Origin of the sequence: Bacillus sp. NP247 (assembly GCF_018966865.1) — a bacterium.
In the GTDB taxonomy this organism is placed as follows: Bacteria; Bacillota; Bacilli; order Bacillales; family Bacillaceae_G; genus Bacillus_A.
Genome location: NZ_CP076653.1, coordinates 1,959,152 through 2,189,837, shown reverse-complemented (window position 1 = coordinate 2,189,837; position 230,686 = coordinate 1,959,152). Strand labels below are relative to the sequence as shown.

The following is a 230,686-nucleotide window of genomic DNA, read 5'->3' as shown; positions in this document are numbered from 1 at the left end:
GGGTATGTTCTATGCAAAATTTAACAGAGCTTGAAGTAGAAAACTTACGTCATTTGATTGGTGGACACGCAACAATTATTAACAAATTAGAACAGTATGCACAGGCTTGTACAGATCCACAGCTAAAGCAAATGCTACAAAAGGATGCGCAAGATGCACGAAATACGAAACAGCAATTAATGACTTTTTTAGGATAGGAGGAAGAGAAAAATGAATGAAAAAGATATGGTAAACGATTATTTAGCAGGGTTAAATTCAAGTTTAACAAGTTATGCAAATTATATTTCTCAGTCTGATAATGAACAGTTACATCAAACGTTAATTCAAATTCGTAATCAAGATGAATCTCGTCAACGTAATATGTATGAATACGCAAAGCAAAAAAGTTATTATAAGCCGGCAGCGCCTGCTAATCCAATGATTGTACAACAATTAAAAAGTCAATTAAGTGCGGAATAGCGCGATGAATGAAACGAGCGAATGGATTCGCTCGTTTTTATTTGGTATATGTCAATAAATACATAATAAATATTTTTCCAGTTGTAACAAATATGACGAAAATTGAATATAACAATTCGCAAAAAGGACAAAAACTTTGATCAACATTTCACAAAGTATCCATGGTTTCTATCGTGAGAACCTCTATAATTAGGAGTGTAAAGAACAAAAGAAATAGACTACATAATCAATTGGGAGAGATTGCTATGAATAGAAACACAAGAAAAATTGCAATTATCGGTACTGGATTAGTTGGATCAAGCTGTGCGTATTCCATTGTAAACCAAGGGATTTGCGAAGAGCTATTGTTAATTGATATAAATCATGAACGTGCAGTTGGAGAAGCGATGGATTTATCGCACTGCATTAACTTTACAAATACAAGAACAAAAGTATATGCAGGAAGTTATGAAGACTGCAAAGATATGGACATTGTTATTATTACAGCAGGACCAGCGCCGAAGCCTGGGCAAAGTCGTTTAGACACTTTAGGAGCAAGCGCTAAGATTATGGAAAGCATTGTTGGCGGCGTAATGGAAAGTGGATTTGATGGCATTTTCTTACTCGCATCGAACCCAGTTGACATTATTACATATCAAGTGTGGAAATTATCTGGTTTGCCAAGACATCGTGTACTTGGTACTGGTACATCACTAGATTCTTCTCGCTTAAGAACAATTTTATCTGAAATGTTACATGTAGACCCTCGTAGTATTCATGGGTATTCATTAGGAGAACATGGTGATTCTCAAATGGTTGCTTGGTCTCATGTAACTGTTGGTGGAAAACCAATTCTGCAAATTTTAGAGGAACAAAAAGAACGCTTAGGTGAAATAGATTTAGATGAAATTGTTGAGAAGACTGCAAAAGCTGGATGGGAAATTTATAAGCGCAAAGGAACTACTTATTACGGAATTGGAAATTCTTTAGCTTATATTGCGCGCTCAATTTTCAATGATGATCACCGTGTTATCGCTGTTTCAGCTATTTTAGATGGTGAATATGGCGAATACGATATTTGTACAGGAGTACCAGCAATTATTACTAGAGACGGTATAAGAGAAGTGGTAGAACTAAACTTATCAGAAGATGAAGAAAGCCGCTTTGCAAAATCAAACGATGTTTTACGCGATTATATGAAAACAGTTGGTTACTAAATTATAGGAGAAGGTGAAACAAATGAAGGAATATATAATGTCTCGTGTGTTTAAAGCTTCTGCCGGAATCGCACAGGGTATTTTCGTATCCCTCGGAATTGGTTTACTGATCGAAAATATAGGAAGAATTGTTGATATCCCATTACTTATTACAATCGGAGTTGTTGCAAAATCACTTATGGCACCAGCAATTGGAGCCGGGATTGCTTTTATGCTCGGTGCAAACGGACTCGTAATTTTCTCAGCGATGGTAGCTGGAGCAATTGGAGCTGGTTCAATTTCAATTACTGAAGCCGGTCTCATCATTAAAACAGGTGAACCAATCGGTGCATTATTAACAGCGACTTTAGCAGTTTATATTGGTAAACGATTAAGTGGAAAAACTGCTTTAGATATGATGCTCGTTCCATTTGCAGCAATATTAGGTTCTGGTTTAGTCGGTATTTGGTTAGCTCAAAATATTAGCCCAGTTTTAAATACAGTTGGAGCATTCATTAAAGATAGTTCAGCTGGTAGCCCATTTATCGCTTCTATCGTGATTGCTGTAGTTTGGGGACTATTACTTATCTCACCGGCCTCATCAGCTGCTTTAGCGATAGCACTTAGCTTAGATGGCGTTGCAGGCGGTGCAGCACTTGCAGGATGTGTTGCTCAATTTATCGGATTCTCTGTTATTTCAGCGAAAGAAAATAATTTAGGCGGCATATTAGCTCAAGCACTCTGTACTCCAAAAGTACAGTTGCCTAATATTACTAAAAATCCAATGATTCTCGTCCCAACTGTCGTCGCCAGTGCTATAGTAGGCCCAGTATCAGCATTAATTTTCCAACTGGAAGCAGGGAAAGAAATTGCAGGTCTTGGATTAAGCTCTCTTATCGCACCAATTAACTTAATTTCCAGCCAAGGATGGGAAGTTGTCCCAGCGATGATAATCACTTATATCATCATCCCAGTAGCTGTTTCTTATATACTTTATATTGCTCTTAAAAAAGCAGGTCGTATTCATTCTGGTGATATGACTGTACCGCAATCTTAATTTGAAAATCCCCTTAATATAGAGAAAAGCAGACTGAAGAAGCCACAGTCTGCTTTTTTACATTTTGTGATTTTGTTTTACTGGAACTGTTACTGTTTCTTTTGCTAATAATAGTTGAACACCGAAGTATAGTACGCTTGCAAGCGTCATTCCAGAAATGGCGTCTACAAATGCATGCTGCTTCGTAAATAGCGTTGATAAAATGATAAGTGTACCGAAGAAAGTAAGGATGTAATATTCCAAAGCATGCTGTTCTCTACGCTTAAAGGCAGCTAACATAATTACAAATGTCGTAAGGACATGAATGCTTGGGAAACAGTTTACTGGATGATCAATACTATAAATATAGCGGACTAGTTCAGAAAATACATCTGTTCCAACGACGGTTGGGCGTGGTACAGTTGTCTGCCAAAAAAAATAAATTGAAAAACAAGCAAGTTTTCCAAGAATTACACTACTTAAAGTGACATAATATTGCTTTCGATCAGCAAAACAGTAATAAATAAGTGCACCGTATAAGTATGGAAACCAAAGTAAGTAAGGAATAATAAATGCTTTCACAAATGGAATCCAATCATCTACTACAGTTGTGACATCTACTGCGTGAACAGTAGATTTATTTAATACATCGTAAAGGGGACTTACGAGTACGAGTAGAAGTATATAACTTAACGGAAGAAGAGATGAAAGTTTAAATTTCTTCATGATAATCTCCTATGTTTTAGTAATGTAAATAAATTCAATTGATTATAATATAGAAAATCCAATTGGGCTATCGATTTTACTTACATTTTCTTGAATTCACCTTACATTTTTGTCACTTGACTTAAAAGAGGGGGAGGGTGCTATATGAAGCGTGTATCTTATTTCTTAGTTTTTATATTGTTATGCCTAGTGGGGGCTGGGTGTGCAAAGGATAAAGAGGGAGAGAAATTAGAATATAACGGGAGAGCACTCGTAATTGGAGTTGTTGGAGAAAAGCCGAAAGATACGTTTAGAAATATAAAGTTTGAAAAAGTGAAGTTAGAGGAACTGACAAAGAAATCTAAGGAAGTAGATGGTTTTTTAATAATGAAAGAGTACTTTCAAGAAGCCTCAACAGAGCAGTATAAAGAGTTATTTTCATCGTTAAAGAAACCGGTGTTTTTTATAGGTTTACAAGATAAATCATATTCAATTTTTATTACAAAAGATATAGAGTATAACAGCGCACGAAAAGATGTAAATGCTATGTATACGCAAGGTTTTGCGAATATCGGAAGTGGCGAAGGGCAACAATGGGGAATTGGTTTATCAAATGGTGGAAATACAGAAGGAAGTATTCATAATATGTATATCGTAGTATTTCAAACAATTGCGGATTATTTGAATAGATCGTGAGAAGCCTTTATATAGAAGGCTTCTTATTTTTATGTAAGGTATACGTTTGGTAAGGATGGAAGTATTAATTTGAAAGAATAAGGAATTAATCAAACGTTTGTTGAAGATATATGTTCGGTATGAAAGAATCTACGTATTCCAAAGGCTGAGGTAGAAAAATAGGAAATTAATCAAACGTTTGTTTAAGGTGTATGTTCGGTAAGAAAGAAGTGATGTAACTCAAAGGGAAAGAAGAAAAATATGAAATTAAACAAACGTTTGTTTAAGGTATATGTTCGGTATGAAAGAATCTACGTATTCCAAAGGCTGAGGTAGAAAAATAGGAAATTAATCAAACGTTTGTTTAAGAGATATGTTCGGTGTGGGATGAGAAAAAAGTTTTTAAAAAATTATATATTTAATTTTTCTTAATAAATGGCGGAAAAATAAGAAAAATTAGCAGGATTATTAAAAATTATAACGAAATAAGTAAAAGTTTAGCGAATAATCGTTTGAAATAATAAAATGTTTTCTATATGATAAAGGTAAAGGTTAGTAAAAAAGTAGGTGAATTTATGACAGTAACATTTTATTCATATCCAAAGTGTGGCACATGTCAAAAAGCAAAGAAATGGTTTGAGGCAAACGATGTAGCATATGAGATGATTCATATTGTTGAAAATCCACCGTCAAAAGAAGATTTACGTAATTTACATGAGAAAAGTGAATTACCATTAAAAAAATTCTTTAATACAAGTGGAATGCGTTACCGCGAACTTGGTTTAAAAGATAAGTTAAAGGATGCAAGCGAAGACGAAATGTACGAGCTTTTAGCATCTGATGGCATGTTAATTAAACGTCCAATTGTAACAGATGGAACGAGTGTAACACTTGGTTTTAACGAAGAGCAGTTTGAAAGTGTGTGGAAAAAGTACCAATAAGGTATTTTTACATAATTAATACATTCACTGGAGGTACAGTCATGAGCATTCCAAATAATTTACGTTACTCTGAAGAACACGAATGGGTAAAAACAGAAGGTAATGCGGTTGTTATCGGTATTACTCATTTTGCGCAAGGTGAGTTAGGCGATATCGTATTCGTTGAACTTCCTGAAGTAGGTGCAACAATCCAAGCTGACGAGCCATTCGGAAGCGTAGAATCTGTTAAAACAGTTTCTGAATTATACGCACCTGTAAGTGGTAAAGTTGTAGCAGTAAACGAAGAATTAAGTGACCAACCAGAACTAGTTAACGAATCTCCATACGAGGGTGCATGGATGGTTAAAGTTGAACTTTCTGATGCAAGCCAAGTTGAGAAGTTATTAACTGCAGAAAAATATGCAGAAATGACAAACCAAGACTAATTATAGTCGAAGAACAAGGACAGCCTTTGTGCTGTCCTTTTTTATTTTGTGTACATAACGAATTTAAAAACATATATATTAATTATCATGTAGGAGAACGTTTTTGAAAAAACTTTTTTCGTTGTCCAGCTCCAGCGGCTAGATTGTTCGGTGGCTTCGCGTCTTCCTACGAGGCAAAAAGCGCCTCTACGTCAGAAGCTCCATCCCCCTCACAATCTGAGCGAGCGCTTGTGCTTTTCGTTGTCCAGCTCCAGCGGCTAGAACAGTCGGTCATTTCACTCCTGAACTTGAGGCAAAAGGCGCCTCTAGTTCAGGAGTTCCAATGCCCTCCTGTTCTGAGCGAGCCGCTTGTGCTTTTCATTGTCTAGCTCCACCTCCTAGCCCTTCATGTCTAAGAACCTTCCGCACGAGAAGACAAAAAGCGTCTTCTGTGCGAAAGAACCTTAGCCAACAGGGCTAAACAGTCGGTTCCGCTTTTCTTAATTGTCCAGCTCCAGCGGCTAGATTGTTCGGTGGCTTCGCGTCTTCCTACGAGGCAAAAAGCGCCTCTATGTCAGAAGCTCCATCCCCCTCACAATCTGAGCGAGCCGCTTGTGCTTTTCTTTTGTAAAAATAAACAGGAAACAACATGAAAATAACGAATATACTATATACTAAGTTAAAGGTTGTATAGTATATGGTGATCGGGTGATGACGTATGATTTATGTGGAAAAAGTCATTATTGTAGAAGGTAAATCGGATAGAAGAAAGATTGAATCTATTATTCGTGAACCAGTGGAAATTGTTTGTACAAATGGTACAATTGGTTTGTCGAAAATGGATGAGCTCATTGATCAATTTTTTGATAAGGACGTATATGTGCTAGTGGATGCTGATGATGCAGGGGAAAAGTTAAGGAAACAATTCCGAAAAGAATTTCCGCAAGCAGAGCATATTTATATTGATCGCTCGTATCGCGAGGTGGCGACTGCACCTTCTTCACATTTAGCAAATGTATTATGGGGAGCTGACATTGACGTTTATACAGAATATTTACGGTAAGGAATGATAGAAGTGATTGATTGGACAGGTGCCGAAGCTACAGCCCTAATAGGAAATGAAGAAAAAACAGTGTTATATGTGTATACACCAATGTGTGGAACATGCCAATTAGCAAAGAAGATGTTAACGGTCGTTGAGATGACGATTGAAGATTTGAAAATTGGGATGTTAGATTTAAATTATGCCCCGCATTTAGCGAAAGAGTATGGGATAGAAAGTGTACCGTGTTTACTTATTTTTGAAAATGGGACACTGATGAAGAAAATATATGCATTTCATTCGGTTGAATATTTATATACGGAATTAAAGTAGGCGGCAAAGTTTTTGCCGCCTCGACATATTTCTTGGGAAATATGTCGACATGCGTGATAGATACAGTATTTGTCGAGCGAAAGTAACAGGATTGCGCTTTAATAAGAGGGAATGGTATGTAATAGAAAGTGATATGAGGGATGTGATTTAGGATGAAATTATATTCTTTGCTTCAATCATTTGTAAATTACGCTAATGGTCAATATCATTTAGAACCGCTTTTAAGGCAAGGAGAAAGAACTGTTAATTTTCGTTTTGGAGATGAATGCTGTTCGTTACAAATTTCAAGAGATTATATAGAACTTTTGAAAGAGGCGAGAGGAACGGAACAAATCGTTTGTTTAGAGGAAGAGGATGTACAAAAATTAGTGACTGGAAATATGAGGTTGCAAACGTTAATGAGTGATGGACGGGTACAATATTCTGGAACGTATCGCACGATGTTATTAGTTGAATCGATGTTTCATATATGTAAACCGATGTCAGTCGGAGCTTAAAATTCTGAAGTTTCTTTTTTTGCGAAAATTTCTGTTGACACAGCGTGTGGATATTGATACAATTCAATTCATAAAATATAGACAATTTCATAAATTTTAAATCAGACGAAAATTTAATCTGATTTCTCTTATTAAGAGAGGTGGAGGGACTGTGCCCTGTGAAGCCCGGCAACCGTCAACTTATGTTGAAATGGTGCCAATTCCTGCAAAGCAAATGCTTTGAGAGATGAGAGAGAGGGATAATGTTGTTATATACGCATATAAACCTTTCTGCTTCTCTAGAAGCGGAAAGGTTTTTTGTTGTTTGAATGCGGAGGACATTCAAATAATAAGAGGAGCTATACCGATGGACTACACGCATCAGAAATAAAAAAATTGTGGAGTCTATCCAAAACTTTTAAGAAATCCAGCTCCAGCGGCTAGAACAGTCGGTCGTTTCATCCCTTCCTATGAGGCAAAAAGCGCCTCTACGTCTGGGATTCCAACGCCCTTTTGTTCTAAACGAGCCGCTTGCGCTTTTTATTTAAAAAAGGGGTGAACATCATGATTCTATTAGAGAATGTAAAGAAGATATATAAGGCAAAAAGCGGTGATGTCACTGCTGTAGATAACGCCAACTTACAAATAGAGAAAGGCGAAATATTTGGTGTTATCGGATATAGTGGCGCTGGGAAAAGTTCTTTAATCAGATTGTTTAATCAGTTAGAGAAACCAACTTCTGGCCAAATTACAATTGCGAATCGTGTCATTTCAGCGATTACTGGAAATGAACTTCGTAAGGCAAGACAAGAAATCGGAATGATTTTTCAGCATTTCAACTTACTTTGGTCAAGAACTGTGCGTGAAAATATCGCATTCCCACTTGAAATTGCAGGTGTCGATAAGGCGGAGAGAAGAAAACGTGTCGATGAGTTAATTCATCTTGTTGGATTAGAGGGAAGAGGAGACGCGTACCCATCTCAGCTAAGTGGTGGGCAAAAGCAGCGCGTTGGGATTGCAAGAGCGCTAGCAAATAATCCACAAGTACTTTTATGTGATGAAGCAACGTCAGCTCTTGATCCAGAAACGACGGATCAAATTTTAGATTTATTATTAGACATTAATAAGCGTCTCAACTTAACAATTGTATTAATTACACATGAGATGCACGTGATTCGGAAGATTTGTAATCGAGTGGCGGTAATGGAGAAAGGGAAGATTGTAGAAACAGGTCCAGTACTTGACGTATTCCGTAATCCGCAGCAAGACATTACAAAACGATTTGTACAGCAGTTAACGGATTCTGAAGATACAAATGAAACGATTGAAAGTTTAATTGAAAAATACCCAGATGGAAAAGTAGTTCGCTTGCAGTTTGTCGGTGAGGCTGTAGAAAGACCAGTACTTCAAAGATTAATGCAACGCAGCGATATAGAAGTTAGCATTTTGCAAGGAAATATCGCACAAACGAATAACGGTTCTTACGGAAGTTTAGTCGTTCATTTAAATGGTGAGGAAACAGCGATCCAGCAAGCGATAGAAGGAATTCATCAAGATCAAGTAGAGCTGGAGGTGATTGCACATGGATAAGTTAATCGCAAATATTGATTGGAATCAAATGTTAGAAGCAACTGGTGAAACGTTATATATGACGGCAATCGCAGCGCTTGCCACATTTGTGTTAGGACTTATTTTAGGACTATTACTCTTTATGACAGCGAAAGATAATTTATGGGAAAATAAAGCGATTAATACGGTGATTGGAGCATTCGTAAACATTTTCCGTTCTATACCGTTCATCATTTTAATTATTTTATTAATCCCATTCACAAAAATCCTTCTTGGAACAATTCTTGGAGCGAGTGCAGCACTGCCAGCTTTAATTATTGGCGCAGCACCGTTTTACGCGAGAATGGTTGAAATCGCACTTCGTGAAATTGATAAAGGTGTAATTGAAGCTTCAAAAGCAATGGGAGCAAAAACAAGCACAATTATTTTGAAAGTGTTAATTCCAGAATCGTTACCAGCGTTAGTATCTGGTATTACGGTTACGACAATTGCTTTAGTAGGCTATACAGCAATGGCAGGTGTTGTTGGTGCTGGTGGTCTTGGAACACTTGCTTACTTAGAAGGATTCCAGCGTGGAAATAACGATGTAACAATCGTTGCGACAATTTGTGTATTACTCGTTGTATTTTTAATTCAGTGGATTGGTGATAGTGTAACGACTCGAATAGATAAAAGATAGTGAAAACAGGGGGATATTTCAAATGAAAAAATTATTACTTACAGCACTTATTTCAACTTCAATTTTTGGGTTAGCTGCTTGTGGCGGGAAAGATAAAGATGAAGAGAAACTAGTTGTTGGTGCTTCTAACGTACCGCACGCTGAAATTTTAGAAAAGGCAAAACCGTTACTTGAGAAAAAAGGAATTGAGTTAGAAATTAAAAAATTCCAAGACTACGTGTTACCGAATAAATCGTTAGCAGATAAAGAATTAGATGCTAACTACTTCCAGCACATTCCGTATTTAGAAAAAGAAATTAAAGATAAGAAATATGATTTTGAAATAGCAGGAAAAGTTCATTTAGAACCGATTGGTGTGTATTCTCAAAAATATAAAAGCTTAAAAGAACTTCCAGACGGGGCGACAATTATTATGAGTAATTCTGTTACTGATCATGGTCGTGGTTTAGCAATTTTACAAAAAGAAGGCATTTTAAAAATTAAAGACGGAGTAGAGCCAGTTAAAGCAACTCCAAAAGATATTGCAGATAATCCGAAAAACTTAAAATTCAAAACGGATATTGAGCCTGGTTTATTACCACAAGTGTATAACAATAAAGAAGGCGATGCTGTTTTAATTAACTCTAACTATGCGATTGATGCGAAATTAAACCCAGAAAAAGATGCAATTGCAATTGAAGGTAGTGATTCTCCATATGCTAACATCGTAGCAGTTCGTAAAGGCGATAAAGATAAAAAAGAGATTAAAGCTCTTGTAGAAGTGCTGCATTCTAAAGAAATTGAAGATTTTATTAATAAAGAATATAAAGGGGCAGTTGTTCCTGTAAAAGAATAATCGTTTGAAGAAGGGCTGGTGTATGCCGGTTCTTTTTTCTAACTACATAACTATAGGGGAGAAGGGGACATCATATGAAAAAGATTATACTGTCAGTTGTTACAGCGCTGTCTGTATTTACATTAGCCGCTTGCGGGGGGAAAGAGGAGAATAAGCTTGTCGTTGGAGCTTCTAACGTGCCGCACGCTGTTATTTTAGAGAAGGCACAGCCGATATTAGAGAAAAAAGGTATTAAATTAGAGATTAAAAAATTCCAGGACTATGTTCTGCCGAATAAAGCTTTAGCGGATAAAGAAATTGATGCGAACTACTTCCAACACATTCCTTATTTAGATAAAGAGATTCAAGAAAAAGGATATAAAATTGTAAATGCAGGAAAAATTCATTTAGAGCCAATGGGCATTTATTCTAAGAAATATAAAAGCTTAAAAGATCTTCCTGATGGAGGAACGGTTATTATGAGTAATAACGTAGCTGAGCGTGGCCGTATGTTAGCGTTGTTACAAAAAGGCGGCGTTATTAAACTAAAAGATGGTGTTGATATCGTTAAAGCAACAGTGAAAGATGTTGTGGAAAACCCAAAAAATTTAAAGTTTAAAACAGATGTGGAGCCTGGCCTTTCACCGAAGCTGTATGAAAACAATGAAGGCGATGCTTTGTTCATTAATTCAAACTATGCAATTGATGCAAAATTAAATCCGAAAAGGGATGCAATTGCAATTGAAGGATCAGACTCTCCATATGCAAATATTATTGCAGTTCGTAAAGGTGACGAGAAGAAAAAAGAAATTAAAGAGTTAGTAGAAGTGCTACATTCAAAAGAAATTCAAGATTTTATTAATAAAGAATATAAAGGCGCTGTACTTCCTGTGAATGAATAGGTGATGGAAAGGACTGGGGATTAACCAGTCCTTTTTTCTTTATATATATAAGAAGAAAGGTGTATCATAAGAGGATGTAAAGGAAATACTTATATACATTTGTGAAAAAATTGTTACATTTTCTTAGTGTTTGCGATATCATTTTATTTGATATAAGATTAGAATGAGAATAAAATGAGAATATGAACGTTTTAGTAATTTTTAAAATGTATATATAGGATTAATGGAGGTATTGAGATGGCTGGTTCTACATTAACGGTTAAAGACTTACACGTATCAATCGACGGCAAAGAAATTTTAAAGGGTGTAAACCTTGAAGTAAAAGGTGGAGAAATCCACGCAATTATGGGACCTAACGGAACAGGTAAATCAACTTTATCTTCTGCGATTATGGGTCACCCAAAGTATGAAGTAACAGAAGGTAGCATCATCATCGACGGTGAAGATGTATTAGAAATGGAAGTAGATGAGCGCGCACAAGCAGGTCTATTCCTAGCAATGCAATATCCAAGTGAAATTAGCGGAGTAACAAACGCTGACTTCTTACGTTCTGCAATTAATGCACGTCGTGAAGAAGGCGAAGAAATTTCTCTTATGAAATTTATCCGTACATTAGATAAAAACATGGAATTCCTAGAAATGGATCCAGAAATGGCACAACGTTACTTAAACGAAGGTTTCTCTGGCGGTGAGAAAAAACGTAATGAGATTCTTCAATTAATGATGATCGAGCCGAAAATTGCAATCTTAGATGAAATCGACTCAGGTCTTGATATCGATGCATTAAAAGTTGTATCTAAAGGTATTAACCAAATGCGCGGCGAAGATTTCGGTTGCCTAATGATTACGCATTACCAACGTTTATTAAACTACATCACTCCAGACTTCGTTCACGTTATGATGAACGGTCGTATCGTTAAATCTGGTGGCCCTGAGCTTGCACAACGTCTAGAAGCTGAAGGTTACGACTGGATTAAAAAAGAATTAGGTATTGAAGACGAAACAGCAGAGCAAGAAGCGTAAGAGAGGAGCATAAACATGACAATCGGTACATTACCTTTCGATCAAGAAACAATCCGTCAGCGCGCAAGCGAAGTAAACGAAGCTGCTTGGTTGACTGAGTTCCGCTTACAAGCTCTTGCACAAGCAACTGAACTTCCAATGCCAACGCCTGATAAAACGAAAATTGACAAATGGGACTTTATCGGAAAAGGCGACGCTGCTAAGCAAGAGCCTGTAAGTTCTTTAACAGAGCTTCCAGAAGCAGTGAAAAACTTAATCGATGAAAATAACAGCGTATTAGTACAACGTACTGGTACAACTGCGTTCGTTTCTTTAGCAGACGAAGCGAAAGAAAAAGGTGTTATTTTTACAGATATCGTAACAGCTGCAACAGAGCATGCTGAACTATTACAAAAGTATTTAATGAAAGACGGCGTGAAAGTAGACGAGCATCGTCTAACTGCACTTCATGCTGCATTAATCAACGGCGGTGCATTCGTATATGTTCCGAAAAACGTTGTTCTTGAAACTCCACTTCAAGCTGTATACTTAGTAGACGGCGAAGAAGCTAACGTATATAACCACGTATTATTCGTAGCTGATGCGAACAGTACTGCAACTTATGTAGAAAACTACGTTGCAAATGAAAATGCTAAAGGTATTGCAAATATCGTAGCAGAAGTAATCGTGGAACAAGGCGCACAAGTGAAATTCGGTGCGGTTGATCTATTAGCAAAAGACGTAACAACTTACGTTAACCGCCGCGGCACGGTTGGACGCGACGGCCGTATTGATTGGGCTCTAGGCCTTATGAATGACGGAAATACAATCTCAGAGAACGTTACGAACTTAATGGGCGACGGTTCATATGCTGATACGAAAACAGTAACAATTGGCCGTGGTAACCAAACACAAAACTTTACAACTAAAGTTGTTCACTTCGGTAAACACTCTGAAGGTTGGATTTTAAAACACGGTGTACAAAAAGATAGTGCAACATCTATCTTTAATGGAATTGGTAAGATTGAACACGGTGCATCTAAATCAAATGCACAACAATCTTCTCGCGTTCTTATGTTAGACGAGAAAGCTCGCGGGGATGCAAACCCAATTCTTTTAATCGATGAAGATGATGTAATGGCAGGTCACGCAGCTTCAGTAGGCCGCGTAGATCCGTACCAATTATACTACTTGATGAGCCGTGGTATTCCAAAACGCGAAGCAGAACGTTTAGTCATCCATGGATTCTTAGCACCTGTAGTAAATGAGCTTCAAATTGAAGGAGTAAAAGCACAGCTTGTTGATGTAATTGAAAGGAAAGTTCGCTAATGAATATTCATGAAATACGCAAACAGTTTCCAATTCTTGATCAAAAAGTGAACGGCAAACAACTTGTTTATTTCGATAGTGCAGCAACTTCTCAAAAACCAATTCAAGTCATTGAAACGTTAGAACGTTACTATAAAGAATATAATTCTAACGTGCATCGCGGTGTTCATACGCTCGGTACGAAAGCTACCGACGCGTATGAAGGTGCACGTGAGAAAGTTCGCAAGTTTATTAATGCGAAATCAATGGAAGAGATTATTTTCACGCGCGGAACGACAACTGCATTAAATACAGTAGCAGCTAGCTATGGTCTTGATAATGTAAAAGAAGGCGATGAAATCGTCATCTCTTACATGGAGCACCATAGTAACATCATTCCGTGGCAACAAGTTGCGAAGAAAACTGGTGCAACTTTAAAATACCTTCCGCTTCAACTAGACGGTACAATTTCTATTGAAGATGTTCGTCAAACAGTTACACCGAATACAAAAATCGTTTCTATTATGCACGTGTCAAACGTACTTGGAACGATTAACCCTGTAAAAGAAATCGGAGCAATCGCACACGAAAACGGTGCAATCATGATCGTTGATGGAGCACAAAGTGCACCTCATATGAAAGTGGATGTACAAGATTTAAACTGTGATTTCTACGCATTATCTGCTCATAAGATGTGCGGACCAACAGGTGTCGGCGTATTATATGGTAAGAAAGAATTGCTAAATAATATGGAACCAATTGAATTTGGTGGTGAAATGATTGATTTCGTAGACTTACAAGAGTCTACTTGGAAAGAGCTTCCGTGGAAGTTCGAAGCAGGTACACCGATTATCGGTAATGCAATCGGACTTGGTGCGGCAATTGATTTCCTAGAAGAAATCGGTCTTCATAATATTGAAAAGCATGAACATGAATTAGCGCAATACGCTTTAGAAAGACTATCAGAAGTAGATGGCGTTACAATTTATGGTCCAAAGCATCGCGCTGGTCTAGTTACATTTAATATTGAAGACGTACATCCTCACGATGTAGCAACAGTATTAGATGTAGAAGGCATTGCGGTTCGCGCAGGACACCACTGTGCACAACCGCTTATGAAGTGGCTAAAAGCTTCTTCAACAGCACGTGCGAGCTTCTATTTATATAATACAAAAGAAGAAATTGATACATTTGTTGAATCGCTAATCAAGACAAAGGAGTATTTCACAAATGTCATTTAATAATTTAGATACGTTATATCGTCAAGTTATTATGGATCATTATAAAAATCCTCGTAACCATGGCGTATTAGAAGATAGTGTTACCGTTAACTTGAACAATCCAACTTGCGGTGATCGTATTCAACTTACGATGAAAGTAGAAGAGGGTATTGTACAAGAAGCGAAGTTTGAAGGCGAAGGATGTTCAATTTCAATGTCTTCAGCTTCAATGATGACACAAGCAGTAAAAGGAAAGAAAATTGAAGAAGCACTTCAGCTTTCTAAAATTTTCTCTGACATGATGCTAGGAAAAGAGTATGATGACAGCATTGATTTAGGAGATATTGAAGCATTACAAGGCGTATGCAAGTTCCCGGCACGTATTAAATGTGCAACATTAGCGTGGAAAGCGTTAGAAAAGGGCTTAAACGAAGATAAGTAATGTTAAAGGTTCCTAAAAACGAGGTTATATAAGGAGGGACACACCAACATGGCGAAGCAACTGCCAGATATCGGCGATTATAAATATGGTTTCAAGGATAAAGACGTTTCGATTTTCCGTGCTGGACGCGGTTTAACAAAAGAAATCGTTGAAGAGATTTCACGTATGAAAGAAGAACCACAGTGGATGTTAGACTTCCGTTTAAAATCACTGGATAAGTTCTATGAAATGCCAATGCCACAATGGGGCGGCGACTTAAACGACTTAGATTTTGATGAAATTACGTACTACGTAAAACCATCTGAGAAATCTGAGAAGTCTTGGGATGAAGTACCTGAGGAAATCAAAGCGACATTTGATAAATTAGGTATTCCTGAAGCTGAGCAAAAATATTTAGCTGGTGTATCTGCACAGTACGAATCTGAAGTTGTATACCACAACATGAAAGAAGACCTAGAAGATTTAGGAATCGTCTTCAAAGATACAGATAGCGCATTAAAAGAGAACGAAGATATTTTCCGTGAGCATTTCGGAAAAGTAATCCCACCAACAGACAACAAATTCTCTGCATTAAACTCTGCAGTTTGGTCTGGTGGATCATTCATCTACGTTCCAAAAGGTATTAAAGTTGATACACCACTTCAAGCGTATTTCCGTATTAACTCTGAAAATATGGGACAATTCGAGCGTACGCTTATCATCGTGGACGAAGGCGCACATGTACACTACGTAGAAGGTTGTACAGCACCTGTTTACACAACTAACTCACTTCACAGTGCGGTAGTAGAAATCATCATTAAGAAAGATGCATATTGCCGTTATACAACAATCCAAAACTGGGCGAACAACGTATACAACCTAGTTACAAAACGTGCGGTTTGTGAAGAAAACGCAACGATGGAATGGATTGACGGTAACATCGGATCTAAATTAACGATGAAATACCCAGCAGTTATCTTAAAAGGCGAAGGCGCTCGTGGTTTAACATTATCTATCGCGATTGCTGGTAAAGGCCAACACCAAGATGCTGGTGCGAAAATGATTCACTTAGCACCAAACACATCTTCAACAATCGTTTCTAAATCGATTGCGAAGCATGGTGGTAAAGTAACTTACCGTGGTATCGTACAATTCGGACCAAAAGCGAAAAACTCTCGTTCTAACATCGAGTGTGACACGTTAATCATGGATAACCAATCTACATCGGATACAATTCCTTATAACGAAATCAAAAACGATTACGTTTCACTTGAGCACGAAGCGAAAGTATCTAAAGTATCAGAAGAACAATTATTCTACCTAATGAGCCGCGGTATTTCTGAGCAAGAAGCTACAGAAATGATCGTAATGGGCTTCATCGAGCCATTCACTCGCGAACTTCCAATGGAATACGCAGTTGAAATGAACCGTCTAATCAAGTTTGAGATGGAAGGTTCTATTGGGTAATATGTAGAATGAAGGAAGCGCCCTGCATAGCAGGGCGCTTTTTTATGTTGTGTGTAATTGCCGTTGGCGAATACACAGGTGGGTGCTTAATAAAATTTATCGGCGAGTATTCAAATATATCGACCACAACTCGGAATATATCGGCGATTATTTCAATATATCAACGATTCGACAAGGAATATCGATTTGTCGACAAAGTAAGACAAAAGAAATCCCTCATATACCCCTCAACATTCAAATACGAGAGGAGCACCTAGTAAGTAAGGCAAAGATACTGACAAATCCCCCCCACCAACTAGAATCATTTTCACAGAAGAAATCCCTCAAACTAATCAATAGACTAGAAAAAGTAATGTGAAGTTTTCCATAATAAAAGGGCAATCTTTGGCTTTTTCTTATAATGTGAGTACAATGTAGAATAGCAAGAAAAGACGAAAAGTATTTACAGGATTATTGCGTACGTATAGCGTAAATGGCAGTAAGGAACTGAGAGGAGGTTTTTTCTCTGAATATAAATAAAGAAACAATCATCCACCTTTATCATACAAACGATATACATAGTCATTTTGAAAATTGGCCGCAAATTTCTCGGTTTGTACGAGGGGAGAAAAAGCGAAGACAGGAAGCGGGAGAGACTGTTTTAACTGTGGATATTGGCGATCATGTGGATCGTTTTCATAGTATTTCGGAAGCGACAAATGGACTTGGGAATACAAAATTATTAAATGAGGCGTTATATGATTATGTAACGATCGGAAATAATGAAGGAATTACGTTAGCGAAAGAGCATTTGAATCGTCTATATGATGATGCTGGTTTTGAGGTGCTCGTAGCGAATTTATTTGAAAAAGAAGGTGTACGTCCGGCATGGGCGCAGCCTTATAAGTTACATACGACAACAGATGGGGTTACGATTGCCTTTATTGGATTAACGGTAGCTTATCCAGAGTTTTATCATATGTTAGATTGGCATATTGAAGATCCAATCATCCATTTAGAGTCTATTTTAGAAGAAGTTAAGGATACAGCTCATATTACGGTTGTGCTTTCTCATCTTGGAAAAAGTATGGATGAGTATATGGCGGAGCATTATGATATAGATGTTATTTTAGGGGCACATACGCATCATTTATTTGAGCGCGGTGTTCTTGTAAACGATACGTTGCTTTGTTGTTGTGAAAAATGGGGACATTACGTCGGTCACGTTCAGCTTACTGTGGATAAAGAGACGAAGAAGCTGTTGAAAAAGGACGGTAGAGCGATTAAGACAGAACGTTTAGGTGCTTATAGCGAACCGTTATCCACAATTGAAGTGTTGCAGGAAGAAAGTAAACATATTATGGCAGAGCCTGTCGTTCATTTAAAAGAAGCATTACCGGTCGATTGGTTTCATGAGACATCATTTTCGTACATGTTAGCAAATGCGCTGAAAACGTGGTGCGGTGCAGAGATTGGAATGGTAAACGCTGGTGTACTTCTTGAAGGGTTAGAAGAAGGTGTTGTGACGCGCGGAGATATTCACAGAATTTGTCCACATCCAATTAATCCGTGTCTATTAAAAGTACCGGGGAAAACGTTAAGAGAAGTTATTTTGAAAGCGCGCCGTCCGAATATGGAGAATCTTGAGGTGAAAGGATTCGGGTTCCGAGGAAAAGTAATGGGGAAAATGATTTACGCTGGTGTAGAAGTCATTCCAGATATGATTCCAGGGAATAAAATTTTGCTAGAAGATGTATTGATTAACGGGGAATCGCTGGAATTAGACCGTATATATACGGTAGGAACAATTGATATGTTTACATTCGGATACTTATACCCAGAGCTATCCACACTTTCTGACAAACAATATTATATGCCAGAACTACTTAGAGATGTGTTAACAGACGTGTTGATAACTCATACATCTTCCGTCAAACTATAGGCTAGTTAACTTGTAACACTCATTTTTCTCTTTTCATACAGATAAGAAAGAGAGGAGTGTGAACTATGGTTAATGTGGAGCCGATTATAATTGATAACTATACGTTTATTGCGGTTAGCGTCAAACTTCCAAAAACAAATTTGCTAGCTGTAATGAGCGATAAAGGATATATTATGTGCGGTGCTTTAGATGTAGGTCTTCTAAATGAGAAGTTAGGTGATCGAGGAATTATTGCTGGCCGTGCGGTTGGTGTAAGAACGATTGAACAACTTCTTGAAGCACCGCTGGAATCAGTAACGATTGAAGCCGAAGCTTTAGGGATTCCAGTAGGCACAATCGGAAAAGATGCACTATTAAAAATGAGATAAGCATATATCGTCCCTCTTTCTTGCATAGAAATAGTATAAGAAGGAGGGTTTTCTTATGAGCATATTTCGTTCGAAAAATTCGCGGTTTCGAAGGGGACCGATTTCTTTTCGGTATATACTGCTTATTTCGTTTATCATTTTTATCGTAATGGTAGTTCAAGGATTATGGATTGTAAATAAAAGTATTCAGCCAACGTTAATTAAGTATGGGGAAACAGAGACGCATAAAATGGCAACAGCAGTTATGACGAAAGCGGTAAAAGACCGAATTAATGAAGGGTTTGATGTAGATTCATTAATGAAAGTACAAACGGATAGGAACGGGAAGGTATCCACAATTGATTTAAATACAAAACAAGTAAATGAAATATTAACATCGACTACTGCATACATAGAGAAATATTTACAACAAGTAGAAAAAGGGGATACGAAAGCACTTGGTATTTTTGAAGAGAATGGGGTATCTATGTCAGTTCCTTTTGGGCGCATAACCGATAATGCGCTTCTTGGTAATATAGGACCGGATATTCCGATTAATTTTACGCCAATTGGTCATGTGAATACGGATATTAAACAGTTAGTTGAGCCACAAGGAATTAATAATACAGCGATCAAAATTATTATGGAAGTGGAAGTGACGTTACAAGTTATGATTCCGTTACGCACGAAAGAAATTAAGGTGAGGCAAAACATTCCGATTGCGACGCGCATCGTTCAAGGTGAAGTACCTACTTATTACGGAAGTGGCGGAGTTGTTGTACCAGATAAAAAATAACCGTAGCAATTTGCTACGGTTATCGTTTTGTATTTGCTCGTTCTTTTCGTTCCCAAAGGCTTAAATGCATGTATGGATCGAAAGCCCATTCCGTATAGCCATTGTCTTTATACATGCCGAAATGTAAGTGGGGCGGGAATTTTCCAGCTGTACCAGGAGGACCGTAGCCGGTACTACCGACAAATCCGATTACTTTTCCCGGCTCGACAATTTGGCCGAGCTGTATTTCTTTAGAGAACCCGCCTAAATGAGCGTAATAGTGGTAATTATTATGAAGATCACGAATACCAATGCGCCATCCACCAAGACGATTCCATCCTTTTGTTTCAATAACGCCATAGCAAGTTGATCGTACTGGTACGCCATATCCAGCAAAAATATCGGTTCCTTCATGAACCCTCCTGCCGCCAAAACTTCTACCAGCACCAAAAGTACTACGATAGCTATTGTCACTGCGAATCGGGAGAGGGAAAGCATTTCCTTCTAAATTAATGCGGCCATAATGTTTATAAATTTGGGCGTATTCTGTAATTAATTCAACTGTTTTTGCACGTCTATAATATTCCCAAAGCATAATGTTAATACGCTCTTCTGACGTTCCTTGTTTCTTTAAAATAGTTGCTGCTGTATGCAGAAGATCACGATCGGTATTTGCATTTGCAAATCCATCTTTGTCACCATCTAAACCCATTCCGCCAAATAGAGAAATCGTATGGGGGAGAGTATCATTACTATTAACAGGTCCAGCCCATATTTCAGGTTTGAAATAAAGGGAAATGATGGCATCTGGTTTTTTCGGAATATCCTTTCTTACGCTCCGTATGTTTCTTTCGTATTGATCCATTGCAGCTAAGTAATACCACGGAATACTTGAAGATTGCTCAGTTTCTTTATATAGTGCCATACGCTTTTCATATATGCTTTGCTGATTATCTTCACCGTAAGCGATGTTTTGGTGGAGAAGAAAGCAAATCGAAAGCAAAAGAGAAATTTTTCGAAGCATGAAATAGACTCCTTTCACAACATCACTCTTTTTAGTGTGGGATATACGGAGTATTTCATTATAGGGAACGATTGGAAAAAATCTTAGAATCTTCATTTGAGCAAATCGCTTTCATACGTTAGAATAGATATGTTACATTGAAAGAAGCGAACACGGTAACCTATTTCATATTGTGCGGAGTTGATAACCATGACAAAACAAACAGAATATAAGCGCAAGCCCGAATGGTTGAAAATTAAGTTAAACACGAATGAAAACTATACAGGCTTAAAGAAAATGATGCGTTCTAAGAATCTTCATACGGTTTGTGAAGAAGCGAAATGTCCGAATATTCATGAATGCTGGGCTGTAAGGAAAACAGCAACATTTATGATCTTAGGTGCGGTTTGTACACGTGCTTGTCGTTTTTGTGCGGTTAAAACAGGCTTGCCAACTGAGCTTGATTTACAAGAACCAGAACGCGTAGCAGATTCTGTAGTACAAATGGGCTTAAAACACGTTGTTATAACAGCGGTTGCACGTGATGATTTAAAGGACGGCGGAGCAGCTGTTTTCGCTGAAACAGTACGCGCTGTACGTCGTAAAAATCCATTCACGTCTATCGAAGTATTACCATCTGATATGGGTGGGGTAGAAGAAAACTTAAAAATGTTAATGGATGCAAAACCAGATATTTTGAACCATAACATTGAAACAGTACGTCGATTATCTAACCGAGTTCGCGCTAGAGCAAAATATGACCGTTCATTAGAGTTTTTACGCCGAGCAAAAGAAATGCAGCCTGATATTCCAACTAAATCGAGCATTATGGTGGGCTTAGGTGAAACGAGAGAAGATTTAATTGAAGCAATGGATGACTTACGTGCAAACAATGTGGATATTTTAACTCTTGGACAATACCTACAACCATCTAAGAAGCATTTACCAGTTCTTAAATATTACCCACCAGCAGAATTTGCAGAGCTTAAAGAAATTGCACTTAGCAAAGGATTTAGCCACTGTGAAGCTGGTCCACTTGTACGTTCTTCTTATCATGCGGACGAGCAAGTTCGTTCTGCGAAAGAAAAAGTAGCAGAAGCGAAATAATGAAAAAAGAGAGCTAATGATTAGCTCTCCTTTTTTTTATACTCTAAAACTGTATTTTGACACGTTGATAAAATTCTTTTTAATTCTTCTGTGGATAATTCAATTGTAAATTCGGGTACACCAGGTGTGATTAAAACTTTCTTGTAAGTATAAATCGAACTGTCCACAATAATCGTTACATCTTGTGAATAACCGAAAGGAGCTACACATCCTGGCATGCAACCAGTCTCTTCTCTTAGCTCGTCAGGAGAACAGAGAGATAAGCTTTCTCCTGTTATTTCTTTCATCTCTCCTCGGTTGAGGCGAGTTCCCTCTAACGTAAAGAATACGTAATACGCCCCGGCTTTTGATTTTAAAAATAGGCTTTTACTTGGAGTGCCTTGTAAGCCGAGCCTTTCACGAACGATGCGATCAGTCTCATAGTCAAGTACTGGTTCGTGTTCAAACTTTTCATAAGAAGCATTTGTTTTATGTAGTAAAGAAAGTACGTCTTCGTACATATTGAATGATACCCCTCTCTATGCTTTACTGCAGCCCTACCATACCTTCTCGCAGTGTCAACTGAATGTATTGGAAAGGGATATTACTTGGATGGCGCTTCCCATAATCGTTTTATGATAGATTGTTCATCAAGTGTAATTTCATAAATATCAGGATTCGTTAAAGTTTTCCATTCGTCAAAGCCAATAGTATGATCAAAGTGCTTTAAAATTAATGTGAGTAAGTTACCGTGTGTAACGAGTAATGTTGTGTCATGCTCTAGTTTTAAAACTTCCTGAATAAGTGAGATGGCACGGTCTGTTGCTTGTTTTGTTGACTCTCCGCCCAAAAAGGCAATATCTATATTGGTAAAAGTGTATTCTAGTTTTTGAAGCCAATCATCCATTGAAACAGTGCTTAATATGCGTTCTGCTAACCGTTCATCTTCTTGAATAGATAAATTAGCTTTGAGGGCATATGGCCGAATAGAATCGATAGCTCGGACAAATGGGCTTGAAATAATATGATCTATTTGTAGATGATTTTCCATGAGGAATGTAGCAACGGTGTTTGATTGGTCTCTTCCCATGTTTGTTAATTCCGCATTACGTTCTTGTCCAGTTGCTGAACAATGCCTGATTACAATAATTTTCTTCATATTTCATCCCCATCTTTCAAGTTGACGATATATACTTCGACAAATGTGGAAAAAATTCCTTTTTCTTGGAAAGAGCATAGTGATCTAAGGATGTGGAAAAGTAATGTAGATAAATGAAAATTTGAGGTGCAATTATGAAAAAAATGATATGCATTGTATTCAGTATTTGTTTTCTCATACAATTGTCCACAGCATATGCACAATCAAATCAAAACTTAGAATACCCGAGCAATCAAAATAAGTCGTTTGTGAATGAAGATCTATTTTATGAACAGTTAGATAAGAAGGTCTATAAGGAATACAAAAATGCGGCGTATAGTGTTCGTAAAAAAATCTTATTTAAAGAAGTACAAGATGCAGAATTTGTCTTCCGAAAAAAAACAGCTGTCGGCTGTCGAAGTAGAGTGGTGCTTCAAGATTCGTTTATTCATCCTGATCGCCAAGTATACTTTTTCGCTTCCTTTTCTCAAAATGAAGTAGAGGAGTTGCATAAATATATCGTTATAGATGCAGAAACAAAGAGGGAGCTGCGAGGAGGGAAAAGTTATCATCATTGCGATAATCCACATAAAAAATAAACCACCAAAATTGGTGGTTTATTTTTACTCTGAAGCACTCATTAATTTCTCTTTCATTTTACGAATAAGAATGAAACCACCAATCGCGAAGAGAAGAGTAATTCCTTCTGCTACAAAGATGTTAATCATTTTTGTTTGGTAAAGTGCTGCGAAAAAGTCTACAAGTGCGTGGAATAGTATAGCGTATACGAGGAAAATGTATTTCTTTTGTTTTACCGCGTATACGACAAGCATTGTGAAGGCAATTTGCAGCACTAATGCCATAATTCTTTCTAGGCTACCAAGTAAGTATAAATAGGCAGGTTGCTCTATTAACAAGTCCTTGATATGGCTCAACTGTGGGTATTGTTCAACCATTTGAGCGAAGCTACCATTGTTAATAGATGTTGCAAAGGTAAGAGTTTGAAGCCCAGCGAATCCGCCGACTAAAATCGATTCAATACCGCCGTGTCCAATTCCGTACGCAAGGCCGTCTTTATAATCTCGATATTTTTTCAGTAAGTAGTAAAAGGCAACGAAACGACCTAGTTCTTCAAAAATGCCAGCAGTTAGTCCGCCGAAAATCGAAAAGATAAATGGGTTCTTTAAAAACTCAGCTGTTGTGGGATTACCACGTATGAATAATTGGAATGGTGTTTCGAGGATTTGGGTAAACCCGATAAAGATAAGGACACCAACGCCAACTATTTTCAAATTAATATTATATTTCTTACGGAAATAAACGAGTACAATAATTGGGACCAGAATCGAAACAACAAGTTGAATGATGATGCTGGCAATTACAGTATTTGAAACCATACTTTCACCGCTTTCTAATGTATGTACATATATATTATGCATGAAATGTAGGAGAATGTGGAGAGATGAATCTTTCAAAAATAAAATGGGATTTTTATTGACTCTAACGTTGCGTCATACTTTATCGTATGTATTAAGGGGGAGATACGCATGACAATGAGGGTAAAAGAAGTAGCTAATTTAGTTGGAATTAGTGTGCGCACACTGCATCATTACGATGAAATTGGGTTGTTAACCCCAGATGAGACGACAGAGTCTGGATATCGTCTGTATTCCAATGAAAATTTAGAAACATTGCAGCAAATTTTATTTTTTAAAGAGCTTGGCTTCCCTTTAAAGAAAATTAAGGAAATTATCATGAGTCCTTCATTCGACCGTGAAGAGGCATTACAGCTTCATAAGAAAATGCTTCTTGAAAAGCGAGCTAGGTTGGATAAAGTGATAGCGACGATTGATAAAACCATTCAGCATACAAAAGGAGAGATTGAAATGACGAACAAAGAGAAATTTGAAGGGTTTGATTTTAGCCATAACCCGTACGAAGAAGAAGCGCGTGAAAGATGGGGAGACGCAGCTGTAGATAAAGCGAATAAAACAGCGAAGGGTATGTCTACAGAGAAACAGGAGGAGTTTAATACTATTTACAGAAATCTAGCGACACTTCGAAATGGAGCGCCTGATTCTAAAGAGGCACAAGAAGCAATCGGGGTATGGTACGATTACTTGCAAAACTTCGGTAAATATTCATTAGAGGCATTTAAGGGACTCGGCCAAATGTACGTTGCTGATGAACGCTTTAAGAAAAATATTGATAAGTTTGGTGAAGGTCTAGCGCAGTTTATGTGTGATGCGATGGAGGTTTATGCAAATCGTAAGAAATAGTAAAAAGGTGGAGGTTTTCTCCACCTTTTTATTTTTTTATCATATCATTTAAAGTTTGATCCCCCGTATTGTTCAAATGAGGATTATCGCTCATTTCACGTTTTAACATATCAAGACTTTGTTCATATTCTTTATCGTTTAAGCTACCAGATTGAAGACCTTGAATTTGAGAAATCAACTTTTGGTTTGTTGATACATATGCTTTATAATAGCGAGGAACGATGGACAAAGCTGTTTTATATACTTGATCTGTTACGAGTTTCGGATCTGTTGTGTTTGCACGGTATACAACGAACACTTCATCGTCGGTAACGAGTGTAGCGGCATTGGTGACATCAGGAAGTTTGACTGTCATGCTCGTAATCATTTCGGCGACTTTCTCACGGTTAATAGCGCCTACTTGTTTGTTAGATACTTCATGCTTCTGTTTAGAAGAATAACCGACTCTAGTTAACCTTGTATTTGTGTTTTCCGTATGATACATGTCGTTTTTGTTGGAAACAAGAACACGACTTCCTTCTTCACGCTCCATCTCGGCTTTATTAGTTGATTGGCAGCCTGCAAATAAGGAAAGAGTGAGAAGAGAGAGGATAATTTGCTTTTTCACGATGTATCACCTCCTTCTCCATAGCATGCACTAATTTTCAATTTTTTGTATTTGAAATTGTTGGTTGTTATGCTTTGTGATACGATAAAAAGAAGAATGCTTAGAGAGGAAGTTAATAATGGAACAAAAGCAAGAGATTCATACTACGGTGAGCGTTAATAATGTTCAGTACGAAGTAATTAAAAACTTTCGTGATGGTTTTAGTGAAGAAGCATTTAAAGAGCGCTATGCAGAAATTTTAAATAAATATGATTATATCGTTGGAGATTGGGGTTATGAGCAACTTAGATTGCGTGGATTCTTTGATGATAGTAATCAACGTTCGACATATGATACGAAAATTAGTACTTTATCAGAGTATTTATACGAGTACTGTAACTTCGGTTGTGCACACTTCGTATTACGAAAAGTGAAGAAATAAAAAAATCCTCTTACGATTGTAAGAGGATTTTTTCATAGCAGTTATACCAATTATGAGGAGGCTGTTTACTTTTGAAATAAATAGCACCTCGGCAAATATAATTGTTTTTTTCATATAGGCCTAATGAAACAGGATTACCTGTAAAGCAATCTAGGCGTATTCCTTTGTAACCTTCCCGTCTTGCTTCGCTTTCCCAAAAGGATAATAGTACTTTGCTATAGCCTTTTCCTTGTACGAGCGGATGGATGACAAAAGAGTGGACGATAAGAAAGCGTCCGTCTGTTTCTGACCAGTCAATTAGTTTGTACTCTGGAGACTGTGTTTCGTTTAAGACGACGGCGCCGACAAGTACTTGGTCTTGGAATAGACAATACAATTCGGCTTGCTCTAGATGATAAGAAATGTGTTCTCGCGTCGGATAAGAATCATCCCATTGGTAAATTTGATTCTGTAAGAGTGCTTCTTTGCATTCTGCATACATCACATCTAATTCGTCCAATAAATCAATTGTGCCTTTTCTTATTTTTAGCATAATCGTCTCCTTTATAAACAAATTGAGATGAAATCACCTTCAGTGAGTGTTGTGTTTGGTTTCAGGTGTCGTCCGTTTAACTGAATACGACCGTTTTTAATTTTATCCACAATGGCAGCGCGGCTCCAATCTGAAATATATGTGGATAATGCTTTATCAATTCGGTGAGATCCGAGAACAATTTCTAATGTTATTGTTATTTCTTCTATACCACTTTCTTTATACTCTGTAATAGAAATAATCGTGTTTGTTTCAGCTTGTTCTTTCTGAGCCATATCGACAGTTTCGACATGGTCAGTAAAGGATTTATAAATATGAAGTTTTTGATTCCACGTATGATCTTTCGGACATTTATAAATTGCAAATCGGTATATGTTCTTTCCGTTTGCGTTATGCCTGCGAATGTTCGTGTCGGTAAAAAGGGTAGTACGCCTGCAATTTTTACAATATTTTTCGATTGTTGCTAGTTCGTTTTCATATAAACTCCAAGAAAGTTGTACTTTCTGCATTTTCCTTCACCTCTTATATATTGGTAAAGGAACGTAATACAGCTATTTGGATGTCTTGTAGTATGAAGACATAAGAAGTAGACAAAAATAAAAAGAGGTTCCCCCAAGAGGAACCTCCGTAAACATCATACTACAGATGCAATACGTTCCTTTGTAATGGGAATGGGCAAACTACTCCCTTGAAAAAGCACGGTGCTTTTTTGAGAGTAATGCTATCCAATTGCTGGTCCATTACAAAGTAATTGTTGGCATACGCAGATAACGTCCTTTCTATCCAAATAGATTTGTTCATAAGTATAACATATAAGATTGAAAATTCGAAATATAAATTGTGAAAAAAAACCAGCTAAAATAGCTGGTGTTTGAGATAAATTATATAAGTTCAAATAAAAATGAGCGTAATTCTTCTGCATTTTCTTCAGACATAGAAAAAGCGTGCTCTAAGTAGCCTGGTTCGTTTAAATCGTCAGGACCGATGATAGCAAATTTATTGCTCTGCATATCAAGGACAATCGTTTTGCCGTAATGACGATCGGAGTATAAAAGCGCTAAATCATGACGCTCATTTTCCCCCATAAAGCTAACGAAACGAGTTTTTGTAGCGACTGTATCGTCGTACAGAAAGAAACGTTCTTCCATACACATGGCTCCTTTATTAAATATCTAAGTTTAAATGTGGTTTATGATCTAAATGGTGATGTGTTTTAATAAATCGTACCGTTCTTGTTTTGTAACGCATAACGATAGAATATGTTTCAGCTAAATCTCCGCCAAGGAATTTCACGCCGTCTAATAATTCACCAGCAGATACACCTGTTGCTGAGAAGATTGCGTCATCACCAGCTACTAAGTCATCTAACATAAGAAGTTGACGAGGATCTTCTAATCCCATTTCACGACAACGAGCTTCTTCTTCTTCGTTCATTGGAACTAAGCGAGCTTGCATTTCACCTTCAAGGCATTTTAATGCTGCTGCAGAAATAACGCCTTCTGGAGCTCCGCCTACACCTACGAATAAGTCGATACCTGTTCCAGGTAAAGCTGTAGCGATTGATGCACCAACATCGCCATCACCAAATAGTTTTACGCGTGCACCTTTTGCACGAACACGGTCAATAATATCTTGATGACGTTCACGTTCTTGCACGATAACCGTTAGGTCACGAATTTTTTTATTGTTTGCTTCTGCTACAATTTCAATTGTTTTTTCAATTGGATCATCTAAGCTAATTTTACCAGCTGCTTTTGGACCAACCGCGATCTTTTCCATGTACATATCCGGAGCATGAAGAAGGTTTCCTTTATCTGCGATTGCGATAACTGCCATTGCATTTGCAAGGCCTTTCGCAACGATGTTTGTACCTTCTAATGGATCAACGGCGATATCTACTTCTGGACCGTTACCTGTTCCTAGTTCTTCACCAATATACAACATCGGTGCTTCATCAAGTTCTCCTTCACCAATTACAACTGTACCTGCCATGTTTACTGAATCGAACATATCACGCATAGCTGTAGTTGCTGCATCATCTGCTTCGTTTTTCTTTCCGCGGCCCATCCACTGTGCGGATGCTAAGGCTGCTGCTTCTGTTACACGGACAATTTCTAGTGCGAGTTCACGTTCCAAGGTTGCATTCCTCCAATTTCAAAAATCATACAAATATAACTATAACAAATAACGAGGAAAAGGTGAATTCGAAAAATTGTCGATTTTTTCAGAAGAAAGCGTTACAATTAAAATGTAAATGCTTTAATTTCCAGGTAGGTGACATTCATGTACTTCGTAGACAGAAAGAAAATAGAACAAATGCTAGTATGTTTAGAACGAGCAACAAATACATTTCAAGAGAAAAAGACATATGAAACAGAGTTTGAATTTTATGCATTAGAGCGCATAGCCCATCTTATTATCGATTGTATATTAGATGTAGGGAATGCGATGATTGATGGATTTATTATGCGCGATCCAGGAAGTTACGAAGATATTATTGATATTTTAATGGACGAGAGAGTTATAAGTGGAGAAGAGGGAGCGCATATTAAAGAAATTATTCTTCTTCGAAAAATGCTTACGCAAGATTATATTCAAATGAATCATGATGAATTATATAAGACGATTCAAAAAAATATCGCAGTGGTAGAGAAATACCCAGCGAATATTCGTAGTTATTTAGAAAAGGAATTAGGACCTGTATCTGCATTTGTACCAGAATAATTATGCTTATAAGATCCCCGGAGATTCCTTTGGGGATCTTATATTGTATATGAGAGAGAAAAGGGAGAAGGGTGAAATATGGGGGAAGCACGTACTACGAAAGAAGAGATTGTACAATTACTGAAGGTAAAGGGTGAGCATACTGTAGCAGATTTAGCTGAAGCTTTAGAGATTACTGAGATGGCGATTCGAAGGCATTTAAGTAAACTGGAGAAAGATGAGCTAATCTATTCAAAGATGGTAAGACAGCATGTCGGACGACCAACATATTTGTATGGATTAAGTCAAAAGGGAGAAGATACATTCCCGAAAGAATATAAGCAATTTGCTATTGATATGCTAGAAGATTTAGCTCGAATGGGCGATGAAAAAATGCTGCGTCACGTCTTGCAAGCGAGAACGAAACGAATGGAAGAACAGTTGCAAAAGAGGATAAGTAATCAAAGCAATTTAGCGTATAAAGTTCAAGAAGTAGCTGCTATGCAAGAGAGAAACGGTTATATGGTTCAAATAAAGCGAGATGGGGAGCATTCTTTCATATTTGAAAAGCAAAACTGTCCGTTAAAGGAAATTGCAGAGAGATTCCCGCAAGTGTGTGAAGATGAAAAAGATATGTATAAGCGGTTATTTGCAGATGCAAATGTGAAGACGTTAGCAAACATGTGTGCGGGAGATTGTAATTGTTCGTACCAAATAAAAGAGAAAAAATGAACGTTATGGGACGCTTTAAGGTAAAGCGTTTTTTTCTTTTGAAAAAGGGGTTAATATAAGAGTGGTATGATAGGTGAGAACGTTAGCATAGAAGGAGAGAAAAATAGATGTATAAAGGTTATTTAATTGACTTAGACGGTACGATGTATCGCGGTGAAGAACAAATTGAAGAAGCAAGCGACTTCGTAAAAGCATTAGGAGAACGCGGCATTCCATATTTATTCGTTACAAATAACTCAACTCGTAAACCAGAACAAGTTGCAGAAAAACTTGTTCGTTTCGATATTCCAGCGAAAGCGGAGCAAGTATTCACAACGAGTATGGCTACAGCGAACTTTATTTATGAGCGCAAACAAGATGCAACTGTATATATGATTGGTGAAGAGGGCTTACATGCTGCTCTTGTGGAAAAAGGATTTGAAATTGTGGATGAAAATCCTGATTTCGTCGTTGTTGGATTAGATCGCGACATCACATATGAAAAATTAGCGAAAGCGTGCCTTGCTGTGCGTAACGGTGCAACGTTTATTTCAACAAATGGGGATATCGCAATTCCGACCGAGCGCGGATTATTACCGGGTAACGGTTCATTAACATCAGTTGTAGCAGTATCAACAGGTGTGGATCCAATCTTTATTGGAAAACCAGAATCAATCATTATGGAACAAGCGTTAAAAGTGCTTGGCATAGAAAAAGAAGAAGCATTAATGGTTGGGGATAACTACGATACAGATATTTTAGCGGGGATAAATGCTGGTATGCATACCCTTATTGTCCACACTGGAGTAACAACTGTGGAGAAGTTAATAGAATATGAAGTACAACCGACGCAAGTTGTGCATAACTTGACGGAGTGGATTGAGAAGATGTAATGAAAGGCAGGTAACCGGAAGAGGTTGCCTGTTTTTTTATGCATAATTGCATATGTACTATAGGTATATAAAAATGTAAAATTTACATGTAATGATATAAAAGGGAGGGAATAAGAGTGTACTGGATGTCATGTATTATGTTTGTTTTTACATTATGTGTTTTGTTCTTTGTTCTATGGAAGATATATAAAATAAATGAAATGAAAAAAAGCGCGGGAAAACTTATTGCAACATATCCTCGGGTGAAACGACGTTGGATTGCATTACTTGGACCGGCGTATTTCATCGGGCAATGTATGTATATATATGCTCAGTACGTAAGTGGCGATATTGATACAGTTGAACAGTTTCTCGTTCAGTCAGGTAGTTATGCTGTAGCAAGTTGTTTTATGACTTTAATAGCTATCCATCTTATTAAAAGTGTACAAATATATGAAAAAGGTGTAATAGACGGATTGAACTTTTATTCATACGAAGAATTAAAAGGCTATAAAACATCAACATGGGAAAATCCAAAAGAAAATATATTTTTATATCGCGGGCGAGAAAAAATGAATGACAATGTAAATTTACTTATTAGACAGGAAGATATGAATGAATTAGAAAGCATTCTTCAAAGATATATTCCGAAATTGATGATGAAATAAAAAACGCGATTCACAACTTCTTTTACTTCTTCAAGATAGTGTTTACGTACATCGTTGTCCACAGAAGGAAGGCTTGTATAGAATGTACGCTCAAGTATTTCGTTTTTCTTCCTCCTATTTGTGGATATGTTAGTAGTTATTCGTATACCTGTAACTGTTATGGTTACTTTTGGGGCGACGGTCAAATAATACATATGTATAAAAAGACGTCTCAAACCGTCTTTCTATATCCCACTCATACAAAGTACAAAGAAGACGAATAAAATGATGACAATACCAATTCCAAAGTTAAATACAAGAGTACTATCCATATATGTAACCTCCTTGTTTGAAAGTAAAAAGCACTCTGGCTGGAGTGCTTTTTATTATCCGAATCTGTCGCAACGAACGCCGCAACATATAGAAAGGGAATAATGTGTTTAAAGAGTTATATTAATTTATGCATTTATTTTGTAAATGAGCAGGTCCTGCTCAGGTATAGAAAAAAAGACACTCTTTCGAGTGTCTTTCATGATGACAAAATGTGTCAATTGCTTGAGTCTGAAAAGACGTTAATTTCCGTTTTAACGTCTTTTCTTTAATCAAGAAGTGTAGCAACAGCGATTCGAATAAATTGTAGCATTTTTTAAATGGGTGTGCGCATGCAATTATGCATATTTGTATTATAAAGTAGGTAATGAACGATGGATAATTTGAAGGGCTTTACTTACAATTTCTTCTGCTGCGTATATACCAATTTCATTTGTTTTTAAAATATGAGGTTGTAAGTTATCATGTGTTGCTCCCAGTTCACCGTGAAGTGGTGCGAAAGCATAGTTAGCTTTTTCAAGCATACATAAATCGAGTAAAGAATCCCCGGCTGTAATAACGGTATCTATTTGTAGTATTTCTTTTATATATTGGACAGCATCCCATTTGTTAACTGGTTTCGGTACAAAGTATAATTTTCTACCTTGAAGTGAGTGAGTCCAACCTTGTTCATCCAACCAAGCAGTGAAGGCCTTTAATTCATCATAGGGAATGTTTTCGCGCTTTACGATGCAGTAATGAAATAATCGATCGGCAGTTTTTTTTGATGTGACCCAATCTTTATGGGCAAGTTGTTCAAATTCTTTTAGTATATCATTACTTTCTAGGCATTCTGTTGAGATTCTCTTTTGTATTTTTTCTTTCCAAATAGTATCTTGCTTGCCGTTATGAAGAATATTGCCACCGTTACTTGTAACAACATACTCAGGAACAATTTCATTTTTGAACAATAAAAGGCGCTGAAACTGTTCAATAGTTCTTGTGGTGACTGGGATGAAATGTGAGTGCAATTGCAGTTTTTTTAATAGCGAAATGGTTTTATACGATATGAAAGAAATCTCTTTCCCATCCAAAGTTTCAATGAGTTGAATAGATGCATCTTCTATATGAGCGCGAAATGATTTGCGAGAATAAATAAGGGTTTGGTCAAGATCGCTGGCAAAAATCATGTTGTTTTCCTCATAAGGGGTTTAATTAGACCGCAACATGAATAGGTCATATTTTCGTATATTTCCACAGGGACATTCTTTTCTTTTGCAAGAAGTAAAATATGTTCTAACTCAGGATTATTTTCTGTTCGTATTAAAATTTTCCAAGGCATTCTCCGTAGTAACACGCGAGTTGTTTCACCAACTCCTGGTTTGATTAAGTTAATATCCTCTATTCTAAAATGTGTTTGAATAGATTGGATGTCTTTTAGCCCCTGCCAAGATGGCTTTGTGTATGTTGAAGCAATATGATGTAATTGTTCGTTTATATGAAAATGAGCAGAAGGGAATGATGTTGCTACTTCGTCGATAAAAAAGTTGGATAAGTCTTCTTGTTCTAGTTCTTTATAATATTTAACACCATGAAAATCATTTGAACCAATAAAGGCATCATTTAATACAGTACGACTAATTAATCCTGATACGGTTGCATTTAAGCAAGCGCTTGGAATGAGAAAATCTTCTCGGGTGCCATAAATTGAAGTGCAGTAACCAGGATCAGCAAGTACCGCCATGCAATGAGAAATCTGTGTATTGTTTTTCTCGTTAAAATCAAGTATTGCATGTTTTAGTTCTTTTTTTATTGCTCCCTTTCCTGTCCAACCGTCAATAAATTGCATCGTCTCATTTGGATGGTGCTTTAAAATATAGCGAAGAGCATTTTCATCAATACCTCTTCCACGAATAATCGAAATACAATAATGTGGTACATCAAGATTATAACGATAACGTATATAGCGCTTTATGAGAACACCGATAGGCGTACCTGCACGTGCTAATGAAACGAGGACAAGATTTGTTCCTTTATTCTGTATGATTTGCTCTGCAACGACGCCAACAGCAACTGCTATTTTGTGTTTGTATTTTTGCATTGAAGAGAAGAATAAATCCATATAGGGTTTAGACGGCTTATATTCGATTGGCAACATTTCAGAATAATGTGTGCCAGATTGAATCGCTCGTTCTCTCGCTTCTGTTGAACTTTCTTCCAGCATGTCACTAATATCTTTTAATAGAAAAATAGCATCTTCACGGCTATAACTACCAATATTTGAATCTACTTTTACTCTTTCCATAGTTATCGACCTTCCTTTTCTATTCTTTTTGAAAATGAGACGATATGAATAATTGGAATAACCGTTTGCAATTGCTTTAAAAGAGGAGATAATGATTCCTCATCTAAGTCACGTTCTATAAAAAGGAATACTTCATCGTAATCATGAAATGAAATATTATAAAAATAATTCGTAATAGTAGCATCCTCAGGACTTGGATACGAAAAACGATTATAAATAGCATACTGCACCCCATTTTGGTCAGGATGGATAGGGCTTCGTGTTGTAGATTGATATAAAATGTTTTCCCCCATTTGAGCAGCAATTTTCATAGGGATATACATAAACTCACCAGTTCCTAGACAAAGCGATCGTTTTCCTATTCGTTTTTTCTTTAAGTCATTGCCAACCTTTTGAGCGAAATTATGGATTTGTATTTGTTCATGCGCTGAAATACCGAAGCGACCTGTATGCTTTATATAATTTGCTTTACGTTCAATAGATGTATAAGGTAATGTCGGACAAGCAATTGTATGCTTTTGAAAATGAGGCTCTGTTCCTTTGTTGTGAATATCTTTTTTGGAAGTAGTTAATGGATGTCCAGTCGCACGAATGGTTCCGCTCAATAAAGAAATAACGTGAATTTTTATTTGAAGTTCATCTTCTAGTTGTTTAAATTTGTTTCGATGTGTATCGGAACGCCAATCTAGTAAAGAGGCGATGGTGTATTCTTCTCGTGGGAATGTCTCTTGAATGGACCTGATAATATTTAATACTGTTTTTCCTGTTGTCATCTCATCATCTACAAGAATAATTGGATTTTTGTTTTGGAAAAAATTTTTATCCACATAACAACGGTGCGATGTTGCATGTGAATGCTCTTCTTCAAATGTAATAACGGGTTCAAGCTCAGGTATCGATTCCCTAGTTGTATGCACATACTTTGCATTTTTGAAACATTGAAACATAGAGTGACCGAGTGCCGTTGCTGTTTCAGCAAAGCCGATAAATAAAACTTCTTCCTGTAACGGATATTGATAATGAAATGCCTCTTCTGGAATTTCATCCATTTCTGAAGAAATGAGATTTAAAATTTCTTTCTGAAATGGATGAACAGTGTTATGTAGTATTTCCATATATCTTGCAGCAAGAGCGTATCCGCTTGCTAAAGCAACTACTGGTTTAACAGGAAGATGCTTTCCAAGAATGGTACTCACAAATAAAAAGCTACGCTTCTTATTTACCCTCGCAGCCATTTGAAAAAAAGAGCCTAGCGCTAAGGTATATGGATCATCACGTATTTCTATATGAACTTGTATATCATTTAAAATGTTATACGTGTTGCTTTGTGTTTGTAATAAGGAGATCGGTGAATTTTTTATTTTCATGTAGCACCCCGTAAATATTAGATTTTAAAATGACTTTGCGAGCCCAATTGTAGTGTGGCTTTACTTCATTCATTTTGTTAGCAAAGCTACTTTTTAGCACTCCGTTATACGTATCAGCATTTTGTAAAATAGATTTTGCATCTAAATAATCTTCCAGTGTGACAATGTGCATCGCTTGTACAATATTAATATGAGAAGGATGAATGACTGTCTTTCCAATTAATCCATTCGCTTGATCAAGTGATACTTCATGTATGAGCCCATCTTCATAATCATTAGAAAAATACTCCCATACACATCCTGAAATTATATATTGGTTAGTTGCTCTAGAGAAAATATTAATAATGTCCGAAATACAATCACGAATAACAGTAATATCATAGATAGGAGTATATTTATTACGACGAATGCCAAATATACTTGAAAAATCTGTAGCACCAATGCGTATGTTTAAGATGAAATCGTAGTAGGAATCTAGCAAATCTTTTATTTGTAATAGTGATTCTAAGCGCGTTTCTTTATGCATGATTTCCGGTGATTCTAAAATCGGCATTCCGTAAAGTGAAAGTGAATATAGCTCGTTAATATATTTAAGCTGATTGATGTATAATCTTCCATTAATTGGTGTGAATTTTGGGAAGACGAAGCCACATAAACAATGAATGGCACTGCCTAGTTCAGTAACAATTACTTTCATTTGATTTAGATTTCGAACTCTAATGAAAAGAAGTGGTATGTCTGTTTGGTGCAGTATGTTAGCACTGACTAAGTTGGCGATTTGTTGTATTTGGACTACGATGTTTTGTTCTGCAAGTTTTACTTCCTCATCACTAATAGAATCCTCCAGGCAAAGAATAATCGATGTAGCACCTATATGTTTTTTTCTAATGATATCTTCAGCAATCGTCTCTTTCGTACCGGGTGTATAAAGGGTAGCACCTAGTGCGTAAGCCAATTGCCCTTTCTCTATATCTTTTGAAAAACTAAGAGGTTCTTTATAGAAAAATTTTCGTTTCTCTTCCAAAGATAGATAAGAAAAGTAATTCAAATTGTCACCACCTTAATTTGAATGATTCTGTTTAATCGTAACATAATAAGAAAAATCTTCCATGGAAATAAAGTAGAAAATATAAAAAATATATTGAGAAAGATGAATTATAAGATGAATATCGAATATTGTTAGTAGGCATATAATAGGGGGACAAGGGAAGATGGATATACATAAGTTAACAGAAGAAGAAGCAAACGAAATAAGTACGTGGACGTACGATGAACCATATACTTTATATAGCTTTTCAGGAGATACCGAAGTAATAGAAGAGTTGCTAGATGGGACGTATTACGGTTGTTGCGGAGAGAAGGGAGAATTCATCGGCTATTTTTGTTTTGGAGAAAATGCACAAGTTCCAGGCGGAAGAGATGCCAATTTATATGAAGGCGAAGACGTAGTAGATATAGGAATTGGAATGAAGCCCGAGTTAACAGGGAAAGGGATGGGAAAAGAATTTTTTCAAGCTGGGATAGCGTTTGCTGCTGAGGAATTCAATTCGAAAATGTTGCGACTGAGTGTAGCGACATTTAATAAGAGAGCGATTAGGCTATATAAAAACATTGGATTTCAAGTAGGACCTCTTTTTTTGAGCCGTGGAAGAGAGTTTATGCTTATGGAATATGAAAGGCCGTCAGTATGAAACTGACGGCCTAGATACGTTACTCTGAATGCTCAGCACGGTGCGCTAAACGGCTTGAAGCAGCGGCAGCGATTCCGCCAACGATATCATCAAGGAATGTGTGCACCTGTCCAGTTGATTTATCATTTAAGTATTCTAAAATACCTGGTTTTAATTTATCGATATATCCAAAGTTCGTGAAGCCAATTGACCCGTATACGTTAACGATTGAAAGTGCGATAACTTCATCAATTCCATATAGTCCTTCGTCACGCTTTACGATATCTTGTAACGGCGCGCTTAACATTCCTTTTTCAGCAAGGACATCAAGTTCAATCCCTGTAATAAGTGCGTTTTGTACTTCTCGTTTTGATAGTACACGCTCAACGTTATAGCGACATTCTGACATCTCTAAATTTGAATGGTATTTCTTTTGAAGAAAATGAACAAGTTCAGCAATATCGTCAATTGTTACACCGCGTTCTTGTAATAGTTGTAATGCTCTTTCTTGTAGTTGATTTGATTCTTTCATATTTATCACCTTTTTTTCTTTTTAGTATTTGTATACGTTTCGTTGCTTTATCATGTGCATAGGAATGAAAGGCGAGCACAAGCTCATATATATAAAGAAAAACCATAGGTGGCGACTGCGATGATTCAGCATATTTATGAGCATTATCACATGCATGTTAAAGAATTAATCCCCCTTGGCCCCTATAAAAGCTTTTGGATTCGCAACAAAATTTATGTACTTGTTCCAATTGGAGAAATGGAGGAAGAAGTACTTGTAGAGATGAAAAAGCTCAGTGATTATATGAACCAGCAAGGGGATATAACTGTTTCGACTTTCGTTCCGACTATACACGGCTACTATGTAAGTGAGATAGAAGAAAAAAATTATTGCTTATTAAAAGGTATGCGTATGTTAGAGCGACATGCTACATCATTAGGAAGTGAGCTTTCTATATTCCATAAACGTGGCGCATTCTTTCCAGAAGAAGTTGAGCAATTAAGCCGCATTGGTGAATGGAAAGCATTATGGGAAAAAAGGCTCGACCAATTAGAAAAGTTTTGGCAATCACAAGTGATGAACCATCCTTCAGACGTATTCGATCAATTGTTTATTGAATCCTTCCCGTATTACTTAGGAGTTGCAGAAAATGCAATTCAATATGTTGTCGATACAGAAATGGATGATACACCGCAAATAACTGACGCAGCAACAATTTGCCAAGAACGATTTACACCTCTATTATGGCATCAAACGAAGCGCTTAAAACTTCCTTTTGATTGGGTATATGATCACCCAAGTAGGGATATAGCAGAATGTATTCGCTATATGATGATAGAAAAGAAGAAAGATTGGGAGCAGACGGTAGTCCAATTCATTACAGATTATGAACGTAATTATTCGCTCTCTTCATTTGGTTGGCGCTTATTATTCGCAAGGCTTCTGTTCCCGCTTCACTACTTTGAAACGGTTGAACGATATTATCAAACAGGAAACGAAGAACAAAAAGGCATATATAGAGCTCGTTTAGAAATCATTTTACATGATGTGAAGCGCACTGAGCAATTTATGAATCATTTTTACGAGTCATTTCGTTTACCAGTTGATAAGTTAGGCATTAGGAAATTAGATTGGCTATCTTAAAAGTATAAAAAAAGAGACCGATGGAGGTCTCTTTTTTTATACTACAATTGTATGTAATACATTATGCCCCTACCTGTTGATCTGCACATATATTTAAAATGAATTGATGTCTTTCGATTTTTTCATTTACTTTACTCAATAATTCTTGCTGGATTTCTTTAAATAAAAATTGATAGCTTGTATTCCATGTTGGTATAACGGATGAAAGGTCTAATAAATACTCTTTTTTCTTTTCTAGTTCTTGAATTGTTAAAAAAGTGTTTCCCATTCTTGGCATGTGTCGTCCCCCTATGTTTTTTACTTTATCCCGCTTATATGTGTGAACGATTCACTATATAGTATTAATTATCGCATTTTTTGAGAAGGATTTCCAATTTTGTTTTATGATGTTAAAGGAGAAGTGTTATTTGAATAAAAAAAGAGACTCAAATGGGTCTCTTTTTAGAAAACGATTCTGAACGAGCCGCTTCTGCTTTTAGATGTTATCTAGCTCCAGCGGCTAAAATGTTCGGTGGCTTCGCTTCTTCCGCCTCACATTTTGAACGAGCCGCTTCTGCTTTTAGATGTTATCCAGCTCCAGCGGCTAGAACAGTCGGCCATTTCGCGCCTTACTGTGAGGCAAAAAGCGCCTCTTCGTCAGGAGCTCCAATGACCTTCTGTTCTGAACGAGCCGCTTCCGCTTTTAGATTAAAATACTTGTTCTACTTCAATAACGCCTGGTACTTCTTCAAGTAGTGCGCGTTCGATACCAGCTTTTAGTGTGATTGTAGAACTTGGGCAGCTTCCGCATGCACCCATAAGGCGTAATTTTACGATACCTTCTTCAATGTCTACTAATTCAACGTCTCCGCCATCGCGAAGTAAGAACGGACGTAATTTATCTAGTACTTCTAGTACTTGTTCTTGCATATGTGGGTTTTCCATTTTTATCGACTCCTTTCATCAGTTTTATTATAATCAAGATAGAGGGGAAAATCTATTTTTTCTGTTCTTGTTTTATTGTCGAAATATTTTATCATGTGTACAACGTGTTTTTTCAGTATAGGGGTATGGAATAAGTTTGTAAAATGATGTGCTTATGTACTAAGGTATCTGAATATACTGTTAGGGCAAGAAGTGGGGGAGAAGAAATGGTTAATGTGCAAGTGTATGGGACGAAAGTGATTTGTGCGAGTTGCGTCGGAATGCCATCTTCAACAGAAACGTTTGAGTGGTTACAAGCGGCGATTGGTCGTAAATATGAAGGACAAGAAAATAAATTTAATTTCGAGTATATTGATTTTCAAGAAGAACAAGAAGATGAAGATAAAAAAGCATTCGCAGAGCGCGTAGTGGAGGAAGATTTATTTTATCCGGTTGTTCTTGTAAATGGAGAAGTTGTTGGAGAAGGAAATCCTCGTTTGAAGGATGTTTACGAAGAAATCGAGAAATATTTATAAAGCAGGAAGTCTTTGCGAATTTGCAAAGGCTTTTTTTATTGGAGGGATAGATGTGGAGAATGGAATAAAGCAGGCTCTACCAGAAGAAGTAAAACAGTTAATGGAGCAGTACATAGTAGAGTTAAAAGGAATTTTTTCGGATGAAAAAATAGTCGGGGTATACATTTACGGATCGATCGCGCTAGGAGCATTTCATATAGAAACGAGTGATGTGGACTTTGTTACGGTAATAAGTGATTCCGTAAATGAATCTGAAAAACAACAAATTATAGAATTTCATAAAAAGCTTAGTAAAAGTACGTTAGGTAAAAGAATGGACGGTATGTATATTCCTCTTGCTGACTTAGGGAAATACAATGATGAAATGAATGAGTACGTGTATTGTGCAGATGGTAAGGCGAATATAGGTCATTGGGATATTAATGCGGTCACATGGTGGACATTGAAAAATCAAGGTATTACAGTTGCCGGGAAAGAAGCGGAAGATCTTCCGTTTCAAATAAGATGGGACGATGTAGTTAATACGATGAAATACAACGTAGAACAGTACTGGAGTGAAAAAGCGAAGCGTCCATATTTATTTTTCATAGAAGAATGGGTGGAATCAGCTGTCGTTACGATGGGGCGTATTTTATATACGTTAGAGAATAAAACAATCGTCTCAAAAGATAGAGGATTGCAATACTTGTTAGAACGTTCAGCGAGAGAATGGGAGCTTTTATTAAAAGAAGTAGTGAGAATACGGCAGAATCCAAAAGAAAAGCGAATGCTCTCAAGGTGGAGAAGGGCAGATATGACGAAGAGGTACTTGCTGTGTTTGATTGAAGAGTGCAGGGAGAAGTGGTAGGTGAATAGTAAATGCATCCTTTGTATGAAGGGTGCTTTTACTATTTTTAGATAATGAAAAAGTACTTTACAAGGAATGAGAAGTCGAAAGATAATATTAAAAAACATGTATGCGGAGGAAGAGAATGAGTAAATATAACTTTCATATAAGTAAAGAACAACTATGGAAAGGATGCATTTTAAAATCGATTGCAGACGCAATTTTTGTAGCACATGCTCCTGATTTTTCACATGAAAGTTCATGGGATGGATTTAACTATAGTATGCAAGATACCCAAGGCGGACAAGGGACAATTACGTTTCATCCGAATTACACGATCGTATGTCTTCAAGATGTGAATAGTGAGAGAATCGATGAGTGGATTGATGCGACAAATTATTTTGAAGGGGCACCTTCGGAAGTGATAGAAATTGCTAAAGAAGAAGCACTTCAATACGTATTAGAAGAAGTAGATGGCGAAACAGTTCCTTTCATTACAACAGCATTTTGGATTGATAATAACGGTGCATATTCAATCGATTCATTTGAAGAGATGGAAGAACACGGTGGATTTTTATTAGAAATTCCATTACTGGATACGGGATCTGCAATAGAAAGATTGGAAGAAGAGTATGAGCTAACAGAGGAACAAATAGAGATTTTACAACTCGTGTATGAGAGAAAAATCCAAAGTCCAAATGAGGAAATTATATTGTCTAAAGAAGAGGTAGCGATGATTGGAACGGATGAGAGTGAAGGACTAGAAGTAAGTAAGGAGTCATTTGAAGAAATGAATATTACTTGGGGGTTGTAGGGGAGGATAAAATGTTCCCAATTGGTGAGCAGCCGAGGATTATAAAGGATTTGGAAAATGTTACTGCTAGTTTAGAAGAATTAGCGATTGAGGGGAAAACAAAAAATATAGAACGATTAGCATCTTTACAGGTTAAGAAGTTATGGGTTTTCGCAGTAAATCAAAAGCAATTTGAGCATATTCTTACGTATGCTCGTCCAAATATATTGTACGTTTACGAAATGAGGATCGAGGATTTAAGTAGCCTTCAAAAATTATCTGATGTACAGCAGTTGTATATGTGCTGGAATACAAAAGCGAAGACGTTATGGGATATTGCGTATAATAAAAAACTCAAATCCTTACTAATTGATGATTTTTCTAAGTTAGAAGATTTAAGTGCTTTAAGTAAGTGCACACAACTCAATACCTTCTATATGGGCGGCGGGATAAATACAGCGATGAAAGTACAAACTTTAAAGCCGCTTGCTGAATTACAGCATTTGAAAAAGCTTACTCTTATGAACTTAAAGGTTAAAGATGATTCGTTAGAACCTTTAATACAATTAAAAAATTTGAGGGAGTTAAGCTTATCTAATCAATTTAAGGTGGAAGAGTATGCAAAACTTTCTGTAGCATTGCCATATACGGCATGTGAGTTTTTTAAACCTTACGTATATATGAACGATGCAATAGATGGGAAAAATATAATGGTGACTGGGAGAAGAAGGCCAGTCCTTAATTCCAAAACGGATACTGTGAAGATGCAAAAATATGAAGAACAATTTAAAAGGTTACAAGAAGAATATAAAGCACTAGTAGAAAGCACAATGTGAAATTACATTGCACTTTCTACTAGTTTTTTCATATGCATATCAACTTCATGAAAGAATACTAGCTCTTTCTCCTCGGTATTCAGATGCACAGCACAATGCAAGTATTGTTGTAAGTAAAGATTAGCTTGTTCGTACTGTTTTAAGTTGTAGAAAGAAAAACAAGTAAGAAGTAGAAACGCTTTTTCTTTTAATATTGGAACGACGGCTAGTAACGGAGTAATGGAATGTATATTTATTTTTGCTAAATCTTCATAAGATGCCCACGTTTGAAACCATTCGAAAATAGTAGAAAGGTAATTCGGAATGTCGATAGTTTCATGTGAAACATTATGCAATAGACTGTTCTTTTTGATGTTTATAGGCTCTATTCTCGTTTGTAGAATGCAATCGAATATTGAGATGTTTTCTTTTATTTGTAATTGGTCCGTGATAAGCTGCGGGAGGCCGATAGGGTGAACTCCTATATTTATATAGAAGTCATCCTCAAACTGGCTTTTTTGTATATTGATAAGCTTATAAAATCTATTATCAGCTTTGAAAAATGTATGTCTTTTTTTCTTAAAGCCGAGTGGTTTTAAAGTGGCGTATAAATTTGTAATAAAATTTTGATCCTTCTTAGAGCGAGGCTTACTCTTCGGCGTATTCATACGTAGTTAAGTTTTGTAAGAAACTTTCAAAGTTAGGTGCTAATTCAATAATTTCCTCAAACTCATTATCGATAAATATAACTGGAGGATTTTCAGCTACGTTTCGATAGTCTAATGCAATCCACGTATGTCCGTCCCCAGATAAAAGTACGAGATTCTTAGGCATTTCCCATTCCTGAATTAAATAACGGCTATCTAAAATGCTAGATTCATTTTCATCAAAAGAAATACCATATAAGCCAGAAACATTAACATGATCATCCGCCCAAGAATTTGGCTCTGAAGTAGGGTGAGCATCAAGGCGCAGCGTTCCTCCGTTTTGTTCTTTTAGAAGATTTATGTACGATTCCGGAAGCTTTACGTTTAGTACATCTTCAGCTTTTTTTATTAGTTCGTCGTTAATCGGTGCTAATTTTAACTAGTCATCTTCTGTCCAAAGTGTAGTCTTCATATTGGTCACCTCAAATAATAATTTTAAGAATCTTATTTCATATATTATAGTTAGTTTAAATGACGAGCAAGAGAAGGATGAGAATAATATGGATGTAGCTGAATACCTTGAGCACGTAAATTCTAAAGAAGACTTATTGAAGTTTCTTGTATACCTCCAAAAGGATTTTAAAGTGAACAAAGATGAATGGGAGAATGTAGAGGTAGAGACTTATTTAGAGGCATTACATGGTTGGTTAGGTGATTATGAAGGTGTTTATATAAATCAAGGGGAGAAGCTTCCAGAAAATATTCCATGGAAATTTATTGCCCAAATGTTACTTGCGGCAGCTCATTATGAATAAAATTAGATTTTTAAAAGATAGAATGGAGAAAATAGCATGATTAACCACAATAAAATTAAACAACTTTTAGCATATGTAGATCGTGCTGAGGATAATGAAATTGAGTTAGAGTATGAATTTGAACCAATGACAATAGAATTATTTGATAGTGAAGAGATAGAAGAAGGACAACTTGGTTATAGCATTGATGATGAAGGGAAAAGTTTAACTGGGAATGGAGACGGAGATTGGAAAGAAGGATGGATTGTAATCGGCATAGATTTGTATCTTGGAGATCCGATTTTTGTAGATAGTAATGATGAGAATTGTCCAGTTTATACGGCTATGCATGGTGAGGGAGATTGGGAGATAGAATGTATAGCGGAACGTATAGAAGATGTTATTGAGAAAGTGAAAGGAAATGTGGAATAGTTGTGTGGTGATGAAAAAGAGCTCTAATTAGAGCTCTTTTTTTCTTTATTATTTCAAGCTCTTATTTGCCTACTTTCGTTTTTGTTATGTAAAATGAAACTATAAATAAAATAAGCAGGTGAAAAGACACATGTCCAAGAAATTAGTTAATTTACGTATTGATTTTGCGTTTAAACAATTATTTGGTACAAGTGGTAGCGAAGATATTCTTATTACATTTTTGAATGCGATGTTACAGGAATCTTTGGAATCACCAATTGCTTCATTACAACTAGAGGATCCTCATTTACATCGTCAATATGAGGACGATAAATTATCGATTTTAGATGTTTTAGCTACATTAAATACGGGTACAAAGGTTAATGTGGAGATTCAGTTGAATAATAATCACCATATGATAAAACGAAGTTTATACTATTGGGGAAAACTATATACATCTCAACTGCAAAAAGGGATGGTGTATAGTGAACTTTGTAAAACAATTACTGTGAACTTATTGAATTTTAACATGTTTCCTGAGTATGGTGAGTTTCATACAACGGGGGTTCTTTGGAATAGGAAACAGAAAAGAATATTAAGCGATGACATAGAAATTCATGTTGTCGAGATTCCAAAATTAATGCGGCAGTGGAAAGCGGAAAAAATAAATCCTTGGGAAGATGCATTTGTACGTTGGTTGTTATTGTTACCGGCGAATGAAGATGAACAATTGACAGAACTATTGGAGGATATTGCGATGAGCCAAGACCCAATGTTACAAAAAGCGATGAATAAATGGGAAGATATGAGTCGAGATTCTTCTTTCAAGCAAGCATATGACGCCAGAGAAAAAGTACTAATGGATGAGGCTGCGAAATTTGCGCATGCAGAAAAGGAAGGACTTAAAAGAGGAATTGAACAAGGAATCGAACAAGGGAAAATACAGTTAATTCGTGGGATGTATGAGAAAGGGATGCCGATTGAAGATATCGCGAAGTTTACTGATTTAAATATAGAGGAAATTAGGGAGTTATTAAGATAAGATTTAGCCGTTCTTTAAGGAGAAAATATGTTATAAAAGAGGAATCCATTGAAGGATTCCTCTTTTGTATAAATTAAGAAATAATTAACATGGTGTATTAAATGGTTTATATATAAGTATTTTAATATATTTAATAGTAAAATGGAATATAGAATGGGTAATTGTCGGAATGTATTCGATTTTCGCTCATTTTTATAAAATATAACTATTTTTTGTTAGATTCCTTCGTTTTGTACATATACAATAAAATTATATAGAAATAAGAGAAGGATGATGTACGTGAAGGAAACTGTTTTACAAGAAACCATCTCCCAGCAAGAACTACATAAAGGTGTTCAAAAGAATACAGCATATTACGATTTTAAGTGGGGACAAGTGAACAATCCCGAGAAAGAAAATACGTGGAATTGGGTAGCATTTATCTTCCCGCACTTTTGGTTAGCTTATCGTAAAATGTATCAGTTATTTATTATACTTACGTTATTAGCGGTACCTACTTTAATTACAGCTACTTTTATTGATATACCAATGTGGATAGATTTTATAATATATGTGGGGACGATGCTGTTTACTGGATGGCAAGGGAATCGATTGTATTATAAGCATGTTATCCGTATTTTACATAAGGCAGAAGATGTGCCTGATTATAAGAAAGAGTATTATTTACAATCAAAAGGCGGCGCTCATATCGGGCTTATGATTGGTTTACAAGCAATAGTAATTGCGGTATTTGGCGTGATAAGTTTCGGTTTAGCTCATTTACCGACTGAACCTAATATTAAAAACGTTGTTCGCTTAAGTCTTGAAGGAGAGGCTTTAGAGTCTATCACAGACAAACCAAATTGGAAGTACGTTAAAAAAGAAAAAGAGTATGACATAGTGGAATTTACTGGTTATGATTATGAAGAAAAGAAAAATGTGAAAATTAAATTCGCTGTATATTTAAATGATGATTACTTTGAATGGCAAGAAATTTATTTAAATAATAAAAAGTTAAGTGAAGAAGAAGCAGAAGAGTATCAAATTTACGTTGAAGAAAATATGTGGTTTTTCTAGAGCGTAATTAGATTATTTTAAAAGAAGGGCCTTATGAAGGTTCTTCTTTTTGTTTGTAAGAATTTGTAACAGAATGTGAGGGAATCGGAATACTAATTGAAATTTTGTAAAATACAATAAAAAATGAGAATTTGAGGTAGGCTTGTCAATAACGTGAGACTATGGCAGTATAAAGAAATGCTATACAAATTTTATTTATCGACATGTAAACATCAGATTTGATTTTTACGTATAAATAATGAACGGAGGAAATGAATTTATGGCTACTTTACCAAATTGTCCAAAATGTAATTCAGAATATACGTATGAGGATGGTGCTCTTTTCGTATGTCCAGAATGTGCCCATGAGTGGGGTCAAGAAGCGGAAGCTGAAAATAATGATGGTGCAAAAGTTGTAAAAGATGCGAACGGAAACGTTCTTCAAGACGGCGATGCTGTTACTGTAATTAAAGATCTAAAGGTAAAAGGAACTTCTTCAGTTGTAAAGATTGGTACGAAAGTAAAGAGTATCCGTCTAGTTGAGGGAGATCACGATATCGATTGCAAAATCGACGGTTTCGGAGCTATGAAGTTAAAATCACAGTTCGTTAAGAAGGCGTAAGATTAGCAAAGAAAAAAGACGCTCTGTAAGTAACTTGCAGAGCGTCTTTTTTATGATTGTACTTCAACCTCTTTCAACTGGCATCGCTTATTAAAGAACGTTTTATATCCAAGCTGTAAGAAGATAATAACAGAGAAAGCTGTACTTCCAGAAATACCAAGTATAATCGCAATTTGATATTGAATAGCTGTAAATGGTGATACACCGGATAAAATTTGTCCTGTCATCATGCCTGGTAAGCTTATAATTCCCATTCCGACCATAGAATTAATTGTTGGTAAAATGGCAGAGTCAAAAGCGTCTCGGATGAGCGGAGCAGCTGCTTCTTTCGGTGTTGCCCCAAGCATAAGTGCACCTTCAATATGGTCTCTTTGTGATTTCATGCTGCTTAAAAAGGTATTTGCCCCGAGGCAAATGCCTGTCATAGCGTTACCGATTAGCATACCGGCAATAGGAACGATATACTGCGGAGCATACCAAGGATCGTGTCCGATAATGACAAAGATAAATAGTAGAAGAGGGCCAATTGATCCAGCAATCATGGAGAGGGCGGCTACTCGTTTTAATTCTTTTGACATTGGAATATTAATTCGTTTATAAATATTAAAAATTGCAAATGTAGTAATAGAAGTAATGAGAGCTATTGTATAAAACGGATTACTATTTTCAAATATGTATGTAAGGACATATGCGACTAGTACGAGCTGAATCGTCATACGTAATGTAGCAATTGTAATTTGTTTCTCACGCGGTATTCCTTTTAACTTCACCAGCCCGATTAAAATAAGGATGAAAATATATGCAGCTGCAAGTTGCCAAATTTGTAGTTCAATAACGCCCTTCAATTGATAGCACTTCCTTTCTAGTTGCACCGTTTGTTTTACTAATTTCAATAATATCGTCTGCGATTTCTTCTGGAAGTTGTTGTGAGTGTGTAATGAAGATAACTGTTTTTTTCTTTTCTCTTGCGAGTATAGTAAATTGTTTCATAACGCGGTGTTCTGTATCACCATCTAGTGCCGAAGTTGGTTCATCTAATAAATAGACGGGCGGATCCATTAGTATAATACGAGCGAAAGCAAGTCTTTGTTTTTCGCCACCTGATAAAGAAGAGGCGTTATCTTCTAATTTTTTATCTAGACTAACAGTCGTTAATGAGTCCCGCAGGGCATCGTCATTTGGAAATGGCTTTTCAGAAAATCGAAGTCCCATTAATAAATTATCTTTAATTGTTCCATCAAAAATAGGCGGAGTTTGTCCGAGCATGACAACTTCACGGCGTAATTGAATGGGGGGATAATCTAAAATAGACTTTCCGTTATATTCAATTGTGCCAGATGTTGGCGATTGTAAATCGTTTAACATACGAAGTAATGTGCTTTTTCCGCTACCACTTTCACCGATAATACAAGTTATTTTTTCTTGTTGAATTTGTAAGTAAGGAATGTGTAGAATATCTTTATATTTGATGTCTTTTAATATAAACATAAGTTGCTCCTTTCTGATTCTAGTTATATCGTATCAAAAAAGAGAGGGAAATAGAAAAATAAGGTTATAATGAGCAACGTTTTTTCTTAGTTTTGAGCTCTATTAACAAATTAAGTAAACGATCTAATTCTTGACTGAAAGAAATCACTTTATCATGAGTGAATCCATACTTTTCAACGAGATAGATCAATTCTTTCTTCTTTGCTTCTATTCGATCGTTTAGTTTCATTAAGTTCATAAGGGAAATGTAATGCCTCCTATAAAAGTATTTATTACATAAAAAATAAGACCGAACGCATTCGGTCCTAAGGGAAATAATAAAACAACTTACAAATAGCATACACTTTTCATCGATAGTTTTTAATATTAAAATGGAAAAATTTTGTGAATCTATATTGAGAAAGTTATTTTTAAAAAAATGAATAGAAAAAGGCTGTCTACTATGTAGGCAGCCTTTAAAGTATTAACCATTATGATATTTGTACATCCAAAGAAGACCGGATTTTAATAATCGCGGTACACGCCCCATTAATGGTTGGTTTGCTAGTAAACCAAATCCGTGTTTTTTGCCGAGAGAACCGAGAACACCTTTTAATTTAATAACAGGCAGTTCATCAGGAAGTGGTTCATTATTCCAACATTTTAATAATATTTGGACAATTTGCTCTCCTTGACCTTCAGCAAGTTGAGCAGATGGTGCATGTGGAAGTGCTGCACAATCTCCTACAACATAAACGTGCTCGTTATTTGGAATATTGTGATATTTTGTTAAAACAACCCGTCCGCTACCATCTTGTTCAACTGGAAGGTTTCGAACAACTGCATTTGCTTGAATACCAGCTGTCCAGACGATTGCATCACATTCAAGTGGTTCCTCATGGTTGTATACAATATTTGGTTCCACTTTTGTAATGTTAGAGTTTCGTATAATGGTAACGTTATGTTTTATAAACCATTCTTCTACATATCTACTTAATTTCTCTGGATATGGGAATAAAATTCTATCTTTTCTATCAAATAAATAGATTTTTAAATCAGAACGGCTTTCACGAAGTTCACTTGCCACTTCAACGCCACTTAAGCCAGCGCCAACGACAGCTACTGTTGCATTTGGTTCTAGACTATTTAATTGTTCATATGTCTTACGTGTTTGTTCAATCGATTGTAGGCTATGTGTATATTCCTTCGCCCCAGGAACGTTATGATATTTATCTTCACAGCCAAGTCCGATAATTAAATCATCATATTGGATTGTTTCACCTCCATCGAGATGAACGGCTTTCGTTTCAAGATCAATATTTGTGATTGTGCCATATTGAATATTAAGACGTGGGTGCTCAGGAAACGGTATGCGAATATGTGTTTCTGAAATTGTACCCGCCACTAATGCATAATATTCAGTTTTGAAGCAATGATATGGTACTTTGTCGATTAATGTCACTTGTACATCATCTGGAAGTTGGTTGCTTGGAAGTAGCCGCTGCAGAATTCTCATTCCACCGTAGCCACCACCCAGTATTACGAGGTGTTTCATGATGGATTACCCCTTTTCTGTTGAAATATCCCCTAATCATACAATTTTATATTAATAAAATATTTCGACTTTACTCAATCAAATTATATCGAATTTGTGAACAAATAACAATGCATGAATGAATACTCTGTTGTACAATAAGAAGAAAAGTAAAGTAAACTGTTTTCATTTTCTATTTACTATTTCATTATGAGTAGTATGTTATATAAAGAAGACTATCTATTGTGAAGTGAAATAGTGAAGTAACTAAACGGTTTAGAATATATAACGAAAACAACAAGAAACAGCTTAGTTTTCTTCTTATAAATAAAGTGGAATGGTAACAAGTAGAGAGGGTTACTTATCCGTTTCACAAATTAGGTATGTACTTCGTGCCTATTAAAGTAAATGGTAATTTGTTTAGAGATACAGGGGGGGGAGAGTTTTGATTAAACCATTAATCGAATTTTGTGTAGGTAACCTTGCGAGCGGTTCGCAAGCAGCTTTAGAGAAGTTAGAAAAAGATCCTAATTTAGATGTAATGGAATATGGTTGTTTAGGATATTGTGGTATCTGTTTTGAAGGTCCATTTGCACTTGTAAATGGTGAAGTTGTACAAGGTGCAACAGTAGAAGAACTTGTAAATAATGTATATGATTATATGGATGAAAATCCAATGTTTTAAAGCGTTGCAAACAGGCAACGTTTTTCTTTTTTCATTTATCCCGCTATTTGTGGGCAGTAAGACTCCCACCTCAAAATTCAGCTGAAGCAAAGAAGTTAGATTGAAGCCCTGCTGCCCGTAAAAGCTCGATTGGTGCGGGCTAATAATCAGTGGGGGATGAACAAAATCCCCACCGATTAAAGTTTCACTTTATTAGGAGTGTTTATTTCGAAAAAAAAAGGCCCTTTTAGAAGGGCTTTTTTCTTACACGATTTGTGTAAGAACGGCTTATTGCCAAAACGCTGTCAAATATGAGAAACGGGGGACATTCATATTGTGTTCTAAAAGCATGCATTTTATACTTGAAATAATAAATTATTTTTGGAGTGAATAAAAATGAGCCAATTTTCTTTTACAAAAATGCATGGTCTTGGAAATAGTTATATATATGTAAATATGTTTGAGGAACAAATTAGAGAAGAAGATTTAGCACTTGTAGCGGAAAAGGTTTCAAATATTAATACTGGTATTGGTGCAGATGGAATGATTTTAATTTGTCCTTCTGATGTGGCACCAGTAAAAATGCGCATGTTTAATAACGATGGTTCAGAAGGAAAGAGCTGTGGAAATGGTTTACGCTGCGTAGCCAAATATGCGTATGAGCATAAACTAGTAGAAGGTAAAGTTTTCACAATTGAAACGTTAGCTGGTATTGTTACGGCAGAAGTAACGGTAGAAGATGACAAAGTTACATTAGCGAAAATCGACATGGGAGCACCTCGTTTAACGCGTGAAGAAATACCGATGCTTGGTGAAGGAGAAACACCATTTATTCGTGAAAATTTCTTATACAATAATCACCGTTATGCATTTACAGCTGTTTCAATGGGGAATCCACATGCGGTTATTTTTGTTGATGATGTAGAAAAAGCGCCTCTTACAACGTTAGGACCAGTTCTTGAGACACATGAAATGTTCCCAGAGCGAGTGAATGTTGAATTCATCGAGATTTTGAATGATGAAGAGATGAATTTCCGCGTTTGGGAACGTGGATCTGGTGTAACACAAGCTTGCGGGACAGGAGCATGCGCAGCTGTTGTTGCGGCTATTTTAAATGGAAAAATGGAACGTGGTAAAGAAATTACAGTTCATTTAGCTGGTGGCGATTTAATGATTGCATGGACAGAAGAAGGTAATGTGTTAATGAAAGGACCAGCAGAAGTAATTTGCCGCGGAGTGTATGATTACAAGATAGAAGCGTAAAGATGTATAATAGAATGAGAACAGAAAGGAAGGTGTATTTCATGATTGAAGTAACAGAACAAGCAGCTTTTCAAATTAAAGATATGTTAAAAGATGCTGAAGATGGAGAGAAGTATGTGCGCCTTGCTGTACACGGCGGCGGATGTAGCGGTCTTTCTTACGGCTTAGGATTTGAAGTAGAACCAAAAGAAGACGACACAGTTCTTGAGTTTTTCGGTGTTGAATTTGTTATCGATAAAGAAAGTGCTCCGATTGTTAAAGGAGTGAAAGTTGACTATAAGCAATCTATGCTTGGCGGCGGATTCACAATCGACAATCCAAATGCGATCGCATCATGTGGATGTGGATCATCTTTCCGTACAGCGTCGAATGCTGGTAAGCCGGAAGAGTGCTAAGTTTTTTCATTCCATTATTCTAAGCGGAAATTGAATGGGTAGATTGCATATAAAGACCTTCTTAGCGATGAAATCAAATCGTTGGGAAGGTCTTTTCTTTTGCCGTTCAAAAAGAAAAAGAGCATGTCAAAGATAGCGAATATATGCAAGAAGAAGGAGACACAAGATTGATGATATTTTTGAATTCATAGGAAGATATGTGATTAAACCTATAATTAGATTCGTAAGTTATCTTGTAATAGATATCATAATAGAGTGCGTAATAGAGGGTGTAATAAGAGGTATAAGAAAATTACGTGATAAGATTCGTGACAAGTGGAAGACGTTATTGGCGTTAATAGATTGTCATGACTAGGCTAAATGAGTACCAATAACGTTTTCAATGAAAAAAACACTGATTAAAGTTTTAGTTTATTATCTTACAAAAGTGTAATGTTCATGTCATGTTTTTGAATTTCTTCTTTAAAGCCCAGGCTTTAAGATAAGAATATAAGAAAAAACATATGAGGTGAAGGAAATGAAAAGATACATTGCACTGTTTAGTATTTTAGTTGTATTTGCAAGTCTGTTAGTTGGCTGTGATTTAAACCGTATGGGTAAAGATGAGTACTACGTTCAAATTACAACTGATGGAATCGAAAAAAATGAGAAGTCTGATGACGGTAAGCCATACAAATATTTTGAGTACAAGTTAACTGGATTTGATAAAGAAGGTAAAGAGAAAGAATTAGAATTTAATGCTCAAAAGAATCTGCGCAAAGAAGCATTTCTACGTGCATACCACTCAGATAAAAAAGGTGTATCAGCTTGGGAAGAAGTGAAAAAGGACGAGCTTCCTGCGAAAGTGAAAGAAAAATTAGGTGTGAAATAAGTAGTGAAGAAAAGGAATTGACGATCATGGTCAATTCCTTTTTTCGTTCTCAAAATCCTCTTCTGAAATGACTTTAAATCCATGTCTTTTAAATAAAGCCGTTGTTACCCCGTAGCCAGTTTGTTTATTGCCGTTAAATTCCCCTGTGTAAATAGTGGAACTACCACAAGATGGACTACGTTCTTTTAAAATTATATATTCTGGGTTTAAACCTTTTATTTGTTCTAATGCTTTATAAGCACCACGCACGAAAGCCTCCGTGATATCTTGGCCTTCTTTCGTCATCACTTTTGCTTTTCCATCTAAAACGTCATCACCATTACCACCGATAATTTCAGCAGAAGGGCGTGGTGTAGGTAAACCGCCCAATACTTCGGGGCAAACGAGGATGGTGTCTTCCCTTTGTAATAACTCTTCTATTTTTGAAACGAGATTATCGTTGCCGTCATAACGACAAGCAATGCCACCTAAACAAGCGCTAATTACGATCATATTTTCATCTCCAGTAAAAAAATATTAAATATCACGCCAATTTCTCTTCCTGACTCTTACCTATAAATGAGGTGATAAAAATGGGAAGCTTATATAATTTAATGAAACCATATAGTGAATTTCGAAGTAAAGAAGAGTTTAATGTATATCAAAAACAAGTTTTGAAGTGCTATCGATTTCAATTGAATAAAACGGATTCTATCGTTATTCATTTTTTAGGGAAGTATGCGGTTAATGAGAAGAACGAAACAGTTGGTGTTGCTTGTCCGTTAATGGAGACAATTGCGACGAATATTGGAAAGAGTATTCGTACGGTACGCCGCTCGATTGCAAAATTAGAGGAACTAGGAATTATTAAACGTGTTATGACAAAAGAAAGACATAAGCGCGGTGGGTACAGTGCAAACTTATATGTATTTCTTACATCTGCGATTGACCGCATGGATGACCGTATGAAAATGTCCGCATGTGAAAATGAGGATCATGCAGCTGGCTGTAGCGGAAAGGAGCAAAAATGTGAGGGGGAAACAGTTCTTTTTAAAAACATTCCACAAATAAAAGAGAAAAAAAAAATAACGTACGAGCTTGATGAAACGTATTGTCGTCACGATATACCAAAGCCTTTTATATACGCGCTTGTGCCGATGACGAGTAACCCGAAGAAGATTAACATACTGTGGAGTAAAGTAGAACTTGCGTATAAAAAGAGTGGCCTACTAGAGCAAGGTGTTTTACTAGAGCAAATATTAGCTGATGAAGAAGTGAATGGAAGTTTCATTTGGCGGGCTAAAAGTGTTGTGAGAGCGTATAAGTACGGAGAAATTCGTAAAGATGTTGGAGCACTGTTGTATAGTACGATGCGAGATTTATTTTTAGAAATTGGATTAGAGTGGGGAGCGGCATTAAGGAGAAGTAAGGGAATACCGTTATTCGATCCATTTAAAAAAGAGTCATGCGTATAATACATGACTCTTAGTAGCTAATCGAATTTCCTTACAACTGGAACACGAATCGCTACAAATAGTACGAAGACGATAACAGCAATTGCGCCGCTTTTCATAACCGTTACAATTGGAATGCCGATCCCAAGTGCAAGCGATGTAAATGCGTAAGAGAGCGGAATGAATCCCATCGATGAAAGCATGAGTAAACTCATAACGCGTCCCATCATCTCTTCTTTTACTGTTGATTGGATCATTGCCATAAGTGGAACGATAGCCATCGCAATTGTAATACCGTAAAACATTCCAGCTAATAGAGCTTGCCAAAGTACAGTGCTAAAGTTGATGGATAAGAAGAATACACCAGACAGTAGCATCATGATAATACAAAATAGACCACGTCTGCGGTTAATGTTTTTTAACCCGACAATGACAGCTCCTATTGCCATTCCGCCGCCGACAGATGCTTCTAAGTAACTAAACTGAAGTGAATCACCGTGCAGAACGTTTTTAACAAAAAGCGGGAAACCGACTTGCATCGGACCGATTAAAAATAAGTTTAGAAAGGCGCTACAAATCAGGAAAGTTGAAAGGAATGGTGATTCCTTTACGTATAAGATTCCTTCTTTAATAGAAGTGAACATGCCTTTGTCTGTTTCATTTTTTTCGGGTACGGTAAATTGTATTTTTTGAACGAGTATTGCAGCGATAATGAGTAGCAGGATTGTAATTGAAAAAATCGTTTCATAGTTCGTAAATTTAATGAGAATACCGCCAAGTACAGGTCCTAAAATGACAGATGCTTGGTTTGTCATTTGAGTAAGTGAATTTGCTTGTGTTAAACGGCTTTTTTCTACGAGTTCAGGCAGAATAGATCCATCGGCTGACCAGAAGAAAGCGTCAGCAAGTCCGAAGAACAAAGCGAACAAGGCAAATGTATATAGTGTTACATCACCGACGATGAACCAGGTGAGAATGGTTGCGACAAGAATAGCGCGAATAATATTAGAATAAAACATAATGTTTTTTTTCGGGAATTTATCAGCTAATGCTCCGCCGATAATCATAAAGATGAGCCTTGGAACACTAAGAGCCACGAAAACAATACCGAGTGAAGCCTCAAGGTTTAATGTTTTTGCTATGTACCATGTTTGTGAAAAAGTAAAAAAGGCTAAAGCAAAACTTGAAAAGAGAGTAGCTGCCCAAAGAAAAAGGAAGTTTGTATTTTTTAATAACGGTTTTCCGCTTCCTTCTAAAGCAGATTTATTTTGTTGTAGTTCCTCCATATTGCTTCCTTTCTATGTACCGATTTTAGACTAAAAAACCTATTAACAATCGTTTTATACAGTTTCTAATAGTTCTATACTGCACTTTCTCATTGTAGACAATAATAATGAATTTGCACAGTGGCTATTTCACGACAAAAAAAGAAGATACCAAGGGCATCTTCTTTTTAATGTTTTAGGCTAATGCAATATAAATATTCAATTGTACGTTATTTGGATCTGTTGCTTTTTCATCATACAGTTCGAAATCTGTTGTAAAGGCACGTTTGTTTTCTTTCGACCATTGCCAAATATATTCCCAAGCCTCGCAAACGACTTCAGAAACTGGTCCCTTTCTCGTTGTAAATACCGCATACGTAGTAGCAGGTATTGTTAAAGTTGTCATATTTTCAGGAACGTCTTCTAATGAAGAAACAGGCATACCAATCGTAAATTGATACGTACCAGTTTCATCTGATTCGTAGTTTGAATAGAAGGCGAATGTTTCTTTTGTTTGTTGATTTGGAATTTGATGCATGATTTGTTCTTGAAAGTAGCGATTCCAAAGCATTGGAATCCTTCCCTCAGTCGATGCTTCTTTTTCGTTAGTCGTCGTAATAGAGACACCGATTGCTTGGAAAGCTTCTTTTTTTACGATAATAGGTTCTTTCATTAATAAAACCTCCCTTTATTAAACGAAACATACGTTCTTGTTTTATTGTAACATATTTTGGAAGGAAGTAGTGTTTTTTATAAAATTGGAATGTATTTTAGTTAGGAGAAGGAGAGAGTATGAAAAGAACTCCTTTCATGTAAAAAGAGTTCTTTTCATTTCTATATTAAAACATACTTGAGCTGTGCATTGGTTGAAGTTTTGCGTTTGGATCGAAGTAAGCTTTTGCATTGTTTACTGCTGTCGGTGCTTCACCAAAGCCGCAAGCAATGAGTTTTACTTTTCCTTCATATGTACAAATGTCACCAGCAGCGTAAATGCCAGGAATATTTGTTTCCATTTTTGAGTTCACGAGGATGCTGTTCTTTTGAATATCTAAGCCCCAATTTTTAATTGGACCAAGCGAAGAAACGAAGCCGTAGTTTACGATTACGTCATCAACATCGATGATAACTTTTTCTTCTGTTTTTACGTGCTGAAGAACAACTTGTTCAATAGTATCATCACCGATGAGTTCAACTGGAACGTAAGGTGTGCTTACTTCTGCACGGGAATTCATTAAGCTTTCTACGCTATGTTCATGTGCACGGAATTTATCACGGCGATGAACAATTGTAACTTTGTCCGCAATCGGTTCTAACATCATTGTCCAATCTACTGCTGAGTCACCGCCGCCGAATACAACGACGCGTTTTCCAGCAAATTTATTCATATCATCAACGAAATAATGTAAGTTTTTCTTTTCGTATTTTGCCCCACCTTCTAATTCTAAGCGGCGTGGTTGGAAAGCACCATTACCAGCAGTAATAATGACAGATTTAGAGTAGTGAGTTTGTTTATTTGTAACAAGTTTAAATATACCGTCAGCTTGTTTTTCAAGCGTATCAACAGCTTCCTCTAAGCAAACAGTTGGATCAAATTTCTTCATTTGCTCTTTTAAGTTATCAACTAACTCTTGTGCACGCACTTTTGGGAATCCAGCTACATCATAAATATATTTTTCGGGATATAGTGCGGATAATTGCCCTCCAAGTTGAGGTAAGCTTTCAATAATTTTTACACTTGCTTGTCTCATTCCGCCATAAAATGCAGTGAATAGTCCTGTTGGGCCACCACCAATAATCGTTATGTCGTAAACTTTTTGATTTTCTGTCACTTTCATTCCCCCTATAGATGGAATTTTAATATTGATTTCATATATTGTTCATATGTACACGAAAATCCTGCAAATGATGACACTTTCAAATAAATGATAGCATATTTCAGTTAATAATACTTCTGAAAACGACTGAATAATAAGTAAGTTTGCGCATAGATGTTTTAGAATCGTATAAAATATAGCGAAAGGAAAATACATGAAAAAAAGGCTAAAAAACCCTTGAAAACGCTATGTTATTTTAAAATATTGATAATTCTCTAGGTGCTTGAATTATGGAATGAAACCGACTAATATAGGGAAGTATTATGTTAAATTTCTATGACAAATTTCGTACGATTTTTTGACTACGTTTTGTTATGATATAGAATGTGATAAATTCCACATTCTTGACAAATAGAGTTTTTAGTACTTGGTATTATTTTTAATTACTATTATATAAAGAAAAGGGTTGTGATTTGGTGAAGACTCCAAAAATCGTAGTTTTAGGTGCAGGTTATGGCGGGATGATTACGACTGTTCGTCTGCAAAAAACATTATCTGTAAGTGAAGCTGAAATTACGTTAGTAAACAACAACAGCTATCACTACCAAGCAACTTGGTTACATGAGAGTGCAGCTGGTACATTACAAGATGATAAAATCTGTCTAGATATTCAAGACGTTATCGATACAAATAAAGTGAACTTTGTACAAGATACAGTAGTAGAGATTAAAGCTGCCGAAAAACGTATTATCTTAAAAGATGGTGAATTAGAGTATGATTACTTAGTAATCGGTCTTGGTTTCGAATCAGAAACGTTCGGAATTAAAGGATTAAAAGAGCATGCATTCTCAATCACTAACATTAATGCAACTCGTCAAATTCGTGAGCATATGGAAGAAAAATTCGCTCAATATGCGACTGAAAAACGCGATGAGTTAGTAACAATCGTTGTTGGTGGCGCTGGATTTACTGGTATCGAGTACGTAGGTGAGCTTGCAAACCGTATTCCTGCACTTTGCAAAGAGTACGACGTTCCACGTGAAAAAGCACGTATCATCTGTGTAGAAGCTGCTCCAACAGCACTTCCTGGTTTCGATCCAGCATTAGTAGAGTACGCTGTAAAACAACTTGAGAAAAAAGGTGTAGAATTCCGCATCGGTACAGCAATTAAGGAAGCAACTGAAGAAGGTATTATCGTTGCAAACGGTGATGATGCAGAACTTCTTAAATCTGAAACTGTAGTTTGGGCTGCAGGTGTTCGTGGTAACGGTATTGTGGAAGAGTCTGGATTTGAAGCAATGCGCGGACGTATTAAAGTGGATGAGTACATGCACGCTCCGGGTCATGAAGATGTATTCATGGTTGGTGACGCAGCGTTAATCATCAATGAGGAGATTAACCGTCCATACCCACCAACAGCACAGATTGCAATTCAAGAAGGTTATAACATTGCACACAATTTAACTGTGTTAGTTCGCGGTAAAGGCGAAATGAAAAAGTTTGCATTTGATAATAAAGGATCTGTATGTTCATTAGGTCATGACGATGCAATGGGCGTTGTTATGGGTAAAAAGTTAACAGGTTGGAAAGCTTCATTCATGAAGAAAGTAATCGACAACCGTTACTTATTCTTACTAGGCGGACCTTTATTAGTTCTTAAAAAAGGTAAATTGAAGTTCTTTTAATATATAGTAGAAAAAGCAGAAACGGCTATGAGCTGTTTCTGCTTTTTTTGTATAATACACGTTTTCGATATAGTAATAAAAAGAGGGTGAAAAGTGAAAGAAATTACATATAGAATAATTGCGTTTCCGAAGAAAGAAAATGCAGATTCGCCAGGCCACTGTTTCGTTTTTTTCATACTTACTTTCCCTTCCATATAGTTTTTTAGCAAATAGTTGTAATTCATCAGATACAGAAATAGACATACAAAAACGCCATCCTTTCTTATGATTCTACAGAAAGAATAGCGTATTTTTTCATTTTAGGGGGATTTTGTTCAACTAGAAAAGATACCCGAAATATTAAAGTATCTTTCGCTAGATAACCACCTTTACACTAATTTCGCCATCGCTCTACTGAATATCAAGTTCACTGCAATCACGATGACTGCACCGATAAGGGTTGCAAATACACGGTCGAACAGAATGATAAACTGGAACGGCTTGCCGGCTTCCATGATCAAAATAATGAGCGGGATCATGGTTGCAGAGTATACAAGATAATTTCGAACCTTTAGAAGAGGTCGAACACCCGCGAATAGCCCGATACTTATAACTAACCCCCAAATTGGTAGGCTAGTTGCAAGAAGCAAACTCGCAACAATCACGCCGATTACTGTACCAAGCACTCGTTGTGTTGTTTTGATTGGAAAGAGTTCTATTTTCCGCTGAGTAAGGATCGCTACGGTAATTGCAATCCAATAGAAGTGGTGCTCGGGCCAAAGTATTCGCAATCCCTCAGCTATACCTAAACATAATGCGAGCCTGATTGGGAATTGCCAACCGGATAGGTGTGCAAGAGAATTCCGCCATAGAATGATTTTTTTCGATGTTGGCCCTTTCACAGCTCCATCCAGCGATGATTTAAAACAACGGTGTACCCAGATGCCTAGCCCCAAGCTGATACTAACGGTCCAAATCGCCCCTGCTAAGATTGAAAAAATTAGTTCCATCCGGTACTCCGTCTGGTCGACCATATTGAGGATGATGATCAGGAATACGAAAAAGCGTGTTGTTTCCACCGCCAAGGCACGACTATATCCGCCAATTAACGCAGCAAGGCTTACCAGCAGGATCAAGACTCCAAATGTTAGATAGCCATGTCCGAAAGAGAGAACAGCAGCAATCGCAGCAAGCACTACTGATATCAGCGCTGATGCCAAATTTTTCCCATGATTTATAAAACTCGAACCGACTTTCACGCTACTGACTGCCAAACTGCCGACCGATGCAGCAAAACCAAGAGCGGGATAGCCTAGAACTGTGGCGAACAAAACAGGTCCGGCCATACCTATGCCGGCGGAAATGAGTTCTACTATTTCTACCTTGGCCTCCTTAGACCAAGAAAACACTTGAGCCCTATATGTCTTTACATTCATCTATAACACCTCTTCAGACCCAAAGAGTAGGGTACAGTTTAATAATAGGCTCTTTCTTTAATCCATGGACATGTGGTGATACCTATGTCCATCAGGCTAATATTTTGAAGTATCCCCAAAATGAAAACTTTATCTTTCCAGAGTTATTTATAATAATTCAGCTCATTTTTTTCGATATGGGGAAATGCCAATTTTTTAAGTTGATGGCAATGGGGCATTACCCTAAGAAAGGAAAAGTCACAGTGTACTTAAAAATATAGTATAATATACAAAAAGAAAGAATATTCTGTTCTCTCTGGTAGAGGAGGTTGCATCATGGGGAAGCGAGGGAAAGTGTGGTTAGCTGTCAGTGGCTTAGTAGCTACAAAAGATGGGAGATGGCTATTCGTTAAGAAGAAATACGGTGGATTAAAAGGGCAATGGTCTTTACCAGCTGGTTTTGTTAATGAAGGCGAGACTATTGATGAAGCTGTAAAACGTGAAATTTTGGAAGAGACAGGCATTGTTGCTCATGTAAAGGGGATTATTGGTATTCGCTCAGGTGTTATTCATAATGAAATTAGTGATAATATGATTATTTTTCTTTTAGAGCCAGAGGGAGAAGACGTTATCGTACAGGAGAAAGAATTGTCGGAAGTAGCTTTTTTACATCCAGAAAACATTGCAGATGATCAAAATACTTCTGTACTCATCAAATATTTATTAGAAGGAAGAGCAGAATCGCATTTTGAAATGGACACAACATTAAATCCAGGAGAGCAGTTTGGTTATACGGCTTATCATGTGTTTACGGCGTATGCGAAGGAGAGGGAGAAGAAGTGAGTATACCGGTACTACTTATTTCAATGATGTTGTTCTTTATTTTATTTTTTGGAATTGGATTTTTACTCAATATGATTTTGCGAGCTACGTGGGTAATGGTTATTGTGTATCCGATTATTTGTATGCTTATTATTAATAAAGCGAGTGTATGGGACTATTTTTCAAAGCCAAAAGAAACATTTTCTTCATTTGGGACAAGTGTATCGCATTTAGGACACGCAGATGTGTTTATTCTATCTACTGGATTAGTAGGTGCTGCTTTAGCAGGAATTATAATTAAAAAACTTCGGAAAAGTGGATATCAAATGTTTTAATCTCCAATCAATTTGGAGATTATTTTTTTGCATATTCCTTCATCGTATAGGGAATGATTAACGATGAAGGAGTGTGGAATATAAAAATGTTAAAACGATATTGTATTCGCATTATGATGACTTGTTTACTTGCATTCGCATTATGCGTAACATGGAAGGCTTTCACAGGAGTTTCTTTATTAGAGATTATAAAATCATACGAAGAAACAAGTGCAAAAGAAGTACATGCAGCAGAAATTGAGAAAAAAGTTGCTCCAAGTAAAGAAGTGATAAATGCTTTAGAACAGGCAAATGACTGGTCTAAATATCGTGTTATAGAAATGACTGCAACTGGTTATACATCAGGTATAGAGTCAACTGGAAAGAGACCGGGGCATCCAGAGTATGGCATTACATATTCAGGTGTTAAAGCAAAAAGGGATTTATATTCCACAATCGCTGCTGACTTGCGCGTATTCCCGCTCGGGACAATTCTATTCGTGCCAGGTTACGGATATGGTGTTGTAGCTGATAAGGGCGGTGCTATAAAAGGAAATCGTCTCGATTTATATTATGATACGGTGAAAGATGTTTATAGCCAATGGGGTAAGAAAAAAGTAAATGTGTATATAGTGAAAATAGGAAATGGTAAGTTTTCGGAAGAAGAGTTAACGATGTTAAATCAAGACGAAACGATGCAAGTGTTTCGTGGACAATATTTAAAACAAAGATAGTCTAGTGGTAATAACGCTAGACTTTTTTCTTGTCTTATTTCACCATAGAAGATATTGGAAATAGTATCTTCATATGAAACGATAGAATTTAGAATTGTCGCATTTTATCGAAAATAAAGTTATAATGGACGTAGAGAAATTTAGGGGGTCTGAACATGTTTCAAGTACAAAAAGAATTAGCAATTCATGAAGCGGTAATTGTTGCCTTATTTGAAGAAGATAAAACGAGTAGCTTTGTACAAGAACTGGATAAAGCGTTTGAAGGACAATTACAAGTTTTATTAGAAGAAAAAGAACTTTCAACTAAGAAGAAAGCCATTTCAAAAGTACATAGCTTAGGAAAAACAAATGTTAAACGTTATTATTTTGTTGGTTTAGGTAAGAAAGAGTCATATACAACAGAAACGTTACGTGCGGCTCTTAGTAAAGCTTTTAAATCGTTACAATCAGCAAAAGTAAAAGACGCAGCAATCTTACTTGACTCTTTCGTAACAGATAAATTAGACGCGATTGATGTAGCTCATATTGCATCGGAAGTATATTGCCTTGGTACATACGGATTACAAACATATAAAACGGATGAAAAAGAAAGAGTAGAGTTAGAAAAACTGATTGCTATTACAGCAGAAGATGCACAAGAAATTGAAGCAGCATTAACGGTAGGATACGTACATGGACGTGCAACGAATTCAGCTCGTACGCTTGTAAATATGCCGCCAAACGTATTAACAGCGACAAAGCTTGCTGAGTATGCAGTTGAATTAGCAGAAAAATACGATATGGATTATAAGGTTCTTGAGAAAGAAGAGATGGAAGAGCTTGGTATGGGTGCATTACTTGCAGTAAATCAAGGTAGTGTAGAGCCACCTAAAATGATCGCTCTTATTTATAAAGGAAAAGAAGAGTGGAAAGATGTAATTGGATTTGTTGGAAAAGGAATCACATACGATACAGGTGGTTATTCTTTAAAACCACGTGAAGGCATGGTCGGTATGAAAGGTGATATGGGCGGCGCTGCAGCTGTTCTTGGCGCGATGGAGATCATCGGTGAACTTCGCCCTGAGCAAAATGTAATTGCTGTTATTCCATCAACTGACAACGTTGTAAGTGGTACAGCATTTAAGCCAGATGATGTTATTACATCTATGAGCGGAAAAACAATTGAAGTATTAAATACAGATGCAGAAGGTCGCCTAGCGTTAGCAGACGGTATTACGTATGCAAAGAAACTTGGTGCAAATTACTTAGTTGATGTTGCAACATTAACAGGCGGTGTAATTGTTGCACTTGGAAATCATACAACAGGGGCAATGACAAATAATGAAGAATTGTTTGAACAAGTGTTAGAGGCTTCTATGGAAACGGATGAACCAATTTGGCAATTGCCGATTTTTGAACGTGATAAAGAACGTGTCAAAAACAGTAAATTTGCTGATTTAAATAACTCACCAGGCCGTGAAGGACATGCGGTTATGGCTGGGACATTCCTTGGTGAATTTGCAGAAGAAACACCATGGGTACACTTAGACATCGCTGGAACATCTGAAACAACAGGTGCACATGATTTAGGACCGGCCGGGGCAACAGGTGCAATGGTGCGTACACTTGCAACACTTGTTGAGCGTTTCGGAGAAGAATAATTTTTGAAGAAAAGGCTGTCTCAAAATTTTTTGGGACAGCCTTTTCTTATTGATATGGTATGACTATTGTCAGTTTTTGTCGGTAAGTCGATATTCCTTGGCGAAACGTCGATATATTTGGAGTTACGGTTAATATAATTTCATTTACGATTGTACTGTCATACAGTGAAAGATTCGTCTTATAAGGAAATCGTATATAACGTCCCACTTAAAGCAAAGGAAGTACGCCCTGTTTCTTCGGAGACAACTAATATAAGTGCATCACTTTTTTCTGATAAGCCAATTGCAGCCCTGTGACGTGTTCCTAGCTCAGGATTGATTTCTGTACTTTTTGTTAATGGAAGAATATTAGCCGCTGAGACAATATGATTATTTTTAATGAGAACGGCTCCGTCATGAAGAGGGTTCCCTGGATAAAAAATCGATTCAAGTAGTGGAGCGGTTAAGTGTGCGTTTAATGTCGTTCCAGTTTGAATGAAAGAATCAAGAGTGTCACTTCGTTCCACAATAATAAGAGCACCGTGTTTTCGAGCGCTTAAATGTTGGACAGCTGTAGTGATGAAATGTGAACTTTCCGTATAAGGTGATAAATATGCTTGAATATAATATGTAGCTGCTAACGTCTGTACATTTGTTAACATATGATGAATATCTTCCATTTTACATAAAATACATTCATCTTCTTTATCGATTGCATGCTTCATGTTTGATAATTCTTTTTCAGCAATTTCAATCATCTGCTTTGTTTTTATTTTGAGCTCTTCTGACAAGCCCCATTCTTGCATAATCCTCATTCCCTTTGGTGGAGTATTTAACCATAGTGTATACAAATATTTATAGTAAAATCCTGTTAGATTTTAAAAAATATTGAGATGCAGGTTGTTTTTTTCATATAATGAAGGTACGACAGGCGAGAGGAGATGGAAGTATGAATTGGAAACAAGAATTTAGTCGCTGGCTTTCATATGCAGAATTAGACGCAGAATTAAAAGAACAGCTAGAAAACATGAAGCAAGATGAGAAGAAAATCGAGGATAGCTTTTATAAAAATCTAGAGTTCGGCACAGGTGGTATGCGTGGTGAACTTGGTGCTGGTACGAACCGTTTAAATGTATATACAGTTCGTAAAGCAACAAAAGGATTAGCTAGGTTTATTGAAAAATTAGGTGAAGACGCGAAAAAACGTGGTGTTGTTGTCGCTTATGATTCTCGTCATAAATCACCTGAATTCGCAATGGAAGTAGCTGCTACTCTTGGTGCACAGGGTATTACAACATACGTATTTGAAAGCTTACGTCCAACGCCAGTGCTTTCTTTCGCAGTTCGTCATTTACATACAGTAAGTGGAATCGTTCTTACGGCAAGCCATAATCCGCCCGAATATAACGGTTATAAAGTATATGGTGAAGATGGTGGGCAGTTGCCTCCAAAAGAAGCTGATGAGTTAATTAGCTACGTAAATGCAGTAGAAAATGAATTAACAGTTGAAGTTGCTGATGTTGAGCAATTAAAAGCTGACGGTTTATTACATATAATTGGACAAGAAGTAGATGATGCATATGCGGCAGAATTGAACAATGTCATTATTAATAAAGAGATGGTGAAAGAAGTAGGAAAAGATTTAAAAATCGTCTTTACACCATTACATGGAACGTCAAATATTTCGGTACGTCGTGGTTTAGAAGAAGTTGGATTTACAGATGTAACAGTTGTAAAAGAGCAAGAGTTACCAGATCCAAACTTCTCTACAGTAAAATCACCAAATCCAGAAGAGCATGCAGCGTTTGAGTATGCAATTCGCGACGGTGAAAAAGTAGGCGCAGACGTGTTAATCGCAACAGATCCTGATGCAGACCGTCTAGGTGTAGCTGTTCGCAATCAAGATGGTGAGTTCCAAGTGTTAACTGGTAACCAAACAGGTGCGTTAATGCTTGATTACTTATTATCACAAAAGAAGGAAAACGGGACTCTTCCAGAAAACGGTGTTGTTTTAAAAACAATCGTAACGTCTGAAATTGGCCGTACAATCGCAAAAGCATACGGTTTAGATACAGTTGATACGTTAACTGGATTTAAATTTATCGGTGAAAAAATTAGACAGTATGAAGAAAGTGGACAATATGAATTCCAATTCGGTTATGAGGAAAGCTATGGTTATTTAATCCGTCCATTCTGCCGTGATAAAGATGCGGTTCAATCCGTCCTATTTGCATGTGAAGTAGCTGCATACTACAAATCACAAGGTAAAACGTTATATGATGGTCTGTTAGAAGTATTTAAGAAGTATGGGTTCTTCCGTGAGGACCTTGTATCGTTAACGTTAAAAGGAAAAGACGGTGCCGAACAGATTCAAAAGATGATGGCAACATTCCGCGGGAATCCTCCGAAAGAAGTAGCTGGTTTAACAGTCGTTGCAGTTGAGGATTATAAGGAAAGCATCATTACAATGTTACAAGATGGAGATAAGGAAGAGATTCACTTACCGAAATCAAATGTGTTAAAATATCAATTAGAAGATGGTTCTTGGTTCTGCTTACGTCCATCTGGAACAGAGCCGAAAATTAAATTCTACTTTGGTGTACAAGATGATTCCTTACAGAATAGTGAACAAAAGTTACTTACTATTAAAGAAGATATTATGAATCGTTTATAATAGAATAGAGTGCTACTGATAGGAAAAGAGGAGAACGGCTTCCTCTTTTCTGATAGTTTTGTTTGATGTAAAGGATTATTACGAGCGAGTGTTATAAATTTGCACTTTACTAAGAGAATTAGAATGAAAAGCGAGGGTATTTGTCATGAAAAAAGTGAGAAAAGCAATTATCCCGGCAGCGGGATTAGGAACACGCTTTTTACCAGCAACGAAAGCAATGCCAAAAGAAATGCTTCCAATTGTAGATAAACCAACAATTCAATACATCGTAGAAGAAGCAGTAAAATCAGGCATCGAAGATATTATTATCGTTACTGGTAAAGGAAAGCGCTCTATCGAAGATCATTTTGATAACGCATTTGAATTAGAGCAAAACTTATTAGAGAAGAAAAAGTATGAGTTACTTGAAAAAGTACAAGCTTCTTCTAAAATGGTAGATATCCATTACATTCGTCAAAAAGAACCAAAAGGATTAGGACATGCTGTTTGGTGCGCGCGTAAATTCATTGGTGATGAGCCGTTTGCAGTATTATTAGGCGATGATATCGTTCAAGCTGAAAAACCATGCTTACGTCAATTAATGGACGAATATGACAAAACACTTTCTTCTGTTATTGGTGTACAAACTGTTCCTGAAGCAGAAACACATCGCTATGGAATTATTGATCCGTTAGAGCAAGAGGGACGTCGTTATCAAGTTCGTAAGTTCGTTGAAAAACCAACGCAAGGTACTGCGCCTTCAAACTTAGCGATTATGGGACGTTACATTTTAACACCTGAAATCTTTATGTTCTTGGAACAGCAACAAGTTGGAGCGGGTGGCGAAATTCAGTTAACGGATGCAATTCAAAGCTTAAATGAAATTCAACGTGTATTTGCATATGATTTCGAAGGAAAGCGTTATGACGTTGGTGAAAAATTAGGATTTGTTCAAACAACAATTGAAATGGCATTGCAACACCCAGAATTACGTGATGATATGCTAGTAATGATGAAGAAAATTTTAGACGAGCAAATGAAGCAAGAGTCTTAATATAATGATGTAATCCCCTGTTGGATGAGCGGTAAAGAAACGCATTTACTGCTTAATCTAAAGGGGATTTTTTTGAGAAAAAGACACTCTGGAGAGAGTGTCTTTAATTAGAAATTAAGTTTTAATCGGTGGTTTTCAGTTCATTAGCTTTTGATTTAATATCATCAGTAATAGCGATATTAATATTTCCAGCTGCTTTTTTGTATTCCTGAATTAATGCATTAACATTTTGATTAAATGAAATCAAACTACCACTTGGAGATTGAGCTTGTTCATTAAGTGCAGTTACAATACCATACATTTTTTTATATTCTTCATAGATTTCTTTATACTTATTTGGCTGTTCTTTTGCAGCCTCAGAGACTAACCTTAAATCTTTTCCCATGCTGTTATAAAATACATCTACAGCTACAACCATTCCATCAATTTCTTTTTTCTTAGATCTAAGTGCAGTATTGAAATCATTTCGACTATCTATTGCGTTTGACCATGTAGTTGAATACTCGGATAACACATGCGATGCAGAATATTCGAAAATTTCTATTTCGTTATAAAAAGATGCTGCAGCTTTTAAGTAATCAGTTTCTTTTTTCTTTTGAGCTTGAATAGCCTGATATTCTTCCTCCATATTCGTTACTGAGGATATAGTAAAGAGAAGAACAATGATTGATATAACTGATGTAAGAAATAGTATTATTGATGTTATAAAGGTTCTTTTTGCTGGTACTTTTCGGATTTTTTTAATGCACCCGATGACAATAAAGATTAAAGTCGCGCATAAACTAATTATAGCAAGAATTAAAAAGAAAAATGCTAGACCATTTCCAAGCGCATATGTCATTCCTAATTCGCTATTTCTATATAATGTATAACCACTAATTATACTTATTATAAAAAGTAAAGAAAGTACTCCTACACCTATTTTAATAAGTGTGTTTTTTGATAGTTTCACTGGTTTTCCTCCAAAAATTGTTTTAATTAGATGTATACAATGTAAGATTTACCGAACTAGCATAGCAAAATTTATTTCTAATCTGTGTCGGATGTTGTCGAAAATAAAAAAGAGTTATTCCAGTATACTGAAATAACTCTTTTTTATTATGAAATCGTCGAATGAGAACGCTGATAAGCCGAACGACGTACAGCATAGTATATGCGAGGTGCGATAATAGCGCCGATAATTGTAAAGGCAATATCCTTTACTGCAAACCACATCATAATCATCCAGGCAGCTTTATAACTCATATTACCACCCATGAAAATATTGACTGCCCCGTACATATAAGTAGTACCGATAATATACGTTAAAATGATTCCGACGAAAGAAGCAATTGCAAAGGTGCTGAATGTTGGTCGTTCTTTTTGTTCTACTAGTTTTCCTGATACGTAAGCAACGATAATAAATGCGATAATAAAACCACCAGTAGGATCTAAAAGTGCTCCAAAACCAGCTTTGAAGTTAGCGAAGATTGGCGCACCTGCTACTCCAACAAGCATGTAAACAGTCATTGATAATGCCCCGAGTCTACTTCCCAGAAGAAGCCCTGCTAAAATTGCGAAAAATGGTTGCATAGATAATGGAACGCCCGCTATTTGCAGGAATGGTGCCCAAGATACAATATTTGCACCAATAGCCATAAGAGCGACGAACATGGCAGCTAATGCTAAATCTAAAACATGAAGTTTCTTCATAATGTTAACCTCCGGTTGTGTTTAGGTTAACATTATCGTAGCGAAAATATTTACTTGTTGTCAATCAAAATATTTTGATAAGAAGGCTTTAAATAGTCTCTAAGCAATGTGTATGGAATACGAAATTGCGGGATTCCGCTTGAATAAGGAGCAATTTCATATAAAGGGAAATAAATCACAAGATTATCCGGTTCTAAAAAGTAGTGAAACTTTTTAGTGCTCGTTACTTTTTCGACTGCATCAGGAAAATAAATGCTTTCATTTTGTTTAATTTGTCTTACAATCTCTGTGCGAATTATTTCTTTATATTTATCCTCTTGTTGAAATAAATCGTCTAAGTGCAATAATTTTTTTTCATTTAAATCAAATGTATTTGCCTTCCACGTATACAGTCCGTGCGCTCCGCCTGTATATTGATAGTAATTCACATATAGACTTAGAAAAGGTGGTTTGTTTAAAGCTACTTTATAGTCAACATTTGCAACGTATGGATGAAAAGGTGTGCTAGATCCCTCTGTTTCTTTATAATATTTCTTCGCTTCTTTTTCTAATTTACTTTTAAATTTAGTAGTAGAGTTTTTGTAATAGGAATTCAGCTTATTTTGAAATTTTGAATCAGAAAAGTTGTGAAAGGAAGGCCTATTAATTTGATATTCTATATAAGGTTTCTTACCTTTTTGCGTTACAGTCTTAACATTGATTGTCAGGTTGGATGCTTTGGCTGCATGCGTACAATTTGGTACAATAGTGAGCAAGGAGAACATAAGCAGTAGTATACAAAATTTCTGTTTCATTTAGGTGAAACCTCCTTATATAAGTGTTATAGGTAGTTTGAAAGTAAATAGGTAAAAATATACATTTAATTAAAAGTGAGGAAAAGGGGGAAACGATATGTCAAAAACTTTAATGGATTCACTTGGAATTGAGTTGTTAGAAATGACAGAAGATAAAGTAGTTGCTACGATGCCTGTTGACGAGCGTACGCATCAGCCGTTTGGATTTTTACATGGTGGTGCTTCTATCGCGTTAGCGGAAACGGTAGCAAGTGTTGGCTCATACAATTTAATTGATCAAGAGAAATGTATTTGTTTTGGATTAGAAATTAATGCAAATCATATTCGCTCAAAGCAAGATGGAATCGTAACAGCAATCGGGACACCGATACATAGAGGGCATTCAACGATGGTTTGGGATATTCGTATCATTGATGAAAATGATGATTTAATATGTATTTCAAGATGTACAGTAGCAATTAAAGAAAAACGTGAAAAATAGAAAAGAGGCGGCTCTTATGAGCTGCCTCTTTTTTTAATTAGAACTGGATTTTTTTCTCTAAGAAACCTTTTAGTTCGCTAATTGGCATACGAACTTGTTCCATAGTGTCACGGTCACGTACTGTAACAGCTTTGTCTTCAACAGAGTCGAAGTCGTATGTGATACAGAATGGTGTACCGATTTCGTCTTGACGACGGTAACGTTTACCGATAGAACCAGTTTCATCAAAGTCTACCACGAAGTCTTTAGCTAGTTCTGCGAATACTTCAGTAGCACCTTCAGATAGCTTTTTAGATAATGGTAAGATAGCTGCTTTATATGGTGCTAAAGCAGGGTGGAAACGAAGAACTGTACGAGAATCGTTTTCTAATTGCTCTTCTTCATATGCATCACATAAGAATGCTAATGTTACACGGTCTGCACCTAGAGATGGCTCGATGCAGTATGGCACGTAACGCTCATTCGTTTGTGGATCGATATAGTTAAAGTCTTCGTTAGAGTGTTCCATGTGACGTTTTAAATCGAAGTCTGTACGAGATGCAACGCCCCATAGTTCGCCCCAACCGAATGGGAATCTGAATTCAATATCAGTTGTTGCGTTACTGTAGTGAGATAATTCGTCTTCACCGTGGTCACGAAGACGCATACTTTCTTCAGTCATACCAAGTGAAAGTAACCAGTTTTTACAAGTTTCGCGCCAGAATGCGAACCACTCTAAATCTTCACCAGGTTTACAGAAGAATTCAAGTTCCATTTGTTCGAATTCACGTGTACGGAATGTGAAGTTACCAGGTGTGATTTCGTTACGGAAACTTTTACCGATTTGGCCGATACCAAATGGAAGTTTCTTACGCATAGAACGTTGTACGTTTTTAAAGTTTACGAAAATACCTTGTGCTGTTTCAGGGCGAAGGAAGATTTCGTTTGTGCTAGACTCTGTAACACCTTGGAATGTTTTGAACATTAAGTTGAACTGACGGATTTCAGTGAACTCTTCACTACCGCAATCAGGACATTTTACTTCATGTTCTTTCATTAAGTCAGCCATTTGGTCGAAAGTAAGACCGTCAACGACCATTTCGATGCCTTTTGCATCTAATGCATCTTCAATTAATTTGTCAGCACGGTGACGAGCTTTACATTTTTTACAGTCGATCATTGGATCATTAAAGTTACCAACGTGACCAGAAGCGATCCAAGTTTTTGGGTTCATTAAGATAGCAGCATCTAAACCAACGTTGTATGGAGATTCTTGAATGAATTTTTTCCACCAAGCTCTTTTAACGTTATTTTTTAATTCGATACCAAGTGGACCGTAATCCCAAGTGTTTGCAAGACCACCGTAAATTTCAGAACCAGGGAAAACGAAACCGCGATGTTTCGCTAAGTTTACAACTTGTTCCATTGAATACATAATAAAATCCTCCTTTTGAAAGTTAAGGTATTGGCGATGACGTGATGGGTACTTTGGAAACGGGGCATCTCCGCTAGCTCCAGCGGCTAGAATCTCCGGCCATTTCGCTCTCTCGCTCGAAGCAAAGAACGCTTCAAGATCGAGAGCTCCAATGTCCTGCGATTCTGAACGAGCCGCTTGCGCTTTTAGTTTTTAAATACAAAAAAGCTCGTCTCTAGGCAATCATGCCTAGGGACGAGCTTGTATATACCCGCGGTTCCACCCTAGTTGATGCGCATTTGACGCATCCACTTTCATCACGTATTGCTCGAGACTGCCGTTTCCTTGCGGTTTCAGGCTTTCACTATCCCTGAATCGCTTTTGTGCAAGTACTTATAAGTCCGTCATCGCTACTTATATTAATAATAATGAACATATTCTATCACGTTCTTTTTTAAATCACAATAGAGGAACGTGCCTATCTATGATAGAGTCTCGCCTAGTTTTTCATTATTTATTCCGTAATTTTGCTTAATGTGCTTAATTGCTTCGCGTTTACTTAATGGAGCGAGTTCGTTGTTTTGAACGTATTCCCAAACTACATCTGGCTTTGTTTTTGCGTATTCACGAAGGACCCAGCCAATCGCTTTTTGAATGAAAAATTCTTTTGAGGAATGTAGTTGTCCGATAATCCAGAAAAGGAGTTCTTCGTCCATCTTTTGTTTATATTTCAGTTGGAATAAAATAGCGGCACGTTGTAGCCATATGTTTTCTGATGCAATCCACTTTGGAATATATGCAGAAATTAATTCTGGATGTTTTAAAAAGATACCACCTAAAAATGTAGGAACGATGCTATCAACAGAATCCCACCAAGACTTTGTTACAATCAGTTCTTCTAAGAAGGGGATATGAGTTTCGTTAATATGCTTTTTATATTTTTGCATAATATCAAGTGCAGCTGCCTGAAATTCACGTTCTGGTAAATCCCAAAGCTCACGTATGATAATTTGGAAGTCCTTTTTATCTGGGAGAGTATGTATTTGAATGACGTCTTTTAATAATTGTCTTCTCTCGGGAGTTTGAATACCGAGAAACGGGAAGTGATTTTTCATATAACGTGCCATCGGTTCTGCTTTTTCAGGATTTTGATGAGCTGTGAAATGCTCTTGTAATGCTTTTACAAATGGATGCATAAGTCTTTCTCCTCTCTTATTATCTTTCTCATATTATTATACAAAGAGTTTGGTTGAATTTTAAAACATAACTTGCACTGTAATGAAATATGTTGAGAAGAGAGAGGAGAGGATAAGATGGAAGATCAAGGCGTACTAGCAGGTTTCTTTGCTCTTAGTTTTGCGTTTATTCTTGTTATAATAATTTGGGCAATTATTTCGTATTTGTTAACGGCTTTTGCACTTTATACGATGGCGAAAAATGATGGTGCAACTGATGGTGTTCTTGCTTTTATTCCGTTTATCAATAGTAAGATATGGGGCGATTTAGCGAAAGATAAATTACCAGATTTCTTGAAAGAAGAAGCAGGGTGGAAAGTATTCGGTATATATGTCGCATGCCTTATTTTTAATTATGTACCAATTATAAGTCTGCTAGCAGCGGCTGTGTCGATTGTGCTGTCTATTTATCTCATTTACGCTATTTTGGACAGATATGGAACGAATGCGATATTATTTACGATTATTCATGTAATCACATTTTCGGTTTTCTTGCCGATTCATTTATTCATTATTCGAAATGAGCCGATGAGGTATAATGAGTAACTTTTCCAAAAACCGGTACTGAATGAGACATAAAAAGGCGCCCTGCTTAACAGGGCGCCTTTTCTACTACATAAGGTAGCGTAAGTAAATATAAATGTGAGAAATGATTAATGAAACGATCATAATTGGGAATCCGACTTTTAGGAATTCCATGTAGCTAAATTTATGTCCTTCACGGCTAGCGATACCAGCTACGATTACGTTAGCAGAAGCCCCGATTAATGTCCCGTTTCCACCTAGACAAGCACCTAATGCTAATGCCCACCATAGTACGTCAATTTGTGCGTCAGAAGGTGATAAACCTAGCCCAACTGCCATATCGTTAATAAGTGGGATCATTGTTGCAACGAATGGAATGTTATCGATTGTTGCAGAGGCGATACCAGATACCCATAGAATAAGGATAGATGCATGAGAAATATCTCCGCCTGTTATTCCGACTACCTTTTGAGCTAACATTTTGATAAGACCGATATCGATAAGTCCTCCAACGAGTACGAATAGTCCCGCGAAGAAGAAAATTGTCACCCACTCTACACTTGCGAATACTTCTTCAATTTCATGTTCTTTCACACCGATTAGCATAAGTACAGTAGCACCAGTCAAGGCGATAATAGCTGCATCAACATGGAAAATGGAATGAGTCATGAAACCTACAATAGTAAGGCCAAGTACTGTTAAAGATTTCTTCATTAATACTGGGTCTTTAATGTATTGTTTTTCATCTAAGCTCATTAACTTTTTAATTTGTACAGGATCAGCAATTAATTGCTTACGGTACATGAAGTAAAGCATTGTTGCTGTAACAGCAATAATGATGATTACGATAGGTGCTAAGTTGAATAAGAAAGCATTGAAATCTAAATGCTTATTTGCAGAACCAATCATAATGTTTGGTGGATCACCAATTAATGTTGCTGTTCCTCCGATGTTTGAAAAAATAATTTCAGAAAGTAAATATGGAACAGGATTTACTTGCAAGATGCGCGTAATAGATAAAGTAACTGGAACAACAAGAAGTACGGTTGTAACGTTATCTAAAAATGCGGAGCCAAGCGCGGTAAGTAAGGAAAGTGAAATTAAAATTTTAATTGGATTTCCTTGTGCTCCTTTTGCGGCTTTAATGGCAACGTATTGGAAGACACCTGACTTACTTGTAATGTTTACCAGTATCATCATACCGATGAGTAATGTAATTGTTCCCCATTCAATATGTTTCGTAAAGGCGTTGTGTAAGTCAACGACACCCACAATTACCATGAGTGCTGCACCAAGAAGTGCGATGACAGCGCGGTTAATTTTCTCAGAAATAATAATGGCATATGTAATTAAAAAGACTGCGATAGCGAAATAATACTGCCAGTTTGCGAGCTCTTGCGTTGTTTCGTGCAAAACTCTCATCTCCTTTCGTTCACTTTTCTTAGTGTGTCAAAAAATTAACTAGATGAAACACACATAAAGTCATTATAAAGTAGAAAAATGGCGGATGTAAATGAAAGGGTTTATTTTGTCATATTTTCTGCATAGGTCATTTTTTCTTATTTTTAAAAATATTTGTGGGCATCTGACATATATATAAGATACATCCAATCTGAATATTTAAAATCGAATCAGCATTCGAGCTTGTTCGTGTAGGAGTGTCAAATAGAAAGGAATGACAAAGATGATAAGGAAGGGATCGTATGGATGAACAACGATTTTTGTTTTTAGACTTTGAGTTTACGATGCCCCAGCATAGAAAAAAGCCAAAAGGTTTTTTCCCAGAAATTATTGAGGTCGGACTCGTTTCAGTTGTTGGTTGTAAGGTGGAAGATACGTATTCATCGCATGTTAGACCGAAAACATTTCCGTCTTTAACGGATCGATGTAAAAAATTTTTAGGAATTAAACAGGAAGTAGTGGACAAAGGAATTTCTTTTCATGAACTTGTTGAGAAACTTGCAGAATATGAAAAGAGGTGTAAACCGACAATTGTAACGTGGGGAAATATGGATATGAAAGTCTTAAAGCAAAATTGCGAAATGGCGGGAGTAGAATTTCCATTCTTTGGACAGTGTCGTGATTTATCGCTTGAGTATAAGAAGTTTTTTGGAGAGAGAAATCAAACAGGGCTGTGGAAAGCAATTGAGGCTTATGGAAAAGCAGGAACAGGAAAGCATCATTGTGCGCTTGATGATGCGATGACGACATATAATATTTTTAAGTTAGTAGAAAAAGATAAAGAGTATTTAGTCAAACCAGCACCTCCGACATTAGGAGAACTTGTTGATTTTTCGAAAGTGTTAAAGAATGTGAGTACACAGTAACGACCAAATTGCAAAACATGTAATTTGGTCGTTTTGTTTTTTTAAAGTTTGTAATCTTTCTTCAATTGCTGAAGTGTTTCTAGACTACGCCCCGCAAAAGGTGAATCGTCTTCAGAAAATGAATTCATTTGAGTTTCTAATGCTAATTTTAGTGACTCTGTATAATCCGGAACTTCTCCTTCATATTTCTTCACCATTTGCTCTGGAATGTTCGTCTGTTCACGAAAAGCTAAAGCGCGTCTTTCATGGAAGAATGGTACGTCAGCCTGTTTTACATTATGTAAATCACCTTGCACCGGATGTTTTAAAACAGCTAATACTTTTACGATGTAACTGCCAGGACGGCTATTTGTAATTTCGCCGATGTATTTTCCAGTTTTATAAATACCAGTAACGATTTCACCAATTTCAAATGTTTCTCTCATATTTTTCACCTCAAGTTTATAGTAAGGAAAGTATAAGAAGGAGTCAAAGAAATTAGTTGATTTTTGAATGTCCTTGAGAATATGACAGGCTTCAACTATAATTTAAAATAATATAACAGAAAATTCTGATGTTGCTTATTTTCATAAATTCCCTGATAAGGAGTGTTCTATATGATGCCTTTATATTTTCCTGAAGATAAAACGGAGTATATTATTCCAGGTATTGTTTGCGTTCTATTTATCATCGGTGCGGTTGCTACGTGGCGTATGTTTATTCGTGTATCAAAACGAGAAGCAGAGCGATTACAGAAAGTAGAAGAAAAGCTTTTAGCTGAAAAGAAACAGTAATTCATTTTTGCATGTTTCCCTCTATGCTCGGACAATCTAAGGGCAGAAAGTATTTTGGAGGGAATTGAATGAAAAGACGGCTTTTTTTCAGTTGTTGTTTATTATTTCTAATGGCGGGTTGTGACCAAGGAAAGCCGAAAGAAATTGACGTGAAATTACATAATGCTTCAGGTGATGAAGTTGGGACTGCAAAAGTAGTTCAGCAAACAAGTGGAGTGAAGATTAAGATTAAAGCGGAAGGATTTACACCAGGCCCGCATGGAATACATGTACACGAAATTGGAGAGTGTAAAGCACCTCGTTTTGAATCATCTGGGAATCATTTTAATCCAGACAATAAAAAGCACGGACGCCTCAATCCGAAGGGTGCAGAAAATGGTGATTTACCGAACGTAATTGCAGACGGTTCTGGAAAGATTAAAGCGGAAATCGATGCGCCGCATATAACGCTTGAAGAGGGAAAAACGACGATTCATAGAAAAGATGGAGCGTCTATTATAATTACAGAAAACCCTGATGATGGTATGACACAACCAACAGGAAAATCTGGTGATCGAATTGCTTGCGGTGTTATCGTAAAAAAAGCGTCGGACATGAAGAAAAAATAGAATGTACCGTGAATGAGAGATTTTGTTGAGAAACCACATGATAGTAAGTGGAATTATATCGATTTACCGAAAAAAGGAGGCTGCCCCAAAATGATTTTGGAACAGCCTCTTTTGTTGTTAGGAGAATGTATGACGCAGTCTGTTTAAAATTTCTTCTAAAACAGATCTAGGACAGCCAATGTTAATTCTTATATGGGCTTCTCCACCTGTTCCGTATTTCTCACCAGGATCAACGATGATTTTACCTTTCTCTTCAAGCAAGGCTGTTCGTTTATTTTGAGAAAGGTCCAAGTGGGAACAATCAATCCACAGTAAAAAACTTCCTTCTGGTTTAATTATAGAAAGAGCTGGTATGTGATTTTGAATATACTCACAAGCAAATTGAGCGTTATCTTCAACGTACAATCGAATTTCATTTAGCCAATCATTACATTCTGTATAGGCACTTTGCATTGCTGTATAAGCAAATGTATTTAATCCGTGGAATCCTTGTCTATGTTGGATAGACATAAAGGCATTACGGAGATTTTCATTCGGAATAATAATGGTTGATGCTTGTAATCCAGCGATATTAAATGTTTTGCTCGGAGCCATACAAGTAATAGTGCGTGCTGCTAATTCTTCAGATAAAGAAGCAAACGGTGTATGAGTATGGCCTCTATAAATAATATCGGCGTGAATTTCATCCGCGACAACGGTTACATTATATTGCGTACATAACGCACCGAGTTTTATTAGCTCCTCTTTCGTCCAAACGCGTCCGATAGGATTGTGAGGGCTGCAAAGAAGCATTAGTTTTACACCTTGTTTAAATTGAGTTTCTAGATGCTCGAAGTCTATTTTATATATGCCATTCTGTTTAAACAAGGGACTCTCACATAATTGTCTATTATTTGTTTTGACCATTTCAAAAAATGGTGGATAAATAGGAGGTTGTACGAGTACGGCATCTTCTTCTTTCGTTATAGCTTGTATGCTCGTACTAAGAGCTGGAACGATACCTGCGCTAAATACAATCCATTCTTTTTGTATTTCCCAATTGTATTGGCTTTTCGTCCAATTACAAATGATATCCCCAATATTTTCAGGAGGAAGTGTATAGCCGAAAATAGGGTGTTCTATGCGTTTTTGTAATGCAGTTTGAATTGGTTTTGGTACTTCAAAGTCCATATCGGCAATCCAAGCGTGGATGAGCTCTTCATTTTTATATGTATCCCATTTTGTACTATGTGTTCCGCGACGATTTACCGTTTTATGAAATAGTTGCATATGTTTGCTCCTTTCTTCTGTCAAACTGTTAAATTGTGAAAATTCTAACTCTTCTTATAGAATAGCTGATATGATACGATAAAGAAAAGCATTAAAACGTGAAAAGGCGGGAAGTAGATGGGTGCATATGACAAAATGATTGAGGTTGTGAAAAATTGGGATCCGTTTCAAATGGGACCGGAGTTTTATGAAACAGAAGCGAGCGATGTTGTAAACGTCGTAAGTGTGTTTGATGATCCGAAATACATCGCAAAGAAAATTCAACATATATACTTTATGTCTTTTGAAGAAGTACCTGCACTTGAAAAATGCGAAAAATTAGCAGTAGAGTTACTCGTACTAAAAGAAGGTGGAAGTTGTTCATTATAGGCTGTCGGAATTTACGACAGCCTTTTTGTTTATTTTCGTTTGTGCGGACGGACTAAAGCTTCACTTTATTGCGTCGCAAACGCAATAATTTCTTCATAAACATGATCGGGCTTTTCTTCAGGGAGTAAGTGCCCTGTATTTTCGTAAGAAATGAAAGTTGAATTAGGTAGGTCCTTATGGAGACGATGTCCTACATGTACAGGGACGACGCGATCTTTTTCACCCCAAATGAGTAATACTGGGGTTTCGATTTTTTGTAATTCAATTGAAGATAAGTCGCCTTCACGGTCTCTTATCATTCGAGTTAAAGCAGGGAATATACGATCATCATAAAAAGGAGCAGCATAGCCTTCCATCATTTCATTGTCAATTAATGAATGGTCATGAACGACATTCATTAAGTTATGAACGATGCCTCTTCGAATAATCCAGTTCTTCACGTATAAGTGGAAGAACGGTAAATAAGAGGAGTACAGTAAAGGGAAGTTTGCGCGTGCTAAATAACTAGAGCTACATAGTAAAATTGTCTTTGAAATTAATTCAGGGCGCAGGCGGTTTACAAAGAGTGAAATTTGTCCGCCCATAGAATGACCAACTAATACAATATTCGAGAGAGATAAATGTTCGATTAAATCGATAATAATAGCTGCTAAATTGTGATAAGAATATTTAAAGAGATGAGATTTATCACTTTTTCCGAATGGTGGTAAATCAAGGGCAATTACTGTACCTTCCTTTGTTAGTAAAGGAATGAGTCGTCGATAGCTAAATGAGGAAGAGAGGAAGCCGTGAACGAGTACGAAAGTAGGTCGCTCTTTTTTAGTATTATGTTCATACAATTCGTAATGAATAGTAGTCCCGCGAGTGGAAAAAGTGAAGTAAGGGCATTTGCATTCATGGTTCATTTTTTTTCACTCCATTGATTTTTGTTCATATCATCTCCAGGCAAGAAAAAAATATGTTAACAAAAAAAGGCAAGATGACGATGTCATCTTGCCTTTCGCGTATTTATCCCGCTATTTGTGGGAGTCTTACTGCCCGTAAAAGCCCGGTTGGTGAGGGCTAATAATCAGTGGGGGATGGACAAAACCCCCACTGATTAAAGTTTCACTTTATAATTATCCACGCACAATATTAGGTGGTGTTTTTCCTTGTAATCCTGCCACTAAATTTTCAGCGGCTGTCATAGCCATTTGCTGACGAGTTTTTAATGTTGCAGATCCGATGTGCGGTAAAGTTATAACATTTTGTAATGATAAGAGCGGATTCTCTTTTTGAATCGGCTCTTGTGTAAATGTGTCGATGCCGGCTGCAAATATTTTCTTTTCTGTTAACGCATGAATTAATGCAGTTTCATCTACTGTTTTCCCGCGAGAAGCATTAATGAAAATTGCTGTTTCTTTCATTAGTGAAAATTCCTTTTCACCGATAAGATGATACGTTTCATCTGTTAATGGAGTAAGAAGAATAATAAAATCAGATTGTTTGATTAGAGTTTGTAAATCACAATATGTAGCATCAAATTTTTGCTCAGCTTCTTCTTTACGGCGACGGTTATAGTAAAGGACATTCATATCAAAGCCGAATTTCGCTCGTTTTGCGACAGCTTCTCCAATTCGTCCCATTCCGATAATACCAATCGTACTATGATGTACATCTAGTCCGAAGTGTTCTTTTCCAATTTCAGCGTTCCATTCACCATTTTTTACATAGGAATTGAGTTCGCAAACACGGCGACTAGCAGATAGCATAAGAGCGAAAACGAGATCGGCTACTGTATCATCTAACACATATGGCGTATTCGTTCCGATAACATTTTGTTTTTCCATCGCTTTTAAATCAAAGTTATCATGGCCAACAGAAATATTACTTACTACTTTTAAATTAGGAGCAACCTGCAATAACTCTTCATTTATAGTAGATCCGAAATTTAATAACCCATCTTTATCTTTTATTTTTTCTAATAGAACATCACGAGGTACTTTTTCGTTTTGATCCCATTTTTCAAAATCACAGTGTTCTGATAAATAGTTTTCTACAAATGTTGGAACTGGTTCGGCAATATATACTTTTGGTTTCACGGTTCCATCCCCTTTCCTCTTTACCTGGATTGGTGTGTGCTAATAATCAGCGGGTATGAAGCTCCCGCTGATTAAAGTTTCACTTTACCCCGCTATTTGCGGGCAGTAAGACTCCCGGCTCCCAAAACGGCTGACACAAAGAGGTTAGGTGGGAGTCCGGGATGCCCGTAAAGGCCCGATTGGTGCGGGTTAATAATCAGCGGGTATGAACCCTCCCACTGATTAAAGTTTCACTTTACCCCGCTATTTGCGGGCAGTAAGCTTTCCGCCTTGAAGAACAGCTAAGGCAAAGAATATAAGTTGGAAAGCAACTGTCCGTAAATGCCCGATTGGTGTGGGCTAATAATCAGTGGGATAAAGCATTCCACTGATTAAAGTTTCACTTTATTTTGACATAATTCTCAAAAAAAATCTTCTTTTCAAACTGGAAAGAGTATTTGTATAATTTAGACACAAACTAAAAGGAAGGATGATTTATATGGTGACAGAGAAAGAATTAGAATTATTAGCTTGTCTTGAAAAGAATAGTCGTTTATCTGTAGATACATTAGCGAAGTTGTTAAATATAGCAGTAGAAGAAGCGAAAAAAATGGTTGTGAAATTAGAAAGTGAAAAGATTATTGTGGACTATGTAACACATATCGATTGGACAAAAGTGAAAGAACATACTGGTTTAACTGCGATGATTGATGTGAAAGTTACACCGAAGCGTGGTGTCGGTTTTGATGCGGTAGCCGAACAAATTTATCGCTATTCAGAAGTGAAATCCGTTTATTTAATGTCTGGGACATATGACCTTTCTATTACATTAGAAGGGAAGACGATGGGAGAAGTAGCAATGTTTGTTTCTGAGAAATTAGCAACAATTGAATCTGTCGTTTCAACGACAACTCATTTTATTTTGAAGAAGTATAAACATGAGGGGATTATTTATGAAAAGACAGATGATGATAAGAGAATTGTGGTGACACCGTGAAGCAATTCGACCTATCTAGAGTAGCAGAATCTTTACAACCGTCCGGTATACGAAAGTTTTTTGATTTAGCGGCAAGTATGAAAGGTGTTATTTCACTTGGAGTGGGGGAGCCGGACTTTGTTACACCTTGGAATGTAAGGCAAGCATGTATTCGTTCTTTAGAACAAGGATATACGTCATATACAGCAAATGCAGGATTATTGGAGCTCCGTCAAGAAATAGCAAAGTATCTAAAAAAACAATTTGGAGTATCTTATGATCCGAATGATGAAATCATTGTTACAGTTGGGGCGAGTCAAGCGCTAGATGTAGCGATGCGCGCTATTGTAAACCCTGATGATGAAATACTTATTATTGAACCAAGTTTCGTTTCGTATGCACCACTTGTTACGTTAGCGGGCGGGGTCCCAGTTCCAGTAGCGACTTCATTAGAAGATGAATTTAAAGTACAGCCAGATCGAATTGAAGCAGCTATTACAACGAAAACAAAGGCAATATTACTTTGTTCTCCCAATAACCCAACAGGCGCAATGTTAAATAAATCCGAATTAGAAAAGCTAGCAGTTATTGTTGAGAAGTATAATTTAATCGTGTTATCTGATGAAATTTATGCAGAGCTCGTGTACGACGAAGCATATACGAGTTTCGCGAGTATTAAAAATATGCGTGACCATACGATTTTAATTTCAGGGTTTTCAAAAGGGTTTGCTATGACGGGATGGCGTCTTGGGATGATTGCAGCCCCTGTGCAATTTTCAGAATTAATGCTCAAAATCCACCAGTATTCAATGATGTGTGCACCGACGATGTCTCAATTTGCAGCGCTTGAAGCATTACGCGGGGGAAATGATGAAGTAATTCGAATGAGAGATAGCTATAAAAAACGTCGTAACTTTATGACGACATCTTTCAATGAAATGGGCTTAACATGTCATGTGCCAGGCGGGGCATTTTATGTCTTCCCTTCTATAGCTTCAACTGGACTCTCTTCAGCAGAATTTGCAGAACAGTTATTACTAGAAGAAAAAGTGGCTGTTGTTCCTGGAAATGTGTTTGGCGGGAGTGGTGAAGGATTTATTCGTTGTTCATATGCAACATCGCTTGAGCAACTTATGGAAGCAATGAAGAGAATGGAACGGTTCATAGAGAATAAAAAAAGGACAAAACATAATACGTTTTGTCCATAAAAGGGGGGGAATACTAGAAAGCCATGTGTTAGTATTCTATCCTAATATTGGAGAATTATACGTATTACAGGAAATTTTTTCGTGAATTTTGAATGAGTTCTATCATAGTGGTATAATTTACTAATATAAGGTGGGAGTATCCTCGGGGGTTTACTTAGGACACTTACCACTAATCGGATATTTAACAATAAATACATCTGCTTTGCTATTTACAATTGTAGAGAAAATGGTAAACGTATGGGAGTGTTTCACATGTCAGAACAATATACAACGGGAGTGGTTGTAACAGGGAAAGTAACTGGAATTCAAGATTACGGTGCATTTGTAGCTTTGGATGCAGAAACACAAGGACTTGTGCATATATCTGAAATTACAAATGGGTATGTAAAAGACATTCATGACTTTTTGAAGGTCGGAGATACAGTAGAAGTAAAGGTACTTTCAATTGATGAAGAGCACAGGAAAATGAGTTTATCGTTAAAAGCTGCGAGAAGAAAACAAGGAAGGGTTTTTATACCGAATCCATCTGATAAAGGGTTCAATACGCTGCGTGAAAAGCTAGCAGAATGGATTGAAGAATCGGAGGTAATAAAGTAAAAGAGGAACGCATATGAGCGTTCCTCTTTTACTGTGACTTATGATATATATATTTGCAAATATGATTGCATGCAATCATATTCGTATGTCGGAGGCGAAAAAGACATACTGACTATCGAATTTCATGTGTTTCTGGGTGAGTACCAAGATTTTCGGATGGTTTAAATAGTAAACTAAGATTGATAAGCCCAGAAATACCAACGATGCCGTAAATAATACGTGCAAGAGCGGAGTTTTGCCCACCGAAAATAGCTGCTACTAAGTCAAACTGGAAGAACCCGATCAGTCCCCAGTTAACAGCACCGATTACAGTGAAGACTAATGCGATACGTTGCAATGTACTCATGAAAAAGCCCCCCCTTAATGTGAAGCATGAGCAAGTGAAGAGTTAATAAGAAAAGTTAACTCCTTTATATAATGGGGTAGTTTTGGTGTTTTTATACATAAAAAATGTACGAAAAGCGATGTATATACATCTATACCGAAAAATGCGAATTTTTATGCAAAAAATGAACTTTTTCTAAAAAATATATATTGGTTACGTTTACACTAGTTGAATCGCTTGATTTACAACTTCAGTTTCGCTAAAGTGAATACAGAAATACATATACATAATTGGAGGGAAAAAGATGAGTACACATGTAACGTTCGACTATTCTAAAGCGTTATCCTTCATCAGTGAAAATGAACTAACTTATTTACGTGATGCAGTAAAAGTAACACATCATGCAATCCACGAAAAAACTGGAGCTGGGAACGATTTCCTTGGGTGGGTAGAGCTTCCGCTTCAATATGACAAAGAAGAATTTGCTCGCATTCAAAAATGCGCAGAAAAAATTAAAAATGACTCTGACATTTTACTTGTTGTAGGTATCGGTGGTTCTTACTTAGGAGCACGCGCAGCAATCGAAATGTTAAACCATTCTTTCTACAACACGCTTTCTAAAGAACAACGTAAAACTCCACAAGTGCTATTTGTTGGACAAAACATTAGCTCCACTTACATGAAAGATTTAATGGATGTATTAGAAGGTAAAGACTTCTCTATTAACGTTATTTCCAAATCAGGTACAACAACAGAGCCTGCAATCGCATTCCGTATTTTCCGTAAATTATTAGAAGAAAAGTATGGAAAAGAAGGAGCACGCAAACGTATTTATGCGACTACAGATAAAGCACGTGGTGCATTAAAAACATTAGCTGATAACGAAGGTTACGAAACATTCGTAATTCCAGATGATGTTGGCGGTCGTTTCTCAGTATTAACACCAGTTGGTTTATTACCAATCGCAGTAAGTGGTTTAAATATTGAAGAGATGATGAAAGGTGCAGCTGCTGGTCATGATGACTTTGCGAAATCAGAACTGGAAGAAAATCCAGCTTACCAATATGCAGTAGTTCGTAATGCTCTTTACAATAAAGGGAAAACAATTGAAATGCTTGTTAACTATGAGCCAGCACTTCAATACTTCTTAGAGTGGTGGAAACAGTTATTTGGTGAAAGTGAAGGAAAAGATCAAAAAGGTATTTTCCCATCTTCAGCAAACTTCTCAACTGATTTACACTCATTAGGTCAATACATTCAAGAAGGTCGCCGTGATCTATTCGAAACGGTTCTTAAAGTAGGTAAATCTACTCATGAACTAAAAATCGAATTAGATGACAACGATTTAGATGGATTAAACTACCTTGCTGGTGAAACAGTAGACTTCGTAAACACAAAAGCATACGAAGGTACATTACTTGCACATAGCGATGGCGGAGTACCAAACTTAATCGTAAACATCCCTGAATTAAATGAGTACACATTCGGTTACCTTGTATACTTCTTCGAAAAAGCATGTGCGATGAGCGGCTACTTATTAGGCGTAAATCCATTTGACCAACCAGGAGTAGAAGCATACAAGAAAAACATGTTCGCTCTACTTGGAAAACCAGGATTCGAAGAACTAAAAGCAGAATTAGAAGAGCGTTTAAAATAATAAAAAGCGATCGGGTCTCCGATCGCTTTTTATTATTTAACTGAAAAGTACATCGGTATATTCAAACTAGAATGGGTATGCTAAAGGAAAAGTCTAGGAGGGATGGGCTTGATTCCGATTCAATCAAATTTAGAAGGACGTACATATGCGTTATATAAGTTAGAAGAGGTTATGAAACCACTTGGATATAGTATCGGTGGAAATTGGGATTATGATAAAGGATGTTTTGATTATAAAATCGACGAAGAAGATGGCTATCAATTTTTACGAGTACCATTTACAGCGGTGAATGGAGAACTAGATGTGCCTGAGGTAATAGTCCGTCTTGAAACGCCGTATATTCTTTCGCACGTATATCAAGACGAACTAGATAATGAAGTAAATACGTTAGCTGCCGGGACGAGCTTAGATCAGTTTGCCCAGCCGAAAGATCCAGATGGAGATGTGAAAAGAAAGTATGTCAATATTGGTAAAGTGTTAGTACAAGAACTAGAAAAGCATTTTTTTAATGGCGAATAACAATGAGTACGTCACTTTCAATGATAATAAAAGAATGAATTGGATTAATCATATATTGTTCATCACGCTTTATGCCCAATAAGAGGATGTTTTGTTTTAAAAGAGCGTAGCTGCAATTTGCAAAGGATTGTCCTGTACAGGATGGGGGAATTTCCATCAGTTGTAATTTGTTATCAGAGATTTCATCGTAAAGTGAGAATAGTACACCTGAAATGGAAGGGAATAAAAGAGAAGCGGTAAATACATAGCTCGTTAATTTATTTCCTTCTATAATTTCTGATACGCCAGCTCTCGTTGCATTTTGGATTTGTTCAGAAGTAAGAAGTTCAGCGATGCAGTGAATGTTTGGATTAAGTCCTTTTGCAGTTAAAATATTTAAAATGGACTGTGTATCTGCTAAGCTTTCGTTCTTCTCTTTATCCGCTGTTATTAATATAGTGTGAGCTGTTGTAATGTTAGCTTTTAATAAAGTTTGATCGTGATGCGGACAACCTTTTATAAATTCTAAATGATGAAATGGCTTTGGAAGTAAAGAAAGTGTTTCATCAATTAAAACGATATCAAGGTTCGGTTGTAATGTGTGCATTTGTTTTACAACATGTTTTGCACGTTCATTCCAGCCAACGATAATCATATGGCCATTAGAGGTAGCAGCTTCTTCTCCTTTAATCTTCATATATTGTTTACTAATCATTTCAGTAGCGAACAGAACCATATAATAAGAACAAAATCCGGTTCCTAATAGAATAATACCGATACCAATAAGTTTTCCTATCGTTGTATGGGGGGCAAAATCGCCGTATCCAACGGTAAAAATGGTAACGATTGACCACCAAACCCCGTCGAACCATGTGGTGAAGTGATCTGGCTCTAATATATGTATAAGAAAGCCGGAGAAGGCAGTAAGTACAATAATAAAACAAATTAAACGAAAAATAATGGAATCGCGAAATGTATCTACTAAATTCGGGCGGGATTTCAAGTTCCTATTCCTCCTTACTTTTCAGGACTACATTCATTGTTACCATTATAGAAAAAAGAAAAACTCTCTAATTAAAAAGAGAGTTTTTCTGTAACTACTCAGTCACTCTATGAAAAAATGCCAGAAAATCATTTTTTTAAATGGTCGAGAGGGACTGGCTATGTATAGGAGGGGGCAGTGCCTGTTCCTGCCACGTGCAAAGTTTTAAAAAGGTCGCGAGGTGCAGGTCCATTTTATCTCCATGGCAGTAATCTATATGCTGAAAAATGAAAATAACTTTCTATAGGTAATAAGGTGCATATTTTCGCTGGAGTAATACTCCTTACCCAACTTCTAAATGAAATGTATAGCTGAGTAGTAACGTTTTTCTTTATGTTACATACTTTCAACTTCAGTTTGTTGAACACTTTCAAGATGCTGAAGAGCATAATAAACATCAGCAGTATGTCTTTTTTGATCGATAGACAATTTCAAATGTAAATAGTGCGAACCATTTTCCAATGTTTTGAGCTTCATGTTCTTAACTTTTATATCCATTTCTTTTATTTCTTCAATTACGGTCGGGATATTGTCCATATTTCGTACAACAAGTTTCACTGCGATATCACGTTGGCGAAATGATCTAGGACCGACGAATTTCATCGTTAATGGGATAAGTTCTACACTAATCATAAGGAAACACATTCCGAAAATAGCCTCGATATAGAAACCAGCTCCAACGGCGATGCCGATACCAGAAGCACCCCAAATCATAGCGGCGGTCGTTAATCCCGCAATACTATCGTTTCCTCTGCGTAAAATTACACCAGCACCTAAAAAACCGATTCCTGATACAATTTGAGCGGCAAGTCGAAGTGGATCCATATTCATATGATCGGTATGTGGTAAGTTGTAAGCTGCTTTAATAGAAACAATCGTCAGGAGGCAACTAATTATAGAAATAACTAAACACGTTTTTAAACCGAGTGGTTTACGTTTTAATTCGCGCTCTAAACCGATGGCGAATCCTAAAATGGCCGAGAGACCTAGTTTTATTAATAAGTCGGTGTAGTCCATGTATATTCCTCCTTGTATGATATGGTATATGAATAAAACGTTTATCCCGAATTAACGGGCAGTAAGACTCCCGCCTCAAAATTCGCCGAGTGCGAGGAAGTTAGGTGGGAGATAACTGCCCGATTATTAGCCTTCACTTTATATAGAAAGAAATGCTTTTTGGCAGAGTGACCTTATATAGAATATATGTAGGAATTACTTAGAAATGAAAGAGATATTTCGTTTAAGTATATGATATAAAAAAAGAAATGTAGTTGGTTTAAAAAAAGTTTTCAAAAGGTGTTGCATTTAGTTTTTTCACATGATATATTAATAACCGTCGCTGATGCGGAAACGCAGAAAACGACAAAAAAGAAATTAAAAAACTCAGTTGACATCGAAAAACGAAGATGTTAACATAAGGAAGTCGCAAATGAGCGACTAAGTAGTTCTTTGAAAACTGAACGAAACAAACAACGTGAACGTCAATTTTTATTTTTAGATGCTAGACAAACTAACTTTATTGGAGAGTTTGATCCTGGCTCAGGATGAACGCTGGCGGCGTGCCTAATACATGCAAGTCGAGCGAATGGATTGAGAGCTTGCTCTCAAGAAGTTAGCGGCGGACGGGTGAGTAACACGTGGGTAACCTGCCCATAAGACTGGGATAACTCCGGGAAACCGGGGCTAATACCGGATAATATTTTGAACTGCATGGTTCGAAATTGAAAGGCGGCTTCGGCTGTCACTTATGGATGGACCCGCGTCGCATTAGCTAGTTGGTGAGGTAACGGCTCACCAAGGCAACGATGCGTAGCCGACCTGAGAGGGTGATCGGCCACACTGGGACTGAGACACGGCCCAGACTCCTACGGGAGGCAGCAGTAGGGAATCTTCCGCAATGGACGAAAGTCTGACGGAGCAACGCCGCGTGAGTGATGAAGGCTTTCGGGTCGTAAAACTCTGTTGTTAGGGAAGAACAAGTGCTAGTTGAATAAGCTGGCACCTTGACGGTACCTAACCAGAAAGCCACGGCTAACTACGTGCCAGCAGCCGCGGTAATACGTAGGTGGCAAGCGTTATCCGGAATTATTGGGCGTAAAGCGCGCGCAGGTGGTTTCTTAAGTCTGATGTGAAAGCCCACGGCTCAACCGTGGAGGGTCATTGGAAACTGGGAGACTTGAGTGCAGAAGAGGAAAGTGGAATTCCATGTGTAGCGGTGAAATGCGTAGAGATATGGAGGAACACCAGTGGCGAAGGCGACTTTCTGGTCTGTAACTGACACTGAGGCGCGAAAGCGTGGGGAGCAAACAGGATTAGATACCCTGGTAGTCCACGCCGTAAACGATGAGTGCTAAGTGTTAGAGGGTTTCCGCCCTTTAGTGCTGAAGTTAACGCATTAAGCACTCCGCCTGGGGAGTACGGCCGCAAGGCTGAAACTCAAAGGAATTGACGGGGGCCCGCACAAGCGGTGGAGCATGTGGTTTAATTCGAAGCAACGCGAAGAACCTTACCAGGTCTTGACATCCTCTGAAAACTCTAGAGATAGAGCTTCTCCTTCGGGAGCAGAGTGACAGGTGGTGCATGGTTGTCGTCAGCTCGTGTCGTGAGATGTTGGGTTAAGTCCCGCAACGAGCGCAACCCTTGATCTTAGTTGCCATCATTAAGTTGGGCACTCTAAGGTGACTGCCGGTGACAAACCGGAGGAAGGTGGGGATGACGTCAAATCATCATGCCCCTTATGACCTGGGCTACACACGTGCTACAATGGACGGTACAAAGAGCTGCAAGACCGCGAGGTGGAGCTAATCTCATAAAACCGTTCTCAGTTCGGATTGTAGGCTGCAACTCGCCTACATGAAGCTGGAATCGCTAGTAATCGCGGATCAGCATGCCGCGGTGAATACGTTCCCGGGCCTTGTACACACCGCCCGTCACACCACGAGAGTTTGTAACACCCGAAGTCGGTGGGGTAACCTTTATGGAGCCAGCCGCCTAAGGTGGGACAGATGATTGGGGTGAAGTCGTAACAAGGTAGCCGTATCGGAAGGTGCGGCTGGATCACCTCCTTTCTATGGAGAATTGATGAACGCAGTTCATCAATAAACGTTGACTTGTTTCGTTTCGTTCAGTTTTGAGAGAACTATCTCTCAAGTTTAAATGTATGTTCTTTGAAAACTAGATAACAGTGTAGCTCATATTTTTTTAATTTTAGTTTGGTTAAGTTAGAAAGGGCGCACGGTGGATGCCTTGACACTAGGAGTCGATGAAGGACGGGACTAACGCCGATATGCTTCGGGGAGCTGTAAGTAAGCTTTGATCCGAAGATTTCCGAATGGGGAAACCCACTATACGTAATGGTATGGTATCCTTACCTGAATACATAGGGTATGGAAGACAGACCCAGGGAACTGAAACATCTAAGTACCTGGAGGAAGAGAAAGCAAATGCGATTTCCTGAGTAGCGGCGAGCGAAACGGAATCTAGCCCAAACCAAGAGGCTTGCCTCTTGGGGTTGTAGGACATTCTATACGGAGTTACAAAGGAACGAGGTAGACGAAGCGACCTGGAAAGGTCCGTCACAGAGGGTAACAACCCCGTAGTCGAAACTTCGTTCTCTCTTGAATGTATCCTGAGTACGGCGGAACACGTGAAATTCCGTCGGAATCTGGGAGGACCATCTCCCAAGGCTAAATACTCCCTAGTGATCGATAGTGAACCAGTACCGTGAGGGAAAGGTGAAAAGCACCCCGGAAGGGGAGTGAAAGAGATCCTGAAACCGTGTGCCTACAAATAGTCAGAGCCCGTTAATGGGTGATGGCGTGCCTTTTGTAGAATGAACCGGCGAGTTACGATCCCGTGCAAGGTTAAGCTGAAGAGGCGGAGCCGCAGCGAAAGCGAGTCTGAATAGGGCGTTTAGTACGTGGTCGTAGACCCGAAACCAGGTGATCTACCCATGTCCAGGGTGAAGTTCAGGTAACACTGAATGGAGGCCCGAACCCACGCACGTTGAAAAGTGCGGGGATGAGGTGTGGGTAGCGGAGAAATTCCAATCGAACCTGGAGATAGCTGGTTCTCCCCGAAATAGCTTTAGGGCTAGCCTTAAGTGTAAGAGTCTTGGAGGTAGAGCACTGATTGAACTAGGGGTCCTCATCGGATTACCGAATTCAGTCAAACTCCGAATGCCAATGACTTATCCTTAGGAGTCAGACTGCGAGTGATAAGATCCGTAGTCAAGAGGGAAACAGCCCAGATCGCCAGCTAAGGTCCCAAAGTGTGTATTAAGTGGAAAAGGATGTGGAGTTGCTTAGACAACTAGGATGTTGGCTCAGAAGCAGCCACCATTTAAAGAGTGCGTAATAGCTCACTAGTCGAGTGACTCTGCGCCGAAAATGTACCGGGGCTAAATACACCACCGAAGCTGCGAATTGATACCAATGGTATCAGTGGTAGGGGAGCGTTCTAAGTGCAGTGAAGTCAGACCGGAAGGACTGGTGGAGCGCTTAGAAGTGAGAATGCCGGTATGAGTAGCGAAAGACGGGTGAGAATCCCGTCCACCGAATGCCTAAGGTTTCCTGAGGAAGGCTCGTCCGCTCAGGGTTAGTCAGGACCTAAGCCGAGGCCGACAGGCGTAGGCGATGGACAACAGGTTGATATTCCTGTACCACCTCTTTATCGTTTGAGCAATGGAGGGACGCAGAAGGATAGAAGAAGCGTGCGATTGGTTGTGCACGTCCAAGCAGTTAGGCTGATAAGTAGGCAAATCCGCTTATCGTGAAGGCTGAGCTGTGATGGGGAAGCTCCTTATGGAGCGAAGTCTTTGATTCCCCGCTGCCAAGAAAAGCTTCTAGCGAGATAAAAGGTGCCTGTACCGCAAACCGACACAGGTAGGCGAGGAGAGAATCCTAAGGTGTGCGAGAGAACTCTGGTTAAGGAACTCGGCAAAATGACCCCGTAACTTCGGGAGAAGGGGTGCTTTCTTAACGGAAAGCCGCAGTGAATAGGCCCAAGCGACTGTTTAGCAAAAACACAGGTCTCTGCGAAGCCGTAAGGCGAAGTATAGGGGCTGACACCTGCCCGGTGCTGGAAGGTTAAGGAGAGGGGTTAGCGTAAGCGAAGCTCTGAACTGAAGCCCCAGTAAACGGCGGCCGTAACTATAACGGTCCTAAGGTAGCGAAATTCCTTGTCGGGTAAGTTCCGACCCGCACGAAAGGTGTAACGATTTGGGCACTGTCTCAACCAGAGACTCGGTGAAATTATAGTACCTGTGAAGATGCAGGTTACCCGCGACAGGACGGAAAGACCCCGTGGAGCTTTACTGTAGCCTGATATTGAATTTTGGTACAGTTTGTACAGGATAGGCGGGAGCCATTGAAACCGGAGCGCTAGCTTCGGTGGAGGCGCTGGTGGGATACCGCCCTGACTGTATTGAAATTCTAACCTACGGGTCTTATCGACCCGGGAGACAGTGTCAGGTGGGCAGTTTGACTGGGGCGGTCGCCTCCTAAAGTGTAACGGAGGCGCCCAAAGGTTCCCTCAGAATGGTTGGAAATCATTCGTAGAGTGCAAAGGCATAAGGGAGCTTGACTGCGAGACCTACAAGTCGAGCAGGGACGAAAGTCGGGCTTAGTGATCCGGTGGTTCCGCATGGAAGGGCCATCGCTCAACGGATAAAAGCTACCCCGGGGATAACAGGCTTATCTCCCCCAAGAGTCCACATCGACGGGGAGGTTTGGCACCTCGATGTCGGCTCATCGCATCCTGGGGCTGTAGTCGGTCCCAAGGGTTGGGCTGTTCGCCCATTAAAGCGGTACGCGAGCTGGGTTCAGAACGTCGTGAGACAGTTCGGTCCCTATCCGTCGTGGGCGTAGGAAATTTGAGAGGAGCTGTCCTTAGTACGAGAGGACCGGGATGGACGCACCGCTGGTGTACCAGTTGTTCTGCCAAGGGCATAGCTGGGTAGCTATGTGCGGAAGGGATAAGTGCTGAAAGCATCTAAGCATGAAGCCCCCCTCAAGATGAGATTTCCCATAGCGTAAGCTAGTAAGATCCCTGAAAGATGATCAGGTTGATAGGTTCGAGGTGGAAGCATGGTGACATGTGGAGCTGACGAATACTAATAGATCGAGGACTTAACCATATAATATGAAGCGATGTTATCTAGTTTTGAAAGAATATAAAAAACTTGTTGACTTTAAATGTCGAATAAGTTATGATAATTCTTGTCTTAAATGAATACAGTCTGGTAATGATGGCAGAGAGGCCACACCCGTTCCCATACCGAACACGGAAGTTAAGCTCTCTAGCGCCGATGGTAGTTGGGACCTTGTCCCTGTGAGAGTAGGACGTTGCCAGGCAATTCGGAGGATTAGCTCAGCTGGGAGAGCACCTGCCTTACAAGCAGGGGGTCGGCGGTTCGATCCCGTCATCCTCCACCATTTAGCCGACTTAGCTCAATTGGTAGAGCAACTGACTTGTAATCAGTAGGTTGGGGGTTCAAGTCCTCTAGTCGGCACCAGAAAATCATGGCGGTTGTGGCGAAGTGGTTAACGCACCGGATTGTGGCTCCGGCATTCGTGGGTTCAATTCCCATCAGTCGCCCCATTTTTTCTTTTAAAATTATAATATGCGGGTGTGGCGGAATTGGCAGACGCACTAGACTTAGGATCTAGCGCCTTTGGCGTGGGGGTTCGACTCCCTTCACCCGCACTTTTAATAAAATAACTCATACATGTCTTGCGGAAGTAGTTCAGTGGTAGAATACAACCTTGCCAAGGTTGGGGTCGCGGGTTCGAATCCCGTCTTCCGCTCCAATTTTCAATATGACATGCCGGGGTGGCGGAACAGGCAGACGCACAGGACTTAAAATCCTGCGGTGGGTGACCACCGTGCGGGTTCGACCCCCGCCCTCGGCACCATATGCGCCCGTAGCTCAATTGGATAGAGCGTTTGACTACGGATCAAGAGGTTAGGGGTTCGACTCCTCTCGGGCGCGTTTTTTATTAACGGGAAGTGGCTCAGCTTGGTAGAGCACCTGGTTTGGGACCAGGGGGTCGCAGGTTCAAATCCTGTCTTCCCGATATTTTCAAAATATGGGGCCTTAGCTCAGCTGGGAGAGCGCCTGCCTTGCACGCAGGAGGTCAGCGGTTCGATCCCGCTAGGCTCCACTTATTTGAATATAACTTATGGCGGTGTAGCTCAGCTGGCTAGAGCGTACGGTTCATACCCGTGAGGTCGGGGGTTCGATCCCCTCCGCCGCTACCATAAAGGACCTTTAGCTCAGCTGGTTAGAGCAGACGGCTCATAACCGTCCGGTCGTAGGTTCGAGTCCTACAAGGTCCACCACTCAAAGTTCATATCTCGGAGGTATACCCAAGTTCGGCTGAAGGGATCGGTCTTGAAAACCGACAGGCGGCGAGAGTCGCGCGGGGGTTCGAATCCCTCTACCTCCTCCATTTTTCTAAATTAAATATTATATCATCGCGGGGTGGAGCAGTACGGTAGCTCGTCGGGCTCATAACCCGAAGGTCGCAGGTTCAAATCCTGTCCCCGCAACCAAATGGTCCCGTGGTGTAGTGGTTAACATGCCTGCCTGTCACGCAGGAGATCGCCGGTTCGACCCCGGTCGGGACCGCCATTTTTTTACATAAAGGCTCGGTAGCTCAGTCGGTAGAGCAGAGGACTGAAAATCCTCGTGTCGGCGGTTCGATTCCGTCCCGAGCCACCATTTTGAAATCGCAAGCCGGCTTAGCTCAATTGGTAGAGCAACTGACTTGTAATCAGTAGGTTGGGGGTTCAAGTCCTCTAGCCGGCACCACTTTCAAAATGAGCCATTAGCTCAGTTGGTAGAGCATCTGACTTTTAATCAGAGGGTCGAAGGTTCGAATCCTTCATGGCTCACCATTTTTAATTTAATGCGGGTGTAGTTTAGTGGTAAAACAAGAGCCTTCCAAGCTCTGGTCGAGAGTTCGATTCTCTTCACCCGCTTTTTATGGGCCTATAGCTCAGCTGGTTAGAGCGCACGCCTGATAAGCGTGAGGTCGATGGTTCGAGTCCATTTAGGCCCACCATAATTATTCCGCAGTAGCTCAGTGGTAGAGCTATCGGCTGTTAACCGATCGGTCGTAGGTTCGAGTCCTACCTGCGGAGCCATATTATAGAGAAGTACCCAAGTGGCTCAAGGGGCTCCCCTGCTAAGGGAGTAGATCGCGAACGCGGTGCGAGGGTTCGAATCCCTTCTTCTCTGCCAGATTTTGGCCCGTTGGTCAAGTGGTTAAGACACCGCCCTTTCACGGCGGTAACACGGGTTCGAATCCCGTACGGGTCATACTAAAAGAGATAGCATAATCTGCTATCTCTTTTTTGTTGTGTAAAAGTGGACTTTGGATAGGCTGCTTTTTTTTATAGATTTTTGTATACTTTTTTCTATTTGAACCGTCTAACTAATAGAAAGGAGAGAGCGATGGAGTATGAAAAGGTCATTATGGAAATATCAAAAAGTATTTATAGATATTTGCTTAAAATTGGAGTAACACCAGCAGAAGCAGAGGATATCGTTCAAGATACGATACAAAAAAGTTATATTAATTTAAATAGGATTACCTCTTCTTATACATAAGAAGAGGTAATCCTATTTTTTGAATATGTTTTAACTCTCTGCTGAATGCCCATCCGGTTTCATAACAGCATGACTATATGCGGAGTGGAGAGTTTTGTATCCTAAAAGTGCAATAGTTAAGGCAAGGCCTCCTGCAATAATAGCCACACTAAATCCTGCGCGAGCTTCAAAGGTATCAATAACTAAACCAGCTACCGCTGATCCTAGAGAGACTCCAATACCAAGTCCTGTAATTGCCCAGGTCATTCCTTCGGTTATTTTTGATTCAGGTACGATTTTTTCCACCAGTCCCATAGTAATAATCATAGTAGGGGCAACAGATAAGCCTGCAAAGAAAACAATAACTACTAGCCAAGCAATAGTGTTTACGAAAACTAGTGGCAGCATTGTTACCATTGATAGTGTGACTGCTATTAAAAATTGATTATATGGTGGAGTACTGAGTTTAAGAGTACCGAAAATAAGACCTGCCAGGCATGAACCGATTGCATAGACGGAAAGCACAAAGCTAGCAGCTACTGTGTTTCCTTGATGCTCAGCAAAAGCCACACTAACTACATCTATTGTGCCAAATATAGTACCTATAGCGATGAGTGTGAATACAAGCACCCGTAATGTACCAATTTTAAATACTGTCCCTTTGTTTGTAATGTCGTGGGGATGTACATGTGGTTCTGTGCTTTTTTGCATGGTGAATAGGCATACCCCGATTGTAAGAAAAACACATGATAAAAGTGGTCCTGCTTCTGGGAAGAACATAACACTTAAACTGACGGATAATACAGGACCAATGATGAAGCAAATTTCATCGACGACCGATTCGAAGGAAAATGCTGTATGCAATTTATGAGATCCACGGTATAGTTTAGTCCAACGTGCACGTACCATGGCCGACATGTTTGGCATACAACCCGCACATAAGGCGGATAGAAATAGCGTCCAATAAGGAGCCTCATATTTCGTACATAGAAGTAAGAGAATCGTAAAGAAAACACTGATACCTGTAGTCGGAAGAAGTATACGAGATTGCCCTAATTGATCAGCCATACGAGAAATATGAGGAGCTAGTAAAGCTGATGATAATGTGAAGGTGGCTGCAACGGCTCCGGCAAGCCAATAGTCACCACGTAACTGAGATAACATTGTAACAATGCCAATCCCCATCATTGATATGGGCATCCGAGCTATAAAGCCTGCTAATGAGAATCCTTTTGTACCAGAAGCACTGAAAATCTCACGGTAGGAATTAAACATAATAATCACCAAAGTATTTGACGTTTACATATACATTCTTCATTCTTGTAACTCCTCCTCTGTGTCGTTAATACCTTCTATAAAAAGGGACAGTGAGTCAATTTAGGGTATAAGTAAGAAGTTATATTATCTTGTAAGCTAGAAAAAATTGACATACGCACCGTATGCCAATATCATATTAACATACGGTGCGTATGTCAATTGAAATGTTTTATCTCTGGATGGAGAGCTAACGTTAAAAGGAGTTATTCTTTTATATAGAGAACGATACTATAATGGGATTCATTTTGAATAAAGGGAATGAATAGAAGTAGGAGGAAAAGATGGTTAAAAAAACAAGAGCAGAAATGATCATTGAAACACGCGCTAAATTGCTGAGTGCAGCAAGAGAGGCTTTCGGTACAGTTGGATATGTAAACACATCTATGGATGATTTTACTGCATCTGTCGGTTTAACGCGTGGTGCAATTTATCATCATTTTGGCGATAAAAAAGGATTGTTAGAAGCAGTTGTAAAAGAAATTGATATGGAAATGGATAATAAATTACGGAAAGTATCAGATGAGGCGGAAGGAAATTGGGAAGGATTTATTGGGCGCTGTCGAGCTTATTTAACGATGGCACTTGATCCAGAAATTCAGAGAATCGTACTTCGGGATGCACCAGCAGTATTAGGAACTAGCTATTATCAATCATCGCAATCACAATGTTTAGCAACAATGGGGAATATGCTTCTGCAATTGATGCAGGAGCATATTATTGAAAAAACAGACTGTGAAGCTTTAGCACGGCTCATAAATGGGGGATTAGTGGACCTCGCTTGTTGGATTGCGAATTCTGAAGATGCCGAGGCACAGTTGTCTAAAGCTTTACATAGCCTATCACTTATATTGAATGGTTTGGTGTCATGATCTTAACGGATATTTTTAAAATTGATATACAGTAATTGTTAAAATGGAGGTGATACAGCAGTGCATGTTAATTTATTTGCTCCTTTTCGCATTAGCGGGCTGTTTATTTATATGGATAGGAAGTAATATATTGAAAAAAGAAAGAACACCTTTCATTGCAGGATATAATACTGTATTCCATCCAAAGAATGAAAGGGTGTTAGCAAGACGAGTAGGTGTAGTAGTTATTCTATTTGGAGTAGAAACAATATTGTTTCCACCAGTTGCATTTTTCTTCAACGTTGAGGGATTTTACTTTGGTATTTTAGCTGGGGTAGATATTGTTGTTGTATTTATTCTTCTCATAGTAGATCAGCTGGAAGTTTAATATGTTACGTTTTGCTTACTTGTATCTTGGAAAATGGTGTATAGAATAGATTCCCATATGCTAGGGCATCAGGGAAGAAATGCCCAGCTTCGTTTATATAGTGTGTTACCGCATGAGGAGTAGTTTGAGGCTACTCTTTTATTTCTTCTATTGATGAAACGATATTATCTGTACGTTGCTAAAAATGGAGAGGGGTAAAAATATTTTTAAAGTGGTAATTAAACTTGTTTATTTCGATTCACAATCTTTATAAAACATCTTCATTGGTATTGATTCCACACTTGATCTAATCATTTTACACTCTATGTGAAAAAGTTCACAAATAGGTCATAATTTGTGAACTTTTTCACAATGATACGTGCTACAATATGTATGTAAAGAAGTTAAACAACATTAAATTAGTATTTTAATTAATTACTTAAACAATAATATAAAATATATGTGAACAATAGAGAGGGGAAATTATCATGAAAAAAGGTATCAATCGTGTAGTATTAGTAGGAACAGGAGCTGTAGGTTGTAGTTATGCTTACTCAATGATCAACCAAGGTGTAGCTGAAGAATTCGTACTTGTAGATGTAAATGAAGCAAAAGCAGAAGGGGAAGCAATGGACTTAAGCCATGCGGTACCATTCTCTCCAGCACCAACAAAAGTTTGGAGCGGTAGCTATGCAGATTGTAAAGATGCAGATCTAGTTGTTATCACTGCTGGATTACCACAAAAGCCAGGCGAAACTCGTTTAGACTTAGTTGAAAAAAATACAAAGATCTTTAAACAAATCGTTCGCGGTATTATGGATAGCGGATTCGATGGAATCTTCTTAATCGCAACTAACCCAGTTGATATTTTAACTTACGTAACTTGGAAAGAATCTGGCCTACCAAAAGAGCGCGTAATTGGTTCTGGTACAACTTTAGACTCTGCTCGTTTCCGTTACATGTTAGGCGACTACTTAGATGTAGATCCACGTAACGTTCACGCTTATATCGTTGGTGAGCACGGTGATACTGAACTTCCAGTATGGAGCCACGCTACTGTAGGTGTACAAAAACTAGAAACAATCTTAGCGAACAACGAACAGTATAGCCAAGAAGATTTAGATAAAATCTTTGAAAATGTACGCGATGCAGCTTACCACATTATCGAGCGTAAAGGCGCAACTTACTACGGAATCGGTATGTCGCTACTTCGTGTAACTAAAGCGATCTTAAGCAACGAGAACAGCGTATTAACTGTATCTGCATACCTTGAAGGTCAATATGGTGAGAAAGATGCTTACGTAGGTGTTCCAGCTGTTATTAACCGCGAAGGTGTACGTGAGATCGTAGAACTTGAATTAAATGAAGAAGAAAAAGCGAAATTCGCTCATTCTGTAAAAGTATTAAAAGAAACAATGGCACCAGTACTATAATAATTGCTAAATGATTCAGAGGCGGGAAACTGCTTCCCACCTCTGAGTTTTTATATAATTTAATATAAATTCCTTTTCCGGTTTCCCTTGTATATCCCCAATATACCCCTTTTGCTGGAGAAGGGTCGTTTATAGAAAAAGCACTCTATTTTTGAATAGAGTGCTTTTGTGCGTTATCCCACTATTTGCGAGCAGAGTTTCACCTTATTCTTTAGGAGTTAACCTTGTGGCGATTTTTCCAAAACGGCATTCATCTCCCGCATACTCATTAGATATTCCTTGGGGTGGGAGTTTTCCGTCGGGAAGTGATAAAATTTGGGACAAAAAATGTTGAGAAACATTTTTAAACAATAGATTATTTCGCTTGTATTTTACGTGAGAAATAGCGTGAAAAATGGAGAGAAACCAATAAGATAAATATTGAGCAACAATGAAGGGTGAGAAATAGTAAGGAAAATGAAGCGTTTGCAATGAATATTCGTCAAAATTCGATATTTTATATGAAAATCCGAAAAAAATTAAACATTTTCAAGGAAAAAACGTATATTTTTAAAAAAACAACAAGGGTATTTCAGTTTTTTGCAGAAATAGTTAAAGTGTTAAAAATTTCTGTCATCTTAGTGAGGTGAACATATTGGATGTAATAAATTGTGAAGAAGTGAAACGAGATGAGTTTCATACAGAAAAGTACTATGACAGTTATAACATCTTTGGGGCACATATTGTGACGGAAGATGGGATGCGAGGTGTACGATTCACAGTATGGGCTCCTCATGCGAAAGCAATGAGTGTTGTTGGGAATTTTAATGAATGGGATTATGAGCAACATGAGATGCTACAAGTGACAGAAGAGGGGATTTGGTCCTTGTTTGTACCGCATATTGAAGAGAATGAGATATACAAGTATGCGATTGAAACGATGGGCGATGACGTTATTTTAAAAGCAGATCCTTACGCTGTATATGCAGAAGTAAGACCAAATACGGCATCTGTAGTTTTTGATATAGAGGGATATGAATGGAATGATAAAAACTGGATTCGTAAGAGAAAGAAAAAATCGATTTATAAAGAAGCGATGACAGTTTATGAATTACATTTCGGTTCTTGGAAAAAGAAAGAAGATGGCGCTCTGTATTCTTACAGAGAAATGGCCGAGGAGCTCATTCCGTATGTGGTGGAACATCAATTTACACATATTGAAATTATGCCGCTTGTTGAGCATCCATATGATCGTTCTTGGGGATATCAAGGAACAGGATATTATGCAGCGACAAGTAGATTCGGCACGCCACATGATTTGATGTATTTTGTCGATGAATGTCATAAATATGGAATCGGTGTCATTTTAGATTGGGTGCCGGGGCATTTTTGTAAAGATGCTCACGGTTTATATTTGTTTGATGGGACACCGACTTATGAATATAAAGATAGAGATGTACAAGAAAACCTTGTATGGGGAACTGTTAATTTTGATTTAGGGAAGAGGGAAGTACGTAATTTCTTAATTTCAAATGCGTTATTTTGGATGAGGCATTTCCATATTGATGGGTTCAGGGTAGATGCAGTTGCGAATATGCTGTACTGGAATAAAGAAGGAAAAGAGCAAAGCAATGAACACGCTGTCTCTTTCTTACGAGAGCTAAATGAAGCTGTGTTTGCAGAAGATGAAGAGTTTCTTATGACAGCGGAAGATTCAACAGCTTGGCCACTTGTAACAGCTCCAACATACGAGGGTGGACTTGGATTCAATTATAAATGGAATATGGGTTGGATGAATGATGTGCTGAAATATATGGAATGTGCGCCAGAGTATCGGAAATACATTCATGAGAAAATGACTTTCTCTTTAATATATGCTCACTCTGAAAACTTCATATTGCCGCTTTCTCATGATGAAGTCGTTCATGGGAAAAAGTCGTTATTAAATAAAATGCCGGGAGATTACTGGGATAAGTTCGCCCAACTTCGTTTATTATATGGATATTTCTTTACTCATCCAGGTAAGAAATTACTCTTTATGGGTGGAGAATTCGGTCAATTTGATGAGTGGAAGGAACTTGAAGATTTAGATTGGAATTTACATGATTTTGAAATGCATCGTTACATGCATGATTACTTTAAAGAGCTCATAGCATTGTATAAGCGCTCAAAACCACTTTGGCAGTTAGATCACTCGCCTGAAGGGTTTCAGTGGATTGATGCTAATAATAATGAGCAAAGTATTTTCTCGTTTATCCGCCAAGGGGATAAGCAGGAAGATGCGTTAGTTATCGTATGTAATTTTACGAAAGCTACATATGAAAACTATAAAGTAGGTGTACCAGATTTCGAGTATTATAACGAAATTTTAAACAGTGACTCGGCGCAATATGGCGGATCGGGGCAAGTTAATAAGAAACGTCTCAAGACGATTCTAGAGCCATATCATAATCAAGCGGCACATATAGAAATTACAATTCCACCATTTGGCGTATCCATATTACGACCAGTGAAGACGAGAAAGGGGAGCAAAAAACAAGATGGCTCAAAAACAAAAGTGCGTAGCAATGTTACTAGCAGGGGGAAAAGGTAGTCGTTTAAGTGCATTAACAAAAAATTTAGCCAAGCCAGCTGTTCCATTTGGTGGTAAATATCGCATTATTGATTTTACATTAAGTAACTGTGCAAACTCCGGTATTGAAACGGTGGGGATTTTGACGCAATATCAACCGTTAGAACTTCATAATTATATTGGAATCGGAAATGCTTGGGATCTTGATCGTGTAAACGGTGGAGTCACTGTGTTACCTCCTTATGCGGAGTCTTCAGGTGTGAAGTGGTATACAGGTACGGCAAGTGCTATTTATCAAAACTTAAACTATTTAAGTCAGTACGAACCAGAATATGTCCTTATTTTATCAGGTGACCATATTTATAAAATGGATTACAGTAAAATGCTAGATTACCATATTGAGAAAGAAGCAGATGTTTCGATTTCTGTTATTGAAGTGCCGTGGGATGAAGCAAGTCGCTTTGGCATCATGAATACAAATGAAGAGATGGAAGTTGTTGAATTTGAGGAGAAACCGCAATTTCCAAGAAGTAATCTTGCATCAATGGGAATTTATATTTTTAACTGGGCCATTTTAAAAGAATATTTAGAGATGGATGCAAGAAATCCTGAATCTAGTAATGATTTCGGAAAAGATGTACTTCCGCTTTTATTAGATGAAGGGAAGAAGTTGATGGCGTATCCGTTTGAAGGATATTGGAAAGATGTTGGAACGGTGAAAAGCTTATGGGAAGCGAATATGGATTTACTTCGCGATGAAACATCGTTGAACTTGAACGATCGTAATTGGCGCATTTATTCTGTGAATCCAAATGAGCCACCTCAATATATTGCAGAACAAGCAAAAGTAGAAGAGTCACTTATTAATGAAGGGTGCGTCATTGAAGGGGACGTGAAGCATTCTGTTTTATTCCAAGGAGTGACGGTGGAAGAAGGTAGTATGGTAATCGATTCTGTCGTTATGCCGGGGGCAAAGATTGGTAAAAACGTTGTGATTGAAAGAGCGATCGTTGGATCGGAAATGGTTATTGAAGATGGGACAATAATTCGTCCAGAAAAAAATGTTGATGATGTAGTACTAATTGCTGAAGGGAAATAGAAAAGGGGGATGAAATGAATGGGAGAAAAAATGTTAGGGATTATTAATGCAACGGGAAGTTTTCCTTCCTTAAAGAAAGTAACAGGGCATCGTTCATTAGCGGCGTTACCGTTTGGGGGCCGTTACCGACTCATTGATTTCATGCTTTCAAATATGGTGAATTCTAACATTCATAGCGTGGCGGTTTTTACAAGTCATAAAAATCGTTCTTTAATGGATCACGTCGGTTCAGGGAAACAGTGGGATTTAGATAGAAAACGAGACGGACTGTTTTTATTCCCACCGAACTGCCAATGTGATCATGACGAATTTGGATCTTTTGCACATTTTAGAAGACATATTGATTATTTTCTAAGAAGCAGAGAAGAGTATGTTGTTATTACGAATAGCCATCTCGTAACGGCATTAGATTTTCAAGCAGTGTTAGAGCGACATATACATACGTCAGCTGATATTACCGAGGTTTGTCATGAAGGCATTTCGCTTCAAACATACGTGTTAAAGAAACAATTGTTGTTAGATTTATTTGAGACATATAAAGATGTGGAGCAATACAGTTTATTTGATGTAGTGAGAGAAAAGCGCGGAAAATCACTACATATTGCTACGTATGAACATACAGGATATGTAGCTATTATTGATTCGATTGAAGGTTACTATAAACATAGTCTAGAAATTTTGCAACCTTCTATTTGGAAGCAATTATTTAAGAAAGAAGCACCAATCTTTACGAAAGTAAAAGATGAGCCGCCAACTCGTTATATGAAGGGCGCAGTAGTGAAAAATACGATGATTGCAAACGGCAGTATTATTGAAGGTGAAGTAGAAAATAGTGTTGTCTCCCGTTCTGTTAAAATTGGAAAAGGTTCAATTGTTCGTAATAGCATTATTATGCAAAAGAGCCAAATTGGAGATAACTGTATAATAGACGGTGTTATTATCGATAAAGACGTAAAAATTGGTGACGGTGTCGTTTTAAAAGGAAACACCGATGAGCCATACGTTGTAGAAAAAGGAAGCGTTCAAAACAGTACGATTAATAGTTATTCCTAAAGAATCAGTGGGGGATCCCCCCACTGATTAAAATTTTAATTTAAATGAAAACTCGAAGGGAGGAAGCTGCAAGAAGAGTAATATATGCTTTTCGTGCAGTGGGACAACAAGTGAATATTTTATTTGCAGTATCAGAATGTGTACCGTTTGTGAAATCTGGAGGTTTAGCTGATGTAGCAGGAGCGCTCCCGAAAGAACTAAAAAAATTAGGAGTGAATGTTCGCATCATACTTCCGAACTATAGTCTTATCCCGAAAGAGCTAAGAGAAGGATGTACGCTTCATAAAGTAATTAACGTTCCTCTTGGATGGAGAAATCAATATTGCGGGATTTTAAAAGGTGAGCAGGATGGGATTACGTATTACTTAATAGATAATGAATATTATTTTAAGAGAGATTCTCTATATGGCCATTATGATGATGGGGAGCGTTTTTCTTATTTTTCAAAAGCAGTTTTAGAGTGTATTCCGCATCTTGATTTCGAAGTAGATGTTCTTCATAGCCATGATTGGCATACAGCTATGGTTAATTTCTTACTTCGTGAAAAGTATCAAGATAACCCGTTATATGAGCATATTAAAACGGTATATACGATTCATAACTTGCAGTTCCAAGGTGTATTTCCTCCTGAAGTGATGTACGACTTACTGGAGCTTGGTCATGAATATTTTCATAGTGAACAGCTTGAGTTTTATGGAAACGTGAACTTTATGAAAGGCGGTATTATCGCATCTGACCAAATTACAGCGGTTAGCCCGACATATAAAGAAGAGATTCAATATGAGTTTTTCGGTGAGAAGTTAGATGGATTGCTACGAAAATATAATGATAAGCTTAGTGGCATTGTAAATGGAATTGATACGAGCGTATATAATCCAGAAACAGATCCATATATTACGGCTCAGTATAGTGCAGAGTCGCTAGATGAGAAGAATGAAAATAAACGCGCATTGCAGCGTTATTTTGGTTTACCAGAAAAAGAAGATACACCAGTTATTTCGATGGTAACACGATTAACGAAGCAAAAGGGGCTTGATCTAGTACGTACTGTATTCCGTGAAATAATGGAAGAAGATGTACAATGTATTATTTTGGGATCAGGCGATTCTGAATACGAGCAGTTCTTTGAATGGATGGCATACGAGTATCCAGAAAAGGTAAAAGTATATATTGGATTTAATGAAGCGTTAGCGCACCAAGTGTACGCGGGAAGCGATTTGTTTTTAATGCCATCGCTGTTTGAACCGTGTGGACTTGGACAACTTATTGCGCTAGCATATGGCACGATTCCAATTGTAAGAGAAACAGGCGGATTAAATGATACTGTACATTCTTACGATGAGGAAACTGGAATTGGGAATGGCTTTAGCTTTACGAATTTTAATGCGCATGACATGTTACATACAATTCTTCGTGCGATTGAGTTTTATCAAGATAAACCGGTATGGGATAGGCTTGTAAAGCAAGCAATGACTGAAGATTATAGCTGGGGGAAATCGGCTCTTGCATACAAGAAATTGTATAAAAGTCTCATGGAATAACATTGAGGTGGTGAATAAATGTTTACTCATGTTGAAAGCTTCAAATCCGCTTTTCTAGAAAAATTAGAAACGATGTATGGGAAAAGTTTCAAAGATTCTACAACTCGTGATCAGTACAATACGCTTGGCCATATGGTACGTGAGTATATGAATAGTCAATGGATTGCAACGAACGAAAGTTATCGTTCTGGAGATCAAAAACAAATGTATTATTTATCCATTGAGTTTTTACTTGGGCGTTTGCTAGGCAGTAACATATTAAATTTAGGCATTCGAGATGTATGTGAAAAAGGACTTTTTGAACTTGGAATTTCTTTGCACGAGTTAGAAGAGATTGAAGCAGATGCTGGCCTTGGTAACGGTGGACTTGGACGTTTAGCAGCCTGTTTCCTCGATTCACTCGCTTCTTTAAACTTACCAGGACATGGCTGTGGTATTCGTTATAAGCATGGTCTGTTTGATCAAAAAATTGTTGATGGCTATCAAGTAGAATTTCCAGAACAGTGGCTTCTTCATGAAAACGTTTGGGAAGTAAGAAGGTATGATCAAGCCGTAGAAGTAAGTTATTTTGGAAACGTTGAACCACAAGAAATTGATGGACGTTTAGAGTTCAGGCATACAAATGCAGAAGTTATTATGGCAGTACCATATGACGTTCCAGTTGTAGGGTATGAAACAAGTACTGTAAATACGCTTCGGCTTTGGAATGCGGAGCCAGTTCCTTTCCCGCAAAATTGTAAAGATATTTTGAAATATAAGCGTGAAACAGAGGCTGTATCGGAGTTTTTATATCCAGATGATACGCATGATGAGGGGAAAATACTTCGTTTAAAACAACAGTATTTCCTCGTATCAGCAAGTTTGCAAAATATCGTTCGTATGCATAGGGAGAGACACGGTAGTCTTCGTCAGTTACATGAAAAAATTGCGATTCATATAAACGATACACATCCGGTTCTAGCAATTCCAGAACTTATGCGTATTTTATTAGACGAAGAAAAATTGACATGGGAAGAAGCTTGGCACATAACAACGCAGACGATTTCCTACACGAATCATACGACGTTATTAGAAGCGCTTGAGAAATGGCCAATTCACATTTTCAAACCGTTATTACCGAGAATTTATATGATTATTGAAGAAATTAATGAACGTTTCTGTCATGAGCTTTGGGACCGTTATTCGTACGATTGGAAGCGTATTGAGGACATGGCCATCATTGCACATGACCTTGTGAAAATGGCTCATTTAGCGATTGTTGGTAGCCATAGCGTTAACGGCGTGGCGAAAATTCATACAGAAATTTTAAAGCAGCGTGAAATGCGATTGTTTTATGAATTTTATCCAGATAAGTTTAATAATAAAACGAATGGAATTGCTCATAGACGCTGGCTGATGAAGGCGAATCCACAGCTGACGAATCTTATTTCGGAAGCAATTGGAGAGGAATGGAAGAAAGAACCAATTAAACTGCAAGCATTGCAAACATTCCAACACGATGCTAGTTTCCAAGAGAAGATTGCTGGAGTAAAACAAGAGCGTAAAGAGATTTTAGCGGAGCGTATTCATAATAAAATGGGGATTACAATTGACCCAAATTCTATTTTTGATGTGCAAGTAAAAAGACTGCATGCATACAAACGACAATTATTAAATGTTCTTCATATTTTGTACTTGTATAACCGTTTAAAAGAGGATACTAGTTTTTCATTTTACCCGCGTACTTTTATTTTTGGAGCGAAAGCATCACCTGGCTATTATTATGCGAAGAAAATTATTAAATTAATAAATGAGCTTGCAAGAAAAGTAAATACCGATCCGTACGTAAGTCAATTTATGAAAGTTATCTTTCTAGAAAACTACCGAGTTTCTTTAGCTGAAGATATATTCCCGGCGGCAGATGTAAGTGAACAAATTTCAACTGCGAGTAAAGAAGCATCGGGAACAGGTAACATGAAATTCATGATGAATGGTGCAATTACACTCGGAACGTTAGACGGAGCTAACATTGAAATAAAAGACCGGGTCGGTGATGATGCCTGCTTTATTTTCGGCTTAACAGCGGATGAGGTTCTTCATTACTACCAAAATGGTGGATATCGTGCAAGTGACTATTATCACCACAATATGCACATTAAAAAAGTAGTAGATCAGCTAACGAATGGTTTCTTTTCACAGTCGGGAGCTGAATTTGAAGCGATTTATGATTCTCTCGTTATTCAAAACGATGAATACTTTGTTCTTCGAGATTTTAGCCCATATGCTGAAAGACAAGAAGCTGTCGGAAGGGCCTATGAAAATAGGAAGAAATGGCTGGAAATGTCGATTTTGAATATTGCACAATCTGGGCATTTCGCAAGTGATCGAACAATTTTGCAGTACAGTAATGAAATTTGGGGTATTGGTAATACTGTTAAGCTTTTTTAGATGAAAGCCTCTTTTGAAGGGGCTTTTATTTATTCACTTTTAAAGCAGGGATACACTTACTTAGAAAAATAAAACGAGCTTAAGGATATTAAGCTCGTTTTACTTATTTTGCTTAAGAAAGAAATGGGATAGTGGTATATATTATACCTGTTCCACTGTATTCTCCTGTCGCAAAGTATGAAAATGTAAAGAAACCTGTAACCGAAAAAATTACAATGAGAAAAAGTGCAAAGATAAATTTTAACATGTAAGGTCCCCTCATCCAAAAGTAAATTCATATATTATTATAGTATACGAATGTTTAATTTCCAATTGTTTACTGGTTAAAAATGAGAGGTCAGACATGTTTTGTATGTTGTAATGGAATGATTATTCGTAATGGATTTTGTGTTTTTCGTAAATGTCATGTTGTGATGGACGTGTGCATATTCCCAGTCATTCTCATTAAAATGGACATTTCTTGGAGGGAGAAGAGGAACGACATCGAATAAATTGACAAAACGAAAGCTACTAGCTACTTGCAGTTTATAATAATTTCGAAAGGCGATATCTCCAACTTTTGGAGAGGCAAATGTATAAAGTCCGTACTGTGCGAAGGCAGTATTTATACGTGCATCTAGTATGTGTAGCGTAGCGAGTGCACCGCCTAAGCTATGGCCTGTTGCAAGAAGTTTCTTATGGGCTGGTAATGATACGAGCATATCCATAATAGAATCCCGGCAAGATTCATAAATTGAAAGAAAGCCGTTATGAACATTTCCGCTATTTAAAGCGTATGGGTATGGTCTTTGGTTGACGAGTGAATCGATAATCCAATCTGTATCTGTTTGTGTACCCCTAAAAGCCACAATAATCGTATCTTCAGATTCTAATATGAACCCAAACCATTCCATCGTTTGAATCGCTTTTCCTTGAAAGCCTTGTACATATTGGAATCCATCAGGTATTTCAAAAATCCCATTTTGTTTATATTGTTCATACGTTAGATCGCAGCAAGATGCTAATAATATGGCAGTATCTTTATCAAACGATAAAGGAGTACGCATCAAGAAAGCCCTCCTTAAGAAAAGGTATAGTTCAATATATGCAGTGAGGGACTTGATTCATTCTTTTGGAAAAAATGCTTGAACCTACAGTTACGTGAGGGAGTATGATTTTTGTAAACCTATTGTTAGGAGGAGTGTAGGATGAGCAAAAAGAAAGGCTATCCAATTGGTGAGTTTTCAAAGAGAACAGGCACATCAATACGGACACTACAATATTACGATGAAATTGGATTGCTTAAACCTGAAAAAAATATGAGTTCAGGACACCGTGTATATAAAGATAGAGATATATTAGCATTCCAAAAAATAGTGAGTCTTAAAGTATTAGGATATAGTTTAGAAGAAATTCGTGTCATGCTCAATATGAAAAGTTTGAATATAAGCTTAAAAGAAACATTACAAAATCAAAGGGTAGCTTTTGAAGAAAAGAAAAAACAACTTGAAGTTTCGATAAAGGCAATTGAACGAACAATGGTATGCCTTAAGGAAGATGAAGAGGTAGATAGTAACATATTAATGAGCTTAATTAATAGTATCCAAAAAGAAAACGAACAACGTTTATTGCTTGAAGAATATGTATCAAAAGAAGTGGCTGATGGATTATATAATAAGCCGGAAGAAGAGGGCATAGCACTTGATAAAGAGTTTGTGCGTTTAGCGAAAGAAGTGAAAAGGTTATTTGGAAGACAAATTGAGGATTCAGAAGTGCAAAAATTGGTTGATGAACATATGAAAGCGACTCTTAAGTATGTCGGCGAAGAGACAATGTATTCTCTAGGTAAATTAGAGAATGTAGAAGAACAATATAATAAGATGATGCCTTCTCCTTATACAGAGGAAGAAGAGTTATGGCTTAATGAAGCGATGGAATGTTATATGGTTAAAAATGGTTTGTATAGTCCACCTAAATAAAAAAGCCGATTTCTATCTCAAGGAATCGACTTTTTTAGGTCATTAAGTAAGAGGTTTGAAAAAATAGCCTGTATATATTTGAACGATGAATAACTTACCTATTTTCTTGTGTTTGTTTGCACCATATACAGAAAATTAGGGAAAACGTAACATATTATTTATCTGTTTGTTTTTGCTTCTTTTTCAAATACTCCGCACGTAATTTTTCAAGTTGCTGCTTTTTATCAAATTTGGCAGGCGTCTGTTTTTCATGAAACTTTGCCACAGCTACCTGACTTTTGTAATCCAATTGATATTTTCCCACTTTGTTCACCTACTTTTCTTGTCTTTAAAGAGAATCTATTCAACAAGTATAATATACCTTATTTTACTGAAGTAAACCTTATTAATTTATTTGTTGCAAAGTTTTTTTACTACTTGTTTAAAAAAATCTACATCCCCAATATTTTTCTCCAAAAAATCACCGTATTAAACTACCCTGCCCCATTAGTTTAAGGCAGGTTTTATCTAAATAATGCGGGGTGAACCAAAATGGAGAAAAAACGAGGGCAGCATTATGTCTGGACATATTATCTAACCTCATGGACTGATGATTCGGAAAAATTATTTCGGAATTCTTCACCTAGTATGCGTAACTTCTCAACCAACGTGTTGTTGTTTGTAGACGTAAATTAAAATACCCTTTCATGAGTACTATGAAAGGGTATTTTAATTTTATTCATTCTCTTAAGTTGATGGCTATGGCCCCAGAAGGACACTATTTACTCTTTCCCATCTAAAAGGCGACCAAGTCCGCCTAATACACTGCCTTCACCGGTGCTTTGAGCTGCTGGGCTTGTAAGACGTGCTGCTAAGCGGCTAAGTGTTAAGGACTGAATCCAAACTGTTCCAGGGCCTTCTAGCGTTGCGAAGAATAAACCTTCACCGCCAAATAGAGCTGTTTTTACTTTTCCAACGAATTGAATATCGTAGTTAACATCTTTTGTCATTGCAACGAGACAACCTGTATCAATGCGAAGTTTCTCGCCAGGTTTTAATTCGCGCTTATATACAGTTCCGCCTGCATGCATGAAAGCTAGACCATCACCTTCAAGTTTCTGCATGATGAAACCTTCACCACCAAAGAAGCCAGTTCCTATTTTTTTAGTAAACTCAATTCCGATAGAAACACCTTTTGCGGCACAAAGAAATGCATCTTTTTGGCAGACTACTTTTCCTTGATATTCTGTTAAATCAACAGGAATAATTTTTCCAGGATAAGGAGCGGCGAATGATACGTGTCGTTTGCCATGACCTGTATTTGTAAATACAGTCATAAACATACTTTCACCTGTAACGAGACGTTTACCTGCGCCCATTAATTTACCGAATAGACCACTAGATGGTCCAGAACCATCACCGAAAATCGTTTCCATTTCGATATGATCTTCCATCATCATCATTGCGCCAGCCTCTGCGACAACGCTTTCTTCTGGATCCAATTCAATTTCAACAAACTGCATATCATCGCCATATAATTTATACTCGATTTCATGTGCTTGCATTTTTTCACCTCATCATATGTAGTAATTATATTGTACAGAAATCAAAGGAATTAGAATACTGTAGTTTTGTTAATTTTGAATAAAAATAGAATGAAAATTTAAGGTTATACTAGGATTATAAAAAACGATGGGACGAAAGTGTTCTTATTTGACGTTTTTGATATAGCATGATATAGTGAAAACACTATTGAGCTACATAATGTGGTACGGAAATAAAGCACGTTGTATTAAAGGCTGTAAGCTTGTTATACATTCATGTCCTTTATATCCACCTTTTCATGTGGATTCATAGTTTCATTTTTATTTAGGAGGTACATGACATGCAAACAGGTAAAGTTAAATGGTTTAACGGCGAAAAAGGTTTTGGCTTCATCGAAGTTGAAGGCGGAGAAGACGTATTCGTACATTTCTCAGCTATTCAAGGCGACGGCTTCAAAACTTTAGAAGAAGGTCAAGAAGTTTCTTTCGAAATCGTTGATGGAAACCGCGGACCACAAGCAGCTAACGTTACAAAAAACTAATTAGCTAGCGAAAAAAAGCATTCCGAACTTCGGAATGCTTTTTTTATGCTTTAGAGCCAGACTCATCTGAAGATAATTCGCCTTTAAAGGTGCGTTCTTCAAAGTCATCAAGCAATTGTTCATATTCTTCATGTTCTTCTGTTGCGAAAACTTGTGGGTTTTTTCCATACATATCTGTTCCAATAAAATTTTCGAAATCCTCTACATACCCAACATTTTCTTCACTATTTACGTACATGCCATTATAGTTTTTTGAATCCTGTCTTTCTAAATCGGATGGTGTTTCTGATGTTCCGTAATTTGCGACGTCTTGCCAAGCATCTTCAGCATCGTACTCTACAGAATGATCTTCGTCGTGCTTGTGAAACGAAGGAGACAACACCTCTTCTTCAACTGGGCGCGTCTTCATATCTAATTTATTTGTAGTGTGCTGAATACACGTTGTAGCAGTTGGCATTGCTTCTAATCTTTCAAATGGAATTTCCTCACCAGACACTTCGCAAATTCCGTACGTACCTGCTTCAATTTTTTGTAGGGCATGTTTCGTATCTTCTAGCTGTTTATGCCAGAATTCGATGAGTCCGAAATCTTTCTCACGTTCGTACAATTCTGTTGCCATATCACCTGGGTGGTTGTCATAGCTAGATAATTCTCCTACTGAATCACGTTCAGATGCACGGTTTTCATTTTCATGAGTTTGTATCGTTTGTTCAACTTCTTGCTGTTGTTTTTCTAAAATAGATTTAAATTGATTTATTTGTTGTGGAGTTAACATAGTCGTCCACCTTCCTACAATTCAGTTTCTTTACATAGTATGAGCGTTGAGAGTAGGAATTATGAGATGAATTTCAGCCGGGAAGTCGGTGTATGGAAAAAGGAGCTGCGTAAGCAGCTCCTTTCTATAGGAAGTATCCAAGTAATAATCCGATTCCCATTAGGAAACCGAAAATTGTATTTGTTTTTGCTGTTGAAATCATCGCAGGTACCATTTCCATTGGAATGCTTTTGCCGATAAAGCCTTTCGTCGCTTTAAATGCTTTCGGTGCACTTAAGAATACGATAAGCATCCATGGTGATACGATGTTAACGATGATTAAAGCGATTGTCCAAATGTAGGAAACGATGAACATAGAAGCAAGTACACCAACTGCTCTTTCGTGTCCAACGAGAATCGCCAATGTTTTACGGCCATTTTCTTTATCACCGTCTAAATCACGAATGTTGTTAGATAGTAAAATCGCACCAATTAAAATGGAGCTTGGGATAGATAGTAAAATCACTTCTGATGTTACTGCTCCTGTTTGGATAAAGAATGAAATACCGATAATAATGACACCCATAAATAATCCTGCTGTTAGCTCTCCAAATGGTGTGTACGCAATTGGAATGGGGCCACCAGTGTAAAGGTAAGCAACGGTCATACAAACAAGACCGATTGCGGCAAGCCACCAGCTAGAGTTCATACAAATATAAACACCTAATAGCGTTGCGATGCCTAAAAATCCGAATGCTAAGTTAAGCACGGTTTTTGGTTTAATGCCATCGCGGACGATAGCACCGCCAATTCCAACCGAACCTTCATGATCGAGTCCTCTTTTATAATCAAAGTATTCATTAAACATGTTCGTTGCTGCTTGAATGAGAAGGCAAGCAAGAAGCATCATAAGGAAAAGAGGAAGATGTATTTGATTTATACCTCCGACCTGTATTGCATAAGCTGTTCCGATGAAAACAGGAACGAAAGCTGCTGTTAATGTATGGGGACGTAATAAACTCCACCAAATGCGCCAGCCGGTTTGTTTACTTGGCTTTTGCGCTGTAGGAGAGGAATTCGTTTCGACGTTCATTTCCATGTTGAACCCTCCTTGGTCACATATTGTACACAATTAAGTGTAGAAAAAGCATCATTTAGTGTCAACGTTTATTTTCTAGGAAGAGAAGGTGAATTTCTCAGAAATGCTAAACGTTGACAGGCCTTTCCTTTGAGGTGTATCTTAAAATCAAGCGTAATTATGACTATTTTTCGCCCATAGGGGGGAGACAATTGTGATTCAAACGAAACAAAAAGGCTTACAAGAAGTTCTTGTTACAGCTATTAAGCGTGCGACTGATGAAAAAACATTAGTTAGTTTTGTAAAACAAATAGATTGGGTGGATCCACTTCTGTTTTATGCAGCAGGAAAAAGGGTCTCATTCGAAAATAGATGTTATTTTGCAGACCCAGCTCAGCATGTAATATTTGCTGGAATTGGCTCTGTTTTCACTATAGCAAATTCTTCTCATAAACGCTTTCAAACTGCTCGTGACGAGTGGGATAAAGTAAAAGAGAAAGCATTCGTACAAAGAGAAGGATACGAATTTGGAACAGGTCCTCTTTTATTTGGTGGATTTTCATTTGACCAAGAAAAAGAAAAAACGGATCTTTGGAAAGAATTTGATGATACCACATTTTCACTACCAGCATTTTTATTAACGGTAAAAAATGAAAAAGCGTGGTTAACCATTAATCAGTTCGTTTCAGCTGAAGATTGTGCAGAAACTCTTTATAACGAAATTATTTCTGTAGAAGAGAGAATTTTACAAGAGAGTAAATGTGCACTAGAAGGATCAAAATTAACAGTTACTTCTAAAGTAGAAGTTGATCCGAAGGGCTGGATGAATGCGATCGGAAAAGTACAGGATGAAATGAAGCAAGGGAACGTGCAGAAGGTTGTATTAGCAAGGGAGCTAAAATTAACGATGGATCAGTATATTGATTCCGTTCTTGTTTTAGAAGCGCTTCGCATTGGGCAACCGGATTGTTACGTATTTTCTTTTGATTATAAAGGAGCATGCTTCTTAGGGGCGACACCTGAGCGATTGATTCGAAAAGAAGGCGAGAAGTTTACATCGATGTGCCTTGCTGGTTCAATTGGTCATGGCAATTCTATAGAAGAAAGTAAACAAAATGGTGAGACGCTTCTTCATGATGAAAAGAATTTGGCTGAACACGGTTATGTAGTTAACATGATTCGAGGTGTGCTAAGTGAGCATTGTGAATCTGTTAATATTCCGGAGAGCCCAGGCTTATTAACGACGAAAAATTTAATCCATTTATATACACCTGTGGAGGCAAAAGGTGATGCAAGTCTTTTAACGATGGTAGAAGAATTACATCCAACGCCAGCTCTTGGTGGTACACCTCGTCATGAGGCGTTGAAATTAATTCGTGATGTAGAGCTTTTAGATAGAGGATTATATGGTGCACCAATTGGCTTTATAGATGATGAAGGAAATGGTGAATTTGCGGTTGCACTTCGCTGCGGATTATTAAATGGCGAGAGGGCATCCTTATTTGCCGGCTGTGGTATCGTAATTGATTCAGTAGCGCAGCTTGAATATGAAGAAACAAGTTTGAAGTTTAGACCGATGCTTGGTGCTTTGGAGGAATTAATGAAATGAACAATCATATAGAAGCATTATCATATTATTTAGGCGCGTTCGTGGACGAACTGACGCGTCTAAATGTATGTGATGTTGTCATTAGTCCTGGCTCACGGTCAACGCCGATTGCCTTACTAATGGAACAACATGAAGGAATGAAAACATATTTACATGTAGACGAAAGGTCAGCAGGATTCTTTGCGCTCGGTATTGCGAAAGCAAAAAAACGTCCTGTTGCGCTATTATGTACGTCAGGGACGGCAGCAGCGAACTATTATCCAGCTGTATGTGAAGCGTTTCATTCACGAGTGCCGCTTATCGTATTAACAGCGGATAGACCGCATGAATTAAGAGATGTGGGTGCACCACAGGCGATGAATCAATTTAATTTATACGGTACTTTTGTAAAGCAATTTACAGAGATGGCACTTCCTGAAGCGAGTGAAGCAATGTATCATTACGCTCGAATGACAACTCAGCGTACGATAGCAAGTGCCTGTTTAGCGCCGCAAGGACCCGTTCATCTTAATTTTCCAGTTCGCGAGCCGCTTATACCGGATTTCTCATTAGAAAGTTTATGGGATAAAGGGCGTGGTGAATATACAGGAGTAGTTCAGCAAGGGAACGTGACGATGCCGAGTGAATATGTAGATTCTCTTGTAGGGCGCCTTTCACATATGGAAAAGGGGCTTATTATTTGTGGAGACGGCAGCCATCCAGAAATAACAGAAGCTGTTATGAAAGTAGCTGAGAAAACAGGATATCCAATTTTAGCAGATCCACTTTCTAACCTCCGTAGTGGTAATCATGATAAAACGATGGTTATAGATTGTTACGATACATTTTTACGAAATGAATTGTTAAAAGAAACGTGGAAGCCGAATGTTTTAATTCGTTTCGGCGGAATGCCTGTCTCTAAAGCATTAACGCAGTTCATCAAAAAACAAACGAAAGCTGTTCATATCGTTGTTGATGAATCTGGACAATGGAGAGATCCAGCTCTAGTTGCGACAGAAGTTGTACAAGCTAGTGACATTGAATTTTGCAGAGCATTACTAGAGCAAATACCAGTTATGAAAAAGAATGATTGGTTTGGAATGTGGAAACATATAAACGAGAAAACGAAGGAAGCGCTTCGTGAGATGGAAACATATGAAACGTCGTTTGAAGGAAGAGTAATTACAGATATTGTACGCGTATTACCAGAAGGGGCAACGTTATTTGCGAGTAATAGTATGCCAATTCGCGATACCGATTCATTTTTCTTCACGTCGAATAAGAACATTCAAGTAATGGCGAACCGCGGTGTAAATGGTATTGATGGAATCATTTCAACAGCTTTAGGAGCGAGCGTTATTTGTGATCCGCTCGTATTAGTAATCGGTGATTTATCATTTTATCACGATTTAAACGGATTATTAGCTGCAAAATTACATGAATTAAATATAACGATTGTTGTTGTGAATAATGATGGTGGAGGTATTTTCTCATTCTTACCACAATATGAGAAAAAGGAACATTTCGAATCATTATTTGGGACACCAATTGGGCTTGATTATGAACATGTTGTCAAAATGTATGGTGGTTCATTTAGCCGTGTGAATGGATGGGAAAACTTCCGCAAAGAAGTACAAACTGGAACGAAAACGAATGGATTACACGTTGTGGAAATTTGTACGAATCGCGAAGAAAACTTGAAATTACATCGTGAACTATGGGCAAAAACAATGGATGTTATTACTACATCTTTGCAAGGTGAATCAAAATGAGAGTAACATTGCAAGGTGTATCGTATGAATATGAAGTAGTCGGAAGCGGGGAACCGCTTCTACTTCTTCATGGTTTTACGGGAAGCATGGAAACATGGCGTTCTTTTATCCCTTCATGGAGCGCGCAGTTTCAAGTAATTGTAGTGGATCTTGTTGGGCACGGAAAGACAGAGAGCCCTGAAGATGTCACGCACTATGATATCCGAAATGCGGCGCTGCAAATGAAAGAACTACTAGATCATCTTCATATTGAAAAAGCACATATACTTGGCTATTCAATGGGAGGTAGACTGGCGATTACGATGGCTTGTTTATATCCAGAATATGTACGTTCTCTTTTATTAGAAAATTGTACAGCTGGACTTGAAAGTGAAGAGGCTAGAAAAGAACGCCGGGAGAAAGATGAACGACTTGCTGATAAAATTGAGCGAGAAGGCACCCGAAGTTTTGTATCGATGTGGGAAAATATTTCGCTTTTTGAAACGCAAAAACGTTTAGCAAAAAACGTGCAAGAAGCGGTGCGAAAAGAACGACTTGCTAACAATCCAAAAGGACTTGCAAATAGTCTTCGCGGCATGGGAACAGGGGCTCAGCCTTCATGGTGGGAAGAATTGCACAACTTACAAATGCCGGTTCTTTTAATGAATGGGGAATATGATGAAAAGTTCTTTCGCATATTAAAAAACATCGAAAAATGCGTCTCTGACGCGAATTTTGTCAAAATTGATGGTGCTGGCCATGCAATTCATGTGGAACAACCGGAAAAGTTTGATACAATAGTAAAGGGATTTCTAAAAACTATGCAGTGATGCTTTTTTCCTTGTGAAGGAAGTTGAGCTTATAGAGAAATTAATGAGAGATCATTAAGAGTATAAAAAGGAGGTAATAGTAATGACTATTGAATGGGTAAAAGAAGGCAATTACGAAGATATTATTTATTCAACATACAATGGTATCGCAAAGATTTCGATTAACCGTCCTGAAGTACATAACGCATTCCGTCCTAAAACGGTAATGGAATTAATCAATGCTTTTGCACACGCTCGTGATGATGCAAATGTTGGCGTTATCATTTTAACAGGTGAAGGTGGACGTGCATTCTGTTCTGGCGGCGATCAAAAAGTTCGCGGTCATGGTGGATATGTGGGTGACGACCAAATCCCACGTCTAAACGTATTAGACTTACAACGTCTAATTCGCGCAATTCCTAAACCGGTTATCGCAATGGTAGCAGGTTATGCAATCGGTGGTGGACACGTACTTCATATCGTATGTGACTTAACAATCGCTGCAGACAACGCTGTATTCGGACAAACAGGTCCTAAAGTAGGAAGCTTTGACGGTGGGTACGGAGCTGGTTACTTAGCTCGTATGGTAGGCCACAAGAAAGCTCGTGAAATTTGGTACCTATGCCGTCAATACAAAGCACAAGAGGCGCTTGATATGGGCTTAGTAAACACAGTAGTACCATTAGAAGAGCTTGAAGCAGAAACAGTACAATGGGCACAAGAAATTTTAGCAAACAGCCCAATGGCACTTCGTTTCCTAAAAGCTGCATTCAACGCAGACACAGACGGTCTAGCTGGTATTCAACAACTAGCTGGAGACGCAACGTTATTGTACTACACAACTGACGAAGCAAAAGAAGGCCGCGACGCGTTCAAAGAAAAACGTACTCCGGACTTCGGTCAATTCCCTCGTTTCCCTTGATCAAAAGCGGAGCCGACTGTTTAGCCCCGTAGGCTAAGGTTCTTTCGCACAGAAAGTGTTTTTTACTTTCTCGTGCGGAAGGTTCTTAGACGGAAGGGGCTAGGAGGCGCAGCTGGATGAAATAAAAAGCGGAAGCAGCTCGCTTAGAACAAGAGGGCGTTGGAACTTCTGACGTAGAGGCGCTTTTTGCCTCATAGGAAGGCGTGAAGCGACCGACTGTTCTAGCTGCTGCAGCTAGATGAAACCAAAAGCGGAAGCGGCTCGTTCAGAATGTGAGGGGGATGGAGCTTCTGACAGAGAGGCGCTTTTTGCCTCGTAGGAAGAAGTGAAGCCACCGAACATTCTAGCCGCAGTAACTAGATGAGATCAAACCGGAAACAAAACAACTAAGAGACTTGATGTCATATCAAGTCTCTTTCTTTCATGAAAGGAGAATGAATGATGGAGACGATGCCTAACTGGTTAAAGCAACGTGCGTTTTTAACACCAGAGCGCACTGCAATTGAAATAGAGGACGAAAAGGTTACTTTTATGCAGTTGCATGAAAAAGTAATATCTGTTTGTGAACATCTTTCACATGTAGGAGTGAAGCGGGTGCAAAAGGTGGCTGTTCTGATGAAAAATGGTATGGAGATGATTACAGTTATTCACGCCCTATCTTACATAGGTGCAGTAGCTGTGCTTTTAAATACGCGTCTTTCAAGAGAAGAGCTACTTTGGCAAATGGATGATGCTGAAGTTGTTTGTTTAGTGACGGATCAAGATTTTGAGGCTAAAGATGTTCCTGTATATTCATTCGCTGAAGTGATGAATGGACCGAAGGCGGAAGCATCTATACAAGAAGAATTCTCTTTAGAAGAAGCGATGACAATTATTTATACGTCTGGGACGACAGGGAAGCCGAAAGGCGTTATTTTAACGTACGGTAATCATTGGGCAAGCGCAGTCGGTTCTTCGCTTAATTTAGGGCTTCGTGATGATGATTGCTGGTTAGCTTGTATGCCGATGTTCCACGTTGGCGGGCTATCTCTTTTAATGAAAAATATTATGTACGGTATGCGCATTCTACTCGTTCCGAAATATGATGCTAATTTTATTCATAAAGCACTTCAAACGAGAGGCGTTACGATTATTTCTGTCGTTTCTAAAATGCTAACAGATTTATTAGAACGACTTGGAGAAGGAACATATCCATCTTCTTTACGATGCATGTTACTTGGCGGAGGACCAGCGCCGAAACCGTTATTAGAAAAGTGTGTGGAAAAAGGAATTCCTGTGTATCAAACGTACGGTATGACAGAAACGTCGTCGCAAATTTGTACGTTATCAGCAGATTACATGTTAACGAAAGTAGGCTCGGCTGGAAAACCACTATTCCAGTGTCAACTTCGTATTGAAAAAGATGGTGTAGTAGTGCCGCCACGTGCGGAAGGCGAAATTGTAGTAAAAGGACCGAACGTAACAGGTGGCTATTTTAATCGTGAAGATGCGACGCGAGAGACGATTCAAAATGGCTGGCTTCATACGGGTGACCTCGGTTATTTAGATGAAGAAGGATTTTTATACGTGTTAGATCGCCGCAGTGATTTAATTATTTCTGGCGGAGAAAATATATATCCAGCTCAAATTGAAGAAGTATTACTTTCTCATCCGGCGGTAGTGGAAGTGGGTGTTGTCGGTATGAAGGATGAAAGTTGGGGACAAGTGCCAGCTGCTTTTGTTGTAAAAAGCGGAGATGTAACAGAAGAAGAAATTCTTCATTTTTGCGAGGAGAAATTAGCGAAATATAAAGTGCCGAAGAAAGTATATTTCTTAGAGGAATTACCACGAAACGCTTCGAAAAAATTGTTAAGACGAGAGTTAAGACAATTAGTGGAGGAGATGTAGGTGGAGATAAAAAAAGCGACACTTTATATAACAGAAATGCCACTCGTCATTCCGTTTGCTGCAAGCTACGGAACTTACGAAAGGCGTGAGAGTATCGTCATTGAATTAGAAGATACGGATGGATACGTTGGTTTTGGAGAAGTCGTTGCATTTTCTGAACCGTGGTATACGGAAGAAACGGTGAAGACAGCACTGCATGTACTACAAGATTTTTTATTACCTGACTTATTAAGGACTGAAATTTCTCATCCGAATGAAGCACCATCTTTGTTCCAAAATATAAAGAGAAACCGAATGGCAAAGGCGGGAATAGAAGGGGCTGTTTGGGATTTATATGCGAAGCGACAAAAGAAGTCATTAGGGACATTACTTGGTGGAACTAGGACTGAAATTGAAGTTGGTGTTGTGATTGGGATAAATACGATTCCGGTTATGTTAAAACAAATTGAGAAGTATGCGGAAGAGGGATACGAGCGCTTTAAAGTGAAAATAAAGCCAGAACACGATTACGAGTTATTGAAAGAAATTCGTAAAGAGTTTCCGCATATTCCGTTAATGGCTGATGCAAATTCAGCGTACACGTTAGCTGATGTAGAGAAGTTAAAACGGTTAGATGAATTTCAATTGATGATGATTGAACAACCGTTAGCGGATTACGATTTTCTTGATCATGCACAGTTGCAAAAGAAAATTGAAACACCGATTTGTTTAGATGAAAGCATCCATAGTTTAGAAGATGCGCGCGTTGCAATTACACTTGGTAGTTGCCAAATTGTTAACATTAAACCAGGGCGAGTCGGCGGATTAACAGAATCGGTGCAAATTCATAATTATTGCATGGAACATAACATACCAGTTTGGTGTGGCGGTATGGTAGAGATGGGGATTTCACGAGTACAAAATGTTGCGCTTGCTTCATTACCGAATTTTACGATTCCAGGAGATATATCCGCTTCTAGTAGACATTGGGAGAAGGATATTATTTCGCCGGAAGTGATGCTTGAGGGCGGGAAAGTGATTGTACCGCAAAGTATTGAACGTGAGTATGAAGTTGACCGCGGAAGATTGGAAGAAATAACGAAGCAGCGGATTGTGTTTGAAAGATGAAATAACAAAGGTTACTCTTATGAGTAGCCTTTTCTTATTGTACAAATTGGATAGACTAGTTTAAAATCGAGCGTATGAAAACGGAATGAAGTAGGGGGAGTAAAATGAAGCGAATTTCAATTTTAATAGCGGATGATGAGGCAGAAATTGCTGATTTAATTGAGATACATTTAGAAAAAGAAGGCTACCACGTCGTGAAAGCAGCCGATGGGGAAGAAGCGGTGCATATTATTAAAACGCAGCCAATTGACTTAGTGGTTTTAGATATTATGATGCCGAAAATGGATGGATATGAAGTGACGAGACAGATTCGCGCCAAATATCATATGCCGATTATTTTCTTAAGCGCGAAAACATCTGACTTCGATAAGGTGACAGGTCTTGTACTGGGTGCAGATGATTACATGACAAAACCTTTCACGCCGATTGAATTAGTCGCGCGCGTAAATGCACAGCTGCGTAGGTTTCTTACGTTAAATCAGCCGAAAGTAGAAGAGAGTAAATCTGCTTTAGAGATTGGCGGAGTTGCTATTGATCCTGAGCGCCGAACGGTAAATGTATATGGAGAGCAAATTGAGTTAACACCGAAAGAGTTTGACATTTTATATTTATTAGCGAGTCATCCGAAGAAAGTGTACAATGTGGAAAATATTTTTCAGCAAGTATGGGCAGATGATTATTATGAAGGTGGAAATACAGTAATGGTACATATTCGTACGTTACGGAAAAAGCTTGGGGAAGATAAACGAAAGGATAAGTTGATAAAAACAGTATGGGGAGTAGGGTATACTTTCAATGGCTAAAAAGATGAGAAGTTTTCGTTCGAAGATGGTTATGCTATTTGCGTTAAGTATGATATTAGCTGGTGGGGTAACGTATTTGATGTATGAGGGATTACGGATTTATTATAAATTAGTAGTTCGTTATGAGGACCCTTTAGCTCAATTTCGTTCAATGGTAAGACAAATTGGGGATATTAACTTCTTTTTAATTATTTTTATTCCTCTATCCATTATGTTTTTCTTCTTCCTTACTAGACCGTATTTAAAATACTTTGATGAGATTTCGAATGGGATTCATCATTTGGCGAACGGTGATTTTACAAATCAAGTTCGCGTTTCATCAAATGACGAGTTTGGATATATTGCTCGTGAAATAAATGTAGCGAGTGAGAAATTAAAAGAAGCAGTTGAACGAGGAGACTTTGCGGAAAGTAGTAAGGATCAGCTCATTGTTAACTTAGCTCATGATTTAAGAACACCATTAACTTCTGTTTTAGGTTATTTAGATTTAATTCTTAAAGATGAGAATTTGACGAAGGAACAAATTAAACATTTTTCCACAATTGCTTTTACGAAATCGGAAAGGCTTGAAAGCTTAATTGATGAATTATTTGAAATAACGAGAATGAATTATGGCATGTTGCAGCTGGAGAAAAGACCAATTGATATAAGTGAATTACTCATACAGTTAGAGGAAGAATTGTATCCGTCATTAGAAAAAAAGGATTTAGAAGCGAGATTGAATATTGCACCCCACTTACATATTAATGGTGATGGGAAATTATTAGCTCGAGTCTTTGAAAATCTTTTAACGAATGCGATTCGTTACGGATATGATGGGAATTTTGTTGATATGAACGGATATATTGATCATGAAGAGGTAGTTGTACAAATTATTAATTACGGAGATAGCATTCCAGAAGAGGATTTACCATATTTATTTGATATGTTTTATACAGGTGATAAGGCAAGATCAGAGCAGCAAGGTAGTACAGGCCTTGGGTTATTTATTGCGAAAAATATTGTCGAGCAGCATAACGGTACCATTTCTGCTGAAAGTAATGTAATTAGAACGATATTTGAAGTGAGATTACCAAAAGAAGAGAATCAGGCGATTTAATAAAAATTTAAACTTTACCCCACTTTTTATTTTAATAGTTTTTTCTATTCTATACGTAAGTTACGTTAAGGAGGAACTAGAAATGAAAAAGTGGGTATTTATTTCTCTTTTTATATTATGTACAGTCTGTGTAGGCTTTTATATATCACCATTATTTCAAAAGGATATCGATGTTAAAATTGCAGAAAAAGATAATAAGGTAAAATCGGCGAATATTGAAAAGGTAGAGGTTACAAAAGAAGAGATTTATAAGGGAAATCTATTATTAGTTAATAAAGATTACCCAGTTAAAAAAGATAGCATTAGGTCCGACATTATAAATGTAAATCACAATAGTGAATTAGTAAGAGGTTATGTGGTATTTGATAGAAATCTTCGTTTATCAAAGGATATTGTAAAAAAGTTTTTAAACGTTGTCGATGCAGCTGGCAAAGATGGAGTACAGCATTTCTTAATGAGTAGCGGTTACCGAGATTTTCAAGAACAAAGTAAATTATATAAAGAAATGGGATCCGATTATGCACTTCCAGCAGGATACAGTGAACATAATTTAGGGTTATCACTCGACGTTGGGTCTACTCAAAAGAAAATGGAGAAGGCTCCTGAAGGAAAATGGATTGAAGAGAACGTCTGGAAATATGGATTTGTTTTACGTTATCCGAAAAATAAAAGTAATATTACGGGTATTCAATATGAGCCATGGCATATACGCTATGTAGGCTTACCTCATAGTGCGATTATGCAAAAAGAGAAAATTACATTAGAGGAATACTTGGACTTTCTAAAAGAGAAAAAAGAGATCTCAACGGATGTGGAAGGTAAGAAATATACGGTTTCTTATTATAAAGTTTCAGATCGTATGAACGTGAATGTTCCGGTGAATAAGCAGTATGAAATTTCGGGGAACAATATGGACGGGGTTATTGTGACGGTTCAAGAATAGAGAAAAAGGCTGGTCCGTTTTGGGTCAGTCTTTTGGCATATAAGAAATAGATTGCCGTTTTTTGTCGGTAAATCGATATTCCTTGTCGAATCATTGATATAATTTCCTGTACTATCAACATTTTGTGGATTGTTTTTTTATTTACCATTAAACATTATAACGTTATATTTACTTTTCTTTTTTTTCATGATACTCTAAATATGTGAAAGAGATATAAAATGAAACTTTAATGTAAGCGTATTCTTATGGCTTCTTATAGAAAAGGGTGGAAATACAATGACAGAACGATTCGTGCTACGTAATGTGAAGCGTGTGAACGGGGAAGAGATTGACATTGTAGTTGAAAATAATAAAATCGCACAGGTGACGAAAGCTGGTGCTGGCGAGGGTGGAAAGGTTCTTGATTACTCAGGTACTTACGTATCGAGTGGATGGATTGATTTGCACGTTCATGCTTTTCCAGAGTTTGATCCGTATGGCGATGAGGTAGATGAAATTGGCGTTAAGCAAGGGGTAACGACAATTGTTGATGCGGGAAGCTGCGGAGCTGATCGTATCGCAGATTTAGTACAAAGTAGAGAACAGGCAAAAACGAATTTATTTGCCTTTTTAAATATTTCTCGCATCGGTTTGAAACGAATTGATGAATTATCCAATATGGAATGGATAGATAAAGAGAAAGTAATAGATGCAGTAGAAAAGTATAAAGATGTAATCGTTGGATTAAAAGCGAGAATGAGTAAAAGTGTCGTTTGTGATAGCGGAATTGAACCGCTGCACGTAGCGCGCTCTTTATCTCGTGAAACATCATTGCCGATTATGGTACATATCGGTTCAGCGCCTCCACATATAGAGGAAGTTGTACCTCTTTTAGAAAAAGATGATGTCATTACACATTACTTAAACGGGAAAGAAAATAATTTATTTGATGAAGAAGGAAAACCGATATCTGTGTTATTAGATGCAGTGAAACGCGGTGTGCATTTAGATGTTGGTCACGGTAATGCTAGTTTTTCTTTTAAAGTAGCAGAGGCGGCGAAGCGTCACGGTATTGCCTTTAATACAATTAGTACAGATATTTACCGGAAGAATCGTATACATGGTCCAGTTTACAGTATGGCTAACGTTCTTTCGAAATTCCTTTACTTAGGTTATCCGCTAGAAGAAGTAATTGATGCGGTTACGAAAAATGCAGCAGAGTGGCTTAAGAAACCAGAGCTTGGCCGCATTCAAGAAGGGGATATTGCAAACTTAACTTTATTTACGGTGAAAGATGAACCGATTACGTTAATTGATTCAGAAGGGGATCAGCGCACTGCTGAAAGAAGAATTGATACGAAAGGGGTTGTAATCAATGGGTCATTCATTGAATGCTAAGTACGGATTAAAAAGAGTTATTAATGCGAGCGGTAGAATGAGTATTTTAGGTGTATCCGCTCCGACAAATACAGTGATGGATGCGATGAAGCATGGTGGACAAAATTATGTGGAAATTGCTGATTTAGTAGATAAAGCGGGAGACCATATTGCGAGAATTTTAGATTCAGAGGCAGCGGTCGTTGTGAACTCAGCATCGAGTGGAATTTCGCTTTCTATCGCTGGTATCGTTACAGAAGGAAATCGCCGTAAAAGTGAACGACTTCATCAAGAAGTAATCGCGAAAAACGAAGTGATTATGTTAAAAGGTCATAACGTTCAATACGGTGCTCCTGTTGAAACGATGATTTATTTAGGCGGAGGTAAGTTAGTTGAAGTCGGTTACGCAAATGAAGGGAAAGCGGAGCATATTGAAGATGCGATTGGTGAAAATACAGCAGCGATTCTATATGTGAAATCCCATCATGCAGTACAAAAAAATATGATTTCTGTTGAAGAAGCATGGGAAGTTGCGCAGCGAAATAACGTACCACTTATCGTCGATGCGGCAGCTGAAGAAGATATTCAAAAGTATGTGAAGTATTCAGACCTTGCAATTTATAGCGGTTCAAAGGCAATTGAAGGACCTACTTCTGGTATTGTCGGAGGTAAACGAAAATATATTGAATGGCTAAAAGTACAATTACATTGCATCGGAAGAAGTATGAAAGTTGGGAAAGAGACGACTTTCGGCTTACTTCAAGCGCTTGATGAGTACGGAGTGAAAGAAGATAAGAGTGAGCAAGAAAAAGAGTTGTTACAAGTACTTATGCCGCTGAAAGAGTTAAACGGTGTAAATGTAACAATCGTTCAAGATGAAGCTGGAAGAGCAATTTTTAGAGCGCGTATTCATATTAACGAGAACGAATTAAATAAAACTGCAAAAGATGTTGTGACCGCGTTACGCGAAGGGGAAATCGCAATTTACACACGTGATTACGGAGTAAGACAAGGGTTCTTTGATATTGATCCACGTCCACTTCAAGGCGATGACATACATGTGATTGAAGAAAAAATGAGAGAAATTGTAGGGGGAAACTAAGATGACAAACATTCAAAAACGTTTTTATAAAGGCCGCGTAGCATTAAATGTATTAGCGAACAATATCCGAAATGCGAAAGACATTTTTGAAGCAGCAGAAGGTTATGTAGTAGTCGGTGTGTTATCAAAAGACTATCCGACAGTAGAAGAAGCAGTAACTGCGATGAAAGCATACGGAAAAGAAATTGATGACGCTGTATCAATCGGACTAGGAGCAGGAGATAATCGTCAAGCGGCAGTTGTGGCTGAAATTGCGAAACATTATCCAGGTAGTCATATTAACCAAGTGTTCCCTTCAGTTGGAGCAACGCGCGCAAATCTTGGCGGAAAAGATAGCTGGATTAATAGTTTAGTATCACCTACAGGAAAAGTAGGGTACGTAAATATTTCTACTGGTCCAATTAGTGCAGCTGGAGAAGAAAAAGCAATCGTTCCAATTAAAACAGCGATCGCACTTGTACGTGATATGGGCGGGAATTCATTGAAATACTTCCCAATGAAAGGTTTAGCGCATGAAGAAGAATATCGCGCTGTTGCGAAAGCATGTGCGGAAGAAGGATTTGCATTAGAGCCAACGGGCGGAATTGATAAAGAAAACTTTGAAACAATTGTACGTATTGCATTAGAAGCAAACGTAGAGCAAGTTATCCCGCACGTGTACTCTTCTATTATTGATAAAGAAACTGGCAATACGAAAACAGAAGATGTTCGTGAATTACTAGCGGTCGTGAAGAAGTTAGTTGATCAATATGCGTAAGAAAATTGCAGCATTCGGTGAAGTTATGATGCGCCTGCAAGTGCCAGGGTATGAATTGCTATCGCAAGCAAACTCCTTAAATTACTCATTTTCTGGTACAGGTGTGAACGTTGCAGCAGCACTTTCTCATCTAGGGCATGAAGGTTTTCTTATTTCAACTTTACCGGAAAACTCTGTCGGGGATGCTGCGGTATCACATATTCAAAAGTTAGGCATTCAGGCACCGTTTGTTTCAAGAGGCGGTAAATATGTTGGTATGTACTTTTTAGAAAATGGATTTGGAGCACGCGCAAGCCGCGTTACATATTCGAACCGATTAGAAAGTAGTTTCAATACGGCATGTGAAGAGATGTACCAATTTGAAGAAATCGCAAAAGAAATTGATATCGTTCATTTTTGCGGGATTACCCTTGCGATGAATGATACTGTGCGCCATCATATGAAATCTTTGGCGAAGGCAGTTAAAGAAAATGGAGGCACTGTCGTTTTCGATTGCAACTATCGTCCATCGCTTTGGGGAGAAGATGGGTATGAACAGGCGAAACCTCATTATGAAGAAATGCTAGGCCTTGCCGATATTGTAATGATGAATGAAAAAGATGCGATGTTTGTTCTCGGAATGAAAACGGAAGAGACGGAGCGAGAAGCACAGCTTGTTGATCTTATTCCAAAAGTCGCTGAAATATATAATATCGCTACAATTGCTGGGACACATCGTTCTATTAATAGCGATAATACACACTCACTTCGCGGATTCATATGTAAAGATGGGACGTTCACTTTTGCCAAAACACTTACGTTTTCTGTATATGATAGAATAGGTGCTGGAGATGCTTATACGAGCGGAATTATTCATGGCGAGATAGAAGAGTTTGCACCAGAGAAAGCTGTTTCATTCGCGTCAGCAGCTGGAATGCTTGCACATACAATCGTCGGTGATACGCCAATGTCATCAGAGAAAGATATACTTCGGGCAATGACGGCATCAGTAGGTGATGTAGAAAGGTAGTGGGTGTAACGGTGAACGTAACGAGAAAAAGAGGTCCATTATATTTACAAATTAAAAATATTATTCGTGATCGAATATTACATGGTGTTTATGCCATTCATACAAATATTCCTTCTGAACCACAATTAGAAGAAGAGTTCAAAGTGAGTAAAATTACAGTGCGAAACGCAATTAAAGAACTCGTTCAAGAAGGATATTTGGAAAAGAAAAGTGGTAAAGGAACGAAAGTCATTCGAAATACTTCTGCGACAAAGCTTTCAAAGGGAAAGAAATTTACAGAAGTGTTAGTGGAAGAAGGCTATAAAGTACAAAAGAAATTGCTAAAGGCAGAAGTGGTTCATAATGAAGAAGGAACAGTACCATTTCGTTTGTTTGGTAAAGAGAGTTTTCGTATTGAGCGCCTATATGCTTTAAATGATACTCCGTACATTCATTATACGCACTATTTCTCAGCACAAATGGCAAGTACAGACTTAGCGGACTTTGACTTACAATCGCTTTATGATCTAGTCGAGGACCGTGGTATACATTTAGAAAACTTCAGAGATGAATTCGCTGTTGGATTTGCGCCTAATTTCGTTGCAGAAGCGTTAGGAGAAAAAGAGGGAACAGCGTTATTAAAACGTATGCGCTATTCTTACGATGAAGTTGGAGAAGTAATTGAATATAGTGAAGGCTACTACAATACGGAAATGCAGCATTACGTTGTAAATTATGATGTGTAAAAAATGAAGAGGGACTAATTCCCTCTTTTTTTGTAAAAAATTTTCATATCGAAGGGGAATGGGATATGGATATATACTTATTAATCGTCACGTTAATTGCAATCGCAATTGTTATTTTAGGAGTATCGTGGTGGAAATGGCATGCGTTTATTAGTTTAACGGTTGCTAGTCTATTTTTAGCTATCATGTCTGGATTGAACTTGACTAAAATTGTTACTGCCTATGAAGCTGGTGTTGGAAGTGTACTAGGGCATTTAGTCGGTATTTTAGCTCTCGGTACGATTCTGGGTAAAATGATGTCTGATTCAGGAGCTGGCATGCAAGTAGCAGATTTCTTCATTCGATTCTTCGGGGTGAAAAAATTACCTTGGGCAATGTTATTTGCTGGATTTGTAATCGGGATTCCAGTGTTTTTTGAAGTAGGGATCGTCATCTTATTACCGCTCGTTATTTCTATTCGAAAAACAACAAAGCAAAATATATTGTTAATTGCGTTACCTGTTATTGCGGGATTATCGATTGTACATGGGCTAGTGCCTCCGCATCCAGGTGCGATGACAGCAATTGGTATTTATAATGCGAACTTAGGAAAGGTACTATTGTATTCATTAATTATCGCATTACCAACAGCAATTATTGCAGGTCCTGTATTTGCAAAGTGGGTACATAAGCGAGTTATACCTGAAAATGAACCAGAACTTGTTCGTGTTACAACAGTATCTACTGATTTGCCAAGTCGTAAAGTTTCATTCTTTATCATTTTATTACCAGTAGTCTTAATGATTTTATCGGTAGTCGCACCATATATTTCATTACCGAAAGAAATAACGGAATTTTTAATCTTTATTGGAAGCCCCGTGATTGCTTTACTTATTTCATGTTTCGCAGCATTTTATTTATTAGGTATACGACAAGGTATCGATAAAAAGATGATTAAAAAATTAACAGATGAAAGTTTATTACCGGTCGGTTCAATTATTTTAATTATCGGTGCAGGCGGTGGATTTAAACAAATATTAATTGAAAGCGGTGTTGGAACAGCCATCGCTCAAATGGCAGAGCATATTTCATTATCACCAATTGTATTAGCTTTTATGGTAGCTGGATTAATTAGAATTGCAACAGGATCAGCTACAGTAGCATTAACGACAGCGGCAGGAATTGTATCACCGGTTATTCAGCACATGTCTGGTGTAAATTTAGAATTACTCGTTATAGCAACAGGGGCAGGATCATTAATGTTTTCTCATGTAAATGATGCGGGATTTTGGCTTGTAAAAGAGTATTTAGGTTTGACAGTAAAAGAAACGTTTAAAACGTGGACGGTACTTGAGACATTATTATCATTTATTGCATTCGGCTTTGCTCTTTTATTAAATATGTTTCTTTAGAAGATACCTTAACAGGTATCTTTTTTTGCAGCCTTTTCACGAAACAAGCCCGTTTTTAGGAAAGCCAAGCTTCCGATTCGCCCTGAAAACATAATATAAATGGAATCCCCTCATTTAGAACAAGAAGAACTTGTTATGAATGATACTAAAGGAGGAATAGAATAATGGGCGAACATTGTGAACACAGACATGATGATTGTGACCGCAGACGTGGTTGCGGAGGCGGTTTTGCGCTTCTAATCGTATTGTTTATTTTATTAATTATCATCGGTGCTAGCTGCTTCGGCGGAGGCGGTGGTTGTGGTTACGGCGGTTATGGTGGTTATGGCGGCGGCTATGGTGGATACTGCTGCTAATTATTAAAAACTATTGGAAATGGCCTTGTGCGTATTGCACAAGGCCATTTTATTCCGCATTAACGGGCAGTAAGACTCTCACCTTAAAAATTGGGTGTAAAGCACAGAAGTTAGGTGAGAGACCCAACTGCCCGTAAAAGCCCAATTGGTTCAACTAATAATCAGTGGGGAGGGACAAAACCCCCCACTGATTAAAGTTTCACTTTATTCACGTTCTAATATGCTGTGATAATTTATTGATGTAAAGAGAACGGATTAAGAAGAAGAAAATAATCTCGATAATCCCGAACAAAGTAAGTATAATCACTAATTCTTTTAATAAAGAGAAAGAAAACATGCTTTGTAAAAACTTAATCGCAAATATTGTATGAATACCAGCAACTATATAAGGAATGAAAAATAAAATTCCTAACTGAATCGTTGCAGAACGAAACATTTCTGATTCTGTTAAACCGAGTTTTGTAATCGTAATATATTTTTGTTTTTCACTTGTTAAGTCATTATACATACGGAAATATAAAACGCTAGCTGCTCCGATAAAGAAAATAAAGCCGAGAAATGCCCAAATAAAGAAATTAGCAATTGCATCTTCTTTACCGTGAACTAGTTCATCAGTAGCCGTATATATGTAGAAAGGAACTTGCGCTTTCTCTTCTTTATGTTTTTCGTAGAACTCACGTGCATCATCACCAATAGCACGTAACATATTTTTTGTTGGAACCATTGCATTTTCCCAGTTTTCTACGAAGTAGTTATAGATTACGGTCGTTTCAATATGAGGAATCATATTGTCAAAAACATAATCTTGTACAACAATTAAATGGGGGAATGCAAAGGATGGTTCTATCCCTTTATTAATAAATCCTTTAATATGAAATTCTTTTTTATTAGATCCGATTGCAATTGTATCTTGTTTTGCAAATGGATTTGATACAAGATTTAAGAGCGCTGGTGAATGACGAGAAATAATATAAACTTGTGTAGAATCAAGAGCTATTTCTGGTCTCTGTAATTGCTTAGCAATCGAGTTATAATCACTCATTTTCATAAGCGCAATCTCTTTTTTTAAAGCTGTATCTTTTAAAACTGTAAACTTATACTTATTGTATTGAAAATTAGCATTTGTAAGCTCAGTTTCAATTGTAGTAATGTGCTTTTGTTCTAGGGAATTTTCACCTTCTGATGTATACGTAAAGGGGACAGGATATCGCTCTAATACCGATGCCTTTGTATTGTTATTAGCAGCAAACAGCCCAATAATAATTGTAAATGCAAGTGCAGACAACATAGAAACGATAAAAAGTACATTAATATTACTACGAGTACGAGCAACTAAATCTGAAATCCATAACATATTTATTTGTTTCATATAAAACTTTCTTCTTTTTTTTAAAATGAAGATGAAGAGAAGAAATGTTTGTGAAAAGAAAAAATATGTCCCGATTACTACGAGTGGCAAAATAGATAATATGATAAAGAATACAGATCCATTTTGTACATTTTTTTCCGTTACATAGCCTTGCGGATAACCAGCAATATAATAGCATAGTCCTAAACAAGTTAAGGCAAACAACGAGATTATTATTGATGGTCTTTTTTCTTCCGTTTCTTTTTTAGTAACTTTAATTAGTCGAATTGTTTTACGAGTACGAATGAACATCGGTGTAAATGTAGAAACGATGAAAAACAAAATAATAAAAGTTACTGTTGTAACGATAATTGCCTTTGTGGGCCAATATAAGTAGAGGCCTTTCGCACCTGTTAATTTAGAAGTAACGAGTAAGAAAAAGTTAGAAAACACAAGCCCGCCTTGTATACCAACAAAAATAGCTAGTATTCCAATTATCATATTTTCAGTAAATAAAAGTCGCTTTAATTGTTTTTTTGATATACCAAGAACGGTTAATACCCCGAATTGTTGCTTCCTTACATTTAAAAATGTTCCAAGTGAATAAAGCAGGAAGAAGAATGAGAACAAGACAATGACAAACTGTGCTGAACCAGCTAAGTTCATCAGGGTATCTCGTTCTTGATAGCTCTGAACATGTTGTAGGCGCGGATGATACGTATAAACAGCAAATGAAAAGAAAACCATGATAGAAAAAGCGCTACTTACAAAGTAGGCGAAATATGCTTTAGAATTACGAGAGACATTTTTAAATGCGAATTGCCAAAATGTCATCCACGTCTTCCTCCTAGTAATGCTAGGACATCTAATATTTCTTGATAAAATTTCTCGCGATATAATCCGCGGTGTAGTTCATTGTAAAGCCCACCATCTTTAATGAAAATAACACGGTTACAATAACTAGCTGCAAACGGATCGTGCGTAACCATTAAAATTGTGGCATCTTCCTCTTTATTTAACTTCGTAAATAACTCCATTACATCAATTGCTGCTTTAGAATCTAAGTTCCCTGTCGGTTCATCCGCGAGTAAAAGTGACGGATGATGAATAACGGCACGTGCTACTGCAGTACGCTGTGCTTGTCCGCCAGAAACTTCAAAAATACGTTTATCCAAAATATGATCAATTCCAAGCTTTTTTGAAATGTTATCAAGCTTTTCATCCATTTCTTTTAATGGAACATTATCTAATGTTAAAGGTAGTACGATATTTTCACCGATTGTTAGTGTATCTAGTAGGTTAAAGTTTTGGAAAACAAACCCTAACTCTTGTCGGCGGAAAATAGCTAACTTCTCTCTACGAAATGTATGCGGTTTTTTTCCGTTAATAACGACATCACCAGAAGTAGGAGAATCAATTGTGGAAATAACGTTTAAAAACGTAGATTTCCCGCTCCCAGACGGCCCCATGATCGCAACGAATTCACCTTTATCTACGTGTAAATTTATATTTTTTAAAGCAGTATGAGGGACTTTTCCCTCATACACTTTTGAGACGTTTTTAATGTGTAATACTTCTTCCATAATAATCACCTTTCTATTCTTTAAAACTTAATATGTTGTGATAATTTTTGCATATAAAAGGAACGAATTAAAAGGAAAAAGAGAATTTCAACCGTTCCAAAAATCATAAGCACGACTGTAATTTCAGCGAAGAACGAGAGATTTAATACATCTTGTAGCATCTTTGTCGCAAACATCGTATGGATGGATGCCATAATGTAAGGGACGAAGAATAAAATAGCAAGTTGGATTGTAGCAGATTGCTTCATCTCAGTTTCTGTTAAACCAATTTTTGTAATCGTTATATACTTTTCTTGCTCATTTGTTAAATCTGTATACATTCGGAAGTAAAGAACACTGCCAGCACCAATAAAGAAAATAACGCCAAGGAAAGTTCCGATTAAGAAAAAGGAAGCAACATTTAGTTTCTTGTTGTATAAAGAGTTACTTGCTTCACTTGCGTGGAACGGTGGATGTTCTGCTTGAATCGCCGCATTGTCGCTAGCGATTTTTATTATAAATGCTGAACCAATACTATATGCTTTTTCCCAATCTGGAACTTTGAAGCTATATACACTCATTTGTTTCGAAATAGATGATAATGCTTCTACATTTTCATCAGATAGTACGATTAATTGAGGTACTAAACCAATTGGGAACGGGCTATAACTTGTATAGTCTTTCACCTGCAATGGTAAAGAGTTTTGAGTAAGTGTAAGAGTGTTTTTCTTTTCCTTATTATGAAGCGTTCCAATGACTTGAGCATCTAAATCTTTAATTAATATATAAGACTCGTCTTTATTCACTGTGAGAGTTGCCCAATTTAACGCCTTAGCCAGTATATTATAGTCACTTTGTTTAATGGCATAATAGAGCTGCGTGCTATCTTCAGCTGAAGATACTTCATATATATCCGTTTTATATTTTTTATAAGTAAAGTGCTCTTCATTAAATTTTTGCTCTAACCAGTTTAAATGCTCATCAGCTAACGTATTTTCAGTATGTGATAAATAAGTAAACGGGAAAGGGTTTTGCCTAATTTCATCAAACTTTGTAAATTTCCCAAATCCATATAAGAATGTAATCATTGTAAAAGCAAGCGTCGATAGCATCGCTACAATAAAGAGCATGTTAATATTCGTTCGAATACGAGTTGCTAAATCAGAAATCCAAAGCATATTAATCCGTTTCATATAAAACTTTCTTCGTGTTTTCAATATACGAATGAGCAAGAAGCTAATTTGTGAGAAGAAGAAGTATGTTCCGGCTGCAATGAGAGACGGAATGACAAGTATACTAGAGATGATATATAAAGGCCCAATGATGTTACCTAGCGACATAAAATATAGCGGATTTGCTGCTAATACGTATCCGGATATTAAACATGTCGCACCAAATAGAGAGATGAGTACGGATGCTTTTCTTTCTTTTTGTTTTGTTCCTTCTTTTAAAAGGCGTACAGCTTTTCTCGTACGGATTAGCATCGGTGTAAAAGATGATACGAGAATGAAGAGTCCAAGAAAGATAATTATAGTTAAAATGATAGCACCTGTAGGCCACCAATATAAATATAAACCAGGCACATGCGTAATTTTGGCGGTAACTAGTAAAAAGAACTGTGAAAAGACAAGTCCAAGTTGAATGCCGAAAAATATGGATAGGCCACCAATTAACATGTTTTCTAGAAATACAAGCCTCTTTAACTGCTTTGGAGATATGCCAAGTACTGTTAAAATCCCGAACTGTTTTTTTCGTACTTTTAAGAAAGTACCGATTGAATATAGTAAAAAGAAAAATGAAAAGAATACAATGACAACTTCTGAGATTGTCATTAATATGTTCAGAGCAGCATTCACGCCTGTCATATGCAATTTAGGATGAAATAAATAAACTGCAAACGAGAAGAAAATTGCAATGGAAAACGCACTGCTTACAAAATAGGCGAAATAAGCTCTGGCGTTCCTTGTTACGTTTTTAAAGGCAAACTGCCAAAATGTCATTCACCTAAACCTCCTATTATAACGAGCATGAAAAAGGAGGAGTGAGACCCCACCTTCTCATATAATAACTTTTTAATATGTTAATCGTTCGTATATTGTGATAATTTTTGCATATAAAGCGAACGGATGAAGAAGAAAAAGATGATTTCAATTACACCAAAAATAATAAGAACAGCTGAAACTTCAGTGAACAACGATAAATCAATTACATCTTGTAGCATTTTTGTCGCAAACATTGTATGAATGGATGCCATAATGTATGGAACGAAAAATAAAATACTAAGTTGAATTGTTGCAGAGCGTTTCATTTCTGATTCTGTTAAGCCAATCTTTGTAATCGTTACATACTTTTCTTGTTCGGTTGTTAAATCTGTATACATACGGAAGTATAGTACACTGCCAGCACCAATAAAGAAAATAATCCCAAGGAATGTCCCAATGAGGAAGTAGGAAGCACTTCCAGATTTGATTCTGTATAGGGAATTGCCCGCTTCGAAAACACGAACGAGCACTCCTTCGTGCTCAACACTCGCACGGTCTTTATCAACTCGTTTTACAAACTCATCAGCAATTGCATATGTATTTTCCCAGTTCTCTACGTTGTAATTATAGGCTGTTATATGTTTTGTGTTATTTGGTAAATTGTTAACGACAGCATCAGATAATACTAACGTTTCATACGCGAAAGAAGCAGGGAGCGGATTATTTATTTCGAATCCTTTTACTTGTAGCTTATAATTTGTGCTAGCGAGTGTAATATGTGTTTTAGTGTAATTTTGATCGAATGCACTAAACAATGGGAAATATGCGGCTCCAGATAATATATATGTTTCATTATCATTTATAAATAGTTGTTTTAATTGTACGGACGTAGCAAGTTTATTATAGTCACTTTGTTTTATGGCGTATGTGCCATAATAAATTTCCGTACCGCTTTCCGCTTTTACAGGTGTATCATATAAATCTACTTTTGTTTTTTTATAAGAAAATTTCCCATCTTTTAATTGCTCTTCCAGCCAATTTAAGTGCTGGGAAGTAAACGGGTTCTCAGCATATGAGAAATAAGAAAATGCGAATGATGAATTTCGTTCAACATCAAGTTTTGCAAATTTCCCGAAGCTATATAAAAATGTGATCATCGTAAAAGCAAGCGTAGATAACATCGCTACAATGAAAAGCATATTAATATTTGACCGAATGCGGCTAGCCAAGTCTGAAATCCAAAGCATATTAATACGCTTCATATAAAACTTTCGTCTCTTTTTCAAAAGATGAATGAGCAAGAAACTAATTTGTGAAAAGAAGAAATATGTTCCAATTGAAACGAGTACCGGAATGACAAAAATACTCGAAATCATATAGATTATCCCTATTTGCGGGTTTAATGATATGAAATATGTGGGGTTACCAGCTAAAGCGTAGCCACCTATTAAACATATAGCACCAAATAGAGAAATGAGTATGGATGGCTTTCGTTCTTTTTGATTCCCGCCATTTGCTTTTAAAAGATGTACCGATTTTTTTGTTCGAATGAGCATTGGTGTAAATGCAGATACAACGATAAAAAGACCAAGAAAAACAATTGTTGTTAAAAGGATAGCGTTAGTAGGCCACCAGTACAAATATATCCCTGGTACGTGCGCAATTTTCGCGGTCACTAATAAGAAAAATTGTGAAAAAACGAGTCCAAATTGCATGCCGAAAAAGATGGATAAAATACCGATTAACATATTTTCTATGAAAACGAGACGGTGTAATTGTTTTCTCGATATTCCTAAAACGGTTAAAACCCCGAATTGTTTTTTTCGAACTTTTAAAAAGGTACCGATAGAATATAGTAAAAAGAAGAAAGAGAAGAATACAATTACTACTTCTGAAAATATCATTAATCCTGAAACTTCAGAGATCATAGTGAAGTTTTGTAATTTCGGATGGAATAAATAAACGGCAAACGAAAAGAAAACAGCAATGGAAAAGGCACTGCTTAAAAAATAGGCAAAATAAGCTCTCGAGTTGCGCGTTATGTTTTTAAATGCAAATTGCCAAAATGTCATAATACATACCTCCCGTTACAAGGGTAATATGTAGTCTTATTGCAAAAAATGTATGAGAGTAAATTCTCATACATTTTGCTAGCATATGTTACGATCATGCTTCGGCCACCTTCTCCGTATTTTCTGCTTGATTGTTTGCAGCGTTGTGGAAGATGATTTTAATCGTCGTTCCTTTACCAACTTCAGAGTCTAGTTTTACAGAATGACCTAAATAATCACAAATTTTACTTACGATATAAAGTCCCATACCAGTAGATTCTCCGAATGTACGACCATTTTTCCCAGTGTAAAATGGTTCAAATACTCTTCGAACATCTTCTTGCGGAATACCAACGCCCTCATCACGAACTTCCAAAATGATATCTTTTCCATTTCGATAAGCTGATAAGAAAACTTTCTTTCCGCGTTCACCAGAATAACGAACAGCATTTGTCATCAACTGATAAATGATGAAATTTAGCCATTTCGCATCAGAAGCAACTTTTAAATCTGAATGAACTTCTAAAACAGGGAAGACCCCGTTTCGAATGAATAGCTCTTTTAATCCGTTAATATTTTTTGTTACAGCATCTTTTAATGAAACAGTCTCAACATGGAAGTCTTCATGGAAGTTGTTCAATCTTGCCATGTATAAAGCCATATCGAGTCCTTGATTTAGTCGCTCTAACTCTTTTTTAAATTGCGGGATTAAATGTTCATCTTCCATTTCAAGCACCATAAGTTGCATAACAGAAACGGGCGTTTTCATTTGATGTACCCAGTGGTTAATAAATAATTGGTGTTCTTGTTGTTTTACTTCAAATGTTTGTAGGTCTTTTTGGAATAGACGATATTGCGTACGAACGAGCTCATTTACACCGTGGGGCATAGGCGCAGTCGCTCTTTCAATAAATGCATCTTCCATTTTCTCTGGTGGTTCACTTAATCTGTGATACATTCTACGGTTACGAACGTAACGATAAGCGAGGAAACAGATGAATAAGTATAAGCTTAAAACGATGAAGTAAAACTTATTATTTTGAAATCCGTCTACTGCATCATAAAGAACGAAAATGATTCCGAAGTTTAATACATATAGTAGGAAAAATGCAAAATGATCACGTAAAAATAACTTCATGCTTATTCACTCCAAGTTGCGTTAAAACGATACCCAAGTCCACGTACTGTTTCAATAGCATTTTCAATACCAAGCTCATTGAACTTTTTACGAAGACGCGTGATGTTTACGTTTAATGTATTTTCCTCAACGAAGCTTTCGTCATCCCAAAGAGCGGCTAGTAAATCTTCACGGCTCGCTGTACGTGGGAATTTAGATAATAGCATTTCTGCTAAAATAGCTTCTTTCTTTGTTAAAAGAACTTGCTCAGCTCCAAAATGAATTTCTGGACGCTCAGGGAATAGTTTTAGTCCTTCAACCTCAACGATACGTTCAGAAATATTTGGTGCATAATCACCGTAAATACGGCGTAATTGCCCTTTAATTTTTGCCATTACAACGTCATAGTGGAACGGTTTCGTAATGTAATCATCCGCACCGCTTTCAATCGCCATAATTTGTTCCATTTCACCAGCACGAGCCGAAATGAAAATAATTGGACAAGTAGATTCATGACGAATTTGACGGCACCAGTAGAATCCATCAAATTTCGGTAAGTTTACATCAAGTAAAACAAGATGTGGTTTCACGGCATTAAACGATTCCATAATATCATCGAAGTTCTCTGCAACAACAGCATCATAGCCGTATTTTTGAATGTGAGATTGCAGTAATGATGAAATATTTGGATCGTCTTCAACGATTAAAATTTTATACATATGTATATTCCTCCTCAAGAAAACAATTGTAGCTATAGTGTACCATGTGTTTCACGTCTTTTCATTATGTTGAAATATAAGCTAGTAAACAGTATAGGTCAAAAGTGGAAAAAGTAAAAAGGGCCGTATATATAATTGACAATTAACTGAAATTATTTTAACATTTAGATAAATATCTAAATGTCTAATTATCGAAAGGAAGAAAGACATTGAACCAAGCATTCAAAGCATTAGCAGACCCAACAAGGCGAAAAATTTTAGATTTATTAAAAGAAGGCGATTTAACTGCTGGTGAGATTGCTGAACAGTTCAATATGACAAAGCCAAGTATTTCACATCATTTAAGTGCGCTTAAAAATGCTGAACTTATTCAAGATGAAAAGAAAGGGCAATTCGTTGTGTATTCTTTGAACACAACTGTATTTCAGGATTTATTGACTTGGGTGTTTACGTTTACGAATAAGGGGGAAGAGGGGAAATGAGGAAGCATCTTATCGCAATTATATTAATTCTTATAACTTGTATTGCATGGGCGTTTGCTTGGCCACATTTGCCAGAAGAAGTTCCGAGTCATTGGAACATTGCTGATGAAGTAGATGGATATATGTCAAAAATGGGAATGATGATTTTTGATGTAGCAATTATGGTTTTTATATATGTATTAGTGACTGTATTACCTAAGATCGATCCGAAGTACGATAACTATAAAAAATTTCCTAAAGCACTTGGAAGGATAAATGGAGCAATTTTATTTTTCTTATTTACTATTAATATGATGACACTAGCAAATGGTTTAGGATATAACGTTCCAATTGGAATTGTTGTGAACATAATGGTCGGTATCCTTTTCGTTGTACTCGGCAATTATATGCAGCAATGTAAACCAAATTTCTTCATAGGTATTAAGACACCATGGACTTTAAGTAGTGAAAATGTATGGAGAAAAACGCATAGGATAGGATCAAAGATTATGATGATTGGTGGTATTGTAATCATATTTTCCTCGTTTCTTCCGGGAATGTGGAAGATGATTTGTTTGTTAAGCGTTGTCGTTGTACTGGTTGTTGGTACAATGGTTTATTCCTATGTTGTTTATAAGAAAGAGATAGGGGCTTAATATAAAATTTATGGGGGAGAGAGGATGAAAAGACACGTATTACCATGGAGTTTAATTATTGCAATTGCAATTGGCTGGTACATTGTATGGCCTTATTTACCGAAACAAATTCCACGTCATTATAATGCTGCAGGAATGGTAGATGGATATTTTTCTAAAGTAGAAGCGAGTTCAGTTTCAATAGGTAGTATGGTGTTGCTGTATTTGATATGGCTAGCTATGGGGTATATTGATGTAACGAAAGATAAGTATAAACAGCATGCTAAAGTCCTTTCTGCAATCCATTATGCCATTCTTTTGATAGGGTTCGGCTGTAATATATTTGCGCTATTAGCAGTGTCTAATTATATTGCATCGGGCTCCATTGCATTTAATTTCGGACTTGGAACATTGTTTTTAGTACTCGGCAATTATATGCAACAAACGAAGCCAAATGGCTTAGTAGGAATCCGGATGGACTGGACATTAGAAAATCCTGTAGTTTGGAGAAAAACACACAGATTTGCTTCGAAGGTATTTGTAATAGGTGCACTTTGTATATATGCTGGGGCGGTACTTCCAGATCCATTCAATATTTTTATGGCAATTGGAATAATATTAGTATGCATCTTCATATCAACGATAAAGTCATATGTTATTTATAAAAAAGAAATGCAATTGTGAGCAATAAGCGATTGAACTACACTAATCAAATTTAATATTTATAGTTTTTATGTGTTAACAGGTTCTAATACTCAGTGAGGATAAAAAACTTACTGAGTAAAATTAAAGGCTTTTCAGTCTGAATATTTCGTTTTTAATCCAAGGGATAGTTTGGGGGAAATCACATGTTAGAAATTATAAATTTTAGTAAGACATACAAAGGTGGAAAAAAAGCAGTAGATCAGTTAAATATTACTGTTCAAGCAGGAGATATCTTTGGATTTATTGGACATAACGGTGCGGGGAAAAGTACAACGATAAAGTCATTAGTAGGAGTTATAGATTTTGAAGAGGGCGAAATTTTTGTTGATGGCCATTCAGTAAAAAAGGATCCGATTGCATGTAAAAGAGTAATGGCGTATATTCCAGATAATCCAGATTTATATGAGCAATTAACAGGAATTCAATATTTAAACTTTGTTGCGGATGTTTTTAAGGTGTCTGCAAAAGAGCGGGAAAAGGAGATACAAAAGTATGGAGATGCTTTTGAGATTACACCGTACCTAGGTGATTTAATATCTTCTTATTCACATGGTATGAAACAAAAAGTGGCGATTATATCAGCGGTTTTGCATAAACCGAAATTATTAGTTTTAGATGAACCTTTCGTTGGTCTTGATCCAAAGGCTGCTGTAGTGTTGAAAGGTATTATGAAGGAGCTTTGTGAAAAGGGAAGTGCGATTTTCTTTTCTACTCATGTTTTAGATGTAGCGGAGAAGTTATGTAATAAAATAGCGATGATTAATAGAGGGAAATTAGCACTTTCAGGGGAAGTGAATTCTTTAATAAAGGAAGGTTCATTGGAAGAGCTCTTTATGAAGGAGCTTGCTAATGAATATTAGTAGTCTAGATCTTTTAAAAATCCGCTTGATAACACAGCTTGGTTTAAATACTTTTAAATACGAAAAAGATAAAAAGAAGAAGCAGAATAAGATTTTGTTGTCAGTGTCTATTGCCTTGGTGGGTGTCATGTTAATGCTATATTGTGGTGCCTCAGCATATGGGTTGGTGAGCTTGGGAATAAGTGGAATTATCCCAGTTTATGCATTAGTTATTAGCAGTGTATTGACGTTGTTTTTCACTATATTTAAGGCAAACGGAGAGATTTTTGCTTTTAAGGACTACGACCTTTTAATGTCATTACCGATTCGTGTAAGTACTGTTATTACAAGTAGGTTTTTGTATTTATATTTGCTGAATACGATCTTTTCAATCATAATCATGCTACCAATGGGAGTTGTTTATGGCATACATGAGAAGCCATCAGTTTCTTTTTACTTTATGTGGTTCATCAGTATGTTTATAGCATCTTTAATTCCAACAACAATCGCAGCGGTCTTTGGAGCTGCGATTACGGCAATCGCTTCTAAATTTAAAAATACGAATAAAATAACTACGATTTTAAGTTTCATAGTAATTATTACATTCGGTTTCTTTATGCTAAAAAACGGAAATGCTCAATATAGCCTTAATGATATGAACGGGATTGGTGCAATTGTTTCGGAGCAATTAACTAAAGTGTATCCACTAGCTAACATGTTTCAAAAAGCAATTGTTCATGCTGATATTGTAGCTTTCATCCTATTCGTTGGGATATCAGTTATTTGGTATTATCTTTTTGTAAAAATACTTTCGTTAAAATATAAGCAAATAAATACAGAGATTACCACTTATCATATGCTTTCAAATTATGAGATTCATGGCATGAGAAAAGAAAGTGTATTGGTCGCATTGTATAAAAAAGAGCTGAAACGTTTCTTCTCTTCTACAGTGTATGTCATAAATAGTGGAATGGGAGTCGTGATGGCGATAGCTTTCTCGCTAGCTATAGTTGTAGTAGGACCAAGTCAATTAATAGCGTACCCTGGAATTGAGACCCTGTTGCAAAAGGTTGCGCCATTTGCTATTGCAGCAGCGATTTCGATGACGTGTACAACATGTGTGTCATTGTCATTAGAAGGAAAAAATGTATGGATTATTAAGTCGTTACCTATTACGCCAAAGATGATTTATGACAGTAAAATACTTATGAATCTTTCATTAAGTATACCTGCATCACTTATTAGTGCCGTATTACTGATAATAGGGTTAAAACTAGATGTTTGGAGTTCTCTTTTCATCGTAATAACACCGATAACATATTCATTCTTTTCGGCAGTATGGGGGATTTTTATTAATAATCGATTTGGTTATTATGATTGGGTATCAGAAACTCAAATAGTAAAACAAAGTGTAGGATCGTTTGTCGGTATGTTTGGTGGCTTAATTATGGCTGTTATACCTGCTTTGTTAATCGGTACTGAGGCTATCTCGAACTACAGGGTATTTACTTTTGGAGTTATTATAGTGCTTGCGATTATTACTATTTTCTTGTATAAGAACGAGTCGAGAAGAAGTATAAAATAAGAAGCTGCTTTTCCTTTAAAGAGGAAGAGCAGCTTCTTTATTTTGAAAAATTTTAGACCTTTATATTACTTTTTTAAAACAGGTACCCATATCTCGCTTCTGAAATTCGGCGATGATACGTCTTTACTTTCATTCCACAATATTTCCGGTCCTTCCGCTAGTTCATAGTTCGAAGAAGGGAACCATTCGGAATAAATACGTCCCCACACATTTTGTAATGCATCAGGAAATGGACCGACAGCTTCAAATATAGCCCATGTTGAATTTGCGACTTCAAGTTGTTTGAATTGCTTTGGACAATCTTTCGTTGTGGCTACTCCAATATAGTGATCGAGTTCGCCTTTTTCCTCCATTCTTCCTTCAGAAAAATTCGTAGAAGCACTAATAATTCCGGTAGGTTCAATATTTGAAAGGGACTTTAATGTTTCGATTGATTGGCTGTCTAAACTTTTCCACATAGAAGCAATTTCTTCGTTTACACCGTTAAAAACAATCGGTACTCGTTTTTGTATACCAATGATTTGAAATGGCCCTTTTTCTTCAATTCGATAGTTCATTTCATTTCCTCCTTGAATGGATAGTTGGAAGGTCATTGGTGAATAAGCTTTCAAAGAACGACTAGTACTTCGAGCTTCTGAAGGCGTTATTCCGTGCAAATTTTGAAATGCACGTGTAAATGAATCTGGTGAGTTGTAGCCATATTTTATAGCGACATCAATGACTTTTGCATTGCTATCTTTTAGTTCAAAGACAGCAAGCGTAAGACGTCTACAGCGAATATATTCTGATAGTGGTATGCCAGCTAAAAAAGAAAACATTCTTTTGAAATGATATTCGGAGCAGAGAGCTATTTTTGCGACTTCTTTAAAATCAAGTTCATGTGTAAGGTTTTCCTCAATATACCGCATTGCCGCATTCATATTTTTAAGTGAATCCATTATATGACCTCCTTTGTATATAGAATAGCAAGAACGAAATAGCTCCATCCGACATTTCGTGCACAGCTTTGTAGGGTGCATTTTTAACCTTACAAAATTGTAATGTTCCTGTAAGGAGAATGAATGGATGGCATGATATCCCAATGTTATAGTAACAAAGTACTTTAGCTCATTAGGTTAAATTTTGATTTCTCCGCTTATGTGCCTTACATAACTGTCATGTTTGTGTAAGAAACATCGATAGTGGCAAGAGTAGAGAGTGTATATAGTTGAAAATAGAGAATAGAAGAAATGAGGGATGTCGAGATGAAAACAGTGTTAGAAGCAAAAAATATTGAAAAAGTATATGACACAGGTGGGAATAAATTTGCAGCTTTAAAAGGTATTAACTTACAAGTAAAAGAAGGGGAGTTCGTTGGAATTATGGGGCCTTCTGGTTCTGGGAAGACGACTCTTTTAAATGTCCTTTCTACAATTGATAATGCGACGGACGGTGAGATTTTAATTGATGGAAAAGATATCATGAAGATGAATGATGATAAGCTGGCGTTGTTCCGCCGTGATCATTTAGGTTTCATCTTCCAAGATTATAACTTATTAGATACGTTAACGGTAAAAGAAAACATTGCGTTACCTCTTGCGTTATCGAAGGTGAAAGCGAATGAGATTGATCGCCGCGTTCTTGAAATCTCAAAGAAATTCGGTATTGATCATATTTTAAGTCAGTTCCCATATCAAGTATCTGGTGGGCAGAAGCAGCGCTGCGCAGCATCGCGTGCGATCGTTACAAGTCCGAGTATGATATTTGGGGACGAGCCGACTGGAGCACTTGATTCTAAATCAGCGACAGATTTATTAGAAAGTATGAAGTCGTTAAATGAATATGATAACTCTACAATTTTAATGGTAACGCATGATGCATTTGCGGCGAGTTATTGTAAACGAGTTATTTTCATTAAAGATGGTGAGTTATATAAAGAATTGCACCGCGGTGAATCAACACGTAAACAGTTCTTCCAAAAAGTCGTTGACGTAATGTCTTCCATTTCTGGAGGTATGGCTGATGACCTTATCTAGCATTGCCCTCCGCAACATACAGCGGAATTTTAAAGACTACTTTGTATATTTTGCATCTATGATTTTTAGTATCGTCATTTACTTTACATTTAAAGCACTGCAATATAATTCACAAATGGAAAAAGCAGCGGAAGCCTCTAAAAAGATTAGCGGTGCGTTTCAAGTTTCCAGTGTGATGCTTATCATTTTCGTAGCAGTGTTCATTATATATTCGAACGGATTCTTTACACGTAAACGTAAAAAAGAAGTTGGCTTATATTCTTTATTAGGTATTCGTAAAAGACAAATTGGTAAAATGCTCTTTTATGAAAATATGTTAATGGGATTAATGTCATTAGTAATCGGGATTGCGATTGGTAGTGTCCTTTCAAAATTATTCCTTGAGTTATTAGTAAGTATGATGGGATTAAACTTAAACGTTCATTTTGAAGTACCGATGGCTGCCATTATTGATACAGCAATTATTTTCTTTGTGATTATTTTATATACATCACTCCAAGGGTATCGTTTAATTTATCGCTTTAAGTTAATTGAACTTTTCCGCGCAGAACGTGAAGGAGAAGCAATGCCAAAAGGATCTGTCATTATGGCATTAATTTCAGTTTTCTTAATCGGTTCAGGTTATTTCTTAGCGTTAATGTTTATGAAGGCAATTATGTATGCAAACTTTATGGCAGTTGCACTTTATATTTTACTTGCGACAGTATTAGGTACGTACTTACTATTTATGTTCTTTACTGTATTCGTATTGAAACGTGCAAGAAATAATAAATCATCGTTTTATAACGGTATGAATATGGTAACGACGTCACAGCTACTATATCGTATTAAAGGGAATGCAAAGTCACTTGCGACAATTTCTATTTTAAGTGCGGTAACATTAACAGCGGTTGGTACGTCAGTTACGATGTATTACAATACATTTACACAATCAAAAGCAGTTGCACCATACAGCTACTCTTATGAGAAGAAAGATGCAGAACTAGATAAGAAAGTAAATGCGATTTTTGCTGAGGAAAAAGAGAATCATCCTGTAAAAGATCAATTTGAAGCTGAGATGGTTCCTGTAAAAGGAAAGTTTGAAGGAGTTAAAGTCGATTTCATCTTTAATATGAACTACAGTATCTCAGAGAAATATCAATTTATATCTCAATCTGAATTTAATAAACTTGCTAAAAAAATCGATGTAGAAACAGTGAATATAGCTGCCGGTGAAGCCTTTATATATGATAGTTCTTATATTGAAGGGTATGAGTTTAGCCCTGAATATAAAGGAAATAAAGCGGTATTCCAAATTGGAAATGAAACGAAGACATTGACGATCCAAGGTGCAAATAATAATGCAATTACGAACTTAGGTGAATTAGTTGTTGTCGTTCCAGATGAAATGTATGAACAAGCGAAGCAAGCATTTGGAACACGTGTTGTGAAAAATATTGATGTAAAAGATGAAAGAAACAGTAAAGTATTAACAGAAAAATTAACAAAAGTGATGCCAGCTGGTGAATCAGAAATGGCACCACCATTTAGAGACTTCTATACTGGTTTCCATATGGGACTTGAAGCAACTGGACTAATGATGTTCATCGGAATGTTCTTAGGACTTGTATTCTTACTAGCAACAGGTTCTATCATTTACTTTAAACAATTAACAGAAGCAAATGCTGATCGTGAGCGTTATGTTGTACTTCGTAAAGTCGGGGTAACGAAACAGGAAATGAAAAAAGCTATCGCAAAACAAGTAAGCTTTATCTTTGCGATTCCGTTAGTAATCGGAATTCTACACAGCTTGTTTGCATTAAAAGGTTTAGGGAACATACTACCGTTTGAAATTATGATTCCGCTCCTAATTAGTATCGGAGTATACGGTGTCATTTATATCGGATATTACTTCTTAACAGTTCGTTCTTATTATAAGATTGTGAGCGCGAAGTAATAAAGGGGCAGCTATCGCTATAAGCGGTAGCTGTTTTTTGATTTCTTCATAAAATCTTAAGAAATCTCCTCAATTTTTATTAAGAAACGATAGTTATACTTAAACACAAGTTAAAAACTATTGAACGAATGGGGAGAGATTTACATGCAACTCATAACATTCTTACATGAATTTATTAAACACCCGAAACATACTGGTGCGATTGCGCCAAGTTCAAAAATATTAGCAAAGAAAATGGTAGATGTAATTGATTTTAATAGAGCGAAGTGCATTGTGGAATCAGGTCCTGGTACAGGAGTCTTTACGAAAGAAATTATGAAGCGAAAGAAGAAGGAGACAATGTTTCTTCTTATCGAAATTAATGAAGTGTTTTTCAAAGAGCTAAAGAGAAAATTTAAAGATGAGCAGAATGTCATTGTTGTACATGGTTCAGCTGAAAATATAAAGACGTATATGGAAGAGCTCAATATAGAATGCATTGATTACGTCTTATCAGGATTGCCTTTCACATCTTTACCAGAAGAGGTTTCAAAACGCATTTTAAACAACGCAATGGAAGCGATACATGAGAGTGGTGAATTCATTACATTTCAATATTCACTTGTGAAAAAAGGATTTATACAGCATTTCTTCCCTGAAATTACACTAGAAAAAGTTTGGTTTAATTTCCCGCCAGCCTACGTCTTTAGCTGTAAAAAAGTGCTAAGGGGAGCATATGCATAATGGAGCTACATGAATTAATATCATACATTGAGCAGTATGGTTATTGGGCACTATTTTTTTGTTTATGGCTTGGTATTATCGGTATGCCGATTCCAGATGAAATGATTGTAATGAGTGGTGGATTTGTATCTTCATTAGGCGTATTAAGTGTCATTCCTGCGTTTTTATTAACATATTTAGGCGTTGTATCTGGGCTTTCTTTAGGTTACATACTAGGGAAAATATTTGGCATAAGAGTGCTTGAAAAATTGATGAAAAAGAAGAAGGCGAAGTACCTTTTAAAATCACAAGAGATAGTAGGGAAATATGGTCATTATGCATTAGTAATAAGTTATTTTATCCCCGTTGTGAGACATATCGTACCGTATTTAGTAGGAATGAATAACATGTCATTTAAAACGTATGCGATTTATTCATATGTAACAGGATTTGTTTGGACGTTAGTTTACTTTGTGCTAGGCTCTATATTTGGAAAGCATATAGAAATGATAGTAACCCTTGTGACCGAGTATGGTATATATTTTGGTGGCATCGTTATCATAGTTTCTAGTATTTCTTATGTGTATATGCATAAGAAGAATGCGGTAGTGAGTGAAATAAAGCAACATTCATAGTTTGGTAAATGATGCTGGAGGAGATTTTATGAGTAAAGGAACGATACTTATCGTGGACGATGAGAAGGAAATTAGAAAACTTATCGCCATCTATTTGAAGAATGAAGGTTACGAAGTATTACAAGCTAGAGATGGTGAAGAGGGGTTAGAAATAGTAAGGAAAAGAGACGTGCATCTAATTGTACTTGATATTATGATGCCGAAAATAGATGGTATTCATATGTGTATGAAAGTGAGAGAAATAGCGGAAATGCCCATTATTATGCTGTCGGCAAAAACGCAAGATATGGACAAGATTCTAGGGTTAACAACTGGAGCAGACGATTACGTAGCAAAACCATTTAATCCACTTGAACTCATTGCTCGTATTAAATCACAACTTCGGAGATATATGAAAATGAGCGGGGCAAGTGTAAAAGATGAAAATGTATTTGAAGTTGGAGATATAAAGATAAATATAGCAACGCGGCAGGTCATTATTGCAAATGAAGAGGTGAAATTGACACCGAGAGAGTTTGAGGTATTAGAATTGCTTGCACGAAATCAAGGAATGGTATTAAATGCAGAGCAAATTTATGAAAGAGTATGGAAAGAGCAAGCTTTCCAATCCGATAATACTGTGATGGTACATATTCGGAAAATACGTGAAAAGATAGAGGCAATTCCAAGGAAGCCTCGTTACATTAAAACAGTATGGGGAGTTGGCTACAAGATTGAGAAAGATATTTGAACCGATAATATGGATGAATCAAGTTTTAAAAAAAATGATAGGTAAAACAGTTAGTTATTTGCAAAAGAGCATACGGGTACAGCTAATTACTACATTTACTTTCTGTACATTACTTGGTGTATTAGTAGGGTGGTCTTCATCTTCCTTTTTCGAGGATGCGAATAAAATTTCTATCATTGATTATGCATCAGGTATGGAAGCCATTGATGGACAGACACAAAGGCTTGTTGAAAGTATGACAGAAGAGGGTAAGGAAATTAATATACAAGAACTGCTTGATCAATTAAATCATCAAAATCAATTGAAGGTTTTAATAATAGATGAGAATGGGAAAGTCGTTTATAAAACAAAGGGAGCACCGGAAGAACAGATTAATCTTCATGAGACGATGCGTAATGTAATGGATTTTAAAATGGATCAAGTACGCTATGTAGAGGCACAGAATTTAATTCAAGATAGAGCTGAACAAAAGCGTAAGGAGTTTACAACCTTTTATCCAGTTACTGTTAATACGAAAAATATGTATATCATTGCAAGTGGTATACCACAAGGAAATGTAAAGTATGTAGTGAACGGTAGTAGTCCATTCCCATCTGTACTAGGTTTTATTACTTTTCTACTTTCTTTCTTTTATATAACGAAAAGGAAAATGAATCAGATTGAAGCAATGGCAGAAGGAGTAAGAGAGTTTTCGAAAGGGAACTTACAATATAAAATCAAACAGGCAGGTCAAGATGAAATAGGTGTGTTAACTTCAAATATTAATCAAATGGCAGAAAAGCTTTTGGCTAATATAGAAAAAGAAAAACAAATAGAGAAACAAAAAAGTGAATTGATTACAAATGTATCACATGATTTAAGAACACCACTTACTTCTATTATGGGGTATTTACGCTTACTAGGTGATGCGAAATATGAAAATAAAGAACAGCATGATGAGTATATAAAAATTGCTTTCTCAAAATCAGAGCAGTTGAAGATGTTAATAGAGGATTTGTTTGAGTATACAAAACTAACAGATGAAAATATGGTATTAGATTCGCAAGAAGTGTGTATGAATGAACTACTTGATCAGTTAATAGAAGAGCTAGTACCACAAGCGGAGGAACATAATCTCTCATTCGTGAAAAAATTTCAGGAAGATCGTATATATGCCGTTGTGGATTCAGAAAAAATGGTACGTGTGTTTGAAAATCTCTTAATAAATGCAATTAAATACAGTATAGATAAAGTGGAAATTCAAGTTTCACTTCAAAGAGAAGAACAGCATATCAAAATTTCTATAGCGAATCATAGTGAAGAATTTACAAAAAAAGAGTTAGAGAACTTATTTGAGCGTTTTTATAAAAAAGATCAATCTAGAAGTAGAGCTGTAGAAGGTTCAGGCTTGGGGCTTGCAATTGCAAAAAGCATTGTTGAATTGCACAAAGGAGAAATTCGAGCGGAATATGAAAATGGGGTTATTCAATTTATTATCTTATTGCCAATTTAATTAGAAGGGCATTAGAAATATCGGTTACCTTCTAATTAGGGAAGAATGAGTGATAGTGTTGCTATTGATTTAGAGGGAGTCTTATTCCATCATTCAGGGGGACATTGACTAATAAAACAGAGAAGTGGAGAATCGAAAGTTATATGAAAAAATTAAGTGCGTTTATGATATTGGTTATAGTTGGAGTTACATTACTTATAGTGAAAGGTGGACCGATTGTAGATCAACTCAATCCGTTTATTAAAGAAGATATTTATTATGCTGTTGTCGACAGTGATGGGGAGTATGAAGCCAAAAGTAATGGTTTTGGTAGATGGAATTATAAATTTAAAGGATATGATGAATCTGGTAAAGAACAAAAAATTATGATGACTTCTTCAAAACATTTACGAATAGGGGCATATTTAAAGATTAAATCTAAAGGGACCTATGGTATGAAATGGGAAGAAATACAAGGTGACGAAATACCAGCTAAAGCAAAAGAAAAAGTAACAATAAAACATAATTAGTTATAGAAATTATAAGTTGAATTCAATAGATAAAGTAACGATCAAGCTTCAAATGTAATGGCAGTATATGATAATTTCTAAAATTTTTATAAAGAAGATAAAGATTATCTGAACTTTATCTAAACTGCATTTCTTCTGTATACAACTACTAGTATTCTATATTGTGTAGATAAAAAATGGTAAGGAGTAACAGGATGATTATGCAGGTTTCTAAGAGGAAAATATTATTATTTCTTTCAATTATTCTTTTTGTTTTATTGATGATGTATGTATGTACGAATAATAGGCATGTACAAAATATTGTTAACAATATAGAAGACATTTATAAAGTATATAAAGAGAATCAATTATTGCAAGAAAAAATCGAGAACCAAGAATCGTTAAAGAGTAAAGTGCAAATGTTAAGTGAGGAGAAAGAAAACCTTACTAAGCTTATCAACAAGACGAGAGAATTAAAGGAACAAGGAAAATATAATTTAATTCAAGCTACAGTAGTAAGGCGTGTAGCAGAAGATTGGTATGGAAAAATCGCTCTTAATAGAGGGGTACAACATGGTGTAAAGGTTGATATGGCTGTTATGACGGTGAGTGGTCTTATTGGAAAGGTAGAGAGTGTAGATCAATTTACATCTATTGTGAAATTAATTACGAAAGATGAAAGAACAAATCGTTTAGCAATCACCTTCCAAAATAACTCATCCATTTTAGGATTTGTTACAGGGTATGATAAGGAAAAACAAGCTCTTCGAATTGATAATATTCCATCAGATAAAGCGAAAGAAATAAAAATAGGTGATAGCATTATTACCTCTGAATTGAGCCGGAAAATACCACCTGGTCTTGAAGTAGCGGAGGTAATAGATCAAGAGCCGGATAAATATGGCCTTGCACATATTATTTATGCAAAACCAAAGGCGAATTTATATGATTTAGAAGATGTCATTTTAGTAGAACCTAAAGGGTAGCAAAGTATAGATGAATATCATTTTTTTTAGGTAGAGTAAGATTAAGAGGAGAAATAAAGTCTTTATTTCTTACTCAAAAATAGAATATAGAAATCAAAAGTCCCAAGCTACTAGCTTTGGGGCTTTTTCATATTCTTAAAGAAATGTTAAGAATATCCGCTGCTATTTATTAAGAAATGCTATCTATACTTAGAAATGGGTTAAGAAATGCTCGGAAAATATGTAAGGGAAATAAAAATAGGAAAAAGAAGTGTAGGAGGATATATATGAAAGCAACAGTTGTGGAGGTAAAGAATGTACAAAAGGTATACGGTAAAAAAGGTGAGAGCCAATCGCATGTACTAAAGAATGTATCGTTCTCGATTCAAGAGGGTGAATTCGTTGGGATTATGGGACCATCTGGTTCAGGGAAAACAACATTATTGAATGTAATTTCTACATTAGATAAAGCGACAGGTGGAATTGTTGAAATTGCTGGAACAGATATTACGAAAATGAAGCAAGGGGAATTATCTGATTTTCGCTCAAAGAAACTAGGGTTTATCTTTCAAGATTTTAACTTGCTTGAAAATTTATCAATCTATGAAAACATTGCATTACCGCTTTCTCTACAAGGTACTCAATCGAAAAGAATTGGATCAAAGGTGAAAAAGGTAGCAGAAATGTTAGGGATTTCAGAGATTCTTCAAAAATATCCGTCCGAAGTATCTGGTGGACAAAAACAACGTTCGGCAGCGGCTCGTGCACTTGTACATGAGCCAGCAATTATTTTAGGAGATGAGCCAACAGGAGCGCTTGATTCTAAAAATGCGAAAAGTTTATTAGAGGCGATGACCAACTTAAATGAAGAGCAGGATGTTTCAATTATGATGGTTACACATGATCCATTTAGTGCGAGTTACTGCCGACGTATTTTATTTATCCAAGACGGAGAACTGTATAAAGAAATTTATCGCAGAGGTATTTGTGAAGAGTTTTATAAAGAAATTTTAGATGTGCTTGCAGATTTAGGCACACCAAAAGCATAAGAAAGAAGGTTCAACATGTTATTTAAACTTTCCATGTCAGGACTAAAAAGTAAACGAAAAGACTATATGATCTTATTAGTTGGGCTTATTATGTCTATTTCAATTTTTTATATGTTTCAAACGTTAGCGTTAAATAAAACATTTATCGAAGGGAATTCTATGGATGGGATTTTTTCAGTCTTCCAAACGGGCTCATTTTTATTAGGGTTTATTACATTGTTTTATATTTTATACGCCAACTCATTTTTATTATCACTTCGGCAAAAAGAATTTGGTATGTATATGGTATTAGGGGCAAAAAAGCATAAAATTACATTGCTCATGTTTATTGAAACAATTGTATTAGGAATAGTATCTCTTATAGTAGGTGTGATAGTCGGTATAATCTTGGCGCAAGGCGTGGGACATTTACTGATGAAGGAACTAGAATTTACTGGCGGTGGTTATCATGCATTTTATGTACCATCAATTATTGTTACTTTCATCTTTTTCATTGCATTATTTATGTTGTCCGCAATTATGAATGGTATGAAACTAGTGCGTAATTCGCTATTACAACTCGTTCACTCCAATAGTCAAAAAGAGCGTACACCTACTAAAGGAAAACTAACGAATATAGTAGCACTTTTATCAATTATTTTATTAGCAGTTGGTTATGCTTCGATGATTTATATGAAAGAGTTAAAGGAATCAGGATTTATCATTGCTACAATTACAGTAACATTAGGAACTTACATGCTATTTGCATCATTCCTTCCCATTATTATTAACAAACTAAAAGCGAATAAAAATCGTAGTGAAAAAGGAATCAATGCGTTTACGTTTGCACAGTTAAGTTTTTCTATTAATAGTTTAACGAAAGTATTAGCGACAGTTGCTATGTTAGTGGCTCTCGGTGCGGGTGCAATCTCCAGTGGTATGGCGTTAAAAAATAATGTCACAAATATGGTGGAGAGTGCAGAATACTATGATGTCGAAATTAAAAATCCCACAGCAGAAGAAAAGAAAATATTAGATAGTATTACATTTAAAGAAAAGAACGAATATCGATACAAAGTAGATGAGCAGTTTATTTACCAATTGAAAGAAGATTTAGAAAGGAATCGTCCGCTAACACCTACTGGAAAAGACGGGAATAGTAGCCGATTCGTTCCTGTTTCGAGGGAGCTAATTGTCGGAGCCGTTTTAAGCCATAGCCAAGAAAAAAACGAGGATAATACCAATGTAGTTCCAGAAGAGTGGGCAAATGTTTTAAGGTCTCTTCAAAAGACATATATGAATCCTAGTCAAAAGATACAAATTGTAGATCAAAAGATGTATGACGGGATACAAGGTAAAGAAGAAATTATAATACTGGGGAAAACGGACAATTTTATAACGTATAAAGAAGAATGGGAAAAAATCGATGAATTAGAGCTAGCTAAATATAAAGATATGAAAGAAGTACATCTTTTAAGTAAATATATGCTGTATGAAGGATATTACAGTACTTACAGTGGAACAGTATTTATGGGATTTTTTTTAGGCATAGCTTTCTTAGCAATGTTGGCAAGTTGTTTAATGTTTAAAATTCTTTCTGGTGCTTCAAAAGATATTATTCGCTATCAAATGCTTCGTAAAATTGGTGTACGTTATGAGCTATTAACGAAATCAATTTATAAAGAGTTACTTTTAGTTTTCTTGTTCCCAGCGATTGTAGGTATAATGCACGTATTAGTTGGAATGAACATATTCTCGTTCTTAATAGATAATCCATATTTCCGTATTTGGCTGCCGATTATTATTTTCTTATTCATTTACGTGGTTTATTATTTCATTACAGTTCAACTGTATAAAAAAATTGTTCTTCCGAAAGAAGTGTAGTACGTAGTGAGTAAGGGGGACAATGAATAGAAACAAATTTCGGGAAATATTATATGGAATTTATAGCGATGAAGAAGTTATAAATTCAAAAAAGCAGCTATTCTACGTAATAGCTGCTTCTTTCATTATTTGTAATTAGGAAGCAACTTGTACTGTAGATAGGGAGAAACAAAATCCTCTATTTTTTCAGTATATAAAAGATAAAGAGGGAGAGGTATTATAACTTCTGTAGTAATCGTTCACCGCTTTTCATGTCACCTTTACACAATGGGCATTGCGGCTTATCTTCTAAAGAAAAATTTTTACGCATCCATCCAAGACAGTCGCTTGCTTCGCATTCCCATACAGCAATTCCTTCTGGTTCTTCCACAGGTTTATCATTTTTTCTCCAATACATGTGATTGCTCCTTTAAATTGAAAAGTTTTTTAGAAAAAACAAAAAAGGTTGTTAACGATTTTTGTTAACAACCTTTTATTTATTCATCATACTATATTTTTTTGAAAAATGCGAAGTTTAGTAATTATTAAAGTTATAGCGAAATAGTGATTACACAAACACAGGATTATAAATCATCGTAAAGTGCCCTTGTAACAACTCAATATGACAAGGTGTATGAAGCGAACTTTCTCCATCTGTATCTACTTCTTTTTCTTCTTCTGTTTCAATATGAATGGACTTTGCTTTTACGTGGAAGATGTCATTTTCATTTGTGTCTTCAAATAATTTCTTTCCGATATAATCTTTAAAGGCTTGAATGCCTGTTGATTTGACTACGAAAATATCAAGTGTTCCGTCATCACATTTTACGTTAGGAATAAAGGAAGGAATACCGCCAAGATATTCGCCGTTTCCAACCATAACAAGGACAGCTTCGTCTTCATATACTTGTCCATCGTAAGTTATTTTTACTGGGAATGTTTCAGCGTTTTTAACAGTTCGAATGGTGCTTAAATAGTAACCAATTTTACCAAGCTTTGCTTTCTCTTCTGCATCAATATTGTTTGATACTTCAGAGACAAGTCCAATACCCCAGAAGTTTAAGAAGTGTTGTCCATTTGCTTTTGCGACATCGATTGGTTTTACATGTCCTTTTGTAATGAGTTTCGCTGCTTCTGCAATATTTTGCGGAACACCAAGTGTGCGAGAGAAGTCGTTGCAAGTTCCGCCTGGAATGATTGCAAGTGTAGGTCTAGTTTCAAGAGGGGCTAAGCCGTTTGTGCATTCAAATACAGTTCCGTCACCACCAAAGACGATAATTAAATCTACTTTACTAGCAAACTCTTGACAATATTTTGTTGCATCACCTTGCTTTTTCGTATGAAGGATATGTAAGTCAGGAAAAGCTGCGGCAAGTGGTGGTACGATTTTCGTTAAGTTTGTATGTAAATCGCCTTGCCCAGCTTTTGGATTTACGATGAGGAGTAATTTTTCAAATTTTGTCTTTGTCATTTTTATTCTCTCCCTTTGTCTTTTACGAATTGTGATAGAAAATAAACTTCCATCAGTAATTGATGGAAGTTTACCCTGCTTAACGGGCAGTAAGACTCCCACCTCAAATTTCGCCGAATACGAGGAAGTCAGGTGGGAGATTAACTGCCCGTAAAAGCCCGATTGGTGAAGGCTAATAATCAGTGGGAGAAAAAAACCACTGATCAAAGTTTCACTTTATTTTATTATTCCGTTACAACTGAAGCGATAAATGGTAAGTTACGATATTTTTCTGCGCAGTCGATACCGTAGCCAACGATAAATTCGTCTGGAATTTGGAAGCCAACATATTCAGCTTTTAAGTCCACTTTACGGCGCTCTGGTTTATCAAGTAACGTACAGAATTTCAATGCTTTTGGTTTATGCATGAAGAAGTGATCTTTTAAGAAGTGAAGTGTTAAACCAGAATCGATAATGTCTTCTACGACAATTACGTTTTTTCCAGTAATGTTTACATCGATATCTTTTAATAGTTTCACTTTTCCAGTTGTTTCTGTTTGATTTCCGTAGCTAGATGCAGAGATAAAGTCGATTGTTACTTCGTTTTTAATGTGACGAATTAAATCAGCAGCGAATACGAAAGATCCTTTTAATACAGCGATTACAACGATTTCTTCTCCTTCAAAATCACGTTCGATTTGGAGCGCTAGTTCTTTTACTTTTTCTTGTAATTGTTCTTCAGAAATTAAAGTGTCTTTTATTTCAATTTTCATTTGAATCCTCCTACAGTGTAAAACTTGTGAACATTTCGACTGTAAAGGATAGAATAGAAAAAGTCAAAGAAGGTAGTTATTTTTTACAAAAACAACGGCAAAATCATCTGATGATATGATATACTAAATATATTAAGAGAACGCTTCCATAAAGGGTGATTATGATGAAAAAGAAACAGTATACAAGTGCAACATTTATAAAAGCATTACTATTAACAATTGTTCTTGGCCTGTTGGCTTACATAATTGATGTACCTGCAATTCGCATTTCACTAATTGGAATGACTTTAGTATTAGGTGCAATTTCCCATGGCATGATATCACAGCTACAAGAAGCTGGAGTTGATAATATGAAAGATCATACAGATAAAAATTGAGAAACCTTCATGTATATACAATGAAGGTTTTTTCTTTTCTTACAAAAATGTAAGGTAGTTGTAAGGCAAATCGATAGTTGCGTAATAGCGTTTTGGATAAACTATAAGTGTAAGGTAAAAGGCAAGCATATTTTAGGTGAATTAAGTTTTAGGCACTCTATATGTGAAGAAGGAGTAGGAGGGCATGGAGAAACGTTGGACAACCTTTTCTTTTTTAGCGACTAGTAACACCGTAATGCTAGCTGGAGAAATGGATTTTTTGCACTTGTTTGATCGAGAAGACGATCATTCTTCTTCTAAATTTACAATGAAATGGCGTAAATGGAGCGAAAGTTGTAGATTGGAAGAAGAGGCCCCTAACGAAGAGCAAAGAGTTATTTTAACAAATCCTATTAAAGCATGGGTTGTTCAACGTCGTAAGTGTAACGTCAAAAATCACTTCAAGAAAACTGAGCCGAGACAATTAGTTATCACTCCGGCCTATTCTACTTCTAAATCACGCGAAAGTAACAAATAAATATCGAGACACACACCCAAAAAAACATCGTATATATTGCGATGTTTTTTTATTTTTCTACAATGAAATCTTTAAATGAAATATATTTCATCTGCATCTTATATTTATATCTATTGTTTATTCTAGTGATACATCCGATGCGACGTGATGTAAAACGTATAAGAGGAGAGAGATAAAATGAAAAAGAAGCTATTACCAATCTGTGCAATGGCACTTTTAACAGTAGGATACTCTTCAGTAGCAAGTGCGGATACTGGAACAGTAACAAAGGAAGAAGCAGCGCAAGTGCAACAAGATAAAGCTAAAAAAGAAGAAGCAATTAAGATACAGCAAAAAAATGATGCAGAGAAAAAGCAAGCAGCACAAGTACAAGAAAAAGGTGATATGGCTAAAAAAGAGGAAGCAATAAAAGCTGGGCAAACGAATGATACAGCGAAAAAAGAAGTAACACCACAAGTACAAGAAAAGGAAGCTCTTGCAAAAAAAGAAGCAGCAATTAAGGCCGGGCAAAAGAATGATGCGGCAAAAAAAGAAGTAGCGAAGCCAGTTGTACAAGGTGAAAAATTACCAAATACAGCATCAAATAATGTAGCAATGATGGCGCTAAGTGCATGTCTTGTAGGGATAGGGACATTATTTGGTTTGAATCGTCGTAATAAAGTTAAGGCATAAATAAAATATTTTCCTATAAAGAGTGGGATAATTTCACATATTAAAAATGGTAGGTTATCCCTACCATTTTTTGCATGGAGGGATGAAATATGAAGTTACTCAATTATATCGGTATCATATTGATGGTCATAGGGCTATTCATGGGATCCTATTACGCTGTGGAATGGTATAAAGGAAAAAGCTCTGCTCAAGAATTAACGAAAGAAGAAATAAAGAGCCTTAAAAATATACAAGATACTCAACTTTCTCATGAAACACCTGTAACTTCTCAAGTGCCTTCTTCTCAAACAGAACATAAAGAAGGAGAAAAGGTAGCAATGTTAAATATACCGAAAATAAAGAAGAAGTTTTCTATATATTGGGGAGCAAATGATGCAACGCTGAAAAAAGGAGTTGGTATGTTCGTTAGCGATTTAACGACAACGCCATCTGGAGGGGGGCATACTGTACTGAGTGGACATCGAGATACTGTATTTACAGATTTAGGAGAGTTAAAAGAAAAGGATACTCTTATTTTAGAGTATGATAATAAAACTTACACATATGAAATTCAAAAGACATGGATTACCCATGCGGATGATCGTACTGTTATTATAAAAAAAGAAGAACCAATATTAACACTGACAACTTGCTATCCATTTGATTATATAGGCGATGCACCAGATAGATATATTATTGAGGCGAAGTTAACTGCTAGTTATTCAAAGTGAAATTGTAGTTTTTGAAAGCGGGAGGGGGATACATAAATTATGTCAAAAAACATTTTAATTGTTGAAGATGAAGATATTTTGCGTGAAATATTAAAAGATTATTTTTTGAGTGAACAATATATAGTGTTTGAAGCAAGAGATGGGAAAGAAGCCTTAGTTGTATTTGAAGAAGAAGAGGTTGATTTAGTTATTCTAGATATTATGTTGCCAGAACTCGATGGATGGTCTGTTTGCCGAAGAATCCGTAAGACGTCCGAGGTTCCTATTATTATGTTGACGGCGCGTGTAGATGAAGATGATACGTTACTTGGCTTTGAACTTGGGGCAGATGACTATGTGACGAAGCCGTATAGTCCGCCAATTTTATTAGCAAGGGCGAAACGATTATTAGAAAGTAGAAAAGCATCGAAGAAACCTTTAGAGAATGAAGATGATACGTTATCAATTCATGGCATTCATGTCCATTTTCCGTCACGTACTGTTACTGTTGATGAGGCAGACATTAGTTTAACACATACAGAATTTGAAATATTAGTGTATTTCATGAAAAACCAAGGAATTGTACTAACAAGGGAACAGTTAATTTCAAGAATTTGGGGATACGAATTTGCTGGTGATGATCGAACGGTTAATAGCCATATTCGTAATTTGCGAAATAAATTAGGAGAGAAAGCAAAGTACATTACAACTGTAGTGCGAACTGGATATAAGTTTGAGGGGAATGTATGAGAAAAGGGATTGTACTAAAATTATTTACTCTCACAACAGCATTATGTATGTTAATTTTAGCGACGATTTTTATTGGACAAACGATATTTTTCAAGCAATATTATGCAAATAGAAAAGTGGAAGATATTAAAGTGAATTTAAATTCCTTTGCAAAGAACTATTTAAATTATGCAGGAAGTGCAGAAGGAATTCAGAAACTGGAGCAAGACTTTTTTAGAGAAAATAATACGTGGATTACGACATTAGATCAGAATGGAAATTTAAAACATGTGGATGATTTTTATTTTGAGATAACGATAGACCGTAGGCAACAGAAGAGCTTTGGACAACAAGTATTCAAGATGCCCTTATACAACCTCATCAATATAGAGGAGATTGATAATAAAGCAGTAGATCAGTTTTTAGGACAAGAAATTTATTTTTCTGGAGTAAAAAAAGAAGATAGTTTTATTCCATTCTCTTTCTCGTTAGTTAAGCAGAATTTAAGTGGATCTAATAAACCGTTAGAAAAAGCGTTTCAGGAGAAAAAGAAATTAGATGAGGAGAAAAAGAGAGCAGCTCAAGAGCAACTTGTTAAGGAAAAGAAACCAGCTGTTCAGGAAGAAGGTGCTCAGGAATTAGGTGCTTACATAGCAGGACGTGTTACGAAAGTACAGTTCCCCGATGTAAAAGGTCCTGTGAATCCAATTTATAAAAATAGTTTATTCTTAGATAACATAAAGGAATTTCAAACTGATTTATTATTAAAAGAGAGTAATCATATACAGTATTCAACACAAATAATGGACCATGAAAAAAATGATATAAAATATAAATTATTAATTAAACCAATAAAAGAAAAAGACGGATCAGTAGCATATATATATGCGATGGCTTCTTTACAACCAGTAGATGAGGCTGTACAAATGGTACAAGATTATTACATATACATCATTGCATTTGTAGTCGTTCTTATTTTTCTAGCTTCGTTCTATTATTCAAAACAAATTGCAAAACCGTTACTAAAAATAAATGATACAACGAAAAAAATAGCTCATTTAGACTTTACAGAAAAAATCCCGATTACTTCAAAAGATGAAATTGGTGATTTATCGCAAAATATTAATACACTATCTAATAAACTACATTCACATATTGGACAGCTAGAACAAGATATTGAAAAGGAAAGAAAGTTAGAAAAGACGCGGAAAGAATTCATTTCTGGTGTTTCACATGAATTAAAAACACCGTTAAGTATTATGAAAAGCTGTATTTCTATTTTAAAAGATGGGGTAGCTGAACATAAAAAAGACTACTATTTTCAAGCAATGGAACGAGAAGTAGACAAAATGGATACGTTAATTTTGGATATGCTTGAATTAGCTAAATTTGAATCTGGTACATATAAAATGAAAAAAGATTCATTTTATATTGATACAGCAATTGAAGATATATGCGAATACCTTTCTGTGGAGATAGAGAAAAAAGAACTTCGTGTTCATAAAAATATACGTTCATTTGAAGTGATTGCAAACCAAAGTCGGATTGAACAAGTTATCGTGAACTTCATTACGAATGCCATACGTTATACACCAAATAAAGAGGATATCATTATTTCTACAGTAGATGAGAAGGATCGTATAAAAGTGTGTATTGAAAATAAAGGTACTCACATTGAAGAAGAGCAATTAGATAAAATTTGGGATCGTTTTTATCGCGTGGATGCAGCGCGTCATCGTTCACAAGGTGGAACGGGGCTTGGGCTTGCCATTTCAAAGAATATTTTAGAACTACACGATGTTGAATATGGAGTAAAGAATACAGAAGATGGGGTGTTATTTTACTTCTACTTGCCGAAAAAAGCGTAGATCATACATGCTACGCTTTTTTTTAAGTTATTTTCATATTATCTTTACCTAATCTTTATTTTTAAGAGATATAATCTGGTTAGAAAAAGAGGTTATGTAAGGAGTAGATTAGCCGTGAATAGCAATTTACTAGGTGTGATGGTATTTATTTTTCTTTGTGCATTTATTGTATTTATTATTGATATTACTCATTGAGAATTTTGATATAAAAAAAGAGCGCTAAGTTAAGCGCCCTTTTTTTGTGAATTCATTTGATAAGCACTGATGCTTTTGAATAAGCGTGGTGAAGTTGTAAATAAAAGAATTAGTAATACAGTACATAGTATGAAAGAACCAATCATAGTACTACCGTTTACAATTAAGGAATATAAGGCAGCTGATTGTCCTTTAGGTGCATATTGACCAAAGAAAATAATACCAGCAATAAAGTGACAGAAATAGCGCGCAAAGCTGCCGACAAATGTGGCAAGGATAATGTAAACAAGTGCTTTTTTTCCTTTGTTTTGTTTAGGTTTATCTTTGCGACTACCCAAACTTGAATGCTCTGCATTATTGTTGTCTGAGGTAAGAGCTTTTTGAATTGGACGATGGAATAATCCAGCAAATCCAATGAATGCAAAAGCAACGAAGTACTCAATGAATGCTTGAATAGGTGTTAAAATGTAAGCATCTCCAACGACAATTTGTAATAATCCCCAAATTAAGCCTCCTAAGAAAGCCATTTTGAAGCCCCAGCGGTATGCGATAATAAAAATAGGAATCATAGCAAATGAAATGGAACCACCTGTTGGAAGTTTAAGTGATAGTGGTAAAATGTCGATAACCAAGGCGAAGGCTGCAAGAATTGCAGATTCGATCATCGCTTGTAAATTAGTGTTACGCATGTTGTCTCCCCCTAAATCCAAGTGACGCAAAAAAGAACATTATCATAGGAGGATACGAAATACGTAAATAAAAAAGAGGTATGTATTTCGGACGTTTGCACAATCCCTGCGATAGCATTAACTAACAGGTTCTAAGGGTCGGAACGAAGTGTTCCCTCTCAGCGGTAAGGCTCCCCCTGTGATAACGAGATTCTTTATTTGCTATTGTTTATTGTAAGTGAAATGGATGAGAATGGCAAATAAACTTTGTATGACAATTATTGAAATATAATTGTATTGAAATGTTAATAAATATGAAGCAAAAAGATATAGTCCAAGTGAAATAGAGTATGATATAATTTTTTTGAAAATAATTATCATTCTCTTCTGAGGGGGAAGGTTATGAGCTTAGTAGATATTAAAATTGGCGAGAAAGTGTTAGTAAAAAGTATTCAGTCGTTAGATCAGTTATTAAAGCGTAGACTGGCTGCTTTCGGTCTCGCGGAAGGAAGCGAACTTCGCCTGAAACAGAAAGCGATGTTTAAAGGTCCTTGTACATTGGAGTGTCGTGGACAATTAATTAGTATTCGTCATTGTGACGCGAAAATGATAAAGGTGGAATTAGCGTGAATAAGGTTGCTTTGCTAGGGAATCCGAATACAGGGAAAACATCATTATTTAATGCACTCACTGGTTCTTATGAATATGTAGGAAATTGGAGCGGTGTAACAGTAGAAAAGAAGGTTGGTAAATTAAAAGATAAGCAAGGAACACTAATTGATTTACCAGGCGTTTATGGTTTAAATCCAGTTTCACGTGATGAAGGTGTCGTTACAAACTTTCTACTAACAGACGAATTTCATCATATGTTAAATATAGTGGATTCTTCGCAATTTGAGCGAAATATGCATTTAACATTACAATTACTTGAATTTGGTAAGCCAGTTTCAATTGGTTTAAATATGATTGATGTGGCGAAGCAAAGAGGAATTGTTATTAATGTAAAACGATTATCAGAAATATTAGGTGTAACAGTCGTTCCTGTCGTTGCAAGAAGCGGAAAAGGCTGTGAAGAATTACTTGCTACTCTTCATGAAGAGAAACAAAAAGAGAAAAAGCCATTCATTATTTCATATGGTGTACAAATGGATGAAGGGATTGGAGAGGTAATCGCTCTTTTAGAGAAAGCGAATTATGAGCATCCAAGATGGTTAGCCTTACAATTTTTAAGCAATAACGAAGTAGTAGAAAAAGAAATGAAAGCATTACCAATTTATAAGGAACTTATAGCCATTCGATCTCGTTTAGATGGAAAACTTGATTGTACGTTAGAGGAGCACATTTACAAGACTCGTGAAGCGTATATTGAAAAGTTAAAAACAAATGTTATGAAGCATGAGAAAGAAGGAAATATTCCTTTTTCGGAAAAAATTGATAGGTTAATTACACATAAAATTTTGGGACTTCCAATCTTTTTAGCAGTTATGTTTTTCATTTTTCAGGTTACGTTTACGTGGATTGGTACACCTTTATCGGATATGCTTGATGGATTTTTTGGCGGACAACTTACTGATTGGGTTACAGCTGGGCTCACAAGTGTTGGCGCTTCTGACTTTATTCAAGCACTCGTTACAGAAGGTATTATTGCTGGCGTTGGTGCGGTATTAGTATTCGTTCCGCAAATCTTTGCACTATTCTTCTTCATTTCATTATTGGAAGACTCAGGATATATGGCACGAATTGCAGTTGTTATGGATAGAATTATGGAGTTTTTCGGTTTAAACGGAAAAGCATTCATTCCGATGATTATCGGCTTTGGGTGTAACGTTCCAGGTATTATGGCAGCGAGAACGATTGAACAGGAAAAAGAACGTTTACTTACAGTTTTAGTAACTCCATTTATGTCTTGTTCAGCACGTTTACCTGTATATGCATTATTTGCGGGAGTGTTCTTCCCTCATAGTCAGGCGACTGTTGTATTTTCTTTATATGTTGCAGGTATTGTTCTTGCGTTACTTGTTACAAAAATTATGTCTCTTACTATTTTAAAAGCAGAAAAATCTATTTTTGTAATTGAACTACCACCTTACCGTGTGCCGCAAGCGAAAACGTTATGGCTCAGCACGTGGGAGAAAGGTAAAGGATTTGTTCGTAAAGCGGGTACATTCATCTTCGGTGGTTCTGTTGTCATTTGGTTATTAAACTATGCAGGTCCATCAGGATTTGGTGTTGATATGGGAGACAGTTTCTTAGCGATGATTGGTGGATTTATCGCTCCACTATTCGCACCGCTCGGCTTTGGAACTTGGCAAGCTGGGGCATCTCTTTTAACAGGATTTTTGGCAAAAGAAGTTGTCGTTTCAACAATGGCGATTATTTATGCGGTTAAAGAAGATGTGCTAGGAAATGTAATGGGAGCACATTATACTGCTTTATCAGCGTATGCATTTATGTTCTTTGTTTTATTATATGTTCCGTGCTTAGCGACAGTAGCTGTTATTAAGCGTGAAACAGGATCGATGAAATGGACAGTTTTCTCTGTAGTTTATCCATTAGTTGTTGCTTATGTATTAACGCTCATTATATACCAAGTTGGGTCCTTACTCGGATTCTAGAAGGAGATGTATTAGGGTGATGGTCAATATTATAATTGGAGCTATCATTTTTGGTTATGCAGCATATACGTTAGTTAATTTTGTAAAGAGAAGTAAAAAAGGCAAATGTGCAGCATGCTCTTTAAATAAGTCATGTCAGTCGCAAACTTGTAGTCCAGATATGGAGCAAATTGCTCATAAATAGAAAAAAGCTTTGCGAATTTCGCAAAGCTTTTTTATTATTTCTTAATTTTTACAAGTTGTGCTCCTTCTACACCATTTTTTCCAGGGAATTCTTTACTAGGGTCTTTATCAAATTTTAATACACCCACAGATTTTTCTTCACCTTTTACATTGCTGTAAGTTGCATCATCAACAATCGCGAACATATCTGCATATGCACGGCCACTACCGATAATTGTGTTACCTTCATATTTTAATTTCGCGCCATCAATTGTAGCATTCTCTATTTTATTTTTTGCGAATAACACGCCTTGTTCTGCTGTTACAGCTGGTAATTTATCAAGTGATTTCGTGTCGTCTTTTTCATCAACTTTTTGTAGTAATTCTTTCTTAACAAGTTCTTCACCAGTTTTCTTATCCATTACAAGAACTTTTTTATCTTCTAGCGTTGTAAGCTTCATTTTGTATACATCTTTTTCTTTTACTTCTTTTTTATTTTTATCTGCAATTTGCTGAACTTGCTCTTCTGTTCCGTATAATACAAAGCCGTTCGCTTTTTCTCCTAATAAAGAACAACCTGATAATGCTCCGAATGAAATTGCTGCTGCTAACCCGATTCCTACTAATTTTTTCATGATGATTTCTCCTTTTATATGTTTTATAGTAAATACAGTTTCTGTATTAGTCATTACAGTATGAGAAGCTTTTTTGTTATTCTGTTGCTTCTGGTATTAGTGTATAAGAAATCTGGAGATGCAACTATCGAGTTAGCTTACAGTAACATTACAATTATGTAATTTAGTGAAAGTACGTAAAAATGAGTTAATTTTGGAGGCAGAAATAATAAGGATATAGTAGGAATACAATATTCTATCTAGAATGTCATATTATATTGGATGTATTTTGGAAATAACATGTAAGGACATCTTAGTTTTGTTATAATGAACACATAGGTTATAAAAATGAATATTCTTACTGTAAAGGGAGATTTTTAAATTTCCAAGTAGTGAATTTGAAATATGAGGTATATCATAGGAGGAATTTGGATGTCTGTATTTAAACGATTAAGAGATTTAACAATGTCGAATGTGTATTCATTAATTGAAAAAGCTGAAGATCCGGTTAAGATGACGGATCAATATTTACGCGATATGCAAGCGGATGTACAAGAAGCTGAGAAAAGTGTAGCGGCTCAAATCGCACTTGAGAAAAAGTTCAAATTATTATTTGAAGAGCAAGAAGCACTTGTGAAAAAGCGTGAAGAACAAGCTCATATGGCTGTTCAAGCTAGTAACTTAGATCTTGCGCGCCGTGCGTTAGAAGAAAAACAGAATGCAGAGCAAAAGATGAATGAATATAAAGTGAGCTATGAGCAAAATAAAGCTGCTGCTGATAACCTTCGTGCGAAGTTAGAAGAAATGCGTAAGCAATTAACAGAGCTGAAAAACAAACGTGAAACACTTGTAGCACGTGTAAATGCAGCGAAAGCACAAAAGAATATTAATCAGGCGATGTCTGGATTTGACTCAAATACAGCAAAAGCTGGTTTAAGCCGTATGGAAGAGAAAGCTCTTCAATTAGAGGCTGAAGCAGAAGCAAGCGGTGAAATTTACAAGAAAGAAAAATCATTAGACGATGAATTCGCAAGCTTAAACAAAAATTCTGCTGTTGACGATGAATTAGCTCGTATTATGAAGCAGTATGAGAAATAATATAGAATAGACAAAGAAGCCGACATGTCTGAAGAGAATTCATGTCGGTTTTCTATTACCTTTTAGAGGAGGTTTTGCAATGACGTGGACGAATGTTTTAGCCATGCTTGTATGGACTGGAGCAAGTGCGGTACTTTTATTTGCAATTATGTGGGTTGATTCGATTTTTACAAAATACAATGATTTAAAAGAAATAAAAAACGGGAATACAGCTGTAACAACTCGTTTCGTTATGAAATTATTTGCGCAAGGTTATATTTTATCCCAATCGATTACGAAAGCGAATGATTTATGGCAGGCACTTCTTGCTTCAGCAGTTTCTTTCGTTATTTTATTAGTTGTAGAAATGTTTATTGAATTTGTTTTAAGAAAAATGGCAGGTCTTGATTTAGAAGAAGGAACGAAAGAAGGCAGCGTAGCACATGCGATGTTAGCTGGTTCATTACATATTGTTGGTGCACTTATTTTAGGTGCTTGTTTATAAAGAGAGAAGGAGGGGTAGATTGTGAGCTTATTTAAACGTATTAAAAATATAATGAAAAGCCCGGAACCGCCGAAACCAGAAAAAAGTCTTTTAACGTTAGCTCCTGGCGATATGATCGAAGTTTCGTTAGTAATGTACGAATTAACTGGGAAAACGAGTATGCATTCTCGTAAGGAGATTGTTTTAACCCTGCAGGACGGGAAAGATATTCGCTATTTAAAAATTGAAGACCGTGAAAATACGTATTACAAATTATATACACCGATTGATGGTCGTTTAGATTCAATTGATGAAATTCCGACGACAATTGAAATGGATGATACAGAGTACCATATGGAAGAGCAATATAATGGACGTGTTGTTGTCATGGGGAAAACACCATTCGCTGCTTCAGAAGAACAGCACGTATGGGAATTCCAATCTGATAACCGAAAATTATTACGTATTGAATGGCAGAATGGTCGCACAATGATGTATGAGGGAGAAACAATTATTCCTGCTGATGTACAAATTATAAGAGCAACATAAGGGGGGCGTAATCATGTCAAACCGATTGTTTACCATGATTAAATCGTTCGTAATCCCTATACTTGCTATCGTTACATTACTTGTTATTGCTGGTTATGCTTTATCAGGCTGTCAAAGTGGTCAAGCGAAGTCAATTCAAGACCGTTATCCGCTTGAGTCTGTCGCAAAAGAAGGTAAACAAGAATCTTACGTGTATAGGGCCGCCAATCGGTCAGTTCCTGAAGTCGCAAAGGAACTTATAGCCGAAAGGAAACCGAAGCAAGCATCTAAAGAAGACGAAAATCAAATGTTCCTCGTTTATTCTGATAAAATGTATAATCTTCAAAAGGATAAAGAGAAACCATCTGATACGCTAATTGAAATAAGTAATGAAGAATTTGTTCGTCAAAATTACCAACCATCCTTCTTACAAGGATATATTATGGGGAGTATATTAAACGATATATTCGGTTCACGGAAATCATCATACGGTGATTATCGCGGATATAACGATAGACAAAATCATAAACCGGTTATCCCGGAAAGACCACCTACGAAAGAAGAAAAGAAAACCCCGCCTCCAATTACGAAGGAAGGGAAAGGATCTATCATTAAGCGAGGAGATAATGTAGATCCGAAATCATCAGTAGGTGATAAGGGAAGTATTACTGAAAAAGGAAGTAATACGACGCCTCCACCTTCTACCGGAAGCAAAGGGAAAATTACGAAAACGCCAGATGGATCGAGCGGATCTGATGTGAAGCCGAAATCATCCATTAAAACTCCGCCAAAGAATACGTCTCCCCCGAAAACGAGGGTTGGCGGTTCAGGGAAAATTTCGAAAAGAAGATAGTAGAGAGACCGAGAAGTGGAATTTTCTTTTCGGTCTTTTTTTTATGGTAATTAATTCCTTGTAACTGGTACACTTAATCCATAAGGAGGGATTAGTATGACTATGTATAAAAGATTTAGTTTGATTATGTTCCTCGTCTTATTCCTCGGTTTGTTTATTAGTACAACGATGAAATTTCACTTTGTAGTAGGTATTCTATGGATACTATGTGCATGTACTCTATTTCTATATATTCCGCTTCGCTTTCAAGATGAAGTGACGGCCTTTCAAAAATACGTAGCATGGATTAAAAGCGGAGGAAGATGGGGTGAGTAAAATTATATCAGCGATTATTGGAATATATCGACTTACCGACAAAAACTGACAACGGTAGTAACTTAATAATAAAAAGAGGCTGTGCCAAAATTTTGGCACAGCCTCTTTTTTCATAATGATTAATGAATATCACGTTTCTTAAAGTTACCGCCTTTTACTTCTGCTACGTCATAAACTGTAATAAAGGCATTTGGATCGATTTCATTAATAAGTTCTTTCATTTTACTTTCTTCTAAACGATTAATTACACAAGAGATTTCTTTGAATTGCTCTCTTGAATAACCACCATATACTTCGTTATACGTTGCGCTTCGGCCTAAACGATCGCGAATTGTTTCTACCATTAATTCAGGCTCTTTTGTGATGATTTTAAATGCTTTCGAGCCACTTAAGCCAACTTCAACGATATGAATCACTTTCGAAGCGATAAAGTAAGCAATTGCCGAAAGGATAGCTCCTTGAAGACCGAATACTGTTGATACGAAAATAAATACGAACATGTTTAAGAATAAAATAAGATCACTCGTTCCAAATGGTAACTTACGAGAAAGTAATACAGCTAGCATATCGATTCCATCTAATGCTCCGCCGTTACGTAATGCTAGTCCCATACCAAAACCGATAATAATACCACCAACAACTGTAACTAATAATGTATCTCCTTCAATAATAGCTGGTATTCCGTGCATGACAACGGTACCTATTGCTAGTGAAGCAATCCCGATAATGGAATAAATCGCAAAGCTTTTACCGATTTGCTTATATCCTAACCAAACGAAAGGAATGTTAATAACTGCGATTAGAGCTCCTAATGGTAACCCGAATAATCTTGAACTAACGATACTTAAACCAGTTACACCACCGTCTGATACGTTATTTGGAATTAATACGGCTTCTAATCCGTACGCTGTGATAAATGCCCCAATAATAATCATCAAAGCTTTTGAAGCAATTTTTAGCTTATTGGGCTTGTTTTTCATAATTTTCTCCATGTAATTTCCTCGTTTCAAACTAGTTTCTTGTTTGCTACATCATTCACACCTAAATTTTATTTTAACATTTAATCTGAAAAAATTCTCCTTTAATGGATGTATGCAGGGAATATTATCACCATATTATCTTTAAAATATTTTTGAAATGGGTATAGGAAATCCCATCCTTATGAAAGGATGGGAGAATGTTAAGAAACAATAAAACTAAGGACCGTTAGGAATAAAGCGAAACCTAAAATAGTTCCGCACACTTTCATATGTCGTTTACGTCCCATAACGACGATTGCAACATATTCGCGAATCATTGCATTAGGCCAGTAATAAAATGCAGTTTTTGATCCAATTCCTTGGCTATTAAGACCCGCTTGTCTTGCATATATACCAGCGCGGAAAAGATGGAAGTTGTTCGTTGTAAAGATACTTCTATACTTACCTTCAGGTTTTAAAGAATCCATAATTTCTTTAGAGAACGACATATTTTGATATGTGTTTACAGAGCGATTTTCTTGCACTGTATGTTCAGGTGGAATTCCTTTTTCAACAGCATACTTTTGCATCGCTTCTGCTTCAGGAAGGCCCTCATCTGGACCTTGTCCACCAGAGAAAATAATTGTTGGTGGTGTATTCACAGCTGCTTGTTTCCAGTAAAAGTCGATTGCTTTATTAATACGACTTGCAAGTAAAGGTGGTACTTTATCATTAATTAAGCCGCTACCAAGAACGATAATGAAATCTTGATTACGTCTCGGTCTATTGAATTGGTATAAAAAATACGCGCTTAAGAAGTTAGATAAATGCACAAAGAAATACATAGTTATAAGAGATATAGCAGCAAAAATAAATTGAAAATGCTCTGAGAATAAGTTTGTTGGATTTAAAATAGCGAATAATATAAAGAATAAAATCCCTAAAGCAGCAATTAAAGTTAAAGAGTTTGTGAAACGTCTTCCTTCACGTTGCATTAAAATTTTTGCATTAAGAAATAGTCCAAACATTAAAGCGACTATAGCAAAAGGTATCATTACAATTAGCGCTAACATCGGAATAATAACGATAAAATGTAAAGAATTACTACCAGACTCATAAGAGGCTATAGCGCAAAATAATAGAAATGAACAGAAAAAGGCATTAAATAAAAAGCCGTTTATTATTTTTCGTGGATCTTTTAAATAGGAGATAAGAGAAATAATAAACAATATAAGAGGAATAATTCCAAAATACATAAATATAATACACCTCAATTTTTATAATGTTTTATTGCATCCTTAATATTACATGATTTTGAAGATGTTGATAAAAAAATAACGATTTTGAATTTTCTCAACAACTGATATAGTTAAATATGGTAAAATATATTCAAAATGATATATTAAAAGTAAAATGGTTGAAGAGGCACTCTGAGAGTGTCTTTTTTCTTTTTGGTATGTAATTATGCATATTATGTTTATTTTCAAGGGAAGAGGATTAAAATATAAGTTGTGGATACACGCTATAAAGCAGAATTTTATATTAATATTTACCTCTACTCTTTTTGTACCTAACAATCTTGTAACAATTCATGATTCTGTTTTCTAGTGTGTGTTTACGAAAAGCGGATGGGGTTTATATAAACAGGGGAAAGGGCGTCTTTTTAAAAGGCGCCTTTTTGTTGTTTAGTGTAGATAGTTATCACTGTTGATATAGTGGAAAATATCTATACTAAACATTAGCAATCTTCCGTATAAACATTATCAATTTACTATATATTCCAGCGATGTTAAGCTACATATGAAAGGCTTTCTTTTTCAAAATATTACCCCTAATAAAATTTTGAAGAAGTCAACTGTCTCCAAAATTGCCATTCATGCTTAGCAAAAAAGAATCCTGCTGGATTCTTTTTTGTGTTCGACATGATATGACAAATTGTATTCTTATAATTTGTTATTATGTTAAATGGTTATTAAGAATAGAAAAGGGGACCTTAGAATGAATTTAAAGAAAATATTTTTAACAGGTGCGATTGTCGTAACAACTGCATTTACATCTATTGGAACGGCACAAGCAAGTATTATCTTCAAAGATGTTCCAACAGGGCATTGGTCTTATAAAGCAATTTTAGATTTAACAAGTAAGAATATTGTTAGTGGGTACGGAAATGGAATTTTTGGGTTTGGTGATGATGTGACTCGTGAGCAAGTTGCTAGACTTATGTATCTTCAGCTAAAGCCGGAATCGAAAGAGAATTACAATAATCCGTATAATGATATTAATGATCATTCAACAAATTTTAAAAAGGAAATTTTAGCATTAACAGAAATGGGGATTTTTGCAGGGGATGAAAAAGGAAACTTTAGACCAAAAGCTTCTTTGACTCGTGAAGAAATGGCTCAAGTATTAACAAATGCATATAAATTAGTGGCAAAATCAGAGCATACATTTGTAGATGTAGATAGAAAATCATGGTCGAATAAAGCGATTAGCGCTGTACAATCTAATAAAATTGCTGCTGGAACAGGCGATAATATGTTTTCACCTAAGATGAATGTAACTCGTGAACAATATGTACAGTTCTTATATAATGCGACATTACCATATGAGGAAAGACCAGGCGCAAATCAAGAGCCAAAGCGCTTTGCTAATTGTAAAGAAGCAAACGATGCTGGATTTTATGATATTACAAGAGATAGTCCGTACTACGGAAAGCATTTAGATCGTGATGGCGATGGGATTGCTTGTGAGAGAGAGAAGAGCGGTAAATAAGAAAAAGCACTCAATCTGAGTGCTTTTTTCTTATTGAAACATGCTATTTTTGTAGGCGATGTTCATAAAATAAAAGTAACGAAATGAAAGTAGGTGATAAAATGCCAGCTATTGTTGAAGGGGTTATTATTGAGAACTGCAACGGGACAATTAACTTAGGTGATAAATATAACGTACATCCGATTGAAAAAACGAAAGCTTATAATGGATCGGGATCTTCAAATACCGGATTAAATGTGAGGACATTCAGTGGTATTAGTACGGCAGATGTAACGGATAACGATGTGTATGACCAAGTAATTCAATCTACGTTATAATTTTCATATGTAAAATTGCATAAATTGATGTGTTTGCTCTGTGATACAATTTAGTTGTGAGCTGTTAGTGATTCTTCTTTATCATAGTTGTTAGATTAGAAATGTAACATCTTATCGAAAATCATACGTATAAGAAAAAAGACACTTCGCTTGAAGTGTCTTTTTCATTTTAGTGATACCCTTTAGCAGAGTCTTTATGAATTTTATTTTTAAAAATACTGTAGCTCCAAAGCTGATATCCAATAACGATTGGTACCATAACTATTGCAACGAAGAACATAATTTTTAAGTTTAATTCACTACCGGCTGCGTTATATAACGTTGTACTGTATGCGTCATTAATACGTGATGGTAACATTCTTGGGAACATACCTGCAAAACCAGTTGTCATAAATATTGCGATTGTTAAGCAAACGAATGTGAATGCAAGGCCGATTTTATGTTTATACACCATAATAAGTGCTAGTACACTCATTAACATTGCAAGTACTGGAAGAATGAATAGTACAGGATATTCCGTGAAGTTTTGGAATAAATTTGTACGATTTGCAGTTGCGACATAGAAGATAGCTAAAATGATTGCAGCTGCCATTGAAAATGGTCTTGCGATTTTATAAGCACGATCAGATACTTCACCAGTTGTTTTAATCATAATCCAAAGGGCACCAGATACGACGAATATAGCAGTGAAGAAAAGACCACCTAAAATACCATAATGGTTTAGTAAGCTAAGTAAAGTTCCTTCATAGCCATCTTTTCCGATTTGCAGTCCGTAATACAAGTTAGCGAATGTAACACCGAATAAAAAGGCAATTAGGAAACTACCAATTGTAAATGCCCATTTGCAAGTTTTTTGCCAAATTGGTGAATCATCTTTATGCATAAATTCAAGTCCAGCAGCACGAGCAAATAGTGCAAGTAAGACTAAAAATAGTGGTGTATACAGGTAACTAAACATATTTGCATATGTGATTGGGAAGGCAGCAAATGTTGCGCCACCAGCTGTAATTAACCATACTTCATTACCACCCCAGAACGGGCCAATAGCTTCTTGTAATTGATTTCGTTCTTGTCGGTCTTTCGCAACGAATGGGAAAATCATCCCGTTACCGAGTGCGTAGCCATCAAGAATGAAGTAAACTGTCCAAATTACGCCCCATAAACCGAACCAGATGATTGCAAGCATATCATGAGACATGAGCCGCGCCTCCTTCAGTAGCAGGTTCTTCTAATGCAGCTGGTCCTTTTTTCGCGAACTTCAGCATTAAGTATACGTCTGCAATTAAAAGTAAAGTGTAGAACAATATTAAACTAATTAATGAGAACCAAATTTGTGGAACTGATATAGGTGATACAGATTCTGCTGTACGCATTAGTTTATATACTGTCCATGGTTGACGGCCTACTTCAGCAACAATCCAGCCAGCATTAATTGCAATGTATGGAAGTAAGACAGACCACATTGTAATTTTTAAATAGCGTTTTGAGTTTTCTAGTTTTCCTTTTCGGTTTAAATAGAAACCGAACCAAGTTAATGCCATAAAGAACATGCCCAGTGCAACCATTAAGCGGAAGCTATAGTACACGAGGTTAACATTTGGACGATCTTCTTTCGGAATATCTTTTAAACCAACAATTTCTCCATCAAATGAGTTTGTATAGAAGAAACTTCCGAGTTTTGGAATAGTAAGGAATTCAAAGTTCTTTTCATTTTTCACATCAGGAATTTGAATGATTGAGAAGCCTTGTCCTTTTCCCGTTTCCCAAACAGCTTCCATTGCAGCTCCTTTTGCTGGTTGATACTTAGCCGCTGATACACCGGATTGATGTCCCATAAAAGGTGTAATAGTTGCTGCGAATAATCCTAACATTAAGCCAAACTTAAATGATTTTTTGAAAAATTCCACTTCATTTTTACGTAATAAGTGATAGGCACTAATTGCCATAACGAAGAAAGCACCAACGATATAACAACTAATTACAGTATGGAAGAACATGTTCCAAGCGTATGGATTTGTAACAAGTGCCCAGAAATCATTTAATTCAGCGCGGCCGTTACGTACTACATAGCCAACAGGATTTTGCATAAAGCCGTTTGCTGTAATAATCCAAAGGGCGGAAATATTTGTTCCAAGTGCAACCATCCACATACAGAAAGCACGGAATTTTGGTGAGATTTTGTCTTTACCGAATAACCATATTCCCATGAAAGTAGATTCTAAGAAGAATGCAACGAGTGCTTCGATTGCGAGAGGTGATCCGAAAATATCCCCCATATATTTGGAGTACTCAGACCAGTTTGTTCCAAATTGGAATTCCATCGTAATCCCGGTTATAATCCCCATTACGAAGTTAATTGTAAATAATTTACCCCAGAAATTTGCCATTTTGCGGTATGTTGGATTCAATGTGCGGGCGTATTGAGTTTCCATACATGCTACTAAAATAACAAGTCCGATTGTCAAAGGTACAAATAAAAAGTGATAAAAAATAGTAATTGCAAATTGAAAACGACTCAGTAACAGAACGTCGGACATAATAAATATTCACTCCTTTTTTACATTATCTACAATTAGTTTATAGTGAAAATAGGCGTAAGGTATGTGAGACTTGTTACAAAGCTGTGTGTATATTTTGAAAGAATTATGTCGGTTATCTGAAAATATATTGCTTTTATAATAATACAATATCCTTTTTGAGTTTTTCATATTTTGGTACACTATATATGTAATGTAAATGAGAGAAAAGAGGGTTCTTTACTATGAAGTCATTAGAAGAGATTTTACAATACAATGAAAAATTCGTTGAAGAGAAAAAGTACGAAGAGTATGAAACAGGAAAATTTCCAAACAAAAAAATGGTAATTATCTCTTGTATGGATACTCGTCTTGTTGAACTATTACCGAAAGCAATGAATATGCGTAACGGTGATGTGAAAATTATTAAAGTAGCAGGCGCTGTTATTTCACATCCATTTGGAAGTATTATGCGTAGTATTTTAGTTGCTGTATACGAACTGGGTGCCGATGAAGTTTGTGTAGTTGGTCACCATGATTGTGGTATGGCAAAAATTCAAGCAAGCAGTACAATTGAGAAAATGAAAGAGCGCGGCGTAACAGAAGAGAAATTAGATACACTTCGTTATTCTGGAATCGATTTAGAAAGATTCCTACAAGGGTTCTCTAGTGTAGAAGAAAGTGTAGAGCATAGTGTGTCAATACTTCGCAACCATCCGTTACTTCCGGGAGAAGTACCTGTTCATGGTCTTGTTATAGATCCTGACACAGGAAAATTAGATTTAGTTGTGAATGGTTACGAAAATTAAGAATTTACTTTGTCATCCTTTTTATCTGGGACAGGATCAAATCCTCCTGGGTGGAAAGGGTGACATTTTAATATACGCTTACAAGTAAGCCAAAAGCCTTTGAGTGCACCATGTTTTTGAAACGCCTCTAATCCATAATGAGAACAAGTTGGATGAAAGCGGCAAGTTGGTGGTGTCATCGGAGAAATGAACTTTTGATAAAAGCGTATAATACCGATAAAAATCTGTTTCATAATGGTCTCCTTTTCAGCATAGTCTTAAAGTATTATAGCACGACAGTACATAATTCTTTACTAATGTCGATTTCCGTTATATCATATTGGATATAACGGAATTAAATTAAAAGCGGGAGAGATGTTGTATGCCATCAGTAGAAAGCTTTGAATTAGACCATACGATTGTAAAGGCGCCTTATGTAAGACATTGCGGAGTCCACAATGTAGGTAGTGACGGTATTGTAAATAAATTTGATATTCGTTTCTGCCAACCGAATAAACAAGCAATGAAACCAGATGTTATTCATACGTTAGAGCATTTATTAGCATTTAATTTACGTAAATATATTGATCGTTATCCGCATTTTGATATTATCGATATTTCACCAATGGGTTGCCAAACAGGATATTATCTTGTAGTAAGCGGAACACCGACGGTTCGAGAAATCATTGATTTATTAGAACTAACATTAAAAGATGCGGTTCAAATTACAGAAATTCCAGCTGCAAATGAAACACAATGTGGTCAAGCGAAGCTTCACGACTTAGAAGGAGCACAACGCTTAATGAACTTCTGGTTAAGCCAAGATAAAGATGAACTTGAGAAAGTATTTGGATAAGAATGAAAAACTGCCTGTGAAAGGGCAGTTTTTTATTTTGTTAAGAGAAAACTTGCTCTTCTTTTATGAAAGTATACTAGACACTCCAACATATAAAATAAAGACAGAACCGAGAAAATAAACAAATGCTTTTGCTTTTTGCTGCTCTTTTATTTCATCAATTCCAAAAAGGATAAACATAATACTTAAAAGGATAAATACGAATGGTAAAAGCATAGAGAAGTTTGCAAAGAGGTTAAGTAGAGCGAGAATGAGGGCAATAGTAGCTATTATAATTCGAATGTTTTTTAACATGAAATCCTCCTTAGTAGAAGTATTGTTATCGAGAGACAAGAATAAGAATGACCATACTTAAAATAAAGACGCCAGAAAAGAAAGAGATTGTACTATTTACTTTATTCTGTTTCTGTTTCTCCTCTGCACTTATGATGAAAGTCATAATAGATAAGGCAATAAGCATATAGGGCATCGTAACAAGCGGATTTGTAAACATTCCGGATAGAGCGAGAGCGATGACGATGAGTGCGGATATAATGCGAAAAGTTTTTAGCATACTAACCCCTACCTTTTTGTAGTTTTAAATTAGACTCCAATGTAATAACAGTTCGTAGTTGGTATTTAAAGTTTAATGCTACATGTAGCGAAAGTAGTTCGATATTAAAACGAAGAATATAAGACTAGCAACGAAAAAAAACGGAATACTCATTGATTTTCGTCCAGATTTCAATTCATTCAGTCCTAGAAGAATAAAGGAACAACTGAGAATAAAATGTACATATGGGAGAAGTGTGAAATTATCGGTAATAAGAGAATAAGTGCAAAGAGAGAGTACAAGAAGCGTGAGAAGTGCTAAAAAAATCCGTAATTTAGTTAGAGTTAGCATTGTATAACCTCCTGTATAGACTAGTTATCGGAATATTTCTGTGAAACCAATAAATAAAGCAGCGGCTCCAGCTAACAGAGCAAGCATACTACCTCCTGTTTGCTGTTTTAATATTTCCTCTATACTTACAATGAAAGCCATACCGCCTAAAAAGATAAACATATAAGGCATAATTCCTCTATTGCCAGCAATAAAACTATAGATTGCTATAGATAAAGCGATAAGTGAAAAAGTAATTCGAACTCCTTTTAACATAAAGAACCCTCCTTCTATTTTATGTAGGTAATGATGAGAACAATCCAAGAGAATGCTCCAGCAACAATGCAAATAAATCCGGTTCCTGAATCCTTCTTTTTTATTTGCTCAATTGCGATGAGAAACATTAAAGCTCCTAATAGAAATTGTGAAAGTGGTAGAAAGTTATTTGACCTGTATAGAGCCCAATTGCCGACATAATTATCACAGTGAGTGCGATTGCGATGCGAAGTATACGAAGCATACTATGATTCCTCCTTATTATTTTTCGAGTAAGGGTTATCTTCGGGCTTATCAACAGAATGTTTATATGCGTAGCCTTTATTAATCGTCATGACGGAGAGTACTAATACGATCAGTACGATTATAATGCCGATAATTAATATTTTGAGCATGAAATCCCTCCTTTTCTTTATTTTACATAATTTTGTAATTGATGAAAACAATAGAAATTAAAAGGATGAAAGAAGGGTGTTACATGGAGAATAAAAAAACATATTATATATCAGTTGGAAATGGTCAAATTTCGCAAGTGAAGACGGCGGATACGTATAATTTTGAAATTTATGCAAATGACGAAGAGATTACGGAGTTAAGAGAGTATTTTGATCAAGCGTATGAAGAGGACTTAGGTTCGTATGTACGCTCCCACGTTCCATTCGTTGGGTATCATCACGATTCGAATAATGATCGATATGATGAACAACTACAAAAAGCATATAAAATGATTTATGATCTAGGGAATCATGAAACGAAAGAATTAGTCGCACAAATGGGAATAATCAATGGATTGTAATTGGATAATATTATGCAGAAAAGCGAGAATATGCTACAATTTGTGGTAGGAAAAACTTGTAATCATCAATAGGGGAGTAATGGCATGTACAAATTTAAAGATTATTACCACAACACTGTACAATTATCGTTTGAACGTTACCCATTTTCTCCTGAGCCAAAGCATGTTTGGGTTGTATGCCGGTACGGGGATCAATGGTTATTAACGCATCATTTACGCCGTGGTCTTGAATTTCCAGGTGGTAAAGTAGAACTCGGGGAAACACCGGAAGAAGCGGCAGTTCGAGAAGTTCATGAGGAAACCGGCGGCATAGTTTCTGATTTAACTTACTTAGGGCAATACAAAGTATCCGGAAAAGACAAAATAATCATTAAAAACATTTATTTTGCAACAATTAGTGCGGTAGAGCAGCATACGCATTACGAAGAAACGAAAGGGTCTGTTTTATTAAAAGACATTCCTGATAACATTAAAACTGATAGAAAATTTAGCTTTATTATGCGCGACGATGTATTAGCGCGTACGATGAAACATATAGAAGAAATCGGTTGCTTTACGAAGTAAAGTGGCCGATTTCTTTTTTTGATTAAATACCCAAAAAAGGTGTGAATATATCTTTACTTTTAGGGAGGCATTTGGGAATGAAAGTATCCACTTACTATTGTCACTTTTTGTCGGTAAATCGATATATTTCAAAAATCGCTGATATATTTGGAGTTGCGGTCGATATATTCGAAAAATCGCTAATATAATTTATTTACTATTGTATTGTTTTTACCTCCCCCCCTAAAAACGAAAGCACCTCTAATAAATCATCCACGACACGTGAATGTTCAAAGTCACCCCAAAATGAATCTCTCTTCCAAACGCCAAGAATCCCTACTTGTTCAGAACCAAGCACATCATTTTCTGGATGGTCTCCAACGTAAAGGCATTCTTCTGCTTTTACGTTTAGCTTTTGTAAAGCCCGTTCGAAAATCTCAGGGTGAGGCTTTTTAATTCCTTCCGCTTCTGAAACAAGAATCGTGCTTGTATACGTATGTATGTTTAGTGCTCGAAGGTTGCTCATCTGAAATTTAGTAAAGCCGTTTGTAATAATACCAATTTTAATGTTTCGCTGTTTTAATTGTTGAAGTAGTTCATGCATGTTTTGGAAAGGAATACAATGATGTTGGAAGTTTGTAATGTAGTCGTGTAGCAGTTGCTCTTGCGTTAAAGTGGTAATGTTGTATTCGCAAAGGAGAGTGGAATACACCTTATCTTTCCACGTGTAACCATTATTATCGAGCTCGAGAAAACGAGAGCAATACTCGAATTTTTCTATGTTTATCAAATGAAAGGCGAAGCGATTATATTGATTACGAATAAATTGCTCTAGAGATTGGCGACGATCTAATAGTGTTCCATCTAAGTCAAATAAGACTGCTCGAATCATGGAAAACCTCCATACAGTTTTTATAATTAATTATCGCATATTCGCTAAAAAATGATTATGATATTTTTGTAGAATGGAATAATGGAGGGGCGTATGAAGAAACTGTATGGAAAATTAGTGTGTTTTATGATTTCAATGGGCTTAGTAGCTGGATGTGATATGTCGGAGCAAGCTTCAAAAAGAGAGAAAAAAGATGTGTGCGAAACGACAGAAGAATGTGCACAAATAGGTGATAAGACGCTTCAAAAAGTATATAAAAAAATAGATGGACTTTCAGAACTTGAAGTACTAGAGGATTATGATTTAGAAGGACATTCAAGTAACGATATGAAAGAAGCGGAAATGAAAAAAGAGGATGATGAAAATTATTTCTTTTTAGCTTCTTATTATATTGATGGTGATGAAATTGTAGATCCTTATTTCGATAAACTAGATCGCAAACGATTGAATAAGGCTTTTGCGGAGGATAAGGACGCGAAAGAAGAAGTATTAAAGCAACGTCAAGATAGAGGTTATCATGAATCGTTATGGGATATGTACAGTACTCTTATTCCAGCTAAGTATCGCACTGACATAAAAGAGTTTGATATGGTAACTGATGGTTACGATGGAATTGTCGCCCACGTTATACCGAGTATGGAGTATCCGAAAGAGTGGACTATTAGTTTAGATACGCTTGATTCTGCAGTAAATATCGATCAAGTGATGAAAACATTAATACATGAGACGGCTCACGTATTGACACTGGGACATAAACAAATACCAGTAAATGAAAAGTACTTAAAGGCTTTTGACGAAGATAAAGATATTTCATCATACCAAAATAAATGTAAATCTCTTTTCTTACAAGAAGGATGTGCGAAGGAGAGCTCTTATATAAATCAATTTTATAATTTGTTCTGGAAACCAATTGACCAGGAGTGGACAGAAAAGAAAGTGGAAGAAAGCGAAGAAGCTCAAATTGAATTTTTTAAGGAAAAGCATAGTGAGTTTGTTTCACTGTATGGAACGACAAATGTAGCGGAAGATATCGCAGATACATTTACAGCGTTTATATTACAAGATTCAAAAAAAGTGAAAGAAGGAATAGAATTAAAATATAAAAAAATTGCCTTCTTCTATCAATTCCCCGAGCTTGTAAAAATGAGAGCGGAAGTGTTAGCTGGATTATATGATATTTCAAGGGATATAGAGCAGTCATAGTTTAGTGGTAATTATTTGTTGGTAAGTCAATAAAATTGGATTTATGCTCGATATATTTTTGGTCGATCAAATGAAAATGCGAGGACGTTCTGTTCTTTGCGTTTCTTTATGTTTATAAAATTGAAAATTCTGTCTTTTTTAAAAAAGAAGAAGGAACTGAACCATTAAAATAGAATTAGTATAAAAACGTCACAAATTAGACACAATTATAATGCGCATAGTATAGGGGCTATAAGTTTACTCTCGAGGAGGTAATGAAACGTATGAAAACGATTCTTGCTGTTGCTGGTCTCATTTGGGTAATGTCTCACGGTTTTCCGATTTTTGAAGGAGAGCAAATTCGTAGTGCATTAAATAAAGAGTTTAATGATTATCATATTATTGATCGAAAAGATAATGTCGTTACGGTGCGTGTGAAAGATTGTTTCCATACAGTTACGGTTGCTAATGGAAATGTTACAGATGATTCGAAAATGTGTGATAAAAGGTAAAAGAAAGAAGCTGACTCTAGCGTATCGCTCTAAGTCAGCTTTTTTTTCGTTTTCCAATAAGGAGTTTTTCAAACGCCTCGACAAATACATACATAAGAGTTGCGAGGACGCAAGTGAGCAATACACTGAGTAAGACGAGTGTGAAGTTAAAGACTTGGAATCCGTAGCTAATTAAATAGCCAAGTCCTTGTTTAGAAACGAGGAGTTCCCCGAAAATAACACCGACCCATGATAAGCCAACATTCACTTTTAACGTTGAAATAATTGCAGGGAAAGATGAAGGGAGAATAACGTGCTTATAGCATTGCCATTTATTTGCGCCAAATGTGTCCATGACCTTAATATAATTGGAATCGACTTCTTGAAATGCACTGTAAATAACGAGAATGGTAATGATGATGGAGATGATTACGCCCATTGCGATAGAGGATGAAATATTTGGACCGAAAATAACAATGATGATTGGACCGAGTGCAACTTTTGGCATTGCATTTAGGACGACGAGATACGGATCAAGTACGCGGGCCAAAAGTGGCATCCACCAAAGGAAAGTAGCAATAATAGCTCCGAGTACAGTACCGAGAATGAAGCCTACTCCTGTTTCAAGTAATGTCGTCCATATGTGGATCCAAAGTGAACCGTCAATCCATTTCGTTAAAAAGAGATCCCAAATCCTTGAAGGAGAGCTAAAGAGTAAAGGATCAATCCATTCTTTTTTACTAGCTATTTCCCATAGTGCAAAGAAAAGAACAAGAAGTACAAGTTGTAAAGAGCGAGCTAACCATGCATGTTGTCTTTCTTTTTTTCGAAACTGTTCATGTAGTTGTTTTATATTATCCAAGTCGTTCCAACTCCTTCCATATTTCTTGGAAGATGGATGGGAAGTCATGGTGGTGTCGTGCTTCTAACGGCGATAAGGAACGGATACTTTCTGGGACGATGAACGTTTTTGCAATTTTTCCAGGATTCGCCTGCAGTAAATAAATACGATCACTCATCGCAATTGCTTCTTCAATATCATGTGTCACAAGTAGGGATGTTTTCTTATAGTTACGTAATAATGTGAAGACGAGATCTTCTAGTTTTAATTTTGTTTGATAATCGAGTGCGGAAAATGGTTCATCCAGCAATAAAATCTTCGGATCGGTCGCTAATGTTCGAACGAGTGCTGCACGTTGGCGCATACCGCCGGATAGTTCACGAGGATATTGCTGTTCTATATCATATAGGCCGGCTTGTTTTAAAAGCTTTAATGTATGTTCTTTCGTATTTTCATCATAAATTTTTCGAATATGAAGTCCGAGCATAATATTTTCTTCAATTGTTTTCCACGGAAACAAGTAATCTTGCTGGAGCATATAGCCCATAGATGGGGTCTTAGTTGTAATCGGTTCACCATCTAAAAATACGATACCTTCAATTGGATTAAGTAGCCCTGCGATGATGGAGAGGAGCGTTGTTTTTCCGCAACCACTCGGACCAAGAATAGAAATAAATTCGCCTTCTTCTACTTGTAAACTCATATCTTCAAGAATAAGTTTGGCATTTTCTTTTGCAAAAAAGCAGTGAGAAACGTTACGTATTTGTAAAAAGCTCATACACTTCGCCTCTATTTCTTGATAACGCTTTCGGCAATTTTTGTATTGACGAGCGCTTCATGTGGAACTTCTTTTTGTAATTCACCAGCTTCTTTCATAATCGTTTGGAGCTGTTTCCATTCTGCATCATCTAATAATGGATTTGTCGCATATGAATGTTGTTTTTTGTAGCGCTCAATTACTTTTACTGAAATGTCTTTTGAAGTGTCTTTAAATAGTGGTGAAACGGCATCGGCAATCTCGTCTGGACTATGTGTATCAACCCATTGCTGCGCTTTATATAGTGCGCGCGTGAATTTTTCTGCAGCAGCTTTATCTTTCTTTAAGAAACTTTCTTTTGCCATAAACGTTGTATACGGAACAGTGCCAGATTCAGCTCCAAAAGACGCGACGATATAACCTTTTCCTTCTTTTTCAAGTATACTTGCAGTCGGTTCAAAGAGCTGTACAAATTCTCCTGTACCAGATGCAAAGGCATTTGCAATATTAGCAAACTCGATATTTTGAATTAAGTTTGTATCTTTGCGAGGATCAATGCCATTTTTCTTTAAAACGTATTCACCAACCATTTGTGGCATACCACCTTTACGCTGCCCTAAAAACGTAACACCTTTTACGTCATTCCAATTAAAAGAATCTAATTTTTTACGGGAAACTAAAAATGTGCCATCTGTTTGTGTAAGCTGCGCAAAATTAATGACAGGATCTTTTGCTCCTTGTTGATGAACATAAATAGACGTTTCTGAACCAACGAGCGCAATATCAATTCCGCCAGATAAAAGGGCGGTCATCGTTTTATCTCCGCCAGCTGTTGTTTGTAAATCAATATTTAAACCTTCATCTTTAAAAAATCCTTTTTCAATTCCAACATATAACGGGGCATAGAAGAGAGAATGGGTAACTTCGCCAATGCGAATGTTTTGAGTTTGTTCTTTTTTAACTTCTTTTGTGCTACCACAAGCTGCGAGCGTGAAAACAGCTAGTAACATGATGCAAAAAACGGTTATTAATTTTTTCACTATATGACACCTCCTAGAAGTCAATCTACAAGCATGATATGTAGGTAAGTGCCCATATGTGAGTGTAATATAGGAGGAATTTTTTGGGTAATAAAGAAGTACAAATATAAGGGGTGATAAAATGGATTATGAATACGATGATAGTGTACATTTACATCTTGATTATTTCGGAACTGAATGTGATATGGAATCGATTGCTTATAAGAGGAAGCATGAAGACGTATGGGATGTGTATTTTAATTTCGGAGCATACGGTATTCAGAAAGATGGTGTAGAGGCAGGAATGTTTATGGACGAATATGCCGGTTATTATGTTTTTTCTGTACATGCTCGTGATTTGAGCTGGGAATTTGGAAGTGCTCAGTTTGAAGAGTGGGTTTTGAGGAACCATATAGTAGAAAAAACGCTGCAAAAATAGGGAGGAATTTTGTGGTCGGGTTTCTCATCTTATTATGTATTTGCTTAGCCGGAACTTTCATCATGCAAGTGCTCATTTACCGATTTGCAAAGAAAAATATTCATAAATATAAAGGAATGAAATGGATTCATATGTGGCTAGATATGACTATGAAAAAGGGTCCGAAATTAGATTTGTTTGATTTTGTACTTATAGTAATCGTAAGTATCATATGGAAAATATGGATGCTTCCTCTTATATAGTAAACATGCTAATCATTTCATCATTTTCCTGTTCATAATAAATAACGAAAAGAACCTGTCATATGACAGGTTCTTTTCTATAATAATAGTTTTCCAAAACTCGTGCCGACAAGTAAAACCGTGCTTGCAAAAATTATAGTAAAGATTATTTGTTTCTTTTTATAATTTAAAATAGTAATCGCTAAAAAAGAAAAGAGGATAAGAGGATGAGAAAGCAATCCAAGTGCTAACGGTTTGTGAGAAATAATGCGAATGAAGAATGGAATAAATAGTATGAAATAAGTAATGAGGAACAGTTTTTTTGGAAATGAGAGTATATGTGTATTCATATCGACACCTCCTTTTTCAAATTATAGCATGTAGCTTTCCATGAAAATTCCAATGTATACGACAAATTACGACAAGGGAGTTCATACATATTTGCTATTCTATTAAAGGTCATTATTTGTAATGTATATATAGGAGGATTTTTTAATGTTAAAGAAATTATTATTATTTTTACTTACAGGCTTATGCGTAGTTGCTTTAACAGCGTGTAAAGATGAAGAGGACAAGCTGAAATTGGCGGAAGAACAGAAAATAGATGAGAAGAAAGTTGAAGAAAAACGTAAGCAAGAAGAGCAGCAAAAAGCAGAGGAAGAAAAGCGTAAACAAGAAGAGCAGCAAAAAGCAGAGGAAGAAAAGCGTAAGCAAGAAGAGCAACAAAGAGTAGAGGAAGAAAAACGTAAGCAAGAAGAGCAGCAAAAAGCAGAAGAAGAAAAGCGTAAGCAAGAAGAGCAGCAAAAAGCAGAAGAAGAAAAGCGTAGGCAAGAAGAACAACAAAGAGTAGAAGAAGAAAAACGTAAGCAAGAAGAACAAAGACGTGTACAAGAGCAACAAAAACAACAGTCTGCACAACAAGAGAGAACACAGAAAAAAGAAAAAACAACACAAGCAACGGGTGGGAAGCCGACAAGGTCACAAATTTCGGTCGGTTCCCATGTAGTTATCCAATTAGATAAAGATTATAGTAAAACTGTGAGCGGTGTTGTGAAAGATATTTTAACAAACACGGAAACACATACGTACGGAATTAAAGTTCGATTACAAGATGGACAAATTGGTCGTGTTCAAAGTGTTGGATAAAAAAGGAGGTCGTCCATCTTTGGACGACCTCTTTTTTATTATGCTTGGCTAGTGCGGAAAAATGGAAGCTTCTGCACAGTGTAAACTAACCCATATGCAAGAATTAAGCACATAAGAGGGTTAATGAAAAATCCGTAGCGATTAATTGCTAAGAATAAGTTTGAGAAGATGATGTAAATAACAGAACTTGCTACTAGCATCATAACGCGTTTATGTTTAAATGAATTTAGCATGAAGCAGAAACTGCTCAAGAATGTACCAATGATAAAGACTCTATGACACATTTGTATAAAGTTATGAATACGGTATTGGTCTACAGCAGGAGCTGTTTTGAATAATTCAATTGTTTTACCGACAGTGAACCAAGAGAACCAATATGTGAAGTCCGTTTTAAATCCATTTTTGATTAAATCTTTTGCGTATGCCTCTTTATCATCTAAGCCCTGGGCTTTCATTTGATTAACTACATTTTCATAGCCAATTTTGTTAAACGGATCTGCACCGGCAATTAATGGGTCTGCACCTTGTGTTGAGAATAAGATAAATTGATTGAATGCTAAATAGTTACGAACAACCCATGCCCCGATAATAAGGAACGGACCAATGAGCCATAATAATCCAATTCGAATGGAGTCTTTAAATCCATATGTGAACAAGACGACAAGAACAGGAATAAGCATCATTGGAGCTGGGTTTGGACGGAACATAAGTAAAATAGCAACAACAATTCCAAACCATATATGGAATTTTGTTTTATTGTATTTCCATGCAAGAACAAATACGTACACGCTTAACGATAATAAGAATATTGAAGGAACTTCTGTTAGTAATGTACGGAAGTATGTATAGTTACTTGGATAAATAGCATATAAAATACTTGCGACAATTCCATAAATATTCTTTTCAAATAACTCTTTTCCTATTAAGAATACTAATAACACTGTGCCGAGGTTCAGTATCATATTAATGACAGTTGCTACGTAATAGTACGGAAGTGATGTAACATCAGAAATAATCATAGCACCAGCTAATAATAGTGGTTGACCTGGTGTGATATAAGCATTTTTTCCAGGAACTTCACTAGGTTCTAAATAAACATAGCCAAATACACCATGTTTTAATAATTGTTCAGCTGTTAACGAATAGTTAAACGCATCATTTGCACCATATGTTACTTTGACTAACTCTCCATCTAATCCTGGCTGTTTTACTAGACAAAAAACGTGCAACAGGAAAGAAAGCGCCAAAATTGCATATACCGCTTTAGGTAAACTTTTAAACTTATTTAGCAAAAATGAGCATCTCCTTTTTTATTAATTCTTTCGTATTTTTATGAAAAATTCCTAATAGTATTAAGGTTTTCCAAAACATAGTTATTATATCATAAAGTGGAGCGTAGTAATTTGATTTTTCAATACTCCATAGTTTGAAATCCAAAATTTTACTGATGGTTAAGGGATAATTAAGAAAATATATTTATAGTAAAAGCAATTAGGAAGACGAAATACACGTTATATGTTATTTTTATAGGAGTATTTTTACGGTGCGGGGTGAAATTAATAAACAGAAAAGAGGGAATGAATTGAGGGATAATTTTTCATTTCATCAGCCAAGAAGAAGTATATTAATTTCAGTGATTTTAAGTGGTGTAGTAACTTTATATGTTGTACCCACACTTTTCTTGATTTTAAGATATTTTAGTTTAGGTACGATGAAAGATATGTTAAATCAAAAGGTTGTTTTAAGTGTAATGACAATTTTGATTTGGATTGTACTACTGTATGTTGCGTATTTAAATAAAGGTATAGTTAATAAATTTAAACCGATCATTAGGATTTATGTTAGAACTTTTTTAGTAGCTCATGCGATTACTTTTCTTTTTATTTTTATGCAAAATAATATGGACATCGTCAATACAATGAATTGGATTTACAACTATAATGCACAGTTTATATTTAGCTTAATTGTAATTTATGCGGTATATGTCTTGGTGTACAATGTACTTGGAAAAGTTTTTTTGAGTACTATTTTGACAAGCATTTTGCTAATCATTTTGGCTATTGTAAATCACTTCAAAATTGTTTTTAGAGGAGACCCTCTATATCCTTCTGATTTTACACAGATTGGACATATGCAATCTGTTATACCGATGGTAATGGATTATTTTAGTTGGGGTTATATTCTTCTCGTTATTGTAAGTATTGTTGCCTGTATTTGGATGGGTGTGTATATAAGGAAATATATTCAAAATGTAAAAGTTCATGTAGGCGTACGAGTTCTATTTATAGTAGGATCTGTTGTTGTTTTATATGTGTATGGTAATTTTACGAATACGTTTATGAATAAATTGTTTCAAAAGTCGGGTATAGAGTTCGTTTTGTGGGATCAAAATGAAAATTATGCTTCAAATGGTTTTGTATTAGGGTTTATAAGTAATTTAGATACGACAGTCATTGAAAAGCCGAAAGATTATTCAAAAGAAAATATGCTTCAAATAGCAAACGATATAAAGAAACAATATAGTAGCAATATAGGGGCGCAGAAGCAAAAAGAGAAACCGAATATTATTTTTGTAATGAGTGAATCGTTTTGGGATCCAACGAAGTTAACGAACCTGTCCTTTAGTGAAGATCCTTTACCTAATTTGCATCATTATATAGAAAGTTTTCCTGGTGGACAAACTATCTCTCCTTCATTTGGAGGAAATACTGCGAACGTTGAATTTGAGGTATTAACGAGTTATTCAATGAGTTTGTTAAAACCAGGCTCTATACCGTATCAGCAAGTTGTTACAAATAAGAAAGAAATTCCATCAATTCCTCGAGCTTTGAAAAAAGAAGGGTATTATACAAGTGCAATTCATTCGTTCGGGCGCTCATTCTTTAAACGGGATGATGTATATAAAGTGTTAGGGTTTGATAAGTTTAATGCACAAGATACGATGGAAAATGTAGAAGTTGATGGAGATTATATTAGCGATTTATCTATGAGTAAAGAGATAATATCTGAATTAGAGAAGCAAAAGAAACCTACTTTTATTCATGCGGTTACAATGCAAAATCATTTTCCATTTACAGAAGGAAGATTTGGCGAAAATCAAATAGAGATTAGTGGATTAGAAAATGAAGAATTAAAAGCTGAATTAGAGACTTATACAGAAGGGTTAAGACGTTCAGATGAAGCTCTGCAATATTTAATAGAGCAACTAGATAATTTAGATAGACCTACATTACTAGTATTCTTTGGCGATCATCTCCCGTCGTTAGGAATAAATAAATCTCTTTATAAAGAGACTGGTTATATAACAAATGAAAAAACGCCAAGTGAACGATTAGCGATGGCACAAACGCCGTTATTAATGTATGCAAATTTTGATATTCCAAATGACAATTTAGGCTTAGTAAGTCCAATTTATTTTTCAAATCTTGTCCTTGATTATGCTGGATTAAATAAGGCACCATTCTATCAATTTTTATCGAAGTTATATGAAGAAATTCCCGTACTTCGTGACGAATTGAAGATAGGAAAAGACGGAGAAGCAATAAAAAGTTTAACAGCGAAACAAAAAGAAATGTTAAAGCAATATGAGTTTATTCAATATGACTTACTCGTCGGAAAGCAATATAGTAAGGATATATTATTTAAATAAGCGAAAAAAAGAACTTGTATACGATACAAGTTCTTTTTTCATAGTATTTAACGGGATAACCAGACAAGCTAGGTTTAGGGAGTATTACTTGTACATTTAGTATAAATTAAAATAGAGTCGTTTTAATAATTGATTTGTGAGAAGTGTGTGAATTTTTCATCTAGTATATAATTGGATAATTTGTTTAATGCGTAAAAAAACTCTTTAAGATTGCTAAGAGTTTTTTTATTTAGATGCATATTAAAGATTCAGAAAAAACAGTTACAATAAAGCTGTGTGATATTGAAAAGTTTTTAGGGATTTTAATTGAGGGACGAGGCGTAGATTATGATACTGGGAAACCATTCTCACTTACGAATGAATGGGCGGGTTTAATTGGTCTATACAAAAACGAATTTTTAGCAGCACCATGGATTGTCATTGCACCACTACTATTCTTTACTGTTTCTATATTTGTTTTACATATGATGATCAAAGGGATAAAGAAAGAGCACGGTAGCAGTCTATATTCTATGTATAAAAAGACAAAGAAAGAGCCGTATGAACAAAGACAGGACAAGAAGGAAATAGATAAAGCATTGTTCATTCCGGTGTCTTCTAAATCGATAGAAAAAGGTAATTAAGAAAAAAGAATTTGCCGTAAGGGCAAATTCTTTTTTTATTGTAAAGGAACTATGAATTTAAAAATTTTATTAGTTCCTTATTTAATTCATCCGCTTGATCGATTGGAGAGCCGTGACCGCTATTTGTAAGAGGGTATATTTCAGAGTTTTTAATTCGTTTTTTTGTTAGCTCAGCGCTTTTATAAGGAATGAGTTGATCGTGAACACCATGGAATATTTTTGTTGGGACGTTAATTTTACTTAAGTCCTTCGTTACGTCTTCGTTTGCAGCGGCTTGCAAAATTTTGATGAGGGCATAAGAAGCAGACTGCATACCGAGATAAGAAAACCATTCTAACGTGGCGGCTCCTAAGTTCCTATTAAAAAATGATAAAGATACGTCATTAAGAAATTTAGGAAGATTTGTATACATTTGATTAATCAGAGCATCTGCTTGCTCTTTTGGTACGCCGTAAGGAGATTTTTGGTTTTTTACGAAAGAGGGGGAGACGGCATCAATTAATGCAAGTTTAGAAATACGGCGACCGTTATATCGTGACATGTATCGAATAGAAAGGGCACCTCCGACTGAGAAACCAACTAACGTAGCATTTTCTATTTGAAGTGCTTCTAATACAATTGCGATATCATCAGCTAAACGATCATAAGTGTAACCAGTCCATGGTTTATCAGACTGTCCGTTTCCTCGTATATCCATGGCGATGCAGCGGAAACCATGTTGTGGTAAAATATTAAATTGATATTGGTACATTTGATGATTTAAAGGCCAGCCATGAACGAAGAAGACAGGTTTACTTCCAGGGCCTGGGTTAATATCCTCAACAAAAATATGTACATCTTTTTCAACTGTAACGAACATGATGTATCCTCCTCATGCATTTTAATAGGCTCTTTCCCAAAATCGCTGTTTTGTCATTGCCTGAATAAATTCATTCGCAAGTAAGGTAGGGTTTTGTTCTGTTATAACGCCAGGTTTTCCTTCGATGTTTAATGATTGAATAATAGTAGTTCCATTTTGGAAAGCGCCAATTGGCTTAAAGTGATTATACGATTCTACGACAAATGAACTTGCCTTGTTAAGAAAATGATCATTAATATTTCCGCCAATAAGAAGTAGCCCATCGTAAAGAAGTGGTGATCCTGTTAAGAAAGTATCATTTACATCCCACTGTCCATTTTGAGAGCCTTGCACAAAACCTAATCGTTCGGAAATAATAACTGGCTGAAGGCCGGCTTGTTTGAATTGATTTATAATATATTGTGAGTTTTGACTGTCATATCCGTTGGCGACAATGACTCCTACTCGTAATGTATTTGGGCTGAATGTTGTATTTGCCATACTTAGTGCGGGTGAGGATTTTGTAACATTTGATTCTTGAACATTTGGTACTGTTGCCCCAACTGCTTCAGCTACTAAAGTAGCTAATTCTGTGCTTATATGACCAATCATACCTACGACTTGTTGGCGAACTGATTTACTTTTTACTTTTCCTAATTCAAAGGAGAAGGCCTGCGTAATATGGATTTTTTCAACGTGGCTCATACTATTCCAAAATAAACGGGCTTGTGAGAAATGGTCTTTAAAACTAGCGGCTGTTTCTCTTGTTTTATGTCCAGAAACAGTAGAAGGGTATGTAACGAAACCACCTTTCGTACCAGGTACAGTAAAGGGAGAGTTATTTGCTAAAGAGTTATTATGGTAAGCGACTTTTCCTTTATCAATTATATATTTAGACGCACCATCTCTTTGGTTGTTATGAAAAGGACATACCGGGCGGTTAATCGGTAACTCTTGATAGTTTGTGCCGACGCGGGCTAATTGCGTATCTGTATAAGAAAAGAGCCTACCTTGTAAGAGAGGATCATTTGTAAAATCGATACCACGGACGATACTTCCAGGGTGCAGTGCTACTTGTTCTGTTTCCGTAAATACGTTATCAACGTTCCGATTTAACGTCATTTTTCCGATGATTTTAACAGGGAAGTCTTCTTCTGGCCAAATTTTCGTTGCATCTAATATATCAAAATCGTATTTAAATTCGTCCTCTTCTTCTAAAATTTGAACGCCAAGTTCGTACTCAGGGTAGTTTTCAGCATTAATATTTTCCCATAAATCACGGCGATGGTAATCCGGATCAGCACCGCCTAGTTTTTGAGCTTCATCCCAAATTAACGAGTGAACGCCAAGCTTAGGCTTCCAGTGGAATTTTACGAATCGCGACTTTCCGTGTTTATTAACTAAGCGGAATGTATGAACGCCGAACCCTTGCATCATCCGAAAACTTCTCGGAATTGTACGATCCGACATAATCCACATCATCATCGCAGCTGATTCTTGATTATTGGCGATAAAGTCCCAAAAAGTATCATGTGCTGTTTGTCCTTGGGGAATCTCATTATGTGGCTCTGGTTTAAGAGCATGAATAAGATCTGGAAATTTAATACCATCTTGAATGAAGAAAATCGGAATGTTATTACCCACTAAATCGAAATTTCCTTCCTCTGTATAAAACTTAACAGCGAATCCTCGTACGTCTCGGTTCGTTTCATTGGCACCTTTTGATCCAGCAACTTCAGAAAAACGAATAAAAATAGGTGTCTTTTTAGATGGGTCTTGTAAAAAATGAGCCATTGTTAAGTCTTCTAAAGATTCGTATAGTTCAAAAACACCATGTGCCCCGTAACCGCGGGCGTGCACGACTCTTTCAGGAATTCGTTCGCGGTCAAAATGAGCGAGTTTTTCTCGCATAAGGAAATCTTCTAAAAGTGTAGGGCCACGATCGCCGGCGGTTAAAGAGTTTTCATCATTTGAAATTTTGACACCTGTATTTGTTGTCATCTCTTTTCCTTCATTGTCTTTTGTAAAGGATTGTAACTGTTCTATTTTTTTATTTTCACGGCCGTCCATATAAAGCACCTCCCATATTATACGTATTATTGTTCATGATTTTTATGCTTACATATGGTCTGAAGAAGTATATTATCTATGGATTGATTTTCCTCATTTGTTCAATTTATCTTTGTTTGTCTATGAAAATCATTTATTATAATAAATGGTATTCTTTTGAAGGGGTGTTGAAGTGGGAGAGAGTTTTCTATCAGCTAAAGAAGAAAAGAAAAACGCTAAGATTTTCTTATGGGTAATGCATGTTATTTTAATTGTATACGAGGTTGCATACGCGATCATATTAGAAGATACAATGCCTTTAGGAAATTGGCATAAATTGATATGGAAGCTTGCATATATTATGGCTATATTAGGTATTAGTGTTTACCTATTTGAGAGAGGAAAAGTATATTTAGTTAAATATACATATTTATTTGCATACATGATCGCAGAGATTTTTAATATTGGATGGTATGCTTTTCATAATACAATAGCATTTGATGAAGGTAATGTAATTGAATATATTTTCATTTTCTTCGTACCGATATTTTTGAGTAAAAGATATTTATTTATCTTAGTGCCATTTCTTATAGGGAAATATATGATATACCTATTTGTATTTGGAGAACTTAACTTGTTTATACCTCTTGTTATAAATATGGTGTTACTTTTCGTGTCATTTATTATTTTAAATCGATTTTTACAATATCTTTCAGCAGTAAAGGAACGTATTGCAGAGGCAAGTCAGTCACAAAATTTGGCAGTTATCGGAAAAATGGCAGCAACAGTCGGACATGAAATTAAAAACCCACTTGCTTCATTAAAAGGGTTTACGCAATTACAAAAAGAGAAACACGAAAAAGATGCAACATATGGACAAATGATTCTTGAAATAGAAAATATGAATAATATGATTAGTGAGTTGATGGAGGTTGCTACATGTAAACCTTCTGTTTATGAAAAACACATTGTAAGTGATATTTTAGTACAAGCGGTAGAAAACATGCGCGAAAAAATGGACGAGTTAAATATAAATTTCACCTTTAATGAAGAGCAAAATAGAAGTGAAATTGAATGTGATAAACGCAAATTAAAAGGAGTATTTTTATATGTTATAAAAAATGCTTTAGAGGCAATGGAACATGGCGGAACATTAAAAATACAAGTTGAAAATAAAAAAAGAGATTACGTAATAGTAAGTATAGTAGATAGTGGTTTAGGGATAAAAAAGGATAATTTAAGAAGAGTTAAGGATGCTTTTTATACAACAAAGCAAGATAGAATTGGATTAGGCCTTACGGTAGCAGAGCGAATTATGACAGATCATCTTGGAGAATTACACATTTCTAGTGAAATAAAGAAAGGAACGAGAGTAGAAATATTGCTCCCAAAAAAATGTGAGCGCAATGTGACACAAGATTAAGAGGTGTTGTTAAAGGAGTTATCATATGGAAAAAGGCAATATATTTGAAAAAGAAGAGATAAAGGCATTAAAAATATTTTTAAGCTTATTCTTCGTTATATTTTTTGCGTATGATTTTACTGAAAAAGCTAGTATCCTTTTATCAGATAAAAATCAAAAACTAGCAGATGTTTTTGGAGAAGGATTAGGTCTATGGCTATATAGTTTGATGATTGGATTATTCTTTATAGGACTTTATTTTATAAAACGGAAAAAGCCTTATATTGTGAAGTATATTATTTTAATTGGCTATAATATATTGGATTTTATTAATAACTTCACTATTTATTACGGAAGTGATGCGGAATTTGATGGCGGGAATATAGTAGAAGGATTCTTTATTTTATTTGCACCGATATTTGTGAATAAGAGGTATTTTTGGTTAGTTGCTGGAACTATTGTTGGAAAATATGCACTTATGGGATTCGTTGTTCAATCCTTTATTGTCTTAATCCCAATAGCATTATATAGCGTGTTTGTTATTATATGTTGGATTATATTTTTAAGATTCCAATCTTACGTTCGTACACTTGAAATGATGGACAAAGAAATACAAAAGGTAGAAAAATTAGCGATGGTCGGAAAAATGGCAACAGTAATTGGTGATAAGATTAGAAGACCGTTAGAAAAATTGAAAAAGCTTGTGAATAAGCAAGCGAAAAAACATCCAGAAGATAAGATTTATAGTGAAATTATGAGACAGGAAATAGAGCGGATTCATACAATTGCTACAGAACTAAATGGGTTTGAGAAATCTAAATCGATAGAATCCGAAACTCATAATATTAAAGAAATCATCTCTTATGTTATCAGGGTTATGGAAAAGCCGGCTTTAGAACAAGGGATAAAAATGCATGCTATTTATAGTAAAGATTTACCTTCAATTACATGTGATGAAAAACGATTGAAACAAGTATTTTTTAATTTAATAAAAAATGCGATTGAAGCAATGTCAGTTGGCGGAACTATTACTGTAAAAGTTATAGTGGAAGATGTGATCATTATTCAAATTATAGATGAGGGATGCGGCATTCCAAAAGATAAAATTCCGAAGCTAAATGAAGCTTTTTACACAACGAAAGAAACTGGAACAGGCTTAGGATTAGTAGTTACGGAAAAAATTATTAAAGATCACCATGGTAAATTGAACTTTGAAAGTGAAGTTGGAGTTGGAACGACTGTTGAGATTATGTTGCCGATTTAATTATGGTGCAAGAGATAAAGAGAAAACATCACTTAATCAAAAGTGATGTTTTTTTTATTGATTTATCCAGTGTTAAGGTCGGATTGATTTAACTAATAATCAGTAGGGAAGGAATCCCCTACTGATTAAAGTTTAGTCTTAAATAGAGGTAATTAAAAAAACGGAGTATACAGCACTGTCAGTAATCCCGGGGTTAATATATAGGCATAATGCATCTCCTCTTGAAACAGGATTTCCAGTTGTTGTACTAGTCCAAGTAACAGTGGCAGGTCCTGGTAAAGGGGTAGGATCGTACACTTGAACTAACTGTGCTCCAACGTCTGAAGGGGTAATAGTAAATGTGATTGTTCCAGTGATTTTAGCCGTAGTGGTAAAAGTAATAGTAGATATAACGTGATTAGACGTAGGGGCAGAAAGATTTGTTGGGACATTAGTGCAGAGTTGAATTGTATAAACTTCGATAGGCAAATTATTTACATTTATAGATGCAGAAAAGCCAGCTATATTTCCGGATCCAGCAACTACATAAGGAATAATATTGGAATCAACTGCTGGAGCACCTGCTATACGTTGAAACTCAGCGTTAGTTCCTTGGAAAAGGATGCTTTTTGCTGAACTGCTACCAGCAGGTCCAGTGATGCCGGTAGTCCCGGTGTTTCCAGTAGGTCCAGTATTTCCAGTAGGTCCAGTGCTCCCGGTAGATCCAGTGATGCCGGTAGGTCCAGTATTTCCAGTAGGTCCAGTGCTCCCGGTAGATCCAGTGATTCCGGTAGGTCCAGTATTTCCAGTGCTCCCGGTAGATCCAGTGATTCCGGTAGGTCCAGTATTTCCAGTAGGTCCAGTGCTCCCGGTAGATCCAGTATTTCCAGTAATCCCGGTAGTCCCGGTGTTTCCAGTAGGTCCAGTGATGCCGGTAGGTCCAGTGATGCCGGTAGGTCCAGTGATGCCAGTGGATCCAGTGATGCCAGTAGGTCCGGTGATGCCGGTAGTCCCGGTGTTTCCAGTAGGTCCAGTGATGCCGGTAGATCCAGTGATGCCGGTAGGTCCAGTGATGCCGGCAGACCCAGTGATGCCGGTAGTCCCAGTGATGCCAGTAGGTCCAGTGATGCCGGTAGGTCCAGTGATGCCGGTAGATCCAGTAATGCCAGTGGATCCAGTGATGCCGGTAGTCCCGGTGTTTCCAGTAGGTCCAGTGATGCCGGTAGATCCAGTGATTCCAGTAGGTCCAGTAATGCCAGTGGATCCAGTGATGCCAGTAGGTCCGGTGATGCCGGTAGTCCCAGTACTTCCGGTAGATCCAGTGATGCCGGTAGTCCCAGTAATGCCGGTAGATCCAGTGATGCCAGTAGGTCCGCCTTCGACTAATACTATATAATCTGGAGATACATGTGGAAATCCTTGAGGTGCATCTTTTTGTGCTACGTAACCACTACCTGTATAGGTAACAACTTGTCCAGCTTTATAGGTAGGTGCATTAGCTAGGCTAAATGTAGTGGTACCCTGTAAGCCCGCACCAGTGGGTCCAGTAATGCCAATAGCACCAGTGATGCCAGTAGGTCCAGTAGGTCCAGTAATGCCAGTAGCCCCTGTTCCGCCAATGGACCCGTTGTTGCGTCTACCGTCACAACTAAAGCAATTGTGTCGATACATAGTTGTTTATTCTCCTTTTTATATTTTTTAAATCGAACTAATATATATATATTGTAAGTTGTCCATTTTGGTTCGGTTGTTGTTTATATATAGGTTATAAGATGAATTTTAAGGATATTTATGTTGGGCACTATTCGGATGAGAGCTTCATTTTTAGAAATCTAGTGTTTAATAAAACAATTGAACATAGATGACGAAGAAACAATATACATAGGCGACTCAATATATGACTTTTAATGTGCAAAAAAGGATGGGGCAAAATTTTATTTTGCATTATAGAGCAAAGAGAAGGAAAGGATTTGAAGGGGCTGATCATGTTTTTTAAGTGACGTATGAAATTTTAATTGTAGTAAAGAGAGGTAGCTAAAGTAAGATACCTCTTTAAAAATTATACCCACCATTTTTCCTGCGGCAACAAAGTAATATTCACATCAAAATTCTCTTTAAACCAATCAGACATCAATGTCTCTTTCACTAAATATTCAGAGGCAGAGTGTGATACACCGATGAGTGACATATTTGTTTTTGTAACGTAATCCATAATGAGCGAGTACTTATGTCTTCCGTAATCATTATCAATGTGACAATGGATTTCTCCTGCAATATATGCTTCAGCCCCTTTTTCTTCTGCTTCTTTCATTAAAGATACGACATCGCCACATCCAGCGATAATTGCAATTTTCTTGATGGAATCATGTTGTTTACCTTCGAAGTCTGTATACGGAATGTTGAAGAGTTTTTTTAGATGTTTTTGAAGTTTTTCTGTTGATGTTTCATCTATTTCACAAATGAGACCGACTGGCTCGTTTTCTGGGCCACCGTAAGCAAATCCGTCAATTACATTAGCGTTTAATGCTTTTGCAATTGAGATGCTAGTTCCATATGTTTGATGAAAATCCATTGGAACGTGACATGTATATATAGAAAGTTGTTTCTCTTTCATTGCATGCAAATATTTTTGTGGAATTGGAATAAAGCCCTGCCCTGATTTTCCGAGCGGATCACCGCATTCCATCACAAGTGGATGGTGCATAAAGAGTAAATCGCCTGGTATGGATTGTACAATAAATTTTTCAAGAACATCATCTGTTGGGAAGACGGCTAAAAATACTGTGTTTACATTTTCAGCACCTCGTATCATAAGACCGTTAAATAGCTCCACAAAATTTGCTTCGAAAAATTGTTGCCATGGGAACTGAGTCGAATCATATGCAGCTGGAATGAAGCGACTAAAGGCACTATCCTTTCCATATTTTTCGATTTGGAATAAATGATTTAACGAGTGCTCTATTTCTTTTAAGGCTGGCATTGTAATTCCTCCTTTATCATTGCCATTTTAATATTAGTCTCAATTTTCTGTATACAAGAATTAAGAAAAAGAATGGTACAATATAAGAATGATATGAGAAGAGAGGATGTAGATTCACGTATGTACGTTACTGTAACAGATGCAGCATATAAGAAGATTATGGATACGATTCCAAATGAAGCGAAATATATAAAGTTATTTTATGATAATGAAGGTTGCGGTTGTGTTATGAGCGGGATTATTGATTTAGTAGCCGTTTCAGAGAAAGATGAGCGCGATGTAGATATTGAATCAAGTGCACTAAACTTTATTGCAGATCGCACAAAGCTTGTATTTATGGATGATAAGTTAACGGTCGATTTACATGAATCTGGAGGGCATTTTCTACTGAAGAGTCCGAGCCAGTTTTATAATCCGAATATGAAGCTACATATTCGAGTATAGAACCTTTCTTTTTTAGATGGGAGAGGGGACCTGGCCAGGCATAGAAGCGGTCAGATCCTTTTTCTATCCCATGCCAAGTTAAAACAAAGGGAGTAAATGGGTACGAGATTATTTTTTGTTCTGAATAGCAGTGAATTATATGTTGAAAAGTTAAAATGAATATATATGAAGGAGCATATTGTATGTTCCTTTTTTTTATGAATCTTTTCAGTTAATTAAATGTACATATGATTGAATTTTCTGTATAATTCTTTTTGCGGAGGGGATTGCGTATGAGAAAATGGGGAATTGAGTTATTAATTTTAAGTGTCGTGATTATTTGGGGGATTAACTATACGATCGCGAAATATGGACTTTTAGAATTTACAGCAATTGAGTTTACTGCAGTTCGAATGATGACGGCTGCACCGCTCCTGTTACTCCTTACATTCTTTATCGAAAAGTCACTTTATATGGAGCAAAAGGATATACCTAGATTAATCATCGTTAGCGTTGTAGGTATTGTACTGTATCAAACGCTATTCATGGAAACTGTACAATATACATCCGCTACAAATGCCTCTTTACTCATTTCTATTTCACCTATTTTTACAACTGTATTTGCGATTTTCTTGAAACAAGAAAAATTCTCTTCTCGAAAGTTAGTTGGTTCCATGATTGCCTTTATTGGTGCTACATTAGTTTTAGTAGCGGGGCATTCACTCGCTAGTTCTTTCTACGGAAATGGGATTGGACTGATTACATCAATATGTTGGGGACTTTATCCCGTTTTAGCAGGGCCGCTTATTAAAAAATACTCAGCATTACGTGTTACTGCATGGTCGACATTAGTTGGAGCGGTTCCGCTCTTATTGTTAAGTGGTCCACATGTATTTGTAATGCCATTTCACATTACACACGGGATGACATGGTTTGCCTTGTTGTATTCTATTTTCTTCGTGACTGTATTCGGTTTAGTGATGTGGTATATTGGTGTTCAAAAAATTGGAGCATCACATACGATGGTATATATGTATATTACGCCGCTCGTTGCTGTCTTATTTGCTGCAGTATGGGCAAATGAATATGTATCGTTACAACAAATTATCGGTGGAATTATCATTTTCTTCGGTCTATGGTTTGTGAAATCAGAGAAAGTAGAAGCTCATTCTATCGTGCAAGAACCTATATCAAAATAGGAAAACAGATCATCTATGATCTGCTTTCCTATTTTTTTATTTTTGGTAAGAAGATGAGAAACAAGATAGCAGTAATAAGTGGAATTAAATTAAGAAAAGGAATGCGGAAGAGTGTAATAAGAATAATTCCTGGAAGAAGAACACCGAGGACAGCATAGAAAATACTATGTTCTTTCGTGTACCAATATAATGAAAGTCCAATAAGTGCAGGAACAATGAGATGAATGAGAGCCATTAAAAAATAAATCATTAGACGCCCCCTTTATTTATGTGCTTATTACATCATATCCGTATGTTCATAGATTGATATCACTTTTTTCATAATTGGACGAAAATGTTTTGAAAAACGTCACATTTATGAGGTATTCTATATTAGAAATCTTGTATAATATTATTTTCTAAAAGCATTTTAACAACATAAACATACAGTTTATGTTGTTTTTAATTTGAATGAAATGGATTTTAAGTAGCATGGACTCGAAAGAAATGAGTTATGTAGCTTTTGTTGGATAAATAAAAACCATTGAAGAGGAGTACAGCATGATTAGTATGTCACTGAGGTCGTTTAAAATTCAAATGTATTATTTGCTAGGCGCAATGTTAATAGGCTGGGCAATGACACCTTTTTCAGCACATTTTTTAGGTGCAGGCATTGGACTTATTGTAAGTATGTATTGCGTTTGGATTTTAGGAAGGCGTATCGAAAAGCTTGGAGATAGTATTGTAAAGAAAACGAAGGCACCGACACTTGGTATGTTTAATCGCTACGCAGCGGCGATCCTTGGTGCAATTATTATGTACGAAATTGAGCACCATATGGTTATGTGGGCATTTGCAGTTGGGATTATGGGTGGTTATTTCTTAATCGTTATTAATTTAGGGTATTATAGTATGAAAGATGAAGAAGAATTAACAAAGAGCTAAAAAAGATACAAAGATAAAAAGATACAAAGATAAAAAGATACAAAGATAAAAAGATACAAAGATAAAAAGATACAAAGATAAAAAGATACAAAGATAAAAAGATACAAAGATAAAAAGCCTCTTTTTAGATGGAATAGAGGATCTGGCGATGGATAGAAGCGGTCAGATCCTTTTTTAGTCCCATGCGATGTGAAACCAGAAGGAGCAAGTGAGCGTAAAACCTATTTATATGTTCGAAGCCGTGGTTTGTATGTATGGAAATCCGAGTACATCAATTGAAAATTAGGTTTGGAACTTTTCAGATGGAATAGAGGATCTGGCGATGGATAGAAGCGGTTAGGGGCTTTTTTAGCCCCATGCGGTGTGAAGCCAGAAGGATGTAGTGAGTGGGAAAATCGTTGGTGTGTTCGAAGTCGTGGTTTGTATGTGGGTAAATTAAAGAATATATAGAAAGAAGCTTACGCGAAAAACGTAAGCTTCTTTTTTATGTAAGTATGTGTAACCGTTAAGCCGCATTGGATTTTGTCGGTGAGTACGCGAAACTTTTGGCTACACGATACTTATTCATATGAGTAAATATATTAAGCAATTGGACCGCCTAAGTTAATAATATTTTCAGAAACGCTATCGAATTTTGTGAAGTTTTCTTTAAATTCGTTTGCAAGCTCAATTGCTTTCGCTTTGTAAGCATCTTTATCAGCCCAAGTTTGTTCAGGCATTAATACTTCGTCAGGTACACCTGGAACGTGACGAGGTACTTCAAGGCCAAAGATGTCGTGTTTTGCAGTTTCAGCTTTAGCAAGTTCACCGCTTAGTGCTGCTTGAATCATTGCACGAGTGTAACCTAAGTTCATACGTTTACCAACGCCATATTCGCCACCAGTCCAGCCAGTGTTTACTAAGAATACTTTTGCATCATGTTTCTCGATTTTTTCACCAAGCATTTCAGCATAACGAGATGCATCAAGCGGTAAGAATGGTGAACCGAAGCAAGTAGAGAATGTAGCTTGCGGAGATGTAACACCGCGCTCAGTTCCTGCTAGTTTACTAGTGTAACCGCTTAAGAAATGGTACATAGCTTGCTCTTTTGATAACTTACTGATTGGAGGCAATACGCCAGATGCATCAGCAGTTAAGAAAATAATTGTATTTGGATGTCCTGCAACACTTGGCAGTACGATATTGTCAATCGCATGCATAGGGTATGCGGCACGTGTATTTTCTGTTAAAGTAGTATCGTTATAGTCAGCGATTCGTGTTTGATCATCAATGACAACGTTTTCTAAAACTGAACCAAATTTGATTGCATCGAAGATTTGTGGTTCTTTCTCATGAGAAAGGTTTACACATTTTGCATAGCAACCGCCTTCAATATTGAATACACCGTTATCAGACCAACCGTGCTCATCGTCACCGATTAATTTACGGTTTGGATCAGCAGATAATGTTGTTTTGCCTGTTCCAGATAAACCGAAGAATAGTGCTACGTCGCCTTCTTCGCCTACGTTTGAAGAGCAGTGCATAGAAAGAATGTCTTGTTCAGGTAGTAAGAAGTTCATAATAGAGAAGATTGATTTTTTCATTTCTCCAGCGTATTCTGTACCACCGATTAGTACGATACGTTTTTCGAATGAAACCATAATGAATGCTTCAGAATTTGTACCGTCAACTGCTGGGTCTGCTTTAAAGTTTGGTGCAGAAACAATTGTAAACTCTGATTCATGAGTTTTTAATTCTTCTTCATTTGGACGAATAAATAATTGATGTACAAATAAATTGTGCCATGCATATTCGTTAACAACTTGAATTGGTAGGCGATAGTTGCGATCAGCGCCAGCAAATCCTTTGAAGATGAATAACTCTTCTTTTTCTTTTAAGTATTCTAAAACTTTTGTATATAATTTATTAAAATGTTCTTCAGAGATCGGTTGGTTCACGGCTCCCCAAGCAATTTTGTCAGCAACCGATGCTTCCTTCACAATAAATTTATCTTTAGGAGAACGTCCTGTGTATTTTCCTGTTGAAGCAGAAACGGCACCAGTAGAAGTTAATTTCCCTTCGTTTCGCATTAATACTTTTTCCACTAATTGCGGAACACTTAATTGAATCTGTGCATTGCTTCCGTTCAATAATTCATGTAAACCAATTTGGACATTCACAGTACTCATATTTATATACCATCCTTTTCATTTAATGAAATATTTCTCGTAATCCCCATCAAGAGTATAACACAATTATATAAATAATGTATACTATTTATTTATTTTTGTTTGTGTGAATGTATCATTTCCTTATTAATATTTCATTCTATGCGTATTGAGAAAAACTTTCAGGAAAATGTGAATATTAATTGACAAATGAATATCATTTCTTTAGTATAGGTTGGGACGGATACTCTCTTATCCCGAGCTGGCGGAGGGACAGGCCCGATGAAGCCCAGCAACCTCACTTGTAGTGGTAAATACAAGTGAATAGGTGCTAAAACCTGTGCGAGGCTAACGGTCTCGAACGATAAGAGCAAAGGGCAAAAAGCAGTATGCAAGTAGCAAATTAAACCTTTCCTCTATGTTAAGTAGGAAAGGTTTTTCTGTATGCTTGTGTGGGAGAATAAATGTATGTCGCAGTTTGTGGCAAATTAAGGATGAGTTCCGTACAATATATACAATTACTGTAGGGAGGTTTACCACATGACAAAAAAACGTCATCTGTTCACATCTGAGTCTGTAACTGAAGGACATCCAGATAAAATTTGTGACCAAATTTCTGATTCAATTTTAGATGCGATCTTAGCAAAAGACGCAAATGCACGTGTGGCTTGTGAAACAACTGTAACAACTGGTTTAGTATTGGTAGCGGGGGAGATTACGACTTCTACTTATGTAGATATTCCGAAAATCGTTCGTGAAACAATTCAAGGCATTGGTTACACACGCGCAAAATACGGATTCGATGCAGAAACTTGTGCAGTTTTAACATCTATCGATGAGCAATCTGCTGACATCGCTATGGGTGTTGACCAAGCGCTAGAAGCACGTGAAGGTCTAATGACTGACGCTGAGATTGAGGCAATTGGTGCGGGAGACCAAGGTTTAATGTTTGGGTTCGCATGTAATGAAACACAAGAATTAATGCCACTTCCAATCTCGCTTGCTCACAAATTAGCTCGTCGTTTAACTGAAGTACGTAAAGATGACACATTATCATACTTACGTCCGGATGGAAAAACGCAAGTTACAGTTGAGTATGATGAAAATGGTAAACCTGTACGTGTGGATACAATTGTAATTTCTACACAGCATCATCCAGATGTTACATGGGAAGAAATCGATCGCGATTTAAAAGAACATGTAATTAAGGCTGTAGTTCCAGCAGAATTAATGGATGGAGAAACGAAATTCTTCATTAACCCAACTGGCCGCTTCGTAATTGGTGGACCACAAGGTGATGCTGGTTTAACAGGACGTAAAATCATCGTTGATACTTACGGTGGATATGCTCGCCACGGCGGTGGTGCATTCTCTGGTAAAGATGCAACGAAAGTTGACCGTTCTGCAGCATATGCAGCTCGTTATGTTGCGAAAAATATCGTAGCAGCTGGTCTTGCTGACAAAGCAGAAGTACAACTTGCATACGCAATCGGCGTAGCGCAACCAGTATCAATTTCAGTTGATACATTTGGCACTGGTAAAGTATCTGAAGACGTATTAGTAGAACTAGTTCGTAACAACTTCGATCTTCGCCCAGCTGGTATTATTAAAATGCTAGACTTACGTCGCCCAATTTACAAACAAACAGCAGCTTACGGCCACTTCGGACGTACTGATGTAGATCTTTCATGGGAACGTACAGACAAAGCGGCTACTTTAAAAGAGCAAGCTGGTCTATAATATATGAAAAAAAGCTTTGCGCTGTGTGCGCAAAGCTTTTTTTATTTTTCTTTATTTACGATTTGGATGCACGAGCTACAATACACTTCTCCGTCTACTTCAATATACTTTTTCATATTTGTCATATCGCTCGCTGGAAACGGCATATGAATCCATACTTTTTCATACGTTTGTATTTCCTTTTCACATGATTTACAAAGGATTGGTTTCTTATGGAACATAGACGGTCAGCCTTTCAGTTGACGCGCTTTTCCTGCGCAAAAAGCACTACTCAGTAAAAATAGTGTTGCGAATATAAGACTCACTAATGTAGCGTATGGAATTGCGCCTTTTAAAGAAAAGCCGACAGTGATTGAAGCGACAAATAATAGGATGAATGTCGTTGTTAATTTTTTATAAAGTTCCATAATAAGTAGACCTCCGATTTATTTTGTAGTGTAAATTTAAAAATTAAATCTATTATGTAGAAAATATAAGGTGAGTTAAAGAGTAGCTAATGATGTGGAGTCTAATAGTATAAAAAGCACACTTTTTATTTTCCTTTTTATGGGTTTGTATACTTATATTGTATCATGCTTCATCGTTGGCTTCATACATAATTGTGTAAAGATATGTATGATAAAATGGAGAAAAGCCTTCAAGAAAGGAAAGATGAAAAATGAGCGTAACTGAACATAAAAAACAAGCACCGAAAGAAGTACGTTGTAAGATTATAACAATCTCGGATACACGTACGGAAGAGACGGATAAGAGCGGACAACTATTACATGAATTATTAAAAGAAGCAGGACATAAAGTAACCTCTTATGAAATTGTGAAAGATGATAAAGAAAGTATTCAGCAAGCTGTGTTAGCTGGTTATCATAGGAAAGATGTTGATGTCGTGCTAACGAATGGCGGAACTGGTATTACGAAACGTGATGTAACGATTGAGGCAGTGTCGGTGTTATTAGATAAAGAAATTGTTGGATTTGGTGAGTTGTTCCGCATGATTAGTTATTTAGAAGATATCGGAAGTAGTGCGATGTTAAGTAGAGCAATCGGCGGTACGATTGGACGCAAAGTAGTCTTCTCGATGCCGGGATCTAGTGGAGCAGTTCGCCTTGCGATGAATAAATTAATTTTACCGGAATTAGGTCATATTACATTCGAGTTGCATCGCCAATGAAAGTTGCAGGAATTGTATTAGCCGGCGGACAGTCTAGTCGTTTTGGAGAGCCGAAAGCATTGGTGATTTGGAAGGGAACTACTTTTATTGAGCATATTGTGCAAGTAATGGAAAGTATTTTGCAAGATGTTGTTGTTATTAGTCATATTGATATAAAAGAGAGAATAGAGCAATTAGTACAAGTTCCTGTTATAGAAGATATTCCGCATTATAAAGGAAACGGGCCACTTGCTGGAATTGTATCAGGCATGGAATACATAGAAGCAGATTGGTACGCTATTATGCCTTGCGATGCGCCAAACGTTTCGCATGAATGGTTTACTATTTTATTAGAGCAAACGAGCGATGAATATGATGCAGTCGTACCTATTATTAATGGAAGAAAACAACCGTTACTTGCAGCGTATCATAACCGTGTGAAAGAAAAGATTTATGCTTTGCTACAGGATGAAAAAAGAAGTATGGGGCAACTTTTATCACAATGTAATGTGAAGTATATCTCTGGAGAAGATGTACAAGCGAATGCGGATTGGTTTATGAATGTGAATACGAAAGAAGAATATGTGCAGGCTCAAAAAGACCTTTCAAATGAATGAAAGGTCTTTCTGATATACAGAAATTGGGGAACAATTACTGTATAAAGGTATGTGAGTAAGTTGATTTTAAGGGGAATTCTTAAAATCACTATACCGTTAAAATACTGTATAACCATATATTAATTTTTATGGTTTTTTATTACAAGTCTATTTAGTTATGTTTATTTTTGTTATAATTAATATAGAAATAAAGAAATGTTTAACCTTATGTATCATTTATTAAACTAAAATTTACGACCATCTAATAAACTCCCTTCTTTTTTTTGAAGGGAGTTTTTCTGTTTAAGCAAGTAACTCTGATGCGGTGTGCTGAAGGACTTCGTCATATTGGTCAAGTAAGCCACGGAAGATCTCATCCCAGCTTTTTGAATTTGCATAAGACGAAGCCACTATTCCCATTTGCATAAGTTGCTCTTCGTTTTGCAATAAAGAATAAATGGAGGATAGAAATGAATCCGCATTTTTGGGCAGACAAAGAACTCCAGTTTTTCCATCTATAATAATATTTTTAACCCCACCACTATTTGCACCAATGACAGGTGTACCACATGCCAGTGATTCAAGTACGACGTTCCCAAATGTTTCAGTAGCTGATGGAAATACCATTAAGTCGGAAGAAGCATAAGCTTCAGCTAAATCCTCACCTTGTAAATATCCAGTAAAGGTTACATTTGTTTTTGGCACATTTTCACGCAAAGTTTTTGCAAGAGGACCGTCTCCAGCGATGAGCCAATGAATATCGCTCCGAGCATGTGTAGTTTTAACAATAAGATCTTGCAATGTATCAATATCTTTTTCAGGAGCAAGGCGTCCGACGTAGGAAAGAATATATTTCGCTGTAATATTATATTTTTTTCGGAATAGGTCTTTATTGTAAGTTGGATGAAAGAGAGTGCAATCTACACCACGTCCCCAAATATAGAGGGCCTGAAATCCTTTTTTCTTTAATTGATGTAATGTTTCAGGAGAAGGAACAAAGTTTTTTTGCATATGACTATGAAACCAACTTAAATAGTTCCATAGCATGTTAGAGAGGAATTCGATTTTGTAATAGCGTAAATAGGCGTCGAAATCAGTATGATAAGAACCGACAACAGGGATGTTCAACTTTTTTGCATAATACAATCCACAAAGTCCCATGTTGAAAGGTGTGGCAATGTGAATGATATCAGGTTTAAAGGCAAGAAGTTCCCGTTTAATACGAGGAGTAGGAAAAGAAAAGCGACATTCTGGATATAATATTGTTAACGGGATACTTCTCATTTTGTTCACATTCGCTACGAAATTATCTTCTGCCGTATGCTGGGGGGCGAAAACAGAATAGGCGATATTTTCTCTTTGAAAATATTTAGTTAAACGTTCCAAAGTTTTCGCCACACCGTTGACTTGTGGTGTAAATGTATCGGTAAAAATGGCGACTCTCATCATATCGCTCCTTTACATGAGTGGAATGAGTTGATAAAAAGAGATGATGCCAGAGCAAGTGCCAAGGCACATGCCTACAAATACATCTGACGGATAATGAAGCCCTAAATAAATACGGGAAATACCGACGCATAGCGCTAGTGGGAATAGAAAAGCAAGCAAGCTTGGATTATAGCAAATAAATGGAATGAGGACAGAGAAAACAGCCGTTGTATGTCCGGATGGAAAAGAATGATCTTTTAATGGATGTACTGGATATTTCGCATCCTGAATTGTCAAATAAGGACGTTTTCGTGGATACCATCTTTTTAATATTTGCACAGGAATATGGCTAATTGTTAAAGAAATAGCAGTTGCAATTGCAGCTTGATGCAAATTCCCTGTTGCGAAAATTAAAAAGAAAAGTGTGAGTGCAATGGAGAAGGTAGCACCACCGATATGGGTAATATTGCTGAAAAAGATGTTTAATGTTTTTTGATCAAAGTAGCGATTAATTCCTTTGAAAATGTAACATTCTATTTTATATAGTCCACTGACCTTCATGAGATTTTTCCTCCCTCATTTACATATATATGGAGTTATTAACTTCTATTTTAATAAGATTTTATTGAGGGAATAATAATGTTTTGTAAAGAAAAAGTTAGATTTTTTCATAAAGTGAAACTATAATCAGTGGGGGTTTTGTTCATCCCCCACTGATTATTAGCCTTCACCAATCGGGCGTTTACGGGCAGCCCGACTCCCACCTAACTTCTTTGCTCCATCCGAATTTTGAGGTGGGGGTTTTACTGCCCACAAATAGCGGGGTAAAAAAAGCTGCCAGTCTTATGGCAGCGATAAAATCATTTTTGTAACGATTTATAATATTGTCCTTTTTCAACGTATTGTGTGCGGATACGTTCCATATCTCTACGGTCTTCTTCTGTTAATTCACGAATGACCTTAGCAGGACGACCGAAAGCTAACGTATTAGGAGGGATTTTCTTTCCTTGTGAAACGAGACTACCAGCACCGATGAAAGCTCCTTCACCAATTTCAGCACCATCTAATATAATGGATCCCATTCCAATTAAAGCATCTTTTTCAATTTTGCAGCTATGTAAAATAACTTGATGCCCAACGGTAACATCATCTTCTAAAATAAGAGGATACTGGGGGCTTTGGTGAAGTGTACATTGATCTTGTACATTTACTCTATTTCCAATTATCGTTGGTGATACATCACCGCGGATGACTGTATTAAACCAAATGCTAGATTCGTCGCCAATTGTCACATCGCCTGTAATGGTAACATAGTCAGCGATAAAAGCACTACTCGCAATTTTCGGATTTTTTTCTTTGTAAGGATATATCATGTAAAGCCTTCCTTTCCTAGAGACTAGTTTTAGTGTATCAAATTATGAAAAAGAGTGAAATGGGGGAGTTTCGTATGTGGAACTATGAAGCGGAGGAAGCGAAAGCCGTCATTATTATAGTGCATGGTGCTATGGAATATCATGGGCGTTATGAAGCAGTTGCAGAAATGTGGAATCATATCGGTTATCACGTCGTTATGGGGGATCTTCCAGCACACGGAACAACTTCAAGAAATAGAGGACATATCGATTCATTTGATGAATACATAGAGGAAATAAAGTTATGGGTGAAAGAAGCAAGAAAATATAGATTGCCTATTTTTTTATTTGGTCATAGTATGGGAGGACTTGTCGTTATTCGTATGATGCAAGAAACGAAAAGAGAGGACATAGATGGGATTGTATTAAGCTCGCCTTGTTTAGGAGTATTGGCTGCACCTTCCGCTCCGATTCGTGCTGCTTCAAAAATATTAAATGTCGTTGCTCCAAAATTGCAATTTGCAACGAATCTTACTGTAGAAATGTCAACGCGGAATCATGAGGTTAGAGATGCGATGGAGAATGATTCATTGTTCTTGCGCAAAGTATCAGTGCGTTGGTATAGTGAATTAATTAAGTCTATCGAGATTGCTCATGAGAAAATAGTTGATTTTCCAGATGTTCCGCTCTTGCTAATGCAGGCATGTGAGGATAAACTTGTAGATAAAACACGTGTCCGTACATGGTTTGATAATGTTAAAATGAATGATAAGGCGTATAAAGAATGGCCGAATTGTTATCATGAGTTATTAAATGAGTATGAGCGTGATGAAATTTTGAATTATATTCAGTCATTTACTGAAATTCATATCAATAATATAGTAAAAACAAACAAATAAATCATTATTTGTACATTTAACAGAGGAGATGAAGGAAGAAGTGAACGTACCGAGTAATCCCATAACGCTCATGGCGAAAGTATACCGTGATGTGTTTCCGGTTGTACACCATGAGCTAGCGATGTGGAAAGAGCGTGCCTACCATATTCCGAATGACGAGCTTCATAGTCAGGCAATCGCAAGTATTGAGAATAAAACGTTTCATTGCGAGGGCGGTGGCATTTTAGCGCTGCTAGCAAATGAACATCGAGAGGAATGTATTCGTTTTATCGTAGCTTATCAAACGATTAGCGACTATTTGGATAATTTATGTGACCGTAGTACATCACTTGATCCGAAAGACTTTGCGGCTCTTCATGAGTCGATGGTAATGGCATTAAGTCCTGAAGTTGAAGGAGGCGGTAATTATTATCGTTATCGTGATGATCAAGATGATGGTGGTTATTTAGATGAGCTCGTTGAAACATGCCAAGATGTTTTAAAGAAAACGAAGCATTATGATAAAATTGCTCCTGTTCTTCATGAGCTTGCTTGTTATTATTGTGATTTGCAAATTCATAAACACGTGAAATTAGAAGAAAGAGAACCACGTCTGAAAACATGGTTTGAAGCGCATAAAGAAAACTTACCACAGATGAGTTGGTTTGAGTTTTCAGCATGTGCAGGTTCTACGCTTGGAATTTTCTGTCTTGTAGCATATGCATTTCATGATGAATTACATGATGAAGATATTGCGAAAATTAGACAAGGATACTTTCCTTACGTTCAAGGACTTCACATCTTACTTGATTATTTCATCGATCAAGAAGAAGATCGTATAGGCGGGGATTTGAATTTCTGTAGTTATTACGAAAACGAGCAAGCTATATTAGATCGTATGAAACATTTTGTAGAAGAAGCAGAGAAGAGTATTGGTGATTTACCTCATGCGAAGTTTCATCGTCTCATAAGCCGAGGATTACTTGGTATTTATTTATCAGACCAAAAAGTGTCAGCACAAAAGAATATGCACAAAATGGCACGGCGCATTGTAAAATACGGAGGGCTCACTTCACGATTCTTCTACTGGAACGGGAAGATGTACCGAAAGAAAATGGCGCAGTGATGAAGAAAACCACTCATGTAGAGTGGTTTTCTTTTTATCCCGCTATTTGTGGGCAGTAAGACTCCCACCTCAAAATTCGGCGAATGCGAAGGAGTTAGGTGGGAGTCGGGCTGCCCGTAAAAGCCCGATTGGTGAAGGCTAATAATCAGTGGGAGATGGACAAAATCCCCACTGATTAAAGTTTCACTTTATTATGATCGTATTTTTGAAAATACATATATAAGAAGTTCAATCGCGAAAATAACTAAAACAGATAGTCCGAATAAAGGCATGACAGCACCTAGTATAACCATAATGATAATGAAAGCGAATAAGCTCTTCTTATCTTTTTGCTTTGGAGGTGCTGCTAATTTGCCTTTCGGTTTTCTTGCTAACCACATTTTTATTCCGTAATAAATGAGAAGTAATAAAGATAGCGTTGTTAGTAAGCATAATATTTTATTAGGCCAACCGAATAAATGTCCTTCGTGAAGCGGGATACCGTAAGTGAACCATTGTGCAAATAATCCATAATCACGATAGTCCGTTTTTGAAATTAGTTCTCCGCTATATTGATCAAAGTAAGCTGTTATTTCTTCATTTGGTGCTACGTGCATACCTGTAATACCAGAACCGCTCGATTTAGAAACAGTGAATACACCTTTTGGATCAGTCGGTAGTGAGATAACGTATGGCTTCTTTATTTCAATTCCTTTTTGCAATTCATCAACTGAAATTGCTTTTGGCTCATTTGAATTAGATTCAGGAGGAGCTTCTTTTCTTGTTGCCCACGGCAATTCTTTTACCTTCGATTCAGGCGGTGCCATATACAACTTTGGATATCCGAGCGATTCATTCGACGATGCAATTTTATAAATTTGGTTACCCATAAACCCTGACCACGGCAATCCAGATGCGACTAACAAAACGAGAGGAATTGTAAATATAATACCGATAATAGAATGACGTCGTTTTGCCTTTTCTCGCTTATTGGATGCTGGTGTGTTCTTGAATTGGCGTATACTCATATACAACCCAGTCACAATTAAAAAGATTGTCCAGCACGCTGCAAGTTCTACTAAATAGTTGACGACAGTTCCACCAACTAAAAGGGAACTATGTAATTCTCGCATAATATTTGCGAACGTTTCATCTGCATTTTGATCCCCAGCAATTTGGTTGTTGCTGTCTAAATAAACATATTTCTGCGTTCCTGTATATTCATTTGCGATTGTAAGTCTCGTATTATAATCCCCATTAAACTCACTAATTTTCGCCACACTATAATGCGGATATTTTTTCTCTGTTAATGAAATAGACTCAGACATCGAAATCGTTTCTGTTTGGGCGCTCTTCCCAAAATATAAATCTTTATAGATAAAATCCTCAACTTCTTCCCGAAATAAATACCCAATTCCGCTCAGTGACAAAGTAATAAGAAGCGGCGTAATAAAAAGCCCAGCATAAAAATGCCAACGCCAAAAAATGTAATGAAGCGAACGATTTTGTTTCATACTTCAGTTCCCCTAACCTTCCCTATATGAATAAACTACTTATTTAATATAGCGAGATTAAGTGTGATTACTTTGAAAGAATTGTGAAAAAAGTTAAAAGTTTTGGGGATTTTTATCAAACACAAAACACATTTCAAAAGGGATGTGTTCTATGTTTATGAAGACCTTTTTATATTTGATGCATACATCCTAACAACTGCTTTCGCAAGACATTGAGCGGAATCAACAAAGTCCTCACTCACCACCACATTCAAATCGGTACATGCGATAATAGCGGTATCTACTTCGTCTTTTAACTGTAAAACGAGCACACTCCATAATTTGCGAGCTTCCTCAATTTCTCCGCCTTTAATACAAGAAATAATTTGATTAATCATTTCTTGCCATTGTTCATTATGAACGTACTCTATATTACGTTTTGCAATCCCATCTTGATAAATACCTGCTTGAACAGTCGCTTCTGTTGCGATAATAGCGACTCTTTTTGTATTTTCAGGAATTGCTTTTAACGTCTCATCGACTATATTCAAAATAGGAATGGTAATAGAACGCTGTAATTCCTCGAAATAAAGATGCGCTGTATTGCAAGGCATAGCGATAAAGTCTACACCAGTACTTTCAAGTTTTTGTGCTCCTTCAATAATCGCTTTTTTCATCGCCTCGTGATCAATAGGGCGATCCATGTAAAACGGTGTTGGGCAAGAGTAAATCATCATATGAGGAAAGTCCATATCATGCTTTGCTCCATATATTTGTTGGCACCCTGCTACAACTGTATCGACGAATGGCCCAGTTGATTTTGGTCCCATTCCTGCTAGTATTCCGATCATTGTTTAGTCCCCTTTACATAATATATATCCATTATATAGGAGGATAAGAAAAAGACGTACACCCGTTGCACGTCTTTTTTGTTATGTTTTGTCGATATATTATCGTTTCTCAATCGCCACAATAAATGGCGGGTTATTTTGTTGGTTAATGAAGCCGTATCGCAGTACGTGAGCTTGTTTTTGGTCTAGTTCTTCTGCAAATTTGAGCACAGCGTCGCGTTCTACTTGTCCTTCTGGATGTCCGTGGTAAATAACAAGGACGATGATACCTTCTGGTGCCATTACGCCTAGTAATTGTTCGATAGCCGAGATTGTTGAGTTCGGTTTTGTGACGATATGTTTGTCACCGCCAGGAAGGTAACCTAAGTTGAAGATGGCTCCTGTTACTTTTCCCCTTGCATCTTCTGGTAATACGGATAAAAGTGTATCGTGACTATCGTGAACTAAAATAGTGCGTTCGAAAAGGTCTTTTTCTTTTAGGCGGATAGTAGAACTTTCAATTGCTTCTTTTTGAATATCAAATCCAAATACTTTTCCATTATCTCCAACGATTTCAGCTAGGAAGCAAGTGTCATGTCCATTGCCGAGTGTTGCATCTACAGCGTAATCGCCTTCTTTAACTGCCGTTTGCAGAAGCGAGCGAGCAAACGGTAATACACGTTCTAATTTCATTTTTGTTTCTCCTCATTTGCATATTTTCCTTGCCAGCTTCCGCGGCGTACAAATTCTGCATCGATGGAATTTAATACTTCCCATTTATTTAAGCTCCACATTGGGCCGATCATTAAATCAGGTGGACCGTCACCTGTGATGCGGTGCACAATTACGTCTTCTGGAATAATCTCAAGTTGGTCAACAACGAGACTTACGTAATCTTCAAGAGAAAGGAATTCTAATTGTCCTTTTTCATATTGCTTTACCATTGGCGTTCCTTTTAATAAATGAAGTAAATGAATTTTAATTCCTTGTACGTCAAGTTTTGCAACTTCACGAGTTGTTTCCATCATCATGTCGTAATCTTCAAGGGGCAGACCGTTAATAATATGAGAGCAAACTCTAATGCCGTGCTTGCGTAATTTATTTACACCTTCTACATATGATGGATAATCGTGAGCGCGATTAATAAGATTTGCAGTACGTTCATGAACAGTTTGTAGTCCGAGTTCAACCCAAAGGTACGTGCGTTTATTTAAGTCCGCTAAATATTCAACAACATCGTCTGGTAAGCAATCTGGACGAGTTGCGATAGAAAGACCGACAACGTCTTTTTCTGCTAGAAGCGGTTCGAATTTTTCTTTTAACACTTCAAGTGGTGCGTGTGTATTTGTGTATGCTTGGAAATAAGCGATACATTTTCCATCTTTCCACTTTGAGCGCATTTTTTCTTTCATTTCATGATATTGCGTTATAACATCATCGCGGCGATCGCCAGCGAAGTCACCAGATCCAGCAGCACTACAAAACGTGCAGCCGCCGTAAGCAACTGTACCGTCACGGTTCGGGCAATCAAAGCCAGCATCTAATGAAACTTTAAAGATTTTTTCACCAAATTCATTTCGTAAGTGATAATTCCATGTATGATAACGTTTATTGTCGTTTGTATATGGAAAAGGGTTTTGAACCTTCATTACTTTCCCTCCTAAGACGAGTCAAAATGAAACAAAATCCATTATAACATACTCATAAGGTTCATATGGAAGGGACACACTAAAGGGGAATTGAAGCAAGGAGGGACAATTATGGCAGAGCGTCAATCACTTGAATCGTATATTACACAAGCGGAACAAGCGGTGGAATATGCGAAAGAACAATTAGACCTTGGCACGAGACAAGAGCATTACAATACGATGGAGTATTCAGATGCGCAGTTGCAATTAGAGCAAGCATATAATGATTTACAAACGATGCAACAACATGCGAATGATGAGCAACGTGAGCAGTTAAATAGAGCACGTATGGCAATTCGCCAACTGCAACATCAAATGATTATTACACCGCACTAATAAGGAGTGAATGTAATGGCGAAACGTTCAGATCAAAATAATCCAGAGCAAAAAACACAAAATGGACATAACGCTGAATTTTCAAATGAACTTGATCCGGTTGTTCAAGTGAAACAGCGTAATAGTAAAAAAGGACAACCTCAAAAATCGAAGCAATCAGAGTAAACCAGGTCGCAATATGACCTGGTTTTATTTTGCTCTGCAAACGTTCGATTAGTGCGAGATGGACTGCTTCCACACTGATTTTATATTTTACTATATAACAATAATGTAAGATTTCTGTAAGGTTTGTCGATAGTTGTAAGCTTACTTTTCCAGTAAAGTAAGGGAGGATTTAATTTAGGACAAGGAGTTGCATTATGGGGAACAATATTACAAACAAACGAATTGATGAGTTAGATTACATTCGTGGCTTCGCATTACTGGGGATTATTTTAGTAAATATTCTTGCACTACTTAATATTAAAATTCCAGATCCTAATACAGTGGATGCGAGTTATCAAAGATTTCTATACTTATTTGTAGAAGGTCGTTTCTTCTCAATCTTTTCCTTCTTATTTGGAGTAGGATTCTATATCTTTATTTCAAGAGCGATTGCAAAAGGGAAAAATGGCTATGTTTTATTTTTACGCCGTGTAGTTGCGCTATTTATTTTTGGCTACATTCATCAAATGTTTCAACCCGGAGAAGCGTTAACGCTATATGCAATTTACGGGTTAATCGTTTTACCGTTTTATAAAGCGAAAAAAGAAGTGAACTTAGTAATCGGTCTTATTTTGACAATTACCTTTAGTGTACTTGCTGCGAAAGAATTTTTACCGCTAGGTTTAATTTTATTAGGTCTTGCTGCAGGACAATATCGTGTATTTGAAAATCTTTCAACGAAAATAAAACAAGTTGCTATTTTTACAGGCGTTATGTTTGTTTTAAGTGTGGTAGCTGTATGGTATCAATATGGGCATGTTCCTGCTGAGCCATTTATAAATATGATACTTGAGAATGAGGATGGGACAGTTGATGCCGCAATGCAGTTCTTAAAAATTGGTGTTACAGTTGGACCAATCATTTCAGCTTTCTATGTTGGAGCATTAATTTTACTACTTCAATTAAAATCAGTTCAAATATTGTTAGCGCCACTGAAATACTACGGTCGTATGGCTTTAACAAATTATATCGGACAAACTGCAATGATTTTAATTGCAGGAAGTGTATTTAACTTTGCAGGAAACTTAACGTACATGCAGACGTTATACGTATGTATTGCAATTTACGCAATTCAAATTGTGTTTAGCGTAATTTGGATGAAAATCTTTAAAATGGGTCCACTAGAATGGATTTGGCGTGTTATTACGTATTGGACGGTAACACCTTTAAAGAAATAAAGATAGAAAGGGCTGTTCCATAAACGGAACAGCCCATTTTTTATTGTCATCTTTTGTCGGTAAGTCGATATTCCTTGTCGCATAGCCGATAAAATTTCATTTATCAATGAAGGAAGTGAATTTATTTAAAATGAAAAAGCTTACCTTACAAGCGCACCTTTTTTATATTACAAAAGTGTAAGGTAAATGTAATGTTAACAAATAGCAGTTCACCTCTAAAAGGCGCAAAATAGGTAATGGAAAAACAAGTGTAGGAGGATATATATGACGAAACCAGTTGTAGACGTGAAAAACGTTCAAAAAGTGTACGGTAAAAAAGGTGAGAACCAATCACACGCGTTAAAAGGTGTTTCATTCTCAATTCAAGAGGGTGAGTTTGTTGGCATTATGGGACCTTCTGGTTCTGGTAAAACGACATTGTTAAATGTAATTTCAACGCTTGATAAGGCGACAGGTGGCGTTGTTGAAATTGCAGGAACGGATATTACGAAAATGAAGCAAGGTGAGCTTTCTGATTTCCGCTCACAAAAGTTAGGATTCATCTTCCAAGACTTCAACTTATTAGAGAACTTATCTATTTATGAGAACATTGCACTTCCACTTTCACTTCAAGGTGTCCCATCACGTAATATTGGTCCGAAAGTAGAGAAAGTAGCGGATATGTTAGGAATTTCAGAAATACTTCAAAAGTATCCAACTGAAGTATCTGGAGGACAGAAACAGCGTTCGGCAGCAGCGCGTGCACTTGTGCATGAGCCTGCAATTATTTTAGGGGACGAGCCAACAGGAGCTCTTGATTCTAAAAATGCAGCAAGTTTACTTGATGCGATGACAAACTTAAATGAAGAACAAGGCGTATCTATTATGATGGTTACGCATGATCCATATAGTGCAAGTTACTGTCAGCGTATTTTATTCATTCAAGATGGTGAGCTATATAAAGAAATTCATCGCGGTGGTACACGTGAAGAGTTTTATAAAGAAATTTTAGATGTGCTTGCAGACTTAGGCACACAAAAAGCGTAAGAAAGGAGACTTTGGCATGTTATTCAAACTTTCCATGTCAGGGCTAAAAAGTAAGCTGAAAGATTATATCGTCTTACTTGTCGGTCTTGTCATGTCGATTTCAATTTTTTATATGTTCCAAACGTTAGCGCTGAATAAAGCATTTATTGAATCTAATTCAGTGATTAAGTCTATCGGATTTGTATTCCAAGCAGGTTCATTTTTATTAGCAATAATAACCTTCTTCTATATTTTATATGCGAACTCTTTCTTATTATCTCTTCGTCAAAAAGAGTTTGGTATGTATATGATGTTAGGAGCAAAAAAGCATAAAGTTACATTACTTATGTTTATTGAAACAGTCGTATTAGGTGCTGCGTCTCTTGCGATTGGACTTACAGTTGGTGTAGGACTTGCAGAAGGTATCGGTCAGTTATTAATGAAACAACTCGAATTTGCGGGTGAAGGCTATAAAGCATTTTATCTGCCATCTATGACTGTTACTTGCATCTTCTTCTTTGCACTATTTGTATTATCAGCAATTATGAACAGTATTAAGTTATCACGCATTTCTGTATTACAACTTGTACATGCAGATGCACAAACAGAACGTGTTGCAGTAAAAGGAAAAATGACAGGTTTAGTTGCATTCCTTGCGGTTATTTTATTAGGCATTGGCTATGCATCAATGATTTATATGGACAAACTAAGAGAAATGGGAATCCTTATTGCATTAATTACAACAACAGCTGGTACTTACATGCTATTTGGATCGCTTCTTCCGGTTATTATTAAAAAGTTAAAAAGTAATAAAAAACGAAGCGAAAAAGGGCTTAACGCTTTTACTTTTGCACAATTAAACTTCCGTATTAATAGTTTAACGAAAGTGCTTGCGACAGTAGCAATGTTAGTTGCTCTTGGAGCTGGTGCAATTTCAGGTGGTATGGCGTTTAAAAATAACGTTATAAAAATGGTCGATGGTTTAGTAATATATGATTCAGTTGTTCATAATCCTACAGCTGAAGAAAAGAAAATTTTAGATGGTATTCCATTTAAAGAGAAAAATGAATATCGTTACAAAGTTGACGATAAATACGTTTACTATGTAAAAGAAGATTTAGAGAACAATCGTCCTTTAGTAAAAGATATGGCAAATATGGAATCGATGAAGGATTTAGTAAATACGAAAAAAGTTTCAGAGGAACTACCAGTAGGTGCAGTTTCTAGAGAAATGAATGAAAAAGATGCGAAAGCTAAAGAACTTCCAGGAGAATGGGTTGATGCTTTTAGTACAATCCAGCCATATTATATATACGAAGATCATGCAATTAAAATTGTAGATCAAAAAATGTACGATGGGATAAATGGTAAAGAAGGTATAGCATTTATCGGAAAAACAGATGATTTCTTAACATATACAAAAGAATGGAAAAAACTTGACGAGTTGCAACTAGATAAATATAAAAATGTAACAGCTGAAAGAATGAACAGTAAATATCAATCTTATGATATGTTTTACGGCGTTGCGAGTGGAACAGTATTTATGGGCTTCTTCCTTGGAATTGCTTTCTTAGCGATGATGGCAAGTTGCTTAATGTTTAAAATTCTGTCTGGTGCATCAAAAGATATTACGCGTTATCAAATGCTTCGTAAAATCGGTGTGCGCCGTGAATTATTAACAAAATCTATTTATAAAGAGTTATTCTTAGTATTCCTATTCCCGGCAATTGTGGGTATTGCTCACGTATTAGTTGGTATGAATATTTTCGGTTTCATTTTAGTTGATCCGTATTTCCGTATTTGGGTACCGATTGTAATTTTCGTAGTCATTTATGCGATTTACTACTTCATTACAGTTCAATTATATAAAGGAATTGTTCTTCCAAAAGAGGACTAATAACAAAAATACCGAGCATAGGGCGCTCGGTATTTTTGTTATTTTCAGAAAAAAATAATAAAAAAACGTTGATATGTTACTTAATTATGTTATAGAATATAATTAAGTAACATAAACTAAATGTATAAAGTAGCAGGAACTGAAAGGAGGAATCTAACTTGAAGAAAGAAGATGGATCTTTATTTGAAGTTATAGGTATAGCGCTAAGGTCCAAAGAAGTTTTACTATTTTCATTTTTATCCCTCGTTATTTTTCTAACCGCAACGTATTTTTACAATAGTAAGTTTCCAAATCATAAATATCCAGAATTTTTAGGTGCATTAAAGTATATCGCTCCAATTGTATAGCGTAAAAAATTTAAAAGGAAATGGATAATACATGGAATTCCCATAGCATGATAAGGTAAAATGGACAACATGATGAGAAAATTACCGTTCATAAGATGAGGAGAATACATGTATGGAAGTTGTAGAGGCATTAAAAAATATAAGCCAAATTGAGGCTATGAAAAAATATTTAAAAGAGCATTCACAGCGAGATTATCTTTTATTTGTTATTGGAATTAACACAGGTTTAAAAATTACTGAACTACTGAGTATTAAATTTGAAGATGTATTAAATGAAGATGGAACCGTTAAAGAGTTTTATTCTCTTCCTGTGAAAGATGAAAAGTTTAAACAAGATATTTATTTAAATACAAAAATAAAAGAAGCGCTTTTAGAGTACGTACAATCTATTGACGTTAAAAGAGAAAACTACGTATTTCAATCTAATAAAACGACAAATTCAATTACGCGTCAACAAGCTTATCGTGTGATTCATAACGCTGCGGAAGCAGTTGGAATTCTTGGAAAGATTGGAACGAACTCAATGAGAAAAACATTTGGGTTTCACGCGTACAAAAGAGGAATAGCGATTGCGCTGTTGCAAAAACATTTTCATCACGCGACCCCATCAGAAACGCTCAAGTATTTAGGGATATCAAAAGATGAAAAGTTTAAAACAGAGATTGATGTAGATTTGTAAAAGGAAAGAGCCGTAACTAAAAAAATTAGGAGGCGGGAATATGAACATTAGAGAGAGTGAACTACCAGGCATTGGATGTAAATTTGAAGTGATAACAAAAGGTAATGAAAAAATGGTTATTGTTATTCACGATGATGGAAGAAGGGAAATGTATCATTTTGATGCCGATCATGATGAGAGTATTTCAAGCATTTCTCTTCGCGATTCTGAAGCGAGGCAAATTGCGGCTATATTAGGCGGGATGGTCTATAGGCCACAAGCGTTAGACACGATTGAGATGGCTTTTGAAGGATTATCAATTGAGTGGTTTAAAATAGAAAATAACGCACCAGTGGTTCAGAAAACAATTGGTAGTTTAAGTGTTAGAAAAACATATAACGTAACAATCATTGCTATTTTGAAAAAGAATATGAAGAAATTTTTCAATCCAGGTCCAGATTCTATCATTGAAGCTGGCGATATGCTCGTATTATCGGGTGAAAGACATGAAGTGAAGAGAATTATTAATGAGTTGCTTTCAGCGGGAGGTGACTCATAACCGATGGATACTTTAGTCTTTGAAGTTGGAACTGCGTTAGTATTAGTAGCTTTTGCAGCAATCCTCGCTGCAAAGTTAAAGTTCTCGATTATTCCGTTTCTCATTATACTCGGTATGCTAGTGGGGCCTCATGCCCCAGATTTAGGGCTTATCGATTTAAGGTTTATTGAAAGCGGAGAAGTTATTTCCTTCCTCGGCCGTGTTGGCGTCATATTCCTCCTATTCTATTTAGGTTTAGAATTCTCAATAAAGAAATTAATTAAATCAGGAAAGTCGATTGCTTTTGGGGGAAGTGTTCATATATCGCTTAATTTCATATTAGGTTTGCTTTATGGATATATAATGGGTTTCCCCTTATTAGAAACATTAATTATTGCAGGGATCATAACAATTTCCTCGAGTGCAATTGTTGCAAAAGTAATTGTTGATTTAAGAAGATCTGGTAATAAAGAGACTGAGCTAATTTTAGGAATCATTATGTTTGATGATATCTTTTTAGCTGTATATTTGTCAGTTGTTTCAGGATTAGTACTCGGAGGTGCAACGTCATTTGTAGGTGCTCTTACATCTGTTTTAATCGCAGTAGGGTATATGTTACTATTCTTTATAATCGCTCGAAAAGCTACGCCGTTCCTAAATAAAGTATTAGATATTTCGTCTAATGAAATTTTTATTATCGTGATATTCGCTATTTTATTCTTTGTGGCTGGTTTTTCAGAAACGATTCATGTTGCTGAGGCGATTGGGGCTTTATTGTTAGGACTCGTCTTTTCAGAAACAGAGCATAGTGATCGAATCGAGCATCTCGTCGTCCCGTTTCGTGATTTCTTTGGAGCTATATTTTTCTTCAGCTTCGGTTTAAGTATAGATCCGTTTTCGCTTGGAGGAGCAGTATGGTTGGCATTAGGAGCAGTTTTCATTACTCTCATCGGTAATTTTATCGCTGGAATGGCTGCGGGACGTAAAGCAGGGTTATCACATAAGGCATCTACGAATATCGGATTAACGCTTGTATCACGAGGTGAATTCTCCATTATTGTCGCGAATATTGGAATTGCGGGCGGCTTAATGGCAACGATTAAACCATTCTCAGCTCTATACGTTTTAATATTGGCATCGTTAGGTCCTTTATTAACGAAGGAGTCTGGGAGAATATATTCCTTACTAGACAAAATATTTAAATGGAGTGCTAAAGAACGTGCAAAAAGTAAAAAGGAAGTCGGGTAACTCTATAAGGGAACGATTCCATTATTTATAGATTAAAATGTTACAAATAGGATTAGAATAAATTCTAATCGTATTTGTGCTATTATCTGAATTTCATCAACTATTAATCAGTTGCCTTCCTATTTAAAAACGACTACAATTTTACTGTTATATATATGAACGAAAAAAAGAGAATAGGAGGGGAGACTATGCCAAGGAAAGTATGGCTATTAGTAGCTGGGATGATTATTAATGTCACGGGTGCTTCTTTTTTATGGCCTTTTAATACAATTTACTTACATGATAGTTTAGGGAAATCTTTATCAGTAGCCGGAATGGTATTAATGATCAACTCGCTTACTGGTGTAATCGGAAACTTGCTCGGCGGTGTTTTATTTGATAAATGGGGCGGTTATAAATCAATTTTAGTAGGGATTGTCATTACACTCGTATCAATTTTAGGTCTTGTGTTCTTCCACGGATGGCCGTTATATGTTGTGTGGCTAGCATTAATCGGCTTCGGTTCTGGAATGGTCTTCCCATCGATGTATGCGATGGTTGGTACGGTTTGGCCAGAAGGCGGAAGACGAGCGTTTAATGCGATGTATGTTGGACAAAACGTCGGTATTGCAATTGGAACGGCATGTGGTGGTTTAGTTGCATCGTATCGTTTTGATTATATTTTCTTAGCGAACTTTATTTTATACTTTGTTTTCTTCTTAATTGCTTTTATTGGATTCCGTGGTATGGAAGATAAAAAAGAGTCAGGAGTGCAAAAGGAAATCGAAACGAAAAAAGGGTGGACGCTTACACCTGGATTCAAAGCACTTCTTATTGTGTGTGTAGCATATGCTTTATGCTGGGTTACATACGTACAGTGGCAAGGTGCAATTGCAACGCATATGCAAGAATTAAATATTAGCCTTCGTCACTATAGTTTATTATGGACGATAAACGGAGCGATGATTGTTTGTGCGCAGCCGCTCGTTAGTATGCTAATTCGCTGGATGAAGCGTTCTTTAAAGCAACAAATTATGATTGGAATTATCATTTTTGCGGCGTCGTTTATTGTTTTAAGTCAAGCGCAGCAATTTACGATGTTTCTCGTTGCGATGGTGACATTAACAATTGGTGAATTATTCGTATGGCCGGCAATTCCGACCATTGCAAATATACTTGCGCCGAAAGATAAGTTAGGATTTTATCAAGGCGTTGTAAATAGCGCAGCGACTGTAGGGAAAATGTTCGGACCGGTCGTTGGCGGAGCGATTGTTGACTTATACAATATGGAAGTATTGTTTATTGCGATCATGGTAATGCTTGTAGTAGCACTTATTGCAACGAGTATTTATGATAGACGAGTAAAAGTAGAAGAAACAGTTGAAGAAAAAATTGCAGTTTAGTTTGACGGAACATGCAACATGTTTTAGAATATATTTAATTAACTCATATTTGTAATAACAGTGAGAAGGAGTAGTAGTAATAGAAGCTGGTTTAGAGAGTTGACGGTCGGTGCAAGTCAATCCACGTTTCGTTATGAACTCGCCTTTGAGTTGCAGTTGTGAAATCATTAGTAGCAATTGCCGTTAATCCACGTTACGGATCTAAGCGAATGTATTTATTACATTAATTTAGGGTGGTACCGCGGGAATCTATAACCTCTCGTCCCTTTCTAGGGATGAGAGGTTTTTTGTATTTTGGGCGGTGAAAATAAATGGAATTTCAAGGAGGGTATCTCATGAGCTTTAATCATCAAGAAATTGAGAAGAAGTGGCAAGGTCATTGGGAGGAGAATAAAACATTCCGTACGCCAGATGAGACGGAAAAACCAAAATTTTATGCACTAGATATGTTCCCATATCCATCAGGTGCAGGCTTACACGTAGGGCATCCAGAAGGATATACAGCGACAGATATTTTATCTCGTATGAAGCGTATGCAAGGGTATAACGTTCTTCATCCAATGGGATGGGATGCATTCGGTCTTCCAGCAGAGCAATATGCACTTGATACTGGAAACAGCCCAGCAGAATTTACAGAGCTTAATATTAATACGTTCCGTAATCAAATTAAAGCATTAGGTTTCTCTTACGATTGGGATCGTGAAGTAAATACAACAGATCCAACCTACTACAAGTGGACACAATGGATCTTCCTAAAACTATTTGAAAAAGGTTTAGCTTACGTTGATGAAGTACCTGTAAACTGGTGCCCAGCACTTGGTACAGTACTTGCGAATGAAGAAATAATTGACGGTAAGAGTGAGCGTGGTGGACATCCAGTTGAGCGTCGTCCGATGAGACAGTGGATGTTAAAAATTACAGCTTACGGAGATCGTCTATTAGAAGATCTAGATGAGCTTGATTGGCCAGAAAGCTTAAAAGACATGCAACGTAACTGGATCGGTCGTTCTGAAGGTGCAGAAGTACACTTCAACATCGATGGTACAGATGAGAAATTCACAGTTTTCACAACGCGTCCTGATACACTATTTGGTGCAACATACTGTGTACTTGCTCCAGAGCATGCGCTTGTTGCTGAAATTACAACTGCAGAACAAAAAGAAGCTGTAGAAGCTTACATTAATTCTGTAAAAATGAAGAGTGATCTAGAGCGTACAGAACTTGCGAAAGAGAAAACTGGTGTATTCACTGGTGCTTACGCAGTTAACCCAGTAAATGGTGAGAAATTACCAATCTGGATCGCTGATTATGTTCTTGCAACTTATGGAACAGGTGCTGTAATGGCAGTTCCAGCTCACGATGAGCGTGACTATGAATTCGCATCAGTATTCAATCTTCCAATGAAGGAAGTTGTAAAAGGCGGAGACATTACGAAAGAAGTGTACACAGGTGATGGTGCACACGTAAACTCAGCATTCCTTGATGGATTAAATAAAGAAGAAGCAATTGTGAAAATGATTGAATGGCTTGAAGTAACAAGTGCAGGAAATCAAAAAGTAACGTACCGTCTACGTGACTGGTTATTTAGCCGTCAACGTTACTGGGGTGAGCCAATTCCAGTAATCCATTGGGAAGATGGCACAATGACAGCTGTGAAAGAAGAAGAATTACCATTAGTTCTTCCGAAAACAGAAAACATCCGTCCTTCAGGTACAGGTGAATCACCACTTGCAAATATTGAAGAGTGGGTAAATGTTGTTGATCCTGAAACTGGTAAAAAAGGTCGTCGTGAAACAAATACAATGCCACAATGGGCTGGTAGTTGCTGGTACTACCTACGCTACATCGATCCAAACAATAACGAAGCACTTGTAGATCCTGAAAAAGTAAAACAATGGCTTCCAGTTGATATTTATATCGGCGGAGCAGAGCACGCTGTACTTCACTTACTGTATGCTCGTTTCTGGCATAAAGTATTATATGATATCGGTGTAGTTCCAACGAAAGAACCGTTCCAACAATTGTTCAACCAAGGTATGATCTTAGGTGAAAATAACGAGAAAATGAGTAAATCAAAAGGTAACGTTGTAAATCCTGATGATATTGTAGCAAGCCACGGTGCAGATACACTTCGTCTATACGAA

Annotated in this window: 246 protein-coding genes, 22 tRNA genes, 3 rRNA genes, 2 pseudogenes, 3 riboswitches and 1 other annotated feature (1 of these 277 only partly in view); of the genes and pseudogenes, 181 read left to right on the top strand and 92 right to left on the bottom strand. The window is 36.7% G+C overall.

The features are described 5' to 3' along the window. The first annotated feature begins 11 nt into the window (after positions 1–11). The 4 genes from KPL75_RS11690 (at position 12) to KPL75_RS11675 (ending at position 2,691) form a co-directional block, all read left to right on the top strand. Entirely contained in the window at positions 12–197 is a 186-nt protein-coding gene (locus KPL75_RS11690; RefSeq protein WP_001180552.1) for a hypothetical protein, read from the top strand. Between the two features lie 13 nt (positions 198–210). Beyond that, positions 211–459 (top strand): spore coat protein, encoded by a 249-nt coding sequence (locus KPL75_RS11685; RefSeq protein ID WP_002034620.1) that lies wholly within the window; start codon positions 211–213, stop codon positions 457–459. Between the two features lie 245 nt (positions 460–704). Then, positions 705–1,655: an L-lactate dehydrogenase gene (locus KPL75_RS11680; protein ID WP_033717623.1), complete on the top strand. Its 951-nt coding sequence runs from the start codon at positions 705–707 to the stop codon at positions 1,653–1,655. A gap of 22 nt (positions 1,656–1,677) precedes the next feature. Continuing rightward, the gene (locus KPL75_RS11675; protein ID WP_002112681.1) at positions 1,678–2,691 is read left to right on the top strand and encodes a PTS sugar transporter subunit IIC; all 1,014 of its coding nucleotides are present in this window, start codon (positions 1,678–1,680) and stop codon (positions 2,689–2,691) included. A gap of 57 nt (positions 2,692–2,748) precedes the next feature. Here KPL75_RS11675 and KPL75_RS11670 read toward each other — a convergent pair whose 3' ends face one another. Continuing rightward, positions 2,749–3,396 carry a phosphatase PAP2 family protein gene (locus KPL75_RS11670; RefSeq protein WP_002145042.1) on the bottom strand — a complete coding sequence of 216 codons (648 nt, stop codon included), beginning with the start codon at positions 3,394–3,396 and terminating at the stop codon, positions 2,749–2,751. A 144-nt stretch (positions 3,397–3,540) separates the two neighbouring features. On the opposite strand from KPL75_RS11670, the gene KPL75_RS11665 reads away from it, so the two are divergent. From KPL75_RS11665 to yunB, 18 genes are all read left to right on the top strand, one after another. After that, complete coding sequence (locus KPL75_RS11665) at positions 3,541–4,071, top strand: hypothetical protein (protein WP_219920755.1); 531 nt, start codon at positions 3,541–3,543, stop codon at positions 4,069–4,071. A gap of 554 nt (positions 4,072–4,625) precedes the next feature. After that, positions 4,626–4,991: an arsenate reductase family protein gene (locus KPL75_RS11660; protein WP_002129756.1), complete on the top strand. Its 366-nt coding sequence runs from the start codon at positions 4,626–4,628 to the stop codon at positions 4,989–4,991. 41 nt (positions 4,992–5,032) lie between these two features. After that, positions 5,033–5,416, top strand: coding sequence for a glycine cleavage system protein GcvH (gene gcvH, locus KPL75_RS11655; protein ID WP_000026895.1), 384 nt, complete (start codon positions 5,033–5,035; stop codon positions 5,414–5,416). A 697-nt stretch (positions 5,417–6,113) separates the two neighbouring features. Then, on the top strand, positions 6,114–6,458 hold the full coding sequence (locus KPL75_RS11650; protein ID WP_000640865.1) for a toprim domain-containing protein: 345 nt from the start codon (positions 6,114–6,116) through the stop codon (positions 6,456–6,458). 3 nt (positions 6,459–6,461) lie between these two features. After that, positions 6,462–6,770 (top strand): thioredoxin family protein, encoded by a 309-nt coding sequence (locus tag KPL75_RS11645; RefSeq protein WP_002015940.1) that lies wholly within the window; start codon positions 6,462–6,464, stop codon positions 6,768–6,770. A 152-nt stretch (positions 6,771–6,922) separates the two neighbouring features. Continuing rightward, positions 6,923–7,267, top strand: a complete 345-nt coding sequence (locus KPL75_RS11640) for a hypothetical protein (RefSeq protein ID WP_002068015.1) — start codon at positions 6,923–6,925, stop codon at positions 7,265–7,267. Positions 7,268–7,392: 125 nt separating this feature from the next. Beyond that, a riboswitch (SAM riboswitch) is annotated at positions 7,393–7,500 on the top strand. A 310-nt stretch (positions 7,501–7,810) separates the two neighbouring features. Then, the gene (locus KPL75_RS11635) at positions 7,811–8,836 is read left to right on the top strand and encodes a methionine ABC transporter ATP-binding protein (protein WP_002068016.1); all 1,026 of its coding nucleotides are present in this window, start codon (positions 7,811–7,813) and stop codon (positions 8,834–8,836) included. After that, entirely contained in the window at positions 8,829–9,494 is a 666-nt protein-coding gene (locus KPL75_RS11630) for a methionine ABC transporter permease (RefSeq protein WP_139265957.1), read from the top strand. The genes KPL75_RS11635 and KPL75_RS11630 overlap by 8 nt, the downstream gene beginning before the upstream one ends. A gap of 22 nt (positions 9,495–9,516) precedes the next feature. Beyond that, the gene (gene metQ, locus KPL75_RS11625) at positions 9,517–10,329 is read left to right on the top strand and encodes a methionine ABC transporter substrate-binding lipoprotein MetQ (protein ID WP_219920754.1); all 813 of its coding nucleotides are present in this window, start codon (positions 9,517–9,519) and stop codon (positions 10,327–10,329) included. 74 nt (positions 10,330–10,403) lie between these two features. Next, positions 10,404–11,210: a methionine ABC transporter substrate-binding lipoprotein MetQ gene (metQ, locus tag KPL75_RS11620; RefSeq protein ID WP_219920753.1), complete on the top strand. Its 807-nt coding sequence runs from the start codon at positions 10,404–10,406 to the stop codon at positions 11,208–11,210. Between the two features lie 237 nt (positions 11,211–11,447). Continuing rightward, a complete protein-coding gene (sufC, locus tag KPL75_RS11615; protein ID WP_002112662.1) occupies positions 11,448–12,233 on the top strand; it encodes a Fe-S cluster assembly ATPase SufC in 786 nt (261 codons plus the stop codon). 15 nt (positions 12,234–12,248) lie between these two features. Then, positions 12,249–13,541, top strand: coding sequence for a Fe-S cluster assembly protein SufD (gene sufD / locus KPL75_RS11610; RefSeq protein ID WP_219920752.1), 1,293 nt, complete (start codon positions 12,249–12,251; stop codon positions 13,539–13,541). Continuing rightward, on the top strand, positions 13,541–14,761 hold the full coding sequence (gene sufS / locus KPL75_RS11605; RefSeq protein ID WP_219920751.1) for a cysteine desulfurase SufS: 1,221 nt from the start codon (positions 13,541–13,543) through the stop codon (positions 14,759–14,761). Before sufD ends, sufS begins: the two co-directional genes overlap by 1 nt. Next, positions 14,751–15,182 carry a Fe-S cluster assembly sulfur transfer protein SufU gene (gene sufU, locus KPL75_RS11600; RefSeq protein WP_000009523.1) on the top strand — a complete coding sequence of 144 codons (432 nt, stop codon included), beginning with the start codon at positions 14,751–14,753 and terminating at the stop codon, positions 15,180–15,182. The genes sufS and sufU overlap by 11 nt, the downstream gene beginning before the upstream one ends. A 48-nt stretch (positions 15,183–15,230) precedes the next feature. Further along, positions 15,231–16,628, top strand: a complete 1,398-nt coding sequence (gene sufB / locus KPL75_RS11595) for a Fe-S cluster assembly protein SufB (protein WP_128281942.1) — start codon at positions 15,231–15,233, stop codon at positions 16,626–16,628. Between the two features lie 583 nt (positions 16,629–17,211). Further along, entirely contained in the window at positions 17,212–18,549 is a 1,338-nt protein-coding gene (locus KPL75_RS11590) for a bifunctional metallophosphatase/5'-nucleotidase (RefSeq protein ID WP_258237041.1), read from the top strand. Between the two features lie 65 nt (positions 18,550–18,614). After that, entirely contained in the window at positions 18,615–18,917 is a 303-nt protein-coding gene (locus KPL75_RS11585; protein WP_002112658.1) for a YunC family protein, read from the top strand. A 55-nt stretch (positions 18,918–18,972) separates the two neighbouring features. Continuing rightward, positions 18,973–19,692, top strand: a complete 720-nt coding sequence (gene yunB / locus KPL75_RS11580; protein WP_219920750.1) for a sporulation protein YunB — start codon at positions 18,973–18,975, stop codon at positions 19,690–19,692. 19 nt (positions 19,693–19,711) lie between these two features. Here yunB and KPL75_RS11575 read toward each other — a convergent pair whose 3' ends face one another. Beyond that, the gene (locus tag KPL75_RS11575) at positions 19,712–20,695 is read right to left on the bottom strand and encodes a M23 family metallopeptidase (protein WP_219920749.1); all 984 of its coding nucleotides are present in this window, start codon (positions 20,693–20,695) and stop codon (positions 19,712–19,714) included. Between the two features lie 189 nt (positions 20,696–20,884). On the opposite strand from KPL75_RS11575, the gene lipA reads away from it, so the two are divergent. Then, positions 20,885–21,781, top strand: coding sequence for a lipoyl synthase (lipA, locus tag KPL75_RS11570; RefSeq protein ID WP_000166376.1), 897 nt, complete (start codon positions 20,885–20,887; stop codon positions 21,779–21,781). Positions 21,782–21,801: 20 nt separating this feature from the next. Here the strand turns inward: lipA and KPL75_RS11565 are convergent, their stop codons facing one another. Further along, the gene (locus tag KPL75_RS11565) at positions 21,802–22,281 is read right to left on the bottom strand and encodes a YbaK/EbsC family protein (RefSeq protein ID WP_002145059.1); all 480 of its coding nucleotides are present in this window, start codon (positions 22,279–22,281) and stop codon (positions 21,802–21,804) included. 83 nt (positions 22,282–22,364) lie between these two features. Next, positions 22,365–22,919, bottom strand: coding sequence for a histidine phosphatase family protein (locus KPL75_RS11560; RefSeq protein WP_219920748.1), 555 nt, complete (start codon positions 22,917–22,919; stop codon positions 22,365–22,367). Positions 22,920–23,053: 134 nt separating this feature from the next. On the opposite strand from KPL75_RS11560, the gene KPL75_RS11555 reads away from it, so the two are divergent. Further along, complete coding sequence (locus tag KPL75_RS11555; protein ID WP_219920747.1) at positions 23,054–23,497, top strand: hypothetical protein; 444 nt, start codon at positions 23,054–23,056, stop codon at positions 23,495–23,497. 24 nt (positions 23,498–23,521) lie between these two features. Here KPL75_RS11555 and KPL75_RS11550 read toward each other — a convergent pair whose 3' ends face one another. Beyond that, positions 23,522–24,337 (bottom strand): YhfC family intramembrane metalloprotease, encoded by an 816-nt coding sequence (locus KPL75_RS11550; protein ID WP_219920746.1) that lies wholly within the window; start codon positions 24,335–24,337, stop codon positions 23,522–23,524. A 108-nt stretch (positions 24,338–24,445) separates the two neighbouring features. On the opposite strand from KPL75_RS11550, the gene KPL75_RS11545 reads away from it, so the two are divergent. Continuing rightward, entirely contained in the window at positions 24,446–25,177 is a 732-nt protein-coding gene (locus KPL75_RS11545; protein ID WP_219920745.1) for a MerR family transcriptional regulator, read from the top strand. A 28-nt stretch (positions 25,178–25,205) separates the two neighbouring features. Here KPL75_RS11545 and KPL75_RS11540 read toward each other — a convergent pair whose 3' ends face one another. Beyond that, entirely contained in the window at positions 25,206–25,784 is a 579-nt protein-coding gene (locus tag KPL75_RS11540) for a YhcN/YlaJ family sporulation lipoprotein (protein ID WP_002015915.1), read from the bottom strand. Positions 25,785–25,902: 118 nt separating this feature from the next. Here KPL75_RS11540 and KPL75_RS11535 point away from each other — a divergent pair, with 118 nt between their 5' ends. After that, a complete protein-coding gene (locus KPL75_RS11535; RefSeq protein WP_000435944.1) occupies positions 25,903–26,205 on the top strand; it encodes a YutD family protein in 303 nt (100 codons plus the stop codon). A gap of 10 nt (positions 26,206–26,215) precedes the next feature. On the opposite strand, the gene KPL75_RS11530 is transcribed toward KPL75_RS11535, so the two are convergent. From KPL75_RS11530 to glpX, 4 genes are all read right to left on the bottom strand, one after another. Next, positions 26,216–26,737: a GNAT family N-acetyltransferase gene (locus KPL75_RS11530; protein WP_219920744.1), complete on the bottom strand. Its 522-nt coding sequence runs from the start codon at positions 26,735–26,737 to the stop codon at positions 26,216–26,218. Positions 26,738–26,748: 11 nt separating this feature from the next. Then, entirely contained in the window at positions 26,749–27,246 is a 498-nt protein-coding gene (locus KPL75_RS11525) for a cytoplasmic protein (RefSeq protein WP_219920743.1), read from the bottom strand. Between the two features lie 372 nt (positions 27,247–27,618). Then, positions 27,619–27,885 (bottom strand): DUF3055 domain-containing protein, encoded by a 267-nt coding sequence (locus KPL75_RS11520; protein ID WP_002124268.1) that lies wholly within the window; start codon positions 27,883–27,885, stop codon positions 27,619–27,621. Between the two features lie 16 nt (positions 27,886–27,901). Next, positions 27,902–28,873 carry a class II fructose-bisphosphatase gene (glpX, locus tag KPL75_RS11515; protein ID WP_098268377.1) on the bottom strand — a complete coding sequence of 324 codons (972 nt, stop codon included), beginning with the start codon at positions 28,871–28,873 and terminating at the stop codon, positions 27,902–27,904. Between the two features lie 147 nt (positions 28,874–29,020). Between glpX and KPL75_RS11510 the strand changes: the two genes are divergently transcribed. From KPL75_RS11510 to KPL75_RS11495, 4 genes are all read left to right on the top strand, one after another. After that, positions 29,021–29,461: a DUF86 domain-containing protein gene (locus KPL75_RS11510; RefSeq protein WP_002145069.1), complete on the top strand. Its 441-nt coding sequence runs from the start codon at positions 29,021–29,023 to the stop codon at positions 29,459–29,461. 78 nt (positions 29,462–29,539) lie between these two features. Continuing rightward, positions 29,540–30,172, top strand: coding sequence for a helix-turn-helix transcriptional regulator (locus KPL75_RS11505; RefSeq protein WP_219920742.1), 633 nt, complete (start codon positions 29,540–29,542; stop codon positions 30,170–30,172). A 107-nt stretch (positions 30,173–30,279) separates the two neighbouring features. Beyond that, positions 30,280–31,044 carry a TIGR01457 family HAD-type hydrolase gene (locus KPL75_RS11500; protein WP_002139297.1) on the top strand — a complete coding sequence of 255 codons (765 nt, stop codon included), beginning with the start codon at positions 30,280–30,282 and terminating at the stop codon, positions 31,042–31,044. 116 nt (positions 31,045–31,160) lie between these two features. Further along, positions 31,161–31,691: an iron ABC transporter substrate-binding protein gene (locus KPL75_RS11495; protein ID WP_219920741.1), complete on the top strand. Its 531-nt coding sequence runs from the start codon at positions 31,161–31,163 to the stop codon at positions 31,689–31,691. Between the two features lie 662 nt (positions 31,692–32,353). On the opposite strand, the gene KPL75_RS11490 is transcribed toward KPL75_RS11495, so the two are convergent. The 4 genes from KPL75_RS11490 to KPL75_RS11475 are packed head-to-tail and all read right to left on the bottom strand — an operon-like array spanning position 32,354 to position 36,699. Continuing rightward, the gene (locus KPL75_RS11490; RefSeq protein WP_002145073.1) at positions 32,354–33,169 is read right to left on the bottom strand and encodes an HAD family hydrolase; all 816 of its coding nucleotides are present in this window, start codon (positions 33,167–33,169) and stop codon (positions 32,354–32,356) included. Further along, complete coding sequence (locus tag KPL75_RS11485) at positions 33,166–34,284, bottom strand: cysteine protease StiP family protein (protein WP_219920740.1); 1,119 nt, start codon at positions 34,282–34,284, stop codon at positions 33,166–33,168. The genes KPL75_RS11490 and KPL75_RS11485 overlap by 4 nt, the downstream gene beginning before the upstream one ends. 2 nt (positions 34,285–34,286) lie before the next feature. Further along, a complete protein-coding gene (locus KPL75_RS11480; protein WP_219920739.1) occupies positions 34,287–35,651 on the bottom strand; it encodes a phosphoribosyltransferase family protein in 1,365 nt (454 codons plus the stop codon). Further along, the gene (locus KPL75_RS11475) at positions 35,596–36,699 is read right to left on the bottom strand and encodes an HpcH/HpaI aldolase/citrate lyase family protein (protein ID WP_219920738.1); all 1,104 of its coding nucleotides are present in this window, start codon (positions 36,697–36,699) and stop codon (positions 35,596–35,598) included. Before KPL75_RS11475 ends, KPL75_RS11480 begins: the two co-directional genes overlap by 56 nt. Before the next feature lie 163 nt (positions 36,700–36,862). On the opposite strand from KPL75_RS11475, the gene KPL75_RS11470 reads away from it, so the two are divergent. Continuing rightward, positions 36,863–37,342 (top strand): GNAT family N-acetyltransferase, encoded by a 480-nt coding sequence (locus KPL75_RS11470; protein WP_219920737.1) that lies wholly within the window; start codon positions 36,863–36,865, stop codon positions 37,340–37,342. 19 nt (positions 37,343–37,361) lie between these two features. On the opposite strand, the gene KPL75_RS11465 is transcribed toward KPL75_RS11470, so the two are convergent. Continuing rightward, positions 37,362–37,853, bottom strand: a complete 492-nt coding sequence (locus KPL75_RS11465) for a phosphatidylglycerophosphatase A family protein (RefSeq protein ID WP_219920736.1) — start codon at positions 37,851–37,853, stop codon at positions 37,362–37,364. Between the two features lie 120 nt (positions 37,854–37,973). Between KPL75_RS11465 and yutH the strand changes: the two genes are divergently transcribed. Then, positions 37,974–38,975: a spore coat putative kinase YutH gene (gene yutH / locus KPL75_RS11460; RefSeq protein WP_219920735.1), complete on the top strand. Its 1,002-nt coding sequence runs from the start codon at positions 37,974–37,976 to the stop codon at positions 38,973–38,975. A gap of 61 nt (positions 38,976–39,036) precedes the next feature. Here yutH and KPL75_RS11455 read toward each other — a convergent pair whose 3' ends face one another. Further along, the gene (locus tag KPL75_RS11455) at positions 39,037–39,252 is read right to left on the bottom strand and encodes a hypothetical protein (protein ID WP_016096616.1); all 216 of its coding nucleotides are present in this window, start codon (positions 39,250–39,252) and stop codon (positions 39,037–39,039) included. 410 nt (positions 39,253–39,662) lie between these two features. Next, positions 39,663–39,899 carry a NifU family protein gene (locus KPL75_RS11450; RefSeq protein ID WP_000431159.1) on the bottom strand — a complete coding sequence of 79 codons (237 nt, stop codon included), beginning with the start codon at positions 39,897–39,899 and terminating at the stop codon, positions 39,663–39,665. Between the two features lie 206 nt (positions 39,900–40,105). On the opposite strand from KPL75_RS11450, the gene KPL75_RS11445 reads away from it, so the two are divergent. The 4 genes from KPL75_RS11445 (at position 40,106) to KPL75_RS11430 (ending at position 42,869) form a co-directional block, all read left to right on the top strand. Continuing rightward, on the top strand, positions 40,106–40,414 hold the full coding sequence (locus KPL75_RS11445; RefSeq protein ID WP_000248591.1) for a YuzD family protein: 309 nt from the start codon (positions 40,106–40,108) through the stop codon (positions 40,412–40,414). Continuing rightward, positions 40,383–41,261: a nucleotidyltransferase domain-containing protein gene (locus KPL75_RS11440; RefSeq protein ID WP_219920734.1), complete on the top strand. Its 879-nt coding sequence runs from the start codon at positions 40,383–40,385 to the stop codon at positions 41,259–41,261. Before KPL75_RS11445 ends, KPL75_RS11440 begins: the two co-directional genes overlap by 32 nt. 124 nt (positions 41,262–41,385) lie before the next feature. Beyond that, complete coding sequence (locus KPL75_RS11435; protein ID WP_219920733.1) at positions 41,386–42,054, top strand: hypothetical protein; 669 nt, start codon at positions 41,386–41,388, stop codon at positions 42,052–42,054. An 11-nt stretch (positions 42,055–42,065) separates the two neighbouring features. Then, the gene (locus tag KPL75_RS11430) at positions 42,066–42,869 is read left to right on the top strand and encodes a leucine-rich repeat domain-containing protein (RefSeq protein WP_219920732.1); all 804 of its coding nucleotides are present in this window, start codon (positions 42,066–42,068) and stop codon (positions 42,867–42,869) included. Between the two features lie 2 nt (positions 42,870–42,871). Here the strand turns inward: KPL75_RS11430 and KPL75_RS11425 are convergent, their stop codons facing one another. Both KPL75_RS11425 and KPL75_RS11420 read right to left on the bottom strand, forming a co-directional pair. Then, entirely contained in the window at positions 42,872–43,516 is a 645-nt protein-coding gene (locus KPL75_RS11425; protein WP_219920731.1) for a DUF4304 domain-containing protein, read from the bottom strand. After that, a complete protein-coding gene (locus KPL75_RS11420) occupies positions 43,497–43,919 on the bottom strand; it encodes an SMI1/KNR4 family protein (RefSeq protein ID WP_258237040.1) in 423 nt (140 codons plus the stop codon). Before KPL75_RS11420 ends, KPL75_RS11425 begins: the two co-directional genes overlap by 20 nt. A 136-nt stretch (positions 43,920–44,055) precedes the next feature. On the opposite strand from KPL75_RS11420, the gene KPL75_RS11415 reads away from it, so the two are divergent. The 5 genes from KPL75_RS11415 (at position 44,056) to phnA (ending at position 47,399) form a co-directional block, all read left to right on the top strand. Continuing rightward, positions 44,056–44,310, top strand: coding sequence for a DUF7660 family protein (locus tag KPL75_RS11415; protein ID WP_219920730.1), 255 nt, complete (start codon positions 44,056–44,058; stop codon positions 44,308–44,310). 36 nt (positions 44,311–44,346) lie between these two features. Beyond that, on the top strand, positions 44,347–44,721 hold the full coding sequence (locus KPL75_RS11410; protein WP_219920729.1) for a hypothetical protein: 375 nt from the start codon (positions 44,347–44,349) through the stop codon (positions 44,719–44,721). A 130-nt stretch (positions 44,722–44,851) separates the two neighbouring features. Continuing rightward, entirely contained in the window at positions 44,852–45,742 is an 891-nt protein-coding gene (locus tag KPL75_RS11405; RefSeq protein ID WP_219920728.1) for an Rpn family recombination-promoting nuclease/putative transposase, read from the top strand. A gap of 270 nt (positions 45,743–46,012) precedes the next feature. Further along, on the top strand, positions 46,013–46,798 hold the full coding sequence (locus KPL75_RS11400) for a DUF2628 domain-containing protein (protein WP_219920727.1): 786 nt from the start codon (positions 46,013–46,015) through the stop codon (positions 46,796–46,798). Between the two features lie 259 nt (positions 46,799–47,057). Next, positions 47,058–47,399 carry an alkylphosphonate utilization operon protein PhnA gene (gene phnA / locus KPL75_RS11395; RefSeq protein ID WP_002112620.1) on the top strand — a complete coding sequence of 114 codons (342 nt, stop codon included), beginning with the start codon at positions 47,058–47,060 and terminating at the stop codon, positions 47,397–47,399. A 50-nt stretch (positions 47,400–47,449) separates the two neighbouring features. Here phnA and fetB read toward each other — a convergent pair whose 3' ends face one another. The 4 genes from fetB to KPL75_RS11375 all read right to left on the bottom strand — a co-directional run bounded on the left by fetB (position 47,450) and on the right by KPL75_RS11375 (position 50,421). Then, positions 47,450–48,244: an ABC transporter permease gene (gene fetB / locus KPL75_RS11390; protein WP_078173462.1), complete on the bottom strand. Its 795-nt coding sequence runs from the start codon at positions 48,242–48,244 to the stop codon at positions 47,450–47,452. Continuing rightward, the gene (locus KPL75_RS11385; RefSeq protein WP_219920726.1) at positions 48,228–48,887 is read right to left on the bottom strand and encodes an ABC transporter ATP-binding protein; all 660 of its coding nucleotides are present in this window, start codon (positions 48,885–48,887) and stop codon (positions 48,228–48,230) included. The genes fetB and KPL75_RS11385 overlap by 17 nt, the downstream gene beginning before the upstream one ends. A gap of 64 nt (positions 48,888–48,951) precedes the next feature. Beyond that, entirely contained in the window at positions 48,952–49,125 is a 174-nt protein-coding gene (locus tag KPL75_RS11380; RefSeq protein ID WP_033717633.1) for an aspartyl-phosphate phosphatase Spo0E family protein, read from the bottom strand. 225 nt (positions 49,126–49,350) lie between these two features. Then, the gene (locus KPL75_RS11375; RefSeq protein ID WP_219920725.1) at positions 49,351–50,421 is read right to left on the bottom strand and encodes an NAD(P)/FAD-dependent oxidoreductase; all 1,071 of its coding nucleotides are present in this window, start codon (positions 50,419–50,421) and stop codon (positions 49,351–49,353) included. Positions 50,422–50,845: 424 nt separating this feature from the next. Here KPL75_RS11375 and KPL75_RS11370 point away from each other — a divergent pair, with 424 nt between their 5' ends. The 5 genes from KPL75_RS11370 (at position 50,846) to KPL75_RS11355 (ending at position 53,593) form a co-directional block, all read left to right on the top strand. Further along, positions 50,846–51,085, top strand: a complete 240-nt coding sequence (locus tag KPL75_RS11370; protein WP_002015892.1) for a YuzB family protein — start codon at positions 50,846–50,848, stop codon at positions 51,083–51,085. Between the two features lie 375 nt (positions 51,086–51,460). Continuing rightward, the gene (gene dapF / locus KPL75_RS11365) at positions 51,461–52,327 is read left to right on the top strand and encodes a diaminopimelate epimerase (RefSeq protein ID WP_219920724.1); all 867 of its coding nucleotides are present in this window, start codon (positions 51,461–51,463) and stop codon (positions 52,325–52,327) included. Positions 52,328–52,368: 41 nt separating this feature from the next. Next, positions 52,369–52,722: a HesB/IscA family protein gene (locus tag KPL75_RS11360; RefSeq protein ID WP_000573823.1), complete on the top strand. Its 354-nt coding sequence runs from the start codon at positions 52,369–52,371 to the stop codon at positions 52,720–52,722. Between the two features lie 166 nt (positions 52,723–52,888). Further along, positions 52,889–53,077, top strand: a complete 189-nt coding sequence (locus KPL75_RS27800) for a hypothetical protein (RefSeq protein WP_375141026.1) — start codon at positions 52,889–52,891, stop codon at positions 53,075–53,077. A 153-nt stretch (positions 53,078–53,230) separates the two neighbouring features. Next, on the top strand, positions 53,231–53,593 hold the full coding sequence (locus tag KPL75_RS11355; protein ID WP_219920723.1) for a YxeA family protein: 363 nt from the start codon (positions 53,231–53,233) through the stop codon (positions 53,591–53,593). A gap of 30 nt (positions 53,594–53,623) precedes the next feature. Here KPL75_RS11355 and KPL75_RS11350 read toward each other — a convergent pair whose 3' ends face one another. Next, on the bottom strand, positions 53,624–54,085 hold the full coding sequence (locus tag KPL75_RS11350; protein ID WP_219920722.1) for a 2-thiouracil desulfurase family protein: 462 nt from the start codon (positions 54,083–54,085) through the stop codon (positions 53,624–53,626). Positions 54,086–54,165: 80 nt separating this feature from the next. On the opposite strand from KPL75_RS11350, the gene KPL75_RS11345 reads away from it, so the two are divergent. Continuing rightward, positions 54,166–55,047 carry a helix-turn-helix domain-containing protein gene (locus KPL75_RS11345; RefSeq protein ID WP_219920721.1) on the top strand — a complete coding sequence of 294 codons (882 nt, stop codon included), beginning with the start codon at positions 54,166–54,168 and terminating at the stop codon, positions 55,045–55,047. A 17-nt stretch (positions 55,048–55,064) separates the two neighbouring features. Here the strand turns inward: KPL75_RS11345 and KPL75_RS11340 are convergent, their stop codons facing one another. The 3 genes from KPL75_RS11340 to KPL75_RS11330 all read right to left on the bottom strand — a co-directional run bounded on the left by KPL75_RS11340 (position 55,065) and on the right by KPL75_RS11330 (position 58,120). Then, positions 55,065–56,312: an MFS transporter gene (locus tag KPL75_RS11340; protein WP_063218127.1), complete on the bottom strand. Its 1,248-nt coding sequence runs from the start codon at positions 56,310–56,312 to the stop codon at positions 55,065–55,067. 175 nt (positions 56,313–56,487) lie between these two features. Beyond that, positions 56,488–56,964 (bottom strand): GyrI-like domain-containing protein, encoded by a 477-nt coding sequence (locus tag KPL75_RS11335; RefSeq protein WP_002112609.1) that lies wholly within the window; start codon positions 56,962–56,964, stop codon positions 56,488–56,490. Between the two features lie 166 nt (positions 56,965–57,130). Continuing rightward, positions 57,131–58,120 (bottom strand): NAD(P)/FAD-dependent oxidoreductase, encoded by a 990-nt coding sequence (locus KPL75_RS11330; protein ID WP_002145100.1) that lies wholly within the window; start codon positions 58,118–58,120, stop codon positions 57,131–57,133. 461 nt (positions 58,121–58,581) lie between these two features. Here KPL75_RS11330 and KPL75_RS11325 point away from each other — a divergent pair, with 461 nt between their 5' ends. Then, the gene (locus KPL75_RS11325; RefSeq protein WP_016096626.1) at positions 58,582–59,790 is read left to right on the top strand and encodes an NAD(P)/FAD-dependent oxidoreductase; all 1,209 of its coding nucleotides are present in this window, start codon (positions 58,582–58,584) and stop codon (positions 59,788–59,790) included. On the opposite strand, the gene KPL75_RS11320 is transcribed toward KPL75_RS11325, so the two are convergent. Beyond that, complete coding sequence (locus KPL75_RS11320; RefSeq protein ID WP_219920720.1) at positions 59,787–59,966, bottom strand: hypothetical protein; 180 nt, start codon at positions 59,964–59,966, stop codon at positions 59,787–59,789. The two genes, KPL75_RS11325 and KPL75_RS11320, sit on opposite strands and share 4 nt — an antisense overlap. 192 nt (positions 59,967–60,158) lie before the next feature. Next, positions 60,159–61,205, bottom strand: a complete 1,047-nt coding sequence (locus KPL75_RS11315; RefSeq protein WP_219920719.1) for an FUSC family protein — start codon at positions 61,203–61,205, stop codon at positions 60,159–60,161. Positions 61,206–61,520: 315 nt separating this feature from the next. On the opposite strand from KPL75_RS11315, the gene KPL75_RS11310 reads away from it, so the two are divergent. The 4 genes from KPL75_RS11310 to pepA all read left to right on the top strand — a co-directional run bounded on the left by KPL75_RS11310 (position 61,521) and on the right by pepA (position 64,694). Further along, complete coding sequence (locus KPL75_RS11310) at positions 61,521–62,027, top strand: NUDIX hydrolase (RefSeq protein WP_219920718.1); 507 nt, start codon at positions 61,521–61,523, stop codon at positions 62,025–62,027. Continuing rightward, positions 62,024–62,341 (top strand): YuiB family protein, encoded by a 318-nt coding sequence (locus tag KPL75_RS11305; RefSeq protein ID WP_002089308.1) that lies wholly within the window; start codon positions 62,024–62,026, stop codon positions 62,339–62,341. Before KPL75_RS11310 ends, KPL75_RS11305 begins: the two co-directional genes overlap by 4 nt. Before the next feature lie 86 nt (positions 62,342–62,427). Further along, complete coding sequence (locus KPL75_RS11300) at positions 62,428–63,054, top strand: 3D domain-containing protein (protein ID WP_002145104.1); 627 nt, start codon at positions 62,428–62,430, stop codon at positions 63,052–63,054. A gap of 155 nt (positions 63,055–63,209) precedes the next feature. Further along, complete coding sequence (gene pepA / locus KPL75_RS11295; protein ID WP_219920717.1) at positions 63,210–64,694, top strand: cytosol aminopeptidase; 1,485 nt, start codon at positions 63,210–63,212, stop codon at positions 64,692–64,694. Positions 64,695–64,873: 179 nt separating this feature from the next. Here pepA and cdaS read toward each other — a convergent pair whose 3' ends face one another. Further along, entirely contained in the window at positions 64,874–65,479 is a 606-nt protein-coding gene (cdaS, locus tag KPL75_RS11290) for a sporulation-specific diadenylate cyclase CdaS (protein ID WP_219920716.1), read from the bottom strand. Positions 65,480–65,622: 143 nt separating this feature from the next. On the opposite strand from cdaS, the gene KPL75_RS11285 reads away from it, so the two are divergent. Together KPL75_RS11285 and galU are read left to right on the top strand one after the other, a co-directional pair. Next, positions 65,623–67,347, top strand: coding sequence for a phospho-sugar mutase (locus KPL75_RS11285; RefSeq protein ID WP_219920715.1), 1,725 nt, complete (start codon positions 65,623–65,625; stop codon positions 67,345–67,347). Between the two features lie 145 nt (positions 67,348–67,492). Further along, the gene (galU, locus tag KPL75_RS11280) at positions 67,493–68,380 is read left to right on the top strand and encodes a UTP--glucose-1-phosphate uridylyltransferase GalU (RefSeq protein ID WP_219920714.1); all 888 of its coding nucleotides are present in this window, start codon (positions 67,493–67,495) and stop codon (positions 68,378–68,380) included. A gap of 121 nt (positions 68,381–68,501) precedes the next feature. Here the strand turns inward: galU and KPL75_RS11275 are convergent, their stop codons facing one another. From KPL75_RS11275 to KPL75_RS11265, 3 genes are all read right to left on the bottom strand, one after another. Next, positions 68,502–69,332: an MFS transporter gene (locus tag KPL75_RS11275; protein WP_219920713.1), complete on the bottom strand. Its 831-nt coding sequence runs from the start codon at positions 69,330–69,332 to the stop codon at positions 68,502–68,504. A gap of 146 nt (positions 69,333–69,478) precedes the next feature. Further along, positions 69,479–70,072 (bottom strand): biotin transporter BioY, encoded by a 594-nt coding sequence (locus KPL75_RS11270; RefSeq protein ID WP_219920712.1) that lies wholly within the window; start codon positions 70,070–70,072, stop codon positions 69,479–69,481. Positions 70,073–70,122: 50 nt separating this feature from the next. Beyond that, the gene (locus tag KPL75_RS11265; protein WP_219920711.1) at positions 70,123–70,866 is read right to left on the bottom strand and encodes a DUF3298 and DUF4163 domain-containing protein; all 744 of its coding nucleotides are present in this window, start codon (positions 70,864–70,866) and stop codon (positions 70,123–70,125) included. A 97-nt stretch (positions 70,867–70,963) separates the two neighbouring features. Between KPL75_RS11265 and KPL75_RS11260 the strand changes: the two genes are divergently transcribed. Then, the gene (locus KPL75_RS11260) at positions 70,964–71,347 is read left to right on the top strand and encodes a hotdog fold thioesterase (RefSeq protein WP_219920710.1); all 384 of its coding nucleotides are present in this window, start codon (positions 70,964–70,966) and stop codon (positions 71,345–71,347) included. 37 nt (positions 71,348–71,384) lie between these two features. Here KPL75_RS11260 and KPL75_RS11255 read toward each other — a convergent pair whose 3' ends face one another. Both KPL75_RS11255 and KPL75_RS11250 read right to left on the bottom strand, forming a co-directional pair. Further along, on the bottom strand, positions 71,385–72,761 hold the full coding sequence (locus KPL75_RS11255; RefSeq protein ID WP_219920709.1) for a glycine--tRNA ligase: 1,377 nt from the start codon (positions 72,759–72,761) through the stop codon (positions 71,385–71,387). A gap of 461 nt (positions 72,762–73,222) precedes the next feature. Continuing rightward, entirely contained in the window at positions 73,223–73,936 is a 714-nt protein-coding gene (locus KPL75_RS11250) for a DNA alkylation repair protein (protein ID WP_070145317.1), read from the bottom strand. 117 nt (positions 73,937–74,053) lie between these two features. Here KPL75_RS11250 and KPL75_RS11245 point away from each other — a divergent pair, with 117 nt between their 5' ends. Beyond that, the gene (locus KPL75_RS11245; protein ID WP_219920708.1) at positions 74,054–74,521 is read left to right on the top strand and encodes a hypothetical protein; all 468 of its coding nucleotides are present in this window, start codon (positions 74,054–74,056) and stop codon (positions 74,519–74,521) included. Positions 74,522–74,587: 66 nt separating this feature from the next. Here the strand turns inward: KPL75_RS11245 and KPL75_RS11240 are convergent, their stop codons facing one another. Next, entirely contained in the window at positions 74,588–75,913 is a 1,326-nt protein-coding gene (locus KPL75_RS11240; protein ID WP_219920707.1) for an ArsB/NhaD family transporter, read from the bottom strand. A gap of 290 nt (positions 75,914–76,203) precedes the next feature. Between KPL75_RS11240 and kapD the strand changes: the two genes are divergently transcribed. Beyond that, complete coding sequence (kapD, locus tag KPL75_RS11235; protein ID WP_219920706.1) at positions 76,204–76,827, top strand: 3'-5' exonuclease KapD; 624 nt, start codon at positions 76,204–76,206, stop codon at positions 76,825–76,827. A 41-nt stretch (positions 76,828–76,868) separates the two neighbouring features. On the opposite strand, the gene KPL75_RS11230 is transcribed toward kapD, so the two are convergent. After that, a complete protein-coding gene (locus KPL75_RS11230) occupies positions 76,869–77,252 on the bottom strand; it encodes a kinase-associated lipoprotein KapB (protein ID WP_219920705.1) in 384 nt (127 codons plus the stop codon). A gap of 171 nt (positions 77,253–77,423) precedes the next feature. On the opposite strand from KPL75_RS11230, the gene KPL75_RS11225 reads away from it, so the two are divergent. Beyond that, positions 77,424–77,600 (top strand): hypothetical protein, encoded by a 177-nt coding sequence (locus KPL75_RS11225; RefSeq protein WP_000982763.1) that lies wholly within the window; start codon positions 77,424–77,426, stop codon positions 77,598–77,600. A gap of 68 nt (positions 77,601–77,668) precedes the next feature. After that, positions 77,669–78,208, top strand: a complete 540-nt coding sequence (gene sodC, locus KPL75_RS11220; RefSeq protein WP_016096632.1) for a superoxide dismutase [Cu-Zn] — start codon at positions 77,669–77,671, stop codon at positions 78,206–78,208. 117 nt (positions 78,209–78,325) lie between these two features. Here sodC and KPL75_RS11215 read toward each other — a convergent pair whose 3' ends face one another. Then, the gene (locus KPL75_RS11215) at positions 78,326–79,477 is read right to left on the bottom strand and encodes a MalY/PatB family protein (RefSeq protein ID WP_219920704.1); all 1,152 of its coding nucleotides are present in this window, start codon (positions 79,475–79,477) and stop codon (positions 78,326–78,328) included. 117 nt (positions 79,478–79,594) lie between these two features. Here KPL75_RS11215 and KPL75_RS11210 point away from each other — a divergent pair, with 117 nt between their 5' ends. Continuing rightward, the gene (locus tag KPL75_RS11210; protein WP_002015854.1) at positions 79,595–79,846 is read left to right on the top strand and encodes a YugE family protein; all 252 of its coding nucleotides are present in this window, start codon (positions 79,595–79,597) and stop codon (positions 79,844–79,846) included. Positions 79,847–79,911: 65 nt separating this feature from the next. On the opposite strand, the gene KPL75_RS11205 is transcribed toward KPL75_RS11210, so the two are convergent. Together KPL75_RS11205 and KPL75_RS11200 are read right to left on the bottom strand one after the other, a co-directional pair. Next, a complete protein-coding gene (locus KPL75_RS11205) occupies positions 79,912–80,751 on the bottom strand; it encodes an alpha/beta fold hydrolase (protein ID WP_219920703.1) in 840 nt (279 codons plus the stop codon). A 213-nt stretch (positions 80,752–80,964) separates the two neighbouring features. Beyond that, positions 80,965–81,957, bottom strand: a complete 993-nt coding sequence (locus tag KPL75_RS11200; RefSeq protein ID WP_219921097.1) for a 2-hydroxyacid dehydrogenase — start codon at positions 81,955–81,957, stop codon at positions 80,965–80,967. A 448-nt stretch (positions 81,958–82,405) separates the two neighbouring features. On the opposite strand from KPL75_RS11200, the gene KPL75_RS11195 reads away from it, so the two are divergent. From KPL75_RS11195 to yugI, 3 genes are all read left to right on the top strand, one after another. Further along, positions 82,406–82,903 (top strand): Lrp/AsnC family transcriptional regulator, encoded by a 498-nt coding sequence (locus KPL75_RS11195; RefSeq protein WP_219920702.1) that lies wholly within the window; start codon positions 82,406–82,408, stop codon positions 82,901–82,903. Further along, on the top strand, positions 82,900–84,090 hold the full coding sequence (locus tag KPL75_RS11190; protein WP_219920701.1) for an aminotransferase: 1,191 nt from the start codon (positions 82,900–82,902) through the stop codon (positions 84,088–84,090). The genes KPL75_RS11195 and KPL75_RS11190 overlap by 4 nt, the downstream gene beginning before the upstream one ends. A 252-nt stretch (positions 84,091–84,342) precedes the next feature. Next, positions 84,343–84,687: a S1 domain-containing post-transcriptional regulator GSP13 gene (gene yugI, locus KPL75_RS11185; protein ID WP_219920700.1), complete on the top strand. Its 345-nt coding sequence runs from the start codon at positions 84,343–84,345 to the stop codon at positions 84,685–84,687. 112 nt (positions 84,688–84,799) lie between these two features. Here the strand turns inward: yugI and KPL75_RS11180 are convergent, their stop codons facing one another. Further along, positions 84,800–85,033 carry a DUF378 domain-containing protein gene (locus KPL75_RS11180; protein WP_219920699.1) on the bottom strand — a complete coding sequence of 78 codons (234 nt, stop codon included), beginning with the start codon at positions 85,031–85,033 and terminating at the stop codon, positions 84,800–84,802. 283 nt (positions 85,034–85,316) lie between these two features. Here KPL75_RS11180 and KPL75_RS11175 point away from each other — a divergent pair, with 283 nt between their 5' ends. Together KPL75_RS11175 and KPL75_RS11170 are read left to right on the top strand one after the other, a co-directional pair. Then, positions 85,317–86,669 (top strand): glucose-6-phosphate isomerase, encoded by a 1,353-nt coding sequence (locus KPL75_RS11175; RefSeq protein WP_219920698.1) that lies wholly within the window; start codon positions 85,317–85,319, stop codon positions 86,667–86,669. A gap of 108 nt (positions 86,670–86,777) precedes the next feature. After that, positions 86,778–87,188, top strand: a complete 411-nt coding sequence (locus KPL75_RS11170) for a YugN-like family protein (RefSeq protein WP_219920697.1) — start codon at positions 86,778–86,780, stop codon at positions 87,186–87,188. Here KPL75_RS11170 and KPL75_RS11165 read toward each other — a convergent pair. Together KPL75_RS11165 and KPL75_RS11160 are read right to left on the bottom strand one after the other, a co-directional pair. Further along, on the bottom strand, positions 87,175–88,170 hold the full coding sequence (locus KPL75_RS11165; RefSeq protein WP_219920696.1) for an ion channel: 996 nt from the start codon (positions 88,168–88,170) through the stop codon (positions 87,175–87,177). The genes KPL75_RS11170 and KPL75_RS11165 overlap by 14 nt on opposite strands. A 375-nt stretch (positions 88,171–88,545) precedes the next feature. After that, complete coding sequence (locus KPL75_RS11160; protein WP_000386680.1) at positions 88,546–89,226, bottom strand: MgtC/SapB family protein; 681 nt, start codon at positions 89,224–89,226, stop codon at positions 88,546–88,548. 499 nt (positions 89,227–89,725) lie between these two features. Between KPL75_RS11160 and KPL75_RS11155 the strand changes: the two genes are divergently transcribed. The 26 genes from KPL75_RS11155 to KPL75_RS11030 all read left to right on the top strand — a co-directional run bounded on the left by KPL75_RS11155 (position 89,726) and on the right by KPL75_RS11030 (position 96,823). Next, positions 89,726–91,277: ribosomal RNA gene (locus tag KPL75_RS11155) — 16S ribosomal RNA — on the top strand. A 146-nt stretch (positions 91,278–91,423) separates the two neighbouring features. Continuing rightward, positions 91,424–94,345: ribosomal RNA gene (locus KPL75_RS11150) — 23S ribosomal RNA — on the top strand. A 101-nt stretch (positions 94,346–94,446) separates the two neighbouring features. Continuing rightward, a 5S ribosomal RNA gene (rrf, locus tag KPL75_RS11145) occupies positions 94,447–94,562 on the top strand. Together the 16S, 23S and 5S rRNA genes with 22 tRNA genes alongside form the textbook arrangement of a ribosomal RNA operon. A 5-nt stretch (positions 94,563–94,567) precedes the next feature. Beyond that, a tRNA-Val gene (locus KPL75_RS11140) sits at positions 94,568–94,643 on the top strand. A 4-nt stretch (positions 94,644–94,647) separates the two neighbouring features. Continuing rightward, positions 94,648–94,723: transfer RNA gene (locus KPL75_RS11135), tRNA-Thr, on the top strand. Between the two features lie 10 nt (positions 94,724–94,733). After that, positions 94,734–94,809, top strand: a tRNA-His gene (locus KPL75_RS11130). A 24-nt stretch (positions 94,810–94,833) separates the two neighbouring features. Continuing rightward, a tRNA-Leu gene (locus tag KPL75_RS11125) sits at positions 94,834–94,914 on the top strand. 29 nt (positions 94,915–94,943) lie between these two features. Beyond that, a tRNA-Gly gene (locus tag KPL75_RS11120) sits at positions 94,944–95,018 on the top strand. 16 nt (positions 95,019–95,034) lie between these two features. Next, positions 95,035–95,123, top strand: a tRNA-Leu gene (locus KPL75_RS11115). Between the two features lie 3 nt (positions 95,124–95,126). Further along, positions 95,127–95,200: transfer RNA gene (locus tag KPL75_RS11110), tRNA-Arg, on the top strand. 11 nt (positions 95,201–95,211) lie between these two features. After that, a tRNA-Pro gene (locus tag KPL75_RS11105) sits at positions 95,212–95,285 on the top strand. 14 nt (positions 95,286–95,299) lie between these two features. Next, positions 95,300–95,372 (top strand) — tRNA-Ala (locus KPL75_RS11100). A 20-nt stretch (positions 95,373–95,392) separates the two neighbouring features. Further along, positions 95,393–95,469, top strand: a tRNA-Met gene (locus tag KPL75_RS11095). A 4-nt stretch (positions 95,470–95,473) separates the two neighbouring features. Continuing rightward, positions 95,474–95,550: transfer RNA gene (locus tag KPL75_RS11090), tRNA-Ile, on the top strand. 17 nt (positions 95,551–95,567) lie between these two features. Beyond that, positions 95,568–95,660, top strand: a tRNA-Ser gene (locus KPL75_RS11085). A 26-nt stretch (positions 95,661–95,686) separates the two neighbouring features. Next, a tRNA-Met gene (locus KPL75_RS11080) sits at positions 95,687–95,763 on the top strand. 3 nt (positions 95,764–95,766) lie between these two features. Further along, positions 95,767–95,842: transfer RNA gene (locus KPL75_RS11075), tRNA-Asp, on the top strand. A 14-nt stretch (positions 95,843–95,856) separates the two neighbouring features. Beyond that, a tRNA-Phe gene (locus KPL75_RS11070) sits at positions 95,857–95,932 on the top strand. 14 nt (positions 95,933–95,946) lie between these two features. Beyond that, a tRNA-Thr gene (locus KPL75_RS11065) sits at positions 95,947–96,022 on the top strand. 10 nt (positions 96,023–96,032) lie between these two features. Further along, positions 96,033–96,108: transfer RNA gene (locus tag KPL75_RS11060), tRNA-Lys, on the top strand. A gap of 13 nt (positions 96,109–96,121) precedes the next feature. Beyond that, positions 96,122–96,192 (top strand) — tRNA-Gly (locus KPL75_RS11055). 6 nt (positions 96,193–96,198) lie between these two features. Further along, positions 96,199–96,275, top strand: a tRNA-Ile gene (locus KPL75_RS11050). Between the two features lie 7 nt (positions 96,276–96,282). After that, positions 96,283–96,357, top strand: a tRNA-Asn gene (locus KPL75_RS11045). A gap of 6 nt (positions 96,358–96,363) precedes the next feature. Beyond that, positions 96,364–96,454 (top strand) — tRNA-Ser (locus tag KPL75_RS11040). Positions 96,455–96,460: 6 nt separating this feature from the next. Then, positions 96,461–96,532: transfer RNA gene (locus tag KPL75_RS11035), tRNA-Glu, on the top strand. 135 nt (positions 96,533–96,667) lie between these two features. Then, positions 96,668–96,823, top strand: a complete 156-nt coding sequence (locus tag KPL75_RS11030) for a hypothetical protein (RefSeq protein WP_219920695.1) — start codon at positions 96,668–96,670, stop codon at positions 96,821–96,823. Positions 96,824–96,853: 30 nt separating this feature from the next. Here the strand turns inward: KPL75_RS11030 and KPL75_RS11025 are convergent, their stop codons facing one another. Beyond that, entirely contained in the window at positions 96,854–98,077 is a 1,224-nt protein-coding gene (locus KPL75_RS11025) for an MFS transporter (RefSeq protein ID WP_219920694.1), read from the bottom strand. A gap of 323 nt (positions 98,078–98,400) precedes the next feature. Here KPL75_RS11025 and KPL75_RS11020 point away from each other — a divergent pair, with 323 nt between their 5' ends. The 8 genes from KPL75_RS11020 (at position 98,401) to glgP (ending at position 109,438) form a co-directional block, all read left to right on the top strand. Further along, entirely contained in the window at positions 98,401–98,988 is a 588-nt protein-coding gene (locus tag KPL75_RS11020) for a TetR/AcrR family transcriptional regulator (protein ID WP_219920693.1), read from the top strand. A 130-nt stretch (positions 98,989–99,118) separates the two neighbouring features. Then, positions 99,119–99,355: a hypothetical protein gene (locus tag KPL75_RS11015; RefSeq protein ID WP_258237027.1), complete on the top strand. Its 237-nt coding sequence runs from the start codon at positions 99,119–99,121 to the stop codon at positions 99,353–99,355. A 467-nt stretch (positions 99,356–99,822) separates the two neighbouring features. Beyond that, positions 99,823–100,767: an L-lactate dehydrogenase gene (locus KPL75_RS11010; protein ID WP_219920692.1), complete on the top strand. Its 945-nt coding sequence runs from the start codon at positions 99,823–99,825 to the stop codon at positions 100,765–100,767. A gap of 634 nt (positions 100,768–101,401) precedes the next feature. After that, positions 101,402–103,339, top strand: coding sequence for a 1,4-alpha-glucan branching protein GlgB (gene glgB / locus KPL75_RS11005; RefSeq protein ID WP_219920691.1), 1,938 nt, complete (start codon positions 101,402–101,404; stop codon positions 103,337–103,339). Beyond that, positions 103,287–104,417, top strand: a complete 1,131-nt coding sequence (gene glgC / locus KPL75_RS11000; protein WP_000057600.1) for a glucose-1-phosphate adenylyltransferase — start codon at positions 103,287–103,289, stop codon at positions 104,415–104,417. The genes glgB and glgC overlap by 53 nt, the downstream gene beginning before the upstream one ends. Before the next feature lie 18 nt (positions 104,418–104,435). Continuing rightward, on the top strand, positions 104,436–105,470 hold the full coding sequence (gene glgD, locus KPL75_RS10995) for a glucose-1-phosphate adenylyltransferase subunit GlgD (protein WP_219920690.1): 1,035 nt from the start codon (positions 104,436–104,438) through the stop codon (positions 105,468–105,470). Between the two features lie 110 nt (positions 105,471–105,580). After that, complete coding sequence (gene glgA, locus KPL75_RS10990) at positions 105,581–107,011, top strand: glycogen synthase GlgA (RefSeq protein WP_219920689.1); 1,431 nt, start codon at positions 105,581–105,583, stop codon at positions 107,009–107,011. Positions 107,012–107,029: 18 nt separating this feature from the next. Then, positions 107,030–109,438, top strand: a complete 2,409-nt coding sequence (gene glgP, locus KPL75_RS10985; protein ID WP_219920688.1) for a glycogen phosphorylase — start codon at positions 107,030–107,032, stop codon at positions 109,436–109,438. Between the two features lie 323 nt (positions 109,439–109,761). On the opposite strand, the gene KPL75_RS10980 is transcribed toward glgP, so the two are convergent. Continuing rightward, positions 109,762–110,484: a lipase family protein gene (locus KPL75_RS10980; RefSeq protein WP_219920687.1), complete on the bottom strand. Its 723-nt coding sequence runs from the start codon at positions 110,482–110,484 to the stop codon at positions 109,762–109,764. 141 nt (positions 110,485–110,625) lie between these two features. On the opposite strand from KPL75_RS10980, the gene KPL75_RS10975 reads away from it, so the two are divergent. Continuing rightward, entirely contained in the window at positions 110,626–111,396 is a 771-nt protein-coding gene (locus KPL75_RS10975; protein WP_219920686.1) for a MerR family transcriptional regulator, read from the top strand. A 154-nt stretch (positions 111,397–111,550) separates the two neighbouring features. Here KPL75_RS10975 and KPL75_RS10970 read toward each other — a convergent pair whose 3' ends face one another. Together KPL75_RS10970 and KPL75_RS10965 are read right to left on the bottom strand one after the other, a co-directional pair. Further along, on the bottom strand, positions 111,551–111,700 hold the full coding sequence (locus tag KPL75_RS10970) for a hypothetical protein (RefSeq protein WP_000521653.1): 150 nt from the start codon (positions 111,698–111,700) through the stop codon (positions 111,551–111,553). Between the two features lie 457 nt (positions 111,701–112,157). Then, positions 112,158–112,940 (bottom strand): TIGR00266 family protein, encoded by a 783-nt coding sequence (locus KPL75_RS10965; protein ID WP_219920685.1) that lies wholly within the window; start codon positions 112,938–112,940, stop codon positions 112,158–112,160. A gap of 320 nt (positions 112,941–113,260) precedes the next feature. Here KPL75_RS10965 and cspD point away from each other — a divergent pair, with 320 nt between their 5' ends. Then, a complete protein-coding gene (cspD, locus tag KPL75_RS10960) occupies positions 113,261–113,461 on the top strand; it encodes a cold-shock protein CspD (RefSeq protein ID WP_001193051.1) in 201 nt (66 codons plus the stop codon). 43 nt (positions 113,462–113,504) lie between these two features. On the opposite strand, the gene KPL75_RS10955 is transcribed toward cspD, so the two are convergent. Both KPL75_RS10955 and KPL75_RS10950 read right to left on the bottom strand, forming a co-directional pair. After that, complete coding sequence (locus KPL75_RS10955; RefSeq protein WP_219920684.1) at positions 113,505–114,236, bottom strand: yteA family sporulation protein; 732 nt, start codon at positions 114,234–114,236, stop codon at positions 113,505–113,507. Between the two features lie 124 nt (positions 114,237–114,360). After that, complete coding sequence (locus KPL75_RS10950) at positions 114,361–115,314, bottom strand: 1,4-dihydroxy-2-naphthoate polyprenyltransferase (RefSeq protein ID WP_219920683.1); 954 nt, start codon at positions 115,312–115,314, stop codon at positions 114,361–114,363. A gap of 193 nt (positions 115,315–115,507) precedes the next feature. Here KPL75_RS10950 and KPL75_RS10945 point away from each other — a divergent pair, with 193 nt between their 5' ends. From KPL75_RS10945 to KPL75_RS10870, 16 genes are all read left to right on the top strand, one after another. After that, positions 115,508–116,902: an isochorismate synthase gene (locus KPL75_RS10945; protein WP_002145152.1), complete on the top strand. Its 1,395-nt coding sequence runs from the start codon at positions 115,508–115,510 to the stop codon at positions 116,900–116,902. Continuing rightward, positions 116,899–118,653 carry a 2-succinyl-5-enolpyruvyl-6-hydroxy-3-cyclohexene-1-carboxylic-acid synthase gene (menD, locus tag KPL75_RS10940; RefSeq protein ID WP_219920682.1) on the top strand — a complete coding sequence of 585 codons (1,755 nt, stop codon included), beginning with the start codon at positions 116,899–116,901 and terminating at the stop codon, positions 118,651–118,653. Before KPL75_RS10945 ends, menD begins: the two co-directional genes overlap by 4 nt. Next, positions 118,650–119,462, top strand: coding sequence for a 2-succinyl-6-hydroxy-2,4-cyclohexadiene-1-carboxylate synthase (gene menH / locus KPL75_RS10935; protein WP_219920681.1), 813 nt, complete (start codon positions 118,650–118,652; stop codon positions 119,460–119,462). Before menD ends, menH begins: the two co-directional genes overlap by 4 nt. A gap of 82 nt (positions 119,463–119,544) precedes the next feature. Beyond that, on the top strand, positions 119,545–120,363 hold the full coding sequence (menB, locus tag KPL75_RS10930) for a 1,4-dihydroxy-2-naphthoyl-CoA synthase (protein WP_193658576.1): 819 nt from the start codon (positions 119,545–119,547) through the stop codon (positions 120,361–120,363). Positions 120,364–120,804: 441 nt separating this feature from the next. After that, positions 120,805–122,250, top strand: a complete 1,446-nt coding sequence (locus tag KPL75_RS10925; RefSeq protein WP_219920680.1) for an o-succinylbenzoate--CoA ligase — start codon at positions 120,805–120,807, stop codon at positions 122,248–122,250. Further along, the gene (menC, locus tag KPL75_RS10920; protein WP_219920679.1) at positions 122,251–123,357 is read left to right on the top strand and encodes an o-succinylbenzoate synthase; all 1,107 of its coding nucleotides are present in this window, start codon (positions 122,251–122,253) and stop codon (positions 123,355–123,357) included. Positions 123,358–123,461: 104 nt separating this feature from the next. Beyond that, a complete protein-coding gene (locus KPL75_RS10915; protein WP_002145159.1) occupies positions 123,462–124,160 on the top strand; it encodes a response regulator transcription factor in 699 nt (232 codons plus the stop codon). Continuing rightward, entirely contained in the window at positions 124,153–125,259 is a 1,107-nt protein-coding gene (locus tag KPL75_RS10910) for a HAMP domain-containing sensor histidine kinase (RefSeq protein WP_219920678.1), read from the top strand. The genes KPL75_RS10915 and KPL75_RS10910 overlap by 8 nt, the downstream gene beginning before the upstream one ends. 82 nt (positions 125,260–125,341) lie before the next feature. Then, the gene (locus tag KPL75_RS10905; RefSeq protein ID WP_219920677.1) at positions 125,342–126,202 is read left to right on the top strand and encodes a M15 family metallopeptidase; all 861 of its coding nucleotides are present in this window, start codon (positions 125,342–125,344) and stop codon (positions 126,200–126,202) included. A 276-nt stretch (positions 126,203–126,478) separates the two neighbouring features. Next, positions 126,479–127,579: an amidohydrolase/deacetylase family metallohydrolase gene (locus KPL75_RS10900; protein WP_219920676.1), complete on the top strand. Its 1,101-nt coding sequence runs from the start codon at positions 126,479–126,481 to the stop codon at positions 127,577–127,579. Continuing rightward, entirely contained in the window at positions 127,557–128,660 is a 1,104-nt protein-coding gene (locus KPL75_RS10895; protein WP_219920675.1) for a DgaE family pyridoxal phosphate-dependent ammonia lyase, read from the top strand. Before KPL75_RS10900 ends, KPL75_RS10895 begins: the two co-directional genes overlap by 23 nt. Position 128,661: 1 nt before the next feature. Continuing rightward, positions 128,662–129,417 (top strand): 2-dehydro-3-deoxy-phosphogluconate aldolase, encoded by a 756-nt coding sequence (locus KPL75_RS10890; protein ID WP_000181936.1) that lies wholly within the window; start codon positions 128,662–128,664, stop codon positions 129,415–129,417. After that, positions 129,410–130,426, top strand: a complete 1,017-nt coding sequence (locus KPL75_RS10885) for a sugar kinase (RefSeq protein ID WP_002191029.1) — start codon at positions 129,410–129,412, stop codon at positions 130,424–130,426. The genes KPL75_RS10890 and KPL75_RS10885 overlap by 8 nt, the downstream gene beginning before the upstream one ends. Then, positions 130,426–131,151 (top strand): GntR family transcriptional regulator, encoded by a 726-nt coding sequence (locus tag KPL75_RS10880; RefSeq protein ID WP_002015828.1) that lies wholly within the window; start codon positions 130,426–130,428, stop codon positions 131,149–131,151. Before KPL75_RS10885 ends, KPL75_RS10880 begins: the two co-directional genes overlap by 1 nt. Before the next feature lie 65 nt (positions 131,152–131,216). Then, complete coding sequence (gene gntP, locus KPL75_RS10875; RefSeq protein WP_219920674.1) at positions 131,217–132,542, top strand: gluconate permease GntP; 1,326 nt, start codon at positions 131,217–131,219, stop codon at positions 132,540–132,542. 164 nt (positions 132,543–132,706) lie between these two features. Continuing rightward, positions 132,707–132,898, top strand: coding sequence for a YjcZ family sporulation protein (locus KPL75_RS10870; protein ID WP_219920672.1), 192 nt, complete (start codon positions 132,707–132,709; stop codon positions 132,896–132,898). A 208-nt stretch (positions 132,899–133,106) separates the two neighbouring features. Here the strand turns inward: KPL75_RS10870 and KPL75_RS10865 are convergent, their stop codons facing one another. The 6 genes from KPL75_RS10865 to KPL75_RS10840 form a co-directional block, all read right to left on the bottom strand. Beyond that, on the bottom strand, positions 133,107–135,080 hold the full coding sequence (locus KPL75_RS10865) for an FtsX-like permease family protein (protein WP_219920671.1): 1,974 nt from the start codon (positions 135,078–135,080) through the stop codon (positions 133,107–133,109). Beyond that, entirely contained in the window at positions 135,077–135,829 is a 753-nt protein-coding gene (locus KPL75_RS10860) for an ABC transporter ATP-binding protein (protein ID WP_000393251.1), read from the bottom strand. The genes KPL75_RS10865 and KPL75_RS10860 overlap by 4 nt, the downstream gene beginning before the upstream one ends. A 20-nt stretch (positions 135,830–135,849) precedes the next feature. Continuing rightward, positions 135,850–137,808, bottom strand: a complete 1,959-nt coding sequence (locus tag KPL75_RS10855; RefSeq protein ID WP_219920670.1) for an FtsX-like permease family protein — start codon at positions 137,806–137,808, stop codon at positions 135,850–135,852. A gap of 80 nt (positions 137,809–137,888) precedes the next feature. Beyond that, complete coding sequence (locus tag KPL75_RS10850) at positions 137,889–139,862, bottom strand: ABC transporter permease (protein WP_219920669.1); 1,974 nt, start codon at positions 139,860–139,862, stop codon at positions 137,889–137,891. A 94-nt stretch (positions 139,863–139,956) separates the two neighbouring features. Beyond that, complete coding sequence (locus tag KPL75_RS10845; protein ID WP_219920667.1) at positions 139,957–140,979, bottom strand: sensor histidine kinase; 1,023 nt, start codon at positions 140,977–140,979, stop codon at positions 139,957–139,959. Between the two features lie 2 nt (positions 140,980–140,981). After that, a complete protein-coding gene (locus KPL75_RS10840) occupies positions 140,982–141,677 on the bottom strand; it encodes a response regulator transcription factor (RefSeq protein ID WP_000276730.1) in 696 nt (231 codons plus the stop codon). Between the two features lie 209 nt (positions 141,678–141,886). On the opposite strand from KPL75_RS10840, the gene KPL75_RS10835 reads away from it, so the two are divergent. The 5 genes from KPL75_RS10835 (at position 141,887) to KPL75_RS10815 (ending at position 145,902) form a co-directional block, all read left to right on the top strand. Beyond that, complete coding sequence (locus KPL75_RS10835; RefSeq protein ID WP_002067754.1) at positions 141,887–142,159, top strand: autorepressor SdpR family transcription factor; 273 nt, start codon at positions 141,887–141,889, stop codon at positions 142,157–142,159. Beyond that, complete coding sequence (locus KPL75_RS10830; RefSeq protein ID WP_219920666.1) at positions 142,156–142,794, top strand: SdpI family protein; 639 nt, start codon at positions 142,156–142,158, stop codon at positions 142,792–142,794. The genes KPL75_RS10835 and KPL75_RS10830 overlap by 4 nt, the downstream gene beginning before the upstream one ends. A 24-nt stretch (positions 142,795–142,818) precedes the next feature. Beyond that, entirely contained in the window at positions 142,819–143,457 is a 639-nt protein-coding gene (locus KPL75_RS10825) for an SdpI family protein (protein ID WP_201064104.1), read from the top strand. 164 nt (positions 143,458–143,621) lie between these two features. Next, positions 143,622–144,338 (top strand): ABC transporter ATP-binding protein, encoded by a 717-nt coding sequence (locus tag KPL75_RS10820; protein WP_219920665.1) that lies wholly within the window; start codon positions 143,622–143,624, stop codon positions 144,336–144,338. Beyond that, positions 144,328–145,902 (top strand): permease, encoded by a 1,575-nt coding sequence (locus KPL75_RS10815; protein ID WP_219920664.1) that lies wholly within the window; start codon positions 144,328–144,330, stop codon positions 145,900–145,902. The genes KPL75_RS10820 and KPL75_RS10815 overlap by 11 nt, the downstream gene beginning before the upstream one ends. 65 nt (positions 145,903–145,967) lie before the next feature. Here the strand turns inward: KPL75_RS10815 and KPL75_RS10810 are convergent, their stop codons facing one another. Continuing rightward, positions 145,968–146,840: an AraC family transcriptional regulator gene (locus KPL75_RS10810; RefSeq protein WP_219920663.1), complete on the bottom strand. Its 873-nt coding sequence runs from the start codon at positions 146,838–146,840 to the stop codon at positions 145,968–145,970. Between the two features lie 306 nt (positions 146,841–147,146). Here KPL75_RS10810 and KPL75_RS10805 point away from each other — a divergent pair, with 306 nt between their 5' ends. The 10 genes from KPL75_RS10805 (at position 147,147) to KPL75_RS10760 (ending at position 157,777) form a co-directional block, all read left to right on the top strand. Continuing rightward, positions 147,147–147,917, top strand: a complete 771-nt coding sequence (locus KPL75_RS10805) for an ABC transporter ATP-binding protein (protein WP_219920662.1) — start codon at positions 147,147–147,149, stop codon at positions 147,915–147,917. Further along, complete coding sequence (locus tag KPL75_RS10800; protein ID WP_201040793.1) at positions 147,904–149,853, top strand: ABC transporter permease; 1,950 nt, start codon at positions 147,904–147,906, stop codon at positions 149,851–149,853. Before KPL75_RS10805 ends, KPL75_RS10800 begins: the two co-directional genes overlap by 14 nt. 144 nt (positions 149,854–149,997) lie before the next feature. Beyond that, positions 149,998–150,576, top strand: a complete 579-nt coding sequence (locus KPL75_RS10795) for a class I SAM-dependent methyltransferase (RefSeq protein ID WP_219920661.1) — start codon at positions 149,998–150,000, stop codon at positions 150,574–150,576. Further along, on the top strand, positions 150,576–151,190 hold the full coding sequence (locus KPL75_RS10790) for a DedA family protein (RefSeq protein ID WP_016095913.1): 615 nt from the start codon (positions 150,576–150,578) through the stop codon (positions 151,188–151,190). Before KPL75_RS10795 ends, KPL75_RS10790 begins: the two co-directional genes overlap by 1 nt. A gap of 28 nt (positions 151,191–151,218) precedes the next feature. After that, complete coding sequence (locus tag KPL75_RS10785) at positions 151,219–151,920, top strand: response regulator transcription factor (RefSeq protein ID WP_219920660.1); 702 nt, start codon at positions 151,219–151,221, stop codon at positions 151,918–151,920. After that, positions 151,904–153,412 (top strand): sensor histidine kinase, encoded by a 1,509-nt coding sequence (locus tag KPL75_RS10780; protein WP_219920659.1) that lies wholly within the window; start codon positions 151,904–151,906, stop codon positions 153,410–153,412. Before KPL75_RS10785 ends, KPL75_RS10780 begins: the two co-directional genes overlap by 17 nt. 143 nt (positions 153,413–153,555) lie before the next feature. Next, a complete protein-coding gene (locus KPL75_RS10775; RefSeq protein ID WP_219921096.1) occupies positions 153,556–153,921 on the top strand; it encodes a YxeA family protein in 366 nt (121 codons plus the stop codon). 194 nt (positions 153,922–154,115) lie between these two features. After that, positions 154,116–154,886, top strand: coding sequence for a rod shape-determining protein MreC (mreC, locus tag KPL75_RS10770; protein WP_002067772.1), 771 nt, complete (start codon positions 154,116–154,118; stop codon positions 154,884–154,886). Positions 154,887–155,152: 266 nt separating this feature from the next. Beyond that, positions 155,153–155,914 carry an ABC transporter ATP-binding protein gene (locus tag KPL75_RS10765; RefSeq protein ID WP_219920657.1) on the top strand — a complete coding sequence of 254 codons (762 nt, stop codon included), beginning with the start codon at positions 155,153–155,155 and terminating at the stop codon, positions 155,912–155,914. Positions 155,915–155,929: 15 nt separating this feature from the next. After that, positions 155,930–157,777 carry an FtsX-like permease family protein gene (locus tag KPL75_RS10760; protein WP_219920656.1) on the top strand — a complete coding sequence of 616 codons (1,848 nt, stop codon included), beginning with the start codon at positions 155,930–155,932 and terminating at the stop codon, positions 157,775–157,777. 217 nt (positions 157,778–157,994) lie between these two features. On the opposite strand, the gene KPL75_RS10755 is transcribed toward KPL75_RS10760, so the two are convergent. The 3 genes from KPL75_RS10755 to hpt form a co-directional block, all read right to left on the bottom strand. Next, positions 157,995–158,174 carry a cold-inducible protein YdjO-related protein gene (locus KPL75_RS10755; protein WP_219920655.1) on the bottom strand — a complete coding sequence of 60 codons (180 nt, stop codon included), beginning with the start codon at positions 158,172–158,174 and terminating at the stop codon, positions 157,995–157,997. A gap of 150 nt (positions 158,175–158,324) precedes the next feature. Then, entirely contained in the window at positions 158,325–159,227 is a 903-nt protein-coding gene (locus KPL75_RS10750) for a diacylglycerol/lipid kinase family protein (RefSeq protein ID WP_219920654.1), read from the bottom strand. Between the two features lie 224 nt (positions 159,228–159,451). Then, a complete protein-coding gene (gene hpt / locus KPL75_RS10745) occupies positions 159,452–159,979 on the bottom strand; it encodes a hypoxanthine phosphoribosyltransferase (RefSeq protein WP_000687586.1) in 528 nt (175 codons plus the stop codon). Between the two features lie 161 nt (positions 159,980–160,140). On the opposite strand from hpt, the gene KPL75_RS10740 reads away from it, so the two are divergent. From KPL75_RS10740 to KPL75_RS10715, 6 genes are all read left to right on the top strand, one after another. Next, on the top strand, positions 160,141–160,356 hold the full coding sequence (locus KPL75_RS10740) for a hypothetical protein (RefSeq protein WP_219920653.1): 216 nt from the start codon (positions 160,141–160,143) through the stop codon (positions 160,354–160,356). A 184-nt stretch (positions 160,357–160,540) separates the two neighbouring features. Next, complete coding sequence (locus KPL75_RS10735; protein WP_219920652.1) at positions 160,541–160,873, top strand: hypothetical protein; 333 nt, start codon at positions 160,541–160,543, stop codon at positions 160,871–160,873. A 177-nt stretch (positions 160,874–161,050) separates the two neighbouring features. Beyond that, positions 161,051–161,545, top strand: a complete 495-nt coding sequence (locus tag KPL75_RS10730; RefSeq protein ID WP_219920650.1) for an LPXTG cell wall anchor domain-containing protein — start codon at positions 161,051–161,053, stop codon at positions 161,543–161,545. Positions 161,546–161,634: 89 nt separating this feature from the next. Next, positions 161,635–162,255, top strand: coding sequence for a class D sortase (locus KPL75_RS10725; RefSeq protein WP_219920649.1), 621 nt, complete (start codon positions 161,635–161,637; stop codon positions 162,253–162,255). A gap of 39 nt (positions 162,256–162,294) precedes the next feature. Next, on the top strand, positions 162,295–162,984 hold the full coding sequence (locus KPL75_RS10720) for a response regulator transcription factor (protein ID WP_219920648.1): 690 nt from the start codon (positions 162,295–162,297) through the stop codon (positions 162,982–162,984). Next, on the top strand, positions 162,981–164,831 hold the full coding sequence (locus KPL75_RS10715; RefSeq protein ID WP_219920647.1) for a sensor histidine kinase: 1,851 nt from the start codon (positions 162,981–162,983) through the stop codon (positions 164,829–164,831). Before KPL75_RS10720 ends, KPL75_RS10715 begins: the two co-directional genes overlap by 4 nt. A 224-nt stretch (positions 164,832–165,055) precedes the next feature. Here KPL75_RS10715 and thiT read toward each other — a convergent pair whose 3' ends face one another. Next, positions 165,056–165,715 carry an energy-coupled thiamine transporter ThiT gene (gene thiT, locus KPL75_RS10710; protein WP_219920646.1) on the bottom strand — a complete coding sequence of 220 codons (660 nt, stop codon included), beginning with the start codon at positions 165,713–165,715 and terminating at the stop codon, positions 165,056–165,058. A gap of 85 nt (positions 165,716–165,800) precedes the next feature. Further along, positions 165,801–165,902: riboswitch (TPP riboswitch) on the bottom strand. Between the two features lie 194 nt (positions 165,903–166,096). Between thiT and KPL75_RS10705 the strand changes: the two genes are divergently transcribed. Genes KPL75_RS10705 through KPL75_RS10695 form a run of 3 tightly spaced genes read left to right on the top strand, consistent with a single transcriptional unit; the run spans position 166,097 to position 168,493 of the window. Beyond that, on the top strand, positions 166,097–166,324 hold the full coding sequence (locus tag KPL75_RS10705; protein ID WP_000060512.1) for a FeoA family protein: 228 nt from the start codon (positions 166,097–166,099) through the stop codon (positions 166,322–166,324). After that, on the top strand, positions 166,321–168,309 hold the full coding sequence (gene feoB / locus KPL75_RS10700) for a ferrous iron transport protein B (protein WP_219920645.1): 1,989 nt from the start codon (positions 166,321–166,323) through the stop codon (positions 168,307–168,309). The genes KPL75_RS10705 and feoB overlap by 4 nt, the downstream gene beginning before the upstream one ends. A 16-nt stretch (positions 168,310–168,325) precedes the next feature. Then, the gene (locus KPL75_RS10695; protein WP_000989597.1) at positions 168,326–168,493 is read left to right on the top strand and encodes a FeoB-associated Cys-rich membrane protein; all 168 of its coding nucleotides are present in this window, start codon (positions 168,326–168,328) and stop codon (positions 168,491–168,493) included. Positions 168,494–168,527: 34 nt separating this feature from the next. On the opposite strand, the gene KPL75_RS10690 is transcribed toward KPL75_RS10695, so the two are convergent. Continuing rightward, entirely contained in the window at positions 168,528–169,106 is a 579-nt protein-coding gene (locus KPL75_RS10690) for a lipoprotein BA_5634 family protein (protein ID WP_219920644.1), read from the bottom strand. 411 nt (positions 169,107–169,517) lie between these two features. Between KPL75_RS10690 and KPL75_RS10685 the strand changes: the two genes are divergently transcribed. The 5 genes from KPL75_RS10685 (at position 169,518) to KPL75_RS10665 (ending at position 172,342) form a co-directional block, all read left to right on the top strand. After that, the gene (locus KPL75_RS10685) at positions 169,518–170,183 is read left to right on the top strand and encodes a PspA/IM30 family protein (RefSeq protein ID WP_219920643.1); all 666 of its coding nucleotides are present in this window, start codon (positions 169,518–169,520) and stop codon (positions 170,181–170,183) included. Between the two features lie 79 nt (positions 170,184–170,262). After that, a complete protein-coding gene (locus KPL75_RS10680) occupies positions 170,263–170,667 on the top strand; it encodes a DUF350 domain-containing protein (RefSeq protein ID WP_002067791.1) in 405 nt (134 codons plus the stop codon). A 21-nt stretch (positions 170,668–170,688) separates the two neighbouring features. Continuing rightward, positions 170,689–171,195, top strand: a complete 507-nt coding sequence (locus tag KPL75_RS10675; RefSeq protein ID WP_016095930.1) for a DUF4178 domain-containing protein — start codon at positions 170,689–170,691, stop codon at positions 171,193–171,195. 13 nt (positions 171,196–171,208) lie between these two features. Then, positions 171,209–172,027, top strand: coding sequence for a DUF4247 domain-containing protein (locus KPL75_RS10670; protein WP_219920642.1), 819 nt, complete (start codon positions 171,209–171,211; stop codon positions 172,025–172,027). 96 nt (positions 172,028–172,123) lie between these two features. Beyond that, positions 172,124–172,342: a hypothetical protein gene (locus KPL75_RS10665; protein ID WP_219920641.1), complete on the top strand. Its 219-nt coding sequence runs from the start codon at positions 172,124–172,126 to the stop codon at positions 172,340–172,342. A 119-nt stretch (positions 172,343–172,461) separates the two neighbouring features. On the opposite strand, the gene KPL75_RS10660 is transcribed toward KPL75_RS10665, so the two are convergent. Both KPL75_RS10660 and KPL75_RS10655 read right to left on the bottom strand, forming a co-directional pair. Then, the gene (locus tag KPL75_RS10660) at positions 172,462–173,334 is read right to left on the bottom strand and encodes a YitT family protein (protein WP_219920640.1); all 873 of its coding nucleotides are present in this window, start codon (positions 173,332–173,334) and stop codon (positions 172,462–172,464) included. A gap of 188 nt (positions 173,335–173,522) precedes the next feature. Beyond that, the gene (locus tag KPL75_RS10655; RefSeq protein WP_219920639.1) at positions 173,523–174,557 is read right to left on the bottom strand and encodes a YdcF family protein; all 1,035 of its coding nucleotides are present in this window, start codon (positions 174,555–174,557) and stop codon (positions 173,523–173,525) included. 742 nt (positions 174,558–175,299) lie between these two features. Here KPL75_RS10655 and KPL75_RS10650 point away from each other — a divergent pair. Both KPL75_RS10650 and KPL75_RS10645 read left to right on the top strand, forming a co-directional pair. After that, positions 175,300–176,073, top strand: coding sequence for an S-layer homology domain-containing protein (locus tag KPL75_RS10650; RefSeq protein WP_001049554.1), 774 nt, complete (start codon positions 175,300–175,302; stop codon positions 176,071–176,073). Between the two features lie 83 nt (positions 176,074–176,156). Further along, positions 176,157–176,390, top strand: coding sequence for a spore germination protein (locus tag KPL75_RS10645; protein WP_002015747.1), 234 nt, complete (start codon positions 176,157–176,159; stop codon positions 176,388–176,390). Between the two features lie 169 nt (positions 176,391–176,559). Here KPL75_RS10645 and cydB read toward each other — a convergent pair whose 3' ends face one another. Both cydB and cydA read right to left on the bottom strand, forming a co-directional pair. After that, on the bottom strand, positions 176,560–177,588 hold the full coding sequence (gene cydB / locus KPL75_RS10640) for a cytochrome d ubiquinol oxidase subunit II (RefSeq protein ID WP_219920638.1): 1,029 nt from the start codon (positions 177,586–177,588) through the stop codon (positions 176,560–176,562). Next, positions 177,578–178,927: a cytochrome ubiquinol oxidase subunit I gene (gene cydA, locus KPL75_RS10635; RefSeq protein WP_219920637.1), complete on the bottom strand. Its 1,350-nt coding sequence runs from the start codon at positions 178,925–178,927 to the stop codon at positions 177,578–177,580. Before cydA ends, cydB begins: the two co-directional genes overlap by 11 nt. Before the next feature lie 224 nt (positions 178,928–179,151). Here cydA and KPL75_RS10630 point away from each other — a divergent pair, with 224 nt between their 5' ends. Then, on the top strand, positions 179,152–179,715 hold the full coding sequence (locus KPL75_RS10630) for a beta-class carbonic anhydrase (RefSeq protein ID WP_219920636.1): 564 nt from the start codon (positions 179,152–179,154) through the stop codon (positions 179,713–179,715). Here the strand turns inward: KPL75_RS10630 and yidD are convergent. Then, positions 179,712–179,948 (bottom strand): membrane protein insertion efficiency factor YidD, encoded by a 237-nt coding sequence (yidD, locus tag KPL75_RS10625; RefSeq protein WP_000809328.1) that lies wholly within the window; start codon positions 179,946–179,948, stop codon positions 179,712–179,714. The two genes, KPL75_RS10630 and yidD, sit on opposite strands and share 4 nt — an antisense overlap. 128 nt (positions 179,949–180,076) lie before the next feature. Here yidD and luxS point away from each other — a divergent pair, with 128 nt between their 5' ends. Next, complete coding sequence (luxS, locus tag KPL75_RS10620) at positions 180,077–180,550, top strand: S-ribosylhomocysteine lyase LuxS (RefSeq protein WP_001141371.1); 474 nt, start codon at positions 180,077–180,079, stop codon at positions 180,548–180,550. 63 nt (positions 180,551–180,613) lie between these two features. Here luxS and KPL75_RS10615 read toward each other — a convergent pair whose 3' ends face one another. The 5 genes and pseudogenes from KPL75_RS10615 to ytzI all read right to left on the bottom strand — a co-directional run bounded on the left by KPL75_RS10615 (position 180,614) and on the right by ytzI (position 182,083). Next, entirely contained in the window at positions 180,614–180,844 is a 231-nt protein-coding gene (locus tag KPL75_RS10615; protein WP_219920635.1) for a YczI family protein, read from the bottom strand. 25 nt (positions 180,845–180,869) lie between these two features. Continuing rightward, on the bottom strand, positions 180,870–181,103 hold the full coding sequence (locus tag KPL75_RS10610) for a hypothetical protein (protein ID WP_219920634.1): 234 nt from the start codon (positions 181,101–181,103) through the stop codon (positions 180,870–180,872). A gap of 354 nt (positions 181,104–181,457) precedes the next feature. Next, positions 181,458–181,688, bottom strand: coding sequence for a DUF3953 domain-containing protein (locus tag KPL75_RS10605; RefSeq protein WP_219920633.1), 231 nt, complete (start codon positions 181,686–181,688; stop codon positions 181,458–181,460). A 14-nt stretch (positions 181,689–181,702) separates the two neighbouring features. Beyond that, positions 181,703–181,932: pseudogene (locus KPL75_RS10600) on the bottom strand (YczI family protein). A 1-nt stretch (position 181,933) separates the two neighbouring features. Continuing rightward, a complete protein-coding gene (ytzI, locus tag KPL75_RS10595) occupies positions 181,934–182,083 on the bottom strand; it encodes a YtzI protein (protein WP_016095937.1) in 150 nt (49 codons plus the stop codon). 83 nt (positions 182,084–182,166) lie between these two features. On the opposite strand from ytzI, the gene KPL75_RS10590 reads away from it, so the two are divergent. Both KPL75_RS10590 and mutTA read left to right on the top strand, forming a co-directional pair. Then, positions 182,167–182,484, top strand: coding sequence for a hydrolase (locus tag KPL75_RS10590; protein WP_219920632.1), 318 nt, complete (start codon positions 182,167–182,169; stop codon positions 182,482–182,484). Between the two features lie 84 nt (positions 182,485–182,568). Continuing rightward, positions 182,569–183,048, top strand: coding sequence for an antimutator 8-oxo-(dGTP/GTP)ase (gene mutTA, locus KPL75_RS10585; protein ID WP_002015736.1), 480 nt, complete (start codon positions 182,569–182,571; stop codon positions 183,046–183,048). 196 nt (positions 183,049–183,244) lie between these two features. Here mutTA and KPL75_RS10580 read toward each other — a convergent pair whose 3' ends face one another. Continuing rightward, positions 183,245–183,919 (bottom strand): HAD family hydrolase, encoded by a 675-nt coding sequence (locus KPL75_RS10580; protein WP_219920631.1) that lies wholly within the window; start codon positions 183,917–183,919, stop codon positions 183,245–183,247. Between the two features lie 93 nt (positions 183,920–184,012). Here KPL75_RS10580 and KPL75_RS10575 point away from each other — a divergent pair, with 93 nt between their 5' ends. Then, positions 184,013–185,122 (top strand): recombinase family protein, encoded by a 1,110-nt coding sequence (locus KPL75_RS10575; RefSeq protein WP_219920630.1) that lies wholly within the window; start codon positions 184,013–184,015, stop codon positions 185,120–185,122. Between the two features lie 263 nt (positions 185,123–185,385). Beyond that, entirely contained in the window at positions 185,386–185,613 is a 228-nt protein-coding gene (locus tag KPL75_RS10570; RefSeq protein ID WP_002089142.1) for a hypothetical protein, read from the top strand. Between the two features lie 34 nt (positions 185,614–185,647). On the opposite strand, the gene KPL75_RS10565 is transcribed toward KPL75_RS10570, so the two are convergent. From KPL75_RS10565 to KPL75_RS10555, 3 genes are read right to left on the bottom strand one after another with little or no spacing between them, the layout of a single operon-like run. Continuing rightward, positions 185,648–186,454, bottom strand: a complete 807-nt coding sequence (locus KPL75_RS10565) for an ABC transporter permease (protein ID WP_219920629.1) — start codon at positions 186,452–186,454, stop codon at positions 185,648–185,650. Next, positions 186,447–187,211, bottom strand: a complete 765-nt coding sequence (locus KPL75_RS10560) for an ABC transporter ATP-binding protein (RefSeq protein ID WP_219920628.1) — start codon at positions 187,209–187,211, stop codon at positions 186,447–186,449. The genes KPL75_RS10565 and KPL75_RS10560 overlap by 8 nt, the downstream gene beginning before the upstream one ends. Positions 187,212–187,222: 11 nt before the next feature. Next, on the bottom strand, positions 187,223–188,230 hold the full coding sequence (locus KPL75_RS10555; RefSeq protein ID WP_219920627.1) for an ABC transporter substrate-binding protein: 1,008 nt from the start codon (positions 188,228–188,230) through the stop codon (positions 187,223–187,225). Positions 188,231–188,351: 121 nt separating this feature from the next. On the opposite strand from KPL75_RS10555, the gene KPL75_RS10550 reads away from it, so the two are divergent. Next, positions 188,352–188,648, top strand: coding sequence for a DUF3986 family protein (locus KPL75_RS10550; protein ID WP_105585942.1), 297 nt, complete (start codon positions 188,352–188,354; stop codon positions 188,646–188,648). An 11-nt stretch (positions 188,649–188,659) separates the two neighbouring features. Continuing rightward, positions 188,660–188,890: a hypothetical protein gene (locus KPL75_RS10545; protein WP_219920626.1), complete on the top strand. Its 231-nt coding sequence runs from the start codon at positions 188,660–188,662 to the stop codon at positions 188,888–188,890. Positions 188,891–188,967: 77 nt separating this feature from the next. Here KPL75_RS10545 and KPL75_RS10540 read toward each other — a convergent pair whose 3' ends face one another. Next, the gene (locus KPL75_RS10540; RefSeq protein WP_219920625.1) at positions 188,968–189,219 is read right to left on the bottom strand and encodes a hypothetical protein; all 252 of its coding nucleotides are present in this window, start codon (positions 189,217–189,219) and stop codon (positions 188,968–188,970) included. Positions 189,220–189,364: 145 nt separating this feature from the next. Between KPL75_RS10540 and KPL75_RS10535 the strand changes: the two genes are divergently transcribed. Then, complete coding sequence (locus KPL75_RS10535; protein WP_219920624.1) at positions 189,365–190,015, top strand: YwbE family protein; 651 nt, start codon at positions 189,365–189,367, stop codon at positions 190,013–190,015. 38 nt (positions 190,016–190,053) lie between these two features. Here KPL75_RS10535 and KPL75_RS10530 read toward each other — a convergent pair whose 3' ends face one another. Beyond that, positions 190,054–191,307: a glycosyltransferase family 39 protein gene (locus tag KPL75_RS10530; RefSeq protein WP_219920623.1), complete on the bottom strand. Its 1,254-nt coding sequence runs from the start codon at positions 191,305–191,307 to the stop codon at positions 190,054–190,056. 290 nt (positions 191,308–191,597) lie between these two features. On the opposite strand from KPL75_RS10530, the gene KPL75_RS10525 reads away from it, so the two are divergent. Together KPL75_RS10525 and KPL75_RS10520 are read left to right on the top strand one after the other, a co-directional pair. Beyond that, the gene (locus KPL75_RS10525; protein ID WP_219920622.1) at positions 191,598–193,664 is read left to right on the top strand and encodes an LTA synthase family protein; all 2,067 of its coding nucleotides are present in this window, start codon (positions 191,598–191,600) and stop codon (positions 193,662–193,664) included. A 290-nt stretch (positions 193,665–193,954) separates the two neighbouring features. Then, a pseudogene (locus KPL75_RS10520) lies at positions 193,955–194,287 on the top strand (hypothetical protein); the annotation flags it as partial. 49 nt (positions 194,288–194,336) lie between these two features. Here KPL75_RS10520 and KPL75_RS10515 read toward each other — a convergent pair. Both KPL75_RS10515 and KPL75_RS10510 read right to left on the bottom strand, forming a co-directional pair. Then, positions 194,337–195,146 (bottom strand): alpha/beta fold hydrolase, encoded by an 810-nt coding sequence (locus tag KPL75_RS10515; RefSeq protein ID WP_219920621.1) that lies wholly within the window; start codon positions 195,144–195,146, stop codon positions 194,337–194,339. A gap of 21 nt (positions 195,147–195,167) precedes the next feature. Beyond that, complete coding sequence (locus KPL75_RS10510) at positions 195,168–197,195, bottom strand: catalase (protein WP_219920620.1); 2,028 nt, start codon at positions 197,193–197,195, stop codon at positions 195,168–195,170. Positions 197,196–197,367: 172 nt separating this feature from the next. Here KPL75_RS10510 and KPL75_RS10505 point away from each other — a divergent pair, with 172 nt between their 5' ends. Both KPL75_RS10505 and KPL75_RS10500 read left to right on the top strand, forming a co-directional pair. Then, positions 197,368–198,597 (top strand): ATP-binding protein, encoded by a 1,230-nt coding sequence (locus tag KPL75_RS10505; RefSeq protein WP_219920619.1) that lies wholly within the window; start codon positions 197,368–197,370, stop codon positions 198,595–198,597. 25 nt (positions 198,598–198,622) lie between these two features. Next, positions 198,623–199,840: an ATP-binding protein gene (locus tag KPL75_RS10500; protein WP_219920618.1), complete on the top strand. Its 1,218-nt coding sequence runs from the start codon at positions 198,623–198,625 to the stop codon at positions 199,838–199,840. A gap of 138 nt (positions 199,841–199,978) precedes the next feature. Here KPL75_RS10500 and KPL75_RS27410 read toward each other — a convergent pair whose 3' ends face one another. Next, complete coding sequence (locus tag KPL75_RS27410; RefSeq protein WP_375141025.1) at positions 199,979–201,001, bottom strand: collagen-like protein; 1,023 nt, start codon at positions 200,999–201,001, stop codon at positions 199,979–199,981. A gap of 367 nt (positions 201,002–201,368) precedes the next feature. On the opposite strand from KPL75_RS27410, the gene KPL75_RS10490 reads away from it, so the two are divergent. Next, positions 201,369–201,521 (top strand): hypothetical protein, encoded by a 153-nt coding sequence (locus tag KPL75_RS10490; protein ID WP_219920616.1) that lies wholly within the window; start codon positions 201,369–201,371, stop codon positions 201,519–201,521. A 357-nt stretch (positions 201,522–201,878) separates the two neighbouring features. Here the strand turns inward: KPL75_RS10490 and KPL75_RS10485 are convergent, their stop codons facing one another. Beyond that, complete coding sequence (locus tag KPL75_RS10485) at positions 201,879–202,799, bottom strand: Nif3-like dinuclear metal center hexameric protein (protein WP_219920615.1); 921 nt, start codon at positions 202,797–202,799, stop codon at positions 201,879–201,881. 120 nt (positions 202,800–202,919) lie between these two features. Between KPL75_RS10485 and KPL75_RS10480 the strand changes: the two genes are divergently transcribed. Further along, positions 202,920–203,243 (top strand): iron-sulfur cluster biosynthesis family protein, encoded by a 324-nt coding sequence (locus tag KPL75_RS10480; protein WP_219921095.1) that lies wholly within the window; start codon positions 202,920–202,922, stop codon positions 203,241–203,243. Positions 203,244–203,515: 272 nt separating this feature from the next. Then, complete coding sequence (locus KPL75_RS10475; protein WP_219920614.1) at positions 203,516–204,421, top strand: DMT family transporter; 906 nt, start codon at positions 203,516–203,518, stop codon at positions 204,419–204,421. Positions 204,422–204,449: 28 nt separating this feature from the next. Here KPL75_RS10475 and KPL75_RS10470 read toward each other — a convergent pair whose 3' ends face one another. After that, positions 204,450–204,671: a hypothetical protein gene (locus tag KPL75_RS10470; protein WP_219920613.1), complete on the bottom strand. Its 222-nt coding sequence runs from the start codon at positions 204,669–204,671 to the stop codon at positions 204,450–204,452. Positions 204,672–204,961: 290 nt separating this feature from the next. Here KPL75_RS10470 and KPL75_RS10465 point away from each other — a divergent pair, with 290 nt between their 5' ends. Next, entirely contained in the window at positions 204,962–205,345 is a 384-nt protein-coding gene (locus KPL75_RS10465; RefSeq protein WP_088032196.1) for an ATP synthase subunit I, read from the top strand. A 581-nt stretch (positions 205,346–205,926) separates the two neighbouring features. Here KPL75_RS10465 and pckA read toward each other — a convergent pair. Further along, positions 205,927–207,513: a phosphoenolpyruvate carboxykinase (ATP) gene (gene pckA / locus KPL75_RS10460; RefSeq protein WP_219920612.1), complete on the bottom strand. Its 1,587-nt coding sequence runs from the start codon at positions 207,511–207,513 to the stop codon at positions 205,927–205,929. A 228-nt stretch (positions 207,514–207,741) separates the two neighbouring features. Next, a riboswitch (SAM riboswitch) is annotated at positions 207,742–207,863 on the top strand. A 169-nt stretch (positions 207,864–208,032) separates the two neighbouring features. Between pckA and metK the strand changes: the two genes are divergently transcribed. Continuing rightward, a complete protein-coding gene (gene metK, locus KPL75_RS10455; protein WP_219920611.1) occupies positions 208,033–209,232 on the top strand; it encodes a methionine adenosyltransferase in 1,200 nt (399 codons plus the stop codon). Between the two features lie 41 nt (positions 209,233–209,273). Here the strand turns inward: metK and KPL75_RS10450 are convergent, their stop codons facing one another. Next, positions 209,274–209,453, bottom strand: coding sequence for a hypothetical protein (locus tag KPL75_RS10450; protein WP_219920610.1), 180 nt, complete (start codon positions 209,451–209,453; stop codon positions 209,274–209,276). A 6-nt stretch (positions 209,454–209,459) separates the two neighbouring features. Then, complete coding sequence (locus KPL75_RS10445; protein ID WP_219920609.1) at positions 209,460–209,639, bottom strand: hypothetical protein; 180 nt, start codon at positions 209,637–209,639, stop codon at positions 209,460–209,462. A 251-nt stretch (positions 209,640–209,890) separates the two neighbouring features. On the opposite strand from KPL75_RS10445, the gene KPL75_RS10440 reads away from it, so the two are divergent. Beyond that, positions 209,891–210,400, top strand: a complete 510-nt coding sequence (locus KPL75_RS10440) for a MogA/MoaB family molybdenum cofactor biosynthesis protein (protein WP_219920608.1) — start codon at positions 209,891–209,893, stop codon at positions 210,398–210,400. Beyond that, positions 210,397–210,996, top strand: coding sequence for a molybdenum cofactor guanylyltransferase (locus tag KPL75_RS10435; RefSeq protein ID WP_219920607.1), 600 nt, complete (start codon positions 210,397–210,399; stop codon positions 210,994–210,996). The genes KPL75_RS10440 and KPL75_RS10435 overlap by 4 nt, the downstream gene beginning before the upstream one ends. A gap of 282 nt (positions 210,997–211,278) precedes the next feature. Here KPL75_RS10435 and KPL75_RS10430 read toward each other — a convergent pair whose 3' ends face one another. The 3 genes from KPL75_RS10430 to KPL75_RS10420 all read right to left on the bottom strand — a co-directional run bounded on the left by KPL75_RS10430 (position 211,279) and on the right by KPL75_RS10420 (position 213,776). Next, positions 211,279–212,421 carry a glycosyltransferase family 4 protein gene (locus KPL75_RS10430; protein WP_219920606.1) on the bottom strand — a complete coding sequence of 381 codons (1,143 nt, stop codon included), beginning with the start codon at positions 212,419–212,421 and terminating at the stop codon, positions 211,279–211,281. Between the two features lie 12 nt (positions 212,422–212,433). Continuing rightward, positions 212,434–212,964 (bottom strand): phosphatase PAP2 family protein, encoded by a 531-nt coding sequence (locus tag KPL75_RS10425; protein ID WP_219920605.1) that lies wholly within the window; start codon positions 212,962–212,964, stop codon positions 212,434–212,436. A 299-nt stretch (positions 212,965–213,263) separates the two neighbouring features. Beyond that, the gene (locus tag KPL75_RS10420; protein ID WP_219920604.1) at positions 213,264–213,776 is read right to left on the bottom strand and encodes a gamma carbonic anhydrase; all 513 of its coding nucleotides are present in this window, start codon (positions 213,774–213,776) and stop codon (positions 213,264–213,266) included. 74 nt (positions 213,777–213,850) lie between these two features. On the opposite strand from KPL75_RS10420, the gene KPL75_RS10415 reads away from it, so the two are divergent. Next, complete coding sequence (locus KPL75_RS10415) at positions 213,851–214,654, top strand: alpha/beta hydrolase (protein WP_219920603.1); 804 nt, start codon at positions 213,851–213,853, stop codon at positions 214,652–214,654. Positions 214,655–214,694: 40 nt separating this feature from the next. Then, positions 214,695–215,759, top strand: a complete 1,065-nt coding sequence (locus tag KPL75_RS10410) for a tetraprenyl-beta-curcumene synthase family protein (protein WP_199708958.1) — start codon at positions 214,695–214,697, stop codon at positions 215,757–215,759. A 191-nt stretch (positions 215,760–215,950) separates the two neighbouring features. Here KPL75_RS10410 and KPL75_RS10405 read toward each other — a convergent pair whose 3' ends face one another. The 4 genes from KPL75_RS10405 to KPL75_RS10390 form a co-directional block, all read right to left on the bottom strand. Further along, entirely contained in the window at positions 215,951–217,252 is a 1,302-nt protein-coding gene (locus KPL75_RS10405; RefSeq protein ID WP_219920602.1) for a PepSY-associated TM helix domain-containing protein, read from the bottom strand. A gap of 155 nt (positions 217,253–217,407) precedes the next feature. Beyond that, on the bottom strand, positions 217,408–218,082 hold the full coding sequence (locus KPL75_RS10400) for an aspartate/glutamate racemase family protein (protein WP_219920601.1): 675 nt from the start codon (positions 218,080–218,082) through the stop codon (positions 217,408–217,410). Between the two features lie 99 nt (positions 218,083–218,181). Next, positions 218,182–218,754 (bottom strand): tRNA 5-(aminomethyl)-2-thiouridylate-methyltransferase MnmM, encoded by a 573-nt coding sequence (locus KPL75_RS10395; protein ID WP_219920600.1) that lies wholly within the window; start codon positions 218,752–218,754, stop codon positions 218,182–218,184. Further along, entirely contained in the window at positions 218,751–219,710 is a 960-nt protein-coding gene (locus KPL75_RS10390; RefSeq protein ID WP_002034421.1) for a tRNA modification radical SAM protein MnmL/YtqA, read from the bottom strand. Before KPL75_RS10390 ends, KPL75_RS10395 begins: the two co-directional genes overlap by 4 nt. A 111-nt stretch (positions 219,711–219,821) precedes the next feature. Here KPL75_RS10390 and KPL75_RS10385 point away from each other — a divergent pair, with 111 nt between their 5' ends. The 11 genes from KPL75_RS10385 to leuS form a co-directional block, all read left to right on the top strand. Continuing rightward, positions 219,822–220,085: a YtzC family protein gene (locus KPL75_RS10385; RefSeq protein ID WP_219920599.1), complete on the top strand. Its 264-nt coding sequence runs from the start codon at positions 219,822–219,824 to the stop codon at positions 220,083–220,085. Positions 220,086–220,100: 15 nt separating this feature from the next. After that, positions 220,101–220,250 carry a hypothetical protein gene (locus KPL75_RS10380; RefSeq protein WP_001129344.1) on the top strand — a complete coding sequence of 50 codons (150 nt, stop codon included), beginning with the start codon at positions 220,101–220,103 and terminating at the stop codon, positions 220,248–220,250. 194 nt (positions 220,251–220,444) lie between these two features. Then, complete coding sequence (locus tag KPL75_RS10375) at positions 220,445–221,467, top strand: DUF418 domain-containing protein (protein WP_219920598.1); 1,023 nt, start codon at positions 220,445–220,447, stop codon at positions 221,465–221,467. A 264-nt stretch (positions 221,468–221,731) separates the two neighbouring features. Then, on the top strand, positions 221,732–222,493 hold the full coding sequence (locus KPL75_RS10370) for an ABC transporter ATP-binding protein (RefSeq protein ID WP_105585974.1): 762 nt from the start codon (positions 221,732–221,734) through the stop codon (positions 222,491–222,493). A gap of 16 nt (positions 222,494–222,509) precedes the next feature. Further along, the gene (locus KPL75_RS10365) at positions 222,510–224,369 is read left to right on the top strand and encodes an FtsX-like permease family protein (RefSeq protein WP_219920597.1); all 1,860 of its coding nucleotides are present in this window, start codon (positions 222,510–222,512) and stop codon (positions 224,367–224,369) included. Positions 224,370–224,527: 158 nt separating this feature from the next. Then, on the top strand, positions 224,528–224,716 hold the full coding sequence (locus KPL75_RS10360; RefSeq protein WP_219920596.1) for a hypothetical protein: 189 nt from the start codon (positions 224,528–224,530) through the stop codon (positions 224,714–224,716). Positions 224,717–224,828: 112 nt separating this feature from the next. Then, a complete protein-coding gene (locus tag KPL75_RS10355) occupies positions 224,829–225,395 on the top strand; it encodes a tyrosine-type recombinase/integrase (protein WP_219920595.1) in 567 nt (188 codons plus the stop codon). 40 nt (positions 225,396–225,435) lie between these two features. Continuing rightward, positions 225,436–225,933 carry a cation:proton antiporter regulatory subunit gene (locus KPL75_RS10350; RefSeq protein ID WP_002067641.1) on the top strand — a complete coding sequence of 166 codons (498 nt, stop codon included), beginning with the start codon at positions 225,436–225,438 and terminating at the stop codon, positions 225,931–225,933. 3 nt (positions 225,934–225,936) lie between these two features. Further along, complete coding sequence (locus KPL75_RS10345) at positions 225,937–227,160, top strand: cation:proton antiporter (RefSeq protein ID WP_219920594.1); 1,224 nt, start codon at positions 225,937–225,939, stop codon at positions 227,158–227,160. A 188-nt stretch (positions 227,161–227,348) separates the two neighbouring features. Continuing rightward, positions 227,349–228,542 (top strand): MDR family MFS transporter, encoded by a 1,194-nt coding sequence (locus KPL75_RS10340; RefSeq protein ID WP_219920593.1) that lies wholly within the window; start codon positions 227,349–227,351, stop codon positions 228,540–228,542. Between the two features lie 51 nt (positions 228,543–228,593). Further along, positions 228,594–228,812, top strand: a binding site (T-box leader). Between the two features lie 65 nt (positions 228,813–228,877). Beyond that, positions 228,878–230,686, top strand: the 5' portion of a protein-coding gene (leuS, locus tag KPL75_RS10335; protein ID WP_219920592.1) for a leucine--tRNA ligase. Its footprint extends 600 nt past the window's final position; 1,809 of the gene's 2,409 nt are visible here — the first part of the coding sequence; its start codon is at positions 228,878–228,880; its stop codon lies beyond the right edge, outside the window.

Coding starts and splice junctions, on each gene's coding strand:
- KPL75_RS11690 (WP_001180552.1), top strand. CDS start 12: ATGCAAAATTTAACAGAGCTTGAAGTAGAAAACTTACGTCATTTGATT.
- KPL75_RS11685 (WP_002034620.1), top strand. CDS start 211: ATGAATGAAAAAGATATGGTAAACGATTATTTAGCAGGGTTAAATTCA.
- KPL75_RS11680 (WP_033717623.1), top strand. CDS start 705: ATGAATAGAAACACAAGAAAAATTGCAATTATCGGTACTGGATTAGTT.
- KPL75_RS11675 (WP_002112681.1), top strand. CDS start 1,678: ATGAAGGAATATATAATGTCTCGTGTGTTTAAAGCTTCTGCCGGAATC.
- KPL75_RS11670 (WP_002145042.1), bottom strand. CDS start 3,396: ATGAAGAAATTTAAACTTTCATCTCTTCTTCCGTTAAGTTATATACTT.
- KPL75_RS11665 (WP_219920755.1), top strand. CDS start 3,541: ATGAAGCGTGTATCTTATTTCTTAGTTTTTATATTGTTATGCCTAGTG.
- KPL75_RS11660 (WP_002129756.1), top strand. CDS start 4,626: ATGACAGTAACATTTTATTCATATCCAAAGTGTGGCACATGTCAAAAA.
- gcvH (WP_000026895.1), top strand. CDS start 5,033: ATGAGCATTCCAAATAATTTACGTTACTCTGAAGAACACGAATGGGTA.
- KPL75_RS11650 (WP_000640865.1), top strand. CDS start 6,114: ATGATTTATGTGGAAAAAGTCATTATTGTAGAAGGTAAATCGGATAGA.
- KPL75_RS11645 (WP_002015940.1), top strand. CDS start 6,462: ATGATAGAAGTGATTGATTGGACAGGTGCCGAAGCTACAGCCCTAATA.
- KPL75_RS11640 (WP_002068015.1), top strand. CDS start 6,923: ATGAAATTATATTCTTTGCTTCAATCATTTGTAAATTACGCTAATGGT.
- KPL75_RS11635 (WP_002068016.1), top strand. CDS start 7,811: ATGATTCTATTAGAGAATGTAAAGAAGATATATAAGGCAAAAAGCGGT.
- KPL75_RS11630 (WP_139265957.1), top strand. CDS start 8,829: ATGGATAAGTTAATCGCAAATATTGATTGGAATCAAATGTTAGAAGCA.
- metQ (WP_219920754.1), top strand. CDS start 9,517: ATGAAAAAATTATTACTTACAGCACTTATTTCAACTTCAATTTTTGGG.
- metQ (WP_219920753.1), top strand. CDS start 10,404: ATGAAAAAGATTATACTGTCAGTTGTTACAGCGCTGTCTGTATTTACA.
- sufC (WP_002112662.1), top strand. CDS start 11,448: ATGGCTGGTTCTACATTAACGGTTAAAGACTTACACGTATCAATCGAC.
- sufD (WP_219920752.1), top strand. CDS start 12,249: ATGACAATCGGTACATTACCTTTCGATCAAGAAACAATCCGTCAGCGC.
- sufS (WP_219920751.1), top strand. CDS start 13,541: ATGAATATTCATGAAATACGCAAACAGTTTCCAATTCTTGATCAAAAA.
- sufU (WP_000009523.1), top strand. CDS start 14,751: ATGTCATTTAATAATTTAGATACGTTATATCGTCAAGTTATTATGGAT.
- sufB (WP_128281942.1), top strand. CDS start 15,231: ATGGCGAAGCAACTGCCAGATATCGGCGATTATAAATATGGTTTCAAG.
- KPL75_RS11585 (WP_002112658.1), top strand. CDS start 18,615: ATGGTTAATGTGGAGCCGATTATAATTGATAACTATACGTTTATTGCG.
- yunB (WP_219920750.1), top strand. CDS start 18,973: ATGAGCATATTTCGTTCGAAAAATTCGCGGTTTCGAAGGGGACCGATT.
- KPL75_RS11575 (WP_219920749.1), bottom strand. CDS start 20,695: ATGCTTCGAAAAATTTCTCTTTTGCTTTCGATTTGCTTTCTTCTCCAC.
- lipA (WP_000166376.1), top strand. CDS start 20,885: ATGACAAAACAAACAGAATATAAGCGCAAGCCCGAATGGTTGAAAATT.
- KPL75_RS11565 (WP_002145059.1), bottom strand. CDS start 22,281: ATGTACGAAGACGTACTTTCTTTACTACATAAAACAAATGCTTCTTAT.
- KPL75_RS11560 (WP_219920748.1), bottom strand. CDS start 22,919: ATGAAGAAAATTATTGTAATCAGGCATTGTTCAGCAACTGGACAAGAA.
- KPL75_RS11555 (WP_219920747.1), top strand. CDS start 23,054: ATGAAAAAAATGATATGCATTGTATTCAGTATTTGTTTTCTCATACAA.
- KPL75_RS11550 (WP_219920746.1), bottom strand. CDS start 24,337: ATGCATAATATATATGTACATACATTAGAAAGCGGTGAAAGTATGGTT.
- KPL75_RS11545 (WP_219920745.1), top strand. CDS start 24,446: ATGACAATGAGGGTAAAAGAAGTAGCTAATTTAGTTGGAATTAGTGTG.
- KPL75_RS11535 (WP_000435944.1), top strand. CDS start 25,903: ATGGAACAAAAGCAAGAGATTCATACTACGGTGAGCGTTAATAATGTT.
- KPL75_RS11530 (WP_219920744.1), bottom strand. CDS start 26,737: ATGCTAAAAATAAGAAAAGGCACAATTGATTTATTGGACGAATTAGAT.
- KPL75_RS11525 (WP_219920743.1), bottom strand. CDS start 27,246: ATGCAGAAAGTACAACTTTCTTGGAGTTTATATGAAAACGAACTAGCA.
- KPL75_RS11520 (WP_002124268.1), bottom strand. CDS start 27,885: ATGGAAGAACGTTTCTTTCTGTACGACGATACAGTCGCTACAAAAACT.
- KPL75_RS11510 (WP_002145069.1), top strand. CDS start 29,021: ATGTACTTCGTAGACAGAAAGAAAATAGAACAAATGCTAGTATGTTTA.
- KPL75_RS11505 (WP_219920742.1), top strand. CDS start 29,540: ATGGGGGAAGCACGTACTACGAAAGAAGAGATTGTACAATTACTGAAG.
- KPL75_RS11500 (WP_002139297.1), top strand. CDS start 30,280: ATGTATAAAGGTTATTTAATTGACTTAGACGGTACGATGTATCGCGGT.
- KPL75_RS11490 (WP_002145073.1), bottom strand. CDS start 33,169: ATGATTTTTGCCAGCGATCTTGACCAAACCCTTATTTATTCTCGCAAA.
- KPL75_RS11485 (WP_219920740.1), bottom strand. CDS start 34,284: ATGGAAAGAGTAAAAGTAGATTCAAATATTGGTAGTTATAGCCGTGAA.
- KPL75_RS11480 (WP_219920739.1), bottom strand. CDS start 35,651: ATGAAAATAAAAAATTCACCGATCTCCTTATTACAAACACAAAGCAAC.
- KPL75_RS11470 (WP_219920737.1), top strand. CDS start 36,863: ATGGATATACATAAGTTAACAGAAGAAGAAGCAAACGAAATAAGTACG.
- KPL75_RS11465 (WP_219920736.1), bottom strand. CDS start 37,853: ATGAAAGAATCAAATCAACTACAAGAAAGAGCATTACAACTATTACAA.
- yutH (WP_219920735.1), top strand. CDS start 37,974: ATGATTCAGCATATTTATGAGCATTATCACATGCATGTTAAAGAATTA.
- KPL75_RS11455 (WP_016096616.1), bottom strand. CDS start 39,252: ATGCCAAGAATGGGAAACACTTTTTTAACAATTCAAGAACTAGAAAAG.
- KPL75_RS11450 (WP_000431159.1), bottom strand. CDS start 39,899: ATGGAAAACCCACATATGCAAGAACAAGTACTAGAAGTACTAGATAAA.
- KPL75_RS11445 (WP_000248591.1), top strand. CDS start 40,106: ATGGTTAATGTGCAAGTGTATGGGACGAAAGTGATTTGTGCGAGTTGC.
- KPL75_RS11440 (WP_219920734.1), top strand. CDS start 40,383: ATGTTTACGAAGAAATCGAGAAATATTTATAAAGCAGGAAGTCTTTGC.
- KPL75_RS11435 (WP_219920733.1), top strand. CDS start 41,386: ATGAGTAAATATAACTTTCATATAAGTAAAGAACAACTATGGAAAGGA.
- KPL75_RS11430 (WP_219920732.1), top strand. CDS start 42,066: ATGTTCCCAATTGGTGAGCAGCCGAGGATTATAAAGGATTTGGAAAAT.
- KPL75_RS11425 (WP_219920731.1), bottom strand. CDS start 43,516: ATGAATACGCCGAAGAGTAAGCCTCGCTCTAAGAAGGATCAAAATTTT.
- KPL75_RS11415 (WP_219920730.1), top strand. CDS start 44,056: ATGGATGTAGCTGAATACCTTGAGCACGTAAATTCTAAAGAAGACTTA.
- KPL75_RS11410 (WP_219920729.1), top strand. CDS start 44,347: ATGATTAACCACAATAAAATTAAACAACTTTTAGCATATGTAGATCGT.
- KPL75_RS11405 (WP_219920728.1), top strand. CDS start 44,852: ATGTCCAAGAAATTAGTTAATTTACGTATTGATTTTGCGTTTAAACAA.
- KPL75_RS11400 (WP_219920727.1), top strand. CDS start 46,013: ATGATGTACGTGAAGGAAACTGTTTTACAAGAAACCATCTCCCAGCAA.
- phnA (WP_002112620.1), top strand. CDS start 47,058: ATGGCTACTTTACCAAATTGTCCAAAATGTAATTCAGAATATACGTAT.
- KPL75_RS11385 (WP_219920726.1), bottom strand. CDS start 48,887: ATGTTTATATTAAAAGACATCAAATATAAAGATATTCTACACATTCCT.
- KPL75_RS11380 (WP_033717633.1), bottom strand. CDS start 49,125: ATGAACTTAATGAAACTAAACGATCGAATAGAAGCAAAGAAGAAAGAA.
- KPL75_RS11375 (WP_219920725.1), bottom strand. CDS start 50,421: ATGAAACACCTCGTAATACTGGGTGGTGGCTACGGTGGAATGAGAATT.
- dapF (WP_219920724.1), top strand. CDS start 51,461: ATGAGCCAATTTTCTTTTACAAAAATGCATGGTCTTGGAAATAGTTAT.
- KPL75_RS11360 (WP_000573823.1), top strand. CDS start 52,369: ATGATTGAAGTAACAGAACAAGCAGCTTTTCAAATTAAAGATATGTTA.
- KPL75_RS11350 (WP_219920722.1), bottom strand. CDS start 54,085: ATGATCGTAATTAGCGCTTGTTTAGGTGGCATTGCTTGTCGTTATGAC.
- KPL75_RS11345 (WP_219920721.1), top strand. CDS start 54,166: ATGGGAAGCTTATATAATTTAATGAAACCATATAGTGAATTTCGAAGT.
- KPL75_RS11340 (WP_063218127.1), bottom strand. CDS start 56,312: ATGGAGGAACTACAACAAAATAAATCTGCTTTAGAAGGAAGCGGAAAA.
- KPL75_RS11335 (WP_002112609.1), bottom strand. CDS start 56,964: ATGAAAGAACCTATTATCGTAAAAAAAGAAGCTTTCCAAGCAATCGGT.
- KPL75_RS11320 (WP_219920720.1), bottom strand. CDS start 59,966: ATGAAAAAAACGAAACAGTGGCCTGGCGAATCTGCATTTTCTTTCTTC.
- KPL75_RS11315 (WP_219920719.1), bottom strand. CDS start 61,205: ATGAATGTAAAGACATATAGGGCTCAAGTGTTTTCTTGGTCTAAGGAG.
- KPL75_RS11310 (WP_219920718.1), top strand. CDS start 61,521: ATGGGGAAGCGAGGGAAAGTGTGGTTAGCTGTCAGTGGCTTAGTAGCT.
- KPL75_RS11300 (WP_002145104.1), top strand. CDS start 62,428: ATGTTAAAACGATATTGTATTCGCATTATGATGACTTGTTTACTTGCA.
- pepA (WP_219920717.1), top strand. CDS start 63,210: ATGTTTCAAGTACAAAAAGAATTAGCAATTCATGAAGCGGTAATTGTT.
- cdaS (WP_219920716.1), bottom strand. CDS start 65,479: ATGCAAGAATGGGGCTTGTCAGAAGAGCTCAAAATAAAAACAAAGCAG.
- KPL75_RS11285 (WP_219920715.1), top strand. CDS start 65,623: ATGAATTGGAAACAAGAATTTAGTCGCTGGCTTTCATATGCAGAATTA.
- galU (WP_219920714.1), top strand. CDS start 67,493: ATGAAAAAAGTGAGAAAAGCAATTATCCCGGCAGCGGGATTAGGAACA.
- KPL75_RS11270 (WP_219920712.1), bottom strand. CDS start 70,072: ATGAAGAAACTTCATGTTTTAGATTTAGCATTAGCTGCCATGTTCGTC.
- KPL75_RS11265 (WP_219920711.1), bottom strand. CDS start 70,866: ATGAAACAGAAATTTTGTATACTACTGCTTATGTTCTCCTTGCTCACT.
- KPL75_RS11260 (WP_219920710.1), top strand. CDS start 70,964: ATGTCAAAAACTTTAATGGATTCACTTGGAATTGAGTTGTTAGAAATG.
- KPL75_RS11255 (WP_219920709.1), bottom strand. CDS start 72,761: ATGTATTCAATGGAACAAGTTGTAAACTTAGCGAAACATCGCGGTTTC.
- KPL75_RS11250 (WP_070145317.1), bottom strand. CDS start 73,936: ATGCATCCATTTGTAAAAGCATTACAAGAGCATTTCACAGCTCATCAA.
- KPL75_RS11245 (WP_219920708.1), top strand. CDS start 74,054: ATGGAAGATCAAGGCGTACTAGCAGGTTTCTTTGCTCTTAGTTTTGCG.
- kapD (WP_219920706.1), top strand. CDS start 76,204: ATGGATGAACAACGATTTTTGTTTTTAGACTTTGAGTTTACGATGCCC.
- KPL75_RS11230 (WP_219920705.1), bottom strand. CDS start 77,252: ATGAGAGAAACATTTGAAATTGGTGAAATCGTTACTGGTATTTATAAA.
- KPL75_RS11225 (WP_000982763.1), top strand. CDS start 77,424: ATGATGCCTTTATATTTTCCTGAAGATAAAACGGAGTATATTATTCCA.
- sodC (WP_016096632.1), top strand. CDS start 77,669: ATGAAAAGACGGCTTTTTTTCAGTTGTTGTTTATTATTTCTAATGGCG.
- KPL75_RS11215 (WP_219920704.1), bottom strand. CDS start 79,477: ATGCAACTATTTCATAAAACGGTAAATCGTCGCGGAACACATAGTACA.
- KPL75_RS11210 (WP_002015854.1), top strand. CDS start 79,595: ATGGGTGCATATGACAAAATGATTGAGGTTGTGAAAAATTGGGATCCG.
- KPL75_RS11205 (WP_219920703.1), bottom strand. CDS start 80,751: ATGAACCATGAATGCAAATGCCCTTACTTCACTTTTTCCACTCGCGGG.
- KPL75_RS11195 (WP_219920702.1), top strand. CDS start 82,406: ATGGTGACAGAGAAAGAATTAGAATTATTAGCTTGTCTTGAAAAGAAT.
- yugI (WP_219920700.1), top strand. CDS start 84,343: ATGTCAGAACAATATACAACGGGAGTGGTTGTAACAGGGAAAGTAACT.
- KPL75_RS11180 (WP_219920699.1), bottom strand. CDS start 85,033: ATGAGTACATTGCAACGTATCGCATTAGTCTTCACTGTAATCGGTGCT.
- KPL75_RS11175 (WP_219920698.1), top strand. CDS start 85,317: ATGAGTACACATGTAACGTTCGACTATTCTAAAGCGTTATCCTTCATC.
- KPL75_RS11160 (WP_000386680.1), bottom strand. CDS start 89,226: ATGGACTACACCGACTTATTAATAAAACTAGGTCTCTCGGCCATTTTA.
- KPL75_RS11030 (WP_219920695.1), top strand. CDS start 96,668: ATGGAGTATGAAAAGGTCATTATGGAAATATCAAAAAGTATTTATAGA.
- KPL75_RS11025 (WP_219920694.1), bottom strand. CDS start 98,077: ATGTTTAATTCCTACCGTGAGATTTTCAGTGCTTCTGGTACAAAAGGA.
- KPL75_RS11020 (WP_219920693.1), top strand. CDS start 98,401: ATGGTTAAAAAAACAAGAGCAGAAATGATCATTGAAACACGCGCTAAA.
- KPL75_RS11010 (WP_219920692.1), top strand. CDS start 99,823: ATGAAAAAAGGTATCAATCGTGTAGTATTAGTAGGAACAGGAGCTGTA.
- glgC (WP_000057600.1), top strand. CDS start 103,287: ATGGCTCAAAAACAAAAGTGCGTAGCAATGTTACTAGCAGGGGGAAAA.
- glgD (WP_219920690.1), top strand. CDS start 104,436: ATGGGAGAAAAAATGTTAGGGATTATTAATGCAACGGGAAGTTTTCCT.
- glgP (WP_219920688.1), top strand. CDS start 107,030: ATGTTTACTCATGTTGAAAGCTTCAAATCCGCTTTTCTAGAAAAATTA.
- KPL75_RS10980 (WP_219920687.1), bottom strand. CDS start 110,484: ATGCGTACTCCTTTATCGTTTGATAAAGATACTGCCATATTATTAGCA.
- KPL75_RS10975 (WP_219920686.1), top strand. CDS start 110,626: ATGAGCAAAAAGAAAGGCTATCCAATTGGTGAGTTTTCAAAGAGAACA.
- KPL75_RS10965 (WP_219920685.1), bottom strand. CDS start 112,940: ATGCAAGCACATGAAATCGAGTATAAATTATATGGCGATGATATGCAG.
- cspD (WP_001193051.1), top strand. CDS start 113,261: ATGCAAACAGGTAAAGTTAAATGGTTTAACGGCGAAAAAGGTTTTGGC.
- KPL75_RS10955 (WP_219920684.1), bottom strand. CDS start 114,236: ATGTTAACTCCACAACAAATAAATCAATTTAAATCTATTTTAGAAAAA.
- KPL75_RS10950 (WP_219920683.1), bottom strand. CDS start 115,314: ATGGAAATGAACGTCGAAACGAATTCCTCTCCTACAGCGCAAAAGCCA.
- menD (WP_219920682.1), top strand. CDS start 116,899: ATGAACAATCATATAGAAGCATTATCATATTATTTAGGCGCGTTCGTG.
- menH (WP_219920681.1), top strand. CDS start 118,650: ATGAGAGTAACATTGCAAGGTGTATCGTATGAATATGAAGTAGTCGGA.
- menB (WP_193658576.1), top strand. CDS start 119,545: ATGACTATTGAATGGGTAAAAGAAGGCAATTACGAAGATATTATTTAT.
- KPL75_RS10925 (WP_219920680.1), top strand. CDS start 120,805: ATGGAGACGATGCCTAACTGGTTAAAGCAACGTGCGTTTTTAACACCA.
- KPL75_RS10915 (WP_002145159.1), top strand. CDS start 123,462: ATGAAGCGAATTTCAATTTTAATAGCGGATGATGAGGCAGAAATTGCT.
- KPL75_RS10910 (WP_219920678.1), top strand. CDS start 124,153: ATGGCTAAAAAGATGAGAAGTTTTCGTTCGAAGATGGTTATGCTATTT.
- KPL75_RS10905 (WP_219920677.1), top strand. CDS start 125,342: ATGAAAAAGTGGGTATTTATTTCTCTTTTTATATTATGTACAGTCTGT.
- KPL75_RS10900 (WP_219920676.1), top strand. CDS start 126,479: ATGACAGAACGATTCGTGCTACGTAATGTGAAGCGTGTGAACGGGGAA.
- KPL75_RS10895 (WP_219920675.1), top strand. CDS start 127,557: ATGGGTCATTCATTGAATGCTAAGTACGGATTAAAAAGAGTTATTAAT.
- KPL75_RS10890 (WP_000181936.1), top strand. CDS start 128,662: ATGACAAACATTCAAAAACGTTTTTATAAAGGCCGCGTAGCATTAAAT.
- KPL75_RS10885 (WP_002191029.1), top strand. CDS start 129,410: ATGCGTAAGAAAATTGCAGCATTCGGTGAAGTTATGATGCGCCTGCAA.
- gntP (WP_219920674.1), top strand. CDS start 131,217: ATGGATATATACTTATTAATCGTCACGTTAATTGCAATCGCAATTGTT.
- KPL75_RS10870 (WP_219920672.1), top strand. CDS start 132,707: ATGGGCGAACATTGTGAACACAGACATGATGATTGTGACCGCAGACGT.
- KPL75_RS10865 (WP_219920671.1), bottom strand. CDS start 135,080: ATGACATTTTGGCAATTCGCATTTAAAAATGTCTCTCGTAATTCTAAA.
- KPL75_RS10860 (WP_000393251.1), bottom strand. CDS start 135,829: ATGGAAGAAGTATTACACATTAAAAACGTCTCAAAAGTGTATGAGGGA.
- KPL75_RS10855 (WP_219920670.1), bottom strand. CDS start 137,808: ATGACATTTTGGCAGTTTGCCTTTAAAAACGTAACAAGGAACGCCAGA.
- KPL75_RS10850 (WP_219920669.1), bottom strand. CDS start 139,862: ATGACATTTTGGCAATTTGCATTTAAAAACATAACGCGCAACTCGAGA.
- KPL75_RS10845 (WP_219920667.1), bottom strand. CDS start 140,979: ATGAAGTTATTTTTACGTGATCATTTTGCATTTTTCCTACTATATGTA.
- KPL75_RS10840 (WP_000276730.1), bottom strand. CDS start 141,677: ATGTATAAAATTTTAATCGTTGAAGACGATCCAAATATTTCATCATTA.
- KPL75_RS10830 (WP_219920666.1), top strand. CDS start 142,156: ATGAGGAAGCATCTTATCGCAATTATATTAATTCTTATAACTTGTATT.
- KPL75_RS10825 (WP_201064104.1), top strand. CDS start 142,819: ATGAAAAGACACGTATTACCATGGAGTTTAATTATTGCAATTGCAATT.
- KPL75_RS10820 (WP_219920665.1), top strand. CDS start 143,622: ATGTTAGAAATTATAAATTTTAGTAAGACATACAAAGGTGGAAAAAAA.
- KPL75_RS10815 (WP_219920664.1), top strand. CDS start 144,328: ATGAATATTAGTAGTCTAGATCTTTTAAAAATCCGCTTGATAACACAG.
- KPL75_RS10810 (WP_219920663.1), bottom strand. CDS start 146,840: ATGGATTCACTTAAAAATATGAATGCGGCAATGCGGTATATTGAGGAA.
- KPL75_RS10805 (WP_219920662.1), top strand. CDS start 147,147: ATGAAAACAGTGTTAGAAGCAAAAAATATTGAAAAAGTATATGACACA.
- KPL75_RS10800 (WP_201040793.1), top strand. CDS start 147,904: ATGACCTTATCTAGCATTGCCCTCCGCAACATACAGCGGAATTTTAAA.
- KPL75_RS10795 (WP_219920661.1), top strand. CDS start 149,998: ATGCAACTCATAACATTCTTACATGAATTTATTAAACACCCGAAACAT.
- KPL75_RS10790 (WP_016095913.1), top strand. CDS start 150,576: ATGGAGCTACATGAATTAATATCATACATTGAGCAGTATGGTTATTGG.
- KPL75_RS10785 (WP_219920660.1), top strand. CDS start 151,219: ATGAGTAAAGGAACGATACTTATCGTGGACGATGAGAAGGAAATTAGA.
- KPL75_RS10775 (WP_219921096.1), top strand. CDS start 153,556: ATGAAAAAATTAAGTGCGTTTATGATATTGGTTATAGTTGGAGTTACA.
- mreC (WP_002067772.1), top strand. CDS start 154,116: ATGATTATGCAGGTTTCTAAGAGGAAAATATTATTATTTCTTTCAATT.
- KPL75_RS10765 (WP_219920657.1), top strand. CDS start 155,153: ATGAAAGCAACAGTTGTGGAGGTAAAGAATGTACAAAAGGTATACGGT.
- KPL75_RS10760 (WP_219920656.1), top strand. CDS start 155,930: ATGTTATTTAAACTTTCCATGTCAGGACTAAAAAGTAAACGAAAAGAC.
- KPL75_RS10755 (WP_219920655.1), bottom strand. CDS start 158,174: ATGTATTGGAGAAAAAATGATAAACCTGTGGAAGAACCAGAAGGAATT.
- KPL75_RS10750 (WP_219920654.1), bottom strand. CDS start 159,227: ATGACAAAGACAAAATTTGAAAAATTACTCCTCATCGTAAATCCAAAA.
- hpt (WP_000687586.1), bottom strand. CDS start 159,979: ATGAAAATTGAAATAAAAGACACTTTAATTTCTGAAGAACAATTACAA.
- KPL75_RS10740 (WP_219920653.1), top strand. CDS start 160,141: ATGATGAAAAAGAAACAGTATACAAGTGCAACATTTATAAAAGCATTA.
- KPL75_RS10735 (WP_219920652.1), top strand. CDS start 160,541: ATGGAGAAACGTTGGACAACCTTTTCTTTTTTAGCGACTAGTAACACC.
- KPL75_RS10730 (WP_219920650.1), top strand. CDS start 161,051: ATGAAAAAGAAGCTATTACCAATCTGTGCAATGGCACTTTTAACAGTA.
- KPL75_RS10725 (WP_219920649.1), top strand. CDS start 161,635: ATGAAGTTACTCAATTATATCGGTATCATATTGATGGTCATAGGGCTA.
- KPL75_RS10720 (WP_219920648.1), top strand. CDS start 162,295: ATGTCAAAAAACATTTTAATTGTTGAAGATGAAGATATTTTGCGTGAA.
- KPL75_RS10715 (WP_219920647.1), top strand. CDS start 162,981: ATGAGAAAAGGGATTGTACTAAAATTATTTACTCTCACAACAGCATTA.
- thiT (WP_219920646.1), bottom strand. CDS start 165,715: ATGCGTAACACTAATTTACAAGCGATGATCGAATCTGCAATTCTTGCA.
- KPL75_RS10705 (WP_000060512.1), top strand. CDS start 166,097: ATGAGCTTAGTAGATATTAAAATTGGCGAGAAAGTGTTAGTAAAAAGT.
- KPL75_RS10690 (WP_219920644.1), bottom strand. CDS start 169,106: ATGAAAAAATTAGTAGGAATCGGGTTAGCAGCAGCAATTTCATTCGGA.
- KPL75_RS10685 (WP_219920643.1), top strand. CDS start 169,518: ATGTCTGTATTTAAACGATTAAGAGATTTAACAATGTCGAATGTGTAT.
- KPL75_RS10680 (WP_002067791.1), top strand. CDS start 170,263: ATGACGTGGACGAATGTTTTAGCCATGCTTGTATGGACTGGAGCAAGT.
- KPL75_RS10670 (WP_219920642.1), top strand. CDS start 171,209: ATGTCAAACCGATTGTTTACCATGATTAAATCGTTCGTAATCCCTATA.
- KPL75_RS10665 (WP_219920641.1), top strand. CDS start 172,124: ATGACTATGTATAAAAGATTTAGTTTGATTATGTTCCTCGTCTTATTC.
- KPL75_RS10660 (WP_219920640.1), bottom strand. CDS start 173,334: ATGGAGAAAATTATGAAAAACAAGCCCAATAAGCTAAAAATTGCTTCA.
- KPL75_RS10655 (WP_219920639.1), bottom strand. CDS start 174,557: ATGTATTTTGGAATTATTCCTCTTATATTGTTTATTATTTCTCTTATC.
- KPL75_RS10650 (WP_001049554.1), top strand. CDS start 175,300: ATGAATTTAAAGAAAATATTTTTAACAGGTGCGATTGTCGTAACAACT.
- KPL75_RS10645 (WP_002015747.1), top strand. CDS start 176,157: ATGAAAGTAGGTGATAAAATGCCAGCTATTGTTGAAGGGGTTATTATT.
- cydB (WP_219920638.1), bottom strand. CDS start 177,588: ATGTCTCATGATATGCTTGCAATCATCTGGTTCGGTTTATGGGGCGTA.
- cydA (WP_219920637.1), bottom strand. CDS start 178,927: ATGTCCGACGTTCTGTTACTGAGTCGTTTTCAATTTGCAATTACTATT.
- KPL75_RS10630 (WP_219920636.1), top strand. CDS start 179,152: ATGAAGTCATTAGAAGAGATTTTACAATACAATGAAAAATTCGTTGAA.
- yidD (WP_000809328.1), bottom strand. CDS start 179,948: ATGAAACAGATTTTTATCGGTATTATACGCTTTTATCAAAAGTTCATT.
- luxS (WP_001141371.1), top strand. CDS start 180,077: ATGCCATCAGTAGAAAGCTTTGAATTAGACCATACGATTGTAAAGGCG.
- KPL75_RS10615 (WP_219920635.1), bottom strand. CDS start 180,844: ATGTTAAAAAACATTCGAATTATAATAGCTACTATTGCCCTCATTCTC.
- KPL75_RS10610 (WP_219920634.1), bottom strand. CDS start 181,103: ATGCTAAAAACTTTTCGCATTATATCCGCACTCATCGTCATCGCTCTC.
- KPL75_RS10605 (WP_219920633.1), bottom strand. CDS start 181,688: ATGTTAAAAGGAGTTCGAATTACTTTTTCACTTATCGCTTTATCTATA.
- ytzI (WP_016095937.1), bottom strand. CDS start 182,083: ATGCTCAAAATATTAATTATCGGCATTATAATCGTACTGATCGTATTA.
- KPL75_RS10590 (WP_219920632.1), top strand. CDS start 182,167: ATGGAGAATAAAAAAACATATTATATATCAGTTGGAAATGGTCAAATT.
- mutTA (WP_002015736.1), top strand. CDS start 182,569: ATGTACAAATTTAAAGATTATTACCACAACACTGTACAATTATCGTTT.
- KPL75_RS10580 (WP_219920631.1), bottom strand. CDS start 183,919: ATGATTCGAGCAGTCTTATTTGACTTAGATGGAACACTATTAGATCGT.
- KPL75_RS10575 (WP_219920630.1), top strand. CDS start 184,013: ATGAAGAAACTGTATGGAAAATTAGTGTGTTTTATGATTTCAATGGGC.
- KPL75_RS10570 (WP_002089142.1), top strand. CDS start 185,386: ATGAAAACGATTCTTGCTGTTGCTGGTCTCATTTGGGTAATGTCTCAC.
- KPL75_RS10560 (WP_219920628.1), bottom strand. CDS start 187,211: ATGAGCTTTTTACAAATACGTAACGTTTCTCACTGCTTTTTTGCAAAA.
- KPL75_RS10550 (WP_105585942.1), top strand. CDS start 188,352: ATGGATTATGAATACGATGATAGTGTACATTTACATCTTGATTATTTC.
- KPL75_RS10540 (WP_219920625.1), bottom strand. CDS start 189,219: ATGAATACACATATACTCTCATTTCCAAAAAAACTGTTCCTCATTACT.
- KPL75_RS10535 (WP_219920624.1), top strand. CDS start 189,365: ATGTTAAAGAAATTATTATTATTTTTACTTACAGGCTTATGCGTAGTT.
- KPL75_RS10515 (WP_219920621.1), bottom strand. CDS start 195,146: ATGTTCGTTACAGTTGAAAAAGATGTACATATTTTTGTTGAGGATATT.
- KPL75_RS10510 (WP_219920620.1), bottom strand. CDS start 197,195: ATGGACGGCCGTGAAAATAAAAAAATAGAACAGTTACAATCCTTTACA.
- KPL75_RS10500 (WP_219920618.1), top strand. CDS start 198,623: ATGGAAAAAGGCAATATATTTGAAAAAGAAGAGATAAAGGCATTAAAA.
- KPL75_RS10490 (WP_219920616.1), top strand. CDS start 201,369: ATGCCAATAGCACCAGTGATGCCAGTAGGTCCAGTAGGTCCAGTAATG.
- KPL75_RS10485 (WP_219920615.1), bottom strand. CDS start 202,799: ATGCCAGCCTTAAAAGAAATAGAGCACTCGTTAAATCATTTATTCCAA.
- KPL75_RS10480 (WP_219921095.1), top strand. CDS start 202,920: ATGTACGTTACTGTAACAGATGCAGCATATAAGAAGATTATGGATACG.
- KPL75_RS10475 (WP_219920614.1), top strand. CDS start 203,516: ATGAGAAAATGGGGAATTGAGTTATTAATTTTAAGTGTCGTGATTATT.
- KPL75_RS10470 (WP_219920613.1), bottom strand. CDS start 204,671: ATGATTTATTTTTTAATGGCTCTCATTCATCTCATTGTTCCTGCACTT.
- KPL75_RS10465 (WP_088032196.1), top strand. CDS start 204,962: ATGATTAGTATGTCACTGAGGTCGTTTAAAATTCAAATGTATTATTTG.
- pckA (WP_219920612.1), bottom strand. CDS start 207,513: ATGAGTACTGTGAATGTCCAAATTGGTTTACATGAATTATTGAACGGA.
- metK (WP_219920611.1), top strand. CDS start 208,033: ATGACAAAAAAACGTCATCTGTTCACATCTGAGTCTGTAACTGAAGGA.
- KPL75_RS10450 (WP_219920610.1), bottom strand. CDS start 209,453: ATGTTCCATAAGAAACCAATCCTTTGTAAATCATGTGAAAAGGAAATA.
- KPL75_RS10445 (WP_219920609.1), bottom strand. CDS start 209,639: ATGGAACTTTATAAAAAATTAACAACGACATTCATCCTATTATTTGTC.
- KPL75_RS10440 (WP_219920608.1), top strand. CDS start 209,891: ATGAGCGTAACTGAACATAAAAAACAAGCACCGAAAGAAGTACGTTGT.
- KPL75_RS10435 (WP_219920607.1), top strand. CDS start 210,397: ATGAAAGTTGCAGGAATTGTATTAGCCGGCGGACAGTCTAGTCGTTTT.
- KPL75_RS10430 (WP_219920606.1), bottom strand. CDS start 212,421: ATGAGAGTCGCCATTTTTACCGATACATTTACACCACAAGTCAACGGT.
- KPL75_RS10425 (WP_219920605.1), bottom strand. CDS start 212,964: ATGAAGGTCAGTGGACTATATAAAATAGAATGTTACATTTTCAAAGGA.
- KPL75_RS10420 (WP_219920604.1), bottom strand. CDS start 213,776: ATGATATATCCTTACAAAGAAAAAAATCCGAAAATTGCGAGTAGTGCT.
- KPL75_RS10415 (WP_219920603.1), top strand. CDS start 213,851: ATGTGGAACTATGAAGCGGAGGAAGCGAAAGCCGTCATTATTATAGTG.
- KPL75_RS10405 (WP_219920602.1), bottom strand. CDS start 217,252: ATGAAACAAAATCGTTCGCTTCATTACATTTTTTGGCGTTGGCATTTT.
- KPL75_RS10400 (WP_219920601.1), bottom strand. CDS start 218,082: ATGATCGGAATACTAGCAGGAATGGGACCAAAATCAACTGGGCCATTC.
- KPL75_RS10395 (WP_219920600.1), bottom strand. CDS start 218,754: ATGAAATTAGAACGTGTATTACCGTTTGCTCGCTCGCTTCTGCAAACG.
- KPL75_RS10390 (WP_002034421.1), bottom strand. CDS start 219,710: ATGAAGGTTCAAAACCCTTTTCCATATACAAACGACAATAAACGTTAT.
- KPL75_RS10385 (WP_219920599.1), top strand. CDS start 219,822: ATGGCAGAGCGTCAATCACTTGAATCGTATATTACACAAGCGGAACAA.
- KPL75_RS10380 (WP_001129344.1), top strand. CDS start 220,101: ATGGCGAAACGTTCAGATCAAAATAATCCAGAGCAAAAAACACAAAAT.
- KPL75_RS10375 (WP_219920598.1), top strand. CDS start 220,445: ATGGGGAACAATATTACAAACAAACGAATTGATGAGTTAGATTACATT.
- KPL75_RS10370 (WP_105585974.1), top strand. CDS start 221,732: ATGACGAAACCAGTTGTAGACGTGAAAAACGTTCAAAAAGTGTACGGT.
- KPL75_RS10365 (WP_219920597.1), top strand. CDS start 222,510: ATGTTATTCAAACTTTCCATGTCAGGGCTAAAAAGTAAGCTGAAAGAT.
- KPL75_RS10355 (WP_219920595.1), top strand. CDS start 224,829: ATGGAAGTTGTAGAGGCATTAAAAAATATAAGCCAAATTGAGGCTATG.
- KPL75_RS10350 (WP_002067641.1), top strand. CDS start 225,436: ATGAACATTAGAGAGAGTGAACTACCAGGCATTGGATGTAAATTTGAA.
- KPL75_RS10345 (WP_219920594.1), top strand. CDS start 225,937: ATGGATACTTTAGTCTTTGAAGTTGGAACTGCGTTAGTATTAGTAGCT.
- KPL75_RS10340 (WP_219920593.1), top strand. CDS start 227,349: ATGCCAAGGAAAGTATGGCTATTAGTAGCTGGGATGATTATTAATGTC.